The sequence below is a fragment of the Picosynechococcus sp. PCC 11901 genome, from assembly GCF_005577135.1.
Lineage (GTDB): Bacteria > Cyanobacteriota > Cyanobacteriia > Cyanobacteriales > MRBY01 > MRBY01.
In genome coordinates this window covers 2,407,213-2,637,898 of the sequence record NZ_CP040360.1, presented here as the reverse complement: position 1 = coordinate 2,637,898, position 230,686 = coordinate 2,407,213, and the positions used below count along the sequence as shown (strand labels likewise).

Annotated in this window: 223 protein-coding genes, 2 tRNA genes, 1 other RNA gene and 3 pseudogenes (2 of these 229 running past the window's edge); 106 read left to right on the top strand and 123 right to left on the bottom strand. The window is 49.4% G+C overall.

Going from position 1 to position 230,686, the window contains the following annotated elements; genetic code table 11:
- The 5 genes from glgB to FEK30_RS13745 form a co-directional block, all read right to left on the bottom strand.
- Positions 1–626: the 5' portion of a 1,4-alpha-glucan branching protein GlgB gene (glgB, locus tag FEK30_RS13765; RefSeq protein ID WP_138073499.1), read on the bottom strand. Its footprint begins 1,708 nt before the window's first position; the window shows 626 of its 2,334 coding nt (coding positions 1–626); its start codon is at positions 624–626; the stop codon falls past the left edge of the window.
- 349 nt (positions 627–975) lie between these two features.
- Entirely contained in the window at positions 976–1,755 is a 780-nt protein-coding gene (gene gloB, locus FEK30_RS13760; RefSeq protein ID WP_138073498.1) for a hydroxyacylglutathione hydrolase, read from the bottom strand.
- 69 nt (positions 1,756–1,824) lie between these two features.
- Positions 1,825–2,739: a branched-chain amino acid transaminase gene (locus FEK30_RS13755; protein WP_138073497.1), complete on the bottom strand. Its 915-nt coding sequence runs from the start codon at positions 2,737–2,739 to the stop codon at positions 1,825–1,827.
- 61 nt (positions 2,740–2,800) lie between these two features.
- Positions 2,801–4,603 carry a M61 family metallopeptidase gene (locus FEK30_RS13750; protein ID WP_138073496.1) on the bottom strand — a complete coding sequence of 601 codons (1,803 nt, stop codon included), beginning with the start codon at positions 4,601–4,603 and terminating at the stop codon, positions 2,801–2,803.
- A 16-nt stretch (positions 4,604–4,619) separates the two neighbouring features.
- A complete protein-coding gene (locus FEK30_RS13745) occupies positions 4,620–5,300 on the bottom strand; it encodes a Crp/Fnr family transcriptional regulator (protein ID WP_099240776.1) in 681 nt (226 codons plus the stop codon).
- A gap of 241 nt (positions 5,301–5,541) precedes the next feature.
- Here FEK30_RS13745 and pap point away from each other — a divergent pair, with 241 nt between their 5' ends.
- Entirely contained in the window at positions 5,542–7,053 is a 1,512-nt protein-coding gene (pap, locus tag FEK30_RS13740; protein ID WP_099240774.1) for a polyphosphate:AMP phosphotransferase, read from the top strand.
- A gap of 334 nt (positions 7,054–7,387) precedes the next feature.
- Positions 7,388–9,100, top strand: a complete 1,713-nt coding sequence (locus FEK30_RS13735) for a putative bifunctional diguanylate cyclase/phosphodiesterase (RefSeq protein WP_065710942.1) — start codon at positions 7,388–7,390, stop codon at positions 9,098–9,100.
- 40 nt (positions 9,101–9,140) lie between these two features.
- On the opposite strand, the gene FEK30_RS13730 is transcribed toward FEK30_RS13735, so the two are convergent.
- The gene (locus tag FEK30_RS13730) at positions 9,141–9,779 is read right to left on the bottom strand and encodes a DUF3386 domain-containing protein (protein ID WP_138073495.1); all 639 of its coding nucleotides are present in this window, start codon (positions 9,777–9,779) and stop codon (positions 9,141–9,143) included.
- Positions 9,780–10,018: 239 nt separating this feature from the next.
- Between FEK30_RS13730 and FEK30_RS13725 the strand changes: the two genes are divergently transcribed.
- The gene (locus FEK30_RS13725) at positions 10,019–10,864 is read left to right on the top strand and encodes a DMT family transporter (protein WP_062434788.1); all 846 of its coding nucleotides are present in this window, start codon (positions 10,019–10,021) and stop codon (positions 10,862–10,864) included.
- On the opposite strand, the gene recG is transcribed toward FEK30_RS13725, so the two are convergent.
- Positions 10,861–13,329: an ATP-dependent DNA helicase RecG gene (recG, locus tag FEK30_RS13720; protein WP_138073494.1), complete on the bottom strand. Its 2,469-nt coding sequence runs from the start codon at positions 13,327–13,329 to the stop codon at positions 10,861–10,863. The genes FEK30_RS13725 and recG overlap by 4 nt on opposite strands.
- A gap of 118 nt (positions 13,330–13,447) precedes the next feature.
- Between recG and FEK30_RS13715 the strand changes: the two genes are divergently transcribed.
- The 3 genes from FEK30_RS13715 to FEK30_RS13705 all read left to right on the top strand — a co-directional run bounded on the left by FEK30_RS13715 (position 13,448) and on the right by FEK30_RS13705 (position 15,655).
- Entirely contained in the window at positions 13,448–13,687 is a 240-nt protein-coding gene (locus FEK30_RS13715; RefSeq protein ID WP_255447891.1) for a Uma2 family endonuclease, read from the top strand.
- 105 nt (positions 13,688–13,792) lie between these two features.
- Entirely contained in the window at positions 13,793–14,413 is a 621-nt protein-coding gene (locus FEK30_RS13710; protein WP_138073493.1) for a YqiA/YcfP family alpha/beta fold hydrolase, read from the top strand.
- 3 nt (positions 14,414–14,416) lie between these two features.
- The gene (locus FEK30_RS13705) at positions 14,417–15,655 is read left to right on the top strand and encodes a lipid-A-disaccharide synthase-related protein (protein WP_138073492.1); all 1,239 of its coding nucleotides are present in this window, start codon (positions 14,417–14,419) and stop codon (positions 15,653–15,655) included.
- A 19-nt stretch (positions 15,656–15,674) separates the two neighbouring features.
- Here FEK30_RS13705 and FEK30_RS13700 read toward each other — a convergent pair whose 3' ends face one another.
- A complete protein-coding gene (locus FEK30_RS13700) occupies positions 15,675–16,058 on the bottom strand; it encodes a DUF309 domain-containing protein (RefSeq protein ID WP_138073491.1) in 384 nt (127 codons plus the stop codon).
- A 5-nt stretch (positions 16,059–16,063) separates the two neighbouring features.
- Entirely contained in the window at positions 16,064–16,423 is a 360-nt protein-coding gene (locus tag FEK30_RS13695) for a ferredoxin-thioredoxin reductase catalytic domain-containing protein (RefSeq protein WP_012307462.1), read from the bottom strand.
- Between the two features lie 279 nt (positions 16,424–16,702).
- Between FEK30_RS13695 and FEK30_RS13690 the strand changes: the two genes are divergently transcribed.
- Entirely contained in the window at positions 16,703–16,981 is a 279-nt protein-coding gene (locus FEK30_RS13690; protein WP_012307461.1) for a DUF1816 domain-containing protein, read from the top strand.
- Positions 16,982–17,074: 93 nt separating this feature from the next.
- Here FEK30_RS13690 and lexA read toward each other — a convergent pair whose 3' ends face one another.
- Entirely contained in the window at positions 17,075–17,692 is a 618-nt protein-coding gene (gene lexA, locus FEK30_RS13685) for a transcriptional repressor LexA (RefSeq protein WP_099240768.1), read from the bottom strand.
- A 302-nt stretch (positions 17,693–17,994) separates the two neighbouring features.
- On the opposite strand from lexA, the gene FEK30_RS13680 reads away from it, so the two are divergent.
- On the top strand, positions 17,995–18,807 hold the full coding sequence (locus tag FEK30_RS13680; RefSeq protein ID WP_138073490.1) for a class I SAM-dependent methyltransferase: 813 nt from the start codon (positions 17,995–17,997) through the stop codon (positions 18,805–18,807).
- Positions 18,808–18,859: 52 nt separating this feature from the next.
- On the opposite strand, the gene clpP is transcribed toward FEK30_RS13680, so the two are convergent.
- From clpP to remA, 3 genes are all read right to left on the bottom strand, one after another.
- Positions 18,860–19,456 carry an ATP-dependent Clp endopeptidase proteolytic subunit ClpP gene (gene clpP, locus FEK30_RS13675; RefSeq protein WP_012307458.1) on the bottom strand — a complete coding sequence of 199 codons (597 nt, stop codon included), beginning with the start codon at positions 19,454–19,456 and terminating at the stop codon, positions 18,860–18,862.
- Positions 19,457–19,534: 78 nt separating this feature from the next.
- Complete coding sequence (gene gmk / locus FEK30_RS13670; protein ID WP_138073489.1) at positions 19,535–20,089, bottom strand: guanylate kinase; 555 nt, start codon at positions 20,087–20,089, stop codon at positions 19,535–19,537.
- A gap of 35 nt (positions 20,090–20,124) precedes the next feature.
- Positions 20,125–20,397, bottom strand: a complete 273-nt coding sequence (gene remA, locus FEK30_RS13665; protein ID WP_012307456.1) for an extracellular matrix/biofilm regulator RemA — start codon at positions 20,395–20,397, stop codon at positions 20,125–20,127.
- A gap of 738 nt (positions 20,398–21,135) precedes the next feature.
- Here remA and FEK30_RS13660 point away from each other — a divergent pair.
- The 3 genes from FEK30_RS13660 (at position 21,136) to FEK30_RS13650 (ending at position 25,300) form a co-directional block, all read left to right on the top strand.
- Positions 21,136–22,473, top strand: coding sequence for a S41 family peptidase (locus tag FEK30_RS13660; protein ID WP_045441624.1), 1,338 nt, complete (start codon positions 21,136–21,138; stop codon positions 22,471–22,473).
- A gap of 116 nt (positions 22,474–22,589) precedes the next feature.
- Positions 22,590–24,560, top strand: a complete 1,971-nt coding sequence (locus tag FEK30_RS13655) for an ABC1 kinase family protein (RefSeq protein ID WP_138073488.1) — start codon at positions 22,590–22,592, stop codon at positions 24,558–24,560.
- Positions 24,561–24,634: 74 nt separating this feature from the next.
- A complete protein-coding gene (locus tag FEK30_RS13650; protein ID WP_138073487.1) occupies positions 24,635–25,300 on the top strand; it encodes a cytochrome b/b6 domain-containing protein in 666 nt (221 codons plus the stop codon).
- Here the strand turns inward: FEK30_RS13650 and FEK30_RS13645 are convergent.
- Positions 25,297–25,893, bottom strand: coding sequence for a nitroreductase family protein (locus FEK30_RS13645; RefSeq protein WP_138073486.1), 597 nt, complete (start codon positions 25,891–25,893; stop codon positions 25,297–25,299). The genes FEK30_RS13650 and FEK30_RS13645 overlap by 4 nt on opposite strands.
- 119 nt (positions 25,894–26,012) lie before the next feature.
- Here FEK30_RS13645 and FEK30_RS13640 point away from each other — a divergent pair, with 119 nt between their 5' ends.
- From FEK30_RS13640 to acs, 3 genes are all read left to right on the top strand, one after another.
- Positions 26,013–26,678, top strand: a complete 666-nt coding sequence (locus tag FEK30_RS13640) for a nuclease-related domain-containing protein (RefSeq protein ID WP_065710934.1) — start codon at positions 26,013–26,015, stop codon at positions 26,676–26,678.
- 129 nt (positions 26,679–26,807) lie between these two features.
- Positions 26,808–28,160, top strand: a complete 1,353-nt coding sequence (locus FEK30_RS13635) for a tetratricopeptide repeat protein (RefSeq protein ID WP_138073485.1) — start codon at positions 26,808–26,810, stop codon at positions 28,158–28,160.
- A gap of 137 nt (positions 28,161–28,297) precedes the next feature.
- A complete protein-coding gene (acs, locus tag FEK30_RS13630) occupies positions 28,298–30,262 on the top strand; it encodes an acetate--CoA ligase (RefSeq protein ID WP_138073484.1) in 1,965 nt (654 codons plus the stop codon).
- Positions 30,263–30,371: 109 nt separating this feature from the next.
- Here the strand turns inward: acs and FEK30_RS13625 are convergent, their stop codons facing one another.
- Entirely contained in the window at positions 30,372–31,589 is a 1,218-nt protein-coding gene (locus tag FEK30_RS13625) for an ABC transporter substrate-binding protein (protein WP_138073483.1), read from the bottom strand.
- Positions 31,590–32,245: 656 nt separating this feature from the next.
- Here FEK30_RS13625 and FEK30_RS13620 point away from each other — a divergent pair.
- Complete coding sequence (locus tag FEK30_RS13620) at positions 32,246–32,671, top strand: Fur family transcriptional regulator (RefSeq protein ID WP_030006386.1); 426 nt, start codon at positions 32,246–32,248, stop codon at positions 32,669–32,671.
- Between the two features lie 163 nt (positions 32,672–32,834).
- Positions 32,835–33,563 (top strand): 2-phosphosulfolactate phosphatase family protein, encoded by a 729-nt coding sequence (locus FEK30_RS13615; RefSeq protein WP_138073482.1) that lies wholly within the window; start codon positions 32,835–32,837, stop codon positions 33,561–33,563.
- Positions 33,564–33,640: 77 nt separating this feature from the next.
- Here the strand turns inward: FEK30_RS13615 and psaM are convergent, their stop codons facing one another.
- Positions 33,641–33,736, bottom strand: coding sequence for a photosystem I reaction center subunit XII (gene psaM / locus FEK30_RS13610; protein ID WP_012307445.1), 96 nt, complete (start codon positions 33,734–33,736; stop codon positions 33,641–33,643).
- Between the two features lie 283 nt (positions 33,737–34,019).
- On the opposite strand from psaM, the gene FEK30_RS13605 reads away from it, so the two are divergent.
- The 3 genes from FEK30_RS13605 (at position 34,020) to FEK30_RS13595 (ending at position 36,519) form a co-directional block, all read left to right on the top strand.
- A complete protein-coding gene (locus FEK30_RS13605; RefSeq protein WP_138073481.1) occupies positions 34,020–34,727 on the top strand; it encodes a TerC family protein in 708 nt (235 codons plus the stop codon).
- A 307-nt stretch (positions 34,728–35,034) separates the two neighbouring features.
- Positions 35,035–35,991, top strand: a complete 957-nt coding sequence (locus FEK30_RS13600) for an RNA polymerase sigma factor, RpoD/SigA family (protein WP_012307443.1) — start codon at positions 35,035–35,037, stop codon at positions 35,989–35,991.
- Positions 35,992–36,177: 186 nt separating this feature from the next.
- Complete coding sequence (locus FEK30_RS13595; RefSeq protein ID WP_138073480.1) at positions 36,178–36,519, top strand: DUF760 domain-containing protein; 342 nt, start codon at positions 36,178–36,180, stop codon at positions 36,517–36,519.
- Positions 36,520–36,615: 96 nt separating this feature from the next.
- Here the strand turns inward: FEK30_RS13595 and lnt are convergent, their stop codons facing one another.
- From lnt to FEK30_RS13550, 9 genes are all read right to left on the bottom strand, one after another.
- Positions 36,616–38,208, bottom strand: coding sequence for an apolipoprotein N-acyltransferase (gene lnt / locus FEK30_RS13590; RefSeq protein WP_138073479.1), 1,593 nt, complete (start codon positions 38,206–38,208; stop codon positions 36,616–36,618).
- A 28-nt stretch (positions 38,209–38,236) separates the two neighbouring features.
- A complete protein-coding gene (gene panB / locus FEK30_RS13585) occupies positions 38,237–39,025 on the bottom strand; it encodes a 3-methyl-2-oxobutanoate hydroxymethyltransferase (protein ID WP_065710927.1) in 789 nt (262 codons plus the stop codon).
- Between the two features lie 222 nt (positions 39,026–39,247).
- Positions 39,248–40,282: an oxygen-dependent coproporphyrinogen oxidase gene (gene hemF / locus FEK30_RS13580; protein WP_138073478.1), complete on the bottom strand. Its 1,035-nt coding sequence runs from the start codon at positions 40,280–40,282 to the stop codon at positions 39,248–39,250.
- A gap of 667 nt (positions 40,283–40,949) precedes the next feature.
- Positions 40,950–42,509 (bottom strand): ferredoxin--nitrite reductase, encoded by a 1,560-nt coding sequence (locus tag FEK30_RS13575; protein ID WP_138073477.1) that lies wholly within the window; start codon positions 42,507–42,509, stop codon positions 40,950–40,952.
- A 180-nt stretch (positions 42,510–42,689) separates the two neighbouring features.
- A complete protein-coding gene (gene thiO / locus FEK30_RS17245) occupies positions 42,690–44,663 on the bottom strand; it encodes a glycine oxidase ThiO (protein WP_138073476.1) in 1,974 nt (657 codons plus the stop codon).
- Between the two features lie 155 nt (positions 44,664–44,818).
- Entirely contained in the window at positions 44,819–45,874 is a 1,056-nt protein-coding gene (aroF, locus tag FEK30_RS13565; RefSeq protein ID WP_012307436.1) for a 3-deoxy-7-phosphoheptulonate synthase, read from the bottom strand.
- Between the two features lie 224 nt (positions 45,875–46,098).
- Positions 46,099–46,578 (bottom strand): PAM68 family protein, encoded by a 480-nt coding sequence (locus tag FEK30_RS13560; RefSeq protein ID WP_062434734.1) that lies wholly within the window; start codon positions 46,576–46,578, stop codon positions 46,099–46,101.
- Between the two features lie 15 nt (positions 46,579–46,593).
- A complete protein-coding gene (gene rpsO / locus FEK30_RS13555; RefSeq protein WP_012307434.1) occupies positions 46,594–46,863 on the bottom strand; it encodes a 30S ribosomal protein S15 in 270 nt (89 codons plus the stop codon).
- A 145-nt stretch (positions 46,864–47,008) separates the two neighbouring features.
- Positions 47,009–47,605: a phycobiliprotein lyase gene (locus FEK30_RS13550; protein WP_030006376.1), complete on the bottom strand. Its 597-nt coding sequence runs from the start codon at positions 47,603–47,605 to the stop codon at positions 47,009–47,011.
- 228 nt (positions 47,606–47,833) lie between these two features.
- Between FEK30_RS13550 and FEK30_RS13545 the strand changes: the two genes are divergently transcribed.
- The gene (locus FEK30_RS13545; RefSeq protein ID WP_030006375.1) at positions 47,834–47,998 is read left to right on the top strand and encodes an NblA/ycf18 family protein; all 165 of its coding nucleotides are present in this window, start codon (positions 47,834–47,836) and stop codon (positions 47,996–47,998) included.
- Positions 47,999–48,121: 123 nt separating this feature from the next.
- On the opposite strand, the gene FEK30_RS13540 is transcribed toward FEK30_RS13545, so the two are convergent.
- Positions 48,122–48,604: a Tab2 family RNA-binding protein gene (locus FEK30_RS13540; RefSeq protein ID WP_099240738.1), complete on the bottom strand. Its 483-nt coding sequence runs from the start codon at positions 48,602–48,604 to the stop codon at positions 48,122–48,124.
- Positions 48,605–48,638: 34 nt separating this feature from the next.
- Positions 48,639–49,586, bottom strand: a complete 948-nt coding sequence (locus tag FEK30_RS13535) for an NAD-dependent epimerase/dehydratase family protein (RefSeq protein ID WP_138073475.1) — start codon at positions 49,584–49,586, stop codon at positions 48,639–48,641.
- Between the two features lie 376 nt (positions 49,587–49,962).
- Between FEK30_RS13535 and FEK30_RS13525 the strand changes: the two genes are divergently transcribed.
- Together FEK30_RS13525 and FEK30_RS13520 are read left to right on the top strand one after the other, a co-directional pair.
- A complete protein-coding gene (locus tag FEK30_RS13525; RefSeq protein WP_138073474.1) occupies positions 49,963–50,373 on the top strand; it encodes a type II toxin-antitoxin system VapC family toxin in 411 nt (136 codons plus the stop codon).
- Positions 50,374–50,479: 106 nt separating this feature from the next.
- The gene (locus tag FEK30_RS13520) at positions 50,480–51,313 is read left to right on the top strand and encodes a DNA-formamidopyrimidine glycosylase (protein WP_138073473.1); all 834 of its coding nucleotides are present in this window, start codon (positions 50,480–50,482) and stop codon (positions 51,311–51,313) included.
- Between the two features lie 13 nt (positions 51,314–51,326).
- Here the strand turns inward: FEK30_RS13520 and sufR are convergent, their stop codons facing one another.
- Positions 51,327–51,983 carry an iron-sulfur cluster biosynthesis transcriptional regulator SufR gene (sufR, locus tag FEK30_RS13515; RefSeq protein WP_138073472.1) on the bottom strand — a complete coding sequence of 219 codons (657 nt, stop codon included), beginning with the start codon at positions 51,981–51,983 and terminating at the stop codon, positions 51,327–51,329.
- Positions 51,984–52,161: 178 nt separating this feature from the next.
- On the opposite strand from sufR, the gene sufB reads away from it, so the two are divergent.
- The 4 genes from sufB to FEK30_RS13495 all read left to right on the top strand — a co-directional run bounded on the left by sufB (position 52,162) and on the right by FEK30_RS13495 (position 57,122).
- Positions 52,162–53,601 carry a Fe-S cluster assembly protein SufB gene (gene sufB / locus FEK30_RS13510; RefSeq protein ID WP_012307425.1) on the top strand — a complete coding sequence of 480 codons (1,440 nt, stop codon included), beginning with the start codon at positions 52,162–52,164 and terminating at the stop codon, positions 53,599–53,601.
- 66 nt (positions 53,602–53,667) lie between these two features.
- On the top strand, positions 53,668–54,441 hold the full coding sequence (gene sufC / locus FEK30_RS13505; protein ID WP_062434719.1) for a Fe-S cluster assembly ATPase SufC: 774 nt from the start codon (positions 53,668–53,670) through the stop codon (positions 54,439–54,441).
- A 2-nt stretch (positions 54,442–54,443) separates the two neighbouring features.
- Entirely contained in the window at positions 54,444–55,802 is a 1,359-nt protein-coding gene (sufD, locus tag FEK30_RS13500) for a Fe-S cluster assembly protein SufD (protein WP_138073471.1), read from the top strand.
- A gap of 57 nt (positions 55,803–55,859) precedes the next feature.
- Complete coding sequence (locus FEK30_RS13495) at positions 55,860–57,122, top strand: SufS family cysteine desulfurase (RefSeq protein WP_065716658.1); 1,263 nt, start codon at positions 55,860–55,862, stop codon at positions 57,120–57,122.
- A gap of 54 nt (positions 57,123–57,176) precedes the next feature.
- Here the strand turns inward: FEK30_RS13495 and FEK30_RS13490 are convergent, their stop codons facing one another.
- Positions 57,177–57,935: a hypothetical protein gene (locus tag FEK30_RS13490; protein ID WP_138073470.1), complete on the bottom strand. Its 759-nt coding sequence runs from the start codon at positions 57,933–57,935 to the stop codon at positions 57,177–57,179.
- A 282-nt stretch (positions 57,936–58,217) separates the two neighbouring features.
- Here FEK30_RS13490 and speA point away from each other — a divergent pair, with 282 nt between their 5' ends.
- A complete protein-coding gene (speA, locus tag FEK30_RS13480; protein WP_012307419.1) occupies positions 58,218–60,152 on the top strand; it encodes a biosynthetic arginine decarboxylase in 1,935 nt (644 codons plus the stop codon).
- A 96-nt stretch (positions 60,153–60,248) separates the two neighbouring features.
- Here speA and FEK30_RS13475 read toward each other — a convergent pair whose 3' ends face one another.
- The 3 genes from FEK30_RS13475 to FEK30_RS13465 are packed head-to-tail and all read right to left on the bottom strand — an operon-like array spanning position 60,249 to position 64,851.
- Positions 60,249–61,385: a CO2 hydration protein gene (locus FEK30_RS13475; protein ID WP_041443893.1), complete on the bottom strand. Its 1,137-nt coding sequence runs from the start codon at positions 61,383–61,385 to the stop codon at positions 60,249–60,251.
- A gap of 31 nt (positions 61,386–61,416) precedes the next feature.
- Positions 61,417–62,898 (bottom strand): NADH-quinone oxidoreductase subunit M, encoded by a 1,482-nt coding sequence (locus FEK30_RS13470; RefSeq protein ID WP_138073469.1) that lies wholly within the window; start codon positions 62,896–62,898, stop codon positions 61,417–61,419.
- Between the two features lie 54 nt (positions 62,899–62,952).
- A complete protein-coding gene (locus FEK30_RS13465; protein WP_138073468.1) occupies positions 62,953–64,851 on the bottom strand; it encodes an NAD(P)H-quinone oxidoreductase subunit F in 1,899 nt (632 codons plus the stop codon).
- Between the two features lie 406 nt (positions 64,852–65,257).
- On the opposite strand from FEK30_RS13465, the gene FEK30_RS13460 reads away from it, so the two are divergent.
- From FEK30_RS13460 to FEK30_RS13410, 11 genes are all read left to right on the top strand, one after another.
- Complete coding sequence (locus FEK30_RS13460; RefSeq protein WP_138073467.1) at positions 65,258–66,934, top strand: SulP family inorganic anion transporter; 1,677 nt, start codon at positions 65,258–65,260, stop codon at positions 66,932–66,934.
- A gap of 355 nt (positions 66,935–67,289) precedes the next feature.
- Positions 67,290–67,601 carry a carbon dioxide-concentrating mechanism protein CcmK gene (locus FEK30_RS13455; protein ID WP_012307414.1) on the top strand — a complete coding sequence of 104 codons (312 nt, stop codon included), beginning with the start codon at positions 67,290–67,292 and terminating at the stop codon, positions 67,599–67,601.
- A gap of 96 nt (positions 67,602–67,697) precedes the next feature.
- Positions 67,698–68,036, top strand: coding sequence for a carbon dioxide-concentrating mechanism protein CcmK (locus tag FEK30_RS13450; protein ID WP_012307413.1), 339 nt, complete (start codon positions 67,698–67,700; stop codon positions 68,034–68,036).
- A 35-nt stretch (positions 68,037–68,071) separates the two neighbouring features.
- Positions 68,072–68,371: a beta-carboxysome shell vertex protein CcmL gene (gene ccmL / locus FEK30_RS13445; protein ID WP_012307412.1), complete on the top strand. Its 300-nt coding sequence runs from the start codon at positions 68,072–68,074 to the stop codon at positions 68,369–68,371.
- 134 nt (positions 68,372–68,505) lie between these two features.
- A complete protein-coding gene (ccmM, locus tag FEK30_RS13440) occupies positions 68,506–70,491 on the top strand; it encodes a beta-carboxysome scaffolding protein CcmM (protein WP_138073466.1) in 1,986 nt (661 codons plus the stop codon).
- A 102-nt stretch (positions 70,492–70,593) separates the two neighbouring features.
- Positions 70,594–71,301, top strand: coding sequence for a beta-carboxysome scaffolding protein CcmN (gene ccmN, locus FEK30_RS13435; RefSeq protein WP_168191151.1), 708 nt, complete (start codon positions 70,594–70,596; stop codon positions 71,299–71,301).
- 574 nt (positions 71,302–71,875) lie between these two features.
- Entirely contained in the window at positions 71,876–73,291 is a 1,416-nt protein-coding gene (locus tag FEK30_RS13430; RefSeq protein ID WP_012307409.1) for a form I ribulose bisphosphate carboxylase large subunit, read from the top strand.
- 68 nt (positions 73,292–73,359) lie between these two features.
- Complete coding sequence (gene rcbX / locus FEK30_RS13425; RefSeq protein ID WP_030006358.1) at positions 73,360–73,764, top strand: RuBisCO chaperone RbcX; 405 nt, start codon at positions 73,360–73,362, stop codon at positions 73,762–73,764.
- Positions 73,765–73,794: 30 nt separating this feature from the next.
- A complete protein-coding gene (locus tag FEK30_RS13420) occupies positions 73,795–74,130 on the top strand; it encodes a ribulose bisphosphate carboxylase small subunit (RefSeq protein WP_012307407.1) in 336 nt (111 codons plus the stop codon).
- A gap of 184 nt (positions 74,131–74,314) precedes the next feature.
- On the top strand, positions 74,315–74,719 hold the full coding sequence (locus tag FEK30_RS13415) for an NIL domain-containing protein (RefSeq protein WP_012307405.1): 405 nt from the start codon (positions 74,315–74,317) through the stop codon (positions 74,717–74,719).
- Between the two features lie 219 nt (positions 74,720–74,938).
- Entirely contained in the window at positions 74,939–76,183 is a 1,245-nt protein-coding gene (locus FEK30_RS13410; protein WP_138073464.1) for an MFS transporter, read from the top strand.
- A 101-nt stretch (positions 76,184–76,284) separates the two neighbouring features.
- On the opposite strand, the gene FEK30_RS13405 is transcribed toward FEK30_RS13410, so the two are convergent.
- The 5 genes from FEK30_RS13405 to FEK30_RS13385 form a co-directional block, all read right to left on the bottom strand.
- Positions 76,285–76,848 carry a Uma2 family endonuclease gene (locus tag FEK30_RS13405; RefSeq protein ID WP_012307403.1) on the bottom strand — a complete coding sequence of 188 codons (564 nt, stop codon included), beginning with the start codon at positions 76,846–76,848 and terminating at the stop codon, positions 76,285–76,287.
- A gap of 55 nt (positions 76,849–76,903) precedes the next feature.
- Positions 76,904–77,761 (bottom strand): methyltransferase domain-containing protein, encoded by an 858-nt coding sequence (locus FEK30_RS13400; protein WP_138073463.1) that lies wholly within the window; start codon positions 77,759–77,761, stop codon positions 76,904–76,906.
- 11 nt (positions 77,762–77,772) lie between these two features.
- Positions 77,773–78,504, bottom strand: coding sequence for a DUF2232 domain-containing protein (locus FEK30_RS13395; RefSeq protein ID WP_065710907.1), 732 nt, complete (start codon positions 78,502–78,504; stop codon positions 77,773–77,775).
- Positions 78,505–78,555: 51 nt separating this feature from the next.
- Positions 78,556–79,266 carry a Crp/Fnr family transcriptional regulator gene (locus tag FEK30_RS13390; protein ID WP_045441586.1) on the bottom strand — a complete coding sequence of 237 codons (711 nt, stop codon included), beginning with the start codon at positions 79,264–79,266 and terminating at the stop codon, positions 78,556–78,558.
- Between the two features lie 97 nt (positions 79,267–79,363).
- Positions 79,364–81,574 carry a PP2C family protein-serine/threonine phosphatase gene (locus FEK30_RS13385; protein WP_138073462.1) on the bottom strand — a complete coding sequence of 737 codons (2,211 nt, stop codon included), beginning with the start codon at positions 81,572–81,574 and terminating at the stop codon, positions 79,364–79,366.
- 82 nt (positions 81,575–81,656) lie between these two features.
- Here FEK30_RS13385 and FEK30_RS13380 point away from each other — a divergent pair, with 82 nt between their 5' ends.
- The 3 genes from FEK30_RS13380 to sfsA all read left to right on the top strand — a co-directional run bounded on the left by FEK30_RS13380 (position 81,657) and on the right by sfsA (position 83,825).
- Entirely contained in the window at positions 81,657–82,298 is a 642-nt protein-coding gene (locus FEK30_RS13380) for a class I SAM-dependent methyltransferase (RefSeq protein WP_099240709.1), read from the top strand.
- A gap of 160 nt (positions 82,299–82,458) precedes the next feature.
- Positions 82,459–83,037: a late competence development ComFB family protein gene (locus FEK30_RS13375; protein ID WP_030006349.1), complete on the top strand. Its 579-nt coding sequence runs from the start codon at positions 82,459–82,461 to the stop codon at positions 83,035–83,037.
- A gap of 29 nt (positions 83,038–83,066) precedes the next feature.
- Positions 83,067–83,825 (top strand): DNA/RNA nuclease SfsA, encoded by a 759-nt coding sequence (gene sfsA, locus FEK30_RS13370; protein WP_138073826.1) that lies wholly within the window; start codon positions 83,067–83,069, stop codon positions 83,823–83,825.
- Positions 83,826–83,840: 15 nt separating this feature from the next.
- Here the strand turns inward: sfsA and FEK30_RS13365 are convergent, their stop codons facing one another.
- The gene (locus tag FEK30_RS13365; protein ID WP_138073461.1) at positions 83,841–85,544 is read right to left on the bottom strand and encodes an NAD+ synthase; all 1,704 of its coding nucleotides are present in this window, start codon (positions 85,542–85,544) and stop codon (positions 83,841–83,843) included.
- Between the two features lie 22 nt (positions 85,545–85,566).
- Entirely contained in the window at positions 85,567–86,523 is a 957-nt protein-coding gene (locus FEK30_RS13360; RefSeq protein ID WP_138073460.1) for a class I SAM-dependent methyltransferase, read from the bottom strand.
- 190 nt (positions 86,524–86,713) lie between these two features.
- Here FEK30_RS13360 and proB point away from each other — a divergent pair, with 190 nt between their 5' ends.
- Together proB and FEK30_RS13350 are read left to right on the top strand one after the other, a co-directional pair.
- Positions 86,714–87,838 carry a glutamate 5-kinase gene (proB, locus tag FEK30_RS13355; RefSeq protein WP_012307393.1) on the top strand — a complete coding sequence of 375 codons (1,125 nt, stop codon included), beginning with the start codon at positions 86,714–86,716 and terminating at the stop codon, positions 87,836–87,838.
- 58 nt (positions 87,839–87,896) lie between these two features.
- Positions 87,897–88,487, top strand: a complete 591-nt coding sequence (locus tag FEK30_RS13350) for a PAP/fibrillin family protein (RefSeq protein ID WP_012307392.1) — start codon at positions 87,897–87,899, stop codon at positions 88,485–88,487.
- A 27-nt stretch (positions 88,488–88,514) separates the two neighbouring features.
- On the opposite strand, the gene ffs is transcribed toward FEK30_RS13350, so the two are convergent.
- Both ffs and FEK30_RS13340 read right to left on the bottom strand, forming a co-directional pair.
- Positions 88,515–88,611, bottom strand: an RNA gene (gene ffs / locus FEK30_RS13345) — signal recognition particle sRNA small type.
- Positions 88,612–88,648: 37 nt separating this feature from the next.
- On the bottom strand, positions 88,649–89,116 hold the full coding sequence (locus FEK30_RS13340) for a YidH family protein (RefSeq protein ID WP_138073459.1): 468 nt from the start codon (positions 89,114–89,116) through the stop codon (positions 88,649–88,651).
- Between the two features lie 115 nt (positions 89,117–89,231).
- Between FEK30_RS13340 and FEK30_RS13335 the strand changes: the two genes are divergently transcribed.
- The 3 genes from FEK30_RS13335 (at position 89,232) to FEK30_RS13325 (ending at position 91,004) form a co-directional block, all read left to right on the top strand.
- Positions 89,232–89,305, top strand: a tRNA-Met gene (locus FEK30_RS13335).
- Positions 89,306–89,433: 128 nt separating this feature from the next.
- Positions 89,434–90,516 carry a site-specific integrase gene (locus FEK30_RS13330; protein ID WP_181445663.1) on the top strand — a complete coding sequence of 361 codons (1,083 nt, stop codon included), beginning with the start codon at positions 89,434–89,436 and terminating at the stop codon, positions 90,514–90,516.
- Positions 90,513–91,004 (top strand): hypothetical protein, encoded by a 492-nt coding sequence (locus FEK30_RS13325; RefSeq protein ID WP_138073458.1) that lies wholly within the window; start codon positions 90,513–90,515, stop codon positions 91,002–91,004. Before FEK30_RS13330 ends, FEK30_RS13325 begins: the two co-directional genes overlap by 4 nt.
- A 413-nt stretch (positions 91,005–91,417) precedes the next feature.
- Here the strand turns inward: FEK30_RS13325 and FEK30_RS13320 are convergent, their stop codons facing one another.
- The 3 genes from FEK30_RS13320 to FEK30_RS17325 are packed head-to-tail and all read right to left on the bottom strand — an operon-like array spanning position 91,418 to position 92,503.
- On the bottom strand, positions 91,418–91,837 hold the full coding sequence (locus FEK30_RS13320) for a DUF2335 domain-containing protein (protein ID WP_220094726.1): 420 nt from the start codon (positions 91,835–91,837) through the stop codon (positions 91,418–91,420).
- 46 nt (positions 91,838–91,883) lie between these two features.
- Positions 91,884–92,243 (bottom strand): hypothetical protein, encoded by a 360-nt coding sequence (locus FEK30_RS13315; protein WP_138073456.1) that lies wholly within the window; start codon positions 92,241–92,243, stop codon positions 91,884–91,886.
- 26 nt (positions 92,244–92,269) lie between these two features.
- Positions 92,270–92,503, bottom strand: a complete 234-nt coding sequence (locus tag FEK30_RS17325) for a helix-turn-helix transcriptional regulator (protein WP_138073455.1) — start codon at positions 92,501–92,503, stop codon at positions 92,270–92,272.
- A gap of 250 nt (positions 92,504–92,753) precedes the next feature.
- On the opposite strand from FEK30_RS17325, the gene FEK30_RS13305 reads away from it, so the two are divergent.
- From FEK30_RS13305 to FEK30_RS13295, 4 genes and pseudogenes are all read left to right on the top strand, one after another.
- On the top strand, positions 92,754–93,098 hold the full coding sequence (locus FEK30_RS13305) for a hypothetical protein (RefSeq protein ID WP_138073454.1): 345 nt from the start codon (positions 92,754–92,756) through the stop codon (positions 93,096–93,098).
- Positions 93,098–93,202: pseudogene (locus tag FEK30_RS17320) on the top strand (NrdR family transcriptional regulator); the annotation flags it as partial. The gene FEK30_RS13305 and the pseudogene FEK30_RS17320, both read left to right, overlap by 1 nt.
- 176 nt (positions 93,203–93,378) lie before the next feature.
- Positions 93,379–93,594, top strand: a complete 216-nt coding sequence (locus FEK30_RS13300; RefSeq protein ID WP_138073453.1) for a hypothetical protein — start codon at positions 93,379–93,381, stop codon at positions 93,592–93,594.
- 267 nt (positions 93,595–93,861) lie between these two features.
- On the top strand, positions 93,862–96,480 hold the full coding sequence (locus FEK30_RS13295; RefSeq protein WP_138073452.1) for a VapE domain-containing protein: 2,619 nt from the start codon (positions 93,862–93,864) through the stop codon (positions 96,478–96,480).
- Positions 96,481–96,483: 3 nt separating this feature from the next.
- Here the strand turns inward: FEK30_RS13295 and FEK30_RS13290 are convergent, their stop codons facing one another.
- Genes FEK30_RS13290 through FEK30_RS13255 form a run of 8 tightly spaced genes read right to left on the bottom strand, consistent with a single transcriptional unit; the run spans position 96,484 to position 100,081 of the window.
- Complete coding sequence (locus FEK30_RS13290; protein WP_138073451.1) at positions 96,484–96,693, bottom strand: hypothetical protein; 210 nt, start codon at positions 96,691–96,693, stop codon at positions 96,484–96,486.
- Between the two features lie 41 nt (positions 96,694–96,734).
- Complete coding sequence (locus FEK30_RS13285) at positions 96,735–97,439, bottom strand: C40 family peptidase (protein WP_138073450.1); 705 nt, start codon at positions 97,437–97,439, stop codon at positions 96,735–96,737.
- Complete coding sequence (locus FEK30_RS13280) at positions 97,432–97,725, bottom strand: hypothetical protein (protein ID WP_138073449.1); 294 nt, start codon at positions 97,723–97,725, stop codon at positions 97,432–97,434. Before FEK30_RS13280 ends, FEK30_RS13285 begins: the two co-directional genes overlap by 8 nt.
- A gap of 2 nt (positions 97,726–97,727) precedes the next feature.
- Entirely contained in the window at positions 97,728–97,937 is a 210-nt protein-coding gene (locus FEK30_RS13275) for a hypothetical protein (RefSeq protein ID WP_138073448.1), read from the bottom strand.
- Positions 97,934–98,398: a hypothetical protein gene (locus FEK30_RS13270; protein WP_138073447.1), complete on the bottom strand. Its 465-nt coding sequence runs from the start codon at positions 98,396–98,398 to the stop codon at positions 97,934–97,936. Before FEK30_RS13270 ends, FEK30_RS13275 begins: the two co-directional genes overlap by 4 nt.
- Before the next feature lie 9 nt (positions 98,399–98,407).
- A complete protein-coding gene (locus FEK30_RS13265) occupies positions 98,408–98,620 on the bottom strand; it encodes a hypothetical protein (RefSeq protein ID WP_138073446.1) in 213 nt (70 codons plus the stop codon).
- Positions 98,621–98,622: 2 nt separating this feature from the next.
- Entirely contained in the window at positions 98,623–99,261 is a 639-nt protein-coding gene (locus FEK30_RS13260; RefSeq protein ID WP_138073445.1) for a hypothetical protein, read from the bottom strand.
- A gap of 43 nt (positions 99,262–99,304) precedes the next feature.
- Positions 99,305–100,081: a hypothetical protein gene (locus tag FEK30_RS13255; protein ID WP_138073444.1), complete on the bottom strand. Its 777-nt coding sequence runs from the start codon at positions 100,079–100,081 to the stop codon at positions 99,305–99,307.
- 358 nt (positions 100,082–100,439) lie between these two features.
- On the opposite strand from FEK30_RS13255, the gene FEK30_RS13245 reads away from it, so the two are divergent.
- From FEK30_RS13245 to FEK30_RS13220, 6 genes are all read left to right on the top strand, one after another.
- Positions 100,440–101,408 carry a hypothetical protein gene (locus tag FEK30_RS13245; protein ID WP_138073442.1) on the top strand — a complete coding sequence of 323 codons (969 nt, stop codon included), beginning with the start codon at positions 100,440–100,442 and terminating at the stop codon, positions 101,406–101,408.
- A 4-nt stretch (positions 101,409–101,412) separates the two neighbouring features.
- Complete coding sequence (locus FEK30_RS13240) at positions 101,413–101,781, top strand: hypothetical protein (protein ID WP_138073441.1); 369 nt, start codon at positions 101,413–101,415, stop codon at positions 101,779–101,781.
- 284 nt (positions 101,782–102,065) lie between these two features.
- The gene (locus FEK30_RS13235) at positions 102,066–103,703 is read left to right on the top strand and encodes a phage tail protein (protein WP_138073440.1); all 1,638 of its coding nucleotides are present in this window, start codon (positions 102,066–102,068) and stop codon (positions 103,701–103,703) included.
- Positions 103,703–105,208, top strand: coding sequence for a hypothetical protein (locus tag FEK30_RS13230; protein WP_138073439.1), 1,506 nt, complete (start codon positions 103,703–103,705; stop codon positions 105,206–105,208). The genes FEK30_RS13235 and FEK30_RS13230 overlap by 1 nt, the downstream gene beginning before the upstream one ends.
- Positions 105,209–105,437: 229 nt before the next feature.
- Positions 105,438–105,629, top strand: coding sequence for a hypothetical protein (locus tag FEK30_RS13225; RefSeq protein WP_099240695.1), 192 nt, complete (start codon positions 105,438–105,440; stop codon positions 105,627–105,629).
- Positions 105,630–105,755: 126 nt separating this feature from the next.
- On the top strand, positions 105,756–106,244 hold the full coding sequence (locus FEK30_RS13220; protein WP_065710900.1) for a hypothetical protein: 489 nt from the start codon (positions 105,756–105,758) through the stop codon (positions 106,242–106,244).
- Positions 106,245–106,328: 84 nt separating this feature from the next.
- Here the strand turns inward: FEK30_RS13220 and FEK30_RS13210 are convergent, their stop codons facing one another.
- From FEK30_RS13210 to FEK30_RS13165, 9 genes are all read right to left on the bottom strand, one after another.
- On the bottom strand, positions 106,329–106,559 hold the full coding sequence (locus FEK30_RS13210) for a hypothetical protein (protein ID WP_065710899.1): 231 nt from the start codon (positions 106,557–106,559) through the stop codon (positions 106,329–106,331).
- 16 nt (positions 106,560–106,575) lie between these two features.
- The gene (locus FEK30_RS17160) at positions 106,576–106,701 is read right to left on the bottom strand and encodes a hypothetical protein (RefSeq protein WP_255447889.1); all 126 of its coding nucleotides are present in this window, start codon (positions 106,699–106,701) and stop codon (positions 106,576–106,578) included.
- Position 106,702: 1 nt separating this feature from the next.
- On the bottom strand, positions 106,703–107,116 hold the full coding sequence (locus FEK30_RS13200; protein ID WP_138073438.1) for a type II toxin-antitoxin system VapC family toxin: 414 nt from the start codon (positions 107,114–107,116) through the stop codon (positions 106,703–106,705).
- Positions 107,113–107,385, bottom strand: coding sequence for a hypothetical protein (locus FEK30_RS13195; protein WP_030007523.1), 273 nt, complete (start codon positions 107,383–107,385; stop codon positions 107,113–107,115). The genes FEK30_RS13200 and FEK30_RS13195 overlap by 4 nt, the downstream gene beginning before the upstream one ends.
- 24 nt (positions 107,386–107,409) lie before the next feature.
- Positions 107,410–110,712, bottom strand: a complete 3,303-nt coding sequence (locus tag FEK30_RS13190; protein ID WP_220094725.1) for a type ISP restriction/modification enzyme — start codon at positions 110,710–110,712, stop codon at positions 107,410–107,412.
- 183 nt (positions 110,713–110,895) lie between these two features.
- Complete coding sequence (locus tag FEK30_RS13180; protein ID WP_138073437.1) at positions 110,896–111,873, bottom strand: helix-turn-helix transcriptional regulator; 978 nt, start codon at positions 111,871–111,873, stop codon at positions 110,896–110,898.
- Between the two features lie 140 nt (positions 111,874–112,013).
- The gene (locus FEK30_RS13175) at positions 112,014–113,555 is read right to left on the bottom strand and encodes a phytoene desaturase family protein (RefSeq protein WP_138073436.1); all 1,542 of its coding nucleotides are present in this window, start codon (positions 113,553–113,555) and stop codon (positions 112,014–112,016) included.
- A 44-nt stretch (positions 113,556–113,599) separates the two neighbouring features.
- The gene (locus tag FEK30_RS13170) at positions 113,600–114,037 is read right to left on the bottom strand and encodes a DUF1493 family protein (RefSeq protein WP_138073435.1); all 438 of its coding nucleotides are present in this window, start codon (positions 114,035–114,037) and stop codon (positions 113,600–113,602) included.
- Between the two features lie 12 nt (positions 114,038–114,049).
- Positions 114,050–114,982, bottom strand: a complete 933-nt coding sequence (locus tag FEK30_RS13165) for an NAD-dependent epimerase/dehydratase family protein (RefSeq protein WP_138073434.1) — start codon at positions 114,980–114,982, stop codon at positions 114,050–114,052.
- 209 nt (positions 114,983–115,191) lie between these two features.
- Here FEK30_RS13165 and FEK30_RS13160 point away from each other — a divergent pair, with 209 nt between their 5' ends.
- From FEK30_RS13160 to FEK30_RS13125, 8 genes are all read left to right on the top strand, one after another.
- Positions 115,192–115,371: a DUF3285 domain-containing protein gene (locus FEK30_RS13160; protein WP_030007517.1), complete on the top strand. Its 180-nt coding sequence runs from the start codon at positions 115,192–115,194 to the stop codon at positions 115,369–115,371.
- Positions 115,372–115,869 (top strand): rRNA maturation RNase YbeY, encoded by a 498-nt coding sequence (ybeY, locus tag FEK30_RS13155; RefSeq protein WP_459252042.1) that lies wholly within the window; start codon positions 115,372–115,374, stop codon positions 115,867–115,869.
- A gap of 25 nt (positions 115,870–115,894) precedes the next feature.
- On the top strand, positions 115,895–116,383 hold the full coding sequence (locus tag FEK30_RS13150; protein ID WP_065716615.1) for a diacylglycerol kinase family protein: 489 nt from the start codon (positions 115,895–115,897) through the stop codon (positions 116,381–116,383).
- Positions 116,384–116,431: 48 nt separating this feature from the next.
- Complete coding sequence (locus FEK30_RS13145) at positions 116,432–117,046, top strand: anthranilate synthase component II (protein WP_030007514.1); 615 nt, start codon at positions 116,432–116,434, stop codon at positions 117,044–117,046.
- A gap of 22 nt (positions 117,047–117,068) precedes the next feature.
- Positions 117,069–117,893, top strand: a complete 825-nt coding sequence (locus FEK30_RS13140) for an MBL fold metallo-hydrolase (protein WP_030007513.1) — start codon at positions 117,069–117,071, stop codon at positions 117,891–117,893.
- A gap of 168 nt (positions 117,894–118,061) precedes the next feature.
- Positions 118,062–118,379 carry a hypothetical protein gene (locus FEK30_RS13135; protein WP_030007512.1) on the top strand — a complete coding sequence of 106 codons (318 nt, stop codon included), beginning with the start codon at positions 118,062–118,064 and terminating at the stop codon, positions 118,377–118,379.
- A gap of 369 nt (positions 118,380–118,748) precedes the next feature.
- Positions 118,749–120,272 (top strand): photosystem II chlorophyll-binding protein CP47, encoded by a 1,524-nt coding sequence (gene psbB, locus FEK30_RS13130; protein ID WP_012307371.1) that lies wholly within the window; start codon positions 118,749–118,751, stop codon positions 120,270–120,272.
- 203 nt (positions 120,273–120,475) lie between these two features.
- Positions 120,476–120,784: a YkvA family protein gene (locus FEK30_RS13125; RefSeq protein ID WP_138073433.1), complete on the top strand. Its 309-nt coding sequence runs from the start codon at positions 120,476–120,478 to the stop codon at positions 120,782–120,784.
- Here the strand turns inward: FEK30_RS13125 and FEK30_RS13120 are convergent.
- On the bottom strand, positions 120,781–121,485 hold the full coding sequence (locus FEK30_RS13120) for a diacylglycerol/polyprenol kinase family protein (protein WP_181445662.1): 705 nt from the start codon (positions 121,483–121,485) through the stop codon (positions 120,781–120,783). The two genes, FEK30_RS13125 and FEK30_RS13120, sit on opposite strands and share 4 nt — an antisense overlap.
- A gap of 42 nt (positions 121,486–121,527) precedes the next feature.
- Complete coding sequence (gene ileS, locus FEK30_RS13115) at positions 121,528–124,419, bottom strand: isoleucine--tRNA ligase (protein ID WP_138073432.1); 2,892 nt, start codon at positions 124,417–124,419, stop codon at positions 121,528–121,530.
- Positions 124,420–124,573: 154 nt separating this feature from the next.
- On the opposite strand from ileS, the gene FEK30_RS13110 reads away from it, so the two are divergent.
- Positions 124,574–125,194 carry a Uma2 family endonuclease gene (locus tag FEK30_RS13110; protein ID WP_138073431.1) on the top strand — a complete coding sequence of 207 codons (621 nt, stop codon included), beginning with the start codon at positions 124,574–124,576 and terminating at the stop codon, positions 125,192–125,194.
- Here the strand turns inward: FEK30_RS13110 and FEK30_RS17315 are convergent.
- Positions 125,191–125,319 (bottom strand): hypothetical protein, encoded by a 129-nt coding sequence (locus FEK30_RS17315; RefSeq protein ID WP_397429009.1) that lies wholly within the window; start codon positions 125,317–125,319, stop codon positions 125,191–125,193. The genes FEK30_RS13110 and FEK30_RS17315 overlap by 4 nt on opposite strands.
- 278 nt (positions 125,320–125,597) lie before the next feature.
- Here FEK30_RS17315 and FEK30_RS13105 point away from each other — a divergent pair, with 278 nt between their 5' ends.
- Together FEK30_RS13105 and hemB are read left to right on the top strand one after the other, a co-directional pair.
- Positions 125,598–126,122 (top strand): hypothetical protein, encoded by a 525-nt coding sequence (locus FEK30_RS13105; protein WP_030007508.1) that lies wholly within the window; start codon positions 125,598–125,600, stop codon positions 126,120–126,122.
- Between the two features lie 294 nt (positions 126,123–126,416).
- Entirely contained in the window at positions 126,417–127,400 is a 984-nt protein-coding gene (gene hemB, locus FEK30_RS13100; protein WP_030007507.1) for a porphobilinogen synthase, read from the top strand.
- A gap of 138 nt (positions 127,401–127,538) precedes the next feature.
- Here hemB and FEK30_RS13095 read toward each other — a convergent pair whose 3' ends face one another.
- From FEK30_RS13095 to FEK30_RS13035, 13 genes are all read right to left on the bottom strand, one after another.
- On the bottom strand, positions 127,539–127,994 hold the full coding sequence (locus FEK30_RS13095) for an LCCL domain-containing protein (RefSeq protein ID WP_138073430.1): 456 nt from the start codon (positions 127,992–127,994) through the stop codon (positions 127,539–127,541).
- 77 nt (positions 127,995–128,071) lie between these two features.
- Complete coding sequence (locus FEK30_RS13090; RefSeq protein ID WP_065714373.1) at positions 128,072–129,244, bottom strand: agmatinase family protein; 1,173 nt, start codon at positions 129,242–129,244, stop codon at positions 128,072–128,074.
- A gap of 97 nt (positions 129,245–129,341) precedes the next feature.
- Entirely contained in the window at positions 129,342–130,118 is a 777-nt protein-coding gene (locus tag FEK30_RS13085; RefSeq protein WP_138073429.1) for an ABC transporter ATP-binding protein, read from the bottom strand.
- A gap of 7 nt (positions 130,119–130,125) precedes the next feature.
- Complete coding sequence (locus tag FEK30_RS13080; protein WP_065710882.1) at positions 130,126–130,956, bottom strand: ABC transporter permease; 831 nt, start codon at positions 130,954–130,956, stop codon at positions 130,126–130,128.
- A 65-nt stretch (positions 130,957–131,021) separates the two neighbouring features.
- Complete coding sequence (locus tag FEK30_RS13075) at positions 131,022–132,062, bottom strand: ABC transporter substrate-binding protein (protein ID WP_065710881.1); 1,041 nt, start codon at positions 132,060–132,062, stop codon at positions 131,022–131,024.
- An 82-nt stretch (positions 132,063–132,144) separates the two neighbouring features.
- Positions 132,145–132,840 carry a hydrogenase nickel incorporation protein HypB gene (hypB, locus tag FEK30_RS13070; RefSeq protein ID WP_065710880.1) on the bottom strand — a complete coding sequence of 232 codons (696 nt, stop codon included), beginning with the start codon at positions 132,838–132,840 and terminating at the stop codon, positions 132,145–132,147.
- 12 nt (positions 132,841–132,852) lie between these two features.
- Positions 132,853–133,218 carry a hydrogenase maturation nickel metallochaperone HypA gene (hypA, locus tag FEK30_RS13065; protein ID WP_138073428.1) on the bottom strand — a complete coding sequence of 122 codons (366 nt, stop codon included), beginning with the start codon at positions 133,216–133,218 and terminating at the stop codon, positions 132,853–132,855.
- Between the two features lie 100 nt (positions 133,219–133,318).
- On the bottom strand, positions 133,319–133,816 hold the full coding sequence (locus FEK30_RS13060; protein WP_138073427.1) for a TIGR00725 family protein: 498 nt from the start codon (positions 133,814–133,816) through the stop codon (positions 133,319–133,321).
- A gap of 2 nt (positions 133,817–133,818) precedes the next feature.
- Complete coding sequence (recR, locus tag FEK30_RS13055; protein WP_083500703.1) at positions 133,819–134,412, bottom strand: recombination mediator RecR; 594 nt, start codon at positions 134,410–134,412, stop codon at positions 133,819–133,821.
- A 64-nt stretch (positions 134,413–134,476) separates the two neighbouring features.
- Entirely contained in the window at positions 134,477–136,207 is a 1,731-nt protein-coding gene (locus tag FEK30_RS13050) for a diflavin flavoprotein (RefSeq protein WP_138073426.1), read from the bottom strand.
- 122 nt (positions 136,208–136,329) lie between these two features.
- Entirely contained in the window at positions 136,330–137,436 is a 1,107-nt protein-coding gene (gene cobT / locus FEK30_RS13045; RefSeq protein WP_138073425.1) for a nicotinate mononucleotide-dependent phosphoribosyltransferase CobT, read from the bottom strand.
- A gap of 142 nt (positions 137,437–137,578) precedes the next feature.
- Positions 137,579–137,755 carry a 30S ribosomal protein S21 gene (gene rpsU, locus FEK30_RS13040; RefSeq protein WP_012307353.1) on the bottom strand — a complete coding sequence of 59 codons (177 nt, stop codon included), beginning with the start codon at positions 137,753–137,755 and terminating at the stop codon, positions 137,579–137,581.
- A gap of 345 nt (positions 137,756–138,100) precedes the next feature.
- Positions 138,101–139,357, bottom strand: a complete 1,257-nt coding sequence (locus FEK30_RS13035; protein WP_138073424.1) for an MgtC/SapB family protein — start codon at positions 139,355–139,357, stop codon at positions 138,101–138,103.
- A gap of 144 nt (positions 139,358–139,501) precedes the next feature.
- On the opposite strand from FEK30_RS13035, the gene FEK30_RS13030 reads away from it, so the two are divergent.
- Together FEK30_RS13030 and recJ are read left to right on the top strand one after the other, a co-directional pair.
- Entirely contained in the window at positions 139,502–140,173 is a 672-nt protein-coding gene (locus FEK30_RS13030; RefSeq protein ID WP_099240660.1) for a J domain-containing protein, read from the top strand.
- Positions 140,174–140,251: 78 nt separating this feature from the next.
- Positions 140,252–142,537, top strand: coding sequence for a single-stranded-DNA-specific exonuclease RecJ (gene recJ, locus FEK30_RS13025; RefSeq protein ID WP_138073423.1), 2,286 nt, complete (start codon positions 140,252–140,254; stop codon positions 142,535–142,537).
- Positions 142,538–142,547: 10 nt separating this feature from the next.
- Here the strand turns inward: recJ and FEK30_RS13020 are convergent, their stop codons facing one another.
- Positions 142,548–143,006: a tetratricopeptide repeat protein gene (locus FEK30_RS13020; protein ID WP_168191150.1), complete on the bottom strand. Its 459-nt coding sequence runs from the start codon at positions 143,004–143,006 to the stop codon at positions 142,548–142,550.
- Positions 143,007–143,205: 199 nt separating this feature from the next.
- Between FEK30_RS13020 and FEK30_RS13015 the strand changes: the two genes are divergently transcribed.
- The 4 genes from FEK30_RS13015 to FEK30_RS13000 all read left to right on the top strand — a co-directional run bounded on the left by FEK30_RS13015 (position 143,206) and on the right by FEK30_RS13000 (position 146,687).
- The gene (locus FEK30_RS13015) at positions 143,206–144,183 is read left to right on the top strand and encodes a metal ABC transporter substrate-binding protein (protein WP_138073421.1); all 978 of its coding nucleotides are present in this window, start codon (positions 143,206–143,208) and stop codon (positions 144,181–144,183) included.
- A gap of 54 nt (positions 144,184–144,237) precedes the next feature.
- Entirely contained in the window at positions 144,238–145,035 is a 798-nt protein-coding gene (locus tag FEK30_RS13010; protein ID WP_138073420.1) for a metal ABC transporter ATP-binding protein, read from the top strand.
- Positions 145,032–145,895, top strand: coding sequence for a metal ABC transporter permease (locus FEK30_RS13005; RefSeq protein WP_099240648.1), 864 nt, complete (start codon positions 145,032–145,034; stop codon positions 145,893–145,895). Before FEK30_RS13010 ends, FEK30_RS13005 begins: the two co-directional genes overlap by 4 nt.
- Before the next feature lie 150 nt (positions 145,896–146,045).
- Complete coding sequence (locus FEK30_RS13000) at positions 146,046–146,687, top strand: L-threonylcarbamoyladenylate synthase (RefSeq protein WP_220094724.1); 642 nt, start codon at positions 146,046–146,048, stop codon at positions 146,685–146,687.
- 11 nt (positions 146,688–146,698) lie between these two features.
- Here FEK30_RS13000 and FEK30_RS12995 read toward each other — a convergent pair whose 3' ends face one another.
- The 5 genes from FEK30_RS12995 to FEK30_RS12975 form a co-directional block, all read right to left on the bottom strand.
- Positions 146,699–147,340, bottom strand: a complete 642-nt coding sequence (locus FEK30_RS12995) for a hypothetical protein (RefSeq protein ID WP_012307343.1) — start codon at positions 147,338–147,340, stop codon at positions 146,699–146,701.
- A 127-nt stretch (positions 147,341–147,467) separates the two neighbouring features.
- On the bottom strand, positions 147,468–148,331 hold the full coding sequence (locus tag FEK30_RS12990) for a shikimate dehydrogenase (protein ID WP_138073419.1): 864 nt from the start codon (positions 148,329–148,331) through the stop codon (positions 147,468–147,470).
- A gap of 71 nt (positions 148,332–148,402) precedes the next feature.
- Positions 148,403–149,194: a DUF6816 family protein gene (locus tag FEK30_RS12985; protein WP_255447888.1), complete on the bottom strand. Its 792-nt coding sequence runs from the start codon at positions 149,192–149,194 to the stop codon at positions 148,403–148,405.
- Positions 149,187–150,281 (bottom strand): redox-regulated ATPase YchF, encoded by a 1,095-nt coding sequence (ychF, locus tag FEK30_RS12980; RefSeq protein WP_062434581.1) that lies wholly within the window; start codon positions 150,279–150,281, stop codon positions 149,187–149,189. Before ychF ends, FEK30_RS12985 begins: the two co-directional genes overlap by 8 nt.
- A gap of 39 nt (positions 150,282–150,320) precedes the next feature.
- Entirely contained in the window at positions 150,321–152,204 is a 1,884-nt protein-coding gene (locus FEK30_RS12975) for a WD40 repeat domain-containing serine/threonine-protein kinase (protein WP_255447887.1), read from the bottom strand.
- 168 nt (positions 152,205–152,372) lie between these two features.
- On the opposite strand from FEK30_RS12975, the gene FEK30_RS12970 reads away from it, so the two are divergent.
- Positions 152,373–152,681: a type II toxin-antitoxin system prevent-host-death family antitoxin gene (locus FEK30_RS12970; RefSeq protein WP_138073417.1), complete on the top strand. Its 309-nt coding sequence runs from the start codon at positions 152,373–152,375 to the stop codon at positions 152,679–152,681.
- Between the two features lie 224 nt (positions 152,682–152,905).
- Here FEK30_RS12970 and FEK30_RS12965 read toward each other — a convergent pair whose 3' ends face one another.
- The 4 genes from FEK30_RS12965 to FEK30_RS12950 form a co-directional block, all read right to left on the bottom strand.
- Positions 152,906–153,412, bottom strand: coding sequence for a hypothetical protein (locus FEK30_RS12965; protein WP_138073416.1), 507 nt, complete (start codon positions 153,410–153,412; stop codon positions 152,906–152,908).
- A gap of 124 nt (positions 153,413–153,536) precedes the next feature.
- Positions 153,537–154,169 (bottom strand): hypothetical protein, encoded by a 633-nt coding sequence (locus tag FEK30_RS12960; protein ID WP_138073415.1) that lies wholly within the window; start codon positions 154,167–154,169, stop codon positions 153,537–153,539.
- 2 nt (positions 154,170–154,171) lie between these two features.
- The gene (locus FEK30_RS12955; protein WP_138073414.1) at positions 154,172–154,555 is read right to left on the bottom strand and encodes a hypothetical protein; all 384 of its coding nucleotides are present in this window, start codon (positions 154,553–154,555) and stop codon (positions 154,172–154,174) included.
- On the bottom strand, positions 154,552–155,334 hold the full coding sequence (locus FEK30_RS12950; RefSeq protein ID WP_138073413.1) for a hypothetical protein: 783 nt from the start codon (positions 155,332–155,334) through the stop codon (positions 154,552–154,554). The genes FEK30_RS12955 and FEK30_RS12950 overlap by 4 nt, the downstream gene beginning before the upstream one ends.
- A 124-nt stretch (positions 155,335–155,458) precedes the next feature.
- On the opposite strand from FEK30_RS12950, the gene FEK30_RS12945 reads away from it, so the two are divergent.
- Genes FEK30_RS12945 through FEK30_RS12930 form a run of 4 tightly spaced genes read left to right on the top strand, consistent with a single transcriptional unit; the run spans position 155,459 to position 160,915 of the window.
- Entirely contained in the window at positions 155,459–156,700 is a 1,242-nt protein-coding gene (locus tag FEK30_RS12945) for an HlyD family secretion protein (protein ID WP_138073412.1), read from the top strand.
- A 2-nt stretch (positions 156,701–156,702) separates the two neighbouring features.
- The gene (locus FEK30_RS12940; protein WP_255447886.1) at positions 156,703–158,664 is read left to right on the top strand and encodes an ATP-binding cassette domain-containing protein; all 1,962 of its coding nucleotides are present in this window, start codon (positions 156,703–156,705) and stop codon (positions 158,662–158,664) included.
- A 3-nt stretch (positions 158,665–158,667) separates the two neighbouring features.
- Complete coding sequence (locus FEK30_RS12935) at positions 158,668–159,774, top strand: ABC transporter permease (protein ID WP_138073411.1); 1,107 nt, start codon at positions 158,668–158,670, stop codon at positions 159,772–159,774.
- A 10-nt stretch (positions 159,775–159,784) separates the two neighbouring features.
- Positions 159,785–160,915 (top strand): ABC transporter permease, encoded by a 1,131-nt coding sequence (locus tag FEK30_RS12930; RefSeq protein WP_138073410.1) that lies wholly within the window; start codon positions 159,785–159,787, stop codon positions 160,913–160,915.
- Here the strand turns inward: FEK30_RS12930 and FEK30_RS12925 are convergent.
- From FEK30_RS12925 to FEK30_RS12915, 3 genes are read right to left on the bottom strand one after another with little or no spacing between them, the layout of a single operon-like run.
- Complete coding sequence (locus FEK30_RS12925; RefSeq protein WP_138073409.1) at positions 160,866–161,771, bottom strand: tRNA (5-methylaminomethyl-2-thiouridine)(34)-methyltransferase MnmD; 906 nt, start codon at positions 161,769–161,771, stop codon at positions 160,866–160,868. The genes FEK30_RS12930 and FEK30_RS12925 overlap by 50 nt on opposite strands.
- A 20-nt stretch (positions 161,772–161,791) precedes the next feature.
- On the bottom strand, positions 161,792–162,880 hold the full coding sequence (mltG, locus tag FEK30_RS12920; RefSeq protein WP_255447885.1) for an endolytic transglycosylase MltG: 1,089 nt from the start codon (positions 162,878–162,880) through the stop codon (positions 161,792–161,794).
- Positions 162,870–163,460: a DUF3727 domain-containing protein gene (locus FEK30_RS12915; RefSeq protein ID WP_030007472.1), complete on the bottom strand. Its 591-nt coding sequence runs from the start codon at positions 163,458–163,460 to the stop codon at positions 162,870–162,872. Before FEK30_RS12915 ends, mltG begins: the two co-directional genes overlap by 11 nt.
- 132 nt (positions 163,461–163,592) lie before the next feature.
- On the opposite strand from FEK30_RS12915, the gene FEK30_RS12910 reads away from it, so the two are divergent.
- From FEK30_RS12910 to metK, 3 genes are all read left to right on the top strand, one after another.
- On the top strand, positions 163,593–163,940 hold the full coding sequence (locus FEK30_RS12910) for a hypothetical protein (RefSeq protein WP_012307328.1): 348 nt from the start codon (positions 163,593–163,595) through the stop codon (positions 163,938–163,940).
- Positions 163,941–164,029: 89 nt separating this feature from the next.
- A complete protein-coding gene (gene galE, locus FEK30_RS12905; protein ID WP_138073408.1) occupies positions 164,030–165,022 on the top strand; it encodes a UDP-glucose 4-epimerase GalE in 993 nt (330 codons plus the stop codon).
- A 133-nt stretch (positions 165,023–165,155) separates the two neighbouring features.
- Entirely contained in the window at positions 165,156–166,409 is a 1,254-nt protein-coding gene (gene metK, locus FEK30_RS12900; protein ID WP_065710854.1) for a methionine adenosyltransferase, read from the top strand.
- 38 nt (positions 166,410–166,447) lie between these two features.
- On the opposite strand, the gene FEK30_RS12895 is transcribed toward metK, so the two are convergent.
- Positions 166,448–167,647, bottom strand: a complete 1,200-nt coding sequence (locus tag FEK30_RS12895; protein ID WP_062434541.1) for a YihY/virulence factor BrkB family protein — start codon at positions 167,645–167,647, stop codon at positions 166,448–166,450.
- A 681-nt stretch (positions 167,648–168,328) separates the two neighbouring features.
- Between FEK30_RS12895 and FEK30_RS12890 the strand changes: the two genes are divergently transcribed.
- Positions 168,329–168,865, top strand: a complete 537-nt coding sequence (locus FEK30_RS12890) for a hypothetical protein (protein WP_198158636.1) — start codon at positions 168,329–168,331, stop codon at positions 168,863–168,865.
- Positions 168,866–169,078: 213 nt separating this feature from the next.
- Positions 169,079–170,227 (top strand): hypothetical protein, encoded by a 1,149-nt coding sequence (locus tag FEK30_RS12885; RefSeq protein ID WP_138073407.1) that lies wholly within the window; start codon positions 169,079–169,081, stop codon positions 170,225–170,227.
- 29 nt (positions 170,228–170,256) lie between these two features.
- Here FEK30_RS12885 and larC read toward each other — a convergent pair whose 3' ends face one another.
- On the bottom strand, positions 170,257–171,495 hold the full coding sequence (gene larC, locus FEK30_RS12880; protein WP_138073406.1) for a nickel pincer cofactor biosynthesis protein LarC: 1,239 nt from the start codon (positions 171,493–171,495) through the stop codon (positions 170,257–170,259).
- 13 nt (positions 171,496–171,508) lie between these two features.
- On the opposite strand from larC, the gene FEK30_RS12875 reads away from it, so the two are divergent.
- The gene (locus tag FEK30_RS12875) at positions 171,509–172,180 is read left to right on the top strand and encodes an L-threonylcarbamoyladenylate synthase (protein ID WP_012307321.1); all 672 of its coding nucleotides are present in this window, start codon (positions 171,509–171,511) and stop codon (positions 172,178–172,180) included.
- 103 nt (positions 172,181–172,283) lie between these two features.
- On the opposite strand, the gene phoU is transcribed toward FEK30_RS12875, so the two are convergent.
- From phoU to FEK30_RS12855, 5 genes and pseudogenes are all read right to left on the bottom strand, one after another.
- Positions 172,284–172,952 carry a phosphate signaling complex protein PhoU gene (phoU, locus tag FEK30_RS12870; RefSeq protein ID WP_065710849.1) on the bottom strand — a complete coding sequence of 223 codons (669 nt, stop codon included), beginning with the start codon at positions 172,950–172,952 and terminating at the stop codon, positions 172,284–172,286.
- Between the two features lie 159 nt (positions 172,953–173,111).
- The gene (locus FEK30_RS12865) at positions 173,112–174,626 is read right to left on the bottom strand and encodes a DEAD/DEAH box helicase (protein WP_138073405.1); all 1,515 of its coding nucleotides are present in this window, start codon (positions 174,624–174,626) and stop codon (positions 173,112–173,114) included.
- Complete coding sequence (locus FEK30_RS17240; RefSeq protein ID WP_315862037.1) at positions 174,610–174,903, bottom strand: hypothetical protein; 294 nt, start codon at positions 174,901–174,903, stop codon at positions 174,610–174,612. The genes FEK30_RS12865 and FEK30_RS17240 overlap by 17 nt, the downstream gene beginning before the upstream one ends.
- A 162-nt stretch (positions 174,904–175,065) precedes the next feature.
- Positions 175,066–175,491, bottom strand: a pseudogene (rnhA, locus tag FEK30_RS17235) (ribonuclease HI); the annotation flags it as partial.
- Positions 175,492–175,545: 54 nt separating this feature from the next.
- Entirely contained in the window at positions 175,546–176,703 is a 1,158-nt protein-coding gene (locus tag FEK30_RS12855; protein ID WP_138073403.1) for a tetratricopeptide repeat protein, read from the bottom strand.
- Positions 176,704–176,873: 170 nt separating this feature from the next.
- Between FEK30_RS12855 and dnaX the strand changes: the two genes are divergently transcribed.
- The gene (gene dnaX, locus FEK30_RS12850; protein ID WP_138073402.1) at positions 176,874–180,392 is read left to right on the top strand and encodes a DNA polymerase III subunit gamma/tau; all 3,519 of its coding nucleotides are present in this window, start codon (positions 176,874–176,876) and stop codon (positions 180,390–180,392) included.
- Between the two features lie 47 nt (positions 180,393–180,439).
- Positions 180,440–181,531, top strand: a complete 1,092-nt coding sequence (gene gcvT, locus FEK30_RS12845; protein ID WP_138073401.1) for a glycine cleavage system aminomethyltransferase GcvT — start codon at positions 180,440–180,442, stop codon at positions 181,529–181,531.
- An 8-nt stretch (positions 181,532–181,539) separates the two neighbouring features.
- Here the strand turns inward: gcvT and FEK30_RS12840 are convergent, their stop codons facing one another.
- From FEK30_RS12840 to FEK30_RS12825, 4 genes are read right to left on the bottom strand one after another with little or no spacing between them, the layout of a single operon-like run.
- Positions 181,540–182,148, bottom strand: a complete 609-nt coding sequence (locus FEK30_RS12840) for a TerD family protein (RefSeq protein ID WP_065716578.1) — start codon at positions 182,146–182,148, stop codon at positions 181,540–181,542.
- A gap of 21 nt (positions 182,149–182,169) precedes the next feature.
- A complete protein-coding gene (prfC, locus tag FEK30_RS12835) occupies positions 182,170–183,786 on the bottom strand; it encodes a peptide chain release factor 3 (protein WP_138073400.1) in 1,617 nt (538 codons plus the stop codon).
- A 41-nt stretch (positions 183,787–183,827) separates the two neighbouring features.
- Entirely contained in the window at positions 183,828–184,592 is a 765-nt protein-coding gene (locus tag FEK30_RS12830) for a PD-(D/E)XK nuclease family protein (protein WP_138073399.1), read from the bottom strand.
- A 56-nt stretch (positions 184,593–184,648) separates the two neighbouring features.
- A complete protein-coding gene (locus FEK30_RS12825; protein WP_138073398.1) occupies positions 184,649–185,236 on the bottom strand; it encodes a DUF4087 domain-containing protein in 588 nt (195 codons plus the stop codon).
- A 331-nt stretch (positions 185,237–185,567) separates the two neighbouring features.
- Here FEK30_RS12825 and leuS point away from each other — a divergent pair, with 331 nt between their 5' ends.
- Complete coding sequence (leuS, locus tag FEK30_RS12820; RefSeq protein ID WP_138073397.1) at positions 185,568–188,126, top strand: leucine--tRNA ligase; 2,559 nt, start codon at positions 185,568–185,570, stop codon at positions 188,124–188,126.
- A gap of 185 nt (positions 188,127–188,311) precedes the next feature.
- On the opposite strand, the gene FEK30_RS12815 is transcribed toward leuS, so the two are convergent.
- Positions 188,312–188,563 (bottom strand): hypothetical protein, encoded by a 252-nt coding sequence (locus FEK30_RS12815; protein ID WP_062434491.1) that lies wholly within the window; start codon positions 188,561–188,563, stop codon positions 188,312–188,314.
- A gap of 359 nt (positions 188,564–188,922) precedes the next feature.
- Here FEK30_RS12815 and pyrR point away from each other — a divergent pair, with 359 nt between their 5' ends.
- A complete protein-coding gene (gene pyrR, locus FEK30_RS12810) occupies positions 188,923–189,456 on the top strand; it encodes a bifunctional pyr operon transcriptional regulator/uracil phosphoribosyltransferase PyrR (RefSeq protein ID WP_099240573.1) in 534 nt (177 codons plus the stop codon).
- Between the two features lie 74 nt (positions 189,457–189,530).
- Here pyrR and purH read toward each other — a convergent pair whose 3' ends face one another.
- Together purH and FEK30_RS12800 are read right to left on the bottom strand one after the other, a co-directional pair.
- Positions 189,531–191,081, bottom strand: a complete 1,551-nt coding sequence (gene purH / locus FEK30_RS12805; protein WP_138073396.1) for a bifunctional phosphoribosylaminoimidazolecarboxamide formyltransferase/IMP cyclohydrolase — start codon at positions 191,079–191,081, stop codon at positions 189,531–189,533.
- Positions 191,082–191,172: 91 nt separating this feature from the next.
- Positions 191,173–191,631, bottom strand: a complete 459-nt coding sequence (locus FEK30_RS12800) for a molybdenum cofactor biosynthesis protein MoaE (RefSeq protein WP_065716571.1) — start codon at positions 191,629–191,631, stop codon at positions 191,173–191,175.
- 62 nt (positions 191,632–191,693) lie between these two features.
- On the opposite strand from FEK30_RS12800, the gene upp reads away from it, so the two are divergent.
- The 6 genes from upp to FEK30_RS12770 all read left to right on the top strand — a co-directional run bounded on the left by upp (position 191,694) and on the right by FEK30_RS12770 (position 195,852).
- A complete protein-coding gene (upp, locus tag FEK30_RS12795) occupies positions 191,694–192,350 on the top strand; it encodes a uracil phosphoribosyltransferase (protein ID WP_138073395.1) in 657 nt (218 codons plus the stop codon).
- Positions 192,351–192,506: 156 nt separating this feature from the next.
- On the top strand, positions 192,507–192,809 hold the full coding sequence (locus FEK30_RS12790) for a ssl2009 family thylakoid membrane protein (protein WP_012307300.1): 303 nt from the start codon (positions 192,507–192,509) through the stop codon (positions 192,807–192,809).
- 92 nt (positions 192,810–192,901) lie between these two features.
- Positions 192,902–193,168, top strand: coding sequence for a YggT family protein (locus tag FEK30_RS12785; protein ID WP_012307299.1), 267 nt, complete (start codon positions 192,902–192,904; stop codon positions 193,166–193,168).
- A 353-nt stretch (positions 193,169–193,521) separates the two neighbouring features.
- On the top strand, positions 193,522–194,070 hold the full coding sequence (locus FEK30_RS12780) for a hypothetical protein (protein ID WP_138073394.1): 549 nt from the start codon (positions 193,522–193,524) through the stop codon (positions 194,068–194,070).
- Between the two features lie 19 nt (positions 194,071–194,089).
- Positions 194,090–194,479, top strand: coding sequence for a hypothetical protein (locus FEK30_RS12775; protein WP_138073393.1), 390 nt, complete (start codon positions 194,090–194,092; stop codon positions 194,477–194,479).
- A gap of 266 nt (positions 194,480–194,745) precedes the next feature.
- The gene (locus tag FEK30_RS12770) at positions 194,746–195,852 is read left to right on the top strand and encodes an IS4 family transposase (RefSeq protein WP_138073392.1); all 1,107 of its coding nucleotides are present in this window, start codon (positions 194,746–194,748) and stop codon (positions 195,850–195,852) included.
- Positions 195,853–195,969: 117 nt separating this feature from the next.
- On the opposite strand, the gene FEK30_RS12765 is transcribed toward FEK30_RS12770, so the two are convergent.
- The 5 genes from FEK30_RS12765 to FEK30_RS12745 all read right to left on the bottom strand — a co-directional run bounded on the left by FEK30_RS12765 (position 195,970) and on the right by FEK30_RS12745 (position 203,387).
- On the bottom strand, positions 195,970–196,878 hold the full coding sequence (locus FEK30_RS12765) for a hypothetical protein (protein ID WP_138073391.1): 909 nt from the start codon (positions 196,876–196,878) through the stop codon (positions 195,970–195,972).
- Positions 196,879–196,883: 5 nt separating this feature from the next.
- Positions 196,884–197,924 carry a DGQHR domain-containing protein gene (locus tag FEK30_RS12760; protein WP_138073390.1) on the bottom strand — a complete coding sequence of 347 codons (1,041 nt, stop codon included), beginning with the start codon at positions 197,922–197,924 and terminating at the stop codon, positions 196,884–196,886.
- Positions 197,925–198,017: 93 nt separating this feature from the next.
- Complete coding sequence (acnB, locus tag FEK30_RS12755; protein WP_138073389.1) at positions 198,018–200,624, bottom strand: bifunctional aconitate hydratase 2/2-methylisocitrate dehydratase; 2,607 nt, start codon at positions 200,622–200,624, stop codon at positions 198,018–198,020.
- Positions 200,625–200,745: 121 nt separating this feature from the next.
- The gene (locus FEK30_RS12750) at positions 200,746–202,197 is read right to left on the bottom strand and encodes a serine/threonine-protein kinase (RefSeq protein WP_138073388.1); all 1,452 of its coding nucleotides are present in this window, start codon (positions 202,195–202,197) and stop codon (positions 200,746–200,748) included.
- A gap of 65 nt (positions 202,198–202,262) precedes the next feature.
- Complete coding sequence (locus FEK30_RS12745; RefSeq protein WP_138073387.1) at positions 202,263–203,387, bottom strand: THUMP domain-containing class I SAM-dependent RNA methyltransferase; 1,125 nt, start codon at positions 203,385–203,387, stop codon at positions 202,263–202,265.
- Positions 203,388–203,518: 131 nt separating this feature from the next.
- Between FEK30_RS12745 and FEK30_RS12740 the strand changes: the two genes are divergently transcribed.
- Complete coding sequence (locus FEK30_RS12740; protein ID WP_138073386.1) at positions 203,519–204,112, top strand: Uma2 family endonuclease; 594 nt, start codon at positions 203,519–203,521, stop codon at positions 204,110–204,112.
- Here FEK30_RS12740 and FEK30_RS12735 read toward each other — a convergent pair whose 3' ends face one another.
- The 3 genes from FEK30_RS12735 to fabI all read right to left on the bottom strand — a co-directional run bounded on the left by FEK30_RS12735 (position 204,113) and on the right by fabI (position 206,494).
- The gene (locus tag FEK30_RS12735; protein ID WP_030006946.1) at positions 204,113–204,694 is read right to left on the bottom strand and encodes a Uma2 family endonuclease; all 582 of its coding nucleotides are present in this window, start codon (positions 204,692–204,694) and stop codon (positions 204,113–204,115) included.
- 74 nt (positions 204,695–204,768) lie between these two features.
- The gene (gene rsmH / locus FEK30_RS12730; RefSeq protein WP_138073385.1) at positions 204,769–205,641 is read right to left on the bottom strand and encodes a 16S rRNA (cytosine(1402)-N(4))-methyltransferase RsmH; all 873 of its coding nucleotides are present in this window, start codon (positions 205,639–205,641) and stop codon (positions 204,769–204,771) included.
- A 76-nt stretch (positions 205,642–205,717) separates the two neighbouring features.
- Positions 205,718–206,494 (bottom strand): enoyl-ACP reductase FabI, encoded by a 777-nt coding sequence (gene fabI / locus FEK30_RS12725; protein ID WP_012307288.1) that lies wholly within the window; start codon positions 206,492–206,494, stop codon positions 205,718–205,720.
- A gap of 280 nt (positions 206,495–206,774) precedes the next feature.
- Here fabI and ntcA point away from each other — a divergent pair, with 280 nt between their 5' ends.
- The 3 genes from ntcA to FEK30_RS12710 are packed head-to-tail and all read left to right on the top strand — an operon-like array spanning position 206,775 to position 209,345.
- Positions 206,775–207,506, top strand: a complete 732-nt coding sequence (gene ntcA, locus FEK30_RS12720) for a global nitrogen regulator NtcA (RefSeq protein ID WP_232308876.1) — start codon at positions 206,775–206,777, stop codon at positions 207,504–207,506.
- A gap of 52 nt (positions 207,507–207,558) precedes the next feature.
- Positions 207,559–208,929: a DUF3084 family protein gene (locus tag FEK30_RS12715; protein WP_138073384.1), complete on the top strand. Its 1,371-nt coding sequence runs from the start codon at positions 207,559–207,561 to the stop codon at positions 208,927–208,929.
- A 14-nt stretch (positions 208,930–208,943) separates the two neighbouring features.
- Complete coding sequence (locus tag FEK30_RS12710) at positions 208,944–209,345, top strand: pre-16S rRNA-processing nuclease YqgF (protein WP_138073383.1); 402 nt, start codon at positions 208,944–208,946, stop codon at positions 209,343–209,345.
- Between the two features lie 54 nt (positions 209,346–209,399).
- Here FEK30_RS12710 and alaS read toward each other — a convergent pair whose 3' ends face one another.
- From alaS to FEK30_RS12690, 4 genes are all read right to left on the bottom strand, one after another.
- Positions 209,400–212,033 carry an alanine--tRNA ligase gene (gene alaS, locus FEK30_RS12705; RefSeq protein WP_138073382.1) on the bottom strand — a complete coding sequence of 878 codons (2,634 nt, stop codon included), beginning with the start codon at positions 212,031–212,033 and terminating at the stop codon, positions 209,400–209,402.
- Between the two features lie 135 nt (positions 212,034–212,168).
- On the bottom strand, positions 212,169–212,717 hold the full coding sequence (locus tag FEK30_RS12700; protein ID WP_138073381.1) for a Uma2 family endonuclease: 549 nt from the start codon (positions 212,715–212,717) through the stop codon (positions 212,169–212,171).
- Between the two features lie 141 nt (positions 212,718–212,858).
- Positions 212,859–213,989 (bottom strand): site-2 protease family protein, encoded by a 1,131-nt coding sequence (locus FEK30_RS12695; RefSeq protein WP_138073380.1) that lies wholly within the window; start codon positions 213,987–213,989, stop codon positions 212,859–212,861.
- 251 nt (positions 213,990–214,240) lie between these two features.
- Positions 214,241–214,657, bottom strand: a complete 417-nt coding sequence (locus tag FEK30_RS12690) for a DUF29 domain-containing protein (protein WP_138073379.1) — start codon at positions 214,655–214,657, stop codon at positions 214,241–214,243.
- Positions 214,658–214,762: 105 nt separating this feature from the next.
- Between FEK30_RS12690 and FEK30_RS12685 the strand changes: the two genes are divergently transcribed.
- The 4 genes from FEK30_RS12685 (at position 214,763) to FEK30_RS17155 (ending at position 218,285) form a co-directional block, all read left to right on the top strand.
- Positions 214,763–214,993 (top strand): type II toxin-antitoxin system HicB family antitoxin, encoded by a 231-nt coding sequence (locus FEK30_RS12685; protein ID WP_138073378.1) that lies wholly within the window; start codon positions 214,763–214,765, stop codon positions 214,991–214,993.
- Entirely contained in the window at positions 214,993–215,214 is a 222-nt protein-coding gene (locus FEK30_RS12680; RefSeq protein WP_138073377.1) for a type II toxin-antitoxin system HicA family toxin, read from the top strand. The genes FEK30_RS12685 and FEK30_RS12680 overlap by 1 nt, the downstream gene beginning before the upstream one ends.
- Before the next feature lie 61 nt (positions 215,215–215,275).
- Positions 215,276–217,567: a phosphoribosylformylglycinamidine synthase subunit PurL gene (gene purL / locus FEK30_RS12675; protein WP_138073376.1), complete on the top strand. Its 2,292-nt coding sequence runs from the start codon at positions 215,276–215,278 to the stop codon at positions 217,565–217,567.
- Between the two features lie 49 nt (positions 217,568–217,616).
- On the top strand, positions 217,617–218,285 hold the full coding sequence (locus FEK30_RS17155; RefSeq protein WP_030006955.1) for a Uma2 family endonuclease: 669 nt from the start codon (positions 217,617–217,619) through the stop codon (positions 218,283–218,285).
- Between the two features lie 41 nt (positions 218,286–218,326).
- Here FEK30_RS17155 and FEK30_RS12665 read toward each other — a convergent pair whose 3' ends face one another.
- The 3 genes from FEK30_RS12665 to FEK30_RS12655 all read right to left on the bottom strand — a co-directional run bounded on the left by FEK30_RS12665 (position 218,327) and on the right by FEK30_RS12655 (position 221,520).
- A complete protein-coding gene (locus tag FEK30_RS12665; RefSeq protein WP_030006956.1) occupies positions 218,327–219,949 on the bottom strand; it encodes a serine/threonine protein kinase in 1,623 nt (540 codons plus the stop codon).
- A gap of 69 nt (positions 219,950–220,018) precedes the next feature.
- Complete coding sequence (locus FEK30_RS12660) at positions 220,019–220,462, bottom strand: hypothetical protein (RefSeq protein ID WP_012307276.1); 444 nt, start codon at positions 220,460–220,462, stop codon at positions 220,019–220,021.
- Between the two features lie 287 nt (positions 220,463–220,749).
- A complete protein-coding gene (locus FEK30_RS12655; protein WP_138073375.1) occupies positions 220,750–221,520 on the bottom strand; it encodes a COP23 domain-containing protein in 771 nt (256 codons plus the stop codon).
- A gap of 132 nt (positions 221,521–221,652) precedes the next feature.
- Here FEK30_RS12655 and FEK30_RS12650 point away from each other — a divergent pair.
- A tRNA-Leu gene (locus tag FEK30_RS12650) sits at positions 221,653–221,733 on the top strand.
- A 31-nt stretch (positions 221,734–221,764) separates the two neighbouring features.
- The gene (locus tag FEK30_RS12645; protein WP_138073374.1) at positions 221,765–222,097 is read left to right on the top strand and encodes a sll0565 family protein; all 333 of its coding nucleotides are present in this window, start codon (positions 221,765–221,767) and stop codon (positions 222,095–222,097) included.
- Here the strand turns inward: FEK30_RS12645 and FEK30_RS12640 are convergent.
- The 4 genes from FEK30_RS12640 to FEK30_RS12625 all read right to left on the bottom strand — a co-directional run bounded on the left by FEK30_RS12640 (position 222,087) and on the right by FEK30_RS12625 (position 228,263).
- Entirely contained in the window at positions 222,087–222,914 is an 828-nt protein-coding gene (locus tag FEK30_RS12640; protein WP_138073373.1) for a segregation/condensation protein A, read from the bottom strand. The genes FEK30_RS12645 and FEK30_RS12640 overlap by 11 nt on opposite strands.
- A 22-nt stretch (positions 222,915–222,936) precedes the next feature.
- On the bottom strand, positions 222,937–223,479 hold the full coding sequence (locus FEK30_RS12635) for a LapA family protein (protein ID WP_255447883.1): 543 nt from the start codon (positions 223,477–223,479) through the stop codon (positions 222,937–222,939).
- A 70-nt stretch (positions 223,480–223,549) separates the two neighbouring features.
- Positions 223,550–225,346 carry a pyruvate kinase gene (gene pyk, locus FEK30_RS12630; protein WP_012307271.1) on the bottom strand — a complete coding sequence of 599 codons (1,797 nt, stop codon included), beginning with the start codon at positions 225,344–225,346 and terminating at the stop codon, positions 223,550–223,552.
- 202 nt (positions 225,347–225,548) lie between these two features.
- Entirely contained in the window at positions 225,549–228,263 is a 2,715-nt protein-coding gene (locus FEK30_RS12625) for a cation-transporting P-type ATPase (protein WP_138073372.1), read from the bottom strand.
- A 388-nt stretch (positions 228,264–228,651) separates the two neighbouring features.
- Here FEK30_RS12625 and proS point away from each other — a divergent pair, with 388 nt between their 5' ends.
- The gene (gene proS, locus FEK30_RS12620) at positions 228,652–230,457 is read left to right on the top strand and encodes a proline--tRNA ligase (protein WP_138073818.1); all 1,806 of its coding nucleotides are present in this window, start codon (positions 228,652–228,654) and stop codon (positions 230,455–230,457) included.
- 57 nt (positions 230,458–230,514) lie between these two features.
- A pseudogene (locus tag FEK30_RS12615) lies at positions 230,515–230,686 on the top strand (DUF29 domain-containing protein) (it continues 269 nt past the right edge of the window).

The following is a 230,686-nucleotide window of genomic DNA, read 5'->3' as shown; positions in this document are numbered from 1 at the left end:
GGGTCTGATTTTTCGTAGATGTGGCCGTGTTGGTTTTTGATTTCGTATTTGTATTTGGTGTTGGGGCCGAGGTCAGGAATGAAAATTCCCCAGATACCAACGTTTAAACGGCGCATTTGGTGTTTGCGACCATCCCAGTTGTTAAAGTCGCCCAGGATGGAGACGTTGCGGGCATTGGGCGCCCAAACGGCAAAGTAAACGCCTTTGATGCCATCGACTTCGACGAGGTGCGCCCCCAGTTTGTTGTAGATGCGGTGGTGATTCCCTTCGGCAAAGAGGTGGAGATCGAGATCGCTAATGTGGGGGGCTTCGGCAAAGGCATAGGGATCGTTGATGATGTGTTGGCGATCGCCTTCTTGGAGCTTCAGTTGATATTTCGGCGTCGTTTCACTCTGGAGGGTGCACTCAAAAAAGTGGGGATGATGCACCGTTGTCATCGGGTGTTCCGTTTGGGAAGGGGTATCAATCACCCAAGCTTGGCTAGCAGAAGGTAAATAAGCGCGAATTGACCAGGTTTTCGGATTGGGATCGTCGTTGGTGGGATGACAACCCAAGACAGCATGGGGGTTGTCATGGTGGTTAGAAACAATTTGGTTGATCTGGTCTGGAGTGAGGAGAGTAGGCATTATGGCAATTACCGAAAATCGATTAGAGGTTTATTAAAGGAATTTTTTTGTTTGGCGATATGGGACAAGGCTAGCTCAGGATAGGGTAATCCGAGGGAGATTATAGGACGTGGTGGGCGTTTGGAAATGATTGTGACAAAGAGGATAGGGGAGAAATGTCGTGTGTGATACCTTGCTCCTGATCGGAGGCCCTGGGGTTTACTTTTCAGGAAAAAAGAAGAGAAAACTATAAATTGAGCCTTATTTTAGGGGATTGATCCTCACTGTAAACGGTTTTAGCAAATCCGCAATCGTTCCCCTGGGGTATGGTTGAATTTTTTTATGGAAGTCGCTGCCACCAGTTTAAACTTCAAAAGAGATCCCGTTTGCCGCGCAATTTTGTAAAAACTCGCAGGGGATCTGTTGTTTTTAAGTTAGCTTGCAGTTGGCGATCGCCACAGCGCAAAAAGGGATTTGTCTGTTTTTCCAAAGCTAACACCGTTGGAATGGTCGGTTCCTGACGTTGTCGTTGGGTCTGCACTTGTTGAAAACGTCTCTGAAGAGCCTCATTTTCTGGATCGACCGTCAAGGAAAATTTAATATTTTTCAGGGTGTACTCATGGGCACACCAGATATTCGTGCTATCCGGCAAATCACAAATTTGCTGGAGCGAGGCAAAAAGTTGAGCAGGCGTTCCTTCCAAAAGACGACCACAGCCATTGGCAAACAACGTATCGCCACAAAATAAATCGCCACTGTCTTCGGGCTGTAGGGGAGGGAAATAGTAGGCGATGTGACCTTGGGTATGGCCTGGCACAAACAAAATTTCGACGGTGCGATTAAATAAATCTAAGGGATCACCAGCCTTAAGGCTCACCGTTTGGCCTGGAATACGTCTTTTTTGTAAATCTATCTCGCTACCATACACAGCCGCTGCGGGAAAATGACTTAATAGTTGACGATTGCCACCCACATGGTCAGCGTGATGGTGCGTAATCAGAATGGTCTTAAGCGTTAAATCTTCTTTACTTAGATACTCCAGAACAACCTCAGCGTCGCCTGGATCAACAACCGCACAATCCCCTGTGGCTTGATCAACCAAGAGAAAAATATAGTTATCATTAAAAGCTGGTAAACGAATAATTTCCATGCCGGAATTCCCCCATGAGTCACTGATGCTGATCATAACAAGGGGGATTTTGTACGAAAAAACGAGTCATTAATCGAGGGAAATTTTATAAACCCACTCCGCAAACTCTGGATCGCGGTTTTCTGTGATTGCCGTTAGTTTTTCTCGCAATTTCTCAGTGATGGGCCGTTCGGTGGGCAAGGTATAGTTTTCGATTCGCTTCACGGGGGTGACTTTGGCCGCCGTCCCACTTAAAAAGACCTCATCGGCAATTAGAAGCTCTGATTTATCAATGGGGCGTTCGATCACGTCAATACCCAGATGTTTAGCAAGGGTAACGACGCTGTCACGGGTAATGCCTTCGAGAATATCCTGGTCAGAACCAGGGGTGATCAGTTTGCCATCCCGGACGATAAAAACGTTCATCCCAGATGCTTCACAAACTTTCCCTTGGGAGTTCATCAGCAATGCTTCGTCAAATCCAGAGGCAACGGCTTCGGTTTTGGCTAGGGCCGAGGCAATGTAAGCACCGCTAATTTTGCCCCGGAGTGGAAAACTCCGGTCTTCTTGGCGTGTCCAGGAGCTGATGCGACAAGCGATCCCGTCGGGGGAAAGGTAATCACCCAGTTCTAAACCATAGACGAAGAAATCTTTTTTAATGTTGTGGAGGCGGGGGGCAATGCCTAAATCAGAGGTATAGACAAAGGGGCGAATATAAAAGGATTTTGTGGGCCGATTTTGTTTTACAAAGTCCACAATGACGTGTTCAATTTTGTCAGCCGGGAGATCGAAATGGAGAAATTTTGCGCTGTTGCTAAGACGGCGGCAGTGGCGTTCGAGACGAAATAAAAGAATTTGGTTTGCGTTGGCGGGATCAGGAATACCCCGTAAGCCCCCAAAAGCCCCTGTTCCATAGTGGAGTGCGTGGGTTGCAATGGAAATATTTGCATCAATGAAGGGAACAAATTTTCCTTGGAAATAGGCAGTAGGAAGGAAATTATGCATGGGTTGGGGGCAAACGGTAGGGTGCGAAATGAATTACAGAAAGAACAATGAAGCAAGGAATTTATCTTACCGCACCTGAATCTTTGGGATTCAGCCAGCCCTTGAGGTTTTGCAACTGCTTGGCAGAGGCTTGGGGATTTTTCACGACTTGATAACTGCTCGGTTGGGGGGCAGCGAGGGTGACGGCAAGGGTTTTCAGTTGGTCTTGGTGAAAAATCGTGATCGAAATTGTATCACCTGCTTGGTAGTTCTGAAGGCGATGGTTGAGTTGTTCAGCATTGGTGCGATAGTTGGCGATCGCCAGGAGTTCATCTTCTGGATCAATGCCCGCTTGATAGGCCGGGGAATCAACATTGACCGTTTGCACTAGGGTGCGATTGTTTTGGTCGGTGACGGTGAGACCCAGGTAGGGGAGATCTTTGTTGGTGTAGATGGGTTTGATCTGTAGGCCGAAGGTTTCGAGGGCTGCGCCGAGGGGAAGTTCTGCCGTGGTGTGGAGAAATTCGTGGAAAAAGTCGCTCAGGTCAAAGCCCGCCACCTCACTAATTACCTGTTCCACTTGGGCCGGGGAAAAGCCAATTTCTGGTTTGCCAAATTTTTCCCACATGATCCGCAAAACATCATCTAGGGATTTTTGGTTTTGGTGGCGATCGCGGATTTTGAGATCCAGCAGCATTGCCACGAGAGCACCCTTGAGATAGTAGGACATCTGGTTATTGTTGCTATGGGCCTCGCGGCGGTAGAGCTTAATCCAGGCATCAAAACTCGATTCGGCCAGGGGCTGCACCAAACGCCCAGGGGTGAGGAGGTAGCGGGTGATGTCCTTACTGAGGCTTTCAAGGAAAAAGGCTTTGTCATAGATGCCAGCCCACAACGGAATGAGCAGATCATAGTAACTGGTCACACCCTCGGCAAACCAAAGGGAAGGGGTGTAATTTTCTGTTTCGTAGTCAAAGGTTTCGAGTTCCTTGGGGCGAATGCGCTTCACATTCCAGAGGTGGAAAAATTCGTGGGCCACCAACTGCATAAAGCGGTTGTACTGGTCAGATTTTTGGAAGCCAAACCGGGGATAATTTAAAGAGCAACTTTCTTTATGTTCGAGGCCCCCATAGCCACTGCCAGACAGGTGCAACAAAAACATATATTCGTCGTAGGGCAACTCACCGCCGAAAATTTTGGCTTCGGTCTGGATAATTTTTTTTGTATCGGCGATCGCCTTTTCCGCTTCAAAATTGCCTTCCCCCCAAACGACCCAACGGTGGGGCTTCCCTGCGCAGAGAAATTCATAATTTTCATGGAGACCCACCTCCACAGGACTATCCACCAACACATCAAAATTTTCGACCCAGAAACAATTTTCCTGGTCTTCGATCAGAGGCAAGGTGGTATTCACTTCCCAGGCGATGTGGGGCGGTTCGACGGTCAGAGTGCAAGCTTGGTCTTGGTAGCCCGGAATAAAGCAAAATAAAGCCGCACCGTTGAAATAACCGTGGGTTCCATCGAGGTGATTGGTGCGGACGGTGAGGTCATTGGCAAAAACCCGATAGTGGACTTGGATGTCTGAGGTGTCAGTGGTTTCAACTTGCCAGTGGTTTTTCGTCACTTTGCGCCAACTGAGGTCAACACCTGCCGCTGTAGTCGCCCGAAAATCCTGGAGATGGCGGGAATATTCGCGCACCATATAGGAGCCAGGCGTCCATACGGGCATTTTTAGATCCAGCACTGCGGCTTCCCATTGGCTAATGTGAATGGTTACCTCAAACAGGTGGGTTTGGGGTTGGGGCATTGCCACTTGATAGGCGATCGCCACCGTATTTTGCGCGCTTGGGGCTGGCGTTGCCATGGAAGTTGCCGTGTGAACCATCAGAAAAAATTTACTCCTATGCTCGGTTGGCTAAATTTGTCAGTTGCTTAAAGTTGATCAAATGAATGTGACCTTCACCCATTTCGATCCACCCTTTCCCTTCCAGTTTAGACAGAATCATCTCAACTTCTTTCGTGCTGATATCAGCCACATCGGCCAGGTCAGACACCGACAATTGAATAATTTCTAGGCCCTGTTCCGTCGGTTGACCGTAGTTTTCTGCCAGGAGGAGGAGAGTTTTGACTAACTTGAGGGCGGGGGGCTGCTTACGCCAATAGAACCGGGCATTGGCATTACGGAGGCGGCGCACCATGAGTTGCAGCATTTTGTGGTGCAATTGGGGGTCTTTAAACAGTAGCTGGATAAACCGTTGGGCCGAAACGCTAAACAGTTTGACCGGCGAAAGGGCCACCACATCCGTTGAACGGGGCGATTCATCTAGTACTGACATTTCCCCAAAAAAATCACCTTTGCCCATAATTGCGAGGGTCACAGTTTCACCATCCCCTGTGAGACGGCGCACTTTAACCCAGCCGGATTCGATGAAATAGACGGCATTACCCCAGGAGTCTTCCATTAAGACGGTTCGTTCTGCGGGATAGTCATGCTCGGTGGTGACAGACAGGAGCCATTCGATGGTTTCGGGGTTTGCGGTGCTAAAGAGGGGGAAAAGCTCGCTAAAAGCTTCAATGTCCATGAAATCTTGCCAGGATGTGCAGAATGAAACAATACAACGAATACAAGGTGATTGGCTGTTAGGCGCTATTTTCGCACGTTTTCTTTTCAGAATAGCTCACTTTCTGGTGAGGTCTAAATGGGGCGATCGCCCTACGGGAAAAGTCAGCCCCCTCACATTACAGTTTTTGTCACGATAACCCTGGCGCGGGGTGTCCTTATTCATAATTTGTAGTGAAGCACTCTTGGAATACAAAAGGCGCGTGTTAAATACCCTTGATCTAAAGCGAACCCTAGCAAAGGACACCTACAAAGAACAATTAGAGGAGTTGATGCAGCAATTGCGGTCTTTGCAAAATGCCTGTTGGCAGCACCAATTACCCGTAACGGTCGTCCTCGAAGGCTGGGCGGCGGCTGGCAAGGGCGCTTTAGTCAAAAAAATGACCAATTATATGGATCCCCGTGGGTTTTCGGTATTACCGATCTTTGAACCCTCAGCCCGTGAGAAGCAATATCCATTTCTTTGGCGCTTTTGGCATAAGCTCCCGGCGAAGGGGAGCATCGCTTTTTTCTACCACAGTTGGTACACCCACGTCCTCGAAGACCGTCTGTTTGAGCGGCTGGACCCGGTGGAAGTGCCCCTGGTGACGCGGGAAATTAATGCTTTTGAGCGGCAGCTAGTAGATGATGGCATGGCGATCGCCAAATTTTGGATTCATCTGTCCCAAAAAGAATTAAAAAAACGCCTCAAAAGTGCCGAAGCCGATGAGTTAGAAGCCTGGCGAGTTCGTCCGGAAGATTGGCAACAAGCGAAAAACTACAAAGAATATCGACACCTCGCGGAGGAAATGTTGATCTACTCCAGCACCGGTGCCGCTCCCTGGATTCTTGTCGAGGGCAACGATTACCGGTGGTCGGAAATCAAGGTGCTCTCCCAATTGGTAGCGACCATTGTCGAAGCCCTAGATCGTCGCAAAATCACTATTCCTGAAGCGGTTCATATTCGTCCCCAGTCCCAACTCCTGCCCACGGAACCGGACTTTCTTGCCAAGGTGGATTTAAGCCTAGAACTAGAAGACAAAGACTACAAAAAACGTCTCCGGGCGGCCCAAATTAAATTACGGCAACTGCAACTCAAGATTCACCAAGAAAAATTACCAGTTCTGCTGTTGTTTGAAGGCTGGGATGCTGCGGGCAAAGGGGGGGCCATTAAACGCTTAACTGATGTCCTTGATCCCCGTAGCTACAAAGTGGATGCCTTTGGTGCGCCTACCGAAGAAGAAAACCGTTACCATTACCTCTGGCGTTTTTCTCGCCATTTACCAGGTATGGGGACGATTGGTATTTTTGACCGCAGTTGGTACGGGCGCGTTTTAGTTGAACGGGTCGAAGGTTTTGCGACGGAGGCGGAATGGAAGCGGGCCTATCGCGAAATTAATGAGTTTGAAGCTCAGTTAATTCATAAGGGTTATGTGCTCGTAAAATTTTGGCTCCACATTGACCCGGATGAACAACTAAAACGGTTTGAGCAACGACAGGACAATATTTTTAAAAAATATAAGCTAACCGACGAAGATTGGCGCAACCGAGAAAAATGGGATCAATATGCGGTAGCCATTAATCAGGCGATCGCCCGCACCAGTACCCCCGCTGCCCCCTGGACGATTGTGCCGGCCAATGACAAACTTTATGCCCGTGTTTTTGTGATTGAGACCGTTATCGAAGCGATTGAGTACAAACTCAAACGTTTGAAAAATGGTGAGGCCATTGTCTAAGCTAACCAACAGACCACTTAAAAGTCTCTCTTGTCTTCCAATTTCAAGGGATTTCGAAAACGACAAAGACATATTTTTATTGTTTCTTGGAAGTCCTTTTAATAGCCTTTGATAAAAACAGATTATTGGAAATTTATAAACTTTAAATTTATTTTTAGTCGTAAAAAGTAGCTCATTTATTGTTCTAGAGTTTATTTTTCTTTTCTCCCGACTCTCTGCTGTATTGGGATTATCAAATCGCAACAAATATTTAATTTATGCAATATGCATTCTGGTTGAAATAATTGAATGTTATTATCATTTCAATAGCCTGTAAACAAAATAATTTTTTTGTATGGTAAATCAATACAAAGCGAAATACGAAAAATACCAGCTTAATTGGTACGCCAATATTTCTAGGCTCAGTCGTCCCAAGAGCTATTTGGGCAAGATAATGTTAGTGGCGTTTCTAGGAACTCATATACCATTATTGACTTTGTTCTTTTATTCCATTAGCGTTACCACCCTAAGTACAGATACAAAAATTCGCGTTTTAGTAGTCGCACTCCTCGCTACATTAATTGGAACAGCTGTTACTCTTTTTACGTTACAAAAACTCTTATTGCCTATCAGTGTTACAGCAAAAGGTTTAAGGAAATATTTAGAAAACAATCAAATCCCAAAGCTGCCAACGCATTTTCAAGATGAAGTAGGCGTTTTAATGGCCGATACCCTATATACGATTTCTAAATTGGATGAATTAATCGAACAATTAAAAAACTACGATCGCATCACATCCTTGCCGAATCTCCATTTATTTCAAGCACTACTACAAAAAGAAATTCACAATGCTCAATGTCGCAATCAATCCTTAGCCGTATTATTGCTAGATTTAGACAATTTTACAAATATTAATACTCATTTGGGTAGAGACTATGGGAATTTAATTTTAAGAACAATTGCTCAACAATTAACTCAAGCAATTGGTGATAATAACTTATTGGCAAAAATAAATACCGATACATTTGCGATTATTTACCCCCATTTAATATCTTTAGAGGATTTAGAAAAATACTCTCAAAAACTCTTAACCATCATTAATCAAAAAATGACGGTCAAACATGAAGATATTTATCTAAGTGCGACTATGGGAATCACTGTTTATGATGAAGGCAAGGTAGAGCCCCAAGAAATTATCAATCAAGCAGAAACTGCCCTCAATTTAGCCAAGGGAGAAGGGCGGAATATTTATCGCTTTTATTCGGTAGAAACCAATGAAAAATTACGCAGCCGTTTTCAGTTAGAGAGAGATTTGTATCGTGCTTTAGAGAGAGAAGAGTTAGAGCTTTTTTACCAACCACAAATTGATGTCAAAACAGGAAACATTACTGGTGCTGAAGCTTTATTGCGATGGCGTCATCATGAGCATGGGTTTATATCCCCTGGTATATTCATCCCCATTGCAGAAGCAAGTGATTTAATTATCAACATCAGTGATTGGGTTCTTAAAACTGCTTGCCACCAAAATCAACAATGGACTAAAGATGGTTTTCCTGAACTTTGCGTGGCTGTTAATTTATCAGCAAAACAGTTCCAACAGCCTCAGTTAGTGGATGATGTTTCCAAGATTTTAAAAGAAACTTCTCTTAAACCAAATCAATTAGAATTGGAAATTACAGAAGGATTATTGATTAACAATATACAAAACGCAGTAAAGACTTTAGAGGATTTACACAATCTTGGTTTGATTACTGCTTTGGATGATTTTGGGACTGGCTTTTCTTCTTTGAGCTATCTGAAGCGTTTTTCTTTAGATTATTTAAAAATAGATCAATCTTTTGTTCGCGGCATTCCCCTAGACAAAGACGATGTTGCAATTACTAACTCTATCATTGCCCTTGCCCATAGCTTACAGATAGAAGTCATCGCAGAGGGAGTAGAAACTATTGAGCAAGTTAATTATCTCAAAAGTGTTGGTTGTAACAAGCTACAAGGTTATTATTATAGTCGTCCTATTTGTGCTAAAGACTTTGCTGAACTTTGGGAACAAAATCTGGAAAAAAGTTAGTTCGCCACAAATAGAACGACATGATGTCCTAGGTCACACTCTAAAATTGGATATCAGTGAAAGTAAACACTTTTTTATCAACTTCTTGATCGTTTTCTAGGTAGGTAATTTCCCGACGGGTGAGGACATAGTAACCGCTAACTTTTTCGAAGCTATCTCGGAAAAGGCTCTTACCCGCTTTGGGTTCTTTGGTGGCCGCATCAAAATAGACCGAATCATAGCCCAAAGAAAGATAGCCTTCGTCGGTATTGAGCACGTCAAAGGTATTGATGTTAACGATGATGTCGCGGATTTTGCGGTTTACAAAGGTAACGACATTATTTTTGATTTTGTAGGAATTCCCCATGGACGCGCCAGTCACTTGGATTTCCTGGGCTCCATCGGCAAACTTTTCGCCAAATTCAAAGCTATTTTTGCCGTGGCTGTCTTCAAAGGAGCGGCGTACTCGGTGGACAGTGATTTCCCACAGTTGACCTTCGATTTCTTTTTTTGCTGCTTCGGCTTCAATCCCTGTGACCTCAAAGGACATATCGGCTTTGATGGCTACTGTGCCGGTGTAGCTCTGGTCGCCGTGGGTAAAGGTAGCGGTGGCAGTAAAGCCGGGAAAATCTTGATCCCAAGTGTAACGGTTTTCGTAGGCGGCCCGAAAGGCATCCTGGGCGGTGAGAGTCTGTGTCATAGTGTGCTCCAGCGCTTGCATGTAATCACTGTTATTTCAACTTTTCTAAGATAACAGGTTCGTTTAAGTACAATCTACTAATAAAAGAGTTTTTCAATATTATTGAGAATTTAATTAACTATTTTTGGGCGATCATGTTGTTTTTGATTTTGTCAGGGGCTAGCGCTAGGGGTTGTTGGGGGTTACCTTACATAGGTCGGTCTCTGTGGCCTGTTTTCTACACTGTCTAAAAACCTTTGATGAGTCCTGTACTGCAATTGGCGATCGCCACCCTGATTTTGGGAACCTCCGGCGTCTTTATCAAACTGGCCGCTTTGTCTCCCCTCGTGATGACCTTTTTTCGGGCGGGCATTCCCCTAATCTTCGTCTCAGGCTTATTCCTCTACCGTCGGGAACCCCTTTTTTGGGGCGCAACCCCTTTTTTGTTGCTCATTTCCTTTCTCGATGCCGTGCGGGGACTGTGCTACATCATTGGCTTTAGCTATGCCGACCTCAGCAGTGCCGTCGTGATCCTCTACACCTGGCCCCTATTTACGACCCTATTGAGTTGGATTTTTCTCAAAGAAACGATTCCCCGCCGTAATCTGTGGCTATTGCCTTGTTTCATTTTGGGGATTATCGTCATCTACGCTGATGCAGAAATCAGTCTATCAAGCCGGAGCTTTCTGGGTCTTACCAGCGTTCTCATTGCTGCCGTTTTGGTAGCGTCTACCGTGGTGATGTACAAAGTTAAAGCCGCTGATTTTTCGGTATATCGGCTGATTTTTTACCAAAACCTCGTGGCTGGCGTTGTTTCCTTTCCTTTTCTGCTGGGAACTCAACCTTGGCCCGACCTTTTTCAATTCACCATGGGGGGGATTTACGGCATTTCCATCGGGATTATTGGTTTTATGCTGTTTTTTTCTGCCCTCAGTAAGCTCAAAGCTTCGACCACAGCCCTACTCTGTTATCTCGAAATTTTAAGCACTATTGTCTGTGGCATCGTCTTTTTCCAAGAAGAACTTTCCGTAAATATTATCCTGGGCGCTTCCCTAATTTTAGGAGGGAGTTTCTGTCTGAAAAAAACCAGTGATGTTGCCCCCTAGGTCAGGACGTCAGCCCCCAACAATTTTTGATATTTGCGCTGGAGTTCCTGTTGCATCAAGGGATATTGTTCGAGGAGAGGATCGATTTTGAGCAATTGTTCTGCCGCTTGTCGGGCGATGAGGAGCACTTCTTGATCTTCTGTCAGACTGGCTAGGGCAAAATCTGGTAGCCCCGACTGTTTCGTCCCCAGCACTTCCCCCGGCCCCCGCAGGCGTAGATCCATTTCTGAGATAAAAAAACCGTCGGTGGATTGCTCCAACACCCGGAGACGAGTTTGGGAATCAGGATTTTTACTATTGGTGACGAGCAAACAATGGGATTGATGTTGACCCCGACCGACGCGCCCCCGCAACTGGTGCAACTGGGAGAGGCCAAAGCGTTCAGCATTTTCGATCAGCATTACCGTCGCATTGGGCACATCAACCCCTACTTCGATCACGGTGGTGGAAACAATAATGTGGTTTTGGTTATCGCGGAAAGCATTGAGGGCGGCGTCTTTCTCCTCGGATTTCATCCGGCCGTGCAGCAGACCCACGTTAAAGCTCTTGAACACTTGCTCAGAAAGCCTTTGGTGTTCGGCGACGGCGGCCTTGGCTTCGAGTTTTTCGGATTCTTCAATTAGCGGAAAAATGACGTAGGCTTGGCGACCCTGGGCTACTTCCCGCTTAATTAGTTCGTAGGCTTTGTGGCGATCGCCTCCTTTGATCACCCGCGTATCAATGGGTTGGCGACCGGGGGGCAGCTCATCAATCTGACTGACATCTAAATCCCCATGGAGGGTGAGGGCCAAACTCCGGGGAATCGGGGTCGCAGTCATGGTGAGGACGTGGGGCGCTTTCCCCTTGGCGAGGAGTTTACCCCGTTGTTGGACGCCGAAGCGGTGCTGTTCATCAATGACCACCAGGCCGAGGTTCTGGAACTGTACCGGATCCTCAATCAGGGCGTGGGTACCGACCAGAACTTTGAGTTCTCCTGTTTGCAGTTGGCTGTGGATCTCCCGGCGTTTTTTCGTTTTTGTGGAACCCGTCAGCAGTTCTACGGGCAGATGGAGCAGGTTAAACCAGCCCACCAATTTCCGGTAATGTTGCTCGGCAAGGACTTCGGTGGGCGCCATGAGAGCGGCTTGGTAGCCGGACTGGATCGCGGCGAGGATTGCAAAGACTGCCACAACGGTTTTTCCGGCACCTACATCTCCCTGGACGAGGCGATTCATCGGCGTTGACTGGGCTAGATCCGCAAGAATTTCAGTGATCACCCGTTGCTGGGCGTTGGTGAGTTGGAAGGGCAGCAGTTTTTCAAAACGTTTAATGAGTTCCCCCTGGGGAATAAACACAGCACTTTTTTGGCTCGCTTTCTCCTGTTGCCGCCGTTGGAGGAAACCCAGTTGCAGGTAGAAAAATTCATCGAAAACCAGCCGTTGCCGCGCCTGCTGGAGAATTTCGGCATTTTCTGGGAAATGAATATTGGCGATCGCCTCTTGGAGTTTCATCAGCCCATGTTGCTCCCGAAAAGCGGTGGGAAAGGCATCCTTAAGCTGCGCAATGGCAGGTAGAGAGTTAATGACCACCTTCCGAATTAGGTCAGCGGGGACTCCTTCCGTGAGGGGATAAACGGGCAATACTCGGCCAATTTTCAGGGATTTGATATCAGCGCCACTGCTGTCGAGCACCTCAATTTCTGGGTTGTCGAGGGTGAGGCCATATTTATTTTTTTTCACCAATCCCGACGCGGCGATCGCCACCCCCTGGGGATATTGCCGTTTCATTTTTTCTTGCCAACCCCGATTACTGTAACGGGTGCCCGCATAGAAACGACTGAGCTTAATGCGGCCACTGCTATCCCGCAGCCAGAGTTCGAAAATACTGAGCTTCTGGTTTTTCGGGCTGGTAAAAATATTGCAACGCACCACATGGCCCACCAGAGTCACCGTTTCTCCCGCTTCTAGGTCAGTGATTTTAACCTGCTTGGCATAGTCGATGTGCTGTCGGGGGTAGTAAAAGAGGGCATCTCGCACCGTCTCTAAACCTAGCTTTGCTAATTGGTTGCTGCGTTTCGGCCCGATACCTGGCAAATACATCAACGGTTGATCCAGGGAAATTCTCTTGCCATAGGTTGAACTTTTGACGTTACTTTCACAGACCGATTGGGTGCGGGGCAGTTTCGCCTTGGGAGCAATCTGGCTTGGCTGTTCTAGCTCTTGTTTAAGTTGCTGCAAAAAACGCCTCGCCCCAGCCACCAAAAGACGGCGATCGCCTAACGTTGCCACGGGATAATCGGCAAATTTCTGGGCAAATCCCTGCCACCGGCGTCGCTGATCCGGATCAATGCCTGCCGGGGGAACTGCGCCAAAACTCAGGCAAAGAAATTCACTAAAACGATGCTGATGGCCCTGGAGATCCTGAAAGCCCCGTTCCGCTTCGATGGATAAGGCTTTTTGTAATCGCAAAAAATCCGGCTGATTCATAACACCATAAACAAAAACGTAGGCTAACCCCTCTGCCAACATTAAACCTTATCTGCTAATAAGCTTGTACCGCAATGGAAACGGTAATCACACAGCAAAGGAGATTCAGCATCCCACGGTGATTATAGAAGTCCTTTCTCCCAGCACCGCCAACTATGACCAAAGCCGTAAACTAAAGCTCTATCGGCAAATCCCCAGCCTCCAGGAATATGTTTTAATCGACAGTCAACAAATTTCTGTGGCCCTTTACCAGCGGCAATCGGGCCGGATGTGGGGCTACAGCGACTACGGCCCCGACGAAACCTTTTGGCTCCCTAGTATTGAATTTGAATGTGCTGTGGCTGATCTTTCTTTATGAAAATGCAATTCTTGAGACTCTTGATGACGAATAGAAAGGCGATCGCCCTTCGCCCAAACACCCAAAATATTAGATGATGGTCTGTGCTGTCCGTTTCCCTGGCTGATGACCCGCACCCTCTATCTCCACGGCTTCGCTTCTAGTCCCCAATCCCGCAAAGCCCAGTATTTCGCCGAACATATTCCTGATCTCGTTATTCCCGATCTGAACCAAGACAATTTCGGTGGCTTAACCATTTCCCGACAACTGGCGCAGCTTAAACCCCTGCTCACAGAACCCAGTTACATCATTGGTTCAAGTTTGGGGGGCCTCACTGCGGCAATTCTGGCGGAACAATGTCCAGAACTGGTTAAAAAAATTGTTTTGCTGGCCCCGGCTTTCCAATTCACCACCAATTGGCGTCGTCGCTTAGGCGAAACCACCATCGCAGAATGGCAAAAAGAAATCTATCGTCCGGTGTTTCACTACAGCTACCAGCGGGAAATTCCTCTTCACTACAACTTTTTTCAAGATGCAGAAACTTACGCGAATTATTCATTTAAAAATACAACATCAACGTTAATTCTCCACGGCATTCACGATGAGACAGTACCCATTCAAGTGAGCGAAGATTATTGTAAAGATCGACCCTGGACAACGTTGATTTCCCTCGACAGTGACCACAGTTTAGGTAATTGCTTAGACACGCTTGTGCAAGAAACAAAACAGTTTTTATTTGGGGGTTAACCGATGCGGATTTTATGTCTCAGTAATGGCCACGGAGAAGATGCGATCGCCGTCCAAATCCTCAGCGCCATCCAAGCCCAAAACCCAGAGGTGAGCCTCGCTGCGTTGCCTATTGTTGGTACAGGTCATGCCTACCAAAAATTAGATATACCGATCATTGGTCGTACCCAGCAAATGCCTTCCGGGGGCTTTGTTTATATGGATAATCGGCAATTAATGCGGGATCTTAAAGGGGGTTTACTGCAGCTCACTTGGCAACAATATCAGGCTGTGAAACGGTGGAAAAATCAAGGAAAAGAAAAGTCCTTAATTCTTGCGGTGGGTGATATTGTCCCGCTCATTTTTGCGTGGCTCAGTGGTTGCCGGTATGCTTTTGTGGGGACAGCAAAATCAGAATATTATTTGCGCGATCGCCAGGGAAATTGGCTCCCGAAAACTTCTGCCCTTGAAAAGTGGTTTGGGTCAGTTTATTTGCCTTGGGAACGGTGGCTGCTCAGTCGGAAAAAATGTGTGGCTGTTTATCCGCGCGATCGCCTCACCACCGATGTTTTAACAGCCTACAAGATTCCCGCCGTAAATTTAGGCAATCCCATGATGGATGGCCTTGAACCTCCTGAAAATTTGCCCCAGAAAGAAACAAAACAAACTTTGACCTTTGTCTTGCTGCCCGGTTCGCGCCCCCCGGAAGCCCTGCACAATTGGCAAAAAATTCTCCAAGCCGCACAATTATTTGTGGAAAAGTACCAGGCGGTGAATTTTATTGCGGCGATCGCCCCTAGTCTCGACCCAGGAGAATTCTTCGACTGTTTGTCCTCTTTAGGTTGGCAAAAACTCGATTCTCAGCCCACTGAACTCACGTTTGGTGATCCTGAAGCCCAGGTTTTCCAGCAAAATAAAGCTCAGCTTGTCTTCACCCAACATCGCTATGCCGAAAGTTTACACTGTGCTGATTTGGCGATCGCCATGGCGGGTACGGCCACCGAACAATTTGTTGGCCTTGGAAAGCCTGCTTTGACCATCGTCGGTGCTGGCCCCCAATTTACCCCGGCCTTCGCTGAAGCCCAAACCCGGCTCCTGGGAGAATCCGTGCTTCTTTGCTCTCGCCCCAACGCAGTTCCTGACAAAGTGGATTTTCTGCTGAGTCATCCTGACTTACTCCAGGCGATCGCCATCAACGGCCAGGAACGCATGGGGACGGCTGGGGCGGCCCACCGTATCGCTAGTCATCTTTTGGCACTTTAATATTTAGAGAAGAAACAACCTAAACGGAATTGAGGCGTGGGAAACGATTTTCTGCCTGGAGCGCCTGATAAAAAGCTGTCACCTCTGCCATGGGCAACTGTTGCAAACTGGCGAGCAGCACCTCTCCCTGCTGAATAAAGTCCACAAGATTCAGGCCACCATAAACTTCTTCTTCCGTCTGGCGGAGGCGACGTAGCCCTTCTCCCATGAGAATTGTCGCGCCCCTGAGATTATCATTACTGAGGTGATAACAAGCCACGGCAATTTGCAAAATACCTTGGTAAAGAGACTTTTCTGGCTCCATAGCCTCAAACCACAGAGCCTCAAGGGTATCGTGGCACGCATAAAACTGTTGAGTATTTAGTTGCTCTACCCCCACGAAAAAAGTCTCTGGAATTGTCATCGGCTCTATCCTTTCATGCTCGCCGCTACTTCTTTGACGTAATCCAGTTCAATTTCCTGCTTATCGCCAGCGAAATCGTTGTCTTCGGTGATAAAGAGCATACAGTGACAATCATTGCGCTCCCGCATGGGGACACAGGGGCAGTTCCAAAAGGCATTGTCGACTTCCGCTTTTTTGTCTTCGTAATGGCGACAGGGACAGAGGGGCGCGCCCAATTCTTCTTTATGTTTAGCGAGGCCTTCGATCACAACTGCCGTTACCGAAGGATCGACACAAAAATAGGTGCCTGTGCGTTGGGCGTATTTTTCGGCAAAGTTTTTCATCAACTCTAAAGCCTTGTCGGAAGCATTGTTCTCAGCAGTCATCGCGGTATTTTCTGGTGTATGGGACTGTTTATACGATAGTACGCTTTCGTGAATTTCCTCAACTGCTTGGGGTCTGTGCCCTGGAAACTTCGCTAGCATTTAAGGAGTCATATTATTCAGCGGGCGATCGCCTGGGAGAATTTTTCAACCAAAAGTCTCCTCGTCCAGTGCCTAGCAACAAATATTGGCGAAAACCATTGATTTCTGGTCGAAATTGCGAAATTTGTCTGCTGAAGCATCTACATAAATATTGACGTTTGCTGTAGTGAGGTTTGAACAATGACTGGTTTAATTATTTTTGCGGTCTATTCCCTAGCCCTGGGTTCTGTATTTTATTATCTCAACCAACCCTATAATCGCGATTGGTGGCTCAAAGTGACTACCATGAATCCATTTTGTGTCTACTACTTTGGCCCTTTTTCCAGTGAAAAAATAGCCCGCTGTCATCTGGCGGGTTACCAAGAAGACTTGGAACGAGAACAGGCCACAATTACCCAGGTTGTTTTAAATCAAACGATGCCCCCAGCACAACTGACTATTTGTCCGGAAGAAGCATAAATAACAAAGATTAACGGTAACCTGAATGAATATCTCTGCGAGTCAAATAATTCAGGGGTTGTACTTTCTATTTCTATTGAAGTTTATCGTCGCCTATTGGCCGTAGCCGCGCCAAACTCCCACTAAAACCCCCTGTAAATCGACATTCAGCGCATCGGTTTTTATTTCGTCATACTTGGGGTTTGCGGGCTTAAGAACAACTTTTTTTCCTTCCCGATAAAAGTGCTTTAGGGTTGTGCCGTCCCCTGTCACACGCGCCGCAACAATGGTGCCATTTTTAACACGGTCTGGATCAAATACTTTTTGCATAATCGCGTAGTCCCCTTCGGTAATGAGGGCCTCAATCATGCTGTCACCGGTAACTTTGAGGGCATAACAATTGGGTTGGTTGACGACTTGATTGAGGATTAGGGTCTCACTTTGATCATCCGTAAAAGGTTCAACTAGGCCACCAGCGGTAATTGTCCCCAGAATCGGCAGACCTTCTCGCTGTTGTTGGGGGCGCAAAATCTTGAGAGTACGGGCTTTGCCATCGATCCAGTCGATGTATTTTTTCTTGCGCAGTCGCTCTAAACGGCTTTGGATTGGTGCTGGCGATCGCAAATTCATCGCGACCATCATCTGGCGAATGGATGGGGCATGTTGGTTTGTCTGGATGTAGTAAACAAGCCAATCGTAGAGTTCTTGTTGGGCAACAGTTAATTTTTGCATAGTCGGAATATTGCGCCAGTGCCGCGAGCTTAATCACTTCAATAGACGAGCCAGGGGCGTGAAGGCGTTGAATGTTTATGGTGCCATGGTACAAAACACATGATCTTAAGATGATTTGTACTAAACTATGTTCCCAATGGCAACAACTTCACGGGCAATCTGTAATATTTTTTGAGCTTTATTGCATTAATTTCCTCAAAACTCTGGCTTGGATCCGCCAGAAACAAGCCACAACGTCAGGGAAAGAGCGATTAAGTGCGTTAGATTGTTGAGCAGGCATATTTTGGGTAGAAAATAAGGATATGGCTGAATATATCCACGGGTATGATCCAGAGGAACAACAACGTCTTGTTGATCAAGCACGCTACTGGGGCGATCGCCTGTTGTTAAAAGATCTCGCATTTGACCCCAAGGCGAAAATTTTAGACATCGGTTGCGGCGTCGGCGCTGTCCTTGGGATCATCGGTGAAAAGTTTCCCACCCTAACCTTTGCGGGCATCGATCACCAACCCCATCAAATTGCCTATGCCACAGAATATTTACGTCGCCTGGGATTCAAGACTGACCTCCAAGTGGGAGATGCTTACACCTTGCCCTGGGCAGAAAATACCTTTGATTTTGCCCTGACTGTCTGGCTCCTGGAGCACGTACCCGATTCGGCGGGAATTATTGCTGAAGCGTTGCGAGTTTTACGACCAGGGGGCAAAATTTGCCTAACAGAAACCGATTACCAAAATCTTTTAATCTATCCGCCCCATCCTGATTTTGACTATTTTCAGCAGGCTCTTTGTGAATTATTTCAAGTTGCAGACGGCAATCCCTACGTTGGTCGCAGCTTAGGGGGATATTTAGAACAGGCGGGCTTTACTGGGGTTAAAAATGAGGCGATCGCCGTTCACCATTGGCACAGTCCCCAAGATCAAGACCTCAAAGGCTTAGTCGATCATCTCGACACCTGGATCAAACTGATGATCCCCCAGATGGTAGAGAAATTAGGCAAAAATCCCGACCGCCTCGAAAACGGCTTAACTCACTTTCGTCAAGTGCCGCAACATCCCCACGGCGCAATTACCCTGACCATTTATCGCGCCACAGGTGACAAACCCCCATCATAAAAAATCCCCCTAGGAATAGGAGGACGATCAATCATTCACAACAGAAAAAAATCTAAGCTGGATTGGTGGCCGAAGGACTTCTCTCAATGACCTGATCAATGAGGCCATAATCCTTTGCCTCCGCCGCAGACATGAAGAAATCGCGGTCTGTATCAATCTCAATCTTTTCTAAAGGTTGGCCTGTGTGGTCAGCCAGGTGTTGGTTGAGCTTGCCTTTGAGATAAAGAATTTCTTTGGCTTGAATTTCAATATCCGTCGCCTGACCCTGGGCGCCGCCTAGGGGTTGGTGGATCATAATCCGGGAGTTGGGTAAGCTCATGCGCTTCCCTTTGGCCCCAGCACTCAGCAGAAATGCCCCCATACTGGCCGCTAGACCAATACAGATCGTACAAACATCCGGACGCACTTGGTTCATCGTATCGAAGATCCCCATGCCGGCTGAGACAGAACCCCCCGGAGAATTGATGTAGAGGTAAATATCCTTTTCGGGATCATCGGCTTCGAGGAATAACAACTGTGCCACGATGAGATTGGCAATTTCGTCGTTGACTTGGGTGCCGAGGAACACAATGCGCTCCCGGAGTAGACGAGAGTAAATATCAAAGGCACGTTCGCCCCGACCAGAACTTTCGATAACGGTTGGAATCATGGGGTCTGTAAGCTCGTTGTTGTTTATGTCTTATTTGTTTGATTGTAATGGATTCAGTTGGCAGCGGTGGCGTTTCGGCTAGCTGAAAATCACTTTTTCGAGTTCTGTTAAGGCTGTTTCTAGGTCGTCATTGACAATTTCATGGTCGAACTCATGGCTCATGGCCAGTTCTTCTTTTGCCCGGACGAGCCGTTTGGCGATCGCCGCTTCTGGATCGTTCCCCCGTCCCCGCAGCCGCTGTTCTAATTCTTCAAAGGACGGTGGCAAAATAAAAATTCTGAGGGCATCTGCATAGATTTCTTTAACTTGGTTGGCCCCAATGACCTCGATTTCGAGGATGACAAAGTTTCCCTGTTGAATTTGTGTTTTCACCGGAGGCAGAGGGGTGCCATAGTAATTTCCCGCATACTCGGCCCATTCGAGGAGCTCCCCCGCAGCGATCATCGTCTCAAATTGTTCACGGGTTTTGAAAAAATAGTCTTGCCCATCCACTTCTCCGGGGCGGGGCTGACGGGTTGTTGCTGAGATCGAGAGAAATAAATTTTGGTGGCGCGGCAGTAAAGAACGAACTAAGGTTCCTTTACCAACACCACTGGGCCCTGTGAGGACAATTAATTTTCCGGGGGTGGTCATGGATTCGGCGGCGACGGGAGATGATAACTCAACCGTTAAACTTTGGTCATCGCCATGGCGGGATCTTTTTGCACAACAAAGCGATGGGCCACTGTCTCTGGTTGGATCGCTGATAGTACCACATGGCTGGAATCTGTAATAATCACTGCTCGGGTACGTCTACCATAGGTGGCATCAATTAATTGGCCGCGATCGCGCGCATCGCTAATGATCCGTTTGATCGGTGCAGACTCAGGACTCACAATCGCAATGACACGATTGGCAGAGACAATATTACCGAAACCGATATTAATTAATTGTATTTCCATAGGTCGCTTGAGCTTTCACTAGCAGCAGCCAGTTAAGGTTACAGATGGTTGATCGAGCACTTATAACTCAAGTCCAATGGTAGCGAGAAAAAATCGGAGATACAACGATTTAAGGGCAAAAATAATATAAATTTCTTGATTTTTACAGTTGTTTACCCATGGGACGAAAAATCTCGCCTATCTTAAAGCAAAAGCACCATTCTTGCCCTATATTGCATAGATTTATTACGGAGATCTAGCTTCTCCGTAGATTCATTAGTCGGGGTGGCAACGCGGTATCTCTTGATCCCTAAGATGCTCAGCGGCAGATAGTAACAGAATCACCTCGGTTTCTGTGGAATAGCAGATCACCACCCCAGCATAATTGCTGAAAATTGGGGCTAATTGGTGGAGTAATTGAGATACAGATGTCCCATGGCTTCAGCGACCCGTTAAGCCCTTTGTAAGAATGTGCTGTCGTACCCGATAAAAGCAAAACTGAATTGATTACAATGGAGGGCAACCGCACAAGATTCGGTCGAGTCAATCTCCCCTCTAAGCTGATCTAAAAGCGTACGAGACTTGCAAATTTCTCGCCCACAGCGTTTTTAGGGTCAAGCCCAGGGGTTTCCAGGGGGCTTTTTCCAACCGTTTTTCCGGTGGGGAAGTCAGAAGGAAAGTAGATTGTTGACTTTGACCTGTCCCAATGGGGTGATTTGCGCCATTCCTCCCCCCTTTTTCTTTCGCCTTCAGATCTCCATGAAAAAGATTGCTCTGTCTTTGCCTCGTTGCCCAGATACTTTTGTAAAGGGTGCCCTCAGAACGTTATCTGTTTTAGTTTTGTTGACTGTGCCCAGTTTGTCTCGTCCGGCGATCGCCGCGATGGAAGATAGTCCGAAAGCCATCGTTGATGAGATGTGGCAGATCGTCTACACAGAATCCGTTGCCAAAAATTTTGAGCCGGAATCTTGGCTAAAGCTCCGCGAAGATTTATTAAGCCAGAACTACGATACCTATGACACGGCCTATCGTCAAATTCGTGGTGCCCTCAGAAGCTTGGGAGATCCCTACACTCGATTCCTTGATCCAGAGGAGTTTGAAACCCTAACCAGCCAAACCACCGGAGAACTATCTGGCATTGGCATCCGCATGGAAATTAATGCGGAAACTGGGATCTTGACGGTGGTCGATGTCCTCCCGGATTCTCCGGCAGAGGCGGCGGGAGTCCAAGCGGAAGATCAGATTATGCAAATTGATGGTCAGGTGACCGCTCTTTTGAGCCTAGAGCAGTCTTCGGAACTGATTCGGGGCCTAGAAGGGACTGAAGTAAATTTAAAAATTCGTCGCCGCGACCAGTCTTCCCTAGATCTTGCGATTACGCGGGCAAAAATTGAATTGGCCACGGTGAACTACGGGGTACAAACCATCGGGGACGAAAAAGTTGGCTACATTCGCCTTGATGAGTTTAGTTCCCATGCCGCTGAGCAAATGTATAACGCGATCCAGGATCTAAAGGCGGAAACGGTTACGGGTTTTGTGCTGGATCTCCGGGGAAATCCTGGGGGCTTACTCTACTCCAGCGTTGATATTGCCCGGATGTGGATGGAAGAAGGGGCAATCGTTCGCACAGTGGATCGCAAAGGGGGCGATCGCCAATTTAGCGCCAACCAAACAGCGATTACCGATTTACCCCTCGTCGTGCTTGTGGATGAAAACTCCGCCAGTGCCAGCGAAATCTTAGCGGCGGCCCTCAAGGACAACCAACGGGCAACCCTGGTGGGGACTCGCACCTACGGTAAGGGCACCGTCCAATCAGTCCATGAATTATCCAACGGTGCGGGCCTGGCAGTCACAATCTCCCGGTACTATCCCCCCAGTGGCATGAGTATCAATATGAATGGGGTTAGTCCTGACATTACCGTAGAACTGGATAATGAACAGTTCACACAACTGCGTCTCGATCCGAGTTTGATCGGGACGAGTGCTGATCCCCAGTTTCTCAAGGCAGTCAATATTCTCCAGAACCAGCGCCTTAGTGAAACTCCAGGCAAACAAGCCCCCCTCAGCGCCCGCTCGTCTGGTGCCATCTCCAATTAAGCACCTCCCGTCGCTTTGATCGTCTGCAGTTCCCGTAGATGAGTAACCCAGAAACATTTGTTACAATCATTTACAATGCAACCCATTCAACTGTAGGCGATCGCATCGGATAAACTATGCCATACCAGACCCGTACCCCCGCGACCCCGGTCAATTCGGTCATCGAACAGCCCGCCCAGGAGTCCGAGCTGTGGCGTTACAATCCAGAGGCGATCGAAGCCAAATACCGCAATCGTCCCTTTGCTGTTCTGGGACGCCTCCTCACCATTATTTCCAGCTTTAGTGGCCTGCTACTCAGAATTTGGTGGGCTAAGGCCACTGGAAACAACAACAATCCCAAAGCCCAACAGAAACAAGCCGATCACCTCAAGGCGATTCTGACGAAATTAGGCCCCACCTACATCAAAATTGGCCAAGCCCTCTCTACCCGTCCTGACCTCGTCCCTCCCGTCTATCTGACGGAGCTAACCAGTCTTCAGGATCAACTTCCTTCTTTTCCGAATGAAATTGCCTTTCGCTTCATTGAAGAAGAATTAGGACAGCCTCCCGAAAAAATCTACGCCGAGATCTCAGATCATCCCCTTGCTGCCGCCTCCCTCGGCCAAGTCTATCAAGCTCGCCTCAAAACCGGCGAAAAAGTTGCCGTAAAAGTTCAGCGCCCTGACCTGCAACAGCGCATCAACCTCGATATTTTTATCATGCGGCGCATTGCCCGCTGGCTCCAAAATAATGTTAAACAAGTCCGCTCCGACCTGATTGGCATTACCGACGAATTTGCGGCGCGTATCTTCGAAGAAATGAACTATGCCCAGGAAGGACGTAACGCAGAGAAATTCAAGAAACTCTACGGCGGCATGGCAGAAATCTATGTGCCAAAAATTTACTGGAAATATACCGGTAAGCGCGTCCTCACCATGGAGTGGCTCGATGGCACGAAGCTAACTAACCTCAAGGAAGTCGCCGCCAAAGGGATTGATGCCACCCATTTGGTTGAAGTCGGGGTGGAATGTTCCCTCCGCCAACTCCTGGAATTTGGCTTTTTCCATGCTGATCCCCACCCTGGCAATCTTTTAGCCCTCGATGATGGTCGCCTTGCCTATCTGGACTTTGGCATGATGAGCATGATCGAACCCTACCAACGTTATGGGTTAATCGAAGCTGTGGTGCACCTAGTTAACCGCGATTTTGAAGCCCTGGCCCATGACTATGTCAAATTAGATTTTCTTAAGCCAGATACTGATCTTGCGCCCATCGTGCCTGCTCTAAGCACCGTTTTTAATAATGCTTTGGGAGCTAGTGTTGCGGAACTTAATTTTAAGAGCATCACGGATCAAATGTCGGGCATTATGTACGAATTTCCGTTTAAGGTGCCTGCCTACTATGCTTTGATTATTCGTTCGATGGTGACCCTCGAAGGGATTGCCATTGGTGTTGATCCAGAATTTAAAGTCTTGAGTAAAGCTTATCCCTATGTTGCAAAGCGCTTGTTGACCGATAATTCTCCGGAATTACGTCATTCTCTGAAGGATTTATTGTTTAAAGAAGGCAGTTTTCGCTGGAATCGCCTCGAAAATTTACTGAACAATGCAAAGAATTCTACCGACTACGATCTTAAAGGGGCGGTTAATCAAGCCATTGACTATATCTTTTCAGAACGGGGTGAATTTATCCGGGAGCGCCTTGCCGAAGAAATTATTCAATCGGTGGATATCCTCGGACGTAATACCTTCCAAAACATTACCAGTTTGGTACAAGAGCAGTTGGGCCAAAAGCCGACCCACAACCAGACTAGGGGGATGAGTGCAGAAGACCGGGCGAACCTGGTGCACATTCAAAATATTTGGCGTATCCTCCAGGAAACCCCTGATTTTGACCCGATGTTTATTTTGCCTTTGATTCCTAAAGTGCTCATTAAGCCGGAAACGCAACAATTAGGTCAGAAAATCGCTGAGGGACTCTTGCAGCGCATTGCCGCCCGTTTCATCCGTAATGTTTTGTTGGCCGATCCCAACGGAGATAAGACTCGTCAACGGGAGGTGATCCGTTATCCTGGGTCTCTGCCGCTGCCAAAGTCTGCGTTACGGTAATGTCTTAGGGAAATGGGTTGCTTTTTTGCGTAAAATTGAGCAAATATTAGCAATCTCAAAGACATTGTGGGGCCATGGCACAATCTAAACCATATCAACCTATTTTATTACGCTTGCTCCATGGCCTAACGGCGATTCTGGTATTGCTGGCTTTAGATACGGGGTTTTGGGTTTACGACATTTATGATGGTCGCTGGGGCCGTTTGGGTCTACCACGGCTCGAAGCGATGCAGGGCATCCATGGAACGATCGCCTTAACATTCTTTTTATTGCTACCGTTCTTTGCGGTGTACAGTTTTCGTCTGGGCGATCGCCGTTTGCTGCAGCCGAATTCCCTGACGCAATTAAAGCAACTGGGAAAACCGATTGGGTGGGTTTCGGCCCATCGACTGATTAATACAGGCATGCTGCTGGCGGGAACCTTAGCTGTCATTACAGGCCGGATGATGAAGGAAGAATGGCTACCGGCAGGAGAACTCAATCATTTCGCCTACCTTGGTCATCTGTTGGCCTGGGGGGTCATGTTTGGGGCGCTGGCTCTGCACTTACTTTTGGGCATTAAAGTTGGAGGTGTCCCCCTATTAACTTCGATGGTTAGTCTGGGGCAACGGGAAGGCGATCGCCCCAAAAACTGGTTACAGGGATTCCAGCAGCGGCAGAGCTTGTTACTGAAATCCCTAGAAATCATTGTCGGTTTAGGGGTGCTTTTTGCTTTGGTTGTACCCTTGTTTAATTTTTAGAAATAGGGATTTTTCCACGTTCCAGTAAAGACAATTTCCGCAAAGGGTTTACGGCTACGGGGGCTTTGTTCCCGTTCCTGGAGGGCTTCTGGTGCTGTGGTAATATCACCCGGATAGCCAATGGCCACGGCAGCGGCCGGTTCAAAGCCAGCGGGAATTTTGTAGCGGTCACGGGCTTTGTCTTTATCGAAACCGCCCATTTGGTGTACCCGCAGACCGAGGGCTTCAGCTTGGATCGTTAAACTGGTCAAGGCTTGGCCCACATCATACATTCCGTAGGGATTCGGGTTATCATTGCGGGTAAATCGCTGTTTTCCGACAGAAATCATCAGAATGTATGCGTTTTTTGCCCAGGTCTGGTTTGTTTCCATCAGGCAGTCCAACATTTTGCCATAGGCAGCAGCATCAGCTTTTGTGGCCATCAAAAACCGCCAAGGCTGTTCATTAAAACAAGAGGAAGCCCACCGGGCGGCTTCTAATAAGCTCCCAATTTTTTCTGCTTCGACGGGGCGATCGCCATCAAAGATGACCGTACTAAACCGTTGACGCAGTAGGGGGTGAATTGGATATTGAGTTTGGGCGGGTTTTTCCATGGAACTTACGACAGAATAATGGGCAATAGAAAGAAAACTAAATTCCAGCTTTAGGATAACGACTTTTGGGTTGGATGTTTGGTGGATTATTGATGGATTAACTTTTATCTGGGCTAGTTATGGTTGCCTCTTCCCCTAGAACAGCGGGTCAAAATGTACGTCGCTTAGCCTTTAGACGTCGCCTCCAGTCCTGGCGGGCTTTCTTGGCGGCGGGAGGACTCCCGGTCTTGGTGGTGTTCATGTTTCCGGTCTTGGCGATTGGTCTAGGGTTTATTGCGGCCATCGTCATTGTGGCGATCGCTGCCTTTGGGGCAATGGGTTTTATTTTCCGGGGTTTAGATCTTTGGCAAGCCGCAAACCGTGCCGTTCAGGGGGCCAAAGCCGAGGAAAATGTCGCCAAAATTCTCCAGGAACTAGAGCCCCAGGGGTGGTCTTTTGAATATGGGATGCGCCTTGATGATGGCCTGGGGGATGCCGATGTGATTTGCTTTTCGCCCCAGCAAAAAACCTATGTCATTGATGTCAAATCCCATAAAGGCACGGTGATTTTCCAGGATCATCGGCTCCATCGCCGCATGGGACGCACGATCTATGGCTTTAAGAAGGATTTCTTACAAATTGTGATGAAGCAGGCGCTCCAGGTACGCGATAAAAAAAAGCTTGATTTTGTCACACCGTTGCTAGTATTCACCCGTGCCCAGTTGGCCGTCTCCCACAAAAAAATTCGCGGGGTTTATGTCATTGGCCAAGCGGATTTGGTGGCAAAGTTGCAGGAATTGGGTTGAGCGCTGGGGTAGCTGTGGTCGTTCAAGGCGGTGGCGAATTACATCATTTCCCAAAAATTTGATCGAGAAACAATTCAGACTCGCTTACGATCAAAGTAACAGAATCCCCCTGGACACGACAGATTTTTTATGCTCCACGATTTTCAATTGTCTATCTTGGCCCTGGGCCATGACCAGTATCAATTGCGTTTGAGTTCGGCGATCGCCCCTGGTGCGGAACCCATCGTGGCAGTGGTCACTTGGCAACCGGAAGCTTGGCTGGCAACCTGGGCCAATTACCCCCTAGAGACCTGGGGGAAAATGCTGTTTACGGCCCTTTTTACGGGAGAGATTTACGAGCATTGGCAAGACATGGTGGCGATCGCCAAAGTGGATAATCTTCCCATTCACGTTTATTTGGGCTTACCGGATGGGATTTTGTGGTTTCTGCCATGGGAGGCGATGTTTATCGAACCGCAGAATTACACAGTCCACTTTTCTCGGCAACGGGACAGGGCCATTGGTGCCGACAATTCTGAAAATTTAGATACAGCGGTTGATTTGTCTTGGCTGGGGGAGACAGAACCCGAAGAGGATGTTGCCTTTATCCAAGATATTTTTGCGAATATGCCCGAACCGTCCGAGATGGAGACGGATACTGAAAATGATCATCGGGGAATGCTCTTGATTCCCTCCTGGCGCTCCCTATTGGCTTTTCCCCGTAGCCTCCTAGGGTTGGGTTTGATCATCATGCTCACCCTGGGGGGCATTTTGCTGGGCCGACATTTACAAAACATTTCTGTAACGCCCACCACCACCACAGAGGGAATTACGCGCCTGACGGAAAAGGAATTAGAAAAGCTCACTGATGCGGACTTGGTGCAGTTGGCCCAGGCAGATATTGACCAAGACAATTGGGGCAATGCTGAGATGATCCTCGGTGAACTCCTTGATCGCCAAGCCTTTGGTGTGGTGCAACCGTTACTGTTTGATCCAGCGATCGCCCCGGAGAATGAAACCATTGCTTTTTTACGGGGACGCTATATCTGGCAAACAACCTTGGCCGCCGTCCCACCATCGCCAACCCAAGCAACGGCGATCGCCACGGTGCAAGAAAATTGGGACATGGCCCTAGCCCAACAGCCCAACGACCCCGAAATTTTGATGGCCCTGGGTTTTGTCCATTACCTCAATGCAGATTACGAAGCCGCCAATGATCGTTGGTATGAAGCCTTAGCAGCGGCAACGACCCAGGATTTCCCCCCAGTCCTCCAGGCGGAGATTTATGCGGGCCTGGCGATTAGTATGTACGATTTGGCCCAAGGGCAACCCACCGACGTTGACCAGGAAATTCTTGTGGGGAAAGCCGAAAAACTCCGGGCGATCGCCCTAGATCTCGATCGTTCCCAGCTCAACCCCCGCCGCCTCGAACAAAGTTGGTTATGGTTCCCTGAGGCGATCGCCACTTGGCAAACCCTGCTCGCTTTAGAAGAATCTCCCTAGGTCATATCCGAGGCGTACATTCAATCAACTTGAGCGCAAAAATCTTGCAAACCATTACGGCTTAAGCACGAGACCCCCTGATGGGGCGGACTTGGGGGACAATGGGGTGAAATAAATCCCACGATAATAACCCTATTATGTCCGAACAAAACATTGAATCCATCCTCCAGGAGCAGCGCCTTTTTTCGCCTGCATCAGACTTTGCTGCCGAGGCCCAGATCAAGAGCTTAGACCAGTACCAAGCCCTCTACGACCGGGCGAAAAATGACCCCGAAGGCTTTTGGGGGGAACTCGCCGAGCAGGAATTAGAATGGTTTGAGAAATGGGACAAGGTGCTCGATTGGCAACCGCCCTTCGCCAAATGGTTTGTCAACGGGAAAATTAACATTTCCTACAATTGCCTCGACCGTCATCTCAAAACCTGGCGCAAAAATAAAGCCGCCCTCATCTGGGAAGGGGAACCCGGTGATTCCCGTACCTTCACCTATGCCCAGCTACACCACGAGGTCTGCCAGTTTGCCAATGCGATGAAAAAGTTGGGCGTCAAAAAAGGTGATCGCGTCGGGATTTATATGCCAATGATCCCCGAAGCCGTCGTTGCCCTCCTCGCCTGTGCCCGCATTGGTGCGCCCCACACCGTCGTCTTTGGTGGCTTTAGTGCGGAAGCCCTCCGCAGTCGCCTCGAAGACGCTGAAGCCAAACTGGTAATCACCGCCGACGGGGGCTTCCGCAAAGATAAAGCGGTACCCCTCAAGGATCAAGTAGATGCGGCGATCGCCGATCATCATGCCCCCAGCGTTGAGAATGTCTTGGTCGTTCAACGCACCAAAGAGCCTGTCCACATGGAAGCCGGGCGGGATCACTGGTGGCACGAGCTGCAAAAAGAAGTCTCCGCTGACTGTCCCGCCGAGCCGATGGATGCCGAAGATATGCTCTTTATCCTTTATACCAGCGGCACCACGGGTAAACCCAAGGGCGTTGTCCACACTACGGGCGGTTATAATCTCTACACCCATATAACGACTAAGTGGATCTTTGATCTCAAAGATGATGACGTGTATTGGTGTGGTGCTGATGTGGGTTGGATCACCGGCCACAGTTACATTACCTATGGCCCTCTATCTAACGGGGCAACGGTCTTAATGTATGAAGGTGCACCCCGTCCGTCTAATCCCGGTTGCTATTGGGAAATTATTCAAAAATATGGTGTCACCATTTTTTACACGGCACCCACGGCGATTCGGGCCTTTATCAAAATGGGTGAAGACATCCCCAATAAATATGACATGAGTTCCCTGCGCCTCTTAGGAACCGTGGGTGAACCGATTAATCCAGAAGCTTGGATGTGGTACCACCGGGTTATTGGTGGCGAACGTTGTCCCATTGTTGATACATGGTGGCAAACGGAAACCGGCGGTGTGATGATTACGCCTTTACCCGGTGCAACTCCCACAAAACCCGGCTCGGCGACTCGTCCTTTTCCGGGGATTGTGGCGGATGTCGTTGACCTTGATGGAAATTCCGTCGGTGACAACGAAGGCGGCTACCTGGTAGTGAAACAACCCTGGCCTGGGATGATGCGCACTGTTTATGGCAATCCCGAACGCTTCCGGTCTACCTATTGGGAGCACATCGCCCCGAAAGATGGACAATACCTTTATTTCGCAGGTGACGGGGCACGCCGTGACCAAGATGGCTATTTTTGGATTATGGGTCGCGTCGATGATGTCTTAAATGTTTCGGGCCATCGCCTCGGCACCATGGAAGTGGAATCGGCCCTCGTTTCTCACCCTGCCGTCGCCGAAGCAGCCGTGGTTGGAAAGCCAGATCCGGTTAAGGGGGAAGAGGTATTTGCCTTTGTCACCCTTGAGGGCACCTACAGTCCGAGCGACGATCTCGTAACGGAACTGAAGGCCCATGTGGTGAAAGAAATTGGGGCGATCGCCCGTCCGGGAGAAATCCGTTTTGCCGATGTAATGCCCAAAACCCGTTCTGGGAAAATCATGCGGCGTTTGTTGCGGAACCTAGCCGCAGGCCAGGAAATTGTGGGCGATACTTCTACCCTCGAAGACCGCAGCGTCCTCGACCAACTCCGGGGCTAACCCCCCATTCTCCCTTGAGGGAGATGTCCAGAGGACAGAGGGTGTCTTCCCTTGAGGGGAGTCGGAGGGAAAATTTCCATTAGGTGTCCCTCCGACTGCTTGCCTTGACCTAGTTCCCTTCGATAAAGGCGAAACGGCCCTGTTGACCCGATTCATCCATTTCAATTTGGGCCACAAAAAATTCCTTCTGGACAATTTCCCCTTCCTCTGTGAAGGAAATTTCACCCAAAGGCGTGACGTAGGTACCTGCAAAAATTTCGTCCCGCAGTTGTCGTCGCAAGTCCGGTAGAGCAAGAGTTTCTAGGGGCGTTTTTTCGTCGAGGCTGCTGAGGGCTTCAACAAAAACTTGGATCGCCGTAAAAGCCTGGGCACTAAATTGGGGCGGCTCTTTTTGGTTTTGTTGAAAATAGGCGTCCCGAAACGCGCGGTTAATCTCATTATCTAACTCGGCACTGTAGGCTTGGGCCACCAACACCCCATCACATTTTGCTTGGCAGACGGGGAAAATATTAGAAGTATTTAAGCCGTTCCCCCCAACAATAATGCCGTTGTAACCTAATTCTCGCAGTTGCTTCACCAGGTTGCCCGCATCGGCTGCTAACCCCGAAATAATCACTAGATCTGGTTGAACATTGAGTGCGGCAGTCACCTGGGCTTGAAAATCAGTGTCGGTGGTTTGAAACCTTTGTACCGTGACTAATTCCAGACCAAAATCTTGGACAGCCGTCTGGAAGGTTTCTGTCTCTGATTTACTAAAGGCATCATTTTGGGCGAAGAAAACCGCAACGCGCTGTAGTTCTGGGTTGAGCTTGAGGGCTTGGGCCACGGCATTGGGAGCAACCACCGAGACAGGGGCAGAAACTCGGCCAATAAATGCACCAATCTGCGGGATTCCTTCGGCGGTATTGGAAGGGCCAAGGACGGGAACTTGGGCCCGGTCGGCGATCGGATCGGCAGCAAAGGCTTGTTGGGAAAGGGTCGGGCCAACGATACCGACTACTTTATCTTGGTTGATCAGGGTATTAAAGGCGTTGATGGCGCCCTGCTCATCGGCAGCCACATCCTGGAGAATGATCTTTAGGGGTTTACCGTTGATGCCGCCGTTTTCGTTGAAGTAGGTTTCCGCAATCTGGGTGCCGAGGATCTGCTCTTGGCCAAATAAAGCAACATTACTGGTCTGGGCGACGGCGACTCCCAGAGGAATTTCCGCGAGGTTGCCATTATTATTACCGGCATCCGTAGGAGGAGACGGGGCATTACAGGCAATCACCAGCACCGCCGTCAAAAAGGCGATCGCCCCCTGGAGCAAGCGTCGATATTTAAACATACAAATTTCTATAGAGTCTTGATATAACAGACATCCAGAATACTGCGAAGCTCGATGCTCCTTCAACTGCTTGCTGCTTGATTGACAGCGATGGGGAATCAGTAACTCCTATTGAAGCGCTACAGGCAGACGAGGGCCGTAAAAAAACTAGACACCAATAACGCTAACCCCGAAATGATCCCGATTTCTTGAATTTCTTTTTTGAGTTCCATGGTTTGACAGCTCCACTAGCAAAATATGCAACGAAGAAATATCGATTTTGCTTGTTTTTAAGTATAAATACTCAAGTGCTGTTTGCCCACCCTTGGCCCCAAGGGAAATCACCGGAGGGAGAGGTTTAGCCCGTTAAATGTCATCAAAGCCAAATAATGAGACCACAGAATGCCGTCAATTCGTTTTCGATCTGATTGGATTCATTCTTACTTAGGGAAAGGTATAAGATAGAACTTTCTCCTAGATAGGCGTAAAGCTTAATTTAAGGTGCTAAGATCATTAAAGAACTATTAACCTATATTTTTTTCTTATCCGTAATCCGAAAAAATTCTTAAGAATTGCTTTTATCGCTGATTTTGCAACGAACAAGCCTTGATTTCACCTTGGCCCATTCGTCAGAATAGCCCCCATTATTTCCTTGTCGTCTGTTCTTCCCCAAAACCATGTCCCAAGCCTTTAGTGCCACAGAAATTCGTAACACGATGAAGCAAGAGGGGTTGCGCATCACGCCCCAGCGGTTTGCGGTTTATGCCAATCTACTCGGTCGGCAGGATCATCCCACGGTAGAACAGATCCTAGAGGATGTGAATGCGGATTTACCCATTGCTTCTAAGGCCAGTGTTTACAGTGCCCTGACGGTCTTGCGGGAAGTGAATCTTGTGCGAGAGGTGCTCTTAGATGAAGGCGTAACTCGGTATGACGCCAATGTTAATCCGCACCACCATTTCGTCTGTCGAGACTGCGGGGCCATCCAGGATCTGCCTTGGCAAGCCTTTAGCTGTTTTGATTTGGGTCAGTTTGCGACGCAAGTTACCGCCGAGAGCTATGAAGTAACCGTTAAGGGACTCTGTGCGGACTGCCGTGCTTAACTTGTTTAAATAATCTGGGATTTCGCCTCGGCCAGCTTGGGTTGATCCTTGCTGTTTGGCAGCCTTGGTCAGAACCCTTAACCTCATGAAGGTTTTGTCCGGGGCGATCGCCAAATCAGGTATTTTGGAATTTAGACTGGATTGTTAGGAAGGATTTTATTGCGTGAAACTTTTTGTGTATCACACGCCTGAGGCGACGCCAACGGATCAACTCCCCGATTGTGCTGTGGTTATTGACGTACTGCGGGCCACCACGACCATCGCTACGGCGCTCCACGCTGGAGCAGAAGCAGTACAAACCTTTGCTGACCTCGATGAACTGTTTCAATTTAGTGAAACTTGGCAGCAAACCCCCTTTCTCCGGGCTGGGGAACGGGGCGGGCAACAGGTAGAAGGTTGTGAGTTTGGCAATTCTCCCCGCAGTTGCACCCCAGAAATGGTGGCTGGGAAGCGCCTCTTCTTAACAACCACCAACGGCACGAGGGCCCTCAAGCGCGTTGAGCAAGCGTCCACAGTGATTACCGCAGCCCAAGTGAATCGCCAGAGCGTGGTGAAGTTTCTCCAGACAGAACAGCCAGACACCGTTTGGTTCGTCGGTTCCGGTTGGCAGGGGGATTATTCCCTCGAAGATACCGTCTGTGCTGGGGCGATCGCCAAGGCCCTGTGGAATGGGGACAGTGACCAGTTAGGGAATGACGAAGTGATTGGGGCAATTTCCCTTTATCAACAGTGGCAGCAAGATTTATTTGGCCTCTTCAAGCTCGCAAGCCACGGCCAGCGTCTCCTGCGCTTAGACAATGAAATCGATATTCGTTACTGTGCCCAAAGCGATACCCTGGCGGTTCTACCGATTCAAACAGAGCCGGGTGTTCTCAAAGCCTATCGCCACTAAAAAAAATTAAGGGAGCCATGAAAAAAGGGTTCCGCACGGAACCCCCAAGTCTGCTTCTGTGGCAGATTTAGACAAATTTACTTATAAAGCTCAGTGGAGAGCCGGAAAGCCAAAACACCAGGAATGAGGGCAATGGCAAGGGCCACTAACACTTGGGTATCAGAAATTCCCATAATTTTAAAAACTCCGAATATAAACTGAGGTTTATCCCTTAATTTGCGATATTGCCTCTGGTTTCCCCAAGGTTTTGTAACAAGACGCAACATATCACCCCAACCTTCACCCATTCACCAAAAATGCGTCGCTTTAACCTTGATTCTGAGAAGTTTCTGCCGTTGACTGGATAGTTTGTTTACAATGGCCTTAAGGTGACCCATTTGCCGCCACAGCAACCCGACGGGCGGTCTTTTTTTGTCTTGAATTGTTCTCAAAAGTTTACTGTGTCGAATTTTTCCCATGCTCGAGCAAATTCTTCATCCCCAGTTGCATTTCAGCTTAGAAACGTCTTTCATTCTCGTGATTTTGGTGGCCCTAGAAGCTGTTCTTTCAGCCGATAATGCCATTGCCCTCGCGGCGATCGCCCAGGGGTTAGCCAGTCCGCCCCAACAACGCAAAGCCCTCAACATTGGTTTGATGGTGGCTTACATTCTCAGAATCACCCTCATTTTCACGGCAACCTGGGTGATCCATTATTGGCAAGTAGAACTTTTGGGGGCATTGTATTTGCTGTGGCTGGTTTTTCGCTACTTTACCTCCCCTGAAGATGATAAAAATCACCACCATAGCCTAGAGTTCAAGTCCCTCTGGCAAGCGATCCCGATGATTGCGGTCACGGATTTAGCCTTTTCCCTCGATAGCGTCACAACGGCGATCGCCGTCGCGGAAGACATTTGGTTGATTGTGCTTGGGGGCACCATTGGCGTTCTGACCCTCCGCTTTCTGGCGGGGCTGTTTATCCGCTGGCTCGATGAATTTACCAATTTAGAAGATGCAGGCTTTGTGACCGTGGGCTTTGTGGGGGTTCGTCTCCTCCTTAAGGCGGTTTATCCCAGTTTTGTGATGCCTGAATGGCTGATGATCACGGCGATCGCCGCCATGTTTATTTGGGGATTTTCTAAACGCAACCCTGATTTTGTCCCCCAAGAGGACTCGCCATCGCCCTAATTTGTGCCTGGATCCCTTAGTCCGCCGTAGTTTCCCCTACGGCCCATTTGCCATTCTCAGTAACTTTACATTTATTAAATAAACTTAATAAAACTCTAATTTTTTGGTAAAATAAATTCATAAATAAAAATTAAGCATTTCGATTCTCGTTTTTTCACCAAGGTTAAATCGCTGCCCCGTCAGTACAGACCTTGCCTGTTTCCTTTAGTGGACAACTCACTTTTTCCGCAGCCCTGGCGAATCCAGTCTAGGGAGTAGCTTCTTATTTTCATTTTTTAAATTTCGTCCTTTCTAGCCGAGTTGACCTATGAAAACTGCCAAATACTCCGCCGATCCTGTCCGTACCTACCTCAAAGAAATTGGAAGAGTTCCCCTTTTAACCCACGAAGAGGAAGTTCTCTATTCTCGCCGTGTCCAGAAAATGGTCAACCTAGAGAAGCTTAAAGCCGAATTAGCAGAGAAGCAGGATCAAGAGCCGAGCCTCAAGGAATGGGCCCAGGCAGCGAACCTTTCCCAGCGGGAGCTGAAAAAGCAACTCCTTCTAGGGAAGCAGGCAAAACAAAAAATGGTCGAAGCGAACCTCCGCCTTGTGGTCTCAGTGGCGAAAAAATACATTAAGCGCAATATGGATCTCCTCGATTTGATTCAAGAGGGCACCATCGGTATGCAGCGGGGGGTAGAAAAGTTTGACCCAACCAAGGGTTATCGTTTCTCGACCTATGCTTATTGGTGGATCCGGCAGGCGATCACCCGGGCGATCGCCGAAAAGAGTCGCACGATTCGCCTCCCGATTCATATCACCGAAAAGCTCAATAAAATTAAGAAAGCCCAGCGCCAACTGGCCCAAGCCAATGGACGTTCTGCCTCAATCCCAGAACTAGCCGATGAACTAGGTTTAACCACCAAGCAAGTCAGGGACTACCTCGAAAAATCCCGCCAGCCCCTTTCCCTAGACCTGCGGGTTGGCGATAACAACGACACGGAACTGATCGAGCTCCTCGAAGACGATGGCTTGACCCCCGATGATTATGCGACCCATGCGGCCCTAAAACGGGATTTGGCGCGGATGTTAAATGATCTGACCGCCCAACAACAGGAAGTTTTAACCCTCCGCTTTGGTCTCCGGGATGGGACGCCCCACACCCTCGCAAAAATCGGCGAACACCTGAGCATCAGCCGGGAGCGGGTACGTCAAATTGAACGGGAAGCCCTTGCGAAACTCCGCAAACGAAAAGCGGAAATGGGTGAATATTTAGCCAGTTAATTGCTCAGTCAAAGGATAATTTGGCGATCGCCTAGGGGGAGAAAATCGTAAAAATGCCACCGCAAAAGTTCGGTTATACTCCCCTCTAGGTTGTCAATAAGTTGTTACATTAGCCTTAGTTAGTATTGCATCAAAACACAGTGATTCAACCCATCACTTCCATTGAGCATCTAGGAGGAAAGACTGGTGAATAACGAAGCCCAAAGTTTTTATGGTCTCACAGGTAACAAACAACAAGGTTCAGACGAGCTTTGGCATTATGTCCAGTCTTTGTCTCCAGAAGTGATTGCCCATATGTCAAAGCCCCAATCTCCGGCGGTTAATCAAGTGATTGAACGCAATATTGTTGGGTTATTGGGGGTTTTATCCCACGCCGATGGATTTAATGTATCGGTCAATATGAGCCGTGAACAGCTTGGTCAACTGTTGGCCTCGGCGATGATGGGCGGCTACTTTATCCGTAACGCAGAGCAACGGTTTCAGATCGAAAAATCTCTCCAGGAACAGGATCTTAATTTACCCGATTAAAGTTTATTCTCTAGCAATGATTTAGGCTGTAAAATTCAGGAAGCTTCAAGGGGAAAGCCTCCCCTTTTTTATTGTTTATTTATCTGCATAAGTAATTCAAACCCTGGCTCTGTGAGCGTAGCTAATATATCCAGACAAACCCGTTCCTAATAGAAATAAACCTTGGCCTTTAACGAGCCAATTTCCCCAGTGGACATAGGGTGTTTTTTTATCGCTTAAATATATTTGTGCGCTGTAGGTGACAAATTCATTTAGGGAAGATAACCACAAAGTTTTTCCGGTGGGGTCAATCACGCCCGAATGACCCGTATTGTTAGCCCGCACTAACCAGCGACCATTGGCGATCGCCTGCATCACATCGAGGGCATGGTGTTGGGCTGGCATGGTTTCACTGTAGTGGGCATCGTTGGAAGCCACAATGATAAATTCTCCCCCGGCGGCGGTTTGGCGACGGAAATGTTCTGGATAGGCAGATTCATAGCAAATAGCGACGGTGGCTGGGCCGAGGGGGGTTTGCATCACTGCTGGGTTTTGGCCGCGCACCAGGTGGGCATCGAGGGGCGACAGGCGATTAATAATCTTGCCCAGGACAGCTTCAAAGGGAATATATTCCCCCAGGGGCACGAGGCGCTGTTTGTTGTAGCGGCTGAATACGTAGCCTTGGCGATCGAGAGTAAATAGGCTGTTGGTAAAGTTATTTGCTTCACTACCAAAAGCCCCCAGGACGAGGGGAACATTTTCTGTGCGGATCAGGCGGGGCCAAAAGGTTGCCTGGAGAATTTGTTCAATGCGAAAGGGTAAGGCCGTCTCCGGGGTGATAATCAAGTCTAGAGGCTGTTGGGCAAGGGTTTCATAGCCCGCGCGATAATTGGCGATCGCCAACTGATTACCATCTTGGTAGAGTTTAATTTCGTTGGGAATATTCCCCTGAATAATGCCGATTTGGGCAGGGCGATCGCTGGTGACGGGCGTTGTCTGCAGTAGCGACCAACCAATCAGGTGAGCACTACCCAGAAGAATTAGGGTGAGTCCCCCCAACAGACCACTGCAACGGTGGAAGCGCACAGTCCCAGTCGCATCGAAACAGGCCTCCGCAAGACAGCCATTCACCAGCACAATGAGCCAAGAAATGGTGGTAAATCCCGACAGTTGAGCCAATTGTAAAATCGCTAAATTATGGGGACTCTGGCTAAAGGCAAGGAAGTGCCAAAAGAGATCATTCTGGCTCCAGAGATATTCGACCACACACCACAAGGACGCCCCATAAACAACCCGGTAAAGTCGCCCGGCAAAGCTTAAAGGCCCGAAGGAAGCACGAAATTCCTCGAAACAAACAATCCCTAACGCCCAGAGCACCGGGATGCCCGCCCCCCACAGGGTGATAATGATCCAGCAAAGAATGGCGATCGCCAAACTCCACAACCAAGGAACCCCCATCCAGGTCATCGGGTGAATCCCCGTAATCCAAAACAGCGTAAAACCCTGGTACCCCAAACCCCAATAAAAACTCAACCAGAGGGGCTGTTTGTATCTCTGGTAAAAATTACGCATCGCCCGTAGTCCTTTACGACCTTGAGCAGACGGGGATGACTTAGTCCTTTGGGGCGATCGCCCAAGATAAATCCAGAGGGGGATCAAGGCGATCCAAGCGAGATACCAAGCTTCGACGGGGGCCGAGGCCATGCCCATCAGTACCCCTGCCCCTAATACGAGAAATCTAGGAGCCCAGATGGGGCGGAAACTGCTGCGTACGAACATCATCGCTATAGCGTTGGACTGCGTTGGTAATCAGATTGTCTAAGTCTAAATATTGTTTGGCAAAGGGGGGCGCTTTTTCACTGAGGCCCAAAAGATCCGCCGTTACCAGCACTTGCCCATCACAATGGCGTCCCGCGCCGATGCCAATGGTCGGAATTGTCAGTTTTTCGGTAATCGTCTGTGCCAGGGTCGCTGGAATATGTTCTAAGACCACCGCAAAGGCCCCGGCCTGTTCGAGGGCGATCGCCTCTTGGATCACCCGTGTCGCTTCTAGTTCCGTATTGCCCTGTTGCCGATAACCCAGGGTATGTACCGATTGGGGAGTGAGACCCACATGACCCATCACCGGTACCCCTAATCGGGTGAGACGTTCCACCGTTTCGGCCATCGCTGGGTGTCCCCCTTCCAGTTTGATCGCCTGGGCGGTGGTTTCCTTGAGAATTCGACCCGCCGTATGGATCGCTTGGGAAAGGCTTTCTTGGTAGGTTAAAAAGGGAAGATCGCTGACCACTAAGGCATTCTTGACCCCCCGACAAACGGCCTGGGTATGGTGAATCATCGCCTCTAGGGTCACAGGCAGCGTATTTTCATAGCCGAGGGCCACCATCGCGAGGGAGTCCCCCACTAGAATGACATCGACCCCAGCTTGATCGACTAAGCGGGCGATCACATAGTCCCAGGCTGTCAGGGTCACGATGGGTCGTGCCGTTTTTTTATAGTTTTGTAGTGTTCTCGGTGTAACCCGCATCAATCGTTCTCTAGGGCACAATAAAGCTGACCGGGCTAGTGAACAACACCCCAAAGCAGCTTTAGCTACAGCCGATGGTGTTGGGACTTTTCCGGTAATACCTGAGCTATTATGCCCCAAATCAAAATTCTGGGGAAATCCCGGCGTTCGTGCCCCCAGATTTGCCCCAGTGATCACTACAATTTTCGCTTTCGGTTTTGACTCTTTAAAAGAGGCCGATTCTTAACCTTGCCAGTTAGCCCAATCCTGGGGCTTGAGGAACCGTTCATAGAGTTCTGCCTCTGGGGTACCAGGCTCAGGACTGTAGCTATATTCCCAACGCACTAGGGGCGGTAAAGACATCAAAATCGATTCGGTACGGCCATTGGTCTGCAAGCCGAAGATGGTTCCCCGGTCATAGACGAGGTTAAATTCGACGTAGCGGCCCCGGCGGTAAAGCTGGAATTGTCGTTCGCGATCGCCATATTCTGTGTTGCGTCGCCGTTCAATGATCGGCACATAGGAGTCGAGGAAGGAACCACCACAGTCTTGCACAAACGCAAAAAGATCTTCCCAACTGCGCTGGGGCTGTTCCCCTAAATCCTTACTGTAGGCAGCGGCAGCTTTATCGGGGTGGGGGCCTTTATACAGTTCTCCGGTACCATCTTGATAGTCGAAGAACAATCCACCGACTCCACGGGTTTCGTCCCGGTGCTTCAGGTAGAAATATTCATCACACCAGCGCTTAAAGACGTTGTAATACTCCTTGTGGTGGCGATCGCAGGCGGCTTGGTAGGTTTTGTGGAAATGGGCCGCATCTTTAGCAAAGGGATAGTAGGGCGTCAAATCTGCACCACCGCCAAACCACCAGACGGGGCCAGCTTCAAAATAGCGATAGTTGAGGTGAACCGTTGGGATATAAGGATTGCGGGGATGTAACACCATTGATGTGCCCGTGGCATAGAACCCGTGGCCTGCGGCTTCAGGGCGCTGCTTCAAAATCGAAGGCGGCAATTGATCGCCCCATACCTCAGAGAAATTGACTCCCCCCTGTTCGAGGACATTTCCCTCACGCATTACCCGAGAACGACCGCCGCCACCCTCCTGGCGCTGCCAAGAATCTTCCTGGAATTTTCCTTTTCCATCGGCCACCTCTAATCCCTGACAAATTTTGTCCTGGATTTGCTGCATAAACTGGCTCACCCGTTCTTTGGAATCACTGGGGGGCACAGGCTGAGCGGGGCTGGCATTGGTGGATTCTGTTTGCAAAGCTGTCATGGTTGCGTGGGAAGAAGTTTTATCTATTTATTAAAAGGGTTTACCTGATGGCCCAAAGGCTGATGTTACAAGGCTTCTTTAGGTCGACACAGGTCAAACTAGTATTCCAGACTAACCTGAATTGGCACGTTTTCGGCCTCGGTGAATGTGATTTTTCATGAAGTTTGTAACGAATAGTTAAAAAGCCGCCTCCCGTGAATTCGTCGCCTGAGGTTATCCCCAGAGGCAAGGCGATCGCCCCCAATCCCGCTCTAAGGTTAAGAATAGATTAACTATATCCTTACGGACTTTTCCGTTTTAAAACCCTGATACAAAGGAAATTTCCCAAAAGCTTCGGTGTATACTAAAACCAAGGTTAAGAAAAAGTAAATTATGACTTAATCCTTTTATTACCTATTGGCGTGTCCAGGAGATTTGAACAATGCATCATGTTGCTAATCCAACCACCCCCCAAACTTCGATCCCTTTTCCCCTCAAAACAGATCGAAATGTGCCGACCCGCCTTGTAGCTCACTGGTTAACAGATGCGAATGGTAAGCTCTATCGAATCTGGGTCAGCGAAAAAATTTAGTCTCCTCGTCCCAACAAATTCCATCCAGCAAAAATCCCACAGAATCCGTCAGTGACTCTGTGGGATGGTTTGTAAGTTTTTAAGATTAAAGCAAAATTAGAAGGACTTCGGCGTTGCTCCAAACTGTTCGATTAAAATATGCTTCACAGTTGCCTTGAGGGTGTCCCCACAGGGCACTTTCTGAGCCACTGGCGCACCGAGACTCGCCTGGTTACCGACCATTCCCCCAGTGAGCACATTGACCGCTTCGACAATTGCCCCATCAACTTTCGCTTTAGACCCGATAAAGCCGATATCACCCACCTGGGCTTGACCACAGGAATTTGGGCAGCCAGTCCAGTGCATCCGTACCCGTTGGGGAATATCTAATTCGGCATCCAATTCGCGGGCCAGGGCTAACCCCTGTTCCTTCGTCTCTACAAGGGCAAAATTGCAGTAGCGATTTCCCGTACAGGACACAAAAGAACGTACCAGGGTCGAAGGATTCACCGAGAATTTTTCTAGCAACGGTTCCTGGAGTAGCGCCTCAACGTTTTCGCTTTTGACGTAGGGAATAATGAAATTCTCTTCTACTGTGGCCCGAATTTCGCCATTGCCATAGGTTTCTGCGAGGCGTGCTACCTCGAACATGTCCTCTGCGGTCAAGCGTCCGGCGGGGACATGCAAGCCCACATAGTGATAACCTGCTTGTTTTTGGGCATAGACACCGATGTGATCTCGCTTATCCATGGTTAAGGCGTGTTCTGGTGCTGCCGGTTCTAAAGATTGGCCAATTTCTGCTTCTAATCTCGCCCGGAAAGCATCGACACCCCACGCTTCAACCAGCCACAACACCCGCGCTTTGGCCCGATTTCCCCGGAGACCCTCCTCGGCACTGTGGCGGGTATATAGCGCTAAAATGCCACGACTGACCGCAAGGACAGCCTCATTGGGGGGAACCCAAACATTAATTGCGATCCCTTCGGCTTGTCGCTGGGCAGAAAAATATCCGCCAACCAGGACATTAAAGCCAAATTGCCCATCCTTAAAGGCCGGGACAAAGCCAATGTCATTGATTTCTACGTGGGAAGAATTATCCGGCGCTCCTTCTAGGCAGATATTAAACTTCCGGGGGAGGTCACTAAATTCGAGGCTGCCTTCACCGTAATTGGTGATCATATTTTGGAGTTGGGCCGCGAGTTCCCGGGTATCAAAATATTCTTCGGGGTCGATACCGGCGACGGGAGACCCTGTAATGTTGCGCACGTTATCGTGGCCAGACTGTACCGTGGTGAGGCCCACTTGCTTTAACTTCGTCAAAATCTCTGGGGTGTCTTCCAGTCGAATGCCGCGTAATTGGATGTTTTGGCGGGTTGTAATGTCGGCACTCCCGTCTTCGCCGTAGCGTTGCACAATTTCTGCTAGGGCGCGTACTTGGGCACTGTTGAGGATGCCGTGGGGAGTCCGCAGACGCAGCATAAATTTGCCTGGGGTCACCGGTCGGTGAAAAAGTCCCAGAAATTTAAGACGAATGATTAAGTCATCTTGATCCATGGCTTCCCAGCCAGCCTGGGCCAGGGTTGCCAACTCATCTTTAATCGCTAAGCCGGGTTTGGCTTGTTTGGCTTGTTCGATTTTTGTGAGTTTGATTTTTTGGATTGTGGCGGCGTCAGTCATGGAGTTAATCCTGATTTCAATACTGATGTTGCTATGGGCGTCGGCTGGATATCCAGGGTGATTTGACCAAGGTAAACATTCAGTCAGGGAGATTTTGTAGTGTTAACTACGGGCCTGGCTGGCTTTTGCGAAATCAGAATATTGATGATGCGATCGCCGCATTCAATCGACAGAAGGAACTTAGGTGCTAACCAGTCCAGTTTGGGGAGAACTGGCACTGGCAATATGTTGAACCGGAATGCGCCCGGCCAGGTGAGCGAGGCGGCCGGCAGTGGTGGCTAACCCCATGGCTCGACCCATTTGTACGGGATCTTTAGCGAGGGCGATCGCCGAATTGACCAGTAGCGCATCGGCTCCTAATTCCATCCCGTAGGCCGCTTCACTAGGGGAGCCAATCCCTGCATCAATCACCACGGGAACCTTGCTCTGTTCAATAATAATTTTGATGTTGGCTTCATTTTGAATCCCCTGGCCAGACCCAATGGGAGAACCGAGGGGCATCACCGTGGCACAGCCCACTTCCTCTAGGCGTTTCGCCAACAGAGGATCGGCATTGATATAGGGCAGCACCGCAAACCCTTCTTTGACCAATTGTGCTGCGGCTTCGAGGGTACCGATGGGATCCGGTAGCAGGTAGCGGGCATCGGGGATCACTTCTAATTTGACAAAGTTGTTATCTTCTTGGCCTAACAGACGGGCCATTTCCCGACCTAAACGGGCCACCCGAATCGCTTCTTCGGCAGTTTTACAGCCCGCCGTATTAGGCAACATCCAAATTTTTTGCCAGTCGAGGGCTTCGGCAAGTCCTTCATGGCCTGGGGCTTTGGTTTGAACGCGACGCACTGCCACCGTGACAATTTCGCAACCGCTGGCTTCAACGCTTGCTTGCATTGCGGCAATTGAGGGATATTTCCCCGTTCCTGTCATCAAACGCGAGGTAAAGCGACGACCGGCAATGACCAGCTGATCAGAGGTTTCCGTGGGGTTTGGCGTTGCAGTTGTGGTTTTAGGGCTGATAAAAAAGCTCGGCATTGAACCGTTTTGACCATTCTGACTGTTGTGACCGTTTTGCATGGGTTGATGGGTTGGGTTATCTAAAAAGCGTTGGTAAGAAAAATGTTGGAGGAGGGGATCTGCTTGGTTGCGGATTAGGCGATCGCCAATGAGTTTCGCCGTGATGGGAGCCAATAAAATGCCATTGCGATAATGGCCCGTGGCATAGGTAAGATTTTCACAAGGGGATGCCCCCAGAATCGGTTTTTCATCGGGGGTTGCGGGCCGAAAACCCCACCAGAGTTCCGTGATTTCCCAATCTTTGAGTTTCGGCAACAGTTGAATCGCTTTATTCAGCAGGGTTTGGATCCCTTGGGGGGTATTGTTGGGTTGCCACTGTACAGTTTCTGCGGTGGCCCCAATGATTAGGGTGCCATTGGTGCGCGGCACGAGGTACAGATTATCACCAAAAATCACCCGCCGGAGGGCCTCAGGATTCGGCATCCTCAGGGACATCATTTCCCCTTTAATCGGATAAACGGGCAGGGGCGTAATCTGACTCGACCAGGAACCTGCGGCTAAGACATAATGGCCCGCTTGGAATAGCCCTTGATCGGTCTGCACTGCCTGCACTTGCCCTTGGATTTGTTGGAGACCTAAAACAGTGACGCCTTCTTTAATCACCACCCCCAGACCCCGTGCCGCTTGGAGTAGGGCTTGGCTCAGACGGCGGTTGTCTACTTGGCCATCTTCAGGGTGCCACCAGGCTCCCACTACCCCATCACCAAAACCCGGTTCATGGTGGGTCAGTTGGGCGCGGTTTAGCCAAACAGAAGCGCTATCGGTCACGGTTTGGTTCGGCGCAACGGATTTGGGAGCAAAAATACCACAGGGCAAATAACCCACATCGACGCCGCTGAGTTGTTCAATTTTGCGGCACCAGTCGGCGTACATATTGCGTGATCGCTGCCCCAATTCGAGCATTGTCCCCGTTAACCCTTCGGCCTCCGGGGCAAGCATTCCGGCAGCGGCATGGCAGGCAGCCTCGGTAAAGTTTCGATTCAGGATTGTCACGGCACAACCCTGTTGTTGCAATTCGACGGCGATCGCCAAACCAATGATCCCGCCTCCTAAAATTAAAACGTCCGCTTGCTGTGCCATTTTTTCCATCACCTTAAATTCCTTCCGGTGCCTTCCTTTAAGCTACAACGGCCAAGATTTTTGCGGCAACCTTGACTTGTAAATAAAAAATCCCCACTCCAAGTAGCAGGGATATCACGTTAGGGTACTGACATTAACCAGCCATCACAGGGGCTTTAAACTGTTGCCAATTCCTTTTGGCCACGTCCCGTTAATTTTTCAACCTCTGCCAGTTCTTGCATCACCTGGTCGAACGCTTCTGGGGTGAGGGATTGGGGGCCATCAGAAAGGGCTTTCTTCGGATTGGGGTGAACTTCGATCATCAGCGAATCAGTGCCAATGGCGATCGCCCCTTTAGCCAGCGAAAGAACAAATTCAGACTTCCCTGTACCGTGGCTCGGATCGATCATCATCGGTAAGTGGGTCAAACTGCGCAACACCGGAATCACCGATAGATCCAAAACATTGCGTGTGTACTTACTATCGAAGGTGCGAATCCCCCGTTCACAGAGGATCACCTGAGAATTTCCTTCCGCCAAAATATATTCTGCAGCCATTAACCAGTCGTCGATGGTGGCGGCCATCCCACGCTTTAACAACACCGGCTTATTCTGAGCTCCTACCTTCTTCAAGAGGGCAAAGTTTTGCATATTGCGCGCGCCGATTTGGAGCACATCGGCAACCTCAGCAATTTTTTCTACGTCCGCCGTATCCATTACTTCTGTGATAATCCCTAGACCGGAGGCTTCCCGTGCTGCCGCCAACAATTCCAAAGCACTTTCGCCGTGGCCCTGGAACGCATAGGGAGAAGTTCTCGGCTTGTACGCCCCACCCCGGAGGAATTTTGCCCCGGCTGCTTTGACCCGGAGGGCAGTTTCAACGATCATTTCTTCATTTTCAACGGAGCAAGGGCCAGCGACGACGACCACCGGATGATTGGGGCCGAAGGTGACATCCCCGTTCGGAGTGGGCACAACGACCTCGCTGTATTGACCATGACGGTACTCAAGACTGACCCGCTTAAAGGGCTTTTCGACCCGGAGTACATTTTCGATCCAGGGGCTCATTTCTTGGATCAGTTCAATGTTAAAAGTGGCGGTATCTCCCACTAAGCCAATGACCACTTTGTGGGCCCCAACAATTTTTTCGGGGGTCAGGCCTAACTCTTTAAGCTCACTCCCTAAACGGTTGATTTCGGCTTCAGGAGTGCCAACTTTCATGACTACGATCATGGTATTTCCTCGAAGATTTACGACAGGTAAAAGAAATTTTATTTATGGAATAACGATGTAATAGGGCGTTTTTTATGGATAACGTTCTTAAAAACTAAGTTGTCGGCGATCGCCACCCTCCCAGTCTTATCTTGACACATTCACCTGAGAAAATTTTGATAACCGACAAGGCTGCATACGTGATATTTAAGCTCGGAAACCCTGAAAAACCAAGGGTCTAAACTTTAAGATTTGCTGCGGGCTTCCCGGCGACTGGCACGCCAGGCTTGAACCATCCGGCCGAGGTTCAGACTAAATTCCTCCCAACCGAGACGGCTCCCCGGACGATTTTCATCCCAGGATGTGGAGAGAATGCCGTAGCTCAGCCCCACAACCCCCAAACCGAAACAACCCAGGCTCACTAGGAGAACAGCGATGGTGGGCAACTCCAGCAGTTCGCGGGAAACAATATAGTAGGACACCACAAATGATGTGATCCCCATAGCCGTAGGAATCCCGGAGAATAAGGCCATCCGACGAATCATCCGTTTGCTCACTGCATCGGGGATCGCCGATAAACTGGCCTCATCTTTTGGCGATCGCCTAGGCGCATTTGATCCTGAACTAGACTGAGTCGTTGCCGTTGCTGGGGGCTTTTTGGGAGCCTTTTGCTTCGTTTGCTTTGGCTCGAAGGGGAGTCGATCTCGCTTCGGTTCAGAGGACATGGGTTGGGTAAAAACTTAACGACGAATTCCGAGGCGACCAATCAAGGTTTGATAACGTTCTTGGTCGTTGGATTTAATAAATTGTAAAAGGCGCTTCCGCTTCCCAATCATTTTTAACAAACCACGCCGGGAGGAATGGTCTTTTTTGTTGACCTTGAGGTGTTCGGTCAGTTGGTTAATGCGCTCCGTGAGGAAGGCCACTTGGAGATCCGCAGACCCAGTATCAGTTTCGTGTACCTGATACTCGCCCATGAGTTCCTGTTTACGCTCTTGCGTTAAAGCCATAATCTGTTTTTGTAGAAAATAAAATACAAATATTGCAGTCTATTATGCTAACACTGTTTGCTCCGAAAGCCTATGGACAGGCGGAATCTTTTTGACTGCAGCAACACGGATATCTCTGTGGGGCAAAATGGCCAAAAATTCCCCACTACCAACCGCTAATAGCGTAAAGGGGATTGGTTTCCGCAGCCGCAGTCGCCGTTGCCGAGGATGTCTGGATACGCTCTTCCATACAAAAAGTCGTTGTGTTAAAGCCCCCAAAGCGTTTTACGGTGCTGGTACGCAGGCGTAGGTCTGGGTTGGCGAACCAAAACCGTTCGTAGATCGTCATGGTTTCGTATTCGGTGGTCAGAACGAGGCCATCTTCATGATCTAGATGATATTCACCAGCGACGGGAACGATTTCCGCATAGCCGCGCTCCCGCAGCAGTTTGCCTTGGCGGGGGTTGTCAGCATCGGGGATGAGGGCAAAAACCGTGCTACCTTCGTGGTTTTCATCGTCTTTGTCCCATTGCATCGTGCCAGCCCAGGTGACATAGGAGCCGCCGACGCTGAGGCTAGCGTCCATGTCGTGCATCTGGCAAATTTCAATGATGCGGGGATCGTCTTTTTCGAGGGTTTCGACTTGGATATTAGAACCACCGGATTCGGCGCGCCGGAAGGGCAGGTGGTGGGTAACGCGTCGAGACTGCCATTGTCCGGCACTGTATTGGAAAAATTCCTTGGCATCCGCAAAGCTTTGCATATCGAAAAATTGTCCTCTGGGTCTTGGCTGATTACAAAAATATCGTTTTATCGGTGTTTGTTAAAAACATCTTTCAGCTTAACGAATTTCGGGCCGCTCCCTGGGAAATAGGCGATCGCCCCATTGTTTCTTTTTGTTTCAATTTTGACAGAACGATTGACAGAGGTTAGATTAAATGCAGTAGAGACATTCGCAATATTCGCCAGAGCTATTGGCAAGGAGCTGCCCATGTCCCCGGAAACCAACTTGACCCTCGAACAAAGGCTACAGGTGCAAATCTTTGAAACCCGTACCCAAGACCTGAGCCTGGAGCAAGCCCAAGAATTTTTAATGGAAATGTTTCGGCAAATGCTGGTGAAAGACAACCTGTTCACCAAGTTAACGGAAAGCTAGACCCAGGTTTAGGTGTCTAGAAATAGTATTGAAAAAAATTGTCGGCGATCGCCCTTCTCCTATTCCTCTCAGGTGGCGATCGCTTTTTATTGGGATTTTTTGTGGGCAAATTTTTGCTAATCCCTAAGCTTTTAGGAGCCAAAGGGCGGTGTGGGTCACATCGGAATCGTCCGGTTGGATCAAGAGAAAATGTAACCCTTGGGCCTGCTGGAGCCGTTGTTGGTAACGTTGTCCGGCGCTGGCGATCGCCTGGTCATGGAAAGTCATGATCACCCACCGTTGGGTATCGGCCCCGGTAAGGACAAGTCCGCCCGCGAGGTTAGCCTCCGTTTCTTGGTAAAAAACCGTTTGGGGTTGCTGCTCCTGGAGCCACTGGGCCAACTGCATCGACTGCCTGCCGCCATAAATAATCGTCCCCGGAATCAGCACATTAGAAGCTAGCCCCAATTTCACCGGCTGCAACTCCTCCGGCAACGACAAAATTGGAATCGGGCGATCGCCAAACAAATCCCAAAAATCTCCAGCGGGAATGCTGCCAAAACGCCAATTTTCACCCCAAAGTTCATCGGGCAAAGGTTGGGGGGGAGCGGGTAAATTTTGCGCCATAATCAATGTGCCTCAGGGATTGTTTTCATACAAACTAATACAGACTTTGAATCCAGTCCCATTCTCGCCGCAGGCCCTCACTGAGTTTCACCTGGGGGTTATAGCCTAAAATCGTTTTCGCCTTGGTCACATCGGCGCTGGTATGTCTGGCATCTCCCCGGGCGCGATCGCCATAGTTTCGTGGAATCGGTTTGCCAACGATCTGGTCAATTTCATCGAGCACATCATTTAAAATCACCCGACTGCCACCGCCGATATTGAAAATTTCGCCAATCGCCTTTGGTTCCTGGGCTGCCAAAAGGTTCGCCTGTACCGCATCGCTGATATAGGTAAAATCACGGGTTTGTTTACCGTCACCATAAATACCAATACTTTCACCGAGGATTGCCGCCCGGAAAAACTTATGGAAAGCCATATCGGGCCGTTGCCGGGGGCCATACACCGTGAAGTAACGCAGGGATGTGACCGGGACAGCGTAATTTTTTAAATAAAGCCAGCAGAGCCGTTCCGCCGCTAATTTTGTAATGCCATAGGGGGAAACGGGCTGGGGACAAATGGTTTCTGGGGTGGGCATGGTTTCCGCATCGCCATAAACCGAGGATGTGCCCGCATAGACAAAACGTTCTAAAGTACCGACCTTTTTCGCCGCTTCGAGCATTACTTGGGTGGAATTAATATTTCGCTCGGTGTAGTCCCGAAAGCCGATGCCCCAACTGGCCCGTACTCCGGCTTGGGCTGCCTGATGGTAAACCACACTCACACCTTTCAGCAGATCTTCCCAATCGAGGTGCTGGATATCTGCTTCGATGAGTTGGAAATTTTGGTACTGAGCGAGGGCGGCTAGGTTTTTACGCTTGAGGGTTGTGTCGTAATAGTCATTCACCTGATCAACACCCACCACTGTAATCCCCTGCTGGAGTAGGGTTTCTGCGAGGCTAGAGCCAATAAATCCCGCAGCGCCTGTGACAATGACCTTCGACATGATGATGTTCGGGGGAGAAAAAATTTGATGTTTCCAAAATAGAGGATGGGGTTAGGCGATCGCAAAGTTTTTTTCAGCCACCGGCACTCCCCCAATTTTGTTGTATTACAATATGCAATACGACAATGGTGTTGTTAATGATTACCCTAAGACTTGACCCAGACCTAGACAAAATAGTTAGTAATACGGCCAAAAATTTAGGCATCACAAAATCTGAACTAATCCGCAAAAGCCTAGTTGAATACATTCACAATCTCGACCAACAAAGTGCTTGGGAAACTGGCAAAGATTTGTTTGGCAAATATAGCAGTGGTAGAGATGATTTATCTTCCTGTCGGAAAATGCTCCTAAAAGAAAAGCTTAAAGCGAAGCGAGCATGAAAAAGATTCTGATTGACTCTGGGCCGCTGATTGCCCTGTTTGACGCGTCGGATAAATATCATCCAAAAGCCTTGGAATTCATTAGAAACAATAATCTGCCGCTGATTACAACGATTGCCTCAATCACAGAAACCCTCCATCTGTTAGATTTCAATCGCAATGCGCAAATTGATTTTCTGGAATGGATTAGTAGAGGTGGTGTGGAAATTTGTCAAATTGAAAACCATGATTTTCAGCGGCTACGGGAACTGACAGAAAAGTACCGTGATTTACCCATGGATTTTGCGGATTTTTGCTTAGTGCTTCTCGCAGAAAAATTAAACTTAGACACCGTCGCCACCATTGACCGCGATTTTTCTATTTATCGGATTAAGGGCCGGAAAAAATTTAAAATCATCCTTTCCTAAAAAATGCAGAATTAATTCTTCATTCAGTAACGCAAGGCTCGTCCAAGTTGCTCCATCCCTAAAAAACTGCTTCAATCTGCAAAGGCAATACAAGTCAGGGAAATCCATGCCAGAACTACCAGAGGTGGAAACCGTTCGTCGCGGTTTGATGCAGATTAGTGTAAATCAGCGGTTTACAGGGGCAGAAATTCTCCTCCGCAAAACCCTGGCCTATCCTACAGATCCCGATCACTTTCTAGGGGCAATCCAAGGCTTGGTCATTCAAGATTGGCAGCGACGCGGCAAGTATTTACTCGGAAAATTATCCGATGGCTCAACCCTTGGGATTCATCTGCGGATGACGGGGAAATTTCTCTGGACAACCCCGGATGTGCCTGTACAAAAACATACTCGGATGCGGTTTTTCCTGGCAGGCGATCGCGAACTGAGATTTGTTGACCTGCGCACCTTTGGGCAAATTTGGTGGGTACCAGCAGGAACTATTGTGGAATCTGTAATTACGGGATTGACACGCTTGGGTGTGGAACCCCTTTCCCCAGATTTTACGGCGGATGTGCTGGCTACTTGCTGCGAAAAGCGCCAGCGGCCAATGAAGACTTTCTTGCTTGACCAAAGCATCGTGACTGGCTTGGGCAATATCTATGCTGACGAAGCGCTGTTTAAATCTGGCATCCATCCCACCCGCAAGGCTAGCAGCTTAAAGATGTCAGAAATCGAGAAGCTCCATCAAGCAATTGTTGAAGTGCTGGAAACTTCTATTGCCCAAGGCGGCACTACCTTTAGCGATTTTGTCAGCACCACGGGCACCAACGGCAACTATGGCGGTATGGCCCTCACCTACGGGCGCACGGGGGAACCTTGTCGCGTTTGCAGTCATCCCATCGAACGGATCAAACTCGGTGGACGATCGACCCATTTTTGTCCCCAATGTCAGGGCTAATGTGTTTGTTTGATTAATCTTTGGCTTGGATGATGTAGCCGCACTGGTGTTCCCCTTCGTTGATCCATTGAGTGCGGGTTACGGTGCAGTCGGGTAAAACTTCTTCAAACATCTCCAGTTCGTTGCCACAGACCATCGGAAAGGATTCGGCCACATCGGCGATCGCACAATGGTGTTCCGTCAATAAAAAGCCATCGTGACCGTGGTCTGTCGCCGGAATGACCTCCGCCATGTAGCCTTCTTCTTTACGCAAAGTGACCAAACGGGCTAAACGCTCTGGCAAAGAACCATCCCCAAGGCGATCGCGGTAGCTGTGGGCTTTCTTTTGCCATTGTTTGCGGAGCACTTCCTTGACCTGCTCTTCCCCCGCCGTCTCTGCCAAGGTATCCAAAAAAGACACCGCAAAATCGTTATAGCGGTTCGGAAAGCGATCGCGGCCGGCCCGACTCAGACCATAAAAATAATTAGGACGCCCCAAACCCTCCTGCTTTGCCCGGTGTTCAATGAGGCCTTCTTCTTCTAGATCTTTCAGGTGGCGTCGCACCGCCTGGGGGCTAATTTGTAAAGATTTCGCCAACTGCACAGCCTTAACTTGACCATGTTTCAATAAATATTCCAAAATGTCATGCTTCGTTGAACGGGTTTCGGCGCGGGTGTCAGAAAGGGTCATGGATAAGCCGTTAGACAAGATCTACCACAAATATTTGACAACTTTTTTGTTGTTAAAGTACCTTGAATAGAAACTAAAACAACCAAACAGTTGTTAAACTAATCATATCGCGTTTTCTTAATCCGACAACGCCAAACCCAGAAAGCATTACCCATTCTGTAGAGAGACTGACCCCAGCATGAGTGCGACCGTCAAAACCCTTGTCAATCAGCCCTATAAATATGGTTTCGTCACAGATATCGAGACGGAAAAAATTCCCCGTGGCCTCAGCGAAGATGTCGTTCGCTTAATTTCCGCCAAGAAAAACGAACCGGACTTTATGCTGGAGTTTCGTCTCAAGGCTTACCACCAGTGGCTTAAAATGGCTGAGCCAGAATGGGCCCATGTTAAATATCCCCCCATCGACTACCAGGACATCGTTTACTACGCTGCCCCCAAAAAAGAAACTAAAAAAATCGAGAGCCTGGACGAAATTGATCCGGCACTCCTAGAAACGTTCGAGAAGCTAGGCATCCCCCTTTCAGAACAAAAGCGTCTATCCAATGTCGCTGTAGATGCCGTTTTTGATAGCGTTTCCATTGCGACCACCTTTAAAAAAGACCTCGCCAAGCACGGTGTAATTTTCTGCTCCATTTCCGAAGCACTGCAGGAATATCCAGACCTGGTCAAAAAATATCTCGGTACCGTTGTGCCCACTTCTGACAACTACTTTGCGGCGCTCAACTCCGCCGTGTTTAGTGACGGTTCCTTCGTCTTTATTCCCAAAGGCGTGAAATGCCCGATGGAGTTATCCACCTATTTTCGGATCAATGATGGGGAAACAGGTCAATTCGAGCGGACGCTGATTATCGCCGAAGAAGGTGCCTCCGTGAGCTATCTTGAAGGTTGTACCGCACCAATGTTTGACACCAATCAGCTCCATGCTGCTGTGGTCGAACTGGTGGCCCTTGACAACGCTGACATCAAATATTCCACCGTCCAAAACTGGTTTGCGGGGGACGAAGAAGGCAAAGGCGGTATCTACAACTTCGTGACGAAGCGGGGCCTCTGTAAAGGTATCAATTCTAAGATTTCCTGGACTCAGGTAGAAACCGGCTCGGCGATCACCTGGAAATACCCCAGTTGTGTCTTGCTCGGCGATAACTCCGTGGGTGAATTTTATTCCATTGCTTTAACGAATAATCACCAGCAGGCCGACACAGGCACCAAAATGATCCACATCGGTAAAAACAGCCGTAGCACAATCATTTCTAAAGGCATTTCGGCGGGCAAATCGAAAAATAGCTACCGGGGCTTGGTGAAAATGCACCCCAAAGCTGACGGAGCGCGTAACTATTCCCAATGTGATTCGATGCTCATTGGCGATACGGCGGAGGCCAATACTTTCCCCTACATCCAAGTGGATAATCAAAATGCCAAGGTGGAACATGAAGCTTCCACTGCAAAAATTGGCGAGGAGCAGCTCTTTTACTTTGCCCAGCGGGGTATCGCCGAAGAGGACGCCATTTCAATGCTTGTTAGTGGCTTCTGTAAGGACGTACTCAGTGAGTTGCCGATGGAATTTGCGGCTGAAGCGGATAAACTTCTCAGCCTCAAACTCGAAGGCACTGTTGGGTAGCTTCAAACCTCAATTATCAGCAAATAAGTATTCGTTTTTTAGTTCAGAAATAAGCAATTGAAGGCAATGAGTGACGTTATTTTAGCGATTAAAAATTTGACCGCGACCGTCGATGGTCAACCGATCCTCAAGGGCGTTGATCTAGAGATCAAAGCAGGAGAAATCCACGCAATTATGGGTCGGAATGGTTCAGGAAAAAGCACCCTATCAAAAATTATTGCGGGGCACCCTGAGTATGAAGTCACTGGTGGCGAAATTATCTACAAGGGCGAAAACCTCTTGGAGAAGGAAGCCGAAGAACGGGCTTTAGATGGTATTTTCCTCGCCTTCCAATATCCGCTCGAAATTCCCGGGGTGAGCAACCTTGATTTCCTGCGGGTTGCCTATAATGCCAAGCTCAAGCATCAGGGCAAAGAAGAGATTGATGCCTTTGATTTTGAGGATTTGATCGAAGAAAAACTCGAAGTGGTCAAAATGAACCCCAGTTTCCTCGAAAGAAGCTTGAATGAAGGCTTTTCTGGGGGCGAGAAAAAGCGCAACGAAATTTTACAGATGGCCCTACTAGAGCCGAGTTTAGGCATTTTAGACGAGATTGATTCTGGCCTCGATATTGATGCGCTGCGAATTGTGGCGGAAGGGGTTAATCAATTGGCAACACCCGATAATGCGTTTCTTTTGATCACCCACTACCAACGCCTATTGGATTACATTACGCCCCAGTTCGTCCACGTGATGTACGATGGCCGGATTGTGAAGAGTGGCGGTAAGGAACTTGCCCTGGAATTAGAAGCAACGGGCTATGATTTCCTCGATCAAGAACTGGCTGCGGGGGTTGTGTAACTATGTCTAGCAGTACCATGACAGCGGCGATCGCCTTTTCCCAGAGTCAACCGACAGAAGTCGATCCCAATCTGGAAAAATTTCTCGGATTACTCGACCGAAACCAATCAGCGGAATTTCAAGCCATTCGCGATCAAGGCCTTGAAAAAGTTCGCCAAGAAAAATTCCCAAGCCGACGGGATGAGGCCTGGCGGGTAACAGATTTATCTGTGCTCAAAAATACGGCTTTTCAGGCGGCGCAACCGACAACCCCAACGGCGGCAGATTTGGAAGTTTTTGCCCTACCGGAAACAGCCAACAGTCGTTTGGTATTTGTGAATGGCCACTATGCCCCCGACCAGTCCTGCGTTTCGGGATTACCTGACGGCGTTTTTGTCGGCAACTTCACGGCATTAGCGGCGGATCAAAAAGCGGCGATCGCCAAATATCTTGGCCAGCAGACCGAGCAACTGGATGTGTTTGCCGCCCTCAATGATGCAGGTCTTGGGGATCTCGCCATTGTTTGGGTGCCGAAAAATACCGTTGTTGAACAGCCAATCCAACTGCTATTTGTCGGTAACGGTGCGGATCAACCGACGGCTATGCAGTCCCGCTGTCTCGTGATTGCGGAAACGGGAGCCCAAGCTAATGTGGTGGAATATTACGGGGCGATCGCCCAGGGTTGCACCGATCAAGATACCCACCGCTATTTCAACAATGCTTTAACAGAAATTTGGGTGCAGGCCAATGCCCGCCTTAACCATGTGCGGGTACAACGGGAAGCTGGGGGCGCGATTCATCTCGGTAATACGGCGATCGCCCAAGCCCAAGACAGCCATTACCAACTCACAGAAGTTAATTTTGGTGCCCAACTGAGTCGCCATACCCTGACTCTGACCCAAAACGGCCCCCAAACAGAAACCATTCTCAAGGGGTTAACCATGGTCGGCGCTGAACAACTCAGCGACACCCACACCGCCGTTTATCTCCAGCATCCCTACGGCAGCGTTGATCAACTCCATAAATGCATCATTGACGATGCGGCCCGGTCTGTTTTCAACGGCCAAATTCATGTGCCTCAGGAAGCGCAAATGACCAACGCGGCCCAACTGAACCGCAATTTGCTGCTGTCTCCCAAGGCCAAAGTCGATACCAAACCCGAACTGCAAATTACCGCTGATAACGTGAAATGTGCCCACGGCGCCACCGTCAGCCAACTGGAAGCCGAGGAAATTTTCTACCTCCGCAGTCGCGGTCTCAATGACTATGATGCGCGCCATTTGCTGATTGATGCCTTTGCTGCGGAAATTCTCGATACCGTGGCGATCGCCCATTTACAGCAGGCCCTTACGGGTTGTGTTGCCTGTCGCACCGTTGACTAACTTGTAAATTGCCGCCCCAACTGTTCCCGCTCACCCATCCGACCCAGTGAATCCCCTATGATCACAACCCAACCGAAACCCCTTGCCGAACAGGTTCGTGACGACTTTCCCATCCTGCACCAAACCGTGCACGGAAAGCCACTGATCTACTTCGATAACGCTGCCACCTCCCAAAAACCCAAGGCCGTCCTCGATGCGTTGCTGCATTATTACCAACAAGATAATGCCAATGTTCACCGGGGGATCCATAGCCTGAGTGCCCGGGCAACGGATGGCTACGAAGGGGCACGGGATAAAGTCGCCCGGTTTATCAATGCGGCCAGTCGTGATGAAATCGTTTACACCCGCAATGCCAGTGAAGCGATTAATCTTGTCGCCTACAGTTGGGGGTTGAGTAATCTGGGGCCGGGGGATGAAATTATCCTGTCGGTGATGGAACACCACAGCAACATCGTGCCTTGGCAAATGATCGCGGCGAAAACTGGGGCTGTCTTGAAGTATGTGCCGTTAACCCAGGATGAAACCTTTGATTTTGAGCAATACCAAGCGCTACTTAGCGACAAAACGAAGCTAGTCACAGTGGTTCATGTCTCCAATACCTTGGGCAATGTAAATCCGGTGACGGAGATCATCCAAGCGGCCCGTAAATATGGCGCAAAAATTCTCATTGATGCTTGCCAGAGCTTGCCCCATATGCCCGTTGATGTGCAGCAAATGGACTGTGACTGGCTCGTCGGCTCTGGTCACAAAATGTGTGCGCCCACGGGCATTGGTTTTCTCTATGGAAAACGGGACATTCTCGAAGCGATGCCTCCCTTCTTGGGGGGTGGAGAAATGATCGCCGAGGTCTTCTTTGATCATTCTACCTACGGTGAACTGCCCCATAAATTTGAAGCAGGAACCCCAGCCATCGGTGAGGCGATCGCCCTTGGAGCGGCGGTGGATTATCTCTCTCAAATTGGGATGGATCGCATCCATGCCTACGAAGCTGAACTCACTGCCTATCTTTTTAAGGAACTCCGGGACATCCCGAACCTAAAAATTTATGGCAAACAACCCGATGCCCAAGGGGAAGGTCGGGCGGCCCTCGCGGCCTTTAATGTTGCTGGTGTCCATGCCAATGACTTAGCGACCCTCCTCGACCACGACGGCGTTGCCATTCGTTCCGGCCACCACTGCACCCAACCCCTCCACCGTCTGTTCGATGCCTCTGGCAGTGCCCGCGCCAGCCTCTATTTTTACAACACCACCGCTGAAATCGATCAGTTTATTGCTGCCCTGAAGGACACCATTGATTTCTTTACCAGCATGGGTAGTTAATGACGCATACTTCTCACTCAAATCTCCCTAATTTTCGCTAACTGCTAGAGATCATCAAGCAATACTACGAAAACTCACATTGTCTCCTTCTTCTGACTGTTTAAAGAGGAGTAGCGGTGTGGGTTTTGCTTTTTGATCCCATTCAATGGTGACGACACGCCCTTGCACCGTGGGCTGCCAATAGTCCGGGGCTTCACTGGGATTGAGGAACTTTTCAAGACAATCAATAATTTGTTCAACGGTGATGCTGCTAGCTTGGGCGGGAAGTTTTGTAAGGCTAATATTTACCCGAAATAAAACCCCCTCTTGACGTTGACCTTCTCGATTAATCGTGTCGTAATAAACGTCAAAAATTTCATCCACGGGGCGACCACTGGTGGCAATACCGACGGTAGCTACATCGGCGGTGCTGGGACGTAGAGCAACGCTGATGATGAGACGTACCTTAATTTTGAGCTGGTTCACAATCACGTAGTGGAACTGATCTTCTTCCATCCGCATCCGGAGGTAATCGAGGTTAAACTCCCGGGAGTGTACTAAATCCGGGTTACTTTCCATTTTCTTGATGGTGTTCAGGGCCAGTTTGAGTTTTTTCTTGAGATCGTTAATTTTGTAACGATTGAGCTTGGCTTCTTTTTTGTGCTTTTGATTAATGCCACGAATATAGAACAAAAGACCTAGGGTAGTGCAGAAGAAGGCCGAAGCAAGGGCAATCCATAGGGCAATGCCACCAAAGGTCGGGCGATCTAAGGTTGTAATCGGTGTGGGCTGTTGCGCGATGATCTGCTTTGTGGAAGGGAGGATTGGCGGCATATGCAAGGATAAACGGAAAATTTTAAGATGAAGGTATGGCCAGAAGTTATTAACAGATTAACAAGGGTCGGTAGGGTCTGTTTCCAGAAGTATAGAAAAAATTTAGAACCATGGAGAGTTCATCGGCCACAATTGGCGGCGGGGCGATCGCCGAATCATTCCCCAGCATTTTCACAAAAACATTGTGTATGATGAGGCGTCTCTGGGAAAATAAGAGAGTGGCAATTTTCAAAAATTGTCCAGGCCCGGCAAAAATTTAATGGAATAGGTTGCAAACCCACGATGAACAAAGCCCTTGGTTGTTTGGAGCAGTCAGTAAATACCCGTTGGACAGTGGCGGATAGCGAGACGTTATACCAAGTGGCAGGGTGGGGGGAACCATATTTTTCGATTAACAACCAGGGTCATGTGCAGGTGTCTCCCCTTGGGGACGCAGGGACGAGTATTGATCTATTTGAGCTGGTAGAATCCCTCAAACAGCGAAACATTGGTTTACCCTTCTTGATTCGTTTTCCGGATATTCTCCGCGATCGCATTGAACGGCTCCAGGATTGTTTTGCGACGGCGATCGCCCGGTATGACTATCCGAACCATTACCGGGGTGTGTATCCGGTCAAATGCAATCAGCAGCGCCATTTGGTAGAAGATCTTGTGGAATTGGGGCGCACTCACCACCTGGGCCTAGAAGCGGGTTCTAAGCCAGAACTCATGATTGCGATCGCCCTGTTGGAACCAGAGGCCGATCAAGAGCGACTGCTCATTTGCAACGGTTATAAGGATCAGCATTACATCGAAACGGCCCTCCTGGCGACCCAATTGGGACACCGCGCCTTGATCGTGATCGAACAGCCGGAAGAATTAGACTTGGTGATTCGGGCGAGTCAAAGTTTGGGCATCCGGCCGATGTTGGGCATTCGCGCCAAGCTTGCCAGTCGCGGCATTGGTCGTTGGGGGGGGTCCTCTGGCGATCGCGCTAAATTTGGGCTAACCATTCCGCAGATTTTGCGACTCGTGGAAAAACTACAGGCAGAGGAAATGCTCGATTGCCTGCAATTGTTGCATTACCACATCGGTTCCCAACTTTCGTCGATCAGTGTTGTTAAGTCTGCCATCCGAGAAGCCTCACAAATTTATGTGGAACTGGTAAAACTCGGCGCTCCCATGGGCTTTTTGGATGTGGGCGGCGGTCTCGCGGTGGATTACAGCGGCTCCAAGAACAATTTCCCCTCCTCGAAGAACTACAATATGCAAAACTACGCCAACGACGTGGTGGCAACGGTGCAGGATACTTGCGATGAAACTAACGTGCCCGTGCCCGTGCTGGTAAGTGAAAGTGGGCGGGCGATCGCCTCCCACCAGGCCGTGTTAATTTTTGATGTCCTCGGCAGTAGTGAAGTTGACCCGATCTTGCCCCCGAAGCCCGACTATAAAGAGCATTTGGTGCTGCGTAATTTGCGGGAAACCTACGACACCATTACCCCAGAAAATTACCAGGAAAACTATCACGATGCCGTGCAATTCAAAGACGAAGCCATCAGCCTGTTTAATTTGGGCTATCTCAGCTTAGGCGATCGCGCCAATGCCGAGGAATTGTACTGGTCTTGTTGTCAAAAGATTTTTTCGATTATCCAGGGGCAAGCCAGCATCCCTGAAGACTTTGAAGAACTTTGGCAAAATATGGCCGCTCTCTACTATGTGAATTTGTCTGTGTTTCAATCGGTGCCAGACAGTTGGGCCATTGATCAGCTTTTTCCGATTATGCCGATCCACCGACTCCACGAAGAACCGACCAAAAAAGGCATCCTGGCAGATTTAACCTGTGATAGCGACGGACGTATTAACCGTTTTATTGATACCAAGGCCGAAAGTAAAAATCTCCTTGAACTGCACCCTCCCAATGGTCAGCCTTACTATCTGGGTCTCTTTTTGATGGGTGCTTACCAAGAAATTATGGGCAACCTCCACAACCTGTTTGGCGATACCCATGTGGTGCACGTGCGTCTGACCGATGACGGTTACCACCTCGAACACCTCGTAGAAGGGGACACGATCAAAGAAGTTTTGCAGTATGTGCAATATGACGTGGCCGATCTCCTCGAAACAATGCGGTGTCGCACAGAGAAAGCCCTGAGTGAAAAGCGCCTAACCCTCCAGCAGTCACAACTTTTGATTAACCATTATCGTCAAAGCTTAGAAAGCTACACCTACCTCCACTAATCATCCGATCAGCGCAAATTCACAAGGAATCTGTATTTACTCCAAGCCCAAATATTGACTTGTTTTTCTACGGGATAAGAAAAGCAGCCGCCGTCTCTATGCTTGGCTATTAACAGCTTTAATTTGAGAACTTAAGAGGCGATCCATCCAATGTTCAAAAAATTCACGGTTTGCCTGTTGCTCAGCGAGGGTTTTGGGTTCTAACCCGTGGGGAGCCAGCCCCATCAAAGCCGCACTGGTTACACAGAACATCGATTTTTGGAAGGTTTGGCAAATTTTAACCCGCAAATCCTGCTCTTTGCGCAGGGTGCCCATATAGTAATCCCAGAGATAATCGGGTAAGAAGTGGCGCATATCTTGCATCAACAGAGTCGGCGGAATCCCCGAACCACCAATGGGTAATGGGTCGGCATAGAGAGCCCCATAGGTAAAGATCCCTTGTTCGGCGGGGACTTGGGCGGCTTGGGCATTGTAGGAGATGGTGCCAGCAAAGGGAGTTCCCCGGAAGAAAATCGCTTCGACGTAGGGAACAGCAGTATCCATCAGGAAAGTTAAACCCGCAGATTCTGGGATCAACTCATACACTTCCCCTTTGATTTCGACCTTGTAGGTGATGGGACGGCTGGCATCGGCCACCAATCCGGCTAGGACGTGGTTGGTCACGTCGGCGGTGGTTTTGATTTCGCCGGCATCGTAGCGATCGCTCAGGTCGAGAAACATATCACTCATGACGCGCCAAAACTGACCCAAGCCTGTGTAGTAGGCCATTTGTCGAGTTTGCTCCAGGAGAAAATCGGGGAAGAGTTTATTCAAACCCAACATGAAGGGATTATTTTTCCAGCGGGCGGCGATCGCCTTTTTGGCGGCCTCAATAAATTCTGGCGTGTCGAGGTAGGCATCTAAACCCCCCCCACCATGCCAAAACATCGACTTCATGCAATATTCGGCATATTCAAAGTTAATCCGGTCATGCCACCAATGTTTCAGGAGGCGATCGCCCGTTAATTGGCCGTTGAAATACTTAAAAAAGGGAAAAACATTGAGAAATTGCGATTCGGCCACATAGTTCAGATTATTCGAGTAGGCATCTAAGACCACCCCATAACTCTTGAGGATGCCCACCACTTCCATCACATTTTGATCGCTATTTTCCAGCATCGGTAAACCTTGCTCAAGGCGATGAATGAAAGGGGCAAGGGGATGCCGCGAAGGCTCTAAAACAGCAGTGACCATATTCATATCCACAATTCTTAAACGCTTACTTTTACTTTAAAGAAATTTCAATAGCCGTCGGGGATGCCACCAAGGCCGCCGTGTCGATCTCACTCCAGCGCACCAGCCACTGGGGCTGCAACCCAAAGACAAACAGTAATATCACTAACATAACCGCCGGAAACTGATCCGCCCAATTGACCGGGGACATATTCGTCAGTTCTGGGGTCAAGCGGCCAAAAAAGACCTTATTAATCATCAGCAGAAAATACACCGCCGTGAGACCTGTCCCCACCATACACAGGAGAGTCGCCACTGGATACACCGGAAAGCTGCCCCGAAAAATGAGGAATTCAGCGATAAAGCCCGCCATCCCCGGCAAACCCGCACTGGCCATGACCCCCAGGATCATCAAACTACCCGTCAAAGGCAGACCCCGTTCTGGGGTGAGCAGTCCCCGTAGATAATCGACATCCCGACTGCCCGTTTTTTTGTAGACAATGCCCACCAACAAAAAGAGCAGCCCAGAGATTAAACCATGGCTGACCATCTGGATTTCTGCCGCTGCCAAACTTAAGGGGGTCGCCGCCGCCGCCGCCAGCAGAATAAACGCCATGTGGGCAATGGAGGAATAGGCCACCACTTTTTTCATGTCTTTTTGGGCGATCGCACAGGAAGCCCCATACAAGGCACTGATTGCTGCCCAGATCGCTAGCCAAGGGGCCACGACAGCCCAAGCCAGGGGAAATAGGCCAATCCCAAACTTCAGTAGACCGTAGGTACCAACTTTGAGGAGTACCCCCGCCAAAATCACCGATACAGGGGTAGACGCTTCGACGTGGGCATCCGGGAGCCAAGTATGGAAAGGCAAAAACGGAATTTTGATCCCAAAGCCCACCAAAATGCCGCCGAGGAGAATTAATTGGGTGGTCAGGGGCAACAAATCACTGTGGAGGGCACTGTAGGCAAAGGTATTAGATTCTGTGAGGAAGGCCAGACCCAAGAAAGAAGCCAGAATTAAAATTCCGGAAACGGCTGTGTAGAGCAAAAATTTAATGGCGGCATAGCCTCGTTTTTTGCCGCCCCAAATCGCAATGAGGAAATATAGAGGGATAATTTCAATTTCGTAGAACAGAAAAAAGAGCAGCACATCCTGGGCCAAAAACGCCCCATTGACACTCGCCTGCAAGAGCAAAAAGAGGGCGTAATAAAAGCGGGGGCGGTGCAGATCCTTGGGGCTAATCCAGAGGGCCACTAGGGTCAACAATGCATTGAGGGCAAGGAGGGGCAACGACAGACCATCAACACCGAGATCGTAGTTCAGGCCCAACCACTCAATCCAAGGATAATGTTCGACAAATTGGAGGCCGGCGATCGCCACATCATAATGGAGCCCCAGCCAAGCTGTCCAAACAAAAACGAGGGCAGCCGCTCCCAGGGCCATCGTCCGGGAAAACTGATTTTTTTCTCCCTGGGGGAGTATCGCCACCAACAGAGCTCCGGCCAAGGGCAGCCAAATTAAGGCACTCAGCATTCTTTCCTCCAAAATTCACAAAAAAGCAGATTTAACAACAAAGGGGGAAACTCCTTAGGCCAACTGATTCGACCAAAAATCCGTAATCATCGTCCATTGACCCGTGGCCATAAACCAGACTAGGCCGAGGATCATCCCTAAAACAATCGTCAAAACATAGAATTGAGACTGTCCCGAAACGTTGTAACGTAGAGCGCTTCCACTAAAAAGTGTCGCCAAACCGGTCAAGTTGACAAAGCCATCGACAATGTAGCGATCAAACCAAGCGGCAAGTTTTGAAAGGGTTGTGACCAGCCAAACCACCGTCACGTTGTAAATGCGGTCAATGTAAAAATCGTAGGCTAGCAAATCCTGCAAAAAGCGCAGATAAAGCTGTCGGGGACGACTCAGGGAAGGATTCAAAGTAATCGTTAGACCAGCGACTAAGCCGAGACCCCCCGCGATCATCAGTGCAGGTATTGCTGAAGTCACGACGAGCGGCCGTTCAGCAAGGGTCGGCAGGGATGGGTTAAAGAGCAATTGCCATTGGTGCAAAAAGAAGGGCACCATCAGGGTCATCAGGATCAGACTCACCATGGGCACAGCCATTTGCCAGACCACCTCAGGCGATCGCCGCGTTTTTGGCTTGGGGGCACCGAGGAAAACAGAACGAAAGACCCTGGTCAGATTAAAGCTGGAACAGAAGTTTACCCCCACGAGGAGCAGCACGAGCCACGGGGGCGTATCCCAAAAACCATCGACCCAACGGCGCATCGTCCAAAACGTCCCCAGGGGAAAGAGGCACACAAGCCCCGCTGACCCCACCACAAAGGCACTGGTAGTCGCTGGCATCCGTGACCAAAGGCCGCCCATTTCCGTAATGTTTTGACCGTGGGTATTGAGAATAACCGCACCAATACTCATGAATAAGAGCGCTTTGGCGATCGCATGGGTTAGCAAAAGCAATAGGGCAATATCGACTTGATTTAACCCCACCGCAATAAACACCAAACCAAGGTAAGCACTGGTGGAATGGGATAAAGCCCGCTTAATATCAATCTGGGCTAGGGCAACCAACGAAGCCCCCACCGTAGTTACAGTACCGATAATAATCAAAGCGTCGGAGGTGATCGGCGTAATCGTAAAAACGGGCTCCATTTTGAGCAGCACGTAGGCCCCCGCAGAAACCACCACCGAATTACGAATAATCCCCGCTGGGTTTGGCCCTTCCATCGCTTCATCAAGCCAGAGGTTCAACGGGAACTGGGCACATTTACCAATCGGCCCGGAAATGAGCGCAAGGCCCACGAGACTGGCTTCCCAGGGAGGCAAGGGGGGATTCGCCGCCCAAGTTTCTAGTTCACTAAACGTGAGCCCCGTACCATAGCTGGATAAGGCGACAATGCCCATCAAGAGCAAGATATCGCCGACCCGTTTGGTCAAAAAAGCATCCCTCGCCGCCGTCACGACCAGGGGTTGAGCATACCAAAAACCAACTAATAAATAAGTAGAAAGGGTTAATACTTCCAACAGGCCATAGCTCAAGAGCAGCGAGTCGCTAATGGCCAAACCCGATAGGGCCGCCTCAAAAAAGCCCATCAAGCCATAGAAGCGGGCAATAGACCAATCCTTTTCTAGGTACCCAAGGCCGTAGAGTTGGGCCATGAAACAAATGCCAGTGACCAGTTCCATTGCACCGAGGTTAACCGGAGAAATTTCAATAACCAGGGAAAGATTTAGATCGGCAACCTGGAGCCACTCCAGTGATAGTTGTTGGGGGGGCATGTTCCAAAGGGAAGCGAAGGCAAAGGAACCGTGTAAAAGACCCAAAAAGGTCATGATCAGGTTGAGGTAGGCGGCAGGTCGAGGCCCGGTGCGCCGAATTAACCCGAGGGACCAAGGCAAGGTCAAGAGTGCCCCCGTAATTCCGTAGACTGGAACTAGCCATACGCTTTGTAAAAGAAATTCACTCATGGAGGGTGTCTAGAAAATCACAACAGAAGGTTGGTTGGCATTGGCTGGATTGGCCAGAAAATATTTCAAATCGTCGGTCTACAGTCTTTGTAAGAGAGTGTAATCGATTAGATGGCGATTTCCCAAAGGTTTGAGGCTTTTTTGTGGTGATAACGATGCTTAATTGGCATAGCGTTAAGAAATAATAATTTGGCGATCGCCTACATGGTTTTGTTAATTATTAAGTCGAAATGTCAGCCTTTGCCGACCCTTTGATGTTTCTTAAAATTCAGCCGAGGGGAACCACTCCTATGATTGGCGTAGTGGCTGTTGACCGTCAATTTGAAATTCTAAAAAGATGACTTTGAGTTGATGCCCAGCGGGCCGCTTTCCCGTCACCAACTCATTCGTTGGAGTAAACCTCTCCATGGCATCAATCGCAAATATCGGGCACTGGATCTCCCGCCCAACCTTTAGACATTGGCGTGGTGATTTTTTCGGGGGGCTAACGGCGGCCATTGTCGCACTCCCCCTTGCCCTTGCCTTTGGGGTTTCTTCTGGAGCCGGGGCGATCGCCGGAATGTATGGGGCCATTTGTACTGGATTTTTTGCCGCGTTGTTTGGGGGAACCCCAGCCCAGATCACGGGACCTACGGGGCCGATGACGGTGGTGATGGCAACAGTTTTTACCGCCGCCGCGAGGACCGCTGATGATCCGGCCACAGGCCTAGCGATCGCCTTCACCGTGGTCATGTTGGGGGGTCTCTTTCAGATCCTTCTAGGCATCCTGCGCCTGGGCAAATACATCACCCTGATTCCCTACACCGTCATTTCTGGGTTTATGTCTGGGATTGGTGTGATCATTATTGTGCTCCAGTTTGGCCCCTTGCTTGGTTATCCCGGCGGCGCGAATATTTTGGGGGCCGTTCAAGAAATTCCCTACGATCTAACCCATCCTTACCTCGGGGCCACGGCCCTGGGCCTTCTGACTCTGGCGATTGTATTTGCTTCACCGGCCCGACTCAATCGTCTTGTCCCCTCTCCCCTCCTGGCTCTGGTCATCTGCACGATTTTATCTCTGTTAATTCCCAATCCTGACTTGGCGCGCATTGGCGACATCCCCCAGGGTTTTCCGACCCTCCATTGGCCCTATTTCAGCCTGCCTCTGTTGCGTCAAATGCTTGGCTATGGCGTGATCCTCGGTACCCTAGGCGCCATTGATTCGCTTCTGACTTCTTTAGTTGCGGACAATATCACCCGTACCCAGCACGACTCCGATCAAGAATTAATCGGCCAAGGCATTGGCAATTTTCTCTCCGGCTTTGTGGGAGGACTACCGGGGGCTGGGGCAACGATGCGGACAGTGATCAATGTGCGCTCTGGGGGCAAAAGCAACCTTGCAGGTATGCTCCATGCTCTGGTGTTATTGGTGATTTTACTTGGGGCGGCCCCCCTCACGGCCCCTATCCCCCATGCGGTCTTAGCGGGCATTTTGATTAAGGTGGGCATTGACATTATTGATTGGAGTTTCTTGAAACGGGCCCACAAAATTTCCTGGAAAGCGACGGGATTAATGTATGGTGTTTTATTATTAACCGTCTTTGTCGATTTGATCACGGCAGTGGCGGCAGGGGTCTTTGTGGCGAATCTCCTGACGGTCAAAAGCCTCACGGATTTGCAAATGCAGCGGCTAGAAACCATCACTGCTGGGGCCGATACAAGTACGTTAAATGAGCGCGAACGGGAACTGTTACACCAGGCCCAGGGGCACATTATTCTTTTTTGTTTAGGTGGCCCCATGAGCTTTGGGGCGGCGAAAGGGATTGCCCAACGGATGGCCATTGTTGAAAAATACGAGGTTTTGATTTTAGACCTCAGTGAGGTACCCCGGATGGGAGTGACGGCCTCCCTGGCGGTGGAGACGATGATCCGGGATGCCCACGGTCGGGGACGGGAAGTGTTTTTAGTGGGGGCCATGGGCCAGGTACGCGATCGCCTGAGGAAATTAGAAGTGTTAAAGTTGCTGCCACCCCGCAATCGTGTAACAAATCGTTTAGATGCGCTCCAACAGGCGATCGCCTTCATTCAACAGCGAAAAGCTTAGTCCTCTGACCTTTGGGCAACTTCTTCTAGAAACCCCTGTCTATTTAAACGATGAAGCATTGACTCTACTTAACCTTGGTATTACGAAATATCATTGCAGTTTATGTTGTCAAAGGTGCCATTGTTGCTTATGCTCTTCATAGCTTGCCAAAATCAAAATTAGTAACAAACGCGATTCCTGGCGATCGCCTTGTCCACTATAAAGCCTGTAAAGGACCCTAACCCCTGCGCAGAGGCAAGTAGTCGGTCTTTATGCCGCTTCCGTTATCCCAACTAGAAGCAGACCAAACTCCCAGGGGGACGCCTGTTCCTTAGTATTTTTAAGACATTAAGCTTGATAAGCGAGGATAAATTAGATGCCTATTGCAGTTGGAATGATTGAAACCCGCGGTTTCCCCGCAGTTGTAGAAGCTGCTGACGCGATGGTAAAAGCCGCCCGTGTAACCCTCGTTGGTTACGAAAAAATCGGTAGTGGCCGCGTTACTGTGATTGTCCGTGGTGATGTTTCTGAAGTCCAAGCCTCCGTTTCCGCTGGCATTGAGAGCGCCAACCGTGTCAATGGTGGGGAAGTGCTTTCTACCCACATCATCGCCCGTCCCCACGAAAACCTCGAATACGTCTTGCCGATTCGCTACACCGAAGAAGTAGAACAATTCAGAACCTATTAACCCTGGGACAGAGGGGCGATCGCCATTCTTTTTTCGGTCACGCATCCTCTGTGATTTCCAGAAACTATTAATTAAAAGCAAGAGGAGAAAAACTCAATGTCTATTGCAGTCGGAATGGTAGAAACCCTCGGTTTCCCCGCAGTTGTAGAAGCTGCTGACGCGATGGTAAAAGCCGCCCGTGTAACCCTCGTTGGTTACGAAAAAATCGGTAGTGGCCGCGTTACCGTAATTGTCCGTGGTGATGTTTCTGAAGTCCAAGCTTCCGTTTCTGCCGGTACTGATAATGTTAGCCGCGTTAATGGTGGCCAAGTGCTTTCTACCCACATCATCGCCCGTCCCCACGAGAACCTCGAATACGTTCTGCCGATCCGGTACACCGAAGCCGTAGAACAGTTTCGTGAAAGCGTGAATCCCCAACCTCTGAGAAGAGTGTAATTTTTTTATTAAAAAATTTTTAGTTATAAATTTTCATGCAAATTGCCAAAGTACGTGGCACTGTCGTCAGCACCTACAAAGCAGAAAGCCTCCGGGGGATTAAATTTTTGCTCGTTCAATTTATAGATGAACAGGGTCAGCCCCTTCCTAAATATGAAGTGGCAGGAGATCTCGTAGGCGCTGGCGTCAATGAATGGGTTTTGGTCAGTCGTGGTGGTGCTGCCCGTACCGAAACGGGAATGGAGGGAAGACCCCTAGATGCGATGGTCATCGGCATCATTGATACGGTCAACGTCGATAATCGTTCCCTTTACAGCAAGAAAGATGCAGGCTAAATGGTCTGAATTCTTTCCAGCCGGACTACCCAAAGTCAATGCGTGGCTCGTTTGGTAATCTCAAGCAATTTATGGCGGATGGTTAAAAGCTAGCGAGAGAAGCAATCAATGACATTGAGAGGAGGGATTGATTCATGGTAGTCCGCAGTACCGCGGCTCCCCCAACACCTTGGTCTAAGGACTTAGCTGAACCAAAGATTCACGAAAGTGCCTATGTGCATTCTTTCTCGAATTTAATTGGTGATGTCACAGTTTGCGAACATGTGCTCATTTCTCCGGGAACGTCTATTCGGGCAGATGAGGGCGCACCTTTCCATATCGGGGCAGCAACCAATATCCAAGATGGCGTTGTGATCCATGGTTTGGAGCAGGGCCGTGTCGTTGGGGCAGATGGCCATGACTATTCTGTCTGGATTGGCGATCGCAGCTGTATTACCCACATGGCCCTTGTCCATGGTCCCGCCTACATTGGCAACGATTGCTTTGTTGGTTTTCGTTCCACGGTGTTTAATGCCCGCATCGGCGATGGTTGCGTCATCATGATGCACGCCCTCGTTCAAGATGTGGACATTCCCCCCGGCAAGTATGTGCCTTCGGGAGCTGTGATTACGAACCAGCAGCAGGTGGAGCGCCTCTCCAATGTGACCGAGGCCGATCGCGCCTTTGCCAAACAGGTGGTGGAAATCAATGAAGCATTACGGGAGGTCTCCCCAGGGGCCACTAATAATGGTTCACGGATTGCTGCCAACCAGCAACCAACCCCCTCTTCTTCTACAAATACAAGCGGTACTAGCGAACATCAATCGGTGGGAAATATGAGTTTAAACGGAGATCTTTACAATCAGGTGCGTGGCCTTGCCGCCCAAGGGTGCACCTTCACCGCAGAATATGCCAACAAGCGGCGCTTCAAAACCAAATCTTGGTTGAGTGCTGGTTTTGTCGAAGGTCATTCTGCCGATCAAATCATTGGTAACTTGAACCGGGTGCTGGCTGATCACGCCGGGGAATATGTCCAGTTAATCGCTGTGGCTCCCAATAGCAAATCAAGGGCGGCAGAAATTGTTGTGCAACGTCCAGGCGATAGTGCTCCAGTCCAAACATCGACAACGGCTAGCTACAGCAACAACGGCAACCGCAGCAACGGCACCAGTGCGGGAAGTCAAGCGGCAGCGGTTGGGGGCGATTTAACGTCTCAGATCCATGCTTTAGCGTCCCAGGGCTGTAGCTTTACCGCTGAACACGCCAATACCCGTCGTTTTAAGACGCAATCTTGGTTGAGCGCCGGTTTTGTCGAAGGTCATTCTGCGGAACAAATTATTGCCAACGTTAATGGCTTGTTGGGTCAATATCCCAATGAGTATGTGCAAGTCATTGCCGTTGACCCCCACAGCAAGTCTCGGGTAGCGGAATTAATCGTCCAGCGTCCTGGGGAAACGGGGACTCTATCTACTAAGGCAACAGCCTCCGCCCGTCGCAGCGGCAACAAGGTGGTTAACACGGCCTCTGGTGGTGATGTGGCAGGGCAAATCGCGGCTCTGGCTTCCCAGGGTTGTAGCTTTACGGCAGAACACGCCAGCACCCGCCGTTTTAAAACCCAGTCTTGGCTAGGGGCAGGCTTTGTTGAAGGTCATTCTGCCAATCAGATTTTGGCAAATATCCAGGCGATCGCCGCCCAGTTCCCCAACGAATATGTCCAGTTAATCGCCGTTGACACCAACTCCAAAACACGGGCCGCAGAGATCATCATCCAACGCCCTGGCAACAATGCGCCTGTCCAGACAGCAACCGCAACCAGTAGTTTTTCGGGAAGCACGAAAGCAGCCCCAAGCAGCAATGGTTTCGGGGGTCACAGTAGCGGGAGTCTCAGTGGGGACGTGGTTTCTAAAGTCCGTTCGCTTTTGATGCAAGGCTACAAGATTGGGACAGAACATGCTGATAAGCGCCGTTTCCGGGTTAAGTCCTGGAGTAGCTGTGGCACCATTGACAGCACCCAAGAGGCAGAAGTTTTACGTCACCTCGAAGGTTGTCTCCAGGAGCACAGTGGCGAATATGTCCGCATGATTGGTGTCGATGAAGCGGCTAAACGACGGGTGCTTGAGGAAATTATCCAACGCCCCTAGGTTGTGTAACGCGACCACTTCGTTATGGGGGAGAAAACGAATGTCTATCCCCCAACCCTTACCCCACCTGTGATTAATTGAATCACCGTTGACAAAATCATTGTGACTTTCCAGGCAATTACCCATCCAGATATTCAAATTAATGGCGATGTAAGGATTCATCCCCGTGCGGTTATTGCCCCCGGTGTTATTCTGCAAGCAACCGAAGGCAATTATGTGGCGATCGCCGCTGGTGCTTGTATTGGTGCAGGTGCGATCATCCAGGCCCACGGCGGCAACATCGAGATCCATGCCGGCGCGATTATCGGGGCAGGCTGCCTCATCATTGGCCAATGCTCAGTGGGGGAAAATGCCTGCTTAGGCTATGGCTCCACCCTATTTCAAGCGGCGATCGCCGCTGCCGCAATTCTCCCGCCCCAAAGCCTCATTGGCGATCTGTCCCGCCAAGAAACTACCGCTTCTTACCAGACTCAACCGTCAAAACCCGCGAATCAATTGACAAGCCAACCCCTCGATCCTTGGCAGGCAGAGGACGCAACTAACCAGACTGCCACAACTTTTTCGCCACCAGGGCGATCGCCCACTAGCAGCAGCAATCGTCCCAATGTCCAGCCCCCACCAGAAGCAGGATCCCCTCCAACTGAAACACCAAACACCGAAGTGATGCCGACGGTTCCAGAATCAAAGGAATCCCTAGAATCGGGCGAAAAAACACCAGTTGTCGGGCAAGTTTATATCAATCAACTATTAATGACCCTATTCCCTCACCAAAATTCTCTCAATACCCCAAATCCACCAGATGAGCCTTAGCCTCACAAAACTTTCATGATTTCTTGAGTGAAAATTAAATGTTTAAAGTTCTTAAAGGAGATTGTTGAGAAACATAAATACTTAATTCATCTCACTTGAACGCTTTCCCTCTCTAAAGATCCCGACAGAAAACGGTTTTAGCCCAATGTCTCATTAGGGAACCTCGAAAAATTCAAAATTTCGCCAGATCGGCAACGTATCCTCGTTGTTTCAGGCTCAAAAAATCGTCAAAAAAGCAATTAATCGAGGTTCCCATTAGGTAGCATGGCTGAATTCGAGCGGGATTTTATGGCTTTTTTAGGTATTTTTGTAAGGGTAAAATAGGCCCATTAAACAGCATTAGAAATGCTAATCAGCCCAAAAAACAAAAGCAATCTTTTTTTGTTGCCAAAAGATAAAAATAAGTCGAGGCTGTGGTAACATATCCCACAGATTAAAGAAAGTCATAAGACTTGAATCTTCAGAATTTTAAAAAGCAGTTTTGCCAACGTAAGATTTTTGAAGTTTTCGACCAACGATACCGTTACTGGTATTTGTCTGTTAAAGATAAGCATTTTTGCTGGAGGAAAACCGCATGGTTCAGACCAAATCTGCTGGGTTTAATGCCGGTGTACAGGACTACCGCCTGACTTACTACACCCCCGATTACACCCCGAAAGATACCGACTTACTCGCTTGTTTCCGGATGACTCCCCAACCTGGAGTCCCCCCCGAAGAATGTGCTGCGGCTGTTGCGGCTGAATCTTCTACCGGTACTTGGACCACTGTATGGACCGATGGTTTAACTGACCTCGACCGCTACAAGGGTCGTTGCTACAACGTTGAACCCGTTCCCGGTGAAGACAACCAATATTTCTGTTTCGTTGCTTACCCCCTCGATCTGTTTGAAGAAGGTTCTGTAACCAACGTTTTGACTTCCTTGGTTGGTAACGTATTCGGTTTTAAAGCGCTGCGTGCCCTGCGCCTCGAAGATATCCGCTTCCCCGTTGCGTTAATCAAAACTTACCAAGGGCCTCCCCACGGGATCACTGTAGAGCGTGACCTCCTCAACAAGTATGGTCGTCCTCTCCTCGGTTGTACGATTAAGCCGAAGCTCGGTCTGTCTGCGAAGAACTACGGTCGTGCGGTTTATGAATGTCTCCGTGGTGGTCTTGACTTCACCAAAGATGACGAAAACATCAACTCTCAGCCTTTCATGCGTTGGCGCGATCGCTTCCTGTTCGTTCAAGAAGCTATCGAAAAATCCCAAGCTGAAACCAACGAAGTTAAGGGTCACTACCTCAACGTCACCGCTGGCACTTGCGAAGAAATGCTCAAGCGGGCTGAATTCGCCAAGGAAATCGGCACGCCCATCATCATGCACGACTTCTTAACCGGTGGTTTCACTGCGAACACTACCCTCGCGAAGTGGTGCCGTGACAACGGTGTTTTGCTCCACATTCACCGGGCAATGCACGCGGTAATTGACCGTCAGAAGAATCATGGTATTCACTTCCGGGTTCTCGCTAAGTGTCTCCGCCTCTCCGGTGGTGACCACCTCCACTCCGGTACCGTTGTGGGTAAACTCGAAGGCGATCGCGCCGCAACCCTCGGTTTCGTAGACCTGATGCGTGAAGACTACGTTGAAGAAGATCGTTCTCGCGGTGTATTCTTCACCCAAGACTACGCTTCTCTCCCCGGCACCATGCCTGTGGCTTCCGGTGGTATCCACGTATGGCACATGCCTGCCCTCGTTGAAATCTTCGGCGACGATTCCTGCCTCCAGTTTGGTGGTGGTACCCTCGGTCACCCCTGGGGTAACGCACCTGGTGCAACTGCAAACCGTGTGGCTCTGGAAGCTTGTGTTCAAGCCCGTAACGAAGGTCGCAGCCTGGCCCGTGAAGGTAATGATGTCCTCCGTGAAGCAGGTAAGTGGTCGCCTGAATTGGCAGCCGCCCTCGACCTGTGGAAGGAAATCAAGTTCGAATTCGATACCGTTGACACTCTCTAAGCTCCTGATGAGCATCAGTGGATGGGGAAGTTTGTCACAATCTACCTATTCACTGATGATTTCCTCCCATGGAGTTTAAAAAAGTTGCGAAGGAAACGGCCATCACTTTGCAAAGCTATTTGACCTACCAAGCGGTGCGTCTGATTAGTCAGCAGCTAAGTGAAACCAATCCTGGACAGGCGATTTGGTTAGGAGAGTTCTCTAAACGTCATCCAATTCAGGAAAGTGATCTTTACCTCGAAGCGATGATGCTAGAAAACAAAGAGCTCGTCCTCAGAATCCTGACAGTGCGAGAAAATCTTGCGGAAGGAGTTCTGGAGTTTTTACCAGAAATGGTCCTCAGCCAAATCAAGCAGTCCAATGGAAACCATCGCCGTTCTTTATTAGAGCGTTTAACTCAAGTTGATTCTTCATCAACTGATCAGACTGAACCTGACCTTGGTGAGTCTGATACTTCAGAAGATTCTGAATAAACTTTGATCCGATAAAGAGGACATAAATCAATGAAAACTTTACCTAAAGAAAAGCGTTACGAAACTCTTTCTTACTTGCCCCCCCTCAGCGACCAGCAAATCGCTCGCCAAGTCCAGTACATGATGGATCAAGGCTATATTCCTGGTATTGAGTTCGAAAAAGATCCGACTCCTGAACTCCACCACTGGACGCTTTGGAAGCTGCCCCTTTTCAACGCAAGCTCTGCTCAAGAAGTACTCAACGAAGTGCGTGAGTGCCGTAGTGAATATTCTGACTGCTACATCCGTGTTGTTGGTTTCGACAACATCAAGCAGTGCCAAACCGTTAGCTTCATCGTTTACAAGCCCAACCAAACCCGTTACTAAGGTTTTGTTGGTTTTTGTGACCTGAATTTAATTTGAATCATGCGGAATGCGATCGCCTTAGGACGGTCGCATTTTTTTGTTTAAAATTGTCAGAATACACCACAAAAATTCTGTTGTAGGGGTTTACCATGGTAGACCCCTACCAAAACGATTATGGCGATAAAATTCGAGGGGAATTTTTAAGATGAAAAAACGCGTGACTCTGACATTTCCCCAGGACACGGTGCAAATGCCCGTCACCTATCGCTTGGCAAAGGATTTTAATATTGCGGCGAATATCATCCGCGCCCAGGTTGCTCCAAACCAGGTGGGCAAGTTGGTGGTGGAACTCCAGGGGGATATTGATGCCATTGAGATGGCCTTGGAATGGATGAAAGGCAAGGGGATTTTAGTTTCCCTCGCGAGCAAAGAAATTGTGATTAACGAAGATATTTGTGTGGATTGTGGTCTCTGTACGGGGGTTTGTCCGACGGGAGCATTATCGCTAGATCCCCAAACGTTTCGACTAAAATTTACCCGCCAAAAATGTGTGGTTTGCGAACAGTGTTTACCCGCTTGTCCGGTGCAGGCGATCGCCACAAATTTTTAAGGTATCTTCCCCAAAAAAGTGCTGTTAGCGGTGATGAAATCAACCCAAAGATTGCAATTGCTAATAGGAGTGATTATAAATTCTGTTGAAAAATGTGTTTAAAGGTAGAAACCATTGTGTTTTAAGCTTTTTGGGTCTGTTTTGAGCAATTGAGAAGATTATCCTAGGCCAGAACATCCCTTAGGATATTGTTAGAAATTCCTAACTTTTTAATTCTTCATGAAAAAACAGGCCAACGTTCAGCGTCACACAGAGCCCGCAGATCAGAATTTGCGGCTAAAAAGTCATGGCAATTTATTCTATTTATTGGCTGTGGCGGCGGGCTTGATTTTTTTGCAGGGTTACATGATTGCGCCTTTAATTCCCCGTTTATCGGAGATTTTTGGCGTTTCTGTCCAGGAAATTGGCTTTATTGTGCCGATTTATATGCTGTCCTACGCTGTAATGGCTCTTTTTTATGGCATTCTCTCGGATCGTTTTGGTCGTTGGGCAATTATTCAAGTTGCGCTAATTATTTTTGTAATTTGTACCGGGTTAACGGCGACATCCCAAAATCTGTCCCAATTAGCTACTTGGCGACTATTAACGGGCATTGGGGCCAGTGGCATTATTCCAATGACCTTTGCTCTAATTGGAGATCTGTTTCCCTTTGAGCGTCGGGGCGCAATGTTGGGTTTAATCTTTGCGGCAATGGAAGGGGGGATGGCTGCGGGTTCTGCTGGGGGCGCAATCCTAGAGCCGTTTATTGGCTGGCGGACTTTGTTTATCGGCACGGCGATCGCCGCTGGTTTAGTGCTGTGGCGACTGCAACCCTATGGTGCACTGTTTGACGAAGCCCCCCAGGAATCTCCTCCTTCGATCCAGCAAATCTTCCGGGGATACTGGCAGGTACTCCGTAGCTTTCGGGGCCAGCGCACCTATGCCTATGTCCTGTGGAATGGGATTTACCATGCAGGGGTCTTTACTTGGTTGGGCCTTTATCTCTCGGAACGGTTTGCAATGAGTCCCTTGAATATTGGTTTAACCATTTTGGGTTATGGGGTGCCGGGCCTATTGTTGAGTGCTTGGATTGGGAAAGCGGTGGATCGTTGGGGACGACGCTGGTTAGTGCCGGCAGGTCTGGTGATGGCGGCCCTGTCGGGTCTGGTGATGATCTTACCGATTACCCCTTGGATGACAACGGTGGCCGTGGTTATTTTGTCCATTGGCTATGATTTGACCCAACCGCTTTTTGTGGGTATTGTCACGGACTTGGGGGACGACGACAATCTCGGTCAAACCATGGGTCTCAAGGTTTTTACTCTCTTTACGGGGTTTGGGATCGGTAGTTTGCTATTCGGAAAGCTGCTCACCTGGGGCTTTGCCTGGGCCTTGGGGATTTTTGGCGGGTTCCAGTTGCTAGCGGGGATCTTCGCCTTGAGGTTTTTTTGGTGGGAAGTACCTTGGCGGCGATCGCCCCAGTAAGGGAATAATATCGCGCCTTGAATGCTGCTTTGAAAAGACTACTTTTTAGCTGATCACCTGAACCAAGCAATCAGCCTTGATTTTTTAACAAATTACCGGATTTATTCCAAAAGCCACCTAAAAATATCTTCGACTGTTAACTGGATTGCCTGGGCAAAAGATGGCATAGCAATTTGCTGAGTTGGCCCATCAAAAACCAATGTTTGCTGTTTGGGTTGATATACAAAAATTGTTCTTTCGGCAGGATCAATTAACCACCCCATTTCAGTGCCATGATCGAGACAGTGCAAGATATTTTTCGTGACTTTCGTTTGACTTTGATCCGGCGATAGAATTTCAATTGTCCAATCAGGAGCAAGCTGGAAAGCATTAGCAATCTCACCATTTTCATCCCGTACAATTCTTGCCCAAGTAAACACAGAAATATCAGGGACTGTAGAGCGATCGCCAAAGGTACAACGCAGTTCAGAAAAGGCTCTTGCTATTTTTGAAGATCTCAACTTCAAGTTAATTGTTGAGGCCAACTCTGTTTGAATGGAACTATGCTTTCCTTGGGGCATTGGTTTTTGGATGATTTGGCCATTGATATACTCCCCCGCTGGTTTTGTTTCGGGTAATGAGAGGAATTCTGGGAGCGTTAATTGTTTTAAGGGAGTTTGAACCATCTCAAGATCTCCTGAAGAATATAGACCAAACGCGGTAAATTGAGCCCATGGGAATTTATACTTTTGGTTTCGTGGCCTGGAGTAGACCATAGCGAATTAAACCCCGCCGAAAACCGCTTTTCATCAAGTCTAAGGCCAATGCCCCTTGCAGGGTTTGCCAGCCTGCTTTGAGAATGCCAAAAACTGCTTCTGGGGTGAGGGCAGAATCGATCACTTGATCCCAGAAGGGGGCCACGGCGGTAGACCAATCTGCTGTCTCGATATTTTCTAAACCACATTCGGTGGCGATCGCCTGATAATCTGGCAACGAAATCACGTAGGGCAAGCAGTAAACCCGATACAAATCTTCGAGGTGCTTTTGTTCATCCGGGGTCAGGGTGCCCGCCACCGAATCCGTTGGCCGATGACACCACGTCGCCATTAATAACTTGCCACCCGGCTTGAGCACCCTTGTGCATTCCTGGAGAAACTGCCGCTTGTTAGGCATATGCTCGCCACTTTCGAGGGTCCAGACGAGGTCAAATTCCCCATCTCGAAAGGGCATATTCAACGCATCGGCTACTTTAAACTCAACCTGATCCTGTAAATTCTGTTCCGTCGCCCTGGCGATCGCCCGATTGGCCTGTACCGGAGAGAGGGTAATCCCAACGCCCTGCGCATTAAACTTATCAGCCAAATAAAGGGTACTGCCGCCAATACCACAGCCCACATCGACAAAATTTCCAACTTGTTCAACTTTGCCCCAGGCCAGAAATTCTTCAATTAATTCAATTTGTGCCTGCCGACGATTGAGCCGTTCTGTGCCCCCTAGACCATAGAAACCATGGTGCATATGTTCACCCCAGATCGATTCCCAGAGGGGACTAGACGCATCATAAAATTCGCGGATTTGCTGATACAGTTGCGCTCCCATAAACCTTAAGCCTATTCTTCATACTCAATTAACACCTGAACCCAGTGGGGCGGACGCGGAATCGAATTTCCTAAACGATCCAACATCAACAATGCCACCAGATGCACCACGAATAGGTATAACACACTATTAATAGTCAGCATGACCAGGGCTAAAAGCTGAATCACCAGTAAACTCGGTTGGGTCAACAGGCCCAGCTTGAGAAAGAGCCAATCCGCCATCTCCGAAATTTGCGAGATTACATAGACCCAAAGGTCTTCGCCGAGCAGTAATGACAGGAGCCACACCCGAAAGAAAAAGCCGAGGGTGCCCAAGATCGTCCCCAGGGTGACTGACCAATACCAAGACACCTGGCGTCGCCACATCCAACCCAATTGCACACCAATCAGGCCATAGGGAATGGTGTAAATAATGCTACGGGTCGGCCCCATCAGAATCGACAATAGCAAGCTAGAGACGAGGGTTGACATCCACGCCGCCCGGGAACCCCAACGCAAATAGACCAAGGCAATGGGCAACGGAAAAAATAGTCGCAGCAATGGCCCAATGGGAAAGTAATAATTAATCAGCCAAATTAAGCTGGCGGTGCTGGCTAAAAAAGCCGTTTCGACTACCACCAAGGTTTTGCGATGTCTTGTCGCTGAGGTGGGAGCCGGTGGAGCAATAATCTCTGGGTTATTGACCTGGGTAAGGGAGGAGCTTGGGGGTTGGGATGCTTGGGAATCTAAATCTACCCAATTCATATCCTCTGGAGAATTCTTTGGATCAGAAAAATGCTCAGTCACAGCGATCGCCTAATGGATGATGTCGTCGAGGGCACGCAGATTTGGGATAAACACAGCATCCGGGGTGCGCCTAATTAAACCCTTCTTTTCTAACTTAGTCAAAACCCGCGTGACTGTCTCCCGCGCCAGACCACTTAAACTACTCAGTTCCCGATGGGGCAGACTCGGAATGCGGATCTCCCCTTGGTCTGTGGCTTGTCCTTGACTTTCGGCCAAAAAGACCAGGATATCAGCGACTCGCGCCAGACTATTGGTTTCACGCACCTGGAGGCGACGGTTCACTTGGCGGAGACGTTTGGCCATCAGTTGGGCGAGACGGACTCCCACCAGAGGCTCTGTGTTTACCAATTCAACGAAGTCGGCGGCGGGGATACTACTAATGGTGGTGGCGGTCAGGGTGATCACATCGGTGGAACGGGTGGCTTCTTCGAGGGCGGCCATTTCGCCAAATAATTCCCCAGCGCCGAGGATATTCAGGGTAATTTCTTTGCCATCGAGGTTGTAGGTGCGAATTTTCACCCAGCCCATCTGGATAAAGTAAACAGAACCGCCCCAGTCTTTTTCTAAAAGAATAATTTGGTTGGCTGGGAAGGGCCGCGTCACCAGATGGGCGATCGCCTTTTGTAGACTTGCCTCCGGTAGCCCCTGGAAAAAAGGCAACGCCTTGAGGAAGGTGCGGGCTGTGTCATCACTCACCGGATTCGTGGGGGATTCGGCCATAATTCTTGGGGCAAAGGGCAGGGTCAGCAGGGCCACATGGGGCTTAAATCTCCCTCCATTATGCAATGCCTCCGGAAAATCGATAGCCCCAACATTTTTATTCCAGAGCAGATGGCACACAAGGGTTCGCGGCAGGCACCGTAAAATCAGGGGTTAATTGTCCCTCTAGGTCAGCGAGGGCCACCCAAGCATTATTGCCCTCGGTCAAAAGTTTGCGACTTGGAGGCGCGCTTTGATCGCCTTTTTGACAAAGTTTCAGCATCACTTGATTATCCCCATTGATTTGCTCGACCCGAAGAATACTGCCCCCCAAAATTAATAACGGATCGGCGGTGGCGGTGGCGATCGCCTCTGGTGTGGCGTAGGCTGTGAGGGAACGATTTTCCTGGAGCTGAAAAATTTGATTTTTGCTCAGGGGTAAAGTCGTCTCCTCTGGTTCCCCTGCGGGCACTGTTACTGTTGGTGGATCTTCGGTGACATCCGTAATGGGGACAGGATTAATCGTTGGTGGTGTTGTGGAGGGAGAACTGCCTAGGGGTTCCCGCTGCCAACGTTGCCACAGCAAACTACCGACCCCCAACAAACACAGACACCCAACCAAAATCAGCAATAGACGACTGGGGGAATTTGCTGTTTTGCGTCCCCGGAGCCGAGACATTTGGGTTGCCACGGGGGGCGGTGCCTTGGGTTGGATAAAGGTTGGTTGTAGTTGGGTGAGTTTCGGGTAAGGAATCGGCGTTTCGGGAACTTCTCCCTGCACTTTGACCTGGAGTAGGGCAATGGTGCTGTTGTCGTGGCCATTCTTGGTATTGGCAATTTCAATCAGGCGATCGCCCACTTGGGTCAGGTCTTTTTGGCCTTGGATTAGGGGGGCGATTTCCGCTGCCCAATGGGCTTCTACTTGGCCATCATCACTGAGGCCGTCGGAACAAAGGAGGTAAATCGCGTCTTGATCCAGCACCAGGGACGTTACGGTGGGGTGGAGAGAATGGGACGGATTCATCCCCAAAGCTTGCACCAAAGCCCCAGATCCAGGGTAGGCCAAGGCATCTTTGTAGAGGGCATAGCCAAGGCGGACTTCCCGGGAACCGAGGTCATCGTCATAGGTCAGTTGGTGGCAACTGGTGGTGGTGATGCGATAAATGCGGGAGTCTCCCACGTGGGTCAGGTAAAGTTCGGGGGCATGAACCCAGGCCATGACAACGGTGGTGCCCATGCGGTTCCGGTCTTGGCGATTTTCTTGGTCGTTGCGATCGCAAATTACATCGTTGGCCTGGAGCACGGCGGCGGCTAATTTTTCTTGGATCTGGGCGGCCTGCTCCGGCGGATGATCGGTGAGATTTTCCAGTTGGGTTTGCAGTTGCTCAATGGCGATCGCCGAGGCCACTTCCCCCTGTTCATGGCCACCAATGCCATCACAGACAATTGCTAGGGGCGCATCGGGATAAACTTTGCCGGGGGGCGGAAAACAGGCATCCTCATTGTGGTCACGGTTGGGGCCAGCGTCAGTTTTGGTATAGAGGCGGTAATGGTATTCCAGGGGCGATCGCCCCAATTCCAAAACCCCCTGGCGCAAAATCCCATAGAGCTGCTGCGGATCTTGGATCTGGCCTTGGCTTAACCCCTGCTGGAGGCGATGACAAAAGGGTTGAATCACAGGGGCCACGGTTTCGAGTAACTCGGCCCACAAATTCCCCAGGCGCACCAAATTTAAGGGCTGGTTGGGTTCAAAGCGCAATTTTTGCACCTGAATAAGGCCCCCGTGGACAGCCCAGTCCCCTAGATAGTAAACACTCGGAACCACTCCATGTTCCACAAAATCTGGTAGCAGCGCCGCAATCTGCATCAGCCAGTTGAGTTGTTGCAGGGGAGTTGCAGTCTGCCAAGCCTCCGTGAGGGGCATAAATAAATTTGGCCAGCGGGGATAACCCGTTTCGTCGAGGGCCACCGATGGATATTCCAGTAACCACCCTTCCTGGGGCGTCAATAGGCCAAATACCTTGGGAATGTGGAGCAGATGGGTCGAGAGCCGTAGATAACTTTCGATGGCCGGGGGGAGCGTTTCAGTCAGTACCGGGGGCAATGCGGGCTTTGTGTCTAAGAGAATATCTGGGGTTTCTGTCACCCAATAGCGATCGCCTTCCCCCACCAGAGTTTGGGGCGTCAGGGTCAACTGGGGTGCCCCCACAACCCGCAGATAGCGCTTGACCACCGGCGCTTGGCAGAGGGGACAATGGGATTGGGCCAACGAAGCTACCCCTGGGCAGTCGTTTTTCCCGCAAGAAATCGTTACCTTAGAAATATCCATACATCTGTGCCTGAGGGGCAGATTGACTGGGGGTTTCCCCGCATGATCACTAATTTAACGTATTCTTTGCGCTGCATTTTCTATGATTCTTTCCCCTAGCCAACGGCAGAAGCTCGATTCTAGCGATGATCAGCTTTTCTACGATTACCCCCGGTTTGTGACCCACGTAGATGATGGCTTTATTGACCAGTTAACCCAACTCTATGGCACGTTGTTGCAGCCCAATGATCGAGTTCTAGATTTGATGAGCAGTTGGGTCTCCCATTTGCCAGATCTCGCGTTTCGGGAGGTGGTCGGCCACGGAATGAACGCGGCAGAACTGGCGAAAAACCGTCGTCTGGATCGCTATTTTGTTCAAAACCTCAATGCCGATCCCAAATTACCCTTGGCCGATCAAAGCTTTGAGGCGGTTTTGGTGGCGGTCTCGGTGCAATATCTCCAATATCCAGAGGCGGTGTTTGCAGAAATTCAACGGGTGCTGACCCCAGGGGGAATTTGTATTGTTAGTTTTTCAAATCGGATGTTTTACCAAAAGGCGATCGCCGCTTGGCGGGACAGTACCGACGCCGAACATCTCCAGCTCGTGCAGCATTACTTTCAGCAAACCCCAGGCTTTGCCAAACCGACCGTGGTGACACAACGGAGCGACCAACCCCTGCTGTTACAGATGCTGGGCCTGGGCCATCGGGATCCGTTCTATGCGGTTGCTGCCAGAAAGCAGTAAATGGGGAGCCGCAACAATTGTTAACTTAATCTGGGTCTGCAGGGAAAGCAAACTATAGTATTAAATGGGTACTTAGAGAAAAGTATTTTTTGCCCTTGTTTTCGCCAAAATCTGCAGTCTTTGCTAAAAAATCCCCCGTTGCTCTCCAGGGGCCATTATTATGAATCAGCCATCTGCGCCCTCACCAGGAAAGGGCAATCGCCGTGCTTACCAAAATATTATGGAAAACCTGGTGCACAAGGAAATCCATCGGCAACTCAAGCGCCTCCCACAGAAATTAGCTGAATATATTGATGTGGTGGAGGTGGCCACCTATGCTTTGAACCGGGTGCCTCCCCTCTATGCCTCCAGCGAACGGGGTAAAGAGCGCCAAGAAGAAAAAGGCGTTCTGGATCTCAAGCAACAAATTAATATTGCGGTGCGCCAGGCGATCGCCGCTGTCCAACGGGATCCTTTGCGTTCTTCAACGCCCCTAGTGCCAGCCCAATATGCCCAATACGAAATCGCCGAAACCTGCCTACGGGACCTCGAAAAACTCCTACGGGATTCCTACCTCATCGAATCAGATGCCCCGGATATGGATTGGGATACCCTGAAAATCATTGTGGCCAAAGCCCTCAAAAAAGCAGCCACCCAGGGGATTGTGCACCGCCGCATTGAAGATGTGATCACAGAATGGGAATATCAAACCTACGTTCCCCCTGTCTTTGATTGGCAAGATCCCCATTACAAGTTTTAGGGGCGATCGCCAGCTTAATTTTTCCACCGATGACCGCGACCACACAGCCTTTTGTTTATCGTTATCCTGAATTGATCCCTGGCATCCTGCGGAAACGCTACAAACGTTTTTTAGCAGACATTGAATTGGCCTCCGGGGAAATCGTTACGGCCCATTGTCCCAATACGGGGCCGATGACGGGGATTTGTGAGTTGGGAGCGCCGGTGATGCTCTCAAAAAGTGATAATCCCAAGCGCAAACTAGCCTATACCTGGGAGATGATCCAGTTACACACCCCAGAACCGACCTGGGTCGGCGTCAATACAGCGTTACCTAACCGGGTGATCAAAGCGATGCTTTTGGCGAAGCAAATCCCTGAATTAGCTGACCATTACGACACAGTGCGACCAGAGGTGCGCTATGGCACAGAGAATAAAAGTCGCATTGATTTTCTTTTGACAGGGGAAGGGCGATCGCCTATTTATGTGGAAGTTAAAAATACCACCTGGACAAAGGGAGAACTGGCGCTTTTCCCGGATACTGAAACCACCAGGGGCCAAAAGCACCTCCAAGAACTCATCGACATTGTGCCCGCAGCAAAAGCGGTGATGCTCTATTTCATCAATCGAGGCGATTGCACCCGGTTTGCCCCTGGGGATAGCAAAGACCCGAAATATGGGGAGCTATTCCGTCAGGCGATCGCCGCCGGCATCCAAATTCTTCCCTGTCGCTTTGCGGTTAGTCCAGAAGGTATTCGTTACTTGGGTTTAGCTCCCTGGGCAGCGACGGAAATCTCTGGGGTTGGTTAACGTTTGGGATCTGCTTTACCAGCGGCAGGCAATGGGCATCCGCCACCCCGTACCAAAGGCTCGATCGGTAATTTTCAAACCAGGAGCAGCCTGACGGCGCTTAAATTCGGCACGATGAAGGAGCTTTAAAACCTGGGCCACAGTATCGTGGTCATGGCCAGCGGCGTGGAGTTCTGGGGCCGATTGATTGCGGTGGATTACCCGTTTGAGGATCTCATCCAACACCGGATAGGGGGGCAAGGAGTCTTGATCCAATTGGTCGGGGCGCAGTTCCGCACTAGGGGGTTTGGTAATAATTGCCGGGGGAATGAGTTCTCGGTCGCGGTTTAACCATTTACAAAGGCTAAACACCCGCATTTTCGGGACATCGGCGATCACCGCTAGGCCGCCATTCATATCGCCATAGAGGGTGCAATAACCCACCGCCATTTCGGACTTGTTGCCCGTTGACACCAGCAAATAACCAAACTTATTGGCGATCGCCATCAGCAGATTCCCCCGGATGCGGGACTGGAGATTTTCTTCGGCTACCCCAAATTCTGTGCCTGTAAATAAATCGCCGAGCATCGCCTCAAAGGCTTGCATCGCTGGCTCAATGGGAATAATTTCGTGGCGAATCTGGAGATTTTCCACCAGGGCGATCGCATCGCTGAGGGAATGTTCCGAACTGTAGGGGGAAGGCATGAGCACCCCCAACACATTTTCAGCCCCCACCGCTGCAACGGCGATCGCCGCTACCAGGGCCGAGTCGATGCCACCACTCAAACCCAGGACAATTTTCGAAAAGCCGCATTTACGGGCATAGTCCCGGAGACCCAACACCAGAGCTGCAAAAATTTCCGCCTCATCGGCCCCATATTCGGGACTAACGGTTTGCTGAAAAGCAGCAGGTAAACCCTGGGGCAGTGATAGGGTTTGTGGGTCGGGGCTAAATTCCACCGCCAACAGGGACTCTTGAAAACTTGGCGATCGCCCAACCAGTTGTCCCTCCCGGTCAAAGGCCACACTCCCGCCGTCAAAAATCAAATCATCATTCCCCCCCACTTGGTTCGCGTAGAGAATGGGCGTCCGGTAACGTTGGGCGCCATGGTGGAGCATCCCTTCCCGCAGGCGCTGTTTCCCGACGGTGTAAGGAGAAGCCGACAAGTTCACGATCAAATCGACCCCGGCCTCGGCCAATTGTTCGAGGGGATTAATTTCGTACTGGCGCTTGCCCCAAAAGGCTTGGTCGTTCCAGAGGTCTTCGCAGATGGTAACGCCAATTTTTAAAGGGGCGACCGTCGGGCTGGGATGGAGGAAAAACCAGTTTGATTGCTTGCCAGGTTCAAAATAGCGATCTTCGTCGAACACATCGTAGGTGGGCAACAGTTGCTTATGGAAAATGTGCTGGACTTTCCCCTGGTCAATAAGGGCGATGCTGTTGTGGAGGGCTTTTTCCCCCTTGGCGATCGCCTCTGGGTTGGGAGTTGCCAAACCGACTAAAACGGCGAGGGTCGGCGGAATTTTTGCGGCGAGGGCTGTGAGCTGGGCCTGCATCCGGTCAATAAAATCCGCATGGAGCAAGAGATCCCGGGGCGGATACCCACAGAGGGACAGTTCCGGCGTGAGCAATAAGCGGACATTGGCGATCGCCGCTTCTTCTGCTGCGACCAGGATCCGCTCGGCATTACCAGTCAAGTCCCCAATAGTGGGGTTCAGTTGGGCGATCGCAATTTTCATTCGGCAAACATTTGGCAAACAATTAAAAGGGCTTGTGGGCAATGATCGTGCGGTGGCGCGGATCACTGGCGACGGTGGTGCGGTAATCAAAACCGACTTCCTTTAGTGTCGATTCTACATCAAAAGTATAATATTCGTCACTCCAAGGTTCTGTACTCTTCATCAACACAAACAAGGCTGGCGGTAAACCCTGAATCACCGGAGATTTCGGATTGTTATCGACGATCGCCAAACAACCTCCGGGCCGCAAAATGCGTCGGCATTCCTGGAAAATTTCGCGGGTGGCCTGGTTGGGCAGTTCATGGAGGACAAATTGCAAGGTAATTAAATCGAATCGATCATCGGTAAACTCCGTCGTTTCCGCCTTGCCATGGCACCATTGCACCGCCTGATTTTTATCTTGAACCTTAGCCACCGCGAGCATATGGGGCGAAAGATCTAGGCCCGTTACCTCAACTGCTGGATTTTTGGCCTGGAGTCGTTCTAGAAGCGCAAAGGTCGAAATGCCCACGGAACAGCCGATATCCAAGGCTTCGTTTACGTTCTGGGGCAAATATTGTTCAAGAACATCTAAAAAACTATTGCGGAGTCGGGCCTGGGCCACTTCTGGGGTGAGGGGTTCCGTTTTCCAAACCCGTAGGGCCATCGCTGCCGTCGCTGGGGCCGCCTCAAAGGCTGCTTGCCAACATAAATTCCCTTCGTTGTAGGCATGGAAGGGGACTCGGTAATAGTCGGGGTAGTCCAGGTGGGGATTGGCGATGTCTTGGAAATATTGTTTGGCGGGGGATTGCTCCAATTCCTTCACGATCTGCCGCCAGGGGACACCATTTTTTTCGGCGGTTTTAATCAGAACGCGCCGGGCTTGTTGTTTCATCAGGGCGTAGAGGGGCTTTGTTTGGATCAGACGGTTGACAAGGCGGGATAACCAGTCTTCCCCAGCCCAATCGGGTTTTTCTTTGGCGATCGCAGTATGGGTCATGGATAACGTTGGGGACTTTTGTCAGCGGATTTAAAACACAGAAACTGGGTCTATTTTACCGCCATTGCTGAAATCCCTTGTTTTCCCTAACGGGAGACCAGAAGGATGCTGTGGACGTGGGGTAAGATTTTCGGCTCAAGGGAATTTTTGCTGAAATAATAGAAAAATTCACTTAGCCTCACAGTCTTCTATGCCCCAAACCATCGTCGTTAAAATTGGCACCTCTAGCCTCACAGATCCCAAGACAGGCATGTTGGCTTTGGCAACCATCGGTACCCTCGTGGAAACCTTGACCCGCCTCAAACAAAAGGGCCACCGGGTGATCCTCGTCTCCTCTGGGGCCGTGGGCGTGGGCTGTGGGGTGTTGAAACGTTCAGAACGTCCGAAAAAAATTGCCGAAAAACAGGCGATCGCCGCCGTGGGTCAGGGCCGTTTAATCCGGCTTTATGATGATCTATTTACCAGTCTGCAACAGGCGATCGCCCAGGTATTACTCACCCGTCGAGACCTCGTGGATCGCACTTCCTACCTGACCGTCCAGGAAGCCCTCAACGCGATGTTGGATCTCAGCGTGATCCCGATTGTGAACGAAAACGATACCGTTGCCGTCGATGAACTGAAATTCGGCGATAACGATACCCTCTCTGCCCTGGTCGCCAGCTTGGTGAATGCCGACTGGTTGGTGCTGCTCACCGATGTGGATCGCCTCTATTCCGCTGACCCCAGACAAAATCCTGACGCCCGCCCCATTCCCCTGGTCAGTTCCAGCGAACTGTTTAACCTCCAGGTCGATGCCGGATCTAGCGGTTCTCAATGGGGGACAGGGGGCATGCAAACAAAGCTCACTGCTGCCCGCATTGCCACCAGCGCTGGCGTACGCACGGTGATTACCCAGGGCAAAACCCCCCAGAATCTCCTGAAAATTGTTGCCGGGGAAGATATCGGCACCCATTTTGAAGCCCAACCCCAGGCCGATAATGCCCGTAAACGTTGGATTGCCTATGGCCTTGTACCCCAGGGAATTCTCACCCTTGACGATGGCGCAACCCAGGCCCTCCTGAAAAATGGTCGTTCTCTCCTCGCGGCAGGTATTGTTGCCGTGGAAGGGGAATTTACCATTAACGACCCCGTAGAACTGAGAACCCAAACAGGTCAGGCGATCGCCAGAGGGTTAGTAAACTACAACCACCAAGATATTGAAAAAATTCAAGGGCAACATTCGACCCAAATTCGCCAAATTCTCGGCTATGGCAGCGCCGATACTGTGATTCACCGAGATAACTTGGCCCTGCTGATCGCCGCTGAAGGGATATGAGAAAATAATCTATGGCCTAAATTTCCTTAGACCTGCGCTGACCACTGCTCACCTTTCCATGAATCTAAAAACGAACCTCCTCGAAACCATTGCCGGAAAAAATCGTGGTCTGATCGCCACTGAAGTAGACCGCGCCAATATCCTCGCCATCGTTGATCGCCTCGAAGACCAAAACCCGACCCCCAAGCCCCTAGAAGCGACAACCTTACTCGAAGGGGATTGGCGACTGATTTATACCACCAGCAAAGGCATTTTGGGGATCAATCGCTTTCCCCTTTTGCAGTTAGGGCAAGTTTACCAATGTGTGCGGCCACTCCAGCAAAAAATCTACAACATCGCCGAACTAGAGGGGATTCCTTTCCTTGAAGGCTTAGTGCTCGTGGAAGCCTCTTTCACTCCTGTCTCTGATCAGCGGGTGAATGTTTTCTTTAATCGCTACGTGATTGGCTCCCAACGCCTGATGAACTACCGTTTTCCGAAAGGACTCGTCGAGCAAATGTTAGCCGGGAAAAAATTCTTTCCTGTTGATGTGGGAATTAACAGCAAAAATAATAATGGCTGGCTTGATATCACTTATCTTGATGAAGATCTGCGCATTGGCCGGGGGAATGAGGGTAGCGTGTTTGTTCTAAGCCGTGAAAAGTACTAACTGACTGCTGCAATCCCCAAAAAACCAAAAGACCCGGAGCCTACGCCTACCACGAGCATCCCGTATTGCTGCTACCTTCCGGTCCTGACAAGGTTTGGGCGTCGAGATCGCATAGATCCGAGTCGCTTAAAAATATAACACAGAAGTCTTCCCCTTGGGAATTAGTACCTAGTGTGGCGCTTAAATGCATTTGAAGCTCTAGGAAGGGCCTGGGATCGAGAAAAATCTTCCCGAGTCGGATCGGGTTTACTGCCAATCATCAAAATCAAACTCAGCCCCCCTAAAACCATTGCCACCAGCGCCGTTGTGGTAATCATCCAGCGATTGGGTTGATAATTTCCCTGCTCAATTTGGCGAAAATGTTGGTGATAGTTCCACAGAGCCAAAGCAATGATCACAATGCCGGCGATCGCAAAGGCCCAACCCAGTGTTTCGGAAGATGCCAGGTTCGGCAAGGGCAAATTACTCTGGGAGACTAGGGTTTCTTCAATTTGACGCACAAAAAAACCAAAACGGGCGATCGCAAAGCCAAAACCAATTAAGGCGATCGAGGTACGCAACCAAGCCAGAAAGGTGCGTTCGTTGGCTTGGTGTTCCCGCTGTCGGTCAATTTTAGGCAATTTAGACATGGTTAGTAGGGGAAGTGGCTAGTCTCGTTTCGTACTCAAGTTTAGACATTGACGATGACCTTAAACCAAGCCCTTGACACAAGCAGTTGCTGTAGTTATAATCATTTACGGTTTTGGCTCGGTAGCTCAGCTGGTTAGAGCAGGGGACTCATAAGCCCAAGGTCGGCAGTTCAAATCTGCCTCGAGCCATATTTACAGTGTAGGTCAAATTTCCATTGCGCTATCGGTAGCGTGGGGGATTTTTGCTTACTTTTTCATGGTGGCCTGGGATGCCTATTCTCCCGTAAGGCGTGGTCTAAATATGGTCTAGATCAGCCATGAATATTGAAATGATAAACCGGGATTTAGACGCCCTAAGAATTGGTGTGTCTGTGGAAATCCAGGGAAAACGGGTCTATCTACGGGCCACACTTCCCCCTAAGCCGGGGACGGGGCGGAGAGCTCCCCATCGGCAACGGATCGCCCTTGGGGTCTTTGCTAATGAGCAGGGATTGCAACGGGCCAAAGCTGAAGCGATTAAGCTCGGTGGCCTGATTGCTTGCGGGGAATTTGACTGGGCCGCGTATGGCAAAAATGACATACAGACTTGTTCGGAATGGATCGCCGCATTTGAGCAAGATTATTTCGCAAAGCGGGCTGAGACACCCCAAGCGCGAACGACCTACCGCAGCAGCTACCAACAGATTTTTAACAAACTCCCCCAGAGGCGCAAGCTCACCAAGACGGCGATCCTTGATGTGGTGAAGGGCATCAAACCAGACAGCCGGCAAAGATTGCGGGCCTGTATCGCCTTAAGGAAGTTGGCGGAATTTGCGGGGATAGCGGTAGACCTGGACGAATACCGGGGTCGATATTGCCATAAATTTCTCACGCCGCGTACCTTGCCCAGTGACAAGGCGATCGCCAATGGATTTAGAAAAATCCCGAACCCATCCTGGCGTTGGGCCTATGGTTTGATGGCGGCCTATGGGTTGCGTCCCCATGAGGTATTTTTTGCGGATTTGAGCGATCCACCATTGCTGTACCTCCGGGAAGGGAAGACCGGGCCGCGCCATGTGTCGCCTTTATATCCGGAATGGGTAGAGCAGTGGGGGCTATTGGAGGGAACCGCGCCGCCCTGGTCGGGAAGTAAGGATTATTCGGCGTTGGGTAGTCGAGTGACGCGGCAATTTTCCCGTTATTCTGTCGCCTTTACGCCCTATGTTCTGCGCCATTGCTACGCCCGCCGATCCAAGCAATTTGGGGTCAAACCGATTGATGCAGCAAAATTGATGGGGCATAGTCTCGATGTGCATTTTAAGACCTATCATCATTGGTACGAGAAGGATGAAGTTTTAACACTTACCCGACAGATTGCTGATAATCCCGACCGTCCCCGCGCCCCTGGAGAAAGCTCATGATTGATACATTCCTTAAAACCCTGAAACTATTGGGGGTCTTTTGTCTTGGCTCCCTCGGATTTGCTTTTATCGTTAATGGAGTTGTGACCACAGGGCCTAAATATGGAGATGAGTGGGTCGGAGTCTTGTTCTTGATAATGCTTGCACTGGTCTTGGAAATCTGGATATACAAGAAGTTTTACAAAAAATGGCGGATCGTTTTTTTGAACTATATGATCACCCATTTCGCTGCGTTCTTTGCCATGATTCCTTGTTTTTTCTTGTTTTTGGCTGGGTATGCCGATCAAGTGGGGATAGTTTTCCTGGGGATATGGTTCCCGATTGCTTATTTTTCGGTTTCCCAGCTCGACTACTTTAAGCGGCTTGAGTTGAAAGTTAAGGAGCAGCAGGCCCAGATCGATGGGTTTACGGATCAGAAAGTCAAAATTCTGAAGCAGATCGAGACCATGAAAGCCCGCCTAGATAACCAGCGGCGTTACGGCAAATAAAAAGGCGATCGCTTTAGTTAAAGGTTAAGCAATTCCCGCAAGGTTTTTCTCTGCGTAATTTGCTTGGCTGAGACCTTTTTCTGCCTTGGAACCCGACAGGGGTTAGGCGGATTTGTGGGCTTTTCGACTGGGGGGACAGAAAGCCTAGAGGGGGTTTTATGCTTTTTGATTGGGAAAATAGAAGTTTTGCCAGCGCTCCACTTTTGTCCACGATATTTGAACCGGCCAGCAAAGTTTACCCTTCGATGAGCCGCTAACAACCCTCGATATGTGCCTCCTACTGATGCGGCGGCTTCCACGTAACTCTCAAAGCTTTCTTTCGTGATTTCGTTGAAAATCATTGCCTTACTTAAAACAATGGGCGATCGCCTTGATCGCCCTCACCCAACAAACGCTCATGATTTTAAATTAGCTCATTCTTCGGAAGGGTTCTGGTTATCGGCGGAGTTTCGATAGCCAGAACGCCTACGCCCATTGATGAAAGAGGCAACAACCGGGGCTGTCCCTGTTCCCATAATGCCAGTAGCGGCCCAACCATGCCCCAGGGCAGCGGTAATCGTTCCACAAGTCACTACGACGAGAGCGATCGCCAGGGCGTAATTTTGGCCGCGTCGCGCTTCCTCCCGATCCGCTTTCAGGTCATTGACCTCTGCTGTCAACACCATCTTTTCTTGGCTGTGTCTAAAGTCCTGCTGTTTTTCTGTCATGGCAAGAATTCTCTCTGCTGAACCAGGAAGTACCTCTTCGTAAAGACCAAGAATTGCGGGATGAGGGATAGGGCCAGAATAATGACTAAAAGCAATTGCTGCCTCTTCATACAAATCGGGCGACATTTCTGGTTGCTCTTTAGATACGGGTGAGAGAGTGTCCTGATCAAGGTCAGGATTCTGCTCTGTCTCTGAGTCGGTGGGCGATTTTCCAGAAATAGGATCGTTCATCTATCTTGAATTTTAATGATTCAACTTTTAATAATCTATCCAGCTTTTCTCGCTGTTCTTGGTCAAGGCTTTCTAAAAATTTGGTTTGAGCCTCATACATATCTCTACCAACCCTTTTCCAATCAGAACGGATGGCTTCAGTATCGGCTTCAGCACCATGTTTGGCTGATTCAATCAGTTTTTCCAGAGTTGCCTTAGTTTCTTGATTACGGCTGGGGGGGTGGATAGAAAAAGCACTTCTTACCCCTCTCCATACTCCTTTTTGGGGATTCCTCCTTGCTATACGTGTAATTGTTTTCATGATTCTAGTTCCTCTTCTAACTAGACCTACTGGGAAACATCGTCCGGTAGGTCTCTAAATTTTAATCCAATGGTGCTTAACATATCTTCAAGGGTCTTTATCTGCTCTATAGACAATGCCGGCTTATAAATTCCACGCTCCCAAAAAGAAATAGTCCCACGGCTTACGCCCAAAGCGTCCGCAAAACGACTTTGGCTAAGGCCCAATAGCTTTCTAAGTTCTCTCAAAGTTAATTTATTGCGCGTCTTTAGTTCCACCATTATACTAAATATTGCATAGCTAGCTATGCAGTCCGATCACCAATGAAAAAGGGTAGGGAATGGGACGGCAATCCCCCCTACCTCCTTGGAACATATATAATTTCACCTCCATTTTAGGAGGCCCAAGGTCAAGCAGTGAGCGGGTTCTATCCACTTTAGAAAGTTCACTTACACCATATTTAGAGCCAAGCCAAAACCAACAGCTACCGAGACTCTACCTATGGCGTAATACAAACGCTCAAGAAACAAAATGAATAGATTACGTTCTGAGGCGTTGCAGGTGCTATTGACCCTTCTGCAACGTGATTCATACCCAACTCGATCTGTTGGGAACCTCGATCAAAAGATTGAACTGGCAATCCATGCCGCCAAGACCTTCCATAAGAAGATTGCTCACCATCAGACTGATGGGGTGGTATTTCCAAAGAGTCAGCCTATCCAAAAATACGGGGAGTTTACTCCTAGCGGTTACTCGATCTATTTCCTTACCAGTGATGGATCGAGTTTTTTAGTGGCTGAATATTCCTCTATTCCTGAAGCTGTCGGAGTGGCGATCGCCCTCAATGCCTACCTAAAGCAAATGGAGGCCAATTAATGTACTGCCCTAAATGCCACGGGGGAACAAGAGTCCCAGACAGCAGAACCACAGCCCAAGGCCAAACACGGCGGCGAAAATGTCTGGTTTGTGGATATTGTTTCACCACCTATGAACGCCCTAAAAGCCTTTTAGACGAGAAAGTTTTAGACACAGAAAAAACAAAAATGATTGCCCACGCTCTTATTTTTGAAATGGAAAGGCTATCAGCAGAGCTTTTTAAAGTTTTTGGGGAGATTCAAGAATCAGGCTGCACAGACAACAATACAGGGATTGATTTATGAAAGATTATCCGCCCCAGGTTGATTACGTCATAAATGGCGAGACTGTTTTTTATTACCTAGAAAACCCAGAATTGGGAGATTTAAAAGTAGGAGAGCTTCCTGAAGAGTTGTTTCGGCACAGAAGAGAAATCGCCAAGTTATTAAATGCGGCGGTTGAAGCAGTAATCGAAGATTACAAACGTTGTATCGAAGCTAGCGGGATTGACTTATGAAGGGCTTATTTTATTGCTTGGGCTATTGGGCTTTTTTGATGGGGGCAACCCTTACAAAAGAGGTGGCAACCCGCAATTTTTGGGAGAATTTAGCCCCTACTAGAAGAGCCTCTGCGCCTTGGCACCATTGCGGTTTGATCAAGAATCCAAAGACAGGGGAAGTTGTCGATTTAGACGATATTCCATTCTAAAGAAAAGAGAAAAGCTATCCCCATACTCTGCGGTGAGGATAGCTTTTTTGCTGCAAGATTAGAAAAAAAACCAACAATGAATACTGACAACAATATTTTAGCTCAAGAGCTAGAAAAAAGCGCTATTTCTGAACAATTTAAACCCTATTTTAAGCAGCTTTCCCCGTCAGCTTGCTGGGAATTTTTACTTTATGGATTAGGCGAAGATGAACGCCGCAATGATGGGCGACTTCGTGATAAATGGCTCCGAAATTATGCCCATTTAGAGGATGGGGGCTGGTGGTGTTCCGGCCTCGACATTCTCACCTTTAAACCGTCTTTGTGGGGGTGTTTAAAGCCTAATTCCCCCAGAGAGATCGACGGCAAACCAATCAAATATGAACATCCTCCAAAGACGCCCACTGAGGCTTTTTTCTTAGGCGATGCGGACTACTGGAAAGGGATTATTAATGACAACAAAACGCCCATCATCATCACCGAGGGAGCCAAAAAAGCGGCGTCCCTATTGTCTGCTGGGTATTGCGCCATCGGTTTACCGGGGATTTTTTCTGGATACCGCACCCCCAAAGATGAGCAGGGCCGGAAGATTGGGGACTCTTATTTGATTCCTCAGTTAAAGGCGATCGCCCAACCGTCTCTCCCAAAACCGAATATGACTCTCGGCGAAACACTTACTCACCAAAGAAAGCCTCGTGAGATTATTTTCTGTTTCGACAATGACCAGAAGCCCAAGACGATCCGCAACGTACAGATCGCCGTCAGCAAAACCGCCAAGCTTCTCAGGGCTGAAGGCTGCAAAGTCACCGTAATGAGTTGGGGGAACCTGATTCAACTAAAGGGAATTGACGATCTTCATTTTGCGCTGGGAGAGGACATGATCCGGCAGGTTTTTGAAAATAGGCAATCGGTCACGGCATGGAAACGACAGGAACGGCCCGACCCTAAACCCGCCCCCAAACCTGAACCCAGCGACCCCGACCAACGACCCATCGAAGCTATGACCACAACCCCATTAAAAAAATCACGCCCCGAAACCCGTCGTATCTATGGGGGGACGAAAAACCTCAACTATGCCGAGCTTTTTGAATATCTATCAGAAGAAGTGGGCCACCGATTGAGCTTTGATTTGCTACGGCGGGAAATGCTTTTAGACGGCGATCCATTTGAAATGGCCGATGAATTAAAAGCGTGGTTTTTTGATGAATACGGAGAGACCGCAGCCGAGCATGACATTTACAAGGCGATGGTTTATCTGGCCAAGAAAAACAGCTTTGATCCAGTGGTTGAGGACTTAATGAGATGCCACCGGGAAGCCGAGCGCGTCCCGATCCACAATTTAGCGGCTCGATATTTTGGGCAAGACCCGAACGACTACACCGAGGAAGCGGATAAGCGCAAAGCCTGGGCCTACAATCGCGCGGTGGAAATGTGGCTGATTTCGGCAGTGGCCCGCCAGCTCCACACAAAAGACAAGAAAGCCGACAGCAAATATCTGGGCTGTCAAGCGGATCATACTTTGGTATTGCAAGGGTTCGAGGGCAAGGGAAAATCTACTTGGTTTAAGACTCTTAGCAAAATTTACTTTAACGACTCGATCAGCGAAATTCAAAGCAAAGATTCTTTAATGGCACTCCATGGGAACTGGATCATCGAACTAGCAGAAATCGACGGGATCACCTCGAAAAAAGACGCAGCCAGCCTCAAGCATTATTTGACCGTCAGACAGGATGAATTCCGCGCACCATATCAGAGAGAAACCAAAAAGCACAATCGCCGCTCTGTGTTTTGCGGAACAGTCAACCCCTCACGATTTTTGATGGATGGGGAAAATCGAAGATTTTGGCCTATCCCAGTCCTTAAAGATATTGATAATGATCTGTTAGCCAAAGAGCGAGATGGGATCTGGGCGAGCGCGGTAGATGCTTACCTTGCGGGGGCGAGGTGGCATCCTGACGAAACAGAAAAAGCCATCTTTAAGGCGATCGCCCTCGACTTCGCCGAACAAGACCCCTGGTTAGAGGATGTGGAGGCATGGTTGAACTGGCACAGCTACGCCAACACCAAAGAAATCCTGGAGGAAGTTTTCAAGCTTGAACCCAAAGAACAGGGACAACGGGAGCTGAGACGGCTAAATAAAATCCTCAATCAGCTTGGTTACACCGAAGAACGGCGCATCCGCAAGGAAGGGCGGCAAATCCGGATCAAGGTCAACCCAGACAAAAATTCAGCACCTTGGGATAATACAGTCTCTAAAAATAACGGTAATTACGTCACTTATGGCACAACTCAGACAGAGCAAGGGTTTGAAGTGTGCCATAACTTGAGTCGTAATTTTTCAATTACGGCACAGTCCCCCGAAAGTGTGCCGCAAGTCGATCCGCAATTGCCAAGTGTGACGCAATTAGATCGCAATTACGGCACAGCCGAAACCTTTCCCCCACAAGCATCACAGCCGATTTGTGACGTAATGCCGCAAAAAAACGAGAAATTTGAAACGATTCCAGAAGAGTATGAAAAAGCAGGATTTTTATTTCGGCCTGGGGAGTATGTACGCTGGAAAATCAATGGTGAGGTGGTCAAGATTGTGAAATTTCCGCCTGTTGGATCTGAGTTCGCCTACAAGGTTTATCTATGTTTGAGTGATTCCGCCGGGGAAACCAAGATCGAGCAACGCCACTTAGCCCCATTGGAATGATGGCTATTTGTGCCGCCAAAACTCCCCAGCGACGGGGAGGCCCATCAAAACGCAGCTCGACCAAAACAGGGGTTTAAGTCGTTGTTCTGGGATGTCTGGATAAAACAAGATCGCCTTGCACCAAAAATAAAACCCTGCTATCCCGGTCACCAAGGGCAAAAACAACAGGAGGTAGTAGGCCACATCCGCCGCCTGGATGCCATCTTTCGCCATGGCAATTCTGAAAAGCTTGTCCTTATCCGGCTCAGGCACGGCTAAACCTCACTGCTGGGCTTAAATGTCCGCTCCCAAGTAATCGGGCCGATCACCCCGTCCACATCAAGACCCCATTTTTCTTGGAGTTCAATGCAAGTTTTTTCGCTTTCAGGCCCGTAGATGCCGTCAACGTCAATCTTGTAGCCCCAATGATTCACCTGCTTTTGCCACTCCCGAACGTCATGGCCTGCCATGTAGGGGCGTCTCAGCCGGATCAGCCGATAATAAGCATCCTTCCCCGTGCGGGCCTGAATATCCATGGGCCGATAAAATCCCCGACACTGGGAGACATTGCGCGATCGCCTTTGCACCATGCCCCCATTGGCATTGCTAGCCGCCGAGGTGTTGCCCTCGATAGAGCTAAATTTTGCGCCTGAGACATTCTCAACAATCCCAATATGAACCGCGAGCCGATTCCCAAAATGGAACAGTGCCAAATCTCCGGGCCGTGGGGACTTATGCCATTGCCCGATCCGTCGCGCATAACCTTCGATGTAAGGGCAGTAAGCCGCGCCGCTGGGAGCGCCGTCCTGCATCCTTGGCAACGGATAACCAGCCTGATCAAAAATCCAACTGGTGAACATCGCACACCACGGGTTTCCGTCCATCCCGTACCAGCGGCCATACTTAGTTCGGTTTGACCCTGGGGGCGATTCTTTATAGCCAATCTCTGCCCGGGCCGTGCTTAAAATTTTCTCAATCACGATGACCCTCTAAATTTTCAATTTGAATGCGGATCGTCCCTGCCAAATAATTAAGTTGCCGCTCCATGCGGTCTAGCCTTGCATCCGTCAAAGTTGCCAAGTGATCCAGTTTTCCCCACATCGCGTTTAGTTGGCGGTGGATTTCGCTTAAATCTTCTTCCATCTCTTCAGGGAGATCCTTTAGTAGATGCCAATGCTTGTAAATGTTGAGTCCAGCGCGGATTGCCCCCCAAACTGTCGCCACAAGGATCGTTAAATTCACCAATAATTGCGTAATGTCATTCACGGCTAAAGCGTTGTAATTTCCAGTTCGTAGGGCAAATTAATCGAGTCCTCGATCACCTGCCGAATTTCTCCGAGGGTCACCTGTTGCCCAGTTCCCACCAATCTCGCCTCAAGAGCGGTGATTTCCGCCTCGATTTTGGCGTGCATTGCCTCAATCAACCGCCCCTCAAGGGCTGCGATATCTTCTTTCGTGGCAATCTGGGGACAGCTCATTGGCGACGCCTCAAAATCCTAAATACTTGGGTCACGGGTTGCTGTTGTTGCGTTTCTGGCACTGGATAAACCACATCAGAGTCGGTTTTTTCCCAAATTTCGACCATGTACCCTTGAGGGTTTAGATCGTAGTAACGCCAGCGAGACGCCAGCTTGACCTGTATTTGTCGTTGGGGCAATGGGTCGGCGATCATATCCGCCGGATAAGGTAGCTGAAAGGTTTCCGGTTCATCCTTGGGCCACATCTTCACCCAACGGCGATCAAAAAGATATTCCGCCCCGGTAAAAAAGGAATTTCGCACATGGATCGGCGGATACCAAGTGCGATCGCCCATCCCAAAAAACTTAATTCGGAACGTGCTATGGGGCGTTGTGGCGAACAGCGGCAGAAACTGCCAGTCAAATGACGGGACAACCGTCCCCATGCTCTCCCATTGTCCAAATTGGTCAAAAATAGCCATCCCAACCCCCTAGCCTTCTTCATCGCTTAAATACAAGTCACCCTGTTCATAAAGCACTTCGAGGAATTCCTGTTGATTGACTGGGTTCCAGACGCCTGTTTCCAAGTCTTGAATTAGACCCGTGTCTCCGTGCGGATCATGGGTGCGCCAATTGGGAGGCGGGGGCATATTGCCCATCACAAAATCAAACTCAGGATCGCCAGGGGTTAGGATTAAGCTCATTTTTAACCAGAAATTGTCAACGCTAAAAGGGCCGCTTGGCTCGTTTGGGCTAGCTCAGTCACCGCCCAGCCAGCATCCGCCGCCGCTTGATCGAGTTGCCCATTTTGCACCTTGGAATTATCCACAAAGGATCGATAAGTCCCCTGGCTGGTAATCGTCCGGATCGCCTGGGCAGGTTTCGGGAAATCGGCCCCAAACACTAAATCCAACTCTGACCCGTCGGCGTCTTTTACCCCTAATTCAGTGAGTGCAACTTCACCGCCAGCATTTTTAGGTCTGCGCCAAGCATAATTTACGCCGTTGATCGTGACGTAAAGAACGCGTGAAAAACCACCTGGCCCGATTAAAGCAAGCTTCGGCTTGGTGACAGTGTAGCCATTCAGCTTTAGGGCTGAAATTTTGTCAGTGGAGCAAAAAGACCCTTCATATCCTGTGGGGAAACGCTTAGACGCTCTTGCGGGCTTAGGCCGATTAGGAGACAGCACTGCATTCGCAACGTTAAACTGTGCGCTTACGTCTGTTTGCCCGAACTCCGTTTTTAGGGAGTCCTTCAACTTACTCCGAAAAACGTACTTTAACGTGGCCGTGCCAATTTTCACGTTTACATAGCGCCAAGTCCCCGGCCCAAATTTTCTAGGCATAACAAAAACCCTCAAAAATAATTTACAAAAATCCCAGAAAACCCTAGGCCGTAACGACGTTCACATCAAAAGTTTGGGCTGATTGATCCAGGGCAACCTGGACAGTCCAAGAGGTGGTGAACTGAAGCGCCGCAATCTTAGGCAAATCAGCAGTAACCAGCCCGGTAGTCGGATCAGTCTCGGCAGTCGCCGCAGCGGGGAGGGTAAAGGTAGTCCCAGCCGCCTGGGAAACAGAAGTTACCCCAGAGGCGACGCTTGCAGACCGGACAGGAACAATCGCCGGGAATGCTCGGATCATCGCTGCAACAAAATCACGGTTGTCAACGCCTGTAATCGCCGCAGGGTCAGATCCACCATAATCGGCCAAGTCTGCATAGGGGATTACAACGCCCTCACCAGTGATCGCGCCCTCGGCAGCAACCTCGGTAGCATTGGCAAAAAGGTCATCAATGGCAAAACCACCGACGCCAGAATTAGCCCCAGAGCTAGGTAAAGGAATTTGGCCGATAGTTTCCGTTTCCAGGTCTGCGACATACTGACAAGCAAAAGAGAAGGTCAGGTTATCGAGGCTATCAGAAACAGAAGCCTTCGCCCGTGTGCTGGTCATGCCCACAATGTCGGCACTATTGGCGGAAACATATGTGTGGATCGCGTTGGCGATCGCCAGGGCCGCTTTGCTTTCCTTGGTGGCCTGGGACTGAGCATCCGCAAATTCACCAGCAACCACGCCAGGAAGATCCGCAATGGGCAGAAACAAACCAGCAGGGACGCCATTCCCACCGCCAGCGGTAACGCTTGATTCAAAAAACGTAAGAGCCATAGAAAAACCTAGATAAAAATCTGATCTCCCAATTTCTAGCACGGCAGAATCGCAAATTTAACACAAAAAAAATACTGGTATTTATAGTGGCTTAGCCAAAACTAAGACGGGTATTTTTTGTTAAAGTCAGAAGAAAAGCTTAAGAGATGCGTATTTTTCTTTATCCACGGTTAGGGACTTGCTCTAAACGCTCATTTTTGAAGACCAAAAAGCGGTATGGCCAACCCAAGCCCTACAAGCCAAGAGGTCAGCTTTTGCAGCGATTGGCAGCAGAAACAGGCTGGACGATAGATCAGGTACATGAACAATTATTAAGAGAAAGAGACGTTTTGTTGAAGCTTAAGGGGATAGAAAAATAATGGCGACTTGTGATTGTAGTGGGGCAAGCCGCGCCTATGTGATTGTCAACCCGAACAGCGTCAACCGTCGGGAAATCCTAAGCCTTAATCCCCCCATTTGCCACGACGCAAAGACCAAAGGGCTGCTAATTAATGGGTCGCCTTGGACGGCCCCAAAAGAAATTCAATCATGGACACCTGAGCAGCAACAGGGAGGGATTAGAGTCGATTGGGGTGGCGGTGATGTTGATATCTTGACTGGGGAAACGTGGGAGTCTGCGGCTTGGATTGAAGCGATAGGCTCTTTTTCTCAAGCAATGTCGAGCGCTTATAATCCCCCTGAATGTGGGGCTATTCAGTGCAAAAGTGGGACTATCGGATTTAGGTTTTTTGGGGAATTAAGTGGAGGTTTGACCCCCATACGAGGTAATAGGGTATCTAATCCTTATTGTGGGAATCATTGGTACTGGACGTATGAAAACGCAGGTGTTGTAGTCAGCTTCACTGATTGGATTAAATACTCTCCTTGCGATACACGGAATTATCCTGAAAAGGCTTGGAACGTTGGGAATCCGGGTTGGGTTCAAGTTTACATGAGCGTCGGGGGATTTTCGCTATCTCCTTATGGCTGGAAAATTACGTCGAATACTGGTGACTCTTCTACTAGAGGCGGTCACCCTGATCCCCCCGATGTTTCTTTACTTAATGGCGATTGCATTCTGACTATTACCTTTGTTGACAACACAACACAAGATTTGACTTATGACGAATGTCCCACGGTTGAGCCGTTGCAATGTTTAGAAATAAGTGACCAAGGGGGCGTCTTAGCGGATATCTGCCCTTACAACGGGGAGCAAATCGCCTTTCAATGCGATGAGCGCAAATGCCCGCCGGAAACCTGCTGTGAATTGGAATGCGGGGGCGGTCGGGTGTGTTGCTATGGGCCGAACAGTGGGACGGCGATCGATTCTTTTATTCGGAGGACTTAATTTAATGGCGCTTACTCTACAGGACTTTGGGGGACAATTTTCCCCGTCAACAATTACGTTTAATGTTGCCGAGCTAAATGCAAGACTTGAGGCCGCTGGGTTGCCCAAATGGGATGAACCTAGGGACGCAATCGAGCCGTTGCTATGGGTATTGCTGAGGCTTTTTTATTCGACACAAATTGATTTTTCCCAGGTCAGCGGCGTTTTATTCAATCAGCAAGATTTGCAAAATCAATCGCGCACCTTGCGGGTCAGTCGGGCTAATCTGTCGCCTACTCTTTTGTCCCCCAGCGCTATCTCTGCCAGGGAACTCTACACTCTGCAATTTAATTTTGTTGGAGCCAATGACTTGACCGATCCAGATTTACTTTAAGGGGCGTTATGGGCTGTTTGAATGTGGGCTGTTTTACGGTGTTTGTGATTTTTGTGATTATTTCACTGCTGATTTTGTCGGGGGTCATCCTTTAAATGTCTTGTCCAAATCTGGCGACGAAATCGGATATATCGGCCCTTGAGGGGAGGATTTTAGAGGCGCTTTCGGGGCTGGCGACGAAAGGAGATATTAATGAATTAAAGGACAGTCTTTCCGGGCTATCTGGAAAGATTGATGGGCTTTCTAGCCGATTAAGTTCGATTGAAAATACGTTGTCGGATTTGGTGTCTGCGATTGGCAGAATTGAGAATAAGTTGGCGGCTTTGAGTGGGGATATTGGGGGAATTCTTGGGGCGATCGCCAATATTGTCGAGTCAATCGTTAGCCTGATTCGTGATCCAATTGTGGCGGCCCTTGGGGCATTGGAGGCGGCAATAAGCGGGCTTTATAGTTCGCTCACTGCATTTATTGAGGGCTTTTTTGATGGGCTGACGGCACTTATTAATGGGGCGTTTGCTGCTCAGAAAGCCTTTATCGATGGGGTTTTTGGCAGTCTGAGAGCTTTTATTGATGGGCTTTTTGGGAATATTTCAAGTGATTTGGCAAGCATTGAAGGCACTTTAAGCCAGATTCTTTCCCGGATTGGCAATATTGAAAGCGCATTGGGCAGCCTTAGCAATCGCCTAGGGGAGATCCAAGGCACGCTTAATTCTTTAAATAGTCGCCTTGCTGATATTCAATCCTCAATCGGGGGAATTAATAACCGCCTGAGCGGGATTGAGCAAAGATTGGGGGGGATTGATGGAAAGCTTGCCGATATTCAGCAACAGGTTTACAATCTTGCGGGTCAGCTCCAAAACATCTGGGGGAGACTTGATGGGATTGCCTCACGTTTGGGGCAAATAGAATCTGCTATTTCCTCATTAAATAGCGCCCTTAATGCTATCGAAGCCGAGTTAAGATCCTTGGGCGGTTACATAGATTCATTAAGGGGAGAAGTAAACGCAATCCCTGGGGAGGTTTGGGGTTATGGCCTGAGCTGTGGCCCTGCGGGGAGTGCGGTTTGTCGATCCCTGTCTGCTGCGGAAGATCCAGAGAAAAACTTTAGTGATGATGACCGCCAGAAGCTCGACGATATCAAGGATGACCTGGACGATTTGGGGAATGAGTTGGAGGCGATCGCCAAAGTGACAGGCGTCCCAGATTTCCCTGGAAAGTTGCCCAATTCATTGCTGGGGGATGGGTCTGGACAGACCGAAGTAGAAAGCATCCCTCAATTTATGGTGTGGATTACAAAACAGATGGATGCGTTGATTGGCGAATTCCCGATAGAAGTAGAGGTTAAATCGGAGGACGGTGATCGGCGGGTAAAACTCCGAAATATTGCCGAAACCATGGCAGAGCTTTACACCCAAGGCGTTTTCCTAACCACCATTAACCACGCCCAAACCAACGCCCTGGTAAGAACTGGTAATGAGTTAATGAGCTTAAAGGTGGCCGTATTGGTGGCCCAAGATTTGATTATGGCGGCCAATGAATTTCTAGGGTTTCGGATGAAGAAAAAGACCCGGAAAACTAATTTTTCCTTTACCCCCAAAACCAGTGATAAAGGGAAATTCACCCTAATTGATTTCCTTGATAGTTACGAAGGGCAGTACCAGGGCTGGGAGTTTGACGATCAAGAAATCCTAATCGAGTATCTGCCCCAGTTGCTCTATGGGGTGAGTTTGGTGAAGGCCGCCACATTGCGCGGTCAGGATGACATCGACCAACTACAGGATCAAGTTGAAGAAATCCTCAAGGATGGGGAAACCGCTTGGGATAGATTTAGGAATTTAGTAAATAATCCTGACTCTGAATACAACCTAGGGGAAAGCGTGAAATTCAGAATCGAGGATCGCAACGTGGAGGATGAAAAATAATGGCCTTTACGTTGGATTTAGGGGAATTAGTCAGCCGCCAAGTTAGATCAGAAGTCGCCCCAGATGGTCGGGTGATTGAGGATGTTTTAGATTTTTTCCAGAGTGATTCCGGTGGCTTTCTGTCGGGGATTGGTCGCTTAATTGGGAATGTGGCTGGGGCGTTGTGGTGGGCGATCGCCCCGGTGATCAGAGTCTCTGCTACATTTATTTTTCAAACCGCCGTCAGTGCCTTTTTTGAACTAAAAAACTTTAACTGGGTTGCCACCGACGCCCAATTAAAAGCCGGATTAAGGTCAAGAAATTTAGCCCTTGCTGATGCCTGGGGTGGAGCCACTGGGCAATTATTCGGAACAATTACCGTAGGAGCTTTAGGGGCATTGGGGGCGTTGTATATCCCGACAATTGGCGGACGAGGGCTGGCCCTTAGCACGGTCGTTAAATTGGTACAGGAAAGGGGGGATGAAGTTTTTGATGAAATGGCCGATGCTTTAAACATTTCCGCCAGGATATTCGGCCAAGGCGTAGCGGTACAAACGTATATTTATGGGCGTAGGATTCTTAAAAACCTTTTCCCAGCTCTGCGGGGATGGGGGGAAGAAGAAGGCACGCGATGGAGTATTGGGGAAGCCTTCGAGGAAACCATCGACTCTATTCCTTTTGATGCACTACGGGAATTTTTAGAATCGTTTTTTGAAGAATTCGAGGAAAGCTTTATCGCTGGGGGATTTGTTATCGCCGGACATTGGGACAACCTTATGGCTCAAACCCAGGAAAACCGCCTAGAAATCCTAGGGGAGGATCGGGCCGGGACAGTTGCCCTAAGAAACGAGGGGGGCGAGGAAGATGTATCGATTTTGAGATATGTGCAGCTCCCCTCCAATTTGGCGATATCTGGCCTACAACATCAAATGAATAACTATCGCCAGATTGCTCTACGAAATATCGGGGAATTTGGCGGCGATGCCGACGACGGCGGCAAGGTGGGCGAACCCTACATGAGAACCGCAAAAATCATCCTACGGGGCGATAAAGATAAGCCCCCATTCGTTACGCCCTTGGGAGAAGTCAGCAGCCGCCACACCATCACCCTAAAAGCCCTGAATCCAGATCTAAGGTGGCGAGATTTTAAGCGGGCCTTTCGCTTCCTAGAGTGGGGGCCATGGCGGATTGAGGCGACCCTAGAAAGTCGGGTGACATTCGCCATTTATGCGGCCAATAAGGATTATGGCGTGCAAAAAATGCGGGAAATTATCAGCGAATTGATCAGCGAGGAAGCGATCCGCATTGCCAGCACCATCGAGGAAGTTGATCCAAGGGTCACTAAGTTGAGTAAGACGATCTTCCCAGAGGAGGCGATCGTCACCCTCAAGAAAGAATCAACCCTAGGGCAAATTGTCGATTTATCCGGGCAACGATATCTCCAAGAGCAAATTAGGTTTGATTTGTGGCGGGATGATGAGCCATTTGGGACGCCGGAATTTGTGACCAACTACCAAACCATCTAAAACGAAAAGGCGTGTAACCTAGTGATTACGCGCCTTATGTGTGTGATAGGTGTGAATTTCTCATAAGCCCAAGGTCGGCAGTTCAAATCTGCCTCGAGCCATATTTACAGTGTAAATCAAATTTCCATTGCGCTATCGGTAGCGTAGGGAATTTTCGCTTACTTTTTCATGGTGGCCTGGGACGCCTATTTCCCCGTAAGGCTTGGTCTAAATATGGTCTAGATCAGCCATGAATATTGAAGCGATAAACCGGGATTTAAACGCCCTTAGAATCGGCGTATCTGTGGAAATCCAGGGGAAACGGGTCTATCTGCGGGCCTTTCTCCCCCCTAAACCTGGGACGGGGCGGACAGCTCCCCATCGGCAACGGATCGCCCTTGGAGTCTGTGCCAATGAGGAAGGCTTGCAGCGGGAATTTTGATTAAATCACAGGTTTAGATACGCATTTTAGGACTTATCATCATTAGTACCAGAAGGACGGCATTTTAACACTTACCCAATAGATTACGGATAATCCCGACCGTCCTCGCGCCCCTGGAAAAAGCTCATGATTGATACTTTCCTCAAAACCCTGAAACTGCTTGGGGTATTTTGTCTTGGTTCCCTTGGATTTGCTTTTATCGTTAACGGAGTTGTAACCACGGGGCCGAAATATGGAGATGAGTGGCTTGCGGTCTTATTTTTGATGATGCTTGCGCTCAGCCTGGAAGTCTGGATCTACAAAAAGTTTTATAAAAAATGGCGGATCGTTTTCTTGAACTATATGATCACTCATTTTGCGGCCTTCTTTGCTAGTATCCCTTGGCTGTTTTTGATGGGAGCAGAATCTGACTTAGCCTGGATTGCATTCCTAGGGATATGGTTTCCTATTGCTTATTTCTCGGTTTCCCAGCTCGATTATTTCAAGCGGCTTGAGTTGAAAGTTAAAGAGCAACAGGCCCAGATTGATGGGTTTACGGATCAGAAAATCCAGATCCAGAAGCAGATCGAGACCATGAAAACGCGCCTAGATAACACACGGCGTTACGGCAAATAAAAACGGCGATCGCCGCTGCTGCTGGACTAGATAATTTTGGTGATTCGGTCATCCACCAGATCCAGACATGGGTATCTAGGATGATCATGTTTGGGCATCCCAAGCAACATCAATAGGGCTCACAATATCCTCTTCGGCAATAACCGTATTTTTGAGAGGATTTCCCTGTGACCAAGTTTGGACTGTATCGTTTGATGGAATGCTTATTTGTTCTTGTTTGAGCCCCAACTGAAAATAATGAATGAGTTCATAGACCTGATTCAGTTTATCTTCAGGAATTTCATGGAGTTCATCGATAATTTTTTGGATCAGCATCGGTTGTTCTCCCAAATTATGCCTCTAGCTTAGTCTGCAAAGATTGTTTTGTGAGGGCGATCGCCTCTTTCACACCGCGACAAACGTTTACGCTTAATGTCTCAACTGTTTTGCTGTAGGGCATACTTTCAACTTTTTCCATATCATCTTCTCAAGAGAGCTATGAAACCAGCTTGCTCAAAATGCTTGTCATAGGCGAGGGCTTCTAAAATATCTTGCTGTTGCATAATGCAGAATGATGAACAATCAGTATGGCTCCAGCCTTGATCCGGTCTTTGCTTGTAGAGATCGAGGGCTGAGCTAAAAAGTTCTGTCGTCTGGGGAATGACTTCTATTTCTGAACTCTGAGATGCGTAATCGATCAAACGAATTGCCCGTTCTCGATAAATGCTACCTTTCTTAGAAAAAGCATTCAGTAGTTCGCTAAAGATCATTTCGCTGGTCACGATAGTAGTGGAAGTTAGGGATGAGGCAAGTTGTTTGGCTTTATCGGCAAGGTCATCGTTAGGATTAAGCAAAGCGATCCAATAACCTGTATCTGCAAATACTTTTTTCATTCTGCCTCTTTTGCTAAACCGTACAGATAATGATCAAGATTTTTTGCAAAATCACTCGGCAACTTCTCTTCCTCTTGCACTGGCAAATCAGTTTCTAGTTGGTTAATAAAATTCAGAAAAGGAGAAGTTTGTGAGACCATTTGAGTCTTCTCTTGAGGAATTGCTTGGGAAGCTTTCTTCTTGATGAATAACAAAAAGTCTAAGACTTCCCCCACGAGGATATCTGGGGTTTTCTCTAGTTCTTGGATGAGTTGTTCGCGTTCTGTCATGACAAAATTCTCCAATCTAAATAGTTAGAGTAAAGATAATTGATCTGGGTTGTTTTTCTGTGAACAAGAGACTGATGATTCTGCTAAGGCATTTGTCTTTTTCAGAGTCTGTAGGTGTTCTAGCAAGTCCGCTTGCTGAGGTTCTAGTTTGATGAGTAATCCCAGCACATTTAGCAAATTGAGAAGTTCTCTCGTGTATTCATCTAGCCAATGATCGGGTTGAATTTGATTCAGAGGAGAAGGATGTCGCCGATCGCCAATAATCGGACGACTACGATCTTTCTTACGATAACTAAACCACTGTTTAACAATTTGCTTGCCGGAAACGTTGTAATGCCAGACTTCCGGTGGAACATTCTCGACAAAACCAGAGCCAACGAGTAAACGCTTTTTGTTTGCATCGTAACTGATGTCGTCAGGCATTTCTTCTGGAGTATTAGGAATTGTGCCGTCTTTGGGAATTGTGGGGCGTTCTGTTTTGGGTAAGCGAGGGTGACCTGATGGTCTATTGTCAGTGGCATCAATCATCCTCTCGCTAAAGGTATGTAACCAAATGACTCGCTTACCCAGTGCTACAGCTTCCTGAAATAACTTGAGATCGGCGGTTAAAGGGACTCGGATACCGGGGGTTTGTAAGTCTTCTTGAAAGCGTTTGGTATAGGCAGGATTTGCCACAACACCAGCAATATAAGCAAAGAAATCTTCAGCAGAAATCTTATCCTCGTAAAAATTGCTCAGAAAATCTAAAAATGCTCGTTTAACATTGCTATCGCTGCAATCTGTTGTCCGCCAAAGAGGGAATGCTCGTCCTCCAAAAGAACCTTTGTAATGATGTAGATCAGGAATGCAAGCAGTAAAACTCAGGGCAAGTCCTTCAGATGGAGTCCTATCCATTAATGTAGTCAAATAAATTTGGTGATCTGAATGCCAGTCCCATAAATTTGGATTTGGTTGATTGATTAATCGACTATCTGGGATAATCCATTGCCGATCAAAGGAACGATATCCATATTGAACAGGAGTAACAATATCGCTTTTATCTTCTGCAACTGAAAGATTACGTTGTGGCTGTCCTGCGAGAGGAGTTTGAACAACCTTTGCAGAATGTTTATCTCCTAATTGTCCCTTACGAAAATGAGGGTGAAATAGTTCTTCTTTTTTATCGGTAGGTGCATTTTGAAGTTTTTCCCAACGTTTGTCTAAGGACTCAATATCTGGCGCAATCACCCATGTTCTACCGGGCATAACCCCAGAGCCATCATAATTAAAGAAATCATTGAGCAGCGGATAGGTTGACCATTGACCCTCGGATTCCGGCAAGAAAGAATCGCGACTTCCTTCCATACAACCTTCCCATGCTTCACCAGACAAAGTGATTTGATCTAGAGCCGCAAATTTATCTTCCCGTGCCCCCAATGGCAAAGCCTGAAACTTCACCTGAGCAAGCCTTCCATCTTGTTTCTTTTTAGAACGACTTGCCAAGACAATACAAACAGGTTGCTGTACCCCCTGAAAAATTCTGGTATTCACTCCCGGTTGATGACCATCTGGTGAACAATCAATGACCCAGATATTGTCACAAGTTTCCCGTAAATATTGCCGCATCCTCTGGAAACCCGGACCCGCAATAAATCCAGCCACAGTAATAAAACAGATAATCCCAGAATTGTTTTCTGGATGATGATCAAAAACTTTCCACGTCGCCCACCGCCAAAAGTAGATGTATAGATTACGCAAATGTTTTGCGTGGGTTCCAATCTTCCAGTTTTTAGGCGGTTGCCAATCATCTAACGGCGCAGGCGTATCCGTTTGAGGATTACCGGACTCAACCCAACCACCACGACCTTTTGCCTTGTCTTTATAGGGAGGATTGCCAATCACAACCGTCACAGGCTCCTCGCGCTTAATCTGATTCGCAGCCCTACGAGATTCCGCAATAGGCGCAAACATCTGGGGAATCCAGCCCTGATCATCTTCCGGATCACCAAGGGTATCTGTGACGAACATTCTGAGGGATTCCGTTGGCGAACCATTCGTTAATTCCAGCACTTCCGCCAAAATTCGTAACTGCGCCACGGTGAAAGGTCCCAACTGAAGCTCAAACGCAATTAATCGTTTTAATGCCGCATTAATCGCCGATGTTACAGATCCTTCTCCATAATCATCACTCACAGATTCCGCAATTTTTTTGAGCACTGCCAACATATATGTGCCTGTACCAGTCGCCGGATCAACCACTGTCACCGCAGAAGAAGCTAAACCTTCCTGCAATCCAAAACTCGGATCTTTTAGCAATTCATCAACGAGCCGCACCATATTTTCCACTACTGCGGGAGGCGTATAGTAAGATCCCGTTTCTTTACGGAGCTTGTTGTCATAAACTTCCAGAAAATCTTCGTAAAAATAGAGCCATGTCTCTGGATCACCTTTACTGATCTGCTCCCAGTCCACGGCATCAAGTACACGAACAAGAGAATTGAGCGAAGTCTTCAGAATTGCTTCATCATCAAGATTGTCAGTCAATAAACGAAGGGCTGTCCCCATCAATGAATTAACACTTTTTAGATCTCTTGCTGCACGATCTAACCCCGTCGCCAATTCAATATTTTTCGCCCGCGCCATAAGTAGCCCAAAGGTCACAGCCTGAGCATAACCATCAGCAAATTTCTCATCGGTTGCATCAGGAAATAACAGGTTTCTCCAATCCTCTGCCAAAGAAGTTAAAGCTTCACTCCCCAAAGCCATCTGTTCAACGACTTCATCCCGTAGCAAACGGCATAGATTAGCGGTAATTCTGGCAAGCTCTTGGGCATTAGTGGGTGGGATTGGTTCCCAGAGAAAGAAAGACTGAAACAGATCAAGCAATCCCTGTGGAGGCGTTAGATTTTTTCCAGCAGTTTCGATATCCTCATCAAACGAAACAATAGAGCCAACCAATTCCCCATTTTGCCAGAGGCTAAAACTATTCCCATCCGAATAAATCAGATTAGGTAGAGTCTGAAGCTTTTGCCATTGAGCCTTGTCATGCCCTTTAAATCTTTTCGGATTTGCCCCTTTCCCCGGCGCTTTCAATTCCACAAAACCAACCAAGGCATTGCGGACAGTCACCGAATAATCAGGTCTTGTTTTTAGCTCGGTTAGAGCCGACTCACCCACTGCCGTCACATCATCACGTTTGATTTGGCAAAGTTCTGCAAGATCGAGCAATAACGTCTCAAAAGGTGCTCTTAACTGATCTTCTGGTTGACCTGTCATTACAGGGTTAGACAGTTTTTCCTTAACTGCTTTTCCAAATGTGGCGATCGCTGATTGAAGAGTAATAGACATCGAATAACTGACTCAGAATGCCGATAGTATTCATCATAGACTTACTAGATTCGCAAAGAATCAAGTTCAACAACATGATGCAGAATGTTGGCAAATTTATGTAATCCCAGAATAGGGACTGTAACCGTGATCCGCAGGCAGCGTTTTACCCCGCAGCTCAAACTGCACTTCCAAAAAATTCATCTACTCAAATTCTCCTGTTTCGTTTTGTCGTGCCATCTGCGCCGTTTCTCGTTCCAGCATCTTCACTAATTCCGGGGGGGATTTGGCGATCGCCCCCCTGCCATAACCAAGAATCCAGCGCTTCACATCATTCAATCCCGAAGCTGTAAACCGCAGCGTAATCGAACCATCAGAATGGGTTTCAATCCTTTGGGTGCTGTGCCATTGCCGTTCCGTGATGTAGGGAGACGTTTGTTTATCGAAGGCGATCGCCACATCATAGGTTTTTCCCCCCACCTCACACTGAAAACTATTTTTTAATTTCTCCTGTAAATCGAATTCCCGCCGCTCAAAGGTTTGCCCTGTGGGTTCAAGCTTACGAATCCGGTCAATCCGAAATTGCCGAACCTCCTCGCGCAAGTGACAATAGCCCCAGACATAAGGATTGCTCGCCCGGTAAATATCCAGGACATAGGGATCGAAAATACGTTCTGATATTTGCTGTCGTTTAGGAGAGTAGTAGCGCATCAAAACCGACTGTGATCGCTCACTGGCTTCAATGAGAGCTTGCCAAATTTCTGGATTAAGCTGGATTTCTCCCCCAACCCGAAAATGAACCCGCTCCTCTGCCAACTGTCGCAGATTAATCACACTCTGTTCTGGTAAACGTTCTGCAATTCGCTCAATAGTTTCCCGCAATTGAATTTGATAAATAGAACCTGAATAAGATTCCAGCATCCTTGCTCCGAGGGTGAGAGCAAAAAGTTCCCCTTGGGTCACCGGAATAGTGGGCAATCGCCAATTAGAGTCGGTATAGTACCAACCCTGATTTCTGTCGTACTCCAGCGGGGCATCATAGCGATCTCGCAAAAAATTAACATCATTACGAATTGTTCTTTCTGAAACTTCCAAGGTCTGAGCAAGACTCACTTGTGTTTGCCGCTCTCTTGAACGGATCAGGCGATCAATTTCCAGTAGGCGCTCTAATTGGCGGGACATAGTGTCACTAAATCGACTGCGCTCTTCATCATAAAGATAAAACCCGGCAAAAGACTTACCGGGTCAAAAAATATTTATTGCGTGACTAAAAGAAACATCAAGTCTTAGAGGATGCCTGAGAAGGGTATGGCAGGATGGTTTCAATCGGCAATCATCTGCAAAATTTGTAAATGTTGACCCAGGGGACTGAGGGTATTGGCGGCAATCATCCCAGACCCGGCCACTGCCGGAATGCCAATCCCCGGAAAAGTGGAATCTCCACAGCAGAAAAGTTGGGCGATGGGCGTTGTACAACCCGGAAACTGTTCTTTCCCCGCTTTTAATTCGGGGCCATAGGTACCGCGATCGCGTCTGAGGAAACGACTATGGGTGAGAGGCGTACCAACGAGGGTTAATTCCGTGCGTTGATGAATATCGGGAATCACTTTTTCTAAAGCTTGCCACAAAACCTGGGAACGTTCTTCTTTGAAAGCAGCATATTCTGGGGAACGACGGTCTAGGTTTGCCCAGGGTGCATAGTCTTCAGTAGCAGGCAAATAAACGTGGATACTATGTTTTCCTGGGGGCGCTAGGCTCGGATCCAGCAGTGAAGGAATCGAAACAGCGACCACATTTTGAGCCGCATCAACTCCCTTTTCCCAGTCATCAACGATGAGGTAATGGCACTCCAAATCTTCAGGTAAATTGCTGCTGTCAATCCCTAAATGAAGGTGCATAAAACTGCGACAAGACTGCATTTTATCGGCTCGTTTCTGCAATTTTTGGGGAATATTTTGCGGCTCAATCAACTTGAGGGTATCCCAAACAGAAGCGTTAGAAACCACTGCCCGTCGTGCTTGAAGGATTTCACCATTGCGCAGTTGAACTCCCGTGGCCTTGCCATTTTCGGTGAGGATTTTTTCCACATGGCTATTCAGGCGCAATTTGCCTCCAAATTTTTCGAGGCCCCGTACCAGAGCCGCCACGATCGCCCCACTGCCTCCCTGGGGATAATCTAAAATCACCTCCGGACGATACCAATCCGCGAACATAAAGGCCATCTCCGCGCAAATCGTACCGTTGGCTGGCAATCCAGAGAGCATAAAACAAAGCAAATCCAACCAATTACGGATAAAGGGGTCAGTAATCACGCGATCCATCACCCGGCTAAAGGGGGCATTCAGTTGGGGAGTGTAGGGGAGATAGGGCAGGAGAGTTTTGGCATATTTACCGACAGTGCGGACAACACCAAGATCGTTACGAAAGGCCGCCAAGGGGAGTTTTGTCGCCGCTTCACCGAGGGGACGCATGGCTTCCTGGAGCTGGCGCCATTGGGGAATCACATCAGTCTTGCCGATCTGGGTCAACATTTCACAAAAGCCATCGGCTCCCACCGCCGCGTGAAAATAACCTTCGGGTAAATGGACACCCCAGGCATCGTAGGTGAGCCATTGGCAATCTTCTTCGAGGAGATCAAGGACTTGGCGCAGGGGATTGGGGGAAGGGCTGTGGGAAAGGCCGGAATAAAGGGATGGCCCGGAGTCGAAATGATAACCCTGTCGGGTAAAACTGTGGGCTGCACCACCGGCGATCGCATGGCTTTCTAAGACCAAAACGTCATAACCATAACGAGCCAAAAGACCCGCACAACAAAGCCCGCCAATGCCGCTACCAATGACGATTACCTCTGGATTTGCACTCATCTTCACATTTTCCCTAATACTGCTTCGACGTATGGTAAACGCCTTTAGATGAATTTTTCGATGAGGAGGGGCGCAAACCGATTCAGGATGTAGAAAAAGACGAGGAACAGAATAATTTTATTGACCACCATATCCCAACGTTTTTTCGGGAGGGTGTGGTCGGGATAGCTGAGTTTCCAGCGGCGCTTGGTGGCCGCTTTTAATAAAATTTCTGGGGTGATGGGAATGCGTTCAACTCGTTCGTAGGGGGGCTTGATCAAAAATCCGCCAAGGTTAAGGCCCGCTTCGCCGTGGTGAAAATACCAAAGGTAGCCATCAAGATCGACTTTGAATTTCTGGGCGAATTTTTCCATAAAGGTGGCACAGTCATCGGCCAGGATGTCAAAGGTGCCAAAAAGATCGGTTGTTGCGTTGAGGCGATCGCCTTCTGTTTTGGGGAGTTCTGTTTGGATGAACTGATAAATATCGTCGAGGGTGGGCATGGGGTTTTTCCTCTACTGCTGGCTTAGGATCTGGTCATCAAGGCTAAAGTCAATAGCAGCCTTGTCTCGTTCGTTGGCAAGGTAATCATTTTGGAAGGAATCTTTTAAGCCACCCACCAGATCATATTTCGGTTGCCAATCCAGGTCATTTAGGGCCTTGTGAATATCCGCCATAAAGTGCTGGGCGCGGATCGGGAAAGCCTTCCGTTTGCCGAGGTCAAATTTTTTCGGGTCATAGTAAACCAGATCCACAGCCGCTGGATCTTTCCCAGCTGCTACCGCACAGGCTTTGGCAAGTCCGGTAAAAGTGACAAAGCGATCGCCTGAGATATTGTAAATTTGCCCAATCGCTTTCGGATTATCTAGCACCGCTGCCATGGCCGTGGCGAGATCATAAACGTGACCAAATTGAGTAATCAGTTGTCCATCCCCAGGAATTGGGATCGGGCGATCGCGGACGATGCGGTCAAAGAACCAGGCTTCTAGATCGTTGTAATTTTTTGCGCCGTAAATGTAGGTGGGACGAATCGATGTCCAGGGCAAATCACTCTGGGCCAGATAGGCTTCGGTTTCGTGTTTACCCTTGTGGCGGCTGTTGGGATCAACGGGATCAGCTTCCTTGTGGGGCGGTTGCTCGGTGGGCAGATAAACGCCAGCGGAACTAACGTAGATAAAATGCTTCACTTTTCCAGCAAAAATTTCGGCGAGGGGCTGGGTATGGGCGAGTTCGCGGCCATTGTTATCAAAAATCGCGTCAAAGGTTTCGCCAGCCAATTTTTCCTTCAGTTGCGCCGGATCTTGGCGATCGCCAATAATTTGCCCTACCCCCGTCGGTGCCGGATGATTGCCCCGGTTAAACAGCACTACCTCATGGCCTGCCGCCAATAAAACTTGGGTGAGATAAACCCCAATAAACCGGGTACCACCAATAATTAAAATGCGCATAATTTTTCCCAAACAGCGATCGCCTTAAGCATTCAGTGTATCGGATGGGGTTCCAGAACTGGAGCAGCGCATTAGAAAAACCTGTCCAAAGGAGCTGGCTCTTTCCGCCGTTATTTTTTGCAACAAACTGTTACATTAGAGAGGCATTTTTCAAACAAATATTTTTTTCAAAATTCCGACCCGTTGCCGTAAATTCTTCGTCCCGAACCATGTCTGAATCCCAAACTTCCCTCGACCAGGCCCCAGAAGCCACTGAACCTAAACCCAGCTATGTCAAGCTCGCCATGCGGAATATGGTGCGCAAAGGGGGTAAGTCCCTCTGGCATTTCTTCCTCACCACCGCTGGCCTGTTGGGGTTTTTCGTCACCATGGCCTACCTCACCCGTTAGATGGGGATGCAGCCCGTGCTTGAGTGTGAAATTTTTGTCGAAAATGCTTCTGGTTTAGAACTGCCGGAATTGGCGATCGCCCCTTGGGAAAATCACCTTCAACGGTGGCTACCGGAATTAACAGCGGCTTTACCCCCGGCCGATGGTTACGAGTTAACCCTCCGCTTTACCACTGACGCCGAAATCCACAGCCTCAATCACCAATATCGCCACAAAGACCAACCCACCGACGTCCTTTCCTTTGCGGCCCTCGAAGACAACCTTGCTAGCCCCTTACCCCCTGGGGAACCGCTCTATCTGGGAGACATTATTGTTTCAGTAGAAACGGCCCAACGCCAGGCCCAGGAACGGCAGCACAGCCTCCAAACGGAACTGGGTTGGCTGGTGAGCCATGGTTTATTGCACCTGCTGGGGTGGGATCATCCCGATGAAGCCCGGTTAATTGAAATGCTCGATCGTCAAGCCGTACTCTTGCGAAACGTTCAACTTATTCCATAATGGGGTGATTCTATTGAGGGAGAAGATGACACAACACAAAAAAATCCTCTCACCCCCCGACCGGGAACGGCGATCGCTAGCCTGGAAAGTGGCCCCTGACCTCCTCGCGAGCTTCCGTTACGCTTGGCAGGGCATTGTGTACGCCACCCGCACCCAGAGAAATTTTCGGATTCACTTGGCGATCGCCGTTTTTGTGTGGACAATGTGTTGGCTGTTGTCCCTCAATTATCTAGAAACAGCGATCCTCACAGCCATGGTCGCCCTCGTGCTCGTCCTGGAGTTGCTGAATACAGCCCTCGAATCGGTGGTGGATCTCACCGTACAGCAGAGTTACCATGAGCTCGCAAAAATTGCCAAAGATTGTGCGGCGGCGGCGGTACTCATCGGGGCGATCGCCTCGGTGGCCATTGCCGGATTAATCGCTTGGCCCCACTTCCAAGCACTCCTAGAGCCTGCTATCTTAACCCCTGTAAAATCCTATTTTTTACCGCAAAAAATTTCCCTGTTTCCCTAGCTCAACCCCGCACAAATCCCCATCACTATCTAAAGGAGTGTGACCCCTTTGATCATCGTCATCGACAACTATGACAGTTTCACCTATAACCTTGTCCAATACCTCGGCGAATTAGGCAAAGAATTACCCGTGGCCCAGGACATCGAAGTGTATCGGAACGACAAAATTACCCTCGCTGAAATTCGTGCCAAACAACCTGCGGGCATCGTCATTTCGCCGGGGCCAGGCCGTCCAGAAGACGCGGGGATTTCCTTGGCGGTGATCAAAGAATTGGGCCAGGAACTTCCTATCCTTGGGGTTTGTCTGGGACACCAAAGCATCGGCCAGGTGTTTGGGGGCAAAATTATCGGTGCCGCAACCCTGATGCATGGCAAGATCTCCGCGATTCACCATGCCAACAAAGGGGTATTTGCTGGTTTAGAAAATCCATTCCCCGCCACCCGTTACCATAGCTTGGTGATCGACAAAAATAATTGTCCTGATTGTTTAGAGGTCACTGCTTGGGTGGATGACGGTACGATTATGGGCGTACAACATCGGGATTATCCCCATATCCAGGGGGTACAATTCCATCCCGAAAGTATCTTAACCACGGCAGGTAAACAGCTTTTGCGGAATTTCCTCGCTACTCTGTCGCCTGTACCGCTGCTTGTAACGAATTAGTGAGGGGCTCCCCGACATAACCATGAAACGTAGACAGTTTATTCAGACCGCAGGGATTAGTGCTTTTGGGGCGATCGCCGGCTTTTCCCTATTGCAAAAAAACGCCGTCCAAGCCCAAACCGGCAACCTTGACATCGAATGGCTGGGCCACACCTGTTTTTCCGTCAGTGGTGCGGGGACTAAGGTTCTCATTAATCCCTTCCGTGCCCTCAGTTGTACCGCAGGTTATCGGGACACATTTCCCCAAGCAGACATTGTCCTGTTAAGTAGCCAACTGTTCGACGAAGGCTATACCGATGGTTTACCCGGAGACCCCAGGATTTTGTTCCAAGCCGGACAATATCCCGTGAATAACATCACCTTTGACGGCATTAGCCTCGCCCATGCCAACATCGAACGCTATCGGGGCTGGCGTTTCCCGCCTAACATTGCCTGGAGCTGGCGCCAGGGAGGCATTAGTCTCTTGCACCTCGGCGGCGCTGGGGAAGAAGTGGACATCGATGATTTTATTTTGACCGGGGGCAGCCCAGATATTCTGATGATCCCCGTTGGGGGCACCGACGCCGACCCACAGAATATTCCCCCCAAGGGTTACACCCCAGCCCAAGCGCTCCAAGCCCTAGAGTTGCTGCGTCCCAAGATTGTTATCCCGACCCACTACAAAACAACGGCCGGAGACGACACCTGTGGGCTCCAGTCCATTGAATCCTTTTTAAACTTAGTAGACCGTAACGAAATTAAGGTGACAACGGTGGCTTCCAATCGCCTCCAGGTCAATCGAGCGGCTCTTTCCCAAGCCAATTCAGAGATTAAGGTTTTAAGCGATCGCCCCTTGTTGCGGGCCTAGGCGGCTCATCACTTTTCCTCTGATTGAACAACCTCCAAAATTCTTGGGGGTTTTTTGATTGCGATGGTAAAACCTAGAAAATATTTGCGATTTATTGACCTCACCCCTGGGTATAAAGGGCAATCGAGCCTATCATTTTGGACATTGATCTGCCCTAAATTCTCGCTTATGCAATATTTTTTTCTCACCGAAGGGTGGCACATTGGCCGCGTTTGGGAACCCGGTGGCCCCTGGGATATCCTGTCCTGGCGACGTCCCCCCAAGATTCAGCGCACCAACATCGCCATGGAAAACCAGGGGGAGCGCCTCTGGCTCTACCAAGTAGACGACCCGATCCTAATGCTGGAAGTGACCCCCGATCCCACGAAGGTCAAAACCGAGAACATCGGTCAAGTGATGATCAAACGCCTAATCACCCCCGAAGAGGCGATCGCCCAATTAAACCAAGCCAACACCCTCTACAAAGACCCAACTCCAAGCCATTAGCGCCATTACATTTCCCGTAATACGCTTGCCAAGCCCTCTAACAATAGTTACACTTCTTTAAACAATCTTCCCCCTAAACCCAGCACAAACCCTTTGTATCGTAGTTTAGAGAGAAGAAAAAAACGCTTAAGTCCTTGGGACAACTAGCAATAACAAAACAACTTTCTTGAGGATGCTTTGTAAACTTTTGTAAATTTTTCCGAGGAAGCTTTTATTAAAGTCTACGAAGACATTGCCGTCAAAAAGCCGTTTCAACTCAAAATCTTCCTATAGATTTGAAGTTGTTTTTCTCGGTTCAGACCAATCCTCGTTAATAATGAGAAAATATTTGGTCATAGTAGACACGATTGTTTAGGAGGAGAGTAGTCAATGGGACTACCTTGGTACCGCGTACATACAGTCGTCCTTAACGACCCAGGTCGTCTGATTTCTGTACACCTCATGCACACTGCGCTTGTCGCAGGTTGGGCTGGCTCAATGGCCCTCTATGAGCTAGCAATTTTCGATCCCAGTGATCCCGTCCTCAATCCCATGTGGCGGCAGGGCATGTTCGTACTGCCGTTCATGGCACGGCTGGGCGTAACCGGCTCCTGGAATGGCTGGGATATCACTGGTGCCGTAGGCACTAACCCCGGTTTTTGGTCCTTTGAAGGCGTCGCCGCAGCACACATCGTTCTGTCCGGTCTTCTGTTCCTCGCTGCCGTTTGGCACTGGGTTTATTGGGATCTCGATCTTTTTGTTGACTCCCGTACCGGTAAGCCTGCCCTAGACTTGCCGAAAATGTTTGGGATTCACCTGTTCCTGTCTGGTCTTCTTTGCTTCGGCTTTGGAGCCTTTCACCTCAGCGGCGTCTGGGGGCCTGGAATGTGGGTTTCTGACCCCTATGGTGTAACGGGCCATGTCCAAGCCGTTGCCCCCGATTGGGGCCCCAGTGGATTTAACCCCTTTAACCCTGGCGGTGTTGTGGCGCACCACATTGCCGCTGGTATTGTTGGGATTATTGCTGGTCTTTTCCACCTCAGTGTGCGTCCCCCTGAGCGTCTGTACAAGGCACTCCGGATGGGTAACATTGAGACGGTTTTATCCAGCAGTATTGCAGCGGTATTTTTTGCCGCATTCGTCGTCGCTGGCACCATGTGGTACGGCAACGCTACCACTCCCATCGAACTTTTCGGCCCGACCCGTTATCAGTGGGACCAGGGTTATTTCCAAAACGAAATTCAGCGCCGTGTGGATGCTGAAATTGCGTCAGGGGCAACACCTGCGGAAGCTTGGAATACAATTCCTGAAAAACTTGCTTTTTATGACTATGTCGGTAACAGCCCTGCGAAAGGTGGTTTGTTCCGTACAGGGCCGATGGATCAAGGTGATGGCATTGCTCAGTCTTGGGCCGGCCACCCTGTCTTCAAAGATGCAGAAGGTCGTGAGCTTTTTGTTCGTCGGATGCCCAACTTCTTTGAAACCTTCCCTGTGGTCATGACCGATGCGGATGGCGTCCTCCGGGCTGATATTCCGTTCCGTCGTTCTGAGTCTAAGTTCTCCGTTGAACAGGCTGGGGTTACGGTTTCCTTCTTGGGTGGCGAACTCAATGGTCAAACCTTCACCGATGCTGCCACTGTCAGAAAATACGCCCGTCGTGCCCAGTTGGGTGAGCCTTTCGAGTTTGATACTGAAACCCTTGGTTCTGACGGTGTATTCCGGACGAGCCCCCGTGGTTGGTTCACTTTTGGTCACGCTGTATTTGCACTGCTGTTCTTCTTTGGTCACATTTGGCATGGTTCTCGGACGTTGTACCGTGACGTATTTGCTGGGGTTGACCCTGAACTGGCAGAAGAGCAAGTGGAATGGGGCTTCTTCCAGAAGGTTGGTGACAAGAGTACCCGTGCTAGCTAATTAAACACAGGTATCTATTGCATCGATCGGAAAGTTTTTTCCAATAATTCATTTTGAGGAGGTTGGGCATTTAAGCCTAGCCTCTTTTTTCTTGGGGAAAATTAACTGAATTCGGGGGAGATGGTGGCGGTTTTCTACACTGGTTGCGAAAGAAGAGGATTCTGCAAAATTGAGGTATTCCCTGAATGAATTAAAAGAATATTATGTCGCTTTCTCCCAAGGCTCTTTATGATTGGTACCGCAACACCCTGCGCAATCCGAAATACCGGTGGTGGATTATTTTAGGCACTTTGGCATATTTGATCAGCCCCATTGATATTTCGCCGGACTTTTTCCCCATTGCGGGTCAGATTGATGATGTGATGCTGGCGACATTGTTGATTGCGGAACTGTCCCAAATGGCCTTGGCCTTTTTCCAAGCCCGCCAAGAAAATTCCCCAGGGAAAACGACAACCCAGGGAGAAACGACGGCAACGGTAGATATCCCTTCGGTTTCGGTAGACGAATCCTAGATCAAAGCTTGTACGAGTAAAAAGGCGATCGCCGCACTGCCGACGGGCACGAGAAAATTATCAATGCCAAACTGGGCAATGCTTTCGAGCAAGGTGGAGCAAAGGGCAACAACGAGGGCGATCGCCGCTTTTTGCCAAAGCATGAGATCAAAACTGAGAAATAATAAACCGCAAATCAAGAAACCCACCCCAAACATGGTGGCGGTGCCTTCGAGGCTTTTTTTGTTGCCAAGAATTTCGTAGGGATGTTTGCCCAATTGACTACCGACCACGGCGGCCAGACCATCGCCCCAGGCCATCACCAAAATGCCGAGCACCGCAAACACAGGTTGCTGAATTGACCAAAACCACCAGATCAACACCCCCATACTAAGGGCATAAAAAAAAGTGCCGAGGCTCTGGCGACCGACGCTATTCACGCTGGGTAAAATCGGCAGGAAGTAGGAAATTAGGGCAATTAAGCCTGCAATAAAGGCGGCAGCAATGCCGATTTCCATCGGAATATCAAACCACCAGGCGAGGAGAATGACATTACCACTGCCGATATGGACAATCTTGCGGGTCAGTTCTGGGCTTAGGTGATTTTTGCGGCTGAGACCTTCGGCGATCGCCAACAGCGCCCCCAAATAAGTGATGACCGTTCCCAGGGGCATCCGGAGGGCTGGGGAAAAGATTTCCGCGACGAGATGATTGACATCCATAAAAAATTAAGGGCGAGATTACTCCCACCCCTAAAGCACAACTTAGAAGTTACCAACTAGCGCCTCATTACAACGTTCACAAATGGTGGGATCATCCGTAAATGTGCCCACTTGTGTGGAGTAATTCCAACAGCGATCGCACTTGTGACCGTCCGCTTTGACCACGGCGATTTGGAGCTTGCCAGCAGCCAACTCCAGGGTGTCTTGGTACTGCTGATCGTCGAGGGCTGCCGTCACAAATTCCACCTGGGAAACAAGGAGCAAATAGCGCAGTTCATCCACCCGTGGGGACTCACTCAAACTGTCGGCGGGATTTAGGGCCGCGAGCCAGTCTGTTAAGGCCCCATCCACATCGCGCATCAGAATTTTTGCTTCGAGGGAAGCACCGATTAATTTTTCTGTGCGGGCTTTTTCGAGGACGAGGTTCACGCCGTTGCGGATTTTGCGCAGTTCTTCCCACCGTTGGAATAAAGTTTCGTCTGCTGCCCATTGGAGATCGAGTTGATACCAACCCGCGTTAAACACCGATTGATGCTCCGTTTCGTAGGGCAAGTTCTGCCAGATATCCTCCGCCATGTGACACAATACCGGGGCGATCGCCTTGGCTAGGGTTTCAAGGATAATCGCCATTACCGTTTGGCAACTGCGCCGCCGGGGAGCATTCACATCGGAAATATACAGGCGATCCTTGGCAATATCAAGATAGAAATTAGAAAGATCTACCACACAGAAATTTTGCACTTTTTGGAAGAATTTAAAGAATTGGAATTCCTCAAAAGCTTCTGTAACTTCTGTAAAAACATTGTGGGTTTGGTGCAAAATATATTTGTCTAATTCCGGTAAATCAGCATAGGGAACTGCATCTTTCGCTGGATCAAAATCATGGATATTTCCTAATAGGAAACGGGCCGTATTGCGAATCTTGCGATAAACATCGGCCAACTGCTTCAAAATCGTTTGGCCGATAGGCACATCTGAAGAGTAGTCTACCGAAGAAACCCATAGCCGCAGCACATCTGCACCATAGGGCGGTTCGGTTTTCTGATTCTTGCCGCCGTTGATAATGATATTGGGATCAACAACATTTCCCAGGGATTTACTCATTTTGTAGCCCTTTTCATCGAGCACAAAACCGTGGGTTAGGACCGTTTTATAGGGGGCTACATTATTAACAGCCACACTGGTTAAAAGACTCGACTGGAACCAACCCCGGTGCTGGTCAGAACCTTCTAAATACAGATCCACAGGATAATTTAAACCGTCCCGCTGTTTGGCTACAGCCGCCCAGGAAGAACCCGAATCAAACCACACATCCATGGTATCGGTGCCCTTGCGGTAAGTGCGGCCATTGTTACGATATTCCTCCGGTAAAAGTTCTTCTACCGAACGTTTCCACCAGGCGTCAGAACCTTCCTTGGCAATAATTTCTCTAACGTGGTTAATGGTGGTTTCATTTAACAATGCTTCCCCGGTTTCCTCGTCGTAGAAAACAGGAATCGGGACACCCCAATTCCGTTGCCGGGAAATACACCAGTCACTGCGATCGCCAACCATGGCCGTGATTCGATTTTCCCCCTGGGCCGGAATCCAACGGACGTTCTTAATCGCACTTAGTGCTTCATCGCGGAACCCTTCCACCGAAGCAAACCACTGCTCCGTGGCCCGGAAAATCGTCGGTTTTTTCGTCCGCCAATCGTAGGGATATTTGTGTTGGTAGGCTTCTTGCTTTAAAAGGGCGCGTTTTTCCGTTAAAGCTGTGATAATTGCGTCGTTAGCCCCGTTGAGGACATTTAAGCCCGCAAACTCGCCCGCTTCCTCGGTCAAAGTTCCTTCTGCATCTACTGGGGAAAGGATCGGTAACCCATATTTCTGGCCCGTGATGTAGTCTTCCTGACCATGGCCCGGCGCGGTATGGACGAGGCCCGTCCCGGATTCCGTTGTGATGTAATCACCACCAGCCACCACCGGACTTTGACGATCATAGAGGGGATGCTGATAGGTGCAATGTTCGAGAATTTCCCCTTTAAAACTGGTTTTAATCGTTAAGGCAGCGTCAAAGGTTTTCGTTAAATTTTCTGCGAGATCCTTGGCCACCACTAAATATTTCTGAGCGCACAGGCTGCCATCGGTTTTCACAACAGCATATTCTAGGGCCGGATTGATCGCCACAGCTAAGTTACCGGGCAATGTCCAGGGAGTGGTTGTCCAGATCGCCACGCCCAAACTGTCGGCAAATTCCCCTAAAACAGCTTTGGCTTCCGGGCTTAGATCCGTGATCGGAAAAGAAACGTAGATACTTTGGGAAGTGTGGCCTTCGGGGTATTCGAGTTCTGCCTCGGCGAGGGCCGTTTGGGAACTGGGACTCCAATGGACGGGCTTCAGACCCCGGTAGATATAGCCTTTGAGGGCCATGTCTCCGAATACGCCGATTTGAGCCGCTTCATACTCTGGGGTGAGGGTGAGGTAAGGGTTTTTCCAGTCGCCCCAAACGCCATAGCGTTGAAATCCGGCTGCTTGGGCTTTTTGGGTTTTGAGGGCAAAATCACGGGCTTTGTAGCGGAGTTTGAGGGGCGTAAGGTTTTGCCGGGCATCGGCACTGAGGTTTTGCAGTACCTTTAATTCGATGGGTAAACCGTGACAATCCCAACCGGGGACATAGTGGGTTTTGTAGCCTTGTAGGAGCTTGTACTTATTGATGATGTCCTTCAGTACCTTGTTCAGGGCATGGCCCATGTGGAGGTCACCGTTGGCATAGGGGGGGCCATCGTGCAGCGTAAAGAAGTCTTTGGGGTTATTCTGCGCTAAATCTTCGTAAATGCGGTTTTCTTGCCAGAATTTTTGGATTTCTGGCTCTTTTTGGGGAGCATTGGCCCGCATGTTAAAGGTGGTTTTCGGCAAATTAACGGTATCTTTGTAGCTCTTTGCGTCTGTCACGGTGGCTGTGGTGGCTGATGTTTACAAATGTTTGCTATGGCTGATTTTAACTTGCCAGGGCTTGTCCCGTGAATCTCGGTGAAAAAAGGCGATCGCCAACGTCTTGGGATTCATTAAATAGAATGAAGGGTGATCGGCAAGGGGAGATAAAGTGATGCTGACAAAACAACGGGCGGATCGGGTGCTGTTGAGTAATATCAGTTGGCAGCAGTTTGAAAACATCTTGCGGGATTTAGGGGAAACTCGTGCCAGTCGTGTGGCTTATTGCGATGGAACTTTAGAAATTATGACGCCCCTCCCTGAACATGAATTTTACAAAGAGGCGATCGGTGATGCGATCAAAGATTGCGCTGACGAGTTAGAAATTGATTATGAAAGTCTTGGCTCAACGACTTGGCGCAAACCGGCAGCCAAAGCAGGTTTAGAACCGGACAATTGTTTTTACTTCCAGCATGAGCCGTTAATTCGGGGCCAGTTGGACTATGATCTCGCTAAAGATCCGCCTCCCGATTTGGCTTTAGAAATTGAACTGACAAGCCGATCTTTAGAACGGTTTCCCATCCATGCACGGTTAGGAGTGCCGGAAATTTGGAGCTATGAGGACGGCAAAATCACCATTTATCTCCTCGACCAGGGAGAATATCGCGTATCGGAAATAAGTTTAGCCCTGCCGCAAATTTCAGTGACAAAAATGATGGCTTTGATCGAAGAAAATCGTCCCTTAGGTCGTCGGGCGATCCGCCGCGCCATTCGGGAGTGGGCCAGGACGCTTTAGGGGGATGGGGAGTAATATTCTGGATAAAAGCCGCCACATGTTTTATGTATTGCTAAATGGCTAAGATAAGCACGAATTTCATCAACTCCTATTTCCTGAGGATATTTTTTCTGATGAAAATAGATAAAGTCCAGAATTTAATGTAAATCGCTTTTTTCTGTGGCACGACTCATAAATCGAAGCGCACGATTCACCTCATTGAGCAGAGGTGATTCTGAGGGTTTATACATTGTTAAAAACCACAAACAGGTTCGACATTAGACCGGCCGTCTACTTGAACCATTAAGATTTTTATTCCCTTTCGTTACTGTCTCAAAGGCTTGCAGTACTATCCCCCTTATACGAGATGACTATACTGCGAGGTGCAGTGCAATTCTTAGTTAGACGGCAGGAAGAGTTAGTCATGAATTTAAAACGAAGTAGTTTGAAGCTGGTTGTGGCTCTCTCCGCGATTTGCTATGCAGTTTGCGCCTCCGCACAAAGTGCGACAGTAAAAAAAAACATCTCAGGAAACGAAGATAGTTTGGGTTTTTGGGCAATTCGGATCACATCGAACCAGTTCGCCTGGGTTAATCGGCAGGAAGTCTTCTGGGTTAACGCTGACGGTGAGACTGGTTACGCGGATCTATCTGCCAGAAGCCTCGCTATGCCTTGCAGGGGGGCCGCGGATACGGACTTGCTCGTTAAGATTGAGTCGAGTTTGATCGAACTGCTATCAGAGGCGGATCAGCCAGTGCCAGGATGCTTAGACTGTGGCGAATACCAAGTTCTCATCGGATATGGCGACGAGGGGAGTTTGCAATTCTTAGAGCGACGCTTGAGTCCATTGCAATTCTACATTGGAGAAGGGTCGGTTCTAGGCGATCTAAGCGGTCTAAGGGATCAGCTAATTGAAACCTGTTCCATACAAGAAGAAAATGAGATATAACGTTAGCGTGCTGCCGTCTAAACCCGACGTTATCTCCTCGATCAAGGAAACTTATCGTATTTTCACAACGAGTTCAGCTCTGCCGCAAGTTTCCGTGACGACAATGATGGCCTTCATTAATTGAAGAAAATCGCCCTTTGGAAGATCAGGCCATGCAGGAGTGGGCAAACACTTCCTAGAATTGGCCAAAACTTGCTTAATCATTGAGGACTGTTACGTTTCAGTAAAGGAAAGGGGGCGATCGCCTAAACTATTCAGAAGCAATTTTTCATCTGGATTTTATTTTTGCCAACTATGTTCCCTTCTAGCCGCCCCCGTCGCCTTCGCCAAAGTGAGTCGCTTCGCCGCATGGTGCGGGAAAATACCTTCACGGCCAATGATTTGATCTATCCCCTCTTTGCAGTGCCCGGAGAGGCGATCGCCAACGAAGTAAAGTCGATGCCCGGCGTTTATCAACTGTCCATCGACAAAATTGTCACCGAGGCCAAGGAAGTTTGGGAACTGGGCATTCCGGCGGTGATTTTGTTTGGCATTCCCCCCGAAAAAGATAACGATGCAACGGGGGCTTGGCACGATTGCGGCATTGTCCAAAAGGCAACCACGGCGATCAAGGAAGCGATCCCCGAAATGACCGTCATTAATGACACTTGCCTCTGTGAATATACGCCCCACGGTCACTGCGGCTACCTGCAAACGGGAGATTTAACCGGACGCGTCTTAAATGATCCCACCCTCGAATTGCTAAAAAAAACCGCTGTGTCCCAGGCCAAAGCTGGCGCGGATATTATTGCGCCTTCGGGGATGATGGATGGTTTTGTTGCCGCGATTCGTGAAGGTTTAGATGAAGCCGGGTTCACCCAGATTCCGATCATGGGCTATTCCGCAAAATATGCTTCGGCTTACTATGGCCCCTTCCGGGATGTGGCCGAATCTGCCCCTCAATTTGGCGATCGCCGCACCTACCAAATGGATCCGGGCAATGGCCGCGAAGCCCTCAAGGAAGTGGAACTCGACATCCTCGAAGGGGTAGATTTTGTCATGGTCAAACCGGCCCTCGCCTACATGGATATTATTTGGCGGGTCAAGGAAATGACCAACCTGCCCGTCGCCGCCTACAACGTTTCTGGGGAATATTCTATGGTCAAAGCCGCCGCCTTAAATGATTGGATTGACGAGAAAAAAGTCGTCCTCGAAACCCTCACGAGCTTTAAACGGGCGGGCGCAGATTTGATTCTCACTTACCACGCTAAAGACGCTGTGCGCTGGTTAGCAGAGTAAATTTTGGCCTGGGGTATATTTTCCCCGAACAAACAAATGAATGAATCATGGGGACGCTTTTCAGTTGTCCCCTTTTTTGTGATCAAAAAAAGCCCCGTAGGATGTACGGAGCCAAATTTTTTTCGGGAACTTTAACAACTATTCCACCTCGAAGCTACCACCCCAAGGCCCATAACTAGAGGTTGTAATGCCGTTGCGTTCTGTGCCGACAAAATCCGTTTGGGAACCCAGCACTTTGACCGTCACATTGCCCCCAGTCGTTGGTTCTAACAGACCCGCGTGGACAGCCGCCGTACAAATCGATGAGCCATCGCTGTAGATATCCGTGCCCCAAATTTTTTCTGTGGGTTGTCCCGCCGGACAAATCACGCTGAGGGTCTGGCCTATTTGGCTCCGCAGACCAAGCATTCCTGGGGTTGTTTCCCAGTCAATGGCCCGGACTTTGGCCGTTTGGGTGCTGGGTTGGTGGTGGCTAATCTGGGTACTGGGTTGGTGGTGGGCCACGGTGGGTGCAGGGTCATGATGGGCAAGGGTGGCAACGGGGGCGATCGCCAACCCCAAAAACACACAACTGCCAAGGGTCAAATACTTCATCGCAAACAATTACTCTAGAAAACACAGACAAAGATTATGCTTTGCCGCTAAGGAAATAGAACACTCTTCCTCAAAGTTTAAGTCCAAGCCTGATCCACTGCCATATTTGCTTCGGGGTGAATGTAGGCGGGCTTTTCTTTGCGGGGTAGCTGACCCGATAAAACGAGGTGGGCCATGGTGTCACAAATCACCCGCGTCGCCATCAGGGATGTAATATCACTAATGTCATAGGGCGGTGAAACTTCGACGATTTCTAAACCGCAGACGGGGGCATTCCGGACGATTTTACCGAGGAGAGCGAGGGCTTCCCTGGGTAATAAACCGCCTGGTTCTGGCCAACCCGTGCCGGGGACAAATCCCGCATCAATGCAGTCAATGTCAAAGCTGATATAAACACAATCAGTACCATCCAGAGCGCGCTCCAGGGCAAACTCCGCCGCCGCATCGATACCCATTTCGGTAATATCAGTCACCGTGAGAATATTGGTCGCCCGTTCGCGACAAACCTTGACCCCTTGCCGGGGCACCTGCCAACCGCCAATCCCCAACTGCACCAGATTTTTGGCGGGAGCATTGGCCATATTGGTGGCATGGAACCAAGGACAGGTGTGCATCCGCTCGTCTAAATCTGTTTCCTGGGTATCCACATGGCGGTCAAAGTGAATAATGCCTACTTTTTTATCGCCTAAATGCCGACAAACCCCCCGCACCGTGGGAAAGCCAATGGAATGGTCGCCGCCGAGAATAATCGGGAAAGCACCGGAACTAAACACATGGGCGACCCCTTTAGAAATTTGATCAAAGGATTTTTCGTTATTGGCCGGAATCGTAAAAACATCCCCCACATCACAGAGGGTAATTTGCTCCCGCAGATCAATGCCCATCTCAAAGTTGTAGGGCGTGTAGAGGGCAGAAATCCGCCGGATCCCCTGGGGGCCAAAGCGGGTGCCGGGGCGATAGGTGGTGCCAGAATCGTGGGGGACGCCAAGGATGGCCACATCATATTCACCGACCTTGCGGACATCTTCGAGGTACGGGGCCTTTAGGAAAGTATTAATCCCGGCATAGTGGGGCAGTTCTCCCCGGGAAAAAGTCGGAATGCTGCGGTCTTTGATACTGGCGGCAGCTTCGAGGCCGTATTCCAGGCCCCGGTCTACTTCCTGTTGCCAACCGGTGAGGGGGAGGTGAGATTCTTTTTCGAGGGCTGCTTGGGCTTCGCTGGGGGGACGAAAATTCGGTTGTTCACTCATGGTGATCGGGCCTTTCTTGGGACGAATTTAGTTAACGATAGCAGTAACCAAGCAAATTCTTGGTTTTTGGGCAAATTACGCAAGATAGCTTTGCATTTTATGGGGTCTGTACTGCTTCTACTGGGACTTCACGCATTAGTTGCATCACATGGTATTTGTAATCGATAAATTCCGGCGATCGCTTAATTTCGTCGCCGTGGTGGTGGGAAAAATCTACCTTTAATTCTTCTTTGACACGTCCCGGATGGGCTGCCATGACGTAGATCCGTTGACCAAGAAAAATGGCTTCTTCGACATCGTGGGTAATCAAGAGAATACTGGTTTCGGTTTGCTCCCAAATTTCTAGGAGAAATTGCTGCATATTTTCTTTGGTGAGAACATCCAAGGCCCCAAAGGGTTCATCCATTAACAAAATCTTCGGTTGGGAAGCGAGGGCGCGGGCGATCGCCACCCGTTGTTTCATCCCCCCAGAAAGCTGTTTCGGCAGTGCTTCCTGGAAAGGCCCTAAGCCGACCACATTGAGGTAGTAATAGGCCCGTTCGTAACGCTCTTTTTTCGGTACTCCCTGCAATTTCAACCCAAAGGTGACATTATCTAAAACAGAAAGCCAAGGATAGAGGGTATAGCGTTGAAAGACCATGCCCCGGTCAGCCCCAGGCCCAATAATTTCTTGCTGGTCAACGGTCACTTTGCCCGTACTCTGGGTTTCGAGGCCCGCAATGATCCTCAAGAGGGTCGATTTTCCAGAACCAGACGCTCCAACTACACAAACAAATTCGCCTCCCTCGACGTGGAGACTAATATTTTGGAGAGCCGTAATTTTTCCGTGGCGGGTTTGGAAAAACTTGTGAACTTGATCAACTTCTAAATGCATGATGTTTCTAGTCGAGAGACCAGCGGCAGAGGAATCTTTGGAGCCAAATAAAACAGAGGTCAATGAGGAGGCCAATTAAGCCAATCACAATTAAGCCAGCGAAAATTTGGTCTGTATTTAAAAATCTTTGGGCGACACTAATGCGCCGACCTAGCCCTTCTGTGGCGGCCACCAATTCTGAGACGATTACCAAGTTCCAGGAGGCGGCGATATTCACCCGGCCAGCGTCAATGATTTTGGGCAAAATATAGGGAAAAATCACTTTAATGACGATTTGGGGTCGATTTCCCCCCAGGGTGTAGGTGGCCTCAATCAGTTCTTTGGGGACAAACTTGACGGCATCCATAATCATCAAAGTATTGAAGAAAAGGGTGCCAATAAAAATTAATAAAACCTTGGGAATTTCCCCGACGCCGAAATATAAAACCAATAAGGGAATAAAAGCGGGGGCCGGCATATAACGAACAATGCCGATGATCGGTTCACACAGCGCCCGGATACTGGCAAAGGCCCCCATCAAAATGCCCAAGGGAATCGAAATGATGACCGCGAGACTAAACCCCGTCAGCACCCGCAAAACGCTGTAAATAATGTCTTTTTGCAGGTCGCCGCTGGCCCACAAATTGGCGATCGCCTCCCAGACAGCCATGGGGGTCGGTAGAAAGAGCGGTTTAACCCAGCCCTGACTGGAGATAATTCCCCATAGAATCAGAGGCAACAGAATCGAGGCGGACATCAACAGCCAGCGTAACTTTGGGGGAATCCCAGAGGTGATATCCCAAAATAAAGAGGGCTTGAGCATCCGGAAAGAGGGTTTGATAACGGGCGCTTTAGTCATGGCGATCGCCAAAATAATGGATTTAAAAAATCCCCCGGAATAAGAAGACCGAGGGGTGCAAAAAGCTACTGTTTTTCTGCGTAGGCTTTAACAAAAGAAGGATCAAATAAACCACTGAGATCCGCTGGCGCCTCAATTAACCCCGCATCCACCAAGAAAGTATTAATTTCCTGGGCAGCGTAGTTCAGGGAGATCATGCTTTCTTCTGTAGAATCAAAGGCCGTTAGGTTATCTTCAAGGCTAAAAATTGTCGTTCCCGCATCATATTCTTGATATTCTTCGACGGAAACATTGGCCCGGGCCGCCATGATTTCCAGGGCTTCCTCTGGATTTTCTTCAATGAAATCTAGCACCGCAAACCAAGTATCCACTAACCCTTGGACGGCTTCGGGATTATTTTGAATTAGCTCCCGACTGACCACCAAATGATCCGGAATTGCCCCCGGAAAATCCGCCGAAGAAATGAGCGTTTTACTACCTTCTCGCTCTAAAGCCTGGGTCGTAAAGGGGGCAAAGGCTCCCACCGCATCCACCTGACCAGCGACAAATGCAGCGGCGGCGGCCCCCGTTTCTAGGGGTTTGATAATCACATCATCGGGGCCAAGGCCAGCTTCCTGGAGTGCCAGCAATAGGAGAAAATGATCGACGGTGCCCTCTTCAATGGCGATGGTTTTTCCCTGTAAATCCTCAATACTATTAATGCCTTCGCTGACAATAATTTGATCATTCCCTGTGGAGTTATCATTCACCAGAACAATCACTTGTTCAGAACCCGCTGCCACTGAACTAATCGTGTCATTCAGGGTTTGGGTATTTGCGTCTAGCTGTCCCGCCGCAAAAGCATTAATTGAATCTAAATAACCATCAAACCAAGTCAGGTTTACATCAACGCCATTCGCTTCAAATAGGCCTTTTTCTGCGGCAATTTGCCAAGGAAACCAACCGGGCCACGCACTAAAACCAAGGGTAATTGTTTCTGTTTCCGCTGTTGGGGTTTCCGGAGTTTCACCTGTTGTTGTGGGCGGTGTACTTTGGCAGCCGACGGTCAAGGCAAGACCCGCACAAAATAGCGCCGGTCGGATCAGAAGACTAGGCAGTTTTAGCATAGGAAAATGACAAGAATAAACGCAAGGGATCAATTAAAAGGCGATCGCACCTTGCCTGTTGTTTATCCTGTTTTCAGACAAATTATGCTGTAACTTTCATTACATCTTCTCGATGACAACTTTTTTTAACCCAGTCGTACCAAGTTTCTAAACCTTCCCCAGTCTGGGCAGAAACGGGGATAATCGTCGCGTGGGAATTCATTTGGCGGACATGATCAATAATCCGTTGGACATTAATGTTTAGATAAGGAACCAGGTCAATTTTTGTAACCAATAAACAGTCCGCTTCTTGGAACATAACGGGATATTTGAGGGGTTTATCTTCTCCTTCCGTCACACTAAGGAGGGCAATTTTGGCATGTTCACCCACTTCAAATTCGGCGGGACAAACGAGATTGCCCACATTTTCCACAAGCAACAAATCAAAGTTATTGGGGTTATATTCCTGTTCGAGGCGGTGTAGTCCCCCAGAGACCATCTTGGCATCTAGATGGCAGGAACGCCCGGTATTAATGGGAATCACAGGCACGCCGTATTGACGGAGGCGATCGGCATCGAGCTCTGTGGTCATATCCCCTTCGATGACGGCCATTTTGAGGTCATCTCTTAGGGCGGCCAGGGTTTTTTCGAGTAAAACGGTTTTACCAGCACCGGGACTACTCATCACATTGAGGCAGGTCAGGCCCCAGGCATCAAAATGTTCACGGTTGTGGTCAGCGAGGTCTTGGTTGGCATGGAGGAGATTGACCCCCAGGGCAGCGTCAAAGGTCTGGTGCATGGTGGTTGGTTCCTAGGAATGGAGAGTTAAGGGAGCGTATTCAATGCGGTCGATTTTTAGCTCACGACCGGAGCGGATATCATCCATGGGCTGATGACAGTCTGGGCAAGAGTATTGCAGGCCAATGTTGGGGGCATATTCTTGTTGGCAGGTGTGGCAGTAGGCAATCAGGGGCGTTTCTTGGATCACCAGGGCTACCCCATCGAGAAACGTGCCTTTGGTTTGGGCAGCAAAGGTGAACTCTAAGCTGACGGGTTCAACGCAGGTAAATTGCCCCACGATGAGGTGGACTTTTTCGATCTTGACGGGTTCGGGATGGCTCTCCTGCCAATCTTTAATGGTCAAGATGAGTGCCTTGGTCATGTCCACTTCATGCATCGCCAGAGGCTCCGGATTGAGGGCTACTTTCGTCCACGATACAACAGGAATTGGGACAGAAATGTTTAGTTTATTGTTGACTGGAGGAATGGATGAATGCTCATGCGGGGTTGTTCATGAGGGCTTGAATTTGGGCGATCGCCTCTGGGATATTCTCGACAACTGAAAACTGACCGGGAGCAAGTTCCGTAAAAAAGGCTTGGGTGGCCGGGCTGGGTTGCCAGAGAATGACGGGTTTGTGGTTTTTCAGGGCGAGGGCAATTTCTGAGACGGTGCCCAAACCGCTGCCCACTGCCACCACCACATCGGCACTGAGAACATTGACGTTATTGCGTCCGTGCCCCAAATCCGTACAGATGGCAATGTCGATACTGTCGGCTAAACCCTGGTGATCCTTCCCGGGCAAAATGCCCACCGTTAACCCCCCAGCTACTTTTGCTCCCTGACTAGCAGCGGCCATCACTCCAGCAGCCCGGCCCCCGGTGAGCAGCACCCACCCTGCTTCGGCGATCGCCTTTCCCAGATCGTAAGCGGCGGTTAAATTTTCTGGAGTAGCGCCGGCTCCCGGCCCCATCACCCCGATGATCGTTTTGCGCATTGTTAATCTAGTTCCCGGCGACCTTCTAAGGCCCTGGCCAAAGTGACTTCATCGGCATATTCCAAATCACCGCCCATGGGCAAGCCAAAGGCAATGCGGGTGACTCTAGTAAAGGGTCGCAGCAGTTGCGCCAGGTACAACGTCGTCGTTTCCCCTTCCACGCTGGGATTGATCGCTAAAATCACTTCCTTGGTTTTCTCGGCGCTTACCCGTTGTACTAGGGCCTGGATTGTCAGTTGCTCCGGGCCAATGCCATCCATCGGCGAAATTACGCCCCCCAGGACGTGATATTTTCCCCGATATTCCCGGGTTTTTTCGAGGGCGATCACATCCCTGGAATCCGCCACCACACAAATTACGTCCGGCTCCCGTTGGGGATTGCGGCAAATATCACAAACCGAAGTGGCCGACAGATGGAAACATTTTTGGCAAACGCCCACCTGTTTTTTCGCGTTCAATAGTGCCTGGGCAAAGGCTTCCACATCCTTTTCCGGACGCTTGATAACGTATAAGGCAAGGCGTTGGGCGGTTTTCGGGCCAATACCAGGTAAGCGCTGGAACTGTTCGATCAAGCGGGCGAGGGGGGGCGTATAAATGGCAGGTTCCTCCAGGGACGGTCAAATTCTCCGAACCCTATTCTAAAAGGCGATCGCCTCAGCCTTAATAGTGGGTGCCTGATTTCCGGTGGTGGACGGCGGTCATGCCGTTATTTTGCAGCACTTGCCCCTTGTCGGTGGTCGCATAGATCACCCAATGGTCACCACATTCGAGCCGATTCGCCACAGTACATTCGAGATAAGCCAGGGCATCGGTGAGGATTTGACAGCCATTGTCCGCCGTTTCCGTTGCCACCCCAGCAAAACGATCCTCCCCAGGGGCAAAGGGTTTGAGGAAATGTTTCATCAGCCCTAAATGGTTCCCCTCCTGGAGGACATTAATCACGAAATTCGTCCCCTTATGGAGGAGAGATTCGATCGCCCGTTCCTTAGCCACCGCTACCGTAAAGCCAGGAGGATTGAATGTTGCTTGGGAAACCCAGGAAGCCAGCATCGCCCCAGACAGGTTGTCCTGTTGGGTCGTAACGATACAAAGGGAACCGACAATCCGGCCCAGGGCTTGTTCCAGGTTGTCCGATTGGGATGTGGAAGCCACATTTTGTTTAGGTTGCCGCCGTTTAGCCGCTTTTTTAATCGCCTGGGCAAAGTCTGTCCCTGTTTCTTCGCAGGTTTTTAGGGTCACTTCTGTGGGTTTAAATTTGACGCGGATTGGCTCGAAGCCCATCTGGTAGCCCGCATCTTTAAATTTGCCTTCGAGGAGATCGATCGCCTCGCCGCTCCAACCAAAGGAACCAAAGACCCCAGCCAGTTTATTTTTATCGGCATTATTTAGAACGATTCCCAGGGCCGTTTGGATCTGGGTCGGGGCATGGCCGCCGAGGGTCGGGGAACCCATCACAAAGCCACTGCACCGGGAAATGGCCCCTTTAATTTCCTCTGGGTCAGCGTGTTCGGCGTTAAAGGTTTCGACCATCACCCCCGCTTTGGAAATGCCATGGGCGATCGCCTGGGCGACAGTAGCCGTATTCCCATAGGCAGAGGCATAAATTAGAGCAACAGACAGCTCATTTTTTTGTTTTTCAACCCAAGCGCGATAGTTATTAAACAGTTCCTGGCGACTGTAGCGGATTAAGGGGCCGTGACCAGGAGCATAGATTTTCGCAGGGATATCTTCAATTTTGTTCAAACCAGCGAGGGTTTGGCGGATGGAACTGGCCATCACACAATCGAAATAATAGCGGCGGTCTTCGTCGTAAAATTGCCAGCCTTCGTCAAAAACTTGGTTGCCGCAAACGTGAGCACCAAAAAATTTATCCGTAAAGAGAATTTCCTCTTGGGGATCGTAGGTGCAGAGGTGACCGGGAAAACGGGGAGTCGGCGTCGGGATAAATTCCAGCCCATGGCCTTTGCCCAAATCGAGGGTGTCACCACTTTTAACGATCTGTACCTTGGGGGTTTCATCCTTGAGTAAATCCTTGAGGGCGATCGCCGCTGGGTTAGAACAAACCAACGTCACTTGGGGCGCAAGTTTGAGCAGTGCCTTGAGGGTAAAACAGCGGTTGGGGTTGGTATGGCCGAGGACGATGTAATCCAGTTGGCTTAGGTCTGTGCGGTTTTGAATTTCTGTTAAAAATAGCTCAGAAAAAGATTCTCCAGGGGGATCAAGCAATGCCGTTTTTTCCCCAGTGATCAGGTAGCTATTAGCTGTTGTCCCCTTTTGTAAGCCGTACTCAATCTCGAATTTGAGGCGATCCCAGGTGCGCGATCGCAGCAGCAGAACGTCATCACTCACCAAATAGGGCTGGATATCTCTGGGGGGTGTTGCAACGGCCATAAAATTTTGGGGATCAAAATGTGCTTCAAATCCCAGTATCGCAAACTTCGGCGGGCGATCGCTATTCAAAAACAATGTGTAAAATTTATCGCCCCAATTGGCAAACTCAATGCCCCAATCCCTTAATTTGCTGTGAGATAGGGGGCAATGGTACGTTCAATCATCGCTAACAATTCCGCCTGGGTCGCGCCATAGGCCAAATGGGCGGCGATCGCCAATCCGCCTGCGCCCACTCCTTCTTTGACGTAACCCTGTTCGTAGGATTGCAGTTGTGAGTATTGAGAATTCGTAAAACTGAGTTGCGTCGCTAATAGGGGCACATTCCCGATTAAATTGGCCAAACCCACCGTGTCTCCCGTCGGATCTTCTGCGACCCAGCGCGTCGTGCCCACCGCAATATTTTTCGGATCAAAATCAAGCGAATGGTACTTACAAATCCGTTCCATCAAGGCATACACCGCTAACATTTGTGTTCCCCCTGCGAGCAAAACCCCTTGAGTCCTGCTTAAGGCGATCGCCATGCCAGCGACGAAAATCTGCATCGGATCGCCCACTGCGGCCACCACTGCAAAAGGATCAGGGTTTGGGTTTAAATTTGCTTTTTTTAAACCTGTTTGCACAATTTGCCACTTTAAAGCGTGGTTACATTCGATATAACTGCTATTCACTTTCTGGTTGGCGTCATAACCTAATCCTGTTAATACCCCCAATGCCGTTGTGGTGCCTGCCACCACACATTCTCCTAACACGAATAAATGATTTGGATGTCGGGTTGCTAATGTTTCGCCCCAGGTTAAACCCCGCTCAAAAAGTTTGTTCACCGTTGAAAATTCGAGGGCCTTTCCTGTCGAAACACACCTTGCTTTTTGACCACTGACATCAATACAATCCACGGCATTTCTGTCTGGTTTAAGCCATAATCCTGTGTCGAATAAATAGGCAGGAATTTGATAATACTGCAAAATAGCACGGGATAAAATCGCCGGCGACGCCCCGACAATTAACGGTGGTAAGGGATAAATTGCTTTTTCTCGGAAACCATGACAAATACATTCGGCATCGGCGATCGCCGTATATTTGCGCGCCTCTGGGGTGGCCCCGGCAGCGGAAATGTTCGGAATTAAAGCCGTATCTGTAAAGCCCAAGCCACAGGCGAAAACGACCGATTTTTGCTGGTGATTACTGAGCCAAGCCTGGCCCTGGGTCTGTTGTGTATAAATGCGGATCATTTTGCCTTTTCTTGCCCTCAGTCTAGCCAGAACTATATTTCTCTCCTAAAAAAATTAGGAGAATCGCAATGATCCCCCTAATCTTCCTACTTATTCGTGATATTTCCGAACATCAAGATTCAATAACCAAGACAGAAATTCTTTAGCGGAAACGCTTCTTCCGACGGGCCACAGCCTTACGCTTGCGCTTCTCGATGGGCGTTTCAAAGTGACGACGACGTTTGATATCAGCAAAAATACCAGCTTTAGAAACTTGACGCTTAAAGCGACGTAATGCAGATTCGATATTTTCGTTTTGTCCAACAACCACTTGGGTCATAGGGTATCCTCCTTTGTTGGTGATGTTATTAATTGAAATGAATGGAGCCGGGCAAATGATTTTTTACATCATTTCCTCGAAAAACATTTGGCAAACTGCCAGATATACGATCTTAGGATCTTTTTGGGGGGAGTTGCAAGGTTTATCCTGTGAGGCATTCAGAAAAATGAGCTTAATCGAAAGCCACTTAAGGAAAGGCAACACCGGATCAAAACACGGTAGTCAGTGTCGTTTTTTCGAGGTTTATCAGCCAATAAAGCTGATTCTTTAATTAAAGTCCCGTACACCACCTCCAAAGGGGGTATTCAAAAGGCTCGTGAATCTTGATGGGAAAAAATATTTCACTCAGACTGCTAACAATACCAAAAAACCGGCAATTAAACCACTCAACATAATGCTGCCGCACCAATAGGCGAGTTTGGGATTGCCAATTGTCCGGGTGAAGCCCACTTTCACAAGGGTATTGGCCGTTACCGCGAGCCAAATGCCGTACATGGCAACTTTTTCGGGAAGGTCGTCTTGTACCGCGTTGGCGAGGGATAAACTCACGGCATCGACATCGGCAAAGCCAGACAGGGCAGAAAGGAGATAAATACCTTGTTCGCCAAATTCTTCCTGGGCCCACCGCACCAACAGGGATAAAACCACCAGGAGAGCGGTGTATTGAATTGCGGAACCGAGTTCAACGGGATTATTCACGTTCACTTCGGCGGGGGGTCTGTCCTGGGGCTGGGTTTTCCAACGGGCGATCGCCACTGCGGCAATCACAGGAATCAAACCCAAAATTAATAAAGGAGCCGCTAACTTGTAGGCCAGAGTTTGGCTGACCACAGCAATCACCAACAGTAGCCTGGGGGCCATAATGCCGTTGGCGAGAACAATGCCAGCCGCAAGGGAAATGGTTTCGCTGGGCTGTTGTTTGGCCATACGAGAAAAGGAAACCGTCAAGGCAGTGGAAGAAGCAATCCCCCCAAAAAAGCCCGTTAACATCAGCCCAACCTGACTACCTAAAATGCGAATTGCAAAGTAACCAATGTAGGAAATGCCTGCAATTAACAACACTAGCCAACCGATCGCCCGTGGATTAAGAGCATTCCATGGCCCCATGGCTTGGTTGGGCAGAAGGGGTAATACGACCACCGCAATCAGCAGTAGTTGGAGGGTTGCAATTAATTCCTGGCGCTGGAGCCAATTGAGGGTTTTCGTAAGTTCCGGTTTTGCCCCCAGGATCCAGGCCACCACCACCGCCACGGCGATCGCCTCTTGGGTAAAGCCACTCAGGGCCAAGGCTCCCAGACAAAAGGTGATCATTAAGGCCAATTCTGTCGTGCTGCCATAATCACCGGATTTTTTCGCGGTCAAAACGTAGGAGGTGGCCACCAAACCCGCTAAACCGAGGAAAATGCCGACAAGAATACCAAATCCCCAACTTTGCGCCAGTAAAGCGGCAATTCCCCCCAGTAAGCCACAAATTGAAAAATTGCGGAGGCCGCTATCGCCGTAACCCTCATCGTCGGCCCGGTTGCGCCAGCCCCGTTCTAGGCCAATAATCACCCCCAAGGCTAAGGCGATCGCCAACTCGACAATCACATCTAAATTCATCGCATTCCTCAAATTTTCAACCTTAGCTTACCCACATTTAGGGGTCACAAAAATTTAAAAAACGCCTGAAACAGCCGCCAATTTCGGTTAGCATAGCTCGTAATCTCGCCGCAATTTCTCGCAATTTTCAGCGAATTTCGGAGTATGACAACGCCAGATTATTACAAAGTGCTCAACATTTCTCCGAAGGCCACCCAGCAGGAGATCAAAAACGCCTATCGTCGCCTCGCGAAGCAATACCACCCAGACACCTGCGATAAAAGTCAAACCGCCAACGGCGATCGCATTGTGGCCCTAAACCATGCCTACGAAATCTTGGGGGATGCCCACCAGCGCAAGCAGTATGATCTCAGTCGGGATGCGGCAAACTATCGCGGAATTCGCTCGGCCCAGGGGACAACGGTGCGCCCCCGCCAAACCATGGAAACGGATTTAGATGTTTGGTTACAGCACATTTATCGACCGTTAAACCAGGCAATTTTAAAGATTATTAAGCCCCTAGAAGCTCAAATTGATGAGTTGGCAGCCGACCCCTTTGACGATGATCTGATGGCAACGTTTCAAACCTATTTAGAAGATTGCCAAGCCATTTTAGACCAGGCCCAAAAATTATTTCAATCGTTACCAAATCCAGCTAATGTAGCGCGGGCCGCACGGGATTTATATTATTGCTTAAATCATCTGGGTGACGGGCTAGAGCAATTGGAATGGTTTACCCTCAATTACAATGAAGAATACCTCCATAGTGGCCAGGAAATGTTTCGCCGTGCCGACCAGTTTTCTTGGCAGGCCCAGGAGGCGATCGCTCAATTATAAGAATATAATTTTGCCGTAATTGGCCATTGAATAAAATCTAACAGTCAAGCCATCAAACCCAGAGGAAAAAACATTAAAGTGAATTGGCAGGTTTTAGCAACACCACAGGTGCCGGACTCTTTTATTCGGCGGGTCGAAATCCTGACCGATGGCAAAGGCGATCGCCATTTAGCCCAACTCCTATGGCAACGGGGCTTTAATGATGAAAATACCTTAGCTGGCTTCCTTAACCCAGAGGCTTACGCGCCAACTTCTGCTTTTGCCTTTGGCCAAGAAATGAAACGGGCGATTCACCGCTTGATACAAGCGAAAGAACGGGGTGAAAAGGTTGCCATCTGGGGAGATTTTGATGCCGATGGCGTCACCGCAACAAGTGTTTTATGGGAAGGATTAGGACAATTTTTTCCCCAAGAAACCCAATTAACCTATTACATTCCCAATCGTTTAACAGAATCCCACGGCTTAAATAATCCAGGCATTGACCGCCTGAAAACCTGGGGTGCAAGTTTAATGATTACCTGCGATACTGGTAGCACAAACTTGACAGAAATTGTCCATGCGAAAAACCTTGGCATTGACTTAATTATTACCGATCACCACACTTTACCGGAAACCAGACCCGACGTTTTATCGATTATTAATCCCCGTTATTTTGCTGAAAATCATCCCCTATTTCATCTGTCTGGGGTTGCCGTGGCCTATAAATTAGTTGAGGCGTTATCGGAAACTCTACCGGATCCGGCAAGGCCGCCCGTTACCGATCTCTTAGACCTCGTGGCGATTGGTTTAATTGCAGATTTAGTGGCCCTCAAAGGAGATTGTCGCTATCTGGCCCAGGTGGGGATCCAAGCCCTGCAAAAACAAACAAACCCGAAAACTGTCGTCCATCCAGGCATTAAAGCGCTCCTCGACAATTGCCATAAAACCGGCGATCGCCCAACCGATATTTCCTTTGGCATCGGGCCACGGATTAATGCCGTCAGTCGCATCTATGGGGATGCAAGCTTTTGTGTAGAACTGCTCACCAGTCGTGAACGGGGGCGCTGTGGTTACCTCGCCCAACAGACAGAACTCGCCAATGCCCGTCGTAAAGAGATTCAACAAAAGGTCGTCCAGCAGGCCAAGGCCCAGATCGAAACCCTAGATTTATCGACCACGAGCGTTTTAGTGGTGTGTGATGCCCAGTGGCAGGGGGGCGTACTGGGATTGGTAGCGAGCCAAATTGCCCAAACCTTTGGCCGCCCGACCATTCTTTTAACCTACGACTCAGAGCAAGACCTCTGGAAAGGATCCGCCCGTTCCGCCCACGGCATCGATTTGTATGATTTGGTGCAAGCCCAAAGTCACCTGTTGCATCGCTTTGGCGGGCATCCCTTTGCGGCGGGTTTGAGTATACGGCCCGAAAATTTGGCGATGTTTAAAACGGCGATTAATCAGCAGGCCCGGCAGCAGTGGGGGAGTTCCATGGAAACGAATCAGGAAGAAATCACCGTTGATCTTGTGGTGGCGATCGCCGACCTGGGGGAATCATTATTTCAATCTTTAGAATGCCTAGAACCCTTTGGGATGGGGAATCCAAAACCAAAACTATTGATCAAAGACTGTGGTCTGACGGTGACTGGATTTAGCAAATTGCGGGACAAATTTAATCGCAAACTGAATTATTTCAAGACAAACTTTGAGCTTTGGGATGAAACGGATCAAATTAGTGGCATTTGGTGGGGCGGCCATCCCGACGATTTAACCCAGGGGGCGGGGCTGGACGTAGTAGTTGAGCTAGACCGCAAAGAGGCCCAGACCCAGGATCAATATTTTGTGCGTCTCTTGGCTGTAGCGCCGACCGCAAAAATCGCCGCAGAATCGGCTCCACAAACATTACTCGACTTTCGGCATCAGTCTCTCCCCCAGGAAGCTTTGGATCAGTATGTACTGCAACAGGATTGTCCGGTCACTTGGCAGGAGCTTTATGGGAATTATCAACAGGCGATCGCCACGGGGAAACCTTTGGCCCTCCACTATGCTTCCCCAACTTCCCGTACTCCGGAACAGTGTTTTAAAACTTTGATTGGCATTGCAAAATATGTACTGGCCCAGGATCAAACGGTTTCCCTGGCTGACCTGAAAGCAAAACTCCATTGCGGCGATCGCCCCTTAGATTTCGGTCTAAAGGCTTTAAAGAATGTCGGCTTTGTCGCTGAAATTCAAGGCGAACAAGTGCGTTTTCAGCAGACGACCATCACTCCTGATCCAGAAGCTTTTGCCCAATTTAAACAGGCAATCCTCGAAGAGCAATTCCAAAAGCAGTATTTTGCCCAGGCTCCCCTCGCCGTCATCCAAGCCACCCTCGAAAAAATTCCGGTCTAAATCGCAAAACTTACTCCGGCGCAGTCTGTAGCTGTTGGTAGAAAGTTTGGGCTTGGTCAAAATTTGGGGCGATCGCCAGGGCTTGATTCACCTGAGCCAACGCCTGGGTTGAGTCCCCTTGACGACTATAAATAATGCCCAGATTGTAATGGGCGAGGGCATGGATGCTTGCGGGCTCCTCCGGGTGATCCGGCAATGACAACACCGTCTGCAACAACGCTTCTGCGTCGTCCAACTGGCCCATACTGATGTAGATCAAGCTCAAATTGATATAGGGATCAACAAAATTCGGATCAACGGCGATCGCCCTTTGGTAGGCGGCGATCGCTTGGTCAAAATCAGCCAGTTCATGGAACTCAACCCCCGACTGATAAGCTGCTTTTCCCGCGGCAGTTGGGGGCAACTCTAAACTCTGAGCTAAGGACGGTACTACCTCTGAAACGACGGGAAATTGGGGTTCTGAAACCATTGCAAATACAACATTCAACATAAATTTTTCGACGACCCATTAGATATCGGCAACTATGGCCACTTCTCTAGCTTAACGATGGAGTACCTACAGAACGAATAGTAAAGAAACTTTACAAAAGCAGTTTTTAGGAGAGCAACCTTGGCAAATATGAAAAGAAAATGAGATAATCTGGCTAGGATCTTTTCATAATTGTTTCATGATTCGGATAAACTTACCGCGTCAAACCCTTGGCTTAGTCGGTATTGTCTGCGGCATTTGGTTAGTAGGTTGTACCCAGCAAGCGGCTCCGCCAGTCGATAGTGATGTTTCGACCAATAACGAAACAACGGTTAATAATACAGACGGGCGCAAAAAAGTCTTAACCACATTCACCGTGATCGCCGACATCGCCCAGAATGTGGCTGGTGATAAATTAATCGTTGAATCCATCACCAGAATTGGGGCCGAGATCCACGGCTATGAACCCACCCCTAGCGATCTCGTGCGGGCCCAGGATGCGGATTTATTGCTCTATAACGGCATGAATTTAGAACGGTGGTTTGAGCAATTTTTAGGCAATCTCAACGATGTCCCCGCCGTCATTGTGACCGAAGGCATTGAACCGATTCCCATTGCCGAAGGCCCCTATACCGACAAGCCCAATCCCCATGCTTGGATGTCGCCAAAAAATGCCCTGGTTTATGTCGAAAATATCCGTAAGGCCTTTGTGGCACTCGATCCAGACAATGCGGCAACCTATAACGCCAATGCTGCCGCCTATAGTGCTGAACTAGAGGCGATCGCCGCCGAATTTGAAGCCGATCTTAATCTCGTTCCCGAAGCACAACGAACTTTGGTCAGTTGTGAAGGCGCATTTTCTTACCTCGCCCGGGACTATGGCCTTGATGAAATCTATATTTGGCCCATCAACGCCGAACAACAATTTACTCCTAAGCAAGTCCAGAGCGTTATTGCCCAAGTAGAAGCCAACGACGTCCCCACCATCTTTTGTGAAAGTACCGTCAGCGACGAAGGACAAAAAGAAGTGGCTAAGGCGACGGGAGCCCGCTTTGGGGGGAACCTCTATGTCGATTCCCTCTCAACCCCCGATGGCCCAGTCCCCACGTTTCTAGATCTCCTCGAATATGACGTGCGGACGATCGCCAATGGTCTCCTTGCGGGAACGGCCCAGTAAAAGCCAACCCACTTAAATCAAACTTTCCCAAACCCACTACCCCTGTAAAATGCGATGACTTACCCAATCCCAGAAATCGCCGTTGAGAACATCAGCGTCACCTACAGCAACACTCGCCTCGCCCTGTACAACACCAGTTGTCACGTCAAGCCAGGTACCATTACTGCCCTGGTTGGCCCCAATGGTTGTGGCAAATCAACCCTGTTTAAATCGATCATGGGTTTTTTGAAACCGACCCAGGGGCATGTCACGATTGCCGGTCAGTCGGTGCAGCAAGCCCAGAAAAAACAACTGATGGCCTATGTCCCCCAGGCCGATGAAGTGGATTGGAACTTTCCCGTGAGCGTGTTTGATGTAGTGATGATGGGTCGCTATGGCTATATGAATCTGCTGCGGATTCCCAGTCAAAAAGACCGTCGTTTAGTGATGGAAAGTCTAGAGCGGGTAGATCTGGTGGAATTCCGTCACCGTCAAATTGGCGAACTCTCCGGCGGCCAAAAAAAACGGGCTTTCCTCGCGCGGGCCTTGGCCCAGGAAGGCAAAATTATTTTGCTTGATGAACCCTTTACGGGAGTTGATATCAAAACAGAAAAAAGCATCATCGATCTGTTGGTGCAATTACGAGATGAGGGGCACACGATTTTAATCTCGACCCACGATCTTGCTTCGATCTCAACGTTTTGCGATCGCACCATTCTCCTCAATCGCACTGTCCTCGCCGAAGGTTACACCGCCGATACCTTCACAGAAGAAAACCTCGTGATGACTTTTGGGGGGTTACCCGTCGCCAGTCTCGAAAAATTATCCTCCCATTACCAACAGCAGCCCAACAGTTTAGAAGTAGATCAATGAGCTTAGTGAATTGGATTATTGAACCCCTACAGTATGGATTTCTCGTCAAAGCCATTTGGGTAAGTGCCTTTGTCGGCCTTGTCTGTGCGGTGTTGTCCTGCTATATCACCCTCAAGGGTTGGTCACTGATGGGGGATGCCGTTTCCCATGCCGTCGTTCCAGGAGTCGTGGTGGCCTATGCCCTAAATATTCCCTTTGCCATTGGCGCTTTCATCTTTGGTTTTGGCGCAACTGTGGCCATTGGTTATGTAAAGTCAAAAACAAGGCTCAAAGAAGATGCTGTCATTGGGGTGATTTTCACCGGGTTCTTTGCCTCCGGTTTGGTCTTAATTACGAAAATCCCCAGTAATATCGATCTTTTCCATATTCTGTTTGGCAACGTTCTTGGGATCTCCAACAGTGATATTGTGCAAACCTTAATCGCCGGCACCCTAACCTTGGTGGTGATCCTCATTCAACGGAAGGATCTGTTACTCTTTTGCTTTGACCCAAATCACGCCAAAGCCATCGGCCTAAATACTCGACTGATGTATTACACGCTTTTGTCTGTGCTGGCGTTGACCATCGTGACGGCCCTACAAACAGCGGGCATTATTCTCGTCATTGCGATGCTCGTGACCCCAGGCTCCATCGCCTATCTACTGACAGACCGCTTTGATCATATGCTGTGGATCTCTGCGGCGAGCAGCATTTTTTCCTGTGTTTTCGGCACCTATTTGAGCTATCACTTTGATGTTTCGACGGGGGGGGCGATCGTGGTTTTACTGACGCTTGTCTTTGTGTTGGCGATGTTTTTTGCGCCGAAATATGGCATTTTGAGCCAGGGCAAGTCCTCGATACCGCTGGAATCTTCGCCATAGGAAAGAATATTGCTAGCAGTTCATTGGCCTTGAGAAAGGGCGAGCCTCGCTGCCATTTAGATTAGATATGCGAAAAATTAAATATTTTAATGCGAAAAACACATCATGCAGCAATTGCATCACTTAGGATGGAAAAAATAGCTAGGTGCAATGACTATGGCAACCTTTTTGCCCAAATCTCCCCAGGCGATCGCCCCGATCATCGAACAACTAGACCGTGGGCAGGTCGTCGTGATCCATACCGACGTAGTGTATCTGCTCATTGCCAATGCCCTAAATCCCCAGGCGACCAATCAGATCCACGAACTCAAAGGCTGGGAGCCCCGCAAACCCTTGACGCTTCTTTTAACGCCCCCAAAAGTACCTGAATACGGCATCCTCAGTGCCGAAGCCCAAACCCTCGTCAATCAATTTCCCTATCCCATTAGCGTTATTCTTCCCCACCGCAACAACTTGGCCGAAGGCGTAACTGCTGGTCATAGTGAGGTTTTTGTGTCCTGTCCTGACCAATTTATCTACGACCTCGCCGCCCAAGCTCCTTTTCCCATTGCCGCTGGCACCGCAAGTTTAGGGAGTGAGATGCGTGCAAATGATGCAAAAACCGCTGAAGCCTTTTTTGGGCAACAAGTTTCACTCATTATCGATGGCGGTAAGGCCAAGGAACGCATCCGCACCACCCTCATTGATTGCCACTTGCCTTTACCGACCATTTTGAATTTTGGTCTGGTGTCCTTTGATGATCTGCGAGAAATTATTCCCCACATCGAATTGCCTTCTCACCTGCGGAAATAAAAGCTTGTCGTTCACAGTTGCTCATCATCACCCAACAGCTCTGAGCCAGAACTGCCCGTTAAAAACATGATATTTGCCCCTTTTAGTTTACGGCGGAGGTAGGTGTAGGGATTGCCATAATTCCCTTCCCAAGGGTTGACCCAAACTTCCGCTTCCAGGAGGGGGAAAATTCGCACCACTGTACGCGTTAATTCGTAGATATTATCGAATTTAAAATCTGGAAAGAGAATTTTTTCTCCTTTGCCCAAGAAACGCAGGGTGTCATATTGAGTGACGTGGAGTGCTTTGAGTTGGGGAATTTTGAGGGCGTAAACCTTGGGTTGGGGCAAGAATTGAAACCAAGGGCGGCCCCGCTTAAAGAGTTGAATTAAATAGGCTTCTAAATAAATAATTTGGTTCGCATCGGCATCTACTTTTAGATAGCGAGCGTAGGGCATCAGATAAAAGGGAAAAAAGATGAAAGTATAGATAAACAACCCCACGAGATAAACAGCATAGCGATAGCCCAAAAAATCAGAAATTGGCCATAAAATAATCGCGAGGGTTGGCACGAAGGCAAGGATTATCGCTGTGTTTTTATCAATGCCTTGTTTGAGCACGAGGTCAGAAGGACTGATGCTCTGGATTCTATAGACTCTTTTGTATAGGCCCATGGGGATTTATCTTTTGTGAGCGCCTGGCGAGGAAGAGTGGGAGAGTTGGCCCTGGCCTAGCCAAGGGAGATGCTTTTATCATACGCAGTTTTGATCGAGGAACCGATAGATCTGTCCGACTCTAATTTTACCGAGCAAGATGATTAAGTAACGCTTGACGCATGGTATCGACAGGAACCGGTTGACCAAGCCATTTTTCTAGGGCGATCGCCCCTTGCTGTACCAACATTTCGCTCCCGTCAATAATTGCTGCGCCCTGGGTCTGGGCTTGTTTAAGAAACTGGGTAGGAGAAGGCGTATAAATTAAATCGTAGGCGATCGCCCCTGGGGGAAGATTGGCCATTAATTCGTCACTGACTGGAGACGCATCGACCTGGGGAAACATCCCGATAGGTGTGGCATTGACCAGCAGTTGGGCCTGGGGAATTAGCCGTTGGCGATCGCCCCAAAGATGGGTTTGTACCTTGCCCGCCAGGGGCGTATTTTGCCAACTTTCGCTAAATTGCGCCAATTTTTCGGGATCACGCCCCAACACATGGATCTGCGGACAACCCAATTGATGACAACCGACCACCACTGCCCGCGCTGCGCCGCCATTACCGAGGATCACCGGGGTGACGTTCGACCAGTCCCGTTCCAACGCCTTCAGAGGAGCGACAAAGCCCGCCACATCTGTATTTGTCCCCTGCCAGCCGGTTGCCGTGCGCCAAACTGTGTTTACCGCGCCCACCAATTCAGCCTCCGGGGCGATCGCCTCTAGGTGCGCCATAATCGCCTGTTTGTGGGGAATGGTGATGCTAAATCCTTGGAGATCAATCGCCCAAAACCCATCCAGGGCCGTTTTTAGAGCCGCGCCTGCTACCGGAAACGCGAGATAAACATAATCCACTCCCAGTTCGGCGATCGCCGCATTGTGCATGATTGGCGAGAAAGAATGTTTAACGGGATCCCCAATCACACCAAGGAGTTTTGTTGTGCCAAGAATTTTCATGATTCACCTTAATTTTTAAAAGATTAGCCTTGCCTTAAAAATCGTTCTGAAACGTGTTTAAAACTCCTAATTTATTCAGAAATTTTCGTTAAATCTAAATGGTAATGGTAAAGGGCTACTGGTTTATTTTGCGCTTGAAAAAAGTCGGGATCACTGGAAGATAAATAAATTGCAGTTACTTGATTGGCTGTAACATGATCGGAGTCAAGCTGTTGATAATCCGTTGTTATTTCAACGCGATTCAGATAAATTTGCTCGCTACTTTGAAATTGCTGTTGGGTGAGTTCACTACTGAAAAACTGGTCGGGTTTAGGTTGAGCTTGGGCGCGGCCTGTGACGGTAGAAATCAGACGGCGATCGCCTTTTAAAATCGTTAATTGGCGGTTGGGATGCTGGGGATCAACTTCCACTTTTTGTACCGTTTTTTCGCCGAGGTAAGCCTGGGCAATTTCAGCACCATTAAAGGCGCGATCTGCCACAATCGCCGCAGTAGAACTTTGCTTCGGTAAAGATAAAGGTTGTACCAGAAAGTTCGTCCGGGGTTGGAACCGCACCCGAAACAGAAAAGGCTGACCAATTAATGTTTCGTTAGCGGCAAAGCCAGGTGTCACTAAATCCGGCGCGAGGGGAGCCACCTGGTCGATCAGGGTACTCGCGACCTGCCAGGTGCCCGCAAACCAATCAGGATAAATCAGATCTTCTCCAGTTTGCACCGGATTCAAGCTTGGTAAATCCTGCCACTGGGGATAATGATCAAGGCGATCGCCTAGGGATTCGGCCCAAACCGGACTCCACCCCAAAAACCAAATCAATAAACCCAGAACAAGCACTTTTCCCCAAATCTTGACCATTGCCCTAGACATTAAACCGAAATAACATCACATCCCCTTCCTGGACTAAGTATTCTTTTCCTTCCGCACGTACTAAGCCCTTTTCCTTAGCCGCAGGCATTGCCCCACAGTCCACCAAATCTTGATAGGCGACCGTTTCCGCCCGGATAAAGCCCCGTTCAAAGTCTGTGTGGATCACTCCGGCAGCCTGGGGTGCTTTCATGCCCACATGGATTGTCCAAGCGCGGGTTTCTTCTGGGCCAGTGGTGAAATAGGTGCGTAAACCCAACAGTTCATAGGTGGCGCGAATGAGAGATTGCAACCCCCCTTCTTCTACGCCGAGGGATTCGAGGAAATCTTTCTTTTCGGCGGCGTCTAATTCCACTAATTCTGCTTCTACTTGGGCCGAAACCACGACCACCTGGGCATTTTCCTGCTGGGCTAACTCCCTGACCTGTTCTACCCAAGCATTACCGTCGGCAAGATCTTCTTCGGAAACGTTGGTCGCATAGATTACAGGCTTACGGGTCAACAAACCAAGGGCTTTAATCGCCAGTTCTTCCTCTTCATCCAGTTCCACTTCCCGGGCCGGACGACCATCTTCGAGGACGGGCAAAATCTTTTCTAAAACGGCCACTTCCAACAGGGCTTCCTTGGCGCGGCTCTTGGCTTGTTTGCGGGCGCGGTCGAGACGTTTTTCCACCTGGGCCAAATCAGCGAGGATCAACTCTAGGCTAATCACTTCAATGTCGCGGATCGGGTCAACGGAACCGGACACATGGATAATGTCATCGTCGTCGAAACAGCGCACCACATGGACAATGGCATCTACTTCACGAATGTTAGCGAGGAACTGGTTTCCCAAACCTTCCCCTTGGCTCGCCCCTTTCACTAGGCCCGCAATATCGACAAATTCGATGCGGGTGGGCACAATTTTGGCGGATTTGGAAATGTCGGCGAGGACATCAAGACGCCCATCGGGAACCGCCACCACCCCCACATTGGGTTCGATGGTACAGAAAGGAAAGTTAGCCGCGTCTGCTTTGGCATTTTCGCAGAGGGCATTAAAGAGGGTGGATTTTCCAACGTTGGGCAGTCCGACGATTCCGGCTCGTAGCATGGGGCTTTATGTTGTAAATTCTTTGTTTTTGCTCGGTGGTCATTGTATCCCGAATCGCCAGAGTTTAATGGTTTTATCGGCGGCAGCGGTGGCAATAATCTGACTGTCTGGGGCAATGGCGATCGCCTTTATTTCACCACTGTGGGCGGCTAGTTCGACGAAAGGTTGTTCCTGACCCAGTTGCCAGAGGGAAAGGTTTCCTTGGCGATCGCCGCCAGCAAAAAAACGTTGACTAGGGGCGATCGCCAATTGGGTAAAGGGAATGACGGGCCGGAGAATTTTGGGTGTGTAATCAGAAGCGAGGGGCCAAATTTTGAGGGTCCGATCCGTGGCGATACTGATTAAAAATTGACCATCGGCACTGACTTGAAAATCAAGAATGTCTCCCTGATGTTCCGGGAGAGTTTGAACAGACTGGCCTTGTTCATAGCAAGTTAAACCATTTCCCTGGGCGAGCCAGAGCTGGTTTTTCGCCTGGGATGCTCGGATCAGTTGAGCACCCGATGCGGTAAAAGTGTAGAGAATTTTTTGTGTCGTTAAATCCCAGACAACGATTTCCTGATCGGCCCCCAAAGTGGCTAATTGCCCTGTTTTTTCCCAGCAAGCAAGCCCCTGAATCCAAGTCGATCTTCCCTGGAGACAAGCGGTCTGTTCTCCCTGTTGCCAATTCCAGAGGCGAATGGTGTAGTCCCAACTGCCAGAAATGAGGCGATCGCCCCAGAAGGCCAACCCAGAAATAATTCCCCGGTGCCCCCGCAAACAACGAGACTCCCGGCGGCGGTCTACATCCCAGAGGCGAATCGTTTGATCCGCGGCAGCACTGGCAAGGAACTGACCATCTGGAGCAAACTGTAGGGCGGTGATATAGGCGTGGTGGCCCGTAAAGGTGCGAAAACAATACCATTGGGGCACGGGGCTGGGTTCAATTAGGGAAATAATTTGAGGCGGTTCGGGGGCGACTCGCGGTATCGGTTTTGGGGTGACTGATCTAGCGGTTGGAAAAAGTTGATCGAAGATCGCCTGGGCAGATTGGGGGCGATCGCCAACGGCTTCAGCCAGCATTTGATCCAGTAAGTGGCCCAGATTATTGCTAATCGGTGTGGTGAGATAATCCCGCCAGACCCAGCGATTTTCTCGCACACTGTAGAGATCAAAGGGATGAATTGAGGTGAGCAGTTCCAGACAGATCACCCCCAGGCTGTAAAGATCGCTGCCAGGATAACTTTGGCCCCGCAATTGCTCTGGGGCGGTATAAATCCCCGAACCGATTAGGGTGCCGGGTTCCGCGCTGGCCATTTTTGAGGTTACCTTTGCCGCCGTAAAATCGACGATCGCCCAATGCTGTGCTGGGGTAAATAGAAGATTATCCGGATTCAGATCCCGGTGAATGAGCCCGTGGTCATGGATCAACTGCACTAAGGGGAGAATGTCTTGGAGAAACTCCCGTAATTTTGCCTCGGAGAATGGCCCCATAAGATCGAGCCGCTGCCGTAAACTTTCCCCAGCAATTTTTTCAAACACAAGGGTCGGTGGAATCGTGATTTGATGCCAATGTTCCGGTAAAAATAGCCCTAAAACCGTCGGAAATTCTGGGCGATCGCCTAACGTTTTTAACCGCGCCGCATTCTCCTGAAACGTTTCCACAAACTGCTGGGCCTGCACGCTCTGGGTCAGAAAAACTTGCTTAAGAATGCAATAACTTTCGGGAAAAGTGCCCCGGTCAATGCCCAAGAGGGTGCGTCCCTTGGTTCCTTGGTGCAGAACTTGCCGGACTATATAGCGATCGCCTAACACCAGGGGTTGACCACAGGCCATGCAAAATTTCCCCTGATCAGGGTTGCGGGGTTGGGAGCAAGTGGGATTCAGGCAAAGAATCATCAGTGGCGATCGCACAGAAACCTTTCCATTGTGGCAGGAAGCCATCGTTCCGTTAAAACTTTCCCAGTAAACTAACGGGGATAGTCACCAGTAATTTCCAAAGTAAAAATCGATTCCCTATTTTTCCGGAGATTTTTGTAGATCCCTTAGGTGCAATCTACAAGGCGATCGCCTCTAGGTTAGTATCTAACTAGATATAGTCAGGTAAGAAAAATGACTTCATTTTCGGTTTCTTCTGGCGATGCGGTAGCCCACAGTTTAGAGAATCTTCAGACTTGGAAATTAGAAGACGCCAAAGCCCGGTTTAGTGAGGTGGTGCGTCTAGCGCGGGATGCTGATCCACAACTGGTCACAGTACGAGGAAAAGATGCAGTTGTTATCCTCGCTGCGGATCAATTCGCTAAACTTTTACCTTTATTGAAACAACCCAATATTCACGAACTACTTTCTCAATCCCCTTTGAATAGCCTGGATTTTGAGTCGTCGGGTGTTCAGAGTCCCGTTAGAGAAGTGGAGCTATGAAGGGCTGGTTACTGGATACAAACGTGATCTCAGAGTAGAAGATTTTGAGAAAGCGGAAGTGCCTGTGTTTAACCCATTTCTGCCTGCCGCATGAAGCTATTGGTAAAGGAGGGTAATGCTCCATACATACATTGAGGCGATCGCCAACAAAAAATTAGCACTGCCATTATCTTGCGGGATAATTTCAGTGCTGCTGCCAAATTTTGCATCATTTGTACATTGTCTTACTTCTGAAGATTGAAGAAGCTATTGGGATAGCCCGCTAGTTTACCGGAAATCTTCGTACCGCCATTTTGGAGGGTGCCTTCGAGGACGACAGTTTGCCCAGAAAAACCATTGAGCTGAATGGTGACATTACTCCCTTGAAGTGAAGCCGAAGCGGTTCCTTGTTGCATCACACCCTGGCCACCGTAAAGCTTCCAGGAACCATTTCCCCCAGGGGACAACGTCACATCAAAGTTAGTTAAAACATCATCGCCAACACTGCCCATATTCCCCTGCCAAAGACCAACGAGAGAAACGGGAGCAGCCAGATCGAACTGGGGTTGAAAAATATTTTGGGCGGGAATCGGTCGCAGATCAAAGGTTTGGGATTGTCTAGATTGACTAATTTGAGTCAGGGGCTTGGATCGGAGCAATGGTGAAGCATTCGCTGCGTTGAGCATGAAGCCAGTAGTTAAAGAAAGGGTACCGAGGGTTGCGAAAGAAAGGGCTTTGAAAGAAATAGTCATTGGTTTTTCTCCACTTAAAAAAACAGAACTGATGGTGAATATCTGCACTTTTGTAGTGAATCAAACAAATTACTGATGCAGTGGCTCGACAAGATGACTTGAATTTTTTTCCATTACAGTTGAGTCAATTTTGTTGTGAATTTGAAAAGGCGATCGCCGCTGCCCAGATGTGGAGATAATCTGCGGCCCGTCGCCAAGATCCCTGGGATTGGGTCACAATTTCCGCCGCCTTTTCTGGGGAAAGAATTAAAGGGCAAGTCTGATCCGGGATGGTGGCCGCCGCAATTTTGAACGCGGCCCAGGCTTGCAAAGTGGGTATGTCGAGAGAGGGAAGCTGAATCGTTGTTGTTTTTAGCCCCACCAGTTTCGCCCAAAAACTAATGTCCACATGACTACCAACCACCACCGTCCCCCGCCGGAAACGCACCCGGAGCAGTCCCCACAAAAATAACCCCAAGGGCAGGCGATCTACTTCATCCCAATAGGCGATCGCCCCCGTTTTTAGCCATTGCCAGCGCTGGAGATAATTGGGCGGCACATAGCAATAATCACCCCCCGTCTGCGATCGCCAATAGTGCAGATGGGCCGTTTTCCCAAACCCCTTTTCCCCCAGAATTTGCACAAATTGATTTCCCCCTGGCAAGGGCGCTTCAGAATAACCACGATCCAGCCAAAACGCGACCATCTGCGCCAGTTGTTCCGTGCCGATAAAGGGATTGTGCCGTAAACCGATGGCCTGGTAAGGATTTGTCGCCATGCCTAAGCCAATACCTGAAAAGAAGCTACCGCTGTATCTTTGTCGCTAAACAAGCCTGGAAACGTGATCCGCACTTCCACAGACCACATCAACCGAAACAAAAAGCCATCGTAGGAAATAGGCGCATCCAACGGAATCTCAAACGTAAAAGGATGGTTTCGCCCCATGAGATTCAGCACCATATTTGGGTCAAGGATTTGGGAACTGACCCGGTGGCGATCGCCTTTGCCTCGGCCTTCCGTTGACCACAGGATAGAAACCGTCGCTTTTTTCGGGCAACGTTCCGTATCTTCTGGCTGCCAGACAAAATCACCCGATAATCTCTCTCCCAAACTGACTGCATCACGGTCGAGATGTAGCATAATGGGCGTTTTCAGCGTTGTCATGGTCTACTCACCACCCTTAATTTAAAAAAAGATGTATCCCGCACAACCTGGGGCAAATGGCAATGCACCTGAAGTTCCCAGCGCAGTTGATTGTGGGGCGGCGCGTAGATGCTCGGCTTGGCATCGGCGGGAATGGTCAGATCGATTGTGTATTCCAGTTGCTTGACTCCTCGACCAATGGCGCGCTCCAAACAAGCCTGGGTTGAAAGCCCGTGGGTCACAGTTTCGAGGTCTGTGCCGCGATAATATTGCACCCATTCATAATGCAGCCAAGTGGCAGATACAAGGGCGGTTTGGGTTGTTTGCCCGTTACGCAAGGGGCGGAGATAGCGCACCCGATAGGTTTCCCCAGCATAGAGCGGATAGGTCGGTAAAATCAGTACCCCAGTTTTGATTCGATATTTTTGGTAGAGGAGTCGCCCAACCCAAATCAGTCCGCCCACACCAATGGCCACAAAGGGAATTAGGAACAGCAACATAAATATGGATCCTAATGTTGGGCCTTGGAATATCTGTACTAAGGCGATCGCAAACATCGTAAAAGAAACCCCACACCAAATCCCCAGCCACACCGTAATAAAAAGACCCGCACAGCCCATCGCTGCCCAGCTTCTCGATTGGGGAGATTCTGCTGAGAGCACATAACCTTCTGGGGTCGATTTTGGTTCCCAATATTGGGCGTAGGGGCAATACTCTTGCTTCGGGATTTTGAGATTGGCCATGGGCGATCGCCTTAAGTTGCCCACCATTTTCCCTGGAATTTTGCCGGGTGTCGCCAAAAATAGATAAACCTTATCAGCCGATGGCAATTTGTCGAAATACTACGTGCTGAGCCATCCCCCGGCGTATCCCTTCCATAATGAAAGGTAGTTAGATTAACGACGAAAATCTCCTAGAAATGTGATGACTGCTGCCGCAACGACCCAAAACAAAGGCATTCCAAAATTTCTTAAAATTGCGCTGCCCATCGTGCTGGTGGGGGGATTGGGCGTTGGTCTGGTGAACTATTTCCTCCGTCCAGAACCCACCCAAGGCATCGAACTCAGCGGCAGAATCGAAGGCTATGAAACGAATATTAGCGCCAAGGTGGGCGGGAAAATAGAGGCGATCGCCGTGCGGGAAGGAGATACGGTACAAAAAGGGCAAGTCCTTATCACCCTCGACAGTGCGGAATTACAAGCATCCCTTGATGGTGCCCAGGCAAGAATTAACGCTGCCCAGCAACAGGTCAGCCAAGCCCAACTGCAAATTACCGTCATTGAAAATCAGATCACCGAAGCCCAACTCACCCAACAGCAGGCCCAGGATGACACCGTCGGACGGGTGAATGCCGCCCAAGCCAATGTTGCCGCTGCGAAAGCCCAACTCGCCCAGGCCCAAGCTCAGGTCAAACAACTCGAAGCAGAACTCGCCCTTGCCAAAGCCGATGGCGATCGCTTTCAGGAATTGTACGCATCCGGTGTGGTGTCCAAGCAGCGCTTAGAACAGGCCCAAACCCAATATTTATCGACGAAGGAAAACCTCGATGCCCGCCGTGCCGTGGTGGCTGCCGCCGCTGAACAGGTGAAAACCGCCGAAGGAAATCTCACCCAAACCCAAGCCAGCCAGTTCAATCCAGATATTCGTGCTGTACAGGTGCAACGGTTGCAAACCCAACTCGCCCAAGCCCAAACCCAACTCAATGCCGCCCAAGCCCAAGTGCAAAATGCCCAAGCCAATTACAACGAAATTGCCGCGAAACTCAAGGATTTAGAATTGGTCAGTCCCATCGATGGGGTGGTGTTAACGCGCACCGCCGAACCGGGAGAAGTGGTGGCAACGGGCAAAACCCTGTTAACGCTGGTGAATTTGGGGGATGTGTATCTACGGGGTTTTATTCCTGAAAAGGAAGTGGGGTCAATTCAGATCGGGCAAAGGGCAGCGGTGTTTTTGGACTCTGCGCCGGAGGAACCTTTACGGGCAACGGTGGCGGCAATTGATACGGAGGCTTCCTTTACGCCGGAAAATATTTATTTTCGGGATGATCGGGTGACCCAGGTGTTTGGGCTGAAATTGCAGATTGAAAATGAAGCGGGTTTTGCGAAACCGGGAATGCCTGCGGATGCGACGATTTTGACGGATGCGACCCAAAATGTGCAGCGATAGCGATGATGACAGCGACGAGCAATCATTCAACTTTTAGCAACGGGTTACGCTACGGGGAAACGACGATTCAGGTGGCGGGACTGCGAAAAGATTACGGCGCGGTGCGGGCGGTGCGGGGCATTGATTTTTCGGTGAAAGCGGGGGAAATTTTTGGGCTGATTGGGCCGGATGGGGCGGGGAAAACGAGTACGTTTCAGATTTTGGCGGGGGTGATGGGGGCCACGGCGGGAACGGTAGCCATGCTCGGCAAAACACCGCAGGAGTGCCGCTTGGATGTGGGCTATTTAACGCAACAGTTTTCGCTGTATTTGGATCTGAGTATTCTGGAAAATTTGCGCTATGTGGCGGGCTTACGGAATGTGCCAGAGCGGATATTTGGCGATCGCCATCGGTATTTACTGAAATTGATGAATTTGGATCAGTTTCCAAATCGGTTGGCGCGGCAGTTGTCGGGGGGGATGAAACAGAAGCTGGCGTTATGTTGTGCGTTGATTGCCCAGCCGAAAATTTTGTTGCTCGATGAGCCGACGACAGGGGTTGATCCGGTGTCGCGGCGGGAGTTTTGGGATTTGCTGGCGGGGATTGCGGCCCAGGGGGTGACCATTGTCACGGCAACGCCCTATCTGGATGAGGCGGAACGCTGTCATCGCCTCGCCCTGATTTATGAGGGGGAAATTCAGCAGCTTGGCACACTGGGGGAATTGCAACGAAATTTAGGGTTACATCGCTTGGAATTGCGGGCGACTCCCCTAACCGCAGCGGAAAAATTGTTACGCAACCAAGCGCCGGAAACGGTGATCGATGTGCAATCCTTTGGCGATCGCCTCGACATTTTGACCCCCGACGTTGACCAAGCCCAGTGGGATATTACGCAAACCCTAGCCGCTGCGAACATTCAGGTGCAAAGTTTAGAGGCGAATGAACCGACCCTCGAAAATGTCTTTGTGAATCATTTGCGCCAGCAAGGGGCGGATCCAGTTTATAAGGCGTTTCCCTATTACCGCAAACGGGGAAATGCCAACCCAAAAGCCCCAAAACTCGCCATTTCTGCCCAACAACTGCAAAAAACCTTTGGCGAATTTCAGGCGGTAAAAAATGTCACCTTCGATGTCCACTACGGTGAAATTTATGGACTCCTCGGCGCAAACGGCGCGGGCAAAACCACCACCATTAAAATGATCTGCGGTCTGTTACCCGCGACGGCAGGGGTGATGCAACTGGCAGGAGAAACGGAAAAACTCCACCGTGCCGCAGTGCGATCGCGCCTTGGATATATGAGCCAAAAATTTACCCTGTACGATGACCTGAGCATTCAGCAAAATTTGGAATTTTATTGCGGGGTGTATGGCATTCCGCGACAATTGCGACGGGAAAAAATTGCTTGGGTGTTGGAAACCTGTGGGTTACTCGGTCGGGAAAAAATCACAACGGGCAGTTTACCGGGGGGCTGGAAACAGCGGGTGGCCTTTGGCGCGTCGGTGATGCACGAGCCGGATATTTTATTTCTCGATGAGCCGACTTCGGGGGTGGATCCGGTGGCGCGACGGCAGTTTTGGCGCTTAATTCGGGATTTTGCGCGGCAGGGGACGGCGATCCTCGTCACGACCCACTATTTAGAGGAGGCAGAAAACTGTAATCGGATGGCATTTATGGTAGCGGGGGAGATCGTGGCACAGGGTTCCCCCACGGAAATTAAGGCGGCGCAACCGGGGCAATTGATCGAGCTTTGTACCAACCAAATTCAGCACAGTTCGGATTTACTCAAGGAAAAATTAGCCCATTGGCGGGTCTCGATTTTTGGCGATCGCCTGCACCTCGTTTTAGATAATCCCGCCCAAGACTTAAATTTTGTCCAGCAAACCTTACAGCAAGCAGGGATTGAAATTTATAGCCAGCGCCCCATTCCCTTTACCCTCGAAGATGCTTTTATCGGCACAGTCCAACGGGCGGAGGATCTACGTTAAATAATGAGCATCAAACGAATTTTGTCCCAAGCGAAAAAGGAACTGGCGCAATTTAGCCGCGATCGCCTCACGGTGGCTTTAGCGTTGGTGCTGCCCTTGGGAATGCTGTTAATTTATGGCTATGCGATCCGGTTAGAAACGAAAAATATTTCCCTTAGCATTCAGGATTTCGACAATTCGCCCCTGAGCCGCAGCTATGTGGAACGGCTCTTTGCCACCAATCAATTTATTCCCACACCCCTCGCTGGAACTTCGCCGTTATCCTCACTGGATCGGGGCACAGCCAAGGCGACCATCGTCATTCCCCCGACTTTTGCGGCAGATGTGGCGGCGGGAAATGCCAAGGTGCAAGCCCTGATCGACGGCACCGATGTGAATAATGCGCGGGTGATCCAAAACAGTGTGCGGGCGGTAACCAACTTTTTTATCCAAACCCTGCCCAATGCCCAGCGTCCCGAAGGCATTCAAGCACGGGTGCGAATTTGGTTTAATCCGGGTCGAGAGGAAGCCCTATATATTGTGCCGGGGATTTTTGGGGTGGTGTTTTGGGTGTTTCCTTCGATGCTGGCCGCTATTGCAGTCGTGCGGGAAAAGGAACAGGGAACCGCTGTGCAGGTGTATGCCTCCGATCTCAGTGCTACGGAATGGCTGTTAGGGAAAGGATTGGCGTACTGGCTGGTGGCGATCGCCGAAACCCTTGTTGTGATGACCATCTCCTTTGTGTTGTTCCATATCCGCCTCCAAACCAGTCCCCTGCCATTGATTATCGGCACAGGTATTTACCTCGCGGCGGCGGTGTCCTTCGGGTTATTTATCGGTGCACGGGGCGGAAACCAAAATGCCGCCGTCCAAGGCACGGCGATCGCCGGATTTTTAACCTCATTTCTACTCTCTGGATTTATTTATCGCTTAGAAAATATTCCCTTTCCCTTATCATTAATCTCCAATATTATTCCCGCTCGCTATTATATTTTGCTGACCCGTGATGCCTTTGTGCGGGGTGGTGGTTGGCGCAGTATTTGGTATGTGCCCATTGTGGTTGGGATTATTGGTTTAATCCTGTTTAAGGCTGCCACAAAAATCATGGAAAATATGCAGATATCGGACTAAATATTGATGTATGAAAATTAATTTACTACAAGGCTTTTTTGATGGTCGTTTCTGGGCATTAACCCTCAAGGAAATTCGCCAAATCCTCAAAAATCGCCAATCTATTTTTCTGTTAATTTTTCCGCCGACGATTCAATTATTAGTTTTTGGTTTAGCCCTCAGCCCCAATGTCGATCACCTCAGTTTAGGTTTAATCGATTACGCCAACTCTGCCCAAAGTCGTGAATTTGTTTCTGCCTTGACGGAAAATGACATCTTTCAAATTGAGTCAATCCCTAAAAATGAAGCTCAGTTACAGGAGCAAGTACGGAATGGTAAATTAACCGCCGGATTAATTATTCCGCCCAACTTTGATCGAGATTTAAACCAAGGCAATTCAACGGAAGTACAAGTTTTTATTGATGGGGTTGATGCCAATACTGCAGGCATTACAAATGGCTATATTAATCAAATTGTAAATCAATACACTCGCCAAAAAAATCCTGAATTTAAAATGCCCCCCGTCGAAACCCAAAGCCGTTTTTTATATAATCCGGGGTTAACCAGTAGTTGGTTCTTTGTACCGGGAGTGATTGGTTTAGTATTAACATTAACGGGTTCTCTGATTTCTTCAGTGACAGTGATTCGCGAAAAAGATGTGGGCACACTAGAGCAATTACTCATGACTCCGGCATCGGGCTGGGAAATTTTATTGGCAAAAATAATCCCCTTATTTATTCTTTTAATGGGGGATGTTTTAATTGCATCGGCGATGGGAAAATTTATCTTTCACTTGCCTTTTCGCGGCAATTTTTTGATTTTTTATGCCCTCTCTGGCCTGTATGTTTTTGTGAGTATCGGTTTAGGAATTTTACTGGCAACTCTGTCCCGCACTCAGCAACAGGTGGTCTTAACGTCATTCTTTTTTAATGCGCCAATTATCCAGCTTTCTGGGGCGATCGCCCCGATTGAGAGTATGCCGAAATTTTTCCAGATTCTCTCGTGGTTTGATCCGTTGCGCCATTATGTGGCGATCGCCCGCAGTCTCATCCTCAAAGGAGTGGCGATTGACTCCCTGTGGCCGAATATTGTGGTATTGCTAGGGTTTGCGATTATTTTGTTGTCGGTGAGTGTGCATCGTTTTCGGGCGCAGTTGAATTGAGGGCTGACCAACGTTTTTTCCAGTGACTCGTGGATTCTCGCTGGCTGGACTGTTGTTCGTCCCGTCGCCGTTGCAAAATTGTTGCTGCATCGTCCTGGAGGGTCGGATCGCGATAGGTGATCGCCGCATTGGTGAGAAGATGTTCCTGCTCCTGTTGGGAAAGGGGTGTTAGGTTATCGGGAATAAACCGGGCGAGGGTGCCGGGAGACTTTCGACCGACACCGGGGGTTTTGCCGAGCTGTAAACCTGCTGCCTGGAGAGCCACCCGCACCGCCGCCGCACAGGAATAGGTCGCCAAATAGCCGTCGGGGGCAAGGCATTGGGCCACTAAATCGAGAAATTCCACCGTCCAGAGCTGGGGACATTTTGGCGGTGAAAAGGGATCAAGAAAGATGGCATCGGCCTGGAAATCAGCTTGAATCACCCGTTGGATAGTTTGCCGTGCATCTCCTGTGAGCAATTGAGCTTTGAATAGACTTGTTTCGACCTGAAGATTTTCGCTCAATTCCCGGAGTAGGGAAACTACCGTTTTGGGATAGGCCGCCAGGACATTTTGCTGAATGCTCTCAAGGGCGATCGCCTGGTCTTTTTCTAGGGCAAATAAGGTGACTTGACAGTGGGGATTAACGCGCCAAATTTCCGTGAGGGCTGCTGCGGTATTATGACCCAAGCCGTAGCAAACATCTAAAAGCCGGAGTTGGGGTTGTTGGGCGAGTTCGGCGATCCGACAGGGCAGAAGAAATTTTTCCTCAGCCTCCCGTTTGGCCCCCACCTGGGAGTGAAAATGCTCCTGAAATTCCTCCGAGAAAAACGTATAGGAACCGTCGGCTGTTAACTGGGGCACCAAGCTAGACATCGTCACGATTGATTTTTTAACTATTCCGTCTCACCGTCGATGGTGGCGCGGATCCGTTGGGTGGCGGCTTCATGTTCTGCCAGGGTTTCACTGAAAACATGGGTACCGTCGTAGTTGGCCACGAAAAATAAAAAGTCCGTCGCTTCAGGATTGGACGTCGCCCGAAAACTGGCTAACCCCGGTGAGGCGATCGCCCCTGGTGGTAAACCTTCATTGAGATAGGTGTTGTAGGGATTGGGGGTGCGCACCTGCTCAAGGGTAAGGGGCTGTTCCTTCGTTTGGCGAATGCCGAGGCCATATTCCACCGTCGGGTCTGTTTCCAGGCGCATACCCTGTTCCAGGCGATTGACAAATACCCCGGCAATTAACGGCCGCTCCTCAGGGATTACCGCCTCTTTTTCCACAATGCTCGCTAGGGTTACCCATTCCGTGAGGGACAAATCCAAAGGCACCGTTTCGGCCTCATAGAGGGGCAAGACCACCGCCTCAAATTGGCCCAACATCTGCTCAATAACTGCTGGGGGGCTGGGTTGGGCGGTATCAAGAAAGTAGGTGTCGGGAAATAAAAAACCTTCTAAGGAGGTTAAATCTGCTGGCAACCAGGGAAATTGCTCGCGGGGGATGGTTTGGGTCGCCGCAATAAACTCCGTGGCCGGAAAAAAACCCAGGGCTTCAAAACGATTTGCCATCTGTTGGATCGTCCAACCTTCGGGAATCGTCACGCTCGTCTGCACCACCTCCCCCGACCAAATTTGCTGGGCGATCGCCGGGAGATCTTGGTTGGGCGGAAATTGATAGGTGCCCGCCTTGAGACTGCCGCCCCGATCCGTGAGCCTGAGCCACTTCACCCAGATCTGCCAGGCCTTGGGCGATTGGATTAAACCCAAAGCCGTTAAATCTTCGCCAATTTGGGCTGCGCCCGTACCGACCGGAATGTCGAGTTGTACCGCCTGGTCGGCATTTTCCCCAGGGGCGATCGCCCACCGCCACCAGGCCCAACTCTGCCAAAAGGCGATCGCCACTGTCAGGGCGAGGATCCCAGAAAACCAAGGAAAGCCCCGTTTTCGCTGTGCTAAGGGTTGCGTTTTGGGGGGCGCATTAGTCGGCATCTTGGAGCAGGAGCGTATCAACTAAACTCTGGATCATCGGATCCCCAGGTTCGAGGATCTCCATTTCTTCATCCTCGGTCACCTTCACAAAAATGGGAATCGGCTCTAGGGGCGTGTAGATGCTATACAGTTGGTCGAGGTGGTAGAAGCGTGCTAATTCCTGTAACTCTTCGGCCTCTAGCTCTTCGTCTTCAAAGTCATCATCTTCAATCTCTAAAGAGAGAATTTTATCCTCTTCCAGGGGGGGCAACTCACCACGGACGGTCATCACATGGGCTGTATCCTGGAGGATTAAATCATGTTCTGCCAGTACCGCCTTGGCATCGGGAAAAATTTCTGCAAGTTCCTCTGGATCTTCAACCAGTTCCGTTTCCGGTAAATCGCTCTCCTCGGCTTCATCTTCGTCCCAAGCGAGGATCACCACTGGCTGGTCTACTGGCATCAAAAAATAGTATTCAGTGCCATCCTGGGTAATTTCATTCTCAACGTAACAATCTAGCGATCGCCCCATGGCATCGGTGAGGGTAACGATGTCCTGAGCATCAAGCTCCCGTCCGGAATCAAAAGAAGGCGAAGACATAGACAGTGGCTGGCAAAAAAGGAACAGAAATAATTTCTCTCAGAATATCACGCAGTGGGCCAAAGTTTTGATTTGTACAGGCCCCCTAAACTCCCACTATGATGTTTTCAATGCGCCCATTGTGATCTGCCCATGTCCAAAGCCCCAATTACTGTCCAATCCGAGGTTACAGCCCCCCTCACAAAAACCGTCCAGGAGCAAGAATTTGAAGAGAAACGCCTCCAGGATATGTTGCTGCTCATTGAAACCATGTTTTTGCGGGAAGAGACCACGGTCAAACTGGTTTTAGAATGCCTCTACGACATTGGCTCGGTGAATTTAATCAACAAAAAAGTCCGCCGCCGCCCCCTCAATCGCTTGGCGAAATACATTGCCCGATTTTCTAAACCTATTTTTCGGATTTTGGCCTGGCGTTGGTTTATGAAAAATTGCCCGACTCTCCTGGTAAATTGGCTCCATGGGAAGGTGTCTAAATTCTAGTTTCTGAATTTGAGAAAAGATTTGATGCCGAACCAGTTAATTGCACGAATGTTCTAGCGGTCATTTAAAAGAGAAACAGGGGGACAGCCATGGCAGACAAAACAGTTTTAGTCACGGGGGGAGCGGGTTACATTGGCTCCCAGGCGGTATTGAGTCTGCAACGGCGCGGTTATCGGGTCATCGTGCTAGATAACTTGGTCTATGGTCACCAAGATTTAGTGGCGTCGGTGCTCAAAGCGGAATTAATCGTTGGGGACACAGGCGATCGCCCTTTGTTAGATCAAATATTTGCAGACCACAAAATCGATGCGGTGATGCACTTTGCGGCCTATGCCTATGTCGGGGAATCGGTCACAGCGCCCGCCAAATACTATCGCAATAACGTGGTCGGGACTTTAACACTCCTGGAGGCGATGATCGCAGCGGGAGTCACGCAGTTTGTCTTCTCTTCCACCTGTGCCACCTACGGCGAACCAAGCGAAATTCCCATCCCCGAAGCTCATCCCCAAAACCCGATCAACCCCTACGGCATGAGTAAGCTGATGGTGGAAAAAATGCTCTGGGATTTTGACCGGGCCTATGGGTTGCGGTCGGTGATGTTTCGTTATTTCAACGCCGCTGGGGCAGACCCAGAGGGCAACCTAGGAGAAGACCACAACCCCGAAACCCACTTGATCCCCCTGGTGCTCTTTGCGGCCCTCGGTCAACGGGAGCATATTTCAATTTTTGGTACCGATTATCCTACCCCCGACGGCACTTGCGTCCGGGATTATATCCATGTGAGTGACCTCGCCGATGCCCATGTTTTAGGTCTGGAATATTTACTGCAAGGGGGCGCTACCGATGCTTTTAACCTCGGCAATGGCAACGGTTTTTCGGTTAAAGAGGTAATTGAGGCTGCCCGCAAAATTACCGCCAAAGAGATCAAGGCGATCGCCACCGACCGTCGCCCCGGTGATCCCCCCAGCCTTGTGGGGAGCAGTGAAAAAGCCCGCACAGTTCTGGGTTGGCAACCCCAATATGCTGATCTAGAAACTATTTTGCAACACGCTTGGCACTGGCACCAACGGCGGCATGGTTAACCTAGCAGTCAGGAAAATTGGCGATCGCCCAGCAGAAACTCCCGAATTCTGAAAGAGAAAGGAACTCAACCAGATAAAATAAAAAGCCACTACCCCGCTTGTCCACTTTCTAAACTCAAGAGGATATACAACATTGTCTCGTCGTTATCTCTTTACCTCCGAATCCGTCACCGAGGGACATCCCGATAAAATTTGTGACCAAATCTCCGATGCAATTTTAGACGCCGTACTTGCTGCTGATCCCAGTAGCCGTGTTGCTGCTGAGGTTGTGACCAATACCGGTTTGGTGCTGATTACGGGTGAACTAACAACCCAAGCGAATGTGAATTTTATCCAGGTGGCTCGCCAGAAAATCAAAGAAATTGGCTACACCAATGCCGACAATGGCTTTTCTGCCAATAGCTGCTCTGTGATGGTTGCCCTGGATGAACAATCCCCCGACATCGCCCAGGGGGTCACCAGCGCCCAGGAGCAACGGGACAAACTCAGTGACGACCAACTCGATGAAATTGGTGCCGGAGACCAGGGGTTAATGTTTGGCTATGCCTGCAACGAGACACCCGAATTCATGCCTCTCCCCATTAGTTTGGCCCATCGTTTGTCTCTGAAATTGAGCCAAGTACGCAAAAGCGGTGAACTGCCTTACCTCGGCCCCGACGGTAAAACCCAAGTAACGGTGATCTACGAGGACGGCAAACCCGTGGGGATCGATACGATTTTGATTTCGACCCAACACACAGAGACCATTGGGGCACTCACAGACAATACGGAGATTCAGGCCAAGATCAAGGCGGATCTGTTGGAGAAAGTGATTAAACCTGTTTTTGTCGGGGCAACGGTGGGTTTAAGTGACAGTACGAAGTTCCTGGTAAACCCCACTGGTAAGTTTGTCATTGGTGGCCCCCAGGGAGATTCTGGACTTACGGGCCGCAAGATTATTATCGATACCTACGGTGGCTATTCTCGTCACGGGGGCGGTGCTTTCTCCGGCAAAGATCCCACTAAGGTAGACCGCAGTGCTTCCTATGCTTGCCGTTATGTGGCGAAAAATATTGTCGCAGCGGGCCTTGCGGAAAAATGTGAGGTGCAGGTGAGCTACGCGATTGGGGTTGCCCGTCCAGTGAGTGTGATGATCGAGACCTTTGGTACTTGCACTGTGGATGAGGATCGGTTGCTTGAAGTCGTGCAGAAACATTTTGAACTGCGTCCGGCGGGGATTATCCAGGCTTTCGATCTGCGCAATTTACCGAGCCAACGTAATGGGCGTTTTTATCAGGATGTGGCCGCCTATGGACATTTTGGTCGGACAGACTTAGATCTTCCCTGGGAACGTTTGGATAAGGTAGATATTCTCAAACAGGAACTGGCCACGGCAACAGTTGCCTAGTTTTCTTGCGTACTGACGTCCTAAACCTAAAAAGCTAATTAAATTTCCCCTGGTGCTTCTTCTGGCAGTGGGGGATTTTTGTTGAGTTGGCGATCGCCGCGTTTGAGGGCATCTGCAAGCATGGCTTCGCCGACAACGACATTAAGCTGATCCCCCAGGAGCATCACCAGGGCGCTGAGTTGGAGCCAGAGCATCAGAATAATCGCCGTCCCCACAGCCCCATAGACACGGTTATATTGGCCAAAGTTGGCAACATAGAGGCGAAATAGAGAAGAGATAATCGCCCAGGAAACAGCTCCCAGAACGGCACCGGGCAAAATGGGCATCCCTTTAATCAGGCGACTAGAACCCATGCTGTAGATAAAAGCAAAGGCAATGGAAACGATCGCCAAGGCGACGGGCAGGCTCAAAAAACGCCAGAGAATGACCAACAGATTTGCCAGATCATAGTTGATCTCCATATCGACAATCAGATTTTGGATAAAGAGAATCGAAAAACACAGGGCGAAAAAGGCAATGAGGGCGATCACTAAGCCAAAGGACATCTGTTTGAGTTTGCGCAGGGGATGACGCCGATCAGGGGGACTCGTCAGAATGTTAATCACCATCGCAATAATGCCCGTCCCTAACCCCAACGCTAACGGGAAACTCAGCAGCCGCCAGAGGGTGACCAAAACATTGACCCCCGTCGTATCTACAGGTAAGCGCACAATTAAATCGAGTCCGACTTTAATGACGCTATCGCCCACCAGCACCAGAAATGAGGCAAAAATCAAAAGGGCGATCGCCCCCAGGGTAATAAAAATCGACATCAACTTTGCTTTCCAGAAAGGACGCCGTTGTTCCGGGGGGATTTCGTGGATTTGATCGAGGGCATTCATTGCCGCACTCAGCGCTCCGGACGAGACCCAGATCGTCGCGACAAAACTCACCGAAAATAAACTTCTACTGGGAGTTTTGCTAATTTCTGCCGCGAACTCCCGCAGAAGCGTCCATACCGACACCGGCATCACATCTTCGTAATAGCTCGCCAACTGTAGAATGGTTTGGTTATCGAGGGTGGCCGTGAATAAGCCTAGGGCCGTCAACGCCATAATAATCGTCGGGAACAAGGACAGCATGACGTTAAAGGCAATCTCCGCCGAAAGCCCCAACAGTCGCCGTCGTAACGCCTGGCGGATCGTCCAATACAGCGTTCGGTGATTAAGAAATAAAAAAAATCGCAAAAAACGTTTCATCGCCTGACCGATCGGGGCAACATATTTTCTGGAGCGCGTTTATGCAGCTGCATTTGCTGAAACATTTTGAGATTCCAAGAAGTACAGTACCACTACCTATTAGTTTATCGGTCAAAACTCCCTTGGCGATCGCCTCGCTTCTCCCCCCAAAGCACAAAGCCACATCAGGCCGCTGTCGCACTACCCAAAAATTATCTGGTCAGCTGACAGGATTATCAAGTACATCTTTATGACGAAAATCACGCCCAAAGTTTACCAATGGTGCGATATTTGAGAGATTGCTGCCGAAAAAAAATCTTTTTCAATCTTAATAAAAAGTAGTGGGAAAATACCAATAAAAAATATAGAAATACGACCCAGAACTTTTTATTTTTCTCTAGGTTATAAATCCTTCAAAAGAGTCAAATGATCCCCGAATGTGGGGAATCATCCCTCAACCCCATCGGGGCAAGCCTTACTTTCTAAAGTGATTTTTCTGGTTAATGGCTTAAATCCTCTATTTTTAAGGACAATTCTCTTATTGAATAATTTTTAAATCGGTCAAAAAATAAGATAAAGAAAAAATTAAATTTTTTAAGCCATTTGTTATTACTTTTTATAAAAACAAGCCGTTGTTGCAGGGGAAAATAGCGACAATATTATTAGCCCTACATTACTTTTTTGATGGTGGAGGTAACTGATATGTTACACCCTACAATGCACCAATCCCTAAGTCTGTTGCTAGTCCCCCTCGGTTTAGTCCTGGCCACAGCCCTAGGCCCCCAGAAAAATCTCAATGCCCAATCCTGCAACGTCTATATGGGTCAAGCGGTGACTGGCGCGAGTATCAATGTGGATCGTTGTTCCATCCGGCGGGCCAGTGAACGTAGTGTTAACTTTACGTACTACCTCGGCCAAATGAAGATTAATGCCCAGGCCCATTGTTGGGATAACACCTGGACGAGCTTCCATGATGGTGTGACCCATAGCCCCAGATCCACGGCCACCCAAAATATGCTGAACTTTGTCTGTGATGGTAATCCTGGTAATACGGGCGCGAATGATACTGCTTTTGTCTTTGCTCCCCCCTCGAATGTCCGCACTTACCCCAATGGGCCAATTTTGTGCACCGTGCGATCGCGCCAAACCATCAACCTCTACGGCAACCAAGGAAATTGGTTCTATACTGATGTCTGCGGCGGCATGGGGATGATTCACTCTAGCCAAATTCGTTTCTAGGAACGGATAGTTAAGGCTCAATGTTGAGGCCCAAGATTGGGCAAGGGGTGGGGAATTTTTGGCCTTGGGTTGACGCCTCGCTCAATGGAAAAATTATTTCGGTAATTTTTCGGCGGTTTCGTAAAAGATCAACAACGCAATGTAACAAACCCCAGGGGAGAGATACACTACATGGTAGCGCTGGGGTTATTTGATCAAATCAGTGAGGAAAGCATGCCCATCAATAACGCACCACAATTAGAGCGTCTACTCTCTTTAGTCAAGGAAGGTCAGCTTACCCAGGAGGAGTTTGGTGTACTCCAGGCTCACTTTGACCTCAAAATAACTCCCACCCCTCAAGGTACGACGAATCAGGCGACTGCGGCCCCAGAGTCTCCATCGACGGAAGAAAAAACCGCCGATTCTTTTTGGAAGAAGCCGATTTTTGGCAACAAGAGCTTGGTGGAGAAGGTCACAAACTATTTTGCGAAGCCTGCGGTTCCGCCTTATTCTCTTGATCGCTATGGGCAGCTTTGGAAGCAACTTGAAACGAAGGCGATCACCCTCCAGGGCTTGGAAAATCGAAAATTCGGCAATCAGGAGTTCCTTGATTTCTTTCGGATTCGGATTTTAATCGATCTGAACATGGGCACCTTCAAAAACCTCAAGAATACGATTGATTTGTTTGAGGTGATGTTATTTTCCCTTGAAAGTTTTGTCTTGATTAACGAAACGGAATTTCTGTATCGCAGCCCGACTCAGCTTAAGGTCTACGAGGCGATCGCCGATATTTTAGACCACCATACCGACAGTACCGAAATTGTCCTTGAAATGAAAGCGAGAGTTACCCCTTTCCTCAAGGAATTTAAAACCGATGAGGGCCTGCGGGTCACCAAAAACTATATTTTGGCAATTAAAGAGGTCAGTCGTTATAAAAGTGGCGTGAAGTTGCTGAACATTCTACGGAACCTAAAATCCCGCTATTCTCTGCTGTTATCAACCTTTAAACTAGCTCAGGAAGTATTGACACAGCCGATTGGCACCGATCTAGAGGTTTTGGAACAGCGGGTTTCGGAGATCGAGGAAACGGTTTACACGCTGTGTTCGGCGATGGGGATGCCGAGGAACCAAAATAACCTTTTGGGCCACGTCAAAGTGTTTCACTTTCTCGCATTGAACTATCGCAATAAAAATGCAGGGGCTGAGTTTAAGGCTCTCCTGGGGGATCTCAGAAAGTGGGAGCAAATTGCCGGGGAGTTACAGACGATTAAAGACACCTATCCCCCCAATGATTATGATGTGCCGGATATTTTTAAGCAGGATTTCCCCGGTTTACCCCTTTATCAGAAATACCAGCGTTTTTTGAATATTCGTAAGGCATAGGGGACGACGGTGCTGGATTTTTTCAGAGGTCAAGACTCAGTGTGGAATTGGCAAAGGGCTTCTTGGGCGATCGCCTGCCAGGATTGTCCAGTTTGTTGGGCGATCGCCTTAACGTCTTCGTATTCCGGTTGGACGTTGTAGATTTTGTCGCCCCGGTAGCCGATTTTCAGTTGAATCTCTCCAGCAGGGGTGGCAACGGTTTCAAAGCGCCGCTGGAGAATTGACCGGGTTTGAGTGTGGCGACGGATGCCGAGGGTGCTGGTTTCGGTGAATAGAATTGCTTCGCAAATCTCGACCAATGCCACGGGACAAATCACCGTTAGGAGAGTACCCAAGCGATTTTTTTTCATCGTGATCCCCTGGGTGAAAACGTCTAATGCCCCGGCTACTTGTAATTTTTCGCAGGCATAGGCGATCGCCTGGGGATTGAGATCATCAATTTGGGTTTCGAGGGTAACTATGGTTTCCAAGTGGGGCGTTTCTGGCTGGTGGCCGATCCAGAGCCGCAATAAATTCGGCAAGGGTAAATCAATGGTGCCGGAACCCAGGGCAATTTTTGCGAGGGTCATGGCGGGTGGCTGACAAAAGTCCGTTGCTAACGTGGTGGCGATCGCCGCGCCGGTGGGAGTGACTAATTCTTTTTCGATGCCATTGCTATAAACCGGAACCTGTCGTTGTTGCCAGAGTTGAAGCACCGCTGGTACCGGGACGGGCAAAATTCCGTGGGCTGCTTTCACCGTGCCGCCCCCAGTGGGCATCGGCGCACAATATAGTTCATCAATCTCTAACCAATCTAGTCCTAAACAAGTCCCCACAATATCCACCAGGGCATCGGTCGCGCCAACTTCGTGGAAATGTACTTGCTCTGGGGTTGTACCGTGAACCGTTGCTTCGGCGATCGCCAAATTCTGAAAAATTGCCAAACTCCAGCGTTCAACCCGCTCTGGTAAACCTGCCCCTTTAATCATGGCCTGAATTTCTGGCAGGTGGCGGTGGGGGGCATGGTCAGCATGATGGTGATGAGTCTGATCCTGGGAGTGATCATGGTCATGGTGAGCTGCCTTAGTTTTGAGATCCACAAAGACCTTTGTCGCCCGCTGTCCTTGACGAATCACCGTTTCCGCCCGAAGATCGTATTCAGCGGCGATTCCCAAGCGATTTAGCTGATTTTTGAGATATTCCAGCGGTACGCCCCCATCTACCAATGCACCGAGACACATATCTCCTGCAATCCCCGTCGGGCATTCGAGATAGGCAATTTTTTTCATAGCGGCAAAAACAATGGCTAATTATTATTCACTCCACCCGAAAAATCCCCAACAACGGGATTTAGAGGCGATCGCCCAACAACTCCGGGCTGGGGCCGTGATGTTATATCCAACAGATACAGTGTACGCCATTGGTTGTGATCTCACCGCAAAGCAAGCCGTGCAAAAAGTGCGCCAACTCAAGCGCCTCGCCAACGACAAACCCCTCACTTTCCTCTGCTCGTCCCTGTCAAATATTTCTGAATATGCCCTCGTCAGTGACGAAGCTTACCGGATCATGAAACGGGCAATTCCTGGCCCCTATACCTTCTTACTTCCCGCCACAAAACAGGTGCCGAAGCTGGTGATGAGCCCCAAACGCCGCAGCACCGGGATTCGTGTCCCCGACCATGCGATCTGCCAGGGTTTACTCCAGGCCCTCGGCAATCCGATTATTTCCACCTCGGCCCACTTGCCCGACGAAGATGGTGAACCCTTTACCCTCGGCCTTGAAAAAGCGCGCCTCTTTGATGCCCTAGAACCCCTTGTGGATATCATCATCGACAGTGACAGCGAGCCCGGCACCAAGACTTCAACAATTCTCGACTTTTGCGATCGCCAACCGACCCTCATCCGTAAAGGCCTCGGCTGGGATGCCCTCGAAGGCTGGCTTGATGTGGTCGATCTTTCCGACGCCACACAATAAAATCCTTCCCTGGGGAAGGTGGCCAATCTTCTCCCCTTGAGGGGAGCTAGAGGGGTGTTATGAGGGGAGCTAGAGGGGTGTTAGTACTAGAATCTTTCTATTGTTAGCCCCGTTGTCCAGTAATGATATAAGAAACGCGCTGGGCAATATTTGTCGCGTGGTCAGCCATCCGTTCTAGATCCCGGATAATCAACGCCATCAAAATAAACGGTTCAATCACCCCAGGCTGATTTTGCTGCTGGGCCAGGGCTGCATAAATGCGATCATAATCATCATCGACCCGATCATCTAATCTCTTTACATAAGCACCGGCATTGGGATCTAGATCCGCCAGGGCCACCAAGCTTGTGGACAACATCAACTGGGCATGTTCCGACATCCCTTCAATATCCGCCATCAGAATGTGGGTCGGATAGGGGACTAAACGCATCGACTTTTCCGCCAAATCCTCAGCATAATCAGCGATCCGCTCCAAATCTCGCACCAACTGCATAAACGCACTCACAAACCGACAATCTTGGCTCACTGGGGCCTTCAGAGTCAGCATTGCCGAGCAATCAGCTTCAATCCGGCGATAGTAGCGGTCGATTTCTTTATCTAAGGCCCGGAGCGTTTCATAGGCCTCTAAATCTTCTTTAAACAGACAATTATGACCCAAACGAAAGGCTTGCTCGACCAGCGCCCCCATCCGCAAAACTTCTTGTTCTAAACGTTGTAAGGAACGTTCAAATTGCGTTCGTTCTCTTTGGGGTGGCTGATGAAACAATTGCATAGATTTTAAATTGCGTTTCTTTATATCGCTTTTTATAGAGACTATTCTTACATTATAATTCCAAAGTTTAAAAAAGATTAAGTTATAATTTGGTTAACGATTTTTCTGAGCAGTTTTCTTTGTAAAAAGAGGCACTTTATGGGCGAAATCAAGGGCATTTTAGTCGTCAGGAAGACCTAACTCTGGTGGAACTTTGGGGGGTGTAGATTCTCCTGGAGAGTTTGTTCTGTAAGAATTCTGAGATTCTGCAACCCGTGGTAAATTGCTGTTTAAATTGACAGAGGTAAGTGGTTGCTTTGTTTGGTTAAGGGGAGAACGTCGCCGTTGGGAAAGTTGCTCTTCATTTGTATTTTCTGCTACCAATTCATACAAAAGGGCCAACTTTGTCGATGATTTACCTTTGCGTAAAATCCGCCCTAAACGTTGTACATATTCTCGACTCGAACCACTACCGGAGAGAATAATCGCCACCCGGGCATTGGGTACATCAACCCCCTCATTCAAAACATGGGAAGTCACCAGGATATGGTATGTTTCGCGACGAAATTTTTCGAGGATTTGGTGCCTTTCCTTGACCGGAGTCTGGTGGGTAATGGCGGGAATTAAAAAGTCCTGGGAGATACGATAAACAGTGGCATTATCGTTGGTAAAAATTAGAATTTTTTCGGGGTAATGACGCTCGATCAACTGGGCGAGGGTGCGCAATTTTCCGGCGGTGCCAGCGGCGATATCTTTGGCCTGACGGTGGGCTAACATGGCACGGCGACCCGCAGCGGAACGACAACTGAGCGCAACAAAATTTTGCCAACCTTCGAGGGAACCCAGATAAATATTATTGTCCCGGAGAAATTGGTTGCGGGTGGCGATGAGTTGTTGATATTGGTCAGCCTCGGTGATGGTCAGAGGAATTTTGAGCTGAATAATTTGGTGCTCGGCTAGGGCTTTCCCGGAGAGGGAACTGGGAGTGCGGTCATATACGACAGGCCCAATGAGGTGTTTTAGATCTTGCTCACGGCCATCGCTCCGGTCGGGGGTGGCAGTTAAACCGAGACGATAGGGGGCAATGGAATATTCGGCGATCGCCCGGAAAAAGTCACTGGGTAAATGGTGACATTCATCGAAAATAATCAGGGCATATTGGTTTCCGAGGGTTTCTGCGTGGATCGCGGCGCTGTGGTAGGTGGCAATCAAGATAGGGGTGCGATCACGGGAGCCGCCTCCCAACAGCCCCACATCAATGTTCGGAAAAGCGGTGCTGAGCTGGGCATACCATTGGTGCATCAAATCGAGGGTAGGCACCACCACCAAGGTTGTGCGGGGAGTGCTGGCCATGGCCAGTTGGGCGAGGTAGGTTTTTCCGGCAGCAGTAGGTAAGACCACAACCCCCTGGCGATCGCCTTTTTTCCAGGCTAACAAGGCTTCCCGTTGGTGGGGATAGGGTTCGAGGGGGAAGGCCGGATCAAAATCTAGGGGTGAAAATTGTTGGGCCGCATCGATAAAATCTACCCCTTCGTTTCGTAACCGTTCCACGAGGGGACGATAATCCTGGGCCGAGAGCCTAAATTTTTCAATGCGATCATCCCAAGTGACGAAATCTAGCCAAGTTTTACCCTGGGGTGGGGGATGGAGGATCAGGGTGCCCCGGTCATAGGTGAGTTTAGGTCGTCGTCTCATCACCGATAATGCGGTCGAGTTGCCAAAGGATCTGATTACCTTCTCGTTTGACCCGGGAGACAATCCAATTGCGCCAAGTCCATTCATGGCCCCGACTGGTGACGGCACTGGCATTTACATCCATTAGATCTGCCAACTCAGAACTACTAATAAAATAACCATTTTCCGCAATTTCATCGGCAATGCGGAGACTTTCGATGAGGTCTGTTAAGCGCTTAACTCGTTCATGGTAGGGCAGGGTAATGTCTTCAGGGGCAAGGCTGGTGAGATCTGTCATGGGCTCTTGGGGAGATGGATTCGGCGTTACAACGTTAGATTTTGGGTAATCTATCGTCAATTGTGGCGGGCTGTTGGTGCTCGTACCTCTAGATTTTGGTAGATCTTTGGTTGCATTGGGGCTGCGTAGGTTAGGAGCTTGACCCCGGGCAAAGCCATTGGCGATCGCATCGGCCCGTTCATTCCCCGCCTCACCGCTATGGCCTTTGACGTGACACCAAGAGATGGTCGGTTGGTTCAGTTGATTGAGCTGCTGCCAGAGGTCTTGATTTAAAACGGGGTTGCCGGTGGCGGTTTTCCAGCCCTTTTTTTGCCAGCCTTTAATCCATTTGGTGATGCCGTCGATGACATATTTGCTATCGGTAAAAAGGCGTACTGGTTCCTGCTGAGGACAGTCGCGGACAAATTCGAGGGCCTGGATTGCGGCTTGCATTTCCATGCGGTTATTGGTGGTTTCGGGTTGGCGATCGCCCATTTCCAGAACGGTGCCATCGGTAAACTGGATCACCACTCCCCAACCACCGGGGCCAGGATTGCGAATACAGCCACCGTCGGTATAAATGCGGTCAATTGTGCGTTGTTGTGCCATGAAATACGGGGAAAGAACAATGGAGATGGGGAAAACAGCAGTGGCAGCGCTTAATTATTCAGCCCAAGGATCTGTCGGTAGCGGTGAGGATGGGGCATTGAGCACTGTTTCGATGGCCTCTAAACGCTCCTGGGCTTGGACAAAATCCGGCGCAAGATGCAAGACGCGACGGTAGTTGATTTGGGCGTTTTCTAGTTTGTTGAGTTGTTCGAGGGTGAGGCCCCGCTGATACCAAGCTTCGGTGAGGTCTTCTTGCAATTCGATGGTGGTATTCCAGCTCTTGAGGGCCGCTTGCCATTGTTCAAGGGCCATGAGCACATAACTGTGATCGCGCCAAATGAGAACATTATCGGGGGCTAACAGAATTGCTTGTTTGAGGGATTCGAGGGCTTGGTCATATTGCTTGAGGCGACCAAAGGCACTGCCCCGGTTATGCCACACGGCCGCGATGGTTGGATTAAGTTCAATTACCTCATCCCAGGCGGCGATCGCCCCGGCAAAGTCCCCCTGATCGGCTTTTGTCAGACCAGCCTGAAATAAGGCCTCAATTGTTGGAGGAGTGTCCTCGATTGTGGTTTCCCTGATCTCCGTGGTTTCTTGGGTGAATTCCTCTGGTGCCTCTTGGGTTGGCGGTTCTGATGCTTCTGGATTGAGCGTTTCCGGAGTTTCAGGCAGGGGCTCCACCATCATTTCTGCTTCGGGGGTGGTAACTGGTTCTGCTACTTCTGGGGGTATTTCTTGGGGTTGTGCTGATGTTGGGGTATTTTCTGGGGCCACTTCTTGCTCAGCGAGTTGATCTGCACCAGCATATTCCCAAATTTCAATGGCGATTTTTCCGCGTCCGGTCACTAATTTTTGCCCTGTATCCCCGAAAGCACGGGCGAAACGCTGTAGCTTTGGTGAGTTTTTAAAGGCATTACTGATATAGAGCAGTCGTGTGCCAACCTGTTGTTGTTGGGGGGGTTGTGCCTGTGCTAGTATTTGCGTACTGTAGCGTTCTAACCATGCTTCCCAGGCGGTGACTTTACCGCGAATCCCCAAATCAGCGATAAATACTTCTAGGCGATCAGGCTGCCATCCCCGCGAGATTCCCTGGAGGAGCTGCGCCAATAAAAATTCAAAATCTGCGTCGGTGAGGGGGGGAAGGTCTACGGTGGGTGTTTGGCCCCGACCCTGAGAGGGAGAAAATAGCTTTTTTAACCAACCCGCCATATCCTTAATAATCCTTTTGCTTGCTCTAGTCGTTCTTGTACTCACCCATTTTATGTTGTTAACCCCCAGATATTAGACATTGGACGTTAGATATCGATTCTTTATCGTTGCTGCTGGATCCATAACTGTTTACTGATCGCCGTCCTTTACCGAATTTTTCGTTGTTTCCCATGGCCTACGAACCGCTCCACCACAAATATCGTCCCCAGACTTTTGCGCAGTTGGTTGGCCAAGAGGCGATCGCCACAACCTTGAGTAATGCCCTCGAACAGCGACGCATTGCCCCGGCCTATTTATTCTCAGGGCCACGGGGGACAGGGAAAACCTCCAGTGCACGGATCTTGGCTAAGTCTCTAAATTGTCTAAATGCAGCCCAACCGACGCCCCACCCTTGTGGCGAGTGTGAAGTTTGTCGGGCGATCGCCAACGGGTCAGCCTTGGATGTGATTGAAATTGACGCCGCGAGTAATACGGGCGTTGATAATATCCGCGAACTCATCGAGCGATCGCAGTTTGCCCCAGTGCAATGTCGCTACAAAGTTTATGTAATTGATGAATGTTTAACCGGAGATACTTTAGTCACTACTCGCAAAGGGTTAATGCGGCTTGATGATCCAAATCTTAAGGGTCAGGACGTTTTAAGTTTTTCTGAAACGACGGGTAATTGGGAATATAAAAAAGTTCTCCGTTGGCTCGATCAAGGGCAAAAACGAACCTTAACGATCAAAACTGCCAATAGAAAAATTCGTTGTACAGATAACCATTTAATTCGGACAGAACAAGGATGGGTTCAAGCCAAAAACGTCGTCGCCGGAATGAAGATACTATCCCCTGTGAATGCGGTTGCGGCGCACAGATCTACAAATATGGAACTGATGGTCGAATCCGTCGGTTCAAGCGAGGACATCAATTTAAGGGCAATAAATACGGCACAAAATCATACGAGTTATCTGCAATCTTGGCACAAGCAGAAAAAATCAAACCCCAATGTCAATGTGGCTGTGGTGAATTCTTGGATATTCCCCCATTTCTCCAGCAAAAAGGCAAAGGAATCAAAAGTATTCAGTACTACTGGCAACAACATCCCTTTAAACGGGGACATGGTATGTGGCAGAACAGAACAACCCATTTCCTCGCCAAACTCCAATACCTCTCTTCAGAACAATTGGGACTGGTCTACGGTACATTACTCGGTGACGGCAGCATCGATTACCCCAATAGCCATAGTCGATTTCCACGATTACGCTGGACCCATGGTGATCGCCAAACAGAATGGCTTAAATATAAACTCTCTCGCCTTCCAGAGCTTCAACCAAGTTGCCAACGAACGCTTAATGCTGGCTATGGACAGTGGTCAATTACAGCCAGAACCATCTGCCATCCCCAACTCTGTGAAGTCGAAAAAATCGTTAAACCAAACGACTCACAGAAAACTCTCTCAACAGATTGGCTACAAAGAATTAACGCAGAAGGAAGAGCATGGTGGTACATGGACGATGGCTCTCTCTCAATCAACGCTACTGGAAGCCCAAGTATCCAATTTCACACAGAAGGGTTTTCTGCCACAGAAAATCAACAAATTGCCCAATGGCTTATTGACTTGGGATATCCCGCAAAATCTCTCCATTACACCCGTAAACAAACCCAAAAAATCTACTACTACGTCAAATTGGGAGCGAAAGCCACGAGAAAATGGGTTCGCGACCACAGACAATTTTCAATCACCTCAATGGACTACAAATTTCGAGACAGTTGAAGCCGTCACATGGGGCGAAATTGAATCTGTTTACGATATTGAAGTTGAAGAAAATCATAATTTTGTCGCTAATGGGCTATTGGTTCATAACTGCCATATGTTGAGTGTGGCGGCGTTCAATGCCCTCCTGAAAACCCTCGAAGAACCCCCTGCCCACGTTGTATTTGTCCTGGCAACAACGGATCCCCAAAGGGTTTTACCCACGATTATTTCCCGCTGTCAACGGTTTGACTATCGACGCATTCCCCTCGATGCGATGGTCGCCCACCTACGGAAAATTGCCCATTTAGAAAATATCGATATTCCCCTCGAATCGGTGACGTTAATTGCGCAAATTGCCAACGGAGGGTTGCGGGATGCAGAAAGTTTATTGGATCAACTGAGTTTATTGTCCGGTGAAATTACCCCTGATAAGGTCTGGGATTTAGTAGGGGCCGTGCCGGAGCGGGATCTATTGCAATTACTCCAAGTGATTCACAGCAATGATCCAGAGGCAGTCATTCAACAATGCCGGAGCCTGTTAAACCGAGGCCGGGAACCCCTGGTTGTGCTGCAAAATTTGGCGAGTTTTTATCTAAATTTGCTCATTGCCAAAACTGCCCCCCAACGGGGAGATCTGATCGCTGTGACCCAACCGACGTGGGAAATTCTTTGCCAGGAAGCAAACCAGTGGGAGCTTTCAACTATTTTGCAGGGACAGCAACACCTCAAAGAAAGTGAATATCAACTCAAAAATACGACCCAACCGCGTCTGTGGTTAGAAATTACCCTGTTGGGATTACTTCCCGCTGCTTTTGGACAGACCCAAACTACTCGAACCGCGACCACTCCTTTAAATACTCAGATCAATCTACAAACGCAGCCTACCGCGACACCGCCGACTTCTCCGGCACCTCCACAGGACATCCCCCATCCCTTTGGGGAAACACCCCCTGCAACCAATGGCCACGGCTCTGGAACGCCCCCCTCTCCGGTAGACACTCAAGTTCACCAAGTTCCTCCCAAACCCGAAGTTCCCCAAGTTCCGGCCCCTGTACCAGAAGCAAAGGCGATCGCCAAAGCGCCACCGCCCCAGGATGTAATCCCTCCAACGGTTCAGTCCACCGAGCCACCCCCTTTATCACCGTCACCTCCTGCAACCACAAGCCCGACAATTTCGGCCCTGGAACGGGAGGAACTATGGCAAGGCATTGTGCGCCAACTGCCCCTGTTGAGCCAGTCTTTGTTTCGAGACCATGGCAAACTGCTCCAGCTTACAGAGCACACCGCCCTCATCGGCATTAAAAGCGCCAACTTACTCAAAATTGCCAAAAATAAAACCCTCCAGCTTGAGGCGGCCTTTGAAAAAATCTGTGGCAATCCCCTTAAGGTGACCTTACAAGTGGGCCATGGTTTAGAAAATGGCCAGGGGGGAATATCAGTAACCCCGATTTTATCTACGCCTGCACCAGCACCAACAGTTATTTCTCCGGCGCAAAATCCTGTCGAGATGCCGCCGCCCCCGGTTACGGAAACCCCGCAGCCCATGGCCCCACCGCCCCTAGGGTCGCCAACAAAATCAGCACCAGATCCAAAACCTCCGGAACCAACACCAACGGCGCACCGCACAGCGGATCTCGGAGAGACCGCCCCGCCAGCCCCAGCGGTTCCTCCCCTCGTTGAGTCAGCATCATCGCCTGAACCCACAGCCGCAGCAGAGATCCCAGAAACGACCGATGATATCCAGGCGATCGCCCAACAGTTTGCAGAATTGTTTGACGGAGAGGTGATCGAACTGACTCACTTTGTCCCCCCAGAAGAAACGGATGTGCAGGTTGTGCTGCCTAGCGAACCCGAAAAATCTCCGCCATCTGTTCCCGAACCACCAACTACCCCCGTTGTCCAAGGCCGTCCACCTGTGCCAGTTGCCCCGGACGATGAGATTCCGTTCTAAGAACCTCGTATCATTGGTGGTGATGTCTCTTGGATGAAGAAGCTCCTATGACTTTACAGCGCACGCCCCTCCATGACCTCGCCATTGCAGCGGGTGCCAAATTTGTACCGTTTTCCGGTTGGGAGATGGCCGTGCAATACAAAGGCCTAAAGGTGGAGCATCAGGCGGTGCGCACAGAGGTGGGAATGTTTGATATTTCCCACATGGGCAAGTTTCAGTTGGCTGGGGAAAACCTCATTGCAGCCATGCAAAAACTGGTGCCTTCAAATCTGGCACGACTTGCTCCCGGTCAAGCGCAATACACCGTGCTACTCAATGACCACGGCGGCATCATCGATGATGTGATCTACTATCACCAGGGCGATCGCCAGGGCTTTTTGATTGTGAATGCGGCCACCACCCAGAAGGATTGGGACTGGTTAACGCGCCATTTGACAGCGCAGGGGATCACCTTAACCGATGTCTCCCAAGAAAATATCTTGCTGGCGATCCAAGGCTCCCAGGCGGAGAAAGCCCTGCAACCTGTTGTGGAAAATTTAGACTTAGCGACCCTGAAGCTGTTTAACCACGGTCAAGGACAAATTTTCGGGGAAACGGCTTTTATTGCCCGGACTGGCTACACCGGCGAAGATGGCTTTGAGGTGATGGTCGCGCCGACAGCAGGGAAAAAACTTTGGAGCGCTTTAATCGATGCGGGGGTGATGCCCTGTGGTTTGGGAGCACGGGATACGCTGCGACTAGAGGCCGGGTTACACCTCTATGGTCAGGACATGGACGACGACACAACCCCCTTGGAAGCGGGTTTGGGGTGGCTGATCCACTGGCAAGAAAAAGATGCGTTTATCGCTAGGGATATTTTGCAGACCCAAAAAGCAGCAGGTATTCAACGGCGTTTGGTGGGCCTAGAGATGCAGGGGCGCGGTATCGCTCGCCATGACTATCCTGTGCTCGTGAATGGTGAAGCAGTGGGCCTTGTGACCAGCGGTACGATGTCCCCCACCCTCGAAAAGGCGATCGCCTTAGCCTATCTCCCATTGGAATTTAGCAAATTGGGTCAAGCTGTCACCGTAGAAATCCGGGGCAAACAGTACCCAGCCCAGGTGGTGAAAAAACCTTTTTATCGTGCAGGTAAAAAATAGCTGATCAGTTAGCGATATTTTTTTAGCAGATTTTCAGAATCCTGGGGATCAAGGCCATCACCAAGGGCAGTCATGGCCCAGCCATTTTCCTCTCGGCGTAATTCGGCCATCAACATCCCCGTTTTACCTTGGTAGGTTTCTCCTGATAGTTTGTAATGGGCGATCTCTTGGTTGTTGCTCAGGTCAACGAGACGCACGAAGGCATTTTTAATCTGGCCAAATTCCTGGCCCCGTTGTCGGCCTTGGTAAATGGTGACGGTAAATAACAAGCTTTGGATCGTTGCAGGGACTTGCTCTAAATCGACAAAAATTTGCTCGTCATCCCCTTCGCCTGCGCCAGTGAGGTTGTCCCCTTGGTGGGCGATCGCCCCGGATTTGTGATTAAGATTGGCGTAATACACAAAGTCACTGGCACTGTTGAGTTTCCCTTGGGAATCTAAGCACAGAACCCCGGAGTCGAGGTCAATGCTACCGGCGGGCTTTTTAAAAATGCCGAGGAAACCGCCCCCTGAATTGCTGGTTGCCATGTCCCAGCCGAGGCCAAGCATCACTTTCTTGAGGCCAGGGGCTTCTTTTTTGAGGGAAATGCGGTTGCCTTTTTTCAGTTGAATTGCCATGGGCTTTTACCAAGCGAAACATCATTTAACAGAAGAACCAATGGGGGCGATCGCCGACAATTTTAGGTGCGGATGATCCCCTTGAATTTGGTGAAGATTCCACTCATTTTTAAAGAGAATCACTGGCCGTTCCCAGAGATCTTTGACGATCATCGTATTAAAAATTTTGCCCGCCTTTTCCAGGGCTTCCCAACCATTGGTGACCCAGCGCGCCACACTGTAGGGGATCGGTTCGAGCTTGCTATCTACGCCATATTCGCTTCTGAGACGATGTTGCACCACCTCAAATTGCAGTTGTCCAACGGCGGCTAAAATGGGTTCCCGCTTAAATTCATCGGCGGAATACATAATTTGTACGGCGCCTTCCTCCTGGAGTTCCTTGACCCCTTTTTGGAATTGTTTAAACTTCGAGGGGTTCGGATTTTTTAAATAGGCGAATAGTTCCGGCGAGAAGCAGGGAATGCCTTCATATTCCAATTTTTTGCCGCAATAAATCGTATCGCCAATGGCAAACACCCCCGGATTGTTCAAACCAATCACATCCCCCGCATAGGCTTCTTCGAGGGATTCGCGGCCCTGGGCAAAAAGCTTCTGGGGGCGAGATAGGCGCACTGTTTTTCCGGTGCGGGCATGGCTGACGGTCATATCCTTTTCAAATTTCCCGGTACAGACTCGCACAAAGGCAACGCGATCGCGGTGTTTCGGATCCATATTTGCCTGGAGCTTAAAGACAAACCCAGTAAATTCCGGGTAAGTCGGTTCCAAATCACCGAGGCTAGAAGCACGGGGCTCCGGCTTCAAGGCATATTCTAGGAACGCACTGAGGAAAAGTTGCACCCCAAAATTGGTCATTGCACTGCCAAAGAAAATGGGAGTTTGCTTGCCCGCATGGATCGCTTCTAGGTCAAAATCTGCGCCAATTTCTTCGAGAATTTCTAATTCTTCCTGGAGTTGTTCGTAAAGATCCGCATCTAAAATATCTTCGAGGGCCGGATCGTCAATTTTATAAACGGTTTCCGTGGCGGCCTTGGTGCCGTGGGCTGTCCGTTCAAATAGATGCACTTCCTTTAACCGACGATCATAAACTCCCTGAAATCTGTCGCCCATGCCAATGGGCCAATTTACCGCATAGGTTTGCAGACCCAGTTCCTGTTCAATTTCATCGAGGAGTTCTAGGGGTTCCCGCCCCGGACGGTCTAGCTTGTTGATAAAGGTAAAAATGGGCAGCGATCGCAGTTTGCAGACTTCAAATAATTTCCGAGTTTGGGTCTCCAGACCCTTGGCCGCATCCACCAGCATCACCGCATTATCCGCCGCTGCAAGGGTACGGTAAGTATCTTCACTAAAGTCTTGGTGACCAGGGGTATCCAGCAGATTAATTTGGTAACCGTTATACAAAAATTGCAGCACCGTCGAGGTAATGGAAATCCCCCGTTGTTGCTCCATCTCCATCCAGTCAGAGGTAACTTTGCGCTGTTCCCGGCGGGCTTTGACGGCCCCGGCTTCGTGAATGGCACCTCCGTATAACAAAAGTTTTTCGGTGAGGGTGGTTTTACCCGCGTCGGGGTGGGAGATGATCGCAAAATTCCGTCGCAATCGGACGGCTTCTTCTAGCTCTGTGTGCAATTCTGTCGCCATAAATCTGGTCTGGGGTTTGTGCTTCTGGATGAATGGTGCGTCTACAATTGTACTGCTTCAATCTCCCCCAGAAAGTCCTCTAGGCTTTTCCCGCTGAGAAAATCTAAGGTTTCAGCCCTAGGTAAATGCTGGTGGGGTGGGCAATGGGGACAAATTTGGCGATCGCCATGGTGCAAAGGCGTACCATCTTGAAAGTATTGCTCTAAATCCCGTTGCAGTTGGGTCAGCAGGGCGACCAGTTCAGTGTGGATGTGCTGATGCCAAGTCTGATCATATTGAAACGTCAGGGATTGGGGCGCTTGGCCTGGGGCGATAAACCAGTAGGTCATCGCGAGTTGCTCCGGCTGATAACCCGTGGTCTCGGCCATGACATAAAGATACAGTTTTGTTTGCCAGTGGTCTTTTAGATCATCGCTTTGGCGGGGTTGACGGTAGGTTTTCCAGTCGTAAATTTGGAGGGTATCAGCACCAAAATTGATCCAATCACAAATAATCGTGAGCAGGAAATCGTCCATCATCAGGGTGCGGCGGTATTCGGCGGCAGTTTGTTGCTGTTGGTCGAGGAGTTGGGGTTGGGCGGTGAGCAGGGCTTGGAGACTCTGGTGGAGATTGGGGTCTGTGGTAATTTGCGCTGGGGGCAAGCCTAGCTGGAGTTGTTGCATCGCCTGGTGAAACCGGATGCCCCATTGCTGATTTTCCAGATAATCTGGGTTGTTGGGAGCCGTCAGTTGCTCCAGATAAAGGGCTTGGAAGGCTGGCGGGCAATGTTGGAAGCGTTCGAGGTGGGCTTGGGATAGATAAAACATAAGAGATTTTCAGGGGCGATCGCCTTTCCCCTAGATTACAAAATCGGACATGAATTTTAAGGGAAAAGATTTGCCCAGCGATTGAGGGCCGGATCCTGCTGACAAATGGCGATCGCCTGGGCGCGTACATTGCGGATGTCGTTGATCGTGCCTGTTGCTGGGTTTGTCCGCACATCCATGCAAGCACAACCATAACCGTAACTGCCCACATTGGTCACCACCCACTGATCCGGCGCAAAATTCGGCCAGTCCCAATCTGTTGCTACCTGATGTCCCCCTTGAACGCCAATGATCCATTCCCGGTCGGCATCATAGAGAGAAATATTGCCTGGGGTCGGATTCGAGAACCAGCCACAGCGGGTTTCAAAGCTGGTGGAGGTTTGGGCAATGGGTTGTGGCGGCGATTGCGGTTGCGCCTGGGGTTGCGGTTGCGGCGGCCTTGATGTTGCGATGCCGCCACCTGTGCCTATTTCAGCAACGCCCTCATCACTAGCCCCAGAACGGGTTGCCGTATTGGTTGGTGGATCTTGGGCGGTCACATCTTCTGTCGGGGGAGTTTGCGGATCAGATCCAATGGTTACTTCACAGGCGCTTAAACCCAACAACACAGCGACAATCCCTAGCCGATAAATGTGCTTCACCATGGGTAATCTTCTCCAACGCTTCCAGTGATTGATGAAAAGCTGTCTATTTCAAAAAATAATTCTTTAATTATCCATCATCAACTTCCAGGATGGGCTTGCCGATGTTACGGGGTTGTTTCTTGATCTTTGCCCAAAAGGAAGGTTCATCAAATTGGTGATCGCTTGGCGACATCTTTTCTCCTGTAGCCCTATTTCCCATTGTGCCCGATCTTTTTCCGAGGTGAGAATAAAGGCGATCGCCCCTAAAAAAATCCCTGGCCCTCCTAGGCAGCAACCCATCCACTCGGAGGTTAAAATAAGCCACTGACCCTTACAACACGGAGAACCAAGAGTGGAAACGCGATACAGTGCCGCTGATATTGAAGCGAAATGGCAACAACAATGGCTAGAGCTTGGCTTAGACAAAACCCCTAGCCAAAGTGACAAGCCAAAATTTTACGCTCTGTCGATGTTTCCCTACCCCTCCGGCAAGCTCCACATGGGTCATGTGCGCAACTATGTGATCACCGATGTCATTGCCCGCTACAAAAGAATGCAAGGCTATCGGGTGCTCCATCCCATGGGCTGGGACGCTTTCGGGCTACCCGCAGAAAATGCGGCGATCGATCGGGGGATTCCGCCCGCAAAATGGACGTATCAAAATATTGCTCAAATGCGCGAGCAACTCAAACAGTTGGGCCTTTCTATCGATTGGGATCGAGAAGTAGCGACCTGTTCCCCCGACTATTACAAATGGACGCAATGGCTCTTTTTGCAGTTCTACAAAGCCGGATTAGCCTACCAAAAAGAAGCGGCAGTAAATTGGGATCCCATTGATCAAACGGTTTTGGCGAATGAACAGGTAGACGCGGAAGGCCGTTCCTGGCGGTCGGGGGCGATCGTGGAGAAAAAATTGCTGCGCCAATGGTTCCTGAAGATCACCGAATACGCCGAAGAACTTCTCCAGGATCTCAATACCCTCGACGGTTGGCCGGAGCGGGTAAAGTTGATGCAGGAAAATTGGATCGGCAAATCCACCGGGGCGCACCTGGAATTTCCCGTTGTGGGCAACGATGAAAAAGTGGCAGTCTTTACCACTCGCCCGGATACGATCTTTGGGGTCACCTATGTTGTCCTGGCGCCGGAACATCCCCTGGTAGCTCAGGTGACAACCCCCGAACAAAAAGCTGCTGTAGATGCGTTTATCACTGAGGTGAGTCAAGAAAGCGAACAGGATCGTACCGCCGACGATAAGCCGAAGAAGGGTGTTCGCACCGGGGGCTGGGTGACCAATCCCTTTACCGGAGAAGAAGTGCCGATTTTGATCGCGAACTATGTGTTGTATGAATATGGCACAGGGGCAGTGATGGGGGTTCCGGCCCACGATAGCCGTGACTTTAAGTTTGCTAAGGAAAATAATTTACCGATCAAAACAGTAATTATTCCAGAAGGTGGCGACGCGACGGCGGCACTCACAGAGGCTTATACCGAGGCGGGCATTATGGTGAATAGTGGCCAATTTGATAGCCTAGTTTCTACCGAAGGGAAAAAGGCGATCGCCAAATTTGCCGCCGAAAACGGTTTCGGTCGAGAACAAATTCAATATCGTCTGCGGGATTGGCTAATTTCTCGACAGCGGTACTGGGGCTGCCCGATCCCGATGATCTACTGCGATGATTGCGGTGTGGTGCCGGTGCCGGACAGTGATCTCCCTGTCGTATTGCCTGAAGATGTGGAATTTTCGGCGCGCGGTGGTTCCCCTTTGGCCCAGATGGCAGACTGGCAGGCGGTGGACTGTCCCTGTTGCGGGAAAACTGCCCGTCGGGAAACGGACACGATGGATACCTTTATTGATTCGTCCTGGTATTTTCTGCGCTACACCGACGCCAACAATACCGAAAAACCCTTCGCCCTCGACCCAGTTAACGATTGGATGGCCGTGGATCAATACGTGGGCGGCATTGAACACGCGATTCTCCACCTGCTCTACTCCCGTTTCTTTACAAAGGTGGTGCGCGATCGCCAACTGGTGAGCGTAGATGAACCCTTCAAGCGTTTGTTAACCCAGGGGATGGTGCAGGCACTGACCTACAAAAATTCCCGCACGAATAAATATGTGCCCGCTGATCAAGTTGATCCCAATGATCCCAAAGATCCAGAAACCGGCGAACCGCTCGCAGGCTTCTACGAAAAAATGTCGAAGTCGAAATACAATGGCGTCGATCCGGCTCTGGTGTTAGACAAATACGGTGCAGATACGGCGCGGATGTTCATTCTCTTTAAAGCGCCCCCCGAAAAGGATCTAGAGTGGGACGATGCCGATGTGGAAGGGCAATTCCGCTTTTTGAACCGGATTTGGAATTTAGTCGCTGGCTACGAAGCGGCAGAAACTAGCGTTAAAGCGACAGGCGAACTGTCTAAGGCAGAAAAAGATCTGCGCCGGGCCGTGCACACTGCGATCAAAGAAATCCAAGAAGACCTCGAAGGGGACTATCAATTTAATACGGCGATCGCCGAACTGATGAAGCTCAATAACGCGATCAAAGACGTTAAATGCGTTGATTCCCCCGTGTACAAAGAGGCGATCGAAACGCTGATTTTACTGCTGGCTCCCTTTGCGCCCCACATCGCCGATGAACTTTGGTCAAATCTCGGTCACAGTGAATCGATCCACACCGTTCCCTTCCCACAATTGGATGAAGCGGCCCTGACAGTGGACGAAATTACCATCGTGATCCAAATCCTCGGAAAGACTCGAGGAACGATCCAAGTGCCAGCAGGGATTAGCAAAGCGGATTTAGAGAAAACTGCCACGGCTTCCGACATTGCCCAACGTTACATTGCGGGCAAAGAAATTAAAAAAGTGATCGTTGTCCCGAACAAATTGGTGAACTTTGTGATTCCTAAGTAATCGCCCATAACCAAGTTGTAAAGAAAAAGAGAGTTGCGTGAAAGTTAGCTCACTGGCCCTCTTTTTTTATGGCGATTTCTGTGGCTAATTTCCTCACTGAGCATAAAAAAACTCTCCCTTGATCCACAACAATGACGGGGAGAGCCTCAAAAGCTCAATGGAATTTTTTTTAAAAGGAGACCCACTTAACCCGTTGTCGCAGCGGCAGACAAATGCTCTGGCATCGGGACATTGGCGCGATAGTGGGGATCAATCCAAGCTTTGGGGAGCGATTCCCCCGAAGGGAAAATAAGTTCAGCTTTCGGATAAAATTCCGGATCTTGCATTTCTTCCCCGGCATGGGCACGGGCCCAAACTTTCGTTTTGAACGGATCCCATAATTCGGGCAGGTTCAGCACTTCGATCAAGACCTGTTCTGGGGCGTGGTTGAGAAACATCGGAAACCTCCGTGGCAACTTCAAAGTGGTTGAGGTGCAACAAGGCTCAGGCGTGTCTGGGATGTATCGACAAAATCTACGTCTCATTTAAGGTTAATCAGCTTAATATCTGGCCTAAGCCCAGGATTGATTAAGGAAAAGGCGATCGCCTTTCGGCAGCAGCTTTTATCTTATTTGCTAGGTCAAAAAGCAGAGAAATCGAGCGTTACTGCCCCCTAATCTACCTCTAGCATGGCATTTCCACCGCTAAAACGCCGTGCTTTATGAATTTTTCTAACGGTTACAGCCCCGTATCTTGTTGATTCCCATCGACCCGAAACAAGCTCTACAATGGCAATACTTTTGCTTAGAATGAGCCCATGACAAAGAGCGTCATCGAAATTTTATCCGCCGAGGAGATGCGTCGCACCATCACCCGTCTCGCCTCACAAATTGTCGAAAAAGCGGGGGATTTGACTGACTTAGCCTTGCTGGGAATCCATACCCGTGGTGTTCCCCTTGCTGAAAATATCGCCAAGCAAATTGAAACCCTCGAAGGCATTGCGGTGCCCGTCGGTGCCCTTGATATCACGTTTTATCGCGATGACCTTGACCAAATTCGGGTACGCACACCCTCAAAAACAGATATTCCCTTTGATCTCAATGGCAAGAATCTTGTCCTGATTGATGATGTGATTTATAAAGGTCGCACCATCCGCGCCGCCCTCAATGCCGTGAATGATTATGGTCGCCCGGAAGTGATCCGCCTAGCGGTTTTAGTTGACCGGGGTCATCGCCAACTGCCGATTCAGCCAGATTTTACCGGGAAAAAACTCCCCACCGCCAAAGACGAAAAAGTCAAAGTTTATCTCCAGGATTTAGATGGCCGCGACGCTGTAGAACTGATCAAGTAGGCTCAAATAGGCAATAAAAAAGGTGCATCACAATTTTTACGACACACCTTCTCCCTTTATTTCAGTACAAAATCCTAGTGGAGGAAATGGCGGGCACCTGTGAACATCATGATCAGCCCCAACTCATTAGCCGCCTTGATCGAATCCTCGTCCCGAATGGAGCCACCCGGTTGAACGATCGCCTTAATTCCTGCTGCGGCCGCACTCCGTACCGAATCGTCGAAGGGGAAAAAGGCGTCACTGGCCAGATACGCGCCCTGGGCCTTTTCGCCCGCCTGTTCAAAGGCAATTTTTGCGGCACCGACTCGGTTCATCTGGCCTGCGCCAACACCGACGGTGGTGCGATCTTTGGAAACAAGAATTGCGTTGGATTTAACGTGCTTGCAGAGCTTCCAGGCGAAGAATAATTCCGCGAGATCCGCTTCGCTGGGCTGCTTCTCCGTGACGCACTGCCAATCCTTGGGGTCTTCAATTTGAATGTCGGCATCCTGGGCCAAAAAACCACCGGCGATCGCCTTTAGGGTTTGGGTCGGGCCAGTGAGCAGATCGGGGAGGGTCAAAACCCGCAGATTTTTTTTCTTCGCGATAATTTCTCTGGCTTCTGGGGTGCAGTCGGGGGCAACCACACATTCTAAAAAGACTTTCCCCATGGCTTCGGCGGTGGGGCCATCGAGGGGTTTATTTAGGGCGACAATGCCCCCAAAAGCAGACACAGAATCAGCGGCAAAAGCTTTTTCGTAAGCTTCTCGCAACGTCGAACCCAGGGCAACACCACAGGGGTTAGTGTGCTTGAGAATTGCGACGGCAGGATCGCCATCGGGGAATTCCGCAATGATCCGTCGTGCCGCTTCGAGATCCACAAGGTTGTTGTAGCTGAGTTCCTTGCCCTGGAGTTTTTCAGCGGCGGCCCAACCACTAACTTGGGTGCCGGTCTTGTACCAAGTGGCCTTTTGGTGGGGGTTTTCGCCGTAGCGGAGGGTTTGCACTGCTTCGCCGCTGATCCCTAAGCGTTGGGGTAAATCGGCTGCTGCATTCACGGTGCTAGCAAAATAACTGGAAATGGCCTGGTCATAGGCACAGGTGAGGGCAAAGGTTTCCCCGGCCATGCGTTGCCGAAATTCAATCGTGGCAGTGCCGCTGTTATTGCGCAGTTCCGTTAAATATTCGTCGTAATAGCGGGGATTAGAAATGACTGTAAGGCTCCCAAAGTTTTTCGCCGCTGCCCGGAGCATGGCGGGGCCACCGATATCAATTTGTTCAACGGCTTCGGGAACAGTTACACCCGCTTTGGCAATGGTCTGCTCGAAGGGATAAAGATTTACCGCGACGAGGCTGAGGGGCCGAATATTATTGTCGTCTAAGTCTTGTAAATGTTCGGGGAAGTCCTGACGAGCGAGGATGCCCCCGTGGATCTTGGGATGGAGAGTTTTTACACGGCCACCGAGGATTTCTGGGGAACCGGTGTAATCGCTGACTTTGGTGACGGGGACGCCTGCATCCTTGAGGGCTTTGGCGGTGCCGCCGCTACTGATGATGTCAAATTCAAATTCTTCTACGAGTTGCCGGGCAAATTCAACGATGCCAGTTTTGTCTGAGACGCTCAATAGTGCTAAACGACGTGCCATATCCGCGATTTCCTTATGTGAACCAGCGTCCCATCATACGCGATCGCCTAAACTTTCTTCAAACAGTTACAAGGGCATCTGTCAGGAAGGATTAACAGTCCTCAGCAGTGCGGCAACCCTGCACCCACTCGCTGGTGCCCCCGGCAAAAAATTCCTTCTTCCAGATCGGGGCATTGTGTTTGATCGTGTCGATGCCATAGCGACAGGCCGCGAAGGCTTCGGCCCGGTGGGGACAACTGGCGGCGACAAGGACGCTAATTTCGCCGATTTCCAGTTTGCCGATGCGGTGGTGAATCACGACTCGATTTGTGTCGGGCCACTGTTGGCGGATGTCGTGGGCGATCTGCTGGAAAATGGCGATCGCCATCGGTTCGTAGGCTTGGTATTCGAGATAATGGACAGCTTTGCCATCGCTGCGATTCCGGACAGTACCGCTCATCACCACCACAGCCCCACTACCGGGGTCTTCGGCGAGACGATACACCGCATCAAAGGAGAGGGGAGCAAAGGCGATCGCAAACTGATCGTGGGGATAGGTGGGGACGCGCATCGGGTTTCATCTAAAAGCTTATGCTAGTCTAAAGGACGGTTCTTTCTTGATGCAAAACGTCTATGGCTTCGCAACTCCGGGTTTTTGTGCCTGATCATCCCCTCCTCAAACATTGGTTGGCGATCGCCAGGGAAACCAATACCCCCACCCCCCTGTTTAAAACGGCCATGAAAGAACTGGGGAAATGGCTCACCTACGAAGCCTGTCGCTATTGGTTGCCCACCCTCGATGCCGCCGTTGAAACACCCCTTGCCCAGGCCCCAGCTACCTTAATCCATCCCCAAACACCGATTATTGCAATTCCCATTCTGCGGGCCGGACTTAGTTTAATGGAAGGAGCCCAGGAGGTGATCCCCAACATTGCGGCCACCTATCACCTCGGCTACAAGCGAGACGAAGCAACCCTTGAAGTGGCTTGTTATTTGAATAATTTACCAGAGCAATTTGCCCCAGAAACTCACCTGCTGCTCCTCGATCCGATGTTGGCGACGGGGGGGACGATCGCTGCGGCCATGGCTGAAGTGATAAAACGCGGCATTGCCATGGAGAATGTGCGCATTGTTTCTGTGGTTGCAGCCCCGCCAGCTCTCCAGAAACTGAGTTTAGACTATCCCGCCCTACAAATTTATACGGCGATGATCGACCAAGAACTAAATGATCAAGGCTTTATCGTGCCCGGTCTCGGGGATGCCGGCGATCGCACTTTTGGTACCCACTAAACCCTAATGCTGCTGACTCGCCAAGGGACAAGGAACAAATCTCCTGGCAGGGGTCATTTCCTGGCAAAAATCTTTGCAAACGCACCCTAGTCAAGAGCGATCCCCAACCGTTAAGCTTAAGGTAGCACTGAGAAGAATCAAGGGTTTTAGTTTCCTATGAGTCAACGCGATGGATTTGGGACAGGGTTCCTGTTGGGCACTATTTTTGGTGGTGTTGTGGGGGGCATTGCCGGGGCGATCGCCGCTTCGAAAGTCAAAGACAATCGCGCCCCGCGTCAGACCGAATGGTCAGAGGAAGAAGAACCCCTCAGCTTTGACACCGAAGAAGGGATGGAAATGGCCCGTCGCAGCCTTGAAAATAAAATTGCCCAATTGAACGGTGCCATTGACGATGTCCGCCAACAAATGACGGTGTTGCATCCCCATAATGGTCAGGAGCCATTGAACCCCAATTCTTGATATCCGTACCCAAGCAATTTTGCAACATCGGTTAAGATGAACGACAAAGACCCCATTGTCAGGTCTTCAGTTTTTTACACGGTAACAGGAATATGGCAGCCGAACTATTACGAGTCAGCCTCGGAAACTTTATCCAGATTTATCTTCTGCTTCTTATTGTCCGCATTCTTCTCAGTTGGTTTCAGACCGCAGATTGGGCAATGCAAGTGATGGGTTTTCTGAGCCCTGTGACCGACCCCTACCTTAACCTGTTCCGTTCGTTTATTCCGCCCCTCGGTGGGCTGGATCTATCCCCCATTGTGGCAATTTTCTTGCTCCAAGCCGTTGGTGGCGTCCTGGGTGGTGGCGCTTTATTCTAAAGGTTTTAAAATTTTTGGCGATCGCCCCCCTATTGTGATTTTTTCCAGTCGGGGGGATTGGCTTTGGTCCCTTTTTTAAAGCTTTTTCCACAAAAACAGTTCTTTTTCCACAAAAATACGAAAGTTTTCCACAAGAAACCCGACTAAATCTTAAGGAAACATAAAGAGTCTTTTTGGCGATCGCCAATATTATCAAGGAAAAATTGACTGAGGAGAGATGAGTGTTGAAATATTTTTTGCGCGACAAAAAGCAGTGAATTTTTCGGAACGTTTTTTAAGAACATTAAAGCAAGACTGAGACTAATCGCGCTCTCCCAATATCCTTAAGGGAAGTAAGTGTATGGAGAGGCTGCGTGAAAGAAGGATTTGAGGAAAAAGTTCAAGAACTGTATCAACTGGCAAAGGATAAACCAGAGGATCAAGCATTTCAAGACGCCATTGAGGTAATTAAATCCCTGCGAATTTCTCGGGGTGCCCTCCAAAGTTGGACGGAGAAATACAGAGACCAAATAGAAATCCTGGAAACGGATATCGACACCCTAGAAGGACAATTGGTCTTAAAGGGCGATGAAAAAATCCAGCTGGAGCGTCAACTCGATGCGGCTAACCAGGAGATTACAACTTTAATTCAGAATTTAGAAAGAACCACCATCAAAAAAGACCGACTCTACTCAGAACTGAGACAAATGGAACAAGAAGCCTATGCCGTGGCGGAGAGGGTGAGACAAACCAATTCAATCTTCGGTAAATTCCAGGCTGTATGGCAATTTTTACAACTGATCTTCTTTGAAGATGACCCGAAGGATCCAGGCACCATCGATTTGAATCCTGAAGCAGACCCAGAGAAACCACAAATGGGATCAGGGATCGCCAATACTCAAAGAAGTCTCTTGGATAAATGATTAAAGTAGGAAGATAGCCATGTCCAGATTTAGTCGCATCATTGATGAATTAGAAGAATTAGACAAGCAAAGCTTAAAAAATACAGCTCGCGTCTTTGCAATTACCGCTGGTTTATATGAACGCCTACGTACAATTGTTGAGGCCCAAAAAGATTTGGGACAACCCCAAGCTTTACCTGGAAACAAAAAGATAGACCAAAAGTTGTTGCAAGCCCGCTATGGCACCTATGATAAGTGCTACCAAATCTATAAACAAACCTACGGCATCACTTGCCAGAGAGGGTGGAAAAATTTGGTGCCCTTGGTTGAAAAACTGCCGCTGCCCCAGACGATGGAAGAAAGGGTAGAACAACTAGAAAACACGGTAAAAGTTCTCTCTGAAGCGATTCTGGAGATGACCACCCAGTAGTCTTCATAAAGAAAAAAATAGTGGCGATCGCCATGTACTTCTTTTCAGTTAGAATCTTACCGAGGAGCACACAAACCGTCATCGATTCTGTAAAACCAAAGTATACTTTGCTCCGGAAAATACGTCTCAATTTTTACTTTTGTCCTGTCTTTCTCAATATGGATCTTTAACTTATTCATGCTGAAGATCTCAGTACAGGACAAAAACTTGAAAAGGATAGAGGGAGAGGGTTTGATAGGAATTAGAAGATAACCAAGCAAACCCTCATGATTCAGATTAGCGAAATTCGCGACCAATTGCGACCCCATATTGGATGGCATGGAGCCAGACTCTCCTTCGTTGCGATGTTCTTGATAGCATTATTCCGGGCGAAAACTGTCAATCTCGCCGAACTCGCCACCGTCTGGGGGGGTGATGCCACTGAGGAGTCCAATTACAAGCGCATGCAGCGATTCTTCCACTCTTTTGAGGTCAACATGGATAAAATCGCCCAGATGGTGATAAATATCGCGGCTATCCCGCAACCATGGGTCTTAAGCATTGACCGCACCAACTGGTCATTCGGGACAACGGATTTCAATATCTTGATGCTATGCGTCGTCCATGAAGGCATCGGCTATCCATTGATGTGGACAATGCTGGAGAAGAAGAGGGGCAACAGCAACAGTACAGAGCGCATGGATTTGCTTGAACGCTTCGAAACCTTATTTCCTGATATCGAGATTGCCTATCTCACGGGAGACCGGGAGTTTATTGGCAAACCCTGGCTGTCCTACCTGATGCTGGATATGCCCATTCCCTTTCGTCTGCGCATCCGTCAGACCGATAAGATTAGCAAAGGTAAGGGACAGGGACAACCGGCGATTGCGGGAGCTCACCTATTTCGGTCATTAGCCATGGGTGAGACAAGAATTCTGCCGGGAAAACGGTGGGTCTGGGGCCGTCCAGTCTATGTCATCGGCACTCGTCTGAAGCCAAAGCAGAAATCTCAGAAAACGGATGATGATTTTCTGATTATTATTACTGCCCATGACCCTCAAAATGCTTTGGCCGATTACCATCACCGCTGGGGGATTGAAACGTTATTTGGCGCCCTCAAAACCCGTGGCTTTTGCTTGGAATCGACTCATTTTATCGATAAGAGACGTTTGTCGAAGCTGCTGGCTCTATTGGCCATTGCGTTTGTCTGGGCGATGAAAGCGGGTTTATGGCGACATACTCAGAAACCGATTCGCATCATCACGGCCCATGGCCGTCGAGCTCGGAGTTTATTTCGCTATGGCTTTGACTTATTACGTCGCTTTTTTACCGCTTCTCCCCAATCTCTACTTGAGTCAGAGTTTCACCCCATACAACTTTTGTCCTGTACTTAGGCTGAAGATATACAATTCAGCAGCGTGCGTTACGCTTTGCTAACGCATGAATTGTTTGGGTTCAATAGCAACAAGAAGTGCGTCATATTTCATTAATGCATCTTATAACCTTAGAGTTCATAATTGAATAACATCGCTTTCCGTAATAAGTTCTGAATTAAAAACAAGCCAAGATTTAAAGAAATCAAGAATCCAATCACTTAGATGTGGATATTTTGATTCTATAGCTTGGATTCTCATTTTCATCTTCCTTTCAAAATAACTTCTATATTCCAAATTTTTGACAGCAAGAAAATTTAGAATATATGTTGATACTCTAAGTCTTGAAATTGCCAATTTAATATTATTTCTGGCATAATTTTTATATTGTGAAGCTTGTTCTTTAGGAGAATTAAAGGGAGATGTTTGGTTGGTTCTTACTATTTGATTGAATTTATTTTCATCTAAATTTAGTTCATCAAAGCTTTCAGACGTAATTTCATAATTGATAAAATTACGTAACCCAGATTCTCCCTTGCTATTCGCCATGTCAAATTGTCTTATCCCGATATTCCAATATCTATCTATTCCTTTCTGCTCTCTGAAGATTCTAGAATTTTCAAAAAAAGTTTGAAATTCCCGCTGGTGAGTATCAGAAGATTTATTATAAGCTTGGACTTTAAGCTCTTGTTCGATGTAATTAGAATATGAACATATTACCGAACTATTTATCCAAGTGAAAAAATTCAAATATAATCTATTTATACTTTGTGCAAGAAAAAAGTTTGCGTAGTACGAAGTAACAAATCCCCAGCTAAAAAATCCATTTTTAATTAAAAGGTCTGCAGCACAAATATTTAGAATTGCTTTGGACAATAGACATTCAATATCTGTCAGAATATAATTATATGCTTTGTCAACAACAAAGCCCGTTTCGTATTGCTGTTTATTTTTATCTAGACTTTTCAAATATTCTTTTAATGACCATTTTGCCTCTCCATTACAATTTTGAAATGCGATAGCAACATCTTCAAGCGCTAATGGCAAAATAGTTATTCTCCAATTATACTAACTAGATTCTCTGAGTTCTTCATTTTCTCTTTTAATGACCTGATAATTAGCTCACCTGCCGCTTTTTGAGCATTTACACCACCACCACTAGGCAATGTATCCCTGTCAAACTTAAAATCTTCAATAAATTTAAAAGTACTAATTAAATTGTCAGTATCAAATTTTTGATGTTGTTGAAGAACAATATTGAAGATTTCATAGAATGCCTTCATTAATCCCCCGAAACCAACAGTTTTCAGTATATATGAGTTTTCATTTTCCCACTGTTCTATGAAAACTGCTTTGATAGCACGAAAGTAAATTCTAAAAATTTTATATTGTTCTTCAAAGCCAAACCCCGCCAACTTTCCTTTTCCTGGAGCTACATAATCTTTGATTTGACGAACAAATTCATTTAATGAAATACCTAGTCCTGACTCACCTGTTCTTCTAATTAATTCATATAAGGGGCTATTAGGATCTTCATTTAATCTAATAGCAATTTCAGTCGCTCGCCTTTCCGTACTTACTTCTTCTCCATCAAAATCTTCAATATCTCCTTCTAATAAATTCATTAAATCTAAGTATAATGAAGCTGGCACACCTGTTTGAGTCTTATTGATGGTTACAAATAGCCCAGCTTGCTCTTTTACTAACAAGCCCAATACGGCTACGACTACGATTTCAAATTCTGGATTTGCCTCATAACAACCTTTCAGTCTATGTTGTCCATCAATAATAAGACCTAATGAGTTTTGAGATCCTTGTAGAGTTAGAAGGTTTTCATCCTCCGAATAAGAATAACATTCACTATCAATATTTACAAGAACTGAGTTAGGTATAACTCCATTTTCATTAAGTATATAATTTTTAATTTGCTTAATTTTTGCATTAGAAAAAGATCTCTGATAGCCTAAAATTTTGTCATCAATTCTTCGTGAAACATCAAAGCGCTCATAAATTACTTTATTTGGACAGCAAAATATGAGCATTTCGGTCTTGTTTTGTACTATTTTAAAGGCTGGAATTTGTAAATCATTCATTATATTTTGTATAAAAAATTAATTCTTGATTAAAGTCAGAGGGGTAAGTCAGTCCTGACACCCCTCATTATAGAATCAGATTTTTAGATTGTTCTATTTCGTGCCTACAGGCATACCGAGGAGATCCTCAATCTTGGGCATATCCTCAAGGGCAATCACGCGACCCTCATCCTCAAAGCCATCAATCTCATTGAAGTTGAGGTAACGATACAGATCACCCTTAAACGGATCGATCTTTTCAGAAACGATCGCCATGTATTCTTCCACCGTGGGAATCTTACCGAGGAGCGCACAAACCGCTGCCAACTCCGCCGAACCAAGGTACACCTGTGCGCCTTTACCCATCCGGTTATTGAAGTTCCGGGTTGAAGTGGAGAAGACCGTTGCATTGTCTTCAACGCGGGCTTGGTTCCCCATACAAAGCGAACAGCCAGGCATTTCTGTCCGAGCACCAGCCGCCGCAAAGACACCGTAAACCCCTTCATCCCGGAGTTGCTTTTCATCCATGCGCGTGGGTGGACAAATCCAGAGACGACCTTTGACAACACCTGCCCCTTCCAGGATTTTCGCCGCTGCGCGATAGTGACCGATATTGGTCATACAGGAACCGATAAAGACCTCATCAACCTTGTCTCCGGCACATTCAGACATCAGTTTGACGTTATCAGGATCGTTCGGAGCAGCAACAATGGGTTCTTTGATCTCGCTTAGGTTCACTTCGATCACATCTGCATATTCTGCATCAGGGTCCGCCGACATGAGAGAAGGATTCGCCAGCCATTCTTCCATCTTCGCAATGCGGCGCAGCAGAGTCCGGGCATCGGAATAACCACGGGCGATCATGTTCTTCATGAGAACCACGTTAGAACGCAGATATTCAGCAACGGTTTCTTCGCTGAGTTTGATGGTGGAACCAGAACAGGAACGCTCGGCAGTGGCATCGGTCAATTCAAAGGCTTGCTCCACCTTGAGATCCGGCAGACCTTCCATTTCCATGATCCGACCGTTAAAGACATTGATCTTGTTCTCTTTGCCGACGGTCAGTTTGCCCTGTTGCATCGCCACCCAGGGAATCGCATTCACGATATCGCGGAGGGTGACACCGGGTTGCAATTCGCCCGTAAATTTCACGAGGACAGATTCCGGCATATCAAGGGGCATTACACCGAGGGCCGCTGCAAAGGCGACCAAACCAGAACCCGCCGGGAAAGAAATCCCCAGGGGAAAACGGGTATGAGAGTCACCACCAGTCCCCACGGTATCGGGTAATAACATCCGGTTCAACCAAGAGTGAATAATGCCATCACCGGGTTTGAGGGCAACACCGCCACGGGTCGCAAAGAAGTCGGGCAGTTGCTTGTGGGTAACGACATCAACTGGCTTCGGATAGGCGGCAGTGTGACAGAAAGTTTGTAGGGTCAAGTCCGCATTGAAACCGAGACAAGCCAGCTCTTTTAGCTCATCGCGAGTCATCGGGCCAGTGGTGTCTTGGGAACCCACGGTGGTCATGATCGGCTCGCAGGATGTCCCAGGACGAACCCCTTCTAAACCGCACGCTTTACCCACCATTTTTTGTGCCAAGGTAAACCCTTTGTGGGTATCTTCGGGCAGGGAGGGACGCACAAACACCGTCGTCGGTTCTAGTCCGAGGGCTTCACGGGTTTTGTCGGTGAGTGCCCGACCGATCAGCAAAGGAATTCGACCACCAGCCCGCACTTCGTCGAGGATCGTTTCAGGCTTCAGTTCAAAAGTCGAGATTGTTTCACCCGCTTCGTTGGTAATTTTGCCTGCGTAGGGATGAATGGTGATCACATCGCCTGTTTTGAGCTTGCTGACATCACACTCAATGGGCAGTGCACCGGAGTCTTCAGCGGTATTGAAGAAAATCGGGGCAATTTTACCACCGAGGATATAACCCCCTGCTTTTTTGTTGGGGACAAAGGGAATGTCGTGACCGAGGTGCCATAGTACAGAGTTGATCGCTGATTTCCGGGAGGAACCGGTACCGACCACATCACCGACATAGGCAACGGGATGACCTTTTTGCTTCAGTTCAGCGATGGTTTCTAGCCCCTCTGGCATTTTTGATTCCAACATTGCGAGGGCATGGAGGGGAATGTCGGGGCGAGTCGTGGCGTGGGGCGCGGGAGAAAGGTCATCGGTGTTGGTTTCGCCGGGAACCTTAAAGACAGTAACGGCGATCGCCTCGGGAACTTTGGGCTTACCAATAAACCAAGCGGCTTCTGCCCAGGCATCGATCACTTGTTTAGCGTAAGTGTTGCTTTCGGACAGTTCGAGGACATCGTTAAAAGCATCAAAAACCAACAGGGTTTTACTCAGGGCAGTGGCGGCGGCACTGGCAATATTGCTGTCGGGGGATTTGAGGAGTTCGACGAGGGATTGGACGTTATAGCCACCGACCATTGTGCCGAGGAGTTCGACTGCACCCTGGGGACTGATCAGGGGACAGGTAATTTCTTTTTTGGCAATTCCGGTTAAAAAACCCGCTTTCACATAGGCGGCTTCGTCAACGCCAGGGGGAACGCGATCGCGCAATAAACTCAGCAGTTCTGCTTGTTCTGCTTTGGGGGGATTTTTGAGGCGATCGCAGAGTTCAGAGGTTTGTTCTGCGGTTAGCGGTAAAGGGGGAATTCCCAATTGGGCGCGTTCGGCGGCGTGTTTGCGGTAGGCTTCTAGCATAGGGAGATCTATCGGTTATCTAACGTTTTAGATACTCTATTGTAATGCCCGCTGTAATGGCGCTATGGGTGAACAATCTCAGTCTTGGATTGTCCATAGAAGTAAGGCAAAGCTGGGCTGTTTAAAGAATTTTTTGGAGCAAACGGTAAATCAGGGTAAACAAGGCGATCGCCGCCACCAAGCCCGCCCCAACTAAAACAGCAATCATTGCCAGGGTGGTAAATTCCATAGTTTGCACCAGGAAAAAAGCCGCCCCCAGGGTAATGGCACCGAGGATCACCATTTCCTTCAGTTCAAGAATACGTTGGGCGATCGCCAAAATGATTAACCCCATGGCCGCCCCCCAAACGCCCATGCCCACATTGCCCGCGAGGAAAGTCCCCACAAGGGGCATTAATAACACCCCCTCAAAGCCCGTAAACCCCACCCCAATGAGGAGGGGCACAACAGAGCCAGTGGCAGCTTGGCTCGCAGTCGGGGCTTTCGCAGGGGGTGGCGTTTTTTTTGGTGGCGCAAGGGGTGGCTGTTTTTGTTGTTTAGGGGATTTTGCCGGGGCTGGGGGCTGTACCCTTGTGGCGGCGGTGGCAGGTTGAGCGGAGCCTTGTTGCTGGTTAGGCAAGTCTAAAAGTTTGAGGGCGACCTGGGCAGATTTTGGGCGATCGCCTGGGGTGGGTTCCAACATCAAATCCAAAAGCGCCCCAAAGCGCGGTTCAATTTTTTGGATAAATTTGCGCCACTGCCATTTATTCTGATACCCATCAAACAATGTTTCCGGCGTTTCCCCCGTGAGCAACACAATACAGGTCACTGCCAACGCATAGAGATCCGTCGCTGGATAAACCTGCGCCCCCCGCATCTGTTCCGGTGGTGCATAGCCCGGTGAATAAATCCCCGTCGAACGTTGGGATGCACTGGCCGCCCCTGCCCCTGCCGTGACTTCCTTCACTGCCCCGAAGTCCAGCAGATAAAGTTCTCCGTCCACATGGCGCATAATATTCGACGGTTTAATATCCCGATGGATCGTGCCCTGGTCGTGGACAAAGGCCAGAACCTGCAACATCGACACAAAAATTTCTTTAACTTCCGTCTCTGGTAACTTACCCCGTGCCGCTAATTCCTGTTCTAGATCTTTCCCCTCGATGTACTCTTGCACGAGATAAAAATATTGGGCTGTTCCCTGGCCCTGGGGTTGGGGCACGATCAACGGGAAAAAGGCAAACAAATCCGGAATTTGGGGGTGACGGTTGCCGATCCGTTCTAAAACATGGGCCTCCCGCTCAAACAATTCCTGGGCCATGGCCAACTGCTGATCATCTAAATTCCCCATGGGCTGAAACTGTTTCACCACGCACAGGCGCATGGTCGGCGTATAGCGATCGCGTGCCAAAAAAGCCGTCCCAAAGCCCCCCTGACCGAGAAGTTTTTGGGGAAGGTAGCGGCCACCCAAAATTAAATGCATCCCGCAACTGGTGCAATATTTCTGCTGGGCTGTTTTTAGGTGGGTTGGATCATCGAGATCACTAAAATGATTTTGGGGATGGTGACATCCGGGACGAGTGCAGAGGATCTCCATGCCAAGGTTTAAAAATGGGGTAAAAAAAGAGCGTCAATTTGCCCCCCATCCTAACAGAGAACCCTTTAGTAGAGTTCGTATTTCAGCAGGCGACATTCTAAGCCACCGTTATAGACCACAAAGCGCCGCGACGCCCGCAGTCCGACTCGTTTCGCCAGTTCTGCATTGCCCGTAAGAATATAGCCCGTCCAGCCCTTAAACCGCTGTTTGAAAATATCGCCAATGCGTTTATAAAGCAGCCCTAGATCTTCATCGGCACCGAGACGATGGCCATAGGGCGGATTGCAGATAATCACGCCACGGTCGGCGGGGGCTTCTACTTGTTCCAGTTCCCGACAAGCCAGTTGGATATGGTCGGCAACGCCACAATTTTCGGCATTCGTCCAAGCCTGTTGAATCACTTCTTGATCGCGGTCTTGGCCAATGATTGGCTGTTGCAGTTGGTCTTTGGTGGCATATTCGGCCTCGTTGAGGAGGGTTTGCCAAAGTTCGGCATCAAAATCTTGCCAATGCTGAAAGCCAAAATCCCCATGGAAAAGGCCGGGGGCAAAATTCAAACTTTTTAGGGCGGCTTCAATGACAAAGGTGCCGGAACCACAGAGGGGATCCACGAGGGACAGATCCGGCGTCCATTCGGCGAGATCCAGGAGACCAGCGGCAAAATTTTCCTTGAGGGGCGCTTTCCCCATGGCGGGCCGATAACCCCGACGGTGCAAACTATAGCCGGAGCTATCGAGGCTGATAGTGCAACGGTTATCGCGAATGTGGGCATTGATCAGCACGTCAGGATCTTCGACATTGACACTGGAGCGATCGCCAAATTGATCCCGCTGTTGATCGATGATCGCGTTTTTCACTTGGAGGGCGGTGAAATGGGTGTGGTTGAGATTTTTATTTTTACCGGTACAGGTGACGGCGATGGTTTGGTTGGGCGCGAGGTATTCAGACCAGTCAATGCTTTGCACGCCCCGATAGAGTTCCTTGGCTGTAAAAGCTTTAACTTTTTTAATCTGTACCAGCACCCGAAACGCCAACCGTGACCAGAGATTGACTTTGTACAATAACTGGCGATCGCCCTGGAAAGAGACCCCGCAATATTCTGTTTTCACTGCTTGGGCACCGAGGTTTGTCAGTTCCTGGGCCGCAAGCTCTTCAATGCCCTGGGCTACCGTTGCAAAATAGGTTTGCATTCTATATCTATCGCCTGAAATTGTTTGCCGGAAAGATTATCCCCCAGTGTAAGGGATGGGGCGATCGCCTTTTTCCTAATCCGAATTCGGTAGGATAGAACATACCATCACCCAGCACGAGGGACGATTTTATGACCGTTGCCACGAGCCGACCCGTCCTCACCGAAACCCAAAGCTTAATCCTCCCTGGCCGCTACAGTTGGGAAGAATTCCAAGCGATCCAAACGGCGATCGGTCAAGCTTCCAGCCTGCGGATCACCTACCTAGACGGAGTAATTGAACTGATGACCCTGGGGGAATACCACGAATCCATCAAAACCATTATCGGCTTTCTCGTAGAACTATATTTGTTTAGTCAAGGTATCGAATTTTATCCTGTCGGGAGTGCCACCCGTGTCTCGCGAGAAAAATCCGTTTCCTTTGAACCAGACGAATCCTATTATCTCGGTGAACAAAAAGAGCATCCCGATCTCGCCATTGAAGTCAATGTCACCAGCGGTAGTCCCCAGAAACTCGAAAAATATCAACGCCTCGGCATTCAGGAAGTTTGGCTGTGGCAAGCGGAAAAATTTTCAATTTATGTCCTCGAAGAAAATACCTACCAAGCTTTATCCAAAAGTAAATTGCTGCCAGATCTTGACTTTGAACTGTTAGCGCAATGTGTGCTAATGCCGTCGCGATTAGAAGCAATCCAGACCTTTACGGCCCAATATCCCCAAAAATAATTAATCCAGATGCCAAATGGGGTTTAAATCGAGTTCAAAGCCTAATAAAACTTGTTCTCCAGAAAGACAATTTGGTTGCTCTAAAATTTCTGGCGCTTGGTTTTCTCGATAAATTTCTACCCGCTCCGTGGTCGGATCAATCAGCCAGCCTAATTTTGCGCCATTGTCTTGATATTCCTGCATCTTTTCCTGGAGGGTTTGGAGGCGATCGCTAGGGGAACGAATTTCCACAACAAAATCTGGACAGAGGGGCGGAAACTTCGCTTTTTCGGTAGCGGTGAGGGCATCCCAACGGTGACGGCTTACCCAGGCCGCATCTGGAGAACGGTGGGCACCATTGGGCAACTTAAAGCAAGTGGAAGAATCAAACGCAACGCCTTGTTGATTTGTTGTACTCCATATTTCTAGGCGGGCAGATAGCTTAATATTGCGTCGTCCAGTTTCTCCGCCCGTCGGTGGCATGATAATTAATTCTCCTTGGGTACTGAGTTCAAAGCGGCAGTCCGGATTGTTTTGGCACAACTCAAAAAATTGTTCGCCACTGAGCCTGCATGTATCGGGAAGACTGAGGGTGAAATTCATTACGCTAGACCCCATCGCCAGAAAATTTTGTCTGCATCCAGCTTAGCTTGTCTGTTTCAGAAAAAGGCGATCGCCTATTCTGTTATTTCTTTCAACTCGGCAAAGCGTAATTTTGCGGATCGTGCCCGGGGATTTTGGTTAATTTCCGTTTCACTGGCAACCATTGGCTTTTTTGTTAGAACCCGCCAAATGTCCCGCTGCCGAAAAGCATTTTTAACCAAGCGATCTTCTAAACTATGGAAACTAATAATCCCTAATCGGCCTTGGGGTTTAAGCCATTGAGGGGCATTGACTAATAGATATTGCAGCGCATCGAGTTCACCATTGACGGCAATGCGTAATGCTTGAAAGACCCTTGTTGCCGGATGAATTTTCGCTTTTCTGGCCTTGGGATGATAGGTATAAAACACAATTTCTTCTAGCTCTTTAGTTGTCTGAATCGGGCGTTTCATGACTATTTTTTTCGCAATTTGTCGTGACAATCGTTCATCACCATACTCATAGAACAGATTCGCCAACGCCTTTTCCTCATAGGTGTTGACAATATCCGCCGCTGTTAAGACCTGTTGCTGATCCATGCGCATATCCAAGGGGGCATCAAAACGAAAACTAAAGCCGCGATCGCCTTGATCAAATTGCACCGAACTCACCCCAAGATCAGCGATAATCCCATCAAATTTTTCTCCTTGGGGATTATACTCGCCAAAATTTGACCGCACCGCCCGGAAGCGATCGCCAAAGGATTTTAATCGTTCTGACGCCGCGGCGATCGCCTGGCTATCCCGGTCTATCCCCGTCACCCGCACATCGGGATATTGCTGCAAAATCAATTCTGTATGGCCACCTCCCCCTAGGGTTACATCGAGGTAATGACCCCCTGGTTTTACTCCCAAGCCCGCTACCAACTCTTCTCGCAACACCGAAATATGCTTAAACTCTGCCGCCATGAATCCATCCAATAAAAAACAAAATCCCCCTATCACTGAGGGGGAACCCAAGGGCGATCGCCACTAAACCAGGACATTACATTCCCATAATTTCGTAGCCAGAATCCACATAGAGCACTTGACCCGTGACCCCACTCGAAAGATCACTACAGAGGAACGCCGCCGCATTACCCACTTCCTTTTGGGTCACAGTCCGACGCAGAGGAGCCGTTGCTTCCACATGGTGAATCATATCGAGAATGCCACCCACCGCCGAGGAAGCCAGAGTCCGGATTGGGCCAGCCGAAATGGCATTCACACGAATATTACTGGGGCCAAGATCCGCCGCGAGATAACGCACACTCATTTCGAGGGCTGATTTTGCCACACCCATCACATTGTAATTAGGGATGACTTTCACCCCACCCAAATAAGTCAGGGTCACAATGGCGCCCCCTTCGGTCATCACGGTTTTCGCCCCCCGGGCCAGACGCGTTAAAGAATAGGCACTAATGTCAAGGGCCGTATTGAACCCATCCCGTGAAGTATCACTAAAATCACCCGTCAAATCTTCGCGGTTCGCAAAGGCAAGGCAATGGATCAAAATATCTAACTTGCCCCACTCTTTTTTGACAGACTCAAACACTTGATCCACCTGGGCATCATCCTGCACATTACAGGGGAGAAAAAGGGAAGGGTTGAGGGGCGCCACAAGCTCACCTACTTTTTTCTCGAACCGTCCCTTATCATCGGGGAGATAGGTAACCCCAATATTTGCCCCGGCGGCATGTAATTGTTGGGCGATCCCCCAGGCAATGGACTTATTATTTGCAATCCCAGTGACTAGGGCATTTTTTCCGGTTAAATCAAGCATATGGGTTCTCAAAAAGTATAAAAAATTAAAGCCAAGAAGCCAGCGTATATTATCTTCGCGCTCTGGTGACTTCGATGCAAACGGCTACTTTAGGGCAAATCAGGGAAAATTCTGCAAAATGCCTGGGAACTAACCCAGAAATCCATAATTATTTTGAAGCAAAAAGTACAAAATACTATACCAGAGTAAGATTTAGTTTAAGGGGAATGCTCATGGTCTCTGCACACTGAGCGCTGATATTTCACCCATCACGGTGGGGAACTGTTGCCCAACAGAATCTATGATGTACAACCCTGATTTCAACCAACCTCCTTTCTCTTCTGCCAATCCAGTGCCTGAACTACCTGCGACTCAAATTACAGACCTTGCGACAGCGTTTCGTCAGTTTCACAGTGGCCCCTTCCCACCTGTTGTGGAGAACTATGACCGGGGCAAGACGATCTTTTTTCCGGGGGACCCAGCGGAACGGGTTTATTTTCTTCTGAAAGGAGCTGTCCGGCTGTCTCGGGTCTATGAAGCGGGGGAAGAAATTACGGTGGCCCTGCTCCGGGAGAATAGTGTCTTTGGGGTTTTATCGCTACTCACGGGACAAAAGTCGGATCGCTTTTACCATGCGGTGGCTTTTACCCCTGTGGAACTGTTATCGGCTCCCATTGAGCAGGTGCAAAAGGCGCTTAATGAGCACCCAGAATTAGCGATGTTAATGCTAAAAGGGCTGTCGTCACGGATTTTACAAACGGAGATGATGATTGAAACCTTGGCCCACCGGGATATGGGCTCACGTCTGGTGAGTTTCTTGTTAATTCTCTGTCGAGATTTTGGGGTGCCGACCGATGAGGGGATTCGCATTGATCTCAAACTGTCCCACCAGGCGATCGCCGAAGCAATTGGTTCGACACGGGTGACAGTAACGCGCCTCCTGGGAGAACTCCGGGAACAGGACATGATTTCGATTTATAAGAAAAAAATTACCGTCCATGACCCCGTAAACCTGAGTCAACAGTTCGCTTAACGCTAAAGTAGAGAAGTCATACTTGTGTGTTTGGATGTCACCTTTTTGTTAAATGACCAGTGCTTTTGTACTAATCTTTTCAGTTTTAATCTTGGGGGGCATCCTGGCGGCACTGGGCGATCGCCTTGGTAGTAAGGTCGGCAAAGCGCGGCTTACATTATTTAATCTGCGGCCAAAACAGACGGCGGTGGTCGTCACGGTAATGACGGGAACAGTGATCGCCGCCAGCACCTTGGGGTTATTGTTTGGCTTGAGCAAGTCCTTGCGCCAGGGGGTTTTTCAGTTGGACGAAATCCTCGCCCAGCGGCGGCAAGAGTTGATGGATGTGACGGCAGAAAAGGAAAAGATTGAAAAAGAGTTACAGGCCGCGAGGGACGATCGCCTAGAAGCAGAACAAGATTTACAAGAAATTGAAGCAAAATTTCAAACGGCCCAAACTCAACTGGCGGGTTTTCGGGAACAGGCCAGCGAACTTCAGGCTGATATTAATGCGCTCACCACAGAGCAAACGACCTTGCGGCAACAGCGCGATCGCCTCCAGGCCCAAAGTGAAACCCTCCGCGCCCAGCTCAATCAACAAAACACCATTATTGAGGAACGCTCCCAGCAGATCGAAGCCCTAGAAGCCCAACAAAGTGAGCTCCAAGCCGAGATCAACCAGCGCGATGGTCGCATTGCCCAACTCGACCAGGCGATCGCCCAAAAAGATCAAGTGCTCACGGGCCTAGAAAATCAGATTGGCTCCCTAGAACAGCAAATTGATATCCTCGAAGCCAACTACATCAATTTCCGGAGTGGGAATGTCGCCCTCACCACAGGGCAAGTTTTAGCCTTTGGGGTGGTGCGGATTATTGATCCCAAAGCAGCCAGCCAAGCCGTTGATCAGCTGCTCCGGGAAGCGAATCGCAACGCGATCATTGCCACCGGAGGCGTTAATCCTGACTTTGAGGCGCGGGTGGTGCAAATTACCAATGCCCAAGTGCAACAACTCCTAGGGCAAATCGCCGATGGTCGGGACTACGTGGTGCGCCTCCTGGCGGCGGGGAACTACCTCCAGGGGGAAGGTTCCGTCCAAGTGTTTGCGGATGTGACTTTAAATGAGCAGGTTTTTCGCGCCGGGGAAGTGATTGCCACTTTGTCCCTAGAGGAGCTGAGTGTACAAAATCCTACTGCGGCCCGGCGTCCAGTGGATTTTCTGTTGGGGGCAGCGCAATTCCGGGCGCGGCGAGCCGGGGTTCTGGGGGATATTCAGGTCAAAGATGGCAATGTCGGTCACATTATCAATTTTGTCGAAGCCCTCAATAATGCACCAGAACCCGTGACAGAAATTCGGGCGATCGCCATCGAAAATGGTTTTACGGCAGGCCCCCTCCGCTTAGAATTAGTGGGCCTCAGTAACGGTAGAATCGTCATCAGACAATAGGACAAGAAGAGTACATGAGCGTTTATCTTGGGTTTGACCCAGGCCGTGACAAATGTGGCCTTGCGGCGCTGGATGACCAAGGGCAATTGTTGAACCACGGCGTCATTGCGGCGGATCAAGCGCCCAACATCGCGAAAGAATGGTGCCAAAGGTATGATGTTTCCCTGGTGGTCATGGGCAATCAAACGACGGCTAAAGAATGGCATCAAAAGCTCACCGCTGTTTTGCCCCCAGACATGGCGATCGCCTTTGTCAATGAACGCAATAGCACCCTCGAAGCCCGCGATCGCTATTGGCAGATGTATCCGCCCAATTTGCTCCAGAGATTGCTTCCCCAGGGAATGCGTTTACCTCCCCGACCCATTGACGATATCGTGGCGATTTTATTGGTCGAACGCTATCTCAACCCAGCCTAAACAGCAAAAAAGATGGGCCAGAATCCGACCCATCTCGACGATTGGGGTGTGAGCTTAACCTAGAGTTTCGCGAAGTTGCTGTTTTGCAGTGTGGAGGGCTTCAGGTAATTTACTGGCATCCCGTCCCCCGGCTTGGGCCAGGTTCGGACGACCACCGCCACCGCCACCGCAGAGTTTAGCAATGCCGCCGATAAATTTACCCGCTTGTACTTTTTTGCCTTTGTAAATCCCTTCGCTAAAGGCGGCCACCAGGGAAACCTTGCCTTCTTCTGGGGTTGACCCTAAGACCACTGCTGCCTCACCCAGTTTTTGCTGGAGCCGTTCAGCCGCAGTCTGGAGGGCCTTGGCATCGAGATCGCCCATATTTTCCACGAGGATCTTAAATTCGCCGACGGTTTCCGCTTGGTTCACGAGGGCTTCGGATTTGGCGATCGCCAGCTCACCTTTGACCTTTTCTAATTCCTTTTGGGTGTTGCGCAGTTCCGCCTGGATATTTTCTACCCGTTCGGTGATTTCTTCCGGTTTGGCTTTAAATTTATCGCCGAGGTCTTTGACCACCTGATCGCGCACCTTAAGGTATTCCAGTACCGCTGGGCCAGCCACAGCTTCAATGCGGCGGATCCCAGAAGAAATGCCCGTTTCGGAAATGATTTTAAACAGGCCAATTTCAGCGGTATTTTTCACGTGGGTGCCACCACAAAGCTCCATGGACACCCCAGGAAAATCCACAACTCGCACTTCTTCGCCATACTTTTCGCCGAACATGGCCACGGCTCCCTTCGCTTTGGCCTCCGCAATGGGCATCACTGCCACTTGGCCTTCGTGGGCTTCAGCAATCCAGGTATTGATTTGGGCCTCAATTTGAGTCAATTCACCAGCGGTTAACGCCCTGGGGCAATTAAAGTCAAACCGCAGGCGATCAAAGTCCACCAAAGAACCTGCCTGGGAAATGGAGTCATCCACAATATTTTTCAGGGCTGCTTGCAATAAATGGGTTGCGGTGTGATTCGCCTGGGCGCGACGACGACAGGCCCGATCAATGGTGGCATTAACTGTGTCGCCGACCGTTAAGCTGCCCCGTTCCACCTTGCCATGGTGGACAAAGAAACCCGACTCTTTCTGGACATCGTTAATGCGGACGACGAGTTGATCGCCAGAAAAATAACCGCGATCGCCAATTTGTCCCCCAGACTCTGCGTAGAAAGGCGTTTGGTTACAAATTAGTTGCACCACTGCCCCGGCTTCGGCGGTTTCTACCCGGTGGCCATCCACGAGAACGGCTTCAATTTTGACCTGAGATTGCAGATCCGTATAGCCTAAAAATGCTGTGGGATGAATGTGTTCAGCCAATTCATCAAGGCTGCCTTGGACGGTGAGGTCAATGGTTTCGTGGGCGGCCTTAGAGCGTTCCTGCTGCTTTTTCATCTCCGCTTGATAGCCTTCAGCATCGACCGTTAAACCGTTCTCCTCGGCAATTTCTTGGGTGAGTTCAAAAGGGAACCCAAAGGTATCGAATAGCGTAAACGCATCGACCCCAGAAATTTGTTTTTCTTCCTTGGCGATAATATCTGCGAGGAGTTTTTCGCCCCGTTCGAGGGTCTTGAGGAAATTGTTTTCTTCCCGCTCTAATTCCTGTTTAATGAAACTTTCCCGTTCGCGAGTATTGGGATAGGCGGCTTCTGAAAGTTGAATCGCTGTTTCTGCCACCTGGTTAATAAAATTCCCGTCAATGCCGATCAGTCGACCGTGACGCACCACCCGTCGAATTAAGCGCCGCAGCACATAACCCCGATCCGTATTGGAGGCGGTAATCCCATCGGCAATCATGTGGACGACAGAACGCACATGGTCGCCAATCACTTTTAAGGAAACCTTTGTTTTTTCGTCGGCTTTTTCGTAGTGAATCCCGGCGGCTTTGGCGGCCGTTTCAATAATTGGAAAGATCAGATCCGTTTCGTAGTTGTTGGGCACCCGTTGGAGGATTTGCGCCATGCGCTCCAAGCCCATCCCCGTATCGATATTTTTGTTTTGTAGGGGCGTTAAATGACCTTCGGCGTCGCGGTTATATTGCATAAAGACGAGGTTGTAATACTCGATAAACCGGGTATCGTCCTCTAGGTCAATGTTGTCATCGCCAAGTTCCGGCTTGAAATCGTAATAAAGCTCAGAGCAAGGCCCACAAGGCCCCGTTGGCCCGGATTTCCAAAAATTATCTTCTTCTCCCATGCGGATGATGCGTTTGGGATTCACACCGACCTTGTCACGCCAGATTTCAAAGGCTTCATCGTCTTCGCGGAACACACTGACGACAATATTTTTCGGGTCAAGCTGAAACACTTTCGTAGAGAGTTCCCAGGCCCAGGCGATCGCCTGCTCTTTGAAATAGTCTCCAAAGCTAAAATTACCCAGCATTTCAAAGAAAGTATGGTGCCGGGCGGTGCGGCCCACATTTTCGATGTCATTGGTGCGGATACATTTCTGGGAGGTAGTAGCGCGGGGGCTGGGGGCGTCCTGCTGACCGAGGAAAATCGGCTTAAACGGCAACATTCCCGCAATGGTGAGGAGTACCGTCGGGTCTTCCGGCACCAAGGATGCACTGGGGAGAATGGGGTGTTGCCGCTGGTTGAAAAACTCTAAAAATTTTGACCGAATTTCACTTCCGCTCAGGACAGGAGGCACACTAGACATAGGATTTACGAAAAATTTTTGCGCTACAAACTTTACTGTCTGTATTGTGACATTCTTTGCGGTGGATTCTTGGGAAAAACCTCAGAATCAGGCGATCGCCCCAGGAACTTTTATGCTTCCAAAAGGCGATCGCCCCTATGCAAGCAGTTTGTCAACAGATACCGCCACGTCGGGAAAACGAAGAGAGGAAATTAAGCCTGTCTTTAGCGTTTGCTTTGTCGTATAGGAACCATTTTGGAGATCTTTAAAGACGATTAACTGGTGATGCTGCAAGTCAATTACCCAATATTCTTGAATCCCAGCTTCCGCGTAAATGCTTTTCTTTTCGGTTAAATCTTTTGTGAGCGTGGCTTGGGCACATTCAATAAGCCAAAAAATATTTTCGGGGTAGGGATGATGGTTCAGGTATTCCCGTCCCAAGGGCTGCACAATCGCTACATCGGGTTCCGGTTCAGAATTATTCGGCAACGTAATGGGATGGGCTTCACTGACTAGGGCGCGATCGCCCAATAATCCTTGTAAATAGTGACCAATACTACGGGTGTAATAAGCATGGGGTTCTCGCTCTGGTGCCATGACAACTAAATTACCTCGGAGTAACTCCACCGCTGCATCAACAAAGAGACCCGCCTCAATTGCTTGATGGTAGTTTGCCACTGTCCACTTGTAGGTTGCCAGAGTCATCGGTGTTTAATCTCTGCGTTCTGTTTCGATTGTAGCTGGTACTTTAATCTCTACCTATCAATATTGAGGGCGATCGCCCCAGGAACTTTTGTGCTTCCAAAAGGCGATCGCCCAAGCTGATCTTAGGTTTTGAGTCAGAGATTAAGCGGACTGGATTTTTGCGTCCTGTTGACTACTTTGCAGGAGTTTAATGATTGCTGATTTCTCTAGTAGTCCGACGAGGGTTCCATTGGTCTGGATAACCGCCAGAGCCTGTAAACCTTGTTGTTCAAGTTTAGCAGCCACATCTAGGAGGGACAGATCAGATTGGACTTGATTTTCCGCAGGCACAGATTTGATGAAATCACGCACCTGATTGTGGGGCCAGTCATTGGTGGGTACGGCGCGAAGAACATCAAGGTGCACCTCACCGAGCAGTTGACCTGTTTCGTCCTGGACTAAGAAGCGTTTCCACTGGTTACCAGAGCGAATGGCACTGTTAGCTAAATCCCGTAGCGTCGTTTCTGCGGAGATAATCGGACTGTCTTTAACCACTGCATCAGCCGCCGTTAAGCCAGAGAGGGCTGATTGAATAGTGGCAGATTGGGCAGAACGACCCGCATTTTGAAGTAAGAACCAACCAATGATCAGCGTCCAGAAGCTACCCACATTAGAAATACCAAGGATAGATAATGCACCGAGAATGATTGCTGTCCAACCGATGAACTGACCAACACGGCTAGCCCAGATGGTGCCGGTGAAACGATTTCCTGTTAATTTCCAGACAATAGATTTAAGGACATTACCGCCATCAAGGGGAAGACCTGGGATCATGTTAAAGGTGGCCAAGATTAGGTTGATGTAAGCCAACAATCCGGCGATCGCCGCTGGCGGCCCACTCAACACACCGCTACCTGTTAAGAGAAAGAGTGCGATAAAGAGAGCCAAACTCACAAGCGGCCCTGCTACAGCAATCCAGAATGCACCACCGGGCGTTTTCGCTTCCTCATCAAGGTTGGCGAGTCCCCCGAATAAGAACAGGGTAATGGAGTTTACACCAATGCCTTGGCGAATCGCTGCATAACTGTGGCCTAGCTCGTGGAGTAACACAGAGGCAAACAGGAGCAGACCTGCTACCAATCCTAAAATTAAGGCGTTAATGCCGAGGCCTGGAAACTGGGACGACAGGCCGCCGCCAAAGTTCAGGGTGACGAGTACCAGAACAATGAACCAAGAAATATTGATGTAGAAGGGGATGCCAAATAAATTCCCCACACGAAAATTGCCGTTCATAAATGAACCTCCCGAATCGTTGCTGAGGCCCAAAAAGACTTACGTTTAGCGCTATTGAAAACCTTTTTGTCCGCTTTCGTTGCTTACATTGTAACAAAATGTAAAGTAGCTACTTTACTGATTAGGTAGTGAAACCCGCCGTTTTGGGTTCGGTTCACTCGGAATTGCGTGCTTTTGATGGCACTGGTTCAAAAAAAAGGCGATCGCCTCTACAAAAACAAAATTGTCACCCAATTCAACAATGCTTAGACTTAATTCAATAGGTTTTGTGAGGGACTAAGAAAAGGATAATCTTGGGGAAAATCTACATCATATTCAAGTTGCATATTGGCCGCAGCTTCCTGATAACAGTCTAAATAAATTTCTTCGAGTAAATTACTTAAACTGGGAGAATCTGCTATTAAATCTTTAAGTTTTGATTGAGTTCTGCGAATCGTCCCCTCCCAACCACGATAACATTCTGGCATGGGGACATAGTGGTGTTTTAAAAGATGCTCAAACAAAGTAATTAAGCGATTTTTCAGCTCTCGCTTTTCCTGTTTCCCTAAGGATTCTACCTCATCAATTAAATGCTCTAAATCTAATGCCGAGAAATTTTGGGTTTTGAGTTGTTCAACAGTCTTCTCGATCCACATCACAAAGTCATGATCATAAAGTACTTTGTCCATCTTTATGAATTTCCTGCAAGTGCATCTCTAGTTATCATAACGATAAACCCCAATTTGCATCGCATAGAATAGTGAAATCATTCCTTGAGATTAGGCGATCGCCTCATGAAAACATTGATTCATCTCAAAATCGAGAAACTTCACGAAGCAGGGCAGGATTACTATTTGGCGACCAGTGAGGATGTACAGGGTTTAGTCGCCGAGGGGCAAACCATTGAGGAAGTGATTGAAATTGCCCGTGACTTAGCCAAAATGCTACTGGAACTGCATCAACAGAATGAACAACCACCTGCCTTGCCGAATACATTCCAATATCCACTGATTTTAGAAGTCTAATGGGTCGTTTATCGGGATTTTCCTATCGAGAAGTCACCAAAAAGCTCCGTCGAGCAGGCTTTGAATTCTATCGCAGTGGTAAGAGTGACCATGAAATTTGGTTTAATCCAGCGACAAAACACACTACAACAATCCCACACCATAAAACCATTAAAGAGGGAACATTACGCGCCATCCTGCAACAAGCACAGATTCCCGTAGAAGACTTCCTTAATCTTTAACTGCCGCTCGTCTCCTGAAGCCTTACAATAACGCTGTTACAGAAAGAATCGACGTAAAACTATGACCCCTTGCCCCTTCACCCCCGAAGAAATTGCATCTGAAGGCATCAAACCCGAAGAATACGAAGAAATTGTGAGCCGTCTCGGTCGTCACCCCAACAAGGCTGAACTGGGGATGTTTGGCGTGATGTGGTCGGAACATTGTTGTTATAAGAATTCCCGCCCGTTGCTGTCTGGTTTCCCCACGAAAGGCGATCGCGTCCTCGTCGGTCCCGGTGAAAATGCGGGCGTGGTCGATATGGGGGATGGTCTGCACCTCGCCTTTAAGATCGAATCCCATAACCACCCGTCGGCGATCGAACCCTTCCAAGGGGCAGCAACCGGGGTCGGTGGTATTCTCCGCGATATCTTTACCATGGGAGCGCGTCCCATTGCCCTGTTAAATTCCCTGCGCTTCGGCACCCTCGATAATGCCCAAACTCGCCGCATCTTTCAGGGGGTTGTGGAAGGGATCAGTCACTACGGTAATTGCGTGGGTGTGCCGACGGTGGGCGGTGAAGTCTATTTCGATAAAGCTTATTCTGGAAATCCCCTCGTCAATGCGATGGCGTTGGGCTTGATGGAAACCGAGGAAATTATTAAATCGGGAGCCTATGGCATTGGTAATCCCGTTCTCTATGTCGGCTCCACCACCGGACGGGATGGCATGGGAGGCGCAAGTTTCGCCAGTGCGGAATTGACCGATGAATCCATGGACGATCGCCCTGCGGTACAGGTAGGGGATCCCTTTACCGAAAAATCCCTGATTGAAGCCTGTCTCGAAGCCTTTAAAACAGGGGCAGTGGCAGCGGCGCAGGATATGGGTGCGGCGGGTTTAACCTGTTCGACGGCGGAAATGGCGGCTAAAGGTGGGGTCGGTGTGTTGCTCGATCTCGATAAAATTCCAGTGCGAGAAACGGGCATGCTTCCCTATGAATATCTGCTCTCCGAATCCCAAGAACGGATGCTTTTTGTTGCCCATCAAGGACGGGAGCAGGAGTTAATTGATATCTTCCATCGTTGGGGTTTACAGGCGGTTGTTGCGGGAGAAGTGATCCCGGAACCCATCGTCAAAATCATGTTCCAAGGTGAAATCGCGGCGGAAGTTCCGGCAACGGCGCTATCAGATAATACGCCCATTTATCATCGGGAATTGATGGCAGAAGCTCCTGAATATGCACAAACCGCTTGGGCTTGGTCGGTGGATTCTTTGCCTAATTGTGATGAGAATGGTATCGCTGAAAAATCTTGGAATGAGATTTTATTAACCCTGTTAGATGTACCGACCATTGCGTCTAAAAAATGGATTTATCGCCAGTACGATCATCAAGTACAAAACAATACGGTGATTTTTCCCGGTGGCGCAGATGCCGCTGTTGTGCGGGTTCGTCCGGTCAATGGTAAACCTGATGCGTCCACAATTGGTGTTGCTGCTTGTACCGATTGTAATCCCCGTTATGTGTATTTAAATCCGTTGGAAGGGGCAAAGGCGGCAGTCGCTGAAGCAGCTAGAAATTTAAGTTGTGTCGGCGCAGAACCCTTAGCAATTACGAACAATTTAAACTTTGGTAGTCCCGAAAAATCTGTGGGTTATTGGCAGTTGGCGAATGCTTGTAAAGGGATTGCGGAAGCCTGTCAGGAATTGGATACACCCGTTACTGGTGGTAATGTTTCCCTCTACAATGAAACCCTTGATAGTGATGGCAAACCAACCCCTATTTATCCGACTCCAGTAATCGGGATGGTGGGACGAGTTGAACATATTAACAAAGTCTGTGGTTTGGCCTTCCAAGATGTTGGGGATAAGGTCTATCTCCTTGGTACTCAGGCAACAACAACCCTCGGCGGTTCGGAATATCTAAATACGATTCACAATACCGTCGCGGGTATTCCGCCCCAAGTGGATTTTGAGCTAGAGAAAGCCGTCCAGAAAACTGTACGGGAGGCGATCGCCGCTGGATTATTAAGTTCTGCCCATGACCTTGCGGAGGGTGGTTTAGCCGTTGCCCTTGCGGAATGTTGTATTGGCGGCAAGCTCGGCGCAACCGTTGAAATTACGGGATCTGACCGTCTCGATGCCATCCTGTTTGGCGAAACCTGCGGCAAAATTATTGTCTCTGTTGCTCCCGACAAACAAGCCCAATTTGAAGCCCATCTGACGCAATCCTTGGCAGACAATTGGCAGGTGATCGGTTCCGTTAGCGACACCAATCAGTTACAAATTACCGTCAACAATCAGGCTGTAATCGCGGTTTCTGTTGAGGACATGACCACCAATTGGAGTGAGGCGATCGCCCGTCGTTTACATCCGTAATCTAGTTAACTGATTACAATAGAAAGTACAAATCCAGTGGGTAAGGCTAATGACAACAATGACCCTTGCCCTAGAACCCGTTTTCACGTTAAGCAATGAACAATTTCAGCAACTTTGTCTGGTTAATCCAGAGCTTCAACTGGAACGTACAGCTAAAGGAGAATTGGTCATTATGCCTCCCACTGGTGGCGAAACTGGGCGGCAAAACGCTAACCTAATTTTTCAAGTACAACTCTGGAATCACAAATGGGAACCTCGAAAAATTCAAAATTTCGCTAGATCAGCAACCTATCCTCGTTGTTTCAGACTCAAAAAATCGTCAAAAAAGCAATTAATCGAGGTTTCCAAATATCAATTAGGAGAAGTTTTCGATGCCTCAACGGGTTTTATTTTGCCCAATGGTGCGACCCGTTCTCCTGATGTTTCTTGGCTTGAAAAATCTCGTTGGCAAGCATTAACAACCGATCAGCGAGAAAAATTTGTTTCCCTCTGTCCTGATTTTGTCACTGAGTTAGTTTCGCCTAGCGATGCTGTCCAAAAAACAAGGGATAAAATGGAAGAATATCGAGACAATGGTTGTAGTTTTGGGATATTAGTTAATCGCAAGGAAAAACAAGCAGAACTCTATATTGCTGATTGCGAGCCTCAAACTTTATCTCTACCTCGTAAAATTTTGGGTATCAATATCTTCAAAGATCTTGTACTAGATTTAACATGATTGATTGGCGATCGCCTTTTTAACGAAGATTAGAAATGGCTTTAAAATCCCCCAAGATTACTGTTCGTCCGAGAAGCCGCCAACTTCATTAAGATTTTGCCCTTGCTTTTCTCGTATTCTTTTTTCAAAGTTTGCTTACTCACCACGGGATTACTGGCAGGCAATCGCTGGCCTAAATCTGCCCAGCGGGTAAGCTGTTCCCGTTGCTTCAGGGAAATTGTCGCCTGGGTAATGTGAAAATACCGTTGGGGTTGTCCCAGGGCAAAAAGCAGAATTCGATAGTTCCCTTGGCTGGCTAAGAGACGCGCCATCTGTTGGCCGATCTTCGTTTTCAAGTCCAGATAGCAAGGCAACCAACGGGCTCCTTCACTGCTGTTGTACAGCACCGTGATCCACAACAACATCGGATGGGGGGCCTCAATGAAGAGAAATTGATTATAACGGGTATCAAAACGGCGTTTGCCCAACTCCTCAGCTTCTAACATCGCCCAAAGACTGGCGATTGCCGTCGGTTCAGCCGGTAAAATCCGTGGGAAAACAATCTTATTTTGGGGTTTATCCGCTGGCCAGGACTGGGCCGCACAAATGGTATCGCTAAAGGTTGTATTCAGTTTGTCTGTAGGCCTTCCCTGGCGATTTACCGTTGAATTACGAAAGCTGGGGGCCGTGGTGGCATTGTTAATCCGGGTCGGATCATTGGGGCCAGCCACCGGAGATGTTGCTTGGAAATTTTGCAGATTTTGGGATGTGGTAAAAAAAGATTTCCTGGTTTCTGCGGCTTGTTGTTCGTAATATTTGGCGATGGGGGCCATGGCTTGCCAAATATCATTGACGGTCTGGGGGCGATCGCGCGGACTTTTCGCCATACAACACATGATAATTTCAGCCAGAGGAGCCGGAATCCGCAAACTTTTATCAAAGGGAATTGGTGGTGTGTCATGGTGTGCCCGGTACCAACCCCCAAAGGAATTATTTTCAGGCATCACGGGCATATCCCCCGTGAGCATCTCGTACATCGTAATCCCCAGGCTATAGATATCAGAGCGTTGGTCTAATTCCTTGCCTTCCATTTGCTCTGGAGAACAGTAGGCGAGGGTGCCCATAAACGATTGGGTCTGGGCGGCTCCGGCTTGGCTGAGGCGCGCAATCCCAAAATCCAGAATTTTTACCAATTCCCCTAGGGACGCATCCTGCATGATCAGAATATTGCTGGGTTTAATATCCCGGTGAATAATTAAACATTGTTCCCCCTTGAAGGTAATCCCTTGGTGGGCTGCTTCCATCCCCAAACATATTTGCCGCACGACTTGAAAAAAACGCGGTAAACCGAGGGTAGCATGGGCAATAATATCGCTTAGACTTTCCCCTTCTAAATATTCCATGACATAAAAGGGCACATCCTGGTCATCGACGCCATAGTCTTTTACCCGCACGATATGGATGCTTTTTTCACTCAGGAGGGCGCAAATGGTTGCCTCCCGCTCAAAGCGTTGGCGCATTTTGTCGTTAAGCAAGGTCTGGGCTAGAAACTTTACGGCGACCGTGACTCCCCCTAGGACTGTATCTTCACCCCGGTAGACACGCCCCATAGCCCCCTGGCCTACGAGGTCTACCAAGCGATAACGGCCGGCGAGAAGGCGATTGATATTGGGATCGGTAGTCATAGTTTGGGGTGGACGAACAAAACAATCAAAACAACAGGAGACCGGACAAAACTTAAAAGATTAAAGCTATTAAAGCTGACGGAGGAGAGTCCCTTCAATGGTACTGGTGAGGTAATGGCCGGCGAGGATGCCCCCGGAGTAGCGATATTCATCGTCGTTAATCTGGTAGAACATTTCAAAGCCACTGCGCCGTTGGCGATCGCCAAGCACCCAGTATCGCTGAACGATTGATTCTGAGCCAACCCAACCTTCTCCTTCCACCCGTCCCAAAATACTTTGTTGCAATACATAGGTATATTGTCGCTCACCGCTATCTAAACGCCCTTTGTATTGATAGGAAATTTCGGGGCGATCGCCATCTTGAAACGTTAACTTTGTCACCATCGTAAACCAATTATTTTGGCCCCAAGCAACAATTGTTTTACCCCGAATGAGAATGGGGGGCTGATTTCGTTCGATCCAACTACCATTTAACGTCCAGCGACCTGCTTCCAACAAAAAACTATGGGCCACAATGTATCTTGCTCCTTGGGACTACGAGACGAATCAATGTCATTTGACCCTGTTCTAGTTGACCAAAAACCTTGATCACACACAGTGGGGATTCGTGACGAAACCTCCTTCTATTGTAAGGAGTTCTGCCCCATTCCGAAAAAGCCAGCGACCCGCTTTACTAGATTGTTAACGATCGAAATATTAAAGACTAGAAAAAACCCTAGGCGATCGCCTAGGGAAAAATTACACAGTAGAGGACGCTTACGGGCAAAACTAAATGCTTTGGGGCCTAGATGCTAAATGATCTAACGGAAGAGATCGGTGTTGAGTCTGAGGCCATTGTTGCTTGGGTTCGGATTCGACTGGCCTGCCGCACGACCCTGGGTTAAATATTCTCCGGTACCACCATCGGCGGGATCGAGGAAGGGCTTGAGGCTAATACCACTGTTTGAGTAACCTTGGGCTACGGGACTAGAGGTAGAGCGGCCGCCAAAAATACTTTGGAGTTGTCCCAGGAGGCTATTGGTCGAGCCAGTGCCCATGAAGGTATTGACCCCACGGGTTTGGAAACCGCTGTCGGCACTGAGGAGATTATCGAATACTTGATCCCGTGTGGCGATCGCATTTTGGCCCCGGGGCACCGTAAAGACGATTTGGCAGGTGGGATTCAGTTCGGTGGTCACACAAACGATGTCGTAACCATTTTCGCGGCCAGTGGTGAGTTCGACGAGACCATCACCCCGGTACAGTTCCAAGCGGCGGGCAATTTCTTCACAGCGACGCTCTGCATTCCAACCGCCTCCCATGGTGCGGGGAATCGCCCAAGGATAAACTTCCCCCGGACGACTTTCGGGCTGGTACATTACGGTGTATTGTCCCTGGTCGTACTGACACACAAAACGGCGATCGCCAGAATTGTAGATCACATCACCAGGCGTATTCCCCGCATTGGAATCTGTGTCCACAACGATGTCCGGCGGTACCTGGGCGATCGCACTGCTGGCGGCAAACCCTAAAATTTCTAAGCCGACAATACCGATTTTTAACCAAGTTCGAGTGTGCAAACCTTTACTCATCTTCAAATTTCTCGTGCGTCACAGTGAATTTTAGGGGGATCCTATGGGTTTTGATGACGGGATAAGCTGACTTTAGGTTCCCCTTGTCGGCCGGAAAATGGATGTGATATATTTACTGAGCTAATTAATTTTGCGGACGTGGCGGAATTGGTAGACGCGCTAGATTTAGGTTCTAGTGTCCTAGACGTGAGAGTTCGAGTCTCTCCGTCCGCATTTACAAAAAAAGTTCCTGGGGTTTGGAGTGATGGCACTTTCCCACACTGAATTTGAGCAGGCGATCGCCCAAGTGGAAGCTGACCTTGCCGCCCTAAAAGACCGCCATGCCCAGGTCAAGGCTGCCGAAGCCCGCATCGCAGAACTTAGAGTAGAACAAGAGAATCTCCAGGCAGAGCCAGAAACGATCCAAAAGCAAGCTTCCCTCAAAACAGAACTCAACCTCATTGCCGCCGAAATCGCGAAGTTAGAACTGCAACTCGAAAGTCAGTTGCTCAAGTGGCAGGAACCCTTTTGGCAAATTGTTCGCTTCACAGGGGTAGGCATTTTATTGGGCTGGGTGCTGAAATCGTTTACGGTTTAGAGTTTAAATCTCCCGGTGGCAGCCCTGGATAAAGCGGACGCACCAGCACCGGCGCATAAAAATCGTCCTGGAAAAGCACCACCTTTGATTGAGCCGACAACAGAAGTAAAGCCCAAAAGATCCCGACCTTTTCGTGGCGATGTTGTTTGGCGGTGATCTCCTGGGGGAAAAATTCGTTGGCCTCTTTATAGGCGATCCACTGACGGATTAAATCGTCTAATTCAAAAACCATGGGGGTTTCTGGATCAGGGGGCATCTGGGTCTGGAAAAATTGTTCTAGCTGGGCGGCTAATTCCGTGAGATTTTCATCATGGGCCAACTGGGTAATCTGTTTAATGGCCGCTTTATTGGATAGTTTACGTGGCGTTTTGAGGCGTTTTTTGGGGGTATGATCCTCGATTTCGTTGGCAATTTGTTGGATTTGCTCAATAAATTCCTGGAGGGTGACCCGCCGCCGTTTTGGGGGAGGTGCCGTAGCCCGCCGCCGGAGTCTTTTTTCCAGCTTGAGGGGGAGTCGTTCCGTATCGCTTGCGTCCCAATCTTCGTAGAATTCTTCTTCCTGAACCTCTGCTTCAATGGCCGTTAAACTTTCGAGGGTGTCAGCCTTGAGGAGGACAAGTTTGGAGGCCCATAAAAAAGTTTGACCCGACTGGGGTAGGTCGGCCTCCCTGAGCATTGGGTCTGTATCCCCGGCAAGTCCTAGCTCACTGAGGAACTGATCAATGACATCGATGACCTGCACATCCCAGGGATCGATTTCTCCCTGTTGGGCTAGTTCAATGAGGGTGGCGATCGCCGCTTGGGGTTGGGTGGCCATGGCTTTATCGAAGGGTCAAAAATTAGGCCATTTGCTCAGGTTGAGATTCTTCTGGGGGTGCTTCAGCGGAGTCCTGGGTGTCTCCTGTCTCGGTATCGGTAGAAGTTTCAGGCTCAGATACCGTTTTGTCTGCGGTGGATGCGGTCGTCGCACTGGGGGAATCTGCCGATGATTCCGCGGCGTTTTGTTGGGCGGTCTGCAGTTCAGCCAAAGCTTTTTCCAATTCCTCAATTTTTTGACTCTGGAGCTTCAGTTCCCGTTGGGCTTTCCATGATTCAATTTGCCGCTGCAACTGATCCCACAGGCTAAACATCCAGGCTAAAATCGCCCCTGTGCCCACCGCCAGCAGGAGTTCGATGGAGAGGGGCGCTTCGGCTTGGAATCCCGGAATGATGTTAATCCCGACGGGTTGTGTATTTTCGATACTAAATAGCGCTAGGGCTAAGCACAGGGCAAAAAACAATAAAAAATTCAGTTGCCGCATGATCTCTCCACAGGATGCATCGCATGGCGGATCTCGATGGCGATCGCCAATACACCCCCTAGGATATCGTAATTGTTCCAACCCAAAAAAATTGCCCCAAACATTGTTGGGGCCGCCGGATGATAAAAGTGATAATTGCGATCGCCTGGGCTTAAGCCAGGGACATTTTGGTGCCACCCACAGCATCCCCAAGGCTCACATTTACCCCAGAATAAACAGTGCCTCGACGGGCATCAATGGAGATAATCGAGCCATCCCGAATTAACTGAGTTGCTTCCTTAAAACCGACAATCACCGGAATACCCAACCGCATCCCCAAAGTTGCCGCGTGACAATTTTGATTTGGTTCTTCGATCACGATGCCGCTGGCCTTACGGATCATTTCCACATAGGCCGCATCCGTAGACCGAGCAACGAGAATTTCTCCTGGGCCAAAATCATTGATATCTTCACTTTGATTCACGACCCGGGCACGACCACTGGCCGCCCCTTGACCAATGCCAATGCCTTCTCCGAGCACCGCCTGCACCATTTCGACTTTGATGAGATCTGTAGAACCAGACACCCCTTGGAGCGTCCCCGCTGTCATGATCACCAAGTCCCCTTCATGGAGAAAACCGCTCTCCTGGGCCACATTAATCGCCGCCTTAAAAGTTTGGGTCGTTGACGGAGAATCCATAACAAGGAGTGGCTTTGCCCCCCAGACCAACTGGAGACGACGGGCCACATCCACATGGGGGGTGACAGCAAGAATCGGCGTTGCTGGGCGAAATTTAGAGACGTTTCGGGCCGTTGCTCCAGACTTGGTGAGGGTCATGATCGCCGTTGCATCTAACTGTCCAGCAATGTGGCTGACGGCGGCAGAAATAGCATTGGGAATCGATTTTTTATCAGAAGGTTGTTTTTGAATGCCGTCGGGTTCCTTTTCGATGCGCTTGGCGATGGTTGCCATGGTTGCCACGGCTTCTACGGGGAATTCACCCACAGCAGTTTCATTAGAAAGCATCACCGCATCGGTACCATCTAAAATCGCATTGGCCACATCGGAAACTTCGGCGCGGGTGGGGCGAGGATTACTCACCATGCTATCGAGCATCTGGGTGGCGGTAATCACAGGAATCCCGAAGCGGTTGGCAGTGGCAATGAGTTTTTTCTGGAGAATGGGGACGTCTTCGGCGGGCAGCTCGACCCCAAGATCCCCCCGGGCGACCATAACACCATCGGAAAGGGACAGAATAGCCTCCATCTGTTCAATCGCCTCGTGTTTTTCGATCTTGACGATCACGGGGACATTTTTCCCAGCATTGGCGATGAGCTCTTTGATTTCCAGGACGTCTTGGGGATTGCGCACAAAACTGAGGGCCACCCAATCAACCCCTTGGTCGAGGCCAAACATGAGATCTTCGCGGTCTTTATCGGTGAGGGCTTTGACAGAGAGATAGACCCCAGGAAAATTGACCCCTTTGTTATTGGAGAGCTTGCCACCGACGACCACGCGGCAGTGGAGATTTTTTGCGGCAATATCGACCCGTTCGACCTTCATTTCTACCTTGCCATCGTCGAGGAGGATGGTGGAGCCTTCGGGGACTTCTTCCGCTAGCTTGTCATAGCTGACGTAGCCGACTTCTTGGGTACAGGGTACTTCGCGACTTGTGATGATGTAGGGATCGCCGTTTTTGAGGGTGATAAAGTCGCTCTCATAGCGACCGAGGCGAATTTTTGGCCCCTGGAGATCCTGGAGGATACCGACGGGTTGGTTCAGTTCAAAGGCGGTTTGTCGAATCAGACGGATGTTGCGTTGGTGGTCATCGTGGGTACCATGGGAGAAATTTAGCCGTAGAGTAGTTGCCCCTGCTTCGATGATTTCCCGGAGAACGTCTGGTTTGCTAGTCGCAGGGCCAATGGTGGCGACGATCTTGGTGCGGCGGGGCATTTCTCTAGAGGGCATAGTGAACTTTCTCGGGTCAGTTGGGAAAACAAGCCTCATATTATCCCAAAAGTTGACGTTTCTTTCTATACGTGGCAGGGGAGTTCTGGGAGATTTTGGGAATCTCGATGGGATCTGCTCTAGGGTCTGTCGGTGGAAGCTTTTGGTGGACAAGGGGGAAGCCAGAGAATCTTCCCCTTATTTTTGTGGTTTTCCTTCAGGGTCAAGTGTCTAAATAGTTAGCGGCGATCGCCGTGGGGATCATCGGTAACATCGGCAGTACACAGATTAATCCCTGTTGCCAGGTGAGGGGAGCTGTCTGAAAGAGTTGATTCATAAGGCCCCATTGACTAAAGGCAACCTGCAAAGCGACGGCGACGGCAATGCCAACCAACAGGAGCGGGGCTTGGATGATGGTTTTTGTTTGGCCGCTGATGTAGCGAAGGAGGCTACGGCCCAGTTGACTGATGCTCAGTAAATAGATGATCCGAGCGGCAACAAGGGCTTGGATCGCCATGGTGCGGGCGAGGGCGAGATCGCCGGTGCTGGTTTTGATCCATTCAAAAATGCCAAAGATCAGAATCCAGTTAAAGATCGAAATAATCCCGATCCGTCGCAGCAGCTTGGGGGTGATCAGGGGTTCGTTGGGATTGCGGGGGGGGGATTGCATAATCCCGGCGGGCTTGGCTTCAAAGGCGAGGGGCACGGTCATGGTGATCGAGTTGATCATATTCAGCCACAGCACCTGCAAAGACAGAATGGGCAAATCCCGCGCCAGCAAGACACTGATCAAGATTGTCATCGATTCACCGCCATTGACGGGCAAGAGGAAGGCGATCGCCTTGCGGAGATTGCGGTAAACGGTGCGTCCTTCTTCGACGGCAGCTTCAATGGAGGCAAAATTATCATCGGTGAGCAACATATCAGCGGATTCCCTGGCCACCTCGGTGCCGCCTTTACCCATGGCGATGCCAATGTCGGCTTGTTTAAGGGCTGGGGCATCGTTCACGCCATCGCCAGTCATCGCGACGATATCGCCTTTTTTCTGGAGGGCTTCGACGAGGGCAAGTTTTTGGGCTGGGGCAACCCGGGCAAAGACCGACCCAGTTTCGGCGGCCTCGGCCAGACTTTGAGGATCCATTTTTTCGAGGTCTTGACCCTCAAAGGCAATGACTGTTTCTCCGGTGCGAATTCCCATGCGTTGGGCGATCGCCTTGGCGGTGGCAATGTGATCACCGGTGATCATCTTGACGTTAATTCCTGCTGTTTGGCAGGCATGGACAGCGGCGATCGCCTCCGGTCGGGGGGGATCAATCATTCCCTGGAGCCCTAAAAACTCAAGGCCCGTGGTGAGATCCTCATGGTCAACGCTGTGTTGGTGACTGCTGACTTCTTTTTTCGCAAAGGCGAGAACCCGTAACCCTTTGGTAGCCATGGTCTCTACCACTGCTTCGATGGCCGCAGGATCAAGGGCGATCGCCTGACCATTGTCCAATAACATCGTTTCACAACGGCGCAACAGCGATTCCACCGACCCTTTGACATAGATTGTCCGCCCCGTGCCATCATGGAGCGTCGCCATATACTGATATTCCGACTCAAAGGGAATCGAATCGAGCCGGGGCCGCTGGGCGTCTAAACCCACCTGACTGAGGCCCGCCTTCGCCGCCGCAGTAATCAAGGCCCCTTCCGTTGGATCGCCCACCACAGACCAATCATCGCCCGTTTGTTTCAGTTGGGAATCGTTGCAGAGCAACCCTGCGGTGAGACATTCTGCCAGGACTGGGGGCAGGGTTTCAAAGCTGGCATCCCCATCATCACCGGTTGCGGCCAGGTACACTTCTCCCTTCGGACTGTAGCCACTGCCACTCACTTTGAAATGAACATCCCCCGCATAGATCGCCTGGACGGTCATCTGATTTTCCGTGAGGGTGCCCGTTTTATCAGAGCAAACCACCGTCGCACTACCGAGGGCTTCTACAGCGGGTAATTTACGAATAATGGCGTGGCGGCGGGCCATCCGGTTCACCCCAATCGCCAGGGTAATTGTCACTACGGCGGGTAATCCTTCGGGAATCGCACTCACGGCCAGGGCTACGGCAGCTTCAAACATCTCGGCGAGATCGCCCCCCCGGCCCCAACCAATGGCAAAGGTGAGGGTCGCCAGGGTCAAAATCACATACAGTAGGGAATGGCTAAATTTGGTGAATTTTCGGGTCAGCGGTGTGGTTAAACTGACCTGCTTCTCCATGGATTGGGAAATCTGCCCCATTTCCGTCTGGTTGGCGATCGCCACGACGATACCTGTGCCCTGACCAAAGGTGACAAAGCTTCCCGCATAGGCCATATTGCGGCGATCGCCTAAGGGCGTATCTAGGGGTAAAAGACCTAACTTTTTCTCGACGGGTACCGCTTCCCCCGTCAGAGCTGACTCATCAACTTGGAGGTTCCGCACCTTGAGCAACCGCAAATCCGCCGGGACTTTATCCCCGGAAGCCAACAGCACAATATCGCCAGGCACCAAATCCCGTGACGGGATCCGCAGAGTATTGCCTTCCCGCAGGACCATTGCTTCGGTGGTGACTGCTTTGGCGAGGGAGGCGATCGCCCCTTCAGCCTTAGCTTCTTGGATATAACCAATCACCGCATTAATGAAAGTAACCCCCCAAATGACCCAGGCATTCGTCCAGGAACCCAAAGCCGCTTTAATACTTCCGGCGATGATTAAGATGTACAGAAGCGGCTGGTGGAACTGCAACAAAAAACGTAACCAAGCGGGTTTGCCGCCTCGAAATTGCAACTCATTCCAACCATACTGCTCGTAACGCTGGGCCACTGCCTCTGGCGATAATCCCCGTTCTGCATCGCTCTTTAGGGATTGAATTAATTCGGCCTCTGATTGGGTATGGCAGGGAGGAAGTGATGATGACACTGGCATAACTTAAGCTTAAAAATTAACCTGCAAATTTGATCCTCCAAATTCTAGCAATTTAGTTTTATAAAATTACGTAGTTAAATTATTAAATTTTCCTTGAAAAATCTAATTTTCAACTTGTCAATAATTTCTTTGTGGACTTTTTTGTTGTCAAATCCTCAGTGATAAAGCCTGTTCGGTTTCTTTGAAGCTAATTTTTGAAAATCCCAAAAAGTGATTTCTTTTTATCTTTTTATTGCCAATTAAGTTATTGAGCCCCCTTGTTTTTTTAAGGAGAAAAGTTGGCTGCCGACAACATTTTGACCAGGCCCCCGATTCTAAAATGGCAGCAAGTAATCCATAATGGGCGATGGTTCATTCCATTAGCTGTCACGAAAAACTCAAAATAACCATGCGCCTTTCCCAAAGTCTGTTCGTTACCCTCCGAGAAGATCCCGCCGATGCGGAGATTCCTAGCCACAAGCTCCTGCTGCGGGCCGGCTATATCCGGCGGATTGGGCGGGGGATTTATGCTTATCTACCGTTGATGTGGCGCGTGCTCCAGAAGGTATCCCAGATCGTCCGGGAAGAGATGAATGCCACCGGTGCCCAGGAAACCCTGTTACCCCAGTTGCAACCCGCAGAAATTTGGCAAGAATCGGGCCGTTGGGATACCTATACCCAGGCAGAAGGGATTATGTTTTCCCTGCGCGATCGCCTAGATGGAGAGTTGGGTTTAGGGCCGACCCACGAGGAAGTGATTACCACCATTGCCAAGGACATGATCCGTTCTTATCGGCAGTTGCCCCAGCATTTGTACCAGATTCAGACGAAATTCCGCGATGAGATTCGACCCCGGTTTGGCTTGATGCGCGGACGGGAATTCATCATGAAAGACGGCTACTCGTTCCATGCTTCTGAGGAATGCCTCAAAAAAACCTACGCAGACATGGATCAGGCGTATCGTAATATGTTGCGTCGCTGTGGTTTACAATTCCGGGCGGTAGAAGCCGACTCTGGGGCCATTGGTGGTTCTGGTTCCCAGGAATTTATGATCCTCGCCGATGCCGGGGAAGACGAAATTCTCTACACCGAAGACGAAAAGTACGCCGCGAATACCGAGAAAGCCGTGTCTCTGCCCGTTGAGGCGATCGCCTCTCCTTTCAGCAGTTTTGAAAAGCGCGAAACCCCGAATACAGCCACCATTGAATCCCTGTGTAAGTTCCTAGATTGTTCCCCCACTTGTGTCGTTAAAAATGTCCTTTATCAGGTGGTTTATAACAATGGCAAAACTGTTTTAGCTTTGATCTCAATTCGGGGCGATCAAGATGTCAACGAAGTCAAATTACAGAATGAGTTGACAAAATTAGCGTCTAATTACGATGCCAAAACTGTCATTTCCTTAACAGTACCTGACGCTGATGCCCAACAAAAATGGGCCGCAAAAGCATTACCTTTGGGCTACATTTCCCCAGCTTTAGCAGATGATTGTATTGCTAAAAATAAAGCGGTTTCAGGCGAATTTCTGCGCTTAGTTGATCCCACTGCGGCGACATTAGAAAACTTTGTCACGGGTGCTGATGAAACGAATCACCACGTCCTCGGTGCAAACTGGGGCACAGAGTTTAAGCTACCGGCATTGCAAGTGGATGTGCGGTTAGCAAAGGCCGGCGATCGCGCTGTCCATGATCCGACCCAAATCCTCCAAACAGCGCGGGGCATCGAAGCGGGCCACATTTTCCAATTGGGAACAAAATATTCCGAGGCCATGGGGGCCACCTTTACCGACGAAAATGGTAAAGAACAACCCCTGGTGATGGGCTGTTATGGGGTTGGCGTTTCCCGTCTGGCTCAAGCCGCAGTGGAGCAATCCTACGATGAAAATGGCATTATCTGGCCCGTGGCGATCGCCCCCTACCATGCTGTGGTAGTCGTGCCCAATGTTAAGAGTGAAGAACAGATGGCAGCCGCCGAAAAACTCTATGCTGATCTCAACGCCGCTGGAGTCGAAACGATCCTTGATGACCGCAACGAACGGGCCGGGGTGAAATTCAAGGATGCAGAACTGATTGGTATTCCCTTCCGGGTTGTCACAGGGAAATCCCTCAAGGATGGCAAGGTGGAAGTGGTGCGCCGCAAAGAAGGCGATCGCCAAGATCTTGATCTCGATGCTGTGGTTGCGACCTTAAAAAATTGGGTCAAAGCCGCAGGCCAGTAAGCCCCTGGGGAATCGTTATAATGGCCCTAGGGTTAAGCGATTTCCCCTTTTTTAGCGATGGTTCCAACGCCTAGGATTCCCGACATCACCTACGACCAAGATTATCAACTTTGGCTGCAACAGACCCTCGAAAAATTGCGCCTCCGGGATTATGTGGCCGTCGATTGGGAACATCTAATTGATGAAATAGAATCGATGGGTAAACGCGATCGCCACCGCCTCAAGAGTA

Bases quoted from the DNA above. Each gene is read 5' to 3' on its own strand.
- gloB (WP_138073498.1), bottom strand. From the start codon at position 1,755: ATGGAAATTATTCGTTTACCAGCTTTTAATGATAACTATATTTTTCTC.
- FEK30_RS13755 (WP_138073497.1), bottom strand. From the start codon at position 2,739: ATGCATAATTTCCTTCCTACTGCCTATTTCCAAGGAAAATTTGTTCCC.
- FEK30_RS13750 (WP_138073496.1), bottom strand. From the start codon at position 4,603: ATGGTTCACACGGCAACTTCCATGGCAACGCCAGCCCCAAGCGCGCAA.
- FEK30_RS13745 (WP_099240776.1), bottom strand. From the start codon at position 5,300: ATGGACATTGAAGCTTTTAGCGAGCTTTTCCCCCTCTTTAGCACCGCA.
- FEK30_RS13735 (WP_065710942.1), top strand. From the start codon at position 7,388: ATGGTAAATCAATACAAAGCGAAATACGAAAAATACCAGCTTAATTGG.
- FEK30_RS13730 (WP_138073495.1), bottom strand. From the start codon at position 9,779: ATGACACAGACTCTCACCGCCCAGGATGCCTTTCGGGCCGCCTACGAA.
- FEK30_RS13725 (WP_062434788.1), top strand. From the start codon at position 10,019: ATGAGTCCTGTACTGCAATTGGCGATCGCCACCCTGATTTTGGGAACC.
- recG (WP_138073494.1), bottom strand. From the start codon at position 13,329: ATGAATCAGCCGGATTTTTTGCGATTACAAAAAGCCTTATCCATCGAA.
- FEK30_RS13710 (WP_138073493.1), top strand. From the start codon at position 13,793: ATGACCCGCACCCTCTATCTCCACGGCTTCGCTTCTAGTCCCCAATCC.
- FEK30_RS13705 (WP_138073492.1), top strand. From the start codon at position 14,417: ATGCGGATTTTATGTCTCAGTAATGGCCACGGAGAAGATGCGATCGCC.
- FEK30_RS13700 (WP_138073491.1), bottom strand. From the start codon at position 16,058: ATGACAATTCCAGAGACTTTTTTCGTGGGGGTAGAGCAACTAAATACT.
- FEK30_RS13695 (WP_012307462.1), bottom strand. From the start codon at position 16,423: ATGACTGCTGAGAACAATGCTTCCGACAAGGCTTTAGAGTTGATGAAA.
- FEK30_RS13690 (WP_012307461.1), top strand. From the start codon at position 16,703: ATGACTGGTTTAATTATTTTTGCGGTCTATTCCCTAGCCCTGGGTTCT.
- lexA (WP_099240768.1), bottom strand. From the start codon at position 17,692: ATGCAAAAATTAACTGTTGCCCAACAAGAACTCTACGATTGGCTTGTT.
- FEK30_RS13680 (WP_138073490.1), top strand. From the start codon at position 17,995: ATGGCTGAATATATCCACGGGTATGATCCAGAGGAACAACAACGTCTT.
- clpP (WP_012307458.1), bottom strand. From the start codon at position 19,456: ATGATTCCAACCGTTATCGAAAGTTCTGGTCGGGGCGAACGTGCCTTT.
- gmk (WP_138073489.1), bottom strand. From the start codon at position 20,089: ATGACCACCCCCGGAAAATTAATTGTCCTCACAGGGCCCAGTGGTGTT.
- remA (WP_012307456.1), bottom strand. From the start codon at position 20,397: ATGGAAATACAATTAATTAATATCGGTTTCGGTAATATTGTCTCTGCC.
- FEK30_RS13660 (WP_045441624.1), top strand. From the start codon at position 21,136: ATGAAAAAGATTGCTCTGTCTTTGCCTCGTTGCCCAGATACTTTTGTA.
- FEK30_RS13655 (WP_138073488.1), top strand. From the start codon at position 22,590: ATGCCATACCAGACCCGTACCCCCGCGACCCCGGTCAATTCGGTCATC.
- FEK30_RS13650 (WP_138073487.1), top strand. From the start codon at position 24,635: ATGGCACAATCTAAACCATATCAACCTATTTTATTACGCTTGCTCCAT.
- FEK30_RS13645 (WP_138073486.1), bottom strand. From the start codon at position 25,893: ATGGAAAAACCCGCCCAAACTCAATATCCAATTCACCCCCTACTGCGT.
- FEK30_RS13640 (WP_065710934.1), top strand. From the start codon at position 26,013: ATGGTTGCCTCTTCCCCTAGAACAGCGGGTCAAAATGTACGTCGCTTA.
- FEK30_RS13635 (WP_138073485.1), top strand. From the start codon at position 26,808: ATGCTCCACGATTTTCAATTGTCTATCTTGGCCCTGGGCCATGACCAG.
- acs (WP_138073484.1), top strand. From the start codon at position 28,298: ATGTCCGAACAAAACATTGAATCCATCCTCCAGGAGCAGCGCCTTTTT.
- FEK30_RS13625 (WP_138073483.1), bottom strand. From the start codon at position 31,589: ATGTTTAAATATCGACGCTTGCTCCAGGGGGCGATCGCCTTTTTGACG.
- FEK30_RS13620 (WP_030006386.1), top strand. From the start codon at position 32,246: ATGTCCCAAGCCTTTAGTGCCACAGAAATTCGTAACACGATGAAGCAA.
- psaM (WP_012307445.1), bottom strand. From the start codon at position 33,736: ATGGGAATTTCTGATACCCAAGTGTTAGTGGCCCTTGCCATTGCCCTC.
- FEK30_RS13605 (WP_138073481.1), top strand. From the start codon at position 34,020: ATGCTCGAGCAAATTCTTCATCCCCAGTTGCATTTCAGCTTAGAAACG.
- FEK30_RS13600 (WP_012307443.1), top strand. From the start codon at position 35,035: ATGAAAACTGCCAAATACTCCGCCGATCCTGTCCGTACCTACCTCAAA.
- lnt (WP_138073479.1), bottom strand. From the start codon at position 38,208: ATGGGCATGGCCTCGGCCCCCGTCGAAGCTTGGTATCTCGCTTGGATC.
- panB (WP_065710927.1), bottom strand. From the start codon at position 39,025: ATGCGGGTTACACCGAGAACACTACAAAACTATAAAAAAACGGCACGA.
- hemF (WP_138073478.1), bottom strand. From the start codon at position 40,282: ATGACAGCTTTGCAAACAGAATCCACCAATGCCAGCCCCGCTCAGCCT.
- FEK30_RS13575 (WP_138073477.1), bottom strand. From the start codon at position 42,509: ATGACTGACGCCGCCACAATCCAAAAAATCAAACTCACAAAAATCGAA.
- thiO (WP_138073476.1), bottom strand. From the start codon at position 44,663: ATGGCACAGCAAGCGGACGTTTTAATTTTAGGAGGCGGGATCATTGGT.
- aroF (WP_012307436.1), bottom strand. From the start codon at position 45,874: ATGATCGTAGTCATGAAAGTTGGCACTCCTGAAGCCGAAATCAACCGT.
- FEK30_RS13560 (WP_062434734.1), bottom strand. From the start codon at position 46,578: ATGTCCTCTGAACCGAAGCGAGATCGACTCCCCTTCGAGCCAAAGCAA.
- rpsO (WP_012307434.1), bottom strand. From the start codon at position 46,863: ATGGCTTTAACGCAAGAGCGTAAACAGGAACTCATGGGCGAGTATCAG.
- FEK30_RS13550 (WP_030006376.1), bottom strand. From the start codon at position 47,605: ATGCAAAGCTTTGCGGATGCCAAGGAATTTTTCCAATACAGTGCCGGA.
- FEK30_RS13545 (WP_030006375.1), top strand. From the start codon at position 47,834: ATGTCCCCGGAAACCAACTTGACCCTCGAACAAAGGCTACAGGTGCAA.
- FEK30_RS13540 (WP_099240738.1), bottom strand. From the start codon at position 48,604: ATGGCGCAAAATTTACCCGCTCCCCCCCAACCTTTGCCCGATGAACTT.
- FEK30_RS13535 (WP_138073475.1), bottom strand. From the start codon at position 49,586: ATGTCGAAGGTCATTGTCACAGGCGCTGCGGGATTTATTGGCTCTAGC.
- FEK30_RS13525 (WP_138073474.1), top strand. From the start codon at position 49,963: ATGAAAAAGATTCTGATTGACTCTGGGCCGCTGATTGCCCTGTTTGAC.
- FEK30_RS13520 (WP_138073473.1), top strand. From the start codon at position 50,480: ATGCCAGAACTACCAGAGGTGGAAACCGTTCGTCGCGGTTTGATGCAG.
- sufR (WP_138073472.1), bottom strand. From the start codon at position 51,983: ATGACCCTTTCTGACACCCGCGCCGAAACCCGTTCAACGAAGCATGAC.
- sufB (WP_012307425.1), top strand. From the start codon at position 52,162: ATGAGTGCGACCGTCAAAACCCTTGTCAATCAGCCCTATAAATATGGT.
- sufC (WP_062434719.1), top strand. From the start codon at position 53,668: ATGAGTGACGTTATTTTAGCGATTAAAAATTTGACCGCGACCGTCGAT.
- sufD (WP_138073471.1), top strand. From the start codon at position 54,444: ATGTCTAGCAGTACCATGACAGCGGCGATCGCCTTTTCCCAGAGTCAA.
- FEK30_RS13495 (WP_065716658.1), top strand. From the start codon at position 55,860: ATGATCACAACCCAACCGAAACCCCTTGCCGAACAGGTTCGTGACGAC.
- FEK30_RS13490 (WP_138073470.1), bottom strand. From the start codon at position 57,935: ATGCCGCCAATCCTCCCTTCCACAAAGCAGATCATCGCGCAACAGCCC.
- speA (WP_012307419.1), top strand. From the start codon at position 58,218: ATGAACAAAGCCCTTGGTTGTTTGGAGCAGTCAGTAAATACCCGTTGG.
- FEK30_RS13475 (WP_041443893.1), bottom strand. From the start codon at position 61,385: ATGGTCACTGCTGTTTTAGAGCCTTCGCGGCATCCCCTTGCCCCTTTC.
- FEK30_RS13470 (WP_138073469.1), bottom strand. From the start codon at position 62,898: ATGCTGAGTGCCTTAATTTGGCTGCCCTTGGCCGGAGCTCTGTTGGTG.
- FEK30_RS13465 (WP_138073468.1), bottom strand. From the start codon at position 64,851: ATGAGTGAATTTCTTTTACAAAGCGTATGGCTAGTTCCAGTCTACGGA.
- FEK30_RS13460 (WP_138073467.1), top strand. From the start codon at position 65,258: ATGGCATCAATCGCAAATATCGGGCACTGGATCTCCCGCCCAACCTTT.
- FEK30_RS13455 (WP_012307414.1), top strand. From the start codon at position 67,290: ATGCCTATTGCAGTTGGAATGATTGAAACCCGCGGTTTCCCCGCAGTT.
- FEK30_RS13450 (WP_012307413.1), top strand. From the start codon at position 67,698: ATGTCTATTGCAGTCGGAATGGTAGAAACCCTCGGTTTCCCCGCAGTT.
- ccmL (WP_012307412.1), top strand. From the start codon at position 68,072: ATGCAAATTGCCAAAGTACGTGGCACTGTCGTCAGCACCTACAAAGCA.
- ccmM (WP_138073466.1), top strand. From the start codon at position 68,506: ATGGTAGTCCGCAGTACCGCGGCTCCCCCAACACCTTGGTCTAAGGAC.
- FEK30_RS13430 (WP_012307409.1), top strand. From the start codon at position 71,876: ATGGTTCAGACCAAATCTGCTGGGTTTAATGCCGGTGTACAGGACTAC.
- rcbX (WP_030006358.1), top strand. From the start codon at position 73,360: ATGGAGTTTAAAAAAGTTGCGAAGGAAACGGCCATCACTTTGCAAAGC.
- FEK30_RS13420 (WP_012307407.1), top strand. From the start codon at position 73,795: ATGAAAACTTTACCTAAAGAAAAGCGTTACGAAACTCTTTCTTACTTG.
- FEK30_RS13415 (WP_012307405.1), top strand. From the start codon at position 74,315: ATGAAAAAACGCGTGACTCTGACATTTCCCCAGGACACGGTGCAAATG.
- FEK30_RS13410 (WP_138073464.1), top strand. From the start codon at position 74,939: ATGAAAAAACAGGCCAACGTTCAGCGTCACACAGAGCCCGCAGATCAG.
- FEK30_RS13405 (WP_012307403.1), bottom strand. From the start codon at position 76,848: ATGGTTCAAACTCCCTTAAAACAATTAACGCTCCCAGAATTCCTCTCA.
- FEK30_RS13400 (WP_138073463.1), bottom strand. From the start codon at position 77,761: ATGGGAGCGCAACTGTATCAGCAAATCCGCGAATTTTATGATGCGTCT.
- FEK30_RS13395 (WP_065710907.1), bottom strand. From the start codon at position 78,504: ATGAATTGGGTAGATTTAGATTCCCAAGCATCCCAACCCCCAAGCTCC.
- FEK30_RS13390 (WP_045441586.1), bottom strand. From the start codon at position 79,266: ATGGCCGAATCCCCCACGAATCCGGTGAGTGATGACACAGCCCGCACC.
- FEK30_RS13385 (WP_138073462.1), bottom strand. From the start codon at position 81,574: ATGGATATTTCTAAGGTAACGATTTCTTGCGGGAAAAACGACTGCCCA.
- FEK30_RS13380 (WP_099240709.1), top strand. From the start codon at position 81,657: ATGATTCTTTCCCCTAGCCAACGGCAGAAGCTCGATTCTAGCGATGAT.
- FEK30_RS13375 (WP_030006349.1), top strand. From the start codon at position 82,459: ATGAATCAGCCATCTGCGCCCTCACCAGGAAAGGGCAATCGCCGTGCT.
- sfsA (WP_138073826.1), top strand. From the start codon at position 83,067: ATGACCGCGACCACACAGCCTTTTGTTTATCGTTATCCTGAATTGATC.
- FEK30_RS13365 (WP_138073461.1), bottom strand. From the start codon at position 85,544: ATGAAAATTGCGATCGCCCAACTGAACCCCACTATTGGGGACTTGACT.
- FEK30_RS13360 (WP_138073460.1), bottom strand. From the start codon at position 86,523: ATGACCCATACTGCGATCGCCAAAGAAAAACCCGATTGGGCTGGGGAA.
- proB (WP_012307393.1), top strand. From the start codon at position 86,714: ATGCCCCAAACCATCGTCGTTAAAATTGGCACCTCTAGCCTCACAGAT.
- FEK30_RS13350 (WP_012307392.1), top strand. From the start codon at position 87,897: ATGAATCTAAAAACGAACCTCCTCGAAACCATTGCCGGAAAAAATCGT.
- FEK30_RS13340 (WP_138073459.1), bottom strand. From the start codon at position 89,116: ATGTCTAAATTGCCTAAAATTGACCGACAGCGGGAACACCAAGCCAAC.
- FEK30_RS13330 (WP_181445663.1), top strand. From the start codon at position 89,434: ATGAATATTGAAATGATAAACCGGGATTTAGACGCCCTAAGAATTGGT.
- FEK30_RS13325 (WP_138073458.1), top strand. From the start codon at position 90,513: ATGATTGATACATTCCTTAAAACCCTGAAACTATTGGGGGTCTTTTGT.
- FEK30_RS13320 (WP_220094726.1), bottom strand. From the start codon at position 91,837: ATGTCGCCCGATTTGTATGAAGAGGCAGCAATTGCTTTTAGTCATTAT.
- FEK30_RS13315 (WP_138073456.1), bottom strand. From the start codon at position 92,243: ATGAAAACAATTACACGTATAGCAAGGAGGAATCCCCAAAAAGGAGTA.
- FEK30_RS17325 (WP_138073455.1), bottom strand. From the start codon at position 92,503: ATGGTGGAACTAAAGACGCGCAATAAATTAACTTTGAGAGAACTTAGA.
- FEK30_RS13305 (WP_138073454.1), top strand. From the start codon at position 92,754: ATGAATAGATTACGTTCTGAGGCGTTGCAGGTGCTATTGACCCTTCTG.
- FEK30_RS13300 (WP_138073453.1), top strand. From the start codon at position 93,379: ATGAAAGATTATCCGCCCCAGGTTGATTACGTCATAAATGGCGAGACT.
- FEK30_RS13295 (WP_138073452.1), top strand. From the start codon at position 93,862: ATGAATACTGACAACAATATTTTAGCTCAAGAGCTAGAAAAAAGCGCT.
- FEK30_RS13290 (WP_138073451.1), bottom strand. From the start codon at position 96,693: ATGGCGAAAGATGGCATCCAGGCGGCGGATGTGGCCTACTACCTCCTG.
- FEK30_RS13275 (WP_138073448.1), bottom strand. From the start codon at position 97,937: ATGAGCTGTCCCCAGATTGCCACGAAAGAAGATATCGCAGCCCTTGAG.
- FEK30_RS13270 (WP_138073447.1), bottom strand. From the start codon at position 98,398: ATGGCTATTTTTGACCAATTTGGACAATGGGAGAGCATGGGGACGGTT.
- FEK30_RS13265 (WP_138073446.1), bottom strand. From the start codon at position 98,620: ATGAGCTTAATCCTAACCCCTGGCGATCCTGAGTTTGATTTTGTGATG.
- FEK30_RS13260 (WP_138073445.1), bottom strand. From the start codon at position 99,261: ATGCCTAGAAAATTTGGGCCGGGGACTTGGCGCTATGTAAACGTGAAA.
- FEK30_RS13255 (WP_138073444.1), bottom strand. From the start codon at position 100,081: ATGGCTCTTACGTTTTTTGAATCAAGCGTTACCGCTGGCGGTGGGAAT.
- FEK30_RS13245 (WP_138073442.1), top strand. From the start codon at position 100,440: ATGGCGACTTGTGATTGTAGTGGGGCAAGCCGCGCCTATGTGATTGTC.
- FEK30_RS13240 (WP_138073441.1), top strand. From the start codon at position 101,413: ATGGCGCTTACTCTACAGGACTTTGGGGGACAATTTTCCCCGTCAACA.
- FEK30_RS13230 (WP_138073439.1), top strand. From the start codon at position 103,703: ATGGCCTTTACGTTGGATTTAGGGGAATTAGTCAGCCGCCAAGTTAGA.
- FEK30_RS13225 (WP_099240695.1), top strand. From the start codon at position 105,438: ATGAATATTGAAGCGATAAACCGGGATTTAAACGCCCTTAGAATCGGC.
- FEK30_RS13220 (WP_065710900.1), top strand. From the start codon at position 105,756: ATGATTGATACTTTCCTCAAAACCCTGAAACTGCTTGGGGTATTTTGT.
- FEK30_RS13210 (WP_065710899.1), bottom strand. From the start codon at position 106,559: ATGCTGATCCAAAAAATTATCGATGAACTCCATGAAATTCCTGAAGAT.
- FEK30_RS17160 (WP_255447889.1), bottom strand. From the start codon at position 106,701: ATGGAAAAAGTTGAAAGTATGCCCTACAGCAAAACAGTTGAGACATTA.
- FEK30_RS13200 (WP_138073438.1), bottom strand. From the start codon at position 107,116: ATGAAAAAAGTATTTGCAGATACAGGTTATTGGATCGCTTTGCTTAAT.
- FEK30_RS13195 (WP_030007523.1), bottom strand. From the start codon at position 107,385: ATGACAGAACGCGAACAACTCATCCAAGAACTAGAGAAAACCCCAGAT.
- FEK30_RS13190 (WP_220094725.1), bottom strand. From the start codon at position 110,712: ATGTCTATTACTCTTCAATCAGCGATCGCCACATTTGGAAAAGCAGTT.
- FEK30_RS13180 (WP_138073437.1), bottom strand. From the start codon at position 111,873: ATGTCCCGCCAATTAGAGCGCCTACTGGAAATTGATCGCCTGATCCGT.
- FEK30_RS13175 (WP_138073436.1), bottom strand. From the start codon at position 113,555: ATGAGTGCAAATCCAGAGGTAATCGTCATTGGTAGCGGCATTGGCGGG.
- FEK30_RS13170 (WP_138073435.1), bottom strand. From the start codon at position 114,037: ATGCCCACCCTCGACGATATTTATCAGTTCATCCAAACAGAACTCCCC.
- FEK30_RS13165 (WP_138073434.1), bottom strand. From the start codon at position 114,982: ATGCGCATTTTAATTATTGGTGGTACCCGGTTTATTGGGGTTTATCTC.
- FEK30_RS13160 (WP_030007517.1), top strand. From the start codon at position 115,192: ATGTCTGAATCCCAAACTTCCCTCGACCAGGCCCCAGAAGCCACTGAA.
- ybeY (WP_459252042.1), top strand. From the start codon at position 115,372: ATGGGGATGCAGCCCGTGCTTGAGTGTGAAATTTTTGTCGAAAATGCT.
- FEK30_RS13150 (WP_065716615.1), top strand. From the start codon at position 115,895: ATGACACAACACAAAAAAATCCTCTCACCCCCCGACCGGGAACGGCGA.
- FEK30_RS13140 (WP_030007513.1), top strand. From the start codon at position 117,069: ATGAAACGTAGACAGTTTATTCAGACCGCAGGGATTAGTGCTTTTGGG.
- FEK30_RS13135 (WP_030007512.1), top strand. From the start codon at position 118,062: ATGCAATATTTTTTTCTCACCGAAGGGTGGCACATTGGCCGCGTTTGG.
- psbB (WP_012307371.1), top strand. From the start codon at position 118,749: ATGGGACTACCTTGGTACCGCGTACATACAGTCGTCCTTAACGACCCA.
- FEK30_RS13125 (WP_138073433.1), top strand. From the start codon at position 120,476: ATGTCGCTTTCTCCCAAGGCTCTTTATGATTGGTACCGCAACACCCTG.
- FEK30_RS13120 (WP_181445662.1), bottom strand. From the start codon at position 121,485: ATGGATGTCAATCATCTCGTCGCGGAAATCTTTTCCCCAGCCCTCCGG.
- FEK30_RS13110 (WP_138073431.1), top strand. From the start codon at position 124,574: ATGCTGACAAAACAACGGGCGGATCGGGTGCTGTTGAGTAATATCAGT.
- FEK30_RS13105 (WP_030007508.1), top strand. From the start codon at position 125,598: ATGAATTTAAAACGAAGTAGTTTGAAGCTGGTTGTGGCTCTCTCCGCG.
- hemB (WP_030007507.1), top strand. From the start codon at position 126,417: ATGTTCCCTTCTAGCCGCCCCCGTCGCCTTCGCCAAAGTGAGTCGCTT.
- FEK30_RS13095 (WP_138073430.1), bottom strand. From the start codon at position 127,994: ATGAAGTATTTGACCCTTGGCAGTTGTGTGTTTTTGGGGTTGGCGATC.
- FEK30_RS13090 (WP_065714373.1), bottom strand. From the start codon at position 129,244: ATGAGTGAACAACCGAATTTTCGTCCCCCCAGCGAAGCCCAAGCAGCC.
- FEK30_RS13085 (WP_138073429.1), bottom strand. From the start codon at position 130,118: ATGCATTTAGAAGTTGATCAAGTTCACAAGTTTTTCCAAACCCGCCAC.
- FEK30_RS13080 (WP_065710882.1), bottom strand. From the start codon at position 130,956: ATGACTAAAGCGCCCGTTATCAAACCCTCTTTCCGGATGCTCAAGCCC.
- FEK30_RS13075 (WP_065710881.1), bottom strand. From the start codon at position 132,062: ATGCTAAAACTGCCTAGTCTTCTGATCCGACCGGCGCTATTTTGTGCG.
- hypB (WP_065710880.1), bottom strand. From the start codon at position 132,840: ATGCACCAGACCTTTGACGCTGCCCTGGGGGTCAATCTCCTCCATGCC.
- hypA (WP_138073428.1), bottom strand. From the start codon at position 133,218: ATGCATGAAGTGGACATGACCAAGGCACTCATCTTGACCATTAAAGAT.
- FEK30_RS13060 (WP_138073427.1), bottom strand. From the start codon at position 133,816: ATGCGCAAAACGATCATCGGGGTGATGGGGCCGGGAGCCGGCGCTACT.
- FEK30_RS13050 (WP_138073426.1), bottom strand. From the start codon at position 136,207: ATGGCCGTTGCAACACCCCCCAGAGATATCCAGCCCTATTTGGTGAGT.
- cobT (WP_138073425.1), bottom strand. From the start codon at position 137,436: ATGATCCGCATTTATACACAACAGACCCAGGGCCAGGCTTGGCTCAGT.
- rpsU (WP_012307353.1), bottom strand. From the start codon at position 137,755: ATGACCCAAGTGGTTGTTGGACAAAACGAAAATATCGAATCTGCATTA.
- FEK30_RS13035 (WP_138073424.1), bottom strand. From the start codon at position 139,357: ATGAATTTAGATGTGATTGTCGAGTTGGCGATCGCCTTAGCCTTGGGG.
- FEK30_RS13030 (WP_099240660.1), top strand. From the start codon at position 139,502: ATGACAACGCCAGATTATTACAAAGTGCTCAACATTTCTCCGAAGGCC.
- FEK30_RS13020 (WP_168191150.1), bottom strand. From the start codon at position 143,006: ATGGTTTCAGAACCCCAATTTCCCGTCGTTTCAGAGGTAGTACCGTCC.
- FEK30_RS13015 (WP_138073421.1), top strand. From the start codon at position 143,206: ATGATTCGGATAAACTTACCGCGTCAAACCCTTGGCTTAGTCGGTATT.
- FEK30_RS13010 (WP_138073420.1), top strand. From the start codon at position 144,238: ATGACTTACCCAATCCCAGAAATCGCCGTTGAGAACATCAGCGTCACC.
- FEK30_RS13005 (WP_099240648.1), top strand. From the start codon at position 145,032: ATGAGCTTAGTGAATTGGATTATTGAACCCCTACAGTATGGATTTCTC.
- FEK30_RS13000 (WP_220094724.1), top strand. From the start codon at position 146,046: ATGACTATGGCAACCTTTTTGCCCAAATCTCCCCAGGCGATCGCCCCG.
- FEK30_RS12995 (WP_012307343.1), bottom strand. From the start codon at position 147,340: ATGGGCCTATACAAAAGAGTCTATAGAATCCAGAGCATCAGTCCTTCT.
- FEK30_RS12990 (WP_138073419.1), bottom strand. From the start codon at position 148,331: ATGAAAATTCTTGGCACAACAAAACTCCTTGGTGTGATTGGGGATCCC.
- FEK30_RS12985 (WP_255447888.1), bottom strand. From the start codon at position 149,194: ATGTCTAGGGCAATGGTCAAGATTTGGGGAAAAGTGCTTGTTCTGGGT.
- ychF (WP_062434581.1), bottom strand. From the start codon at position 150,281: ATGCTACGAGCCGGAATCGTCGGACTGCCCAACGTTGGAAAATCCACC.
- FEK30_RS12975 (WP_255447887.1), bottom strand. From the start codon at position 152,204: ATGGCTTCCTGCCACAATGGAAAGGTTTCTGTGCGATCGCCACTGATG.
- FEK30_RS12970 (WP_138073417.1), top strand. From the start codon at position 152,373: ATGACTTCATTTTCGGTTTCTTCTGGCGATGCGGTAGCCCACAGTTTA.
- FEK30_RS12965 (WP_138073416.1), bottom strand. From the start codon at position 153,412: ATGACTATTTCTTTCAAAGCCCTTTCTTTCGCAACCCTCGGTACCCTT.
- FEK30_RS12960 (WP_138073415.1), bottom strand. From the start codon at position 154,169: ATGGCGACAAATCCTTACCAGGCCATCGGTTTACGGCACAATCCCTTT.
- FEK30_RS12955 (WP_138073414.1), bottom strand. From the start codon at position 154,555: ATGACAACGCTGAAAACGCCCATTATGCTACATCTCGACCGTGATGCA.
- FEK30_RS12945 (WP_138073412.1), top strand. From the start codon at position 155,459: ATGACTGCTGCCGCAACGACCCAAAACAAAGGCATTCCAAAATTTCTT.
- FEK30_RS12940 (WP_255447886.1), top strand. From the start codon at position 156,703: ATGATGACAGCGACGAGCAATCATTCAACTTTTAGCAACGGGTTACGC.
- FEK30_RS12935 (WP_138073411.1), top strand. From the start codon at position 158,668: ATGAGCATCAAACGAATTTTGTCCCAAGCGAAAAAGGAACTGGCGCAA.
- FEK30_RS12930 (WP_138073410.1), top strand. From the start codon at position 159,785: ATGAAAATTAATTTACTACAAGGCTTTTTTGATGGTCGTTTCTGGGCA.
- FEK30_RS12925 (WP_138073409.1), bottom strand. From the start codon at position 161,771: ATGTCTAGCTTGGTGCCCCAGTTAACAGCCGACGGTTCCTATACGTTT.
- mltG (WP_255447885.1), bottom strand. From the start codon at position 162,880: ATGCCGACTAATGCGCCCCCCAAAACGCAACCCTTAGCACAGCGAAAA.
- FEK30_RS12915 (WP_030007472.1), bottom strand. From the start codon at position 163,460: ATGTCTTCGCCTTCTTTTGATTCCGGACGGGAGCTTGATGCTCAGGAC.
- FEK30_RS12910 (WP_012307328.1), top strand. From the start codon at position 163,593: ATGTCCAAAGCCCCAATTACTGTCCAATCCGAGGTTACAGCCCCCCTC.
- galE (WP_138073408.1), top strand. From the start codon at position 164,030: ATGGCAGACAAAACAGTTTTAGTCACGGGGGGAGCGGGTTACATTGGC.
- FEK30_RS12895 (WP_062434541.1), bottom strand. From the start codon at position 167,647: ATGAAACGTTTTTTGCGATTTTTTTTATTTCTTAATCACCGAACGCTG.
- FEK30_RS12890 (WP_198158636.1), top strand. From the start codon at position 168,329: ATGTTACACCCTACAATGCACCAATCCCTAAGTCTGTTGCTAGTCCCC.
- FEK30_RS12885 (WP_138073407.1), top strand. From the start codon at position 169,079: ATGCCCATCAATAACGCACCACAATTAGAGCGTCTACTCTCTTTAGTC.
- larC (WP_138073406.1), bottom strand. From the start codon at position 171,495: ATGAAAAAAATTGCCTATCTCGAATGCCCGACGGGGATTGCAGGAGAT.
- FEK30_RS12875 (WP_012307321.1), top strand. From the start codon at position 171,509: ATGGCTAATTATTATTCACTCCACCCGAAAAATCCCCAACAACGGGAT.
- phoU (WP_065710849.1), bottom strand. From the start codon at position 172,952: ATGCAATTGTTTCATCAGCCACCCCAAAGAGAACGAACGCAATTTGAA.
- FEK30_RS12865 (WP_138073405.1), bottom strand. From the start codon at position 174,626: ATGAGACGACGACCTAAACTCACCTATGACCGGGGCACCCTGATCCTC.
- FEK30_RS17240 (WP_315862037.1), bottom strand. From the start codon at position 174,903: ATGACAGATCTCACCAGCCTTGCCCCTGAAGACATTACCCTGCCCTAC.
- FEK30_RS12855 (WP_138073403.1), bottom strand. From the start codon at position 176,703: ATGGCGGGTTGGTTAAAAAAGCTATTTTCTCCCTCTCAGGGTCGGGGC.
- dnaX (WP_138073402.1), top strand. From the start codon at position 176,874: ATGGCCTACGAACCGCTCCACCACAAATATCGTCCCCAGACTTTTGCG.
- gcvT (WP_138073401.1), top strand. From the start codon at position 180,440: ATGACTTTACAGCGCACGCCCCTCCATGACCTCGCCATTGCAGCGGGT.
- FEK30_RS12840 (WP_065716578.1), bottom strand. From the start codon at position 182,148: ATGGCAATTCAACTGAAAAAAGGCAACCGCATTTCCCTCAAAAAAGAA.
- prfC (WP_138073400.1), bottom strand. From the start codon at position 183,786: ATGGCGACAGAATTGCACACAGAGCTAGAAGAAGCCGTCCGATTGCGA.
- FEK30_RS12830 (WP_138073399.1), bottom strand. From the start codon at position 184,592: ATGTTTTATCTATCCCAAGCCCACCTCGAACGCTTCCAACATTGCCCG.
- FEK30_RS12825 (WP_138073398.1), bottom strand. From the start codon at position 185,236: ATGGTGAAGCACATTTATCGGCTAGGGATTGTCGCTGTGTTGTTGGGT.
- FEK30_RS12815 (WP_062434491.1), bottom strand. From the start codon at position 188,563: ATGTTTCTCAACCACGCCCCAGAACAGGTCTTGATCGAAGTGCTGAAC.
- pyrR (WP_099240573.1), top strand. From the start codon at position 188,923: ATGACAAAGAGCGTCATCGAAATTTTATCCGCCGAGGAGATGCGTCGC.
- purH (WP_138073396.1), bottom strand. From the start codon at position 191,081: ATGGCACGTCGTTTAGCACTATTGAGCGTCTCAGACAAAACTGGCATC.
- FEK30_RS12800 (WP_065716571.1), bottom strand. From the start codon at position 191,631: ATGCGCGTCCCCACCTATCCCCACGATCAGTTTGCGATCGCCTTTGCT.
- upp (WP_138073395.1), top strand. From the start codon at position 191,694: ATGGCTTCGCAACTCCGGGTTTTTGTGCCTGATCATCCCCTCCTCAAA.
- FEK30_RS12790 (WP_012307300.1), top strand. From the start codon at position 192,507: ATGAGTCAACGCGATGGATTTGGGACAGGGTTCCTGTTGGGCACTATT.
- FEK30_RS12785 (WP_012307299.1), top strand. From the start codon at position 192,902: ATGGCAGCCGAACTATTACGAGTCAGCCTCGGAAACTTTATCCAGATT.
- FEK30_RS12775 (WP_138073393.1), top strand. From the start codon at position 194,090: ATGTCCAGATTTAGTCGCATCATTGATGAATTAGAAGAATTAGACAAG.
- FEK30_RS12770 (WP_138073392.1), top strand. From the start codon at position 194,746: ATGATTCAGATTAGCGAAATTCGCGACCAATTGCGACCCCATATTGGA.
- FEK30_RS12760 (WP_138073390.1), bottom strand. From the start codon at position 197,924: ATGAATGATTTACAAATTCCAGCCTTTAAAATAGTACAAAACAAGACC.
- acnB (WP_138073389.1), bottom strand. From the start codon at position 200,624: ATGCTAGAAGCCTACCGCAAACACGCCGCCGAACGCGCCCAATTGGGA.
- FEK30_RS12750 (WP_138073388.1), bottom strand. From the start codon at position 202,197: ATGGAGATCCTCTGCACTCGTCCCGGATGTCACCATCCCCAAAATCAT.
- FEK30_RS12745 (WP_138073387.1), bottom strand. From the start codon at position 203,387: ATGCAAACCTATTTTGCAACGGTAGCCCAGGGCATTGAAGAGCTTGCG.
- FEK30_RS12740 (WP_138073386.1), top strand. From the start codon at position 203,519: ATGACCGTTGCCACGAGCCGACCCGTCCTCACCGAAACCCAAAGCTTA.
- FEK30_RS12735 (WP_030006946.1), bottom strand. From the start codon at position 204,694: ATGAATTTCACCCTCAGTCTTCCCGATACATGCAGGCTCAGTGGCGAA.
- rsmH (WP_138073385.1), bottom strand. From the start codon at position 205,641: ATGGCGGCAGAGTTTAAGCATATTTCGGTGTTGCGAGAAGAGTTGGTA.
- fabI (WP_012307288.1), bottom strand. From the start codon at position 206,494: ATGCTTGATTTAACCGGAAAAAATGCCCTAGTCACTGGGATTGCAAAT.
- ntcA (WP_232308876.1), top strand. From the start codon at position 206,775: ATGATGTACAACCCTGATTTCAACCAACCTCCTTTCTCTTCTGCCAAT.
- FEK30_RS12715 (WP_138073384.1), top strand. From the start codon at position 207,559: ATGACCAGTGCTTTTGTACTAATCTTTTCAGTTTTAATCTTGGGGGGC.
- FEK30_RS12710 (WP_138073383.1), top strand. From the start codon at position 208,944: ATGAGCGTTTATCTTGGGTTTGACCCAGGCCGTGACAAATGTGGCCTT.
- alaS (WP_138073382.1), bottom strand. From the start codon at position 212,033: ATGTCTAGTGTGCCTCCTGTCCTGAGCGGAAGTGAAATTCGGTCAAAA.
- FEK30_RS12700 (WP_138073381.1), bottom strand. From the start codon at position 212,717: ATGACTCTGGCAACCTACAAGTGGACAGTGGCAAACTACCATCAAGCA.
- FEK30_RS12695 (WP_138073380.1), bottom strand. From the start codon at position 213,989: ATGAACGGCAATTTTCGTGTGGGGAATTTATTTGGCATCCCCTTCTAC.
- FEK30_RS12690 (WP_138073379.1), bottom strand. From the start codon at position 214,657: ATGGACAAAGTACTTTATGATCATGACTTTGTGATGTGGATCGAGAAG.
- FEK30_RS12685 (WP_138073378.1), top strand. From the start codon at position 214,763: ATGAAAACATTGATTCATCTCAAAATCGAGAAACTTCACGAAGCAGGG.
- FEK30_RS12680 (WP_138073377.1), top strand. From the start codon at position 214,993: ATGGGTCGTTTATCGGGATTTTCCTATCGAGAAGTCACCAAAAAGCTC.
- purL (WP_138073376.1), top strand. From the start codon at position 215,276: ATGACCCCTTGCCCCTTCACCCCCGAAGAAATTGCATCTGAAGGCATC.
- FEK30_RS17155 (WP_030006955.1), top strand. From the start codon at position 217,617: ATGACAACAATGACCCTTGCCCTAGAACCCGTTTTCACGTTAAGCAAT.
- FEK30_RS12665 (WP_030006956.1), bottom strand. From the start codon at position 219,949: ATGACTACCGATCCCAATATCAATCGCCTTCTCGCCGGCCGTTATCGC.
- FEK30_RS12655 (WP_138073375.1), bottom strand. From the start codon at position 221,520: ATGAGTAAAGGTTTGCACACTCGAACTTGGTTAAAAATCGGTATTGTC.
- FEK30_RS12645 (WP_138073374.1), top strand. From the start codon at position 221,765: ATGGCACTTTCCCACACTGAATTTGAGCAGGCGATCGCCCAAGTGGAA.
- FEK30_RS12640 (WP_138073373.1), bottom strand. From the start codon at position 222,914: ATGGCCACCCAACCCCAAGCGGCGATCGCCACCCTCATTGAACTAGCC.
- pyk (WP_012307271.1), bottom strand. From the start codon at position 225,346: ATGCCCTCTAGAGAAATGCCCCGCCGCACCAAGATCGTCGCCACCATT.
- FEK30_RS12625 (WP_138073372.1), bottom strand. From the start codon at position 228,263: ATGCCAGTGTCATCATCACTTCCTCCCTGCCATACCCAATCAGAGGCC.
- proS (WP_138073818.1), top strand. From the start codon at position 228,652: ATGCGCCTTTCCCAAAGTCTGTTCGTTACCCTCCGAGAAGATCCCGCC.